The sequence below is a fragment of the Vreelandella sp. V005 genome (assembly GCF_052645115.1).
Map to the genome: position 1 here is coordinate 227,346 of NZ_JBQXYA010000003.1, position 230,686 is coordinate 458,031.

Consider the following 230,686-nt stretch of genomic DNA (forward strand, 5'->3'; position numbering starts at 1 on the left):
GTTCGTCTACTGTCTGAAACAAATAGCGCAGAAAAGCAAATGACTCGCGCGCTGCCCAAGATGGCGCGCGCGGCGGATGACCCCAAACTGGTCGATGCTTTTAAACACCACCTTGATGAAACCCAAGGGCAGGTAGAACGGTTAGAGCAAGTCGCTGATAGCGTGCCGGACATCCGCATCAAACGGCTGAAGTGTTACGCCATGGAGAGCTTGATAGAAGAAGCGCAAGAGCTGATTGAAGCGACCGAAAAAGGCGCTGTGCGTGATGCTGGACTGATTGGTGCTGCACAAAAAGTGGAGCACTATGAAATCGCCACCTATGGCACGCTGTGTTCTCTGGCCGAGCAATTAGGTTATACCGAAGCTAAAAACATCCTGGCCGAAACGCTGAAAGAAGAGAAATCCACGGATGACAAGCTGAATACGTTGGCTAAAGAGAATGTTAACAAGAAAGCTGGTTAAGCTTTTATAAGGTGGGCTTAATTAACCAAGCCCACCCTTTCCCGTTCGTTTTAGCAATTGGCATTATTAGCTAATTGCCATGACTACCACTTTTTTCCATTAGCAGCTTAATAGCTTTTATACCCCCACCGGTCCGCCGTCACGCTTCTGAATCACCACAGTCGCTGCCCGGGGGCGCACTTGGCCGCTGGCGGCAACCGTGGCGTCTTGCACTAGCGCACTCCCGTCGGCAGGCCAATTGCCCGGATGCTGAATGTTGATAAACAGCGCGGTTTTATCCGGCGTAGCAAAAATACCGGTCACTTCACAGCCGTTCGGCCCTACCGCAAAGCGTTTGAGCTGTTGCTGGTTGCTACTGTTAATGACGGGTCCGGTGCCTTGAATATCGTCGAGGCCGTTAGGAACGACCGCAAGCAACTGGTCGTTGGTGTACTCGGTGACACCTTCATAGCCATTATCAGTCTGGATCCAGAGAATACCCTGCCCATCGCCGCGCTCGTCGAACCATAGTCCATCAGGGCTCGCAAATTGGTTCATTTCCGTCAGGCCGGAGTGATTATCCGTATCATCGGTTGCCGCACCAAACACGAACACTTCCCAGGTAAAGGCGTTCGGCAGACGGCTCTCACGCCAGCGGATGATGTGTCCCGCCTCATTATTGGCACGCGGATTAGCAGCGTTGGTCGGCGCCAGATCGTAACCGACGCCATTCTGCTCAAGGCGCTCTCCATCGTTGGTGTACGTTGGAGAAGCATCCTCAGCGGTACGCTGAGTGTTATTGGTCAGGGTTAGGTAGACATCACCCGAAGCAGGATCGACCGACGCCCATTCAGGGCGATCCATTGGCGTGGCACCCAGCAAATCCGCCGCGTCACAGGTGTTGATGATAATGCCCGCGTGGTCATCGCTGGCAAGCCCCAGTGCCGCTGCCAGTGTGCGACCATCACTTGTTTGAGCATCAGGCGTCAGAGGCAGCCATTCCCCGCTGCCATCGGCATGAAAACGGGCGACGAACAGCGTGCCGTTGTCCAGGTATTTGTTGCCAATGGCAAGGCGGTCATAGGCCTCGCCGGGTCGATTGGCATCGGCGGGGTCCCAAGCGGCGTCAGAGACGTACTTATACACATACTCGTTACGGGCATCATGCCCAGAGTAGTAGACCACCGGCTGACCGGCTTCCAGTTTGCCTAACCAGCACCCTTCATGGCGGAAACGCCCAAGCGCTGTCCGCTTGACTGTCCGCGCATCACGATAGGGGTCGACCTCTACCTGATAACCGAAAGTGCGTGCCTCGTTGCGATAATCATCCTCTGCCCGCTCGCCACGTGGTGTGATATCAAAGCGAGCGAACTCACTCTTCTCCTCGGAGGTATCGCCTGCGGATGTATCCCAACCGTAGCGGCTTTTGTCCGTAGGAATGCCGATACGGGCATCATCCTGAAAGCGCTCGCCACGATTGACAAAGATATCGGGCCAGTTCTCTTCACAGGCAATATAGGTACCCCAAGGCGTTACCCCATTACCACAGTTATTATTCGTACCACGGGTTTGCATGCCTGTCGGTGAGAACTGCGTCTTGACGTAGTCACTGCCCGCCACGGGCCCGGAAAGATCCATCACCGTCGCACTGGTGAAGCGGCGGTTATAGCGTGACCCCGGCACATGCGACCATTGACCGTTGGCGTCTTTTTCAACTTCGACAAGCGTGACACCGTGAGCGTTGATCTCGGTGCGCGACTCATCTGCTGGTCGCTTGCCCGCTTCAGCATTGGTGGGCCCGCCCTGAGGTGCCCATAGTGCAGCTTGATCGATATATTCGTTATTGAGGGCCAGTATAAATCGACGTGAAGCGTTGTCAGCATCCAAGGCAAAACCGGCCATGCCATCATGATGCATGCCGATACTTTCTGCCTGTTGCTCAGGCGTCATGGTCTGGTCGGCCTGCCACGAATCGCCGCTGTTCAATGGTGTGCCCCAAGGCACCAATACTTGGGCAATATAGCCTTCCGGTACCACAATCGCGTCGGTAAGCGAACCGTGCACCGCTTCAAAAGCAAGTGTCAGGGGTGTTTTCTGCGCGCCACTTGAAGCCAGCGCTTGGGCAGCGCCACCAAAGCTGAGCATTGAAGCAGCAGCGACCCCCAAACCACCGCGCATCACATCCCGGCGAGAAACATGACGTGCCAGCACTTCAGCAAAGGGTTGATTGCTGCTGTTATTAAATAGGCGATGATCTTCGATCTCTTTACTCATGGTGGTCTCCCCCTGATCGTTTGTAAGCCAACGATTAAACGTTAGGAGACACTAAAGGAGCTAAATGACAGAACGATGACGGAGTGTCTGCATTTAGATGAAGGTGCCCTACCGACATGACTAAGCCGTGATATAAATCCATACTGATTCACATTAGCGCAATGCATGGATGACCGGGTGCAAACCTAGTAGCAAGGGAGTAAGGATGAGACTGATCAGCCTCATGTGGGTGGTGCTGGCGGGGTTGAGCTTTAGTATCGGGGTGCTGGGGGGTTTTCTGCCTCTGCTGCCAACGACCGTGTTTATGCTCATCGCGGTTTACTGTGCATCAAAAGGCTCACCGCGATTCGAGGCCTGGATTCGCTCCCGCGAGTATGTCGGCCCCTTACTGATCACCTGGGAGCAAGAGCGCGCCATCCCCCGGCGTGCCAAGCTCGCAGCCGTGAGTATGCTGGCATTGAGCACGCTGATCGTCATCTGGTCACTCGGTCCCGGCTTACTGCGCTGGATGGTAGTTGCCTTACTGGTAATGATTGCGCTGTGGCTCGCCACCCGGCCAGAGCCCTCGTCTTCGCCTTAAGCTAAATCGGCACCTGATGGGTCGAAACCACCTCCCGCAGTCCCATAAACGAGCGAATCTGACGTACGCCGGGCAGGTAGAGCAGTTGCTCTGCGTGTAGCCTGTTGAAGCTCTGACTATCCCGCGTGCGCACCAGCATAAAGTAATCAAACTCCCCTGTTACCACGTGGCACTCCATGCAGCCGGATACCTTCTGGGCCGCTTCTTCGAAGGCGGCGAAGGATTCCGGTGTCGAGCGATCGAGCACCACGCCAATCAATACCACCATGCCTGCTTGGAGCTGTTCCGGGTCTAAATGCGCCACGATCCGGCTGATCACCCCGTCCCGCTTGAGCCTTTCCACTCGGCGCAGGCAAGCCGCGGGGCTCAGGTTAACGCGCTCGGCCAAGGCCACATTGGAAAGCGTGGCGTCATTCTGAAGCAGCTTAAGGATACGCTTATCAATACGATCCAACTCAGGCCCTGGCGGGTGGGCATCCGCGCGTGGATGCGTGACCTTAGCACACACAATTATTTACCTTTTCTATGATTTAACGGTATTAAAAAACGATTTGTAAAACTTATACCATTTTTAGTTGCTTATATAGCAATAATTTTGCAATACAAAAAACTCAATCACCGCTTATTATGGAAAGCTACTCAATATAACAATTTGCGAGCACGCCAACGCTTCACGTCCACCCTCGCCAGGCGCTTTTCATATCGCCACTCTCGCTGTGAAGTAGGAGATTTTTATATGAATCTTAATCGTTTCCCCCGTTATCCGCTTACCTTTGGGCCTTCTCCGATTACACCCCTCAAGCGGCTAAGCGAACATCTTGGCGGTGAAGTTGAGCTCTACGCCAAGCGTGAAGACTGCAACAGCGGCCTCGCCTTTGGTGGTAACAAAACCCGTAAGCTGGAGTATTTGATTCCTGAGGCGCTGGAGCAAGGTTGCGACACACTGGTATCGATTGGCGGCATTCAGTCCAACCAGACTCGGCAGGTCGCTGCTGTCGCCGCTCACTTGGGTATGCAGTGTGTGCTGGTACAGGAAAACTGGGTTAACTACTCCGATGCGGTGTATGACCGCGTGGGTAATATCGAAATGTCGCGCATCATGGGCGCCGATGTGCGCCTGGATGAAGCGGGGTTCGATATCGGCATCCGCCCCAGCTGGGAACAGGCGATGGAGGATGTTCGCCAACGGGGCGGTAAACCCTTCCCCATTCCCGCGGGCTGTTCCGAACACCCTTACGGCGGCTTAGGCTTTGTGGGCTTTGCCGAAGAAGTGCGCCAGCAGGAGAAAGAACTGGGCTTCAAATTTGACTATATCGTGGTGTGCTCGGTCACCGGCAGCACCCAGGCCGGGATGGTGGTGGGCTTTGCTGCCGATGGCCGCGCCCAGCGAGTGATTGGCATTGATGCTTCTGCCAAACCCGAACAGACCCGCGAGCAGATACTGCGTATCGCCCGCCATACGGCTGAGCTGGTAGAGCTGGAGGGTAGCATCGCCGATGACGACGTGATTTTGGATACCCGCTACGGAGGCCCCGAGTACGGCCTGCCCAACGAAGGCACGCTGGACGCCATTCGTCTGTGTGCCCGCCTGGAGGGTGTACTTACCGATCCCGTTTACGAAGGTAAATCCATGCACGGCATGATCGACAGGGTGCGCAACGGTGAATTCCCAGCAGGTTCAAAAGTGCTCTACGCCCACCTGGGCGGCGTACCGGCACTCAATGCCTACAGCTTTCTGTTTCGCAATGGCTAGCGAATAGCCACCCCAATCTAACTTGATCAAATGCCCGTCTGGCCGGTAGCTTAAAAGGCGCTTCCAGGCGGTGCCCCCACATCCTTGCTTAAATAACTGTACAAATGAATAACAGAAATTAGACTCGGCGTATAAGGTTCCTGCTAATGAGGTTCGCCATGTCTGTTATTCTTCCTGCCTACCTCACGCTTACCGACGTTAAGCAACTCTCTGCGCCGCTTCCTGACGTCGAGCTACATGGACTCGATATGGGTTGGTATATCGTGCGCTTACATCGTCATGACTCAATCGGCCTGCTAATTGACGCCAACGGCGAAGCACAGCGTTTTAGCGGTACCCAGTGGGTTAGCCGTGCGCTGGCCCCGTTAGGTTTTACCCACGGCACCGTCACCTGGGCCGATACCACCGATGAAATGATCGGCAATAGCACACCGCCGGTCTCCGCCAAGCAGCGTATGCAGTATGGCACTCGGGTTGCCTTTGTTACCCAGCACTAAGATGCTGCCATTCTCGCCGCGGTCAAATGGCTTTCAACTAAGTCTGCCGATAAGATCCAAGGTGAGCCATCACGAGCTTTCAAGTGATTGTGTTAAAAATGCGTTTTTATAAGGATGGACTCTATGCGCGATGAGGAAAAATATACCAATACTGAGGAGCAACTGCTGTATCTGCAAAAGTTGTTAGACGAAGAAGATACCGCTGCCCTCAACGAGCTATTTCAAGAGCTCGATATATTAGCGATTGCGCGCACGCTTGAGTCGTTCCCCGCTAAAACTCGTGATTTACTTTGGGACTACATCCCAGACGCTGTGCTGGGTGAAGTGCTCGCCGAAGTCGATGAGGATATTCGCGCTGACTATATTGAGGATCTTTCTGCCAGCGATGTTGAGCAAATCGTCAGAGGCTTGGATGCCCAGGAAGTCGCCGAAGTTCTCGATGTTGCCGACGAAGAGATAAAAACCACCGTCTATGCCAGCCTGGATCAGGAGATACGCGCCCAGGTTGAGAATCTTCATGCCTATGAAGATGACGTAGTGGGTCGATACATGGACCCCGAGACGGTCAATGTAAAACAAGGCGTGTCATTAGAGGCCGTACAACGCTATATCCGGATTCATCACCTGCTCGACGATGAGTCGCAGCAAATCATGATTACGGACAAGGAGAAACGTTTACTCGGCACCCTGAGCCTGATTGATTTAATCAAACAACCACAAGAGGCCGTGGTTGATGAGTATATGGATGATTTTTTCACCCTAAACGATCAAATGAAAGTGAGCGATGCCGCTGCGTTATTGCGCTCAAAAGAGCTCCACTTTGTGCCGGTGTGCGATAGCGATGGGTTATTGGTCGGTCAGCTAAACGCTGCCGACGTATTCGAAATCACCCAAGATGATGCTGACATGACGTTGAAACATATGTCCGGCGTTAGCGACGAAGAGGAAGTGTTTACCCCCATTGCGCGCAGCGCAAAAAGTCGCGGCATTTGGCTAGGTATTAATCTGCTGACTGCCTTTTTGGCGGCCTTTGTGATCGGTCAGTTTGAAGCCGTACTGGATCAAATCGTAGCGCTCGCCATTCTCATGCCCGTGGTCGCCAGCATGGGCGGGATTGCAGGTAGCCAAACCTTAACGGTGGTCATACGCGGCTTGGCACTCGGCCAGCTTGCCGGTAACAATAAACGCTGGCTGTATAATAAAGAGCTATGGGTGGGGATGAGTAACGGTTTTGTATGGGCGCTGGTGGTCGGCGGTATTTCCTACCTATGGTTTAGCGACCCGCTGATTACGCTCGTCATCACCCTGGCGATTTTTATCAATATGAGTCTCGCCAATCTTTCTGGTGTCCTCATTCCTTTGGTATTGAAACGCTTACAAATTGACCCCGCCCTCTCGGGCGCAGTCATCCTCACCACAGTAACGGATGTAGTGGGCTTTCTATCGTTTTTGGGCCTCGCGACGCTGATTATTTTGTGACCACAGGCGCTCATTGACAGTAGTGGGAACCACACTCACTTCGCCCGCTAACATTTATCTAATGCTATGCTAATCAGCCCCGTAAAAGTGGGGCTTTTTTGTGCATCACTTTTACTGAAAGACTATAGAGGCTCCCATGCTCCCCGATTACTCCATCATCGCCTGGCTCTTGATTATCTTTTCGGTGTACCTCACCGGGGTATCCAAAGGCGGCTTTGCGGGTGGGTTCGGCACGCTTTCAGTGCCATTAATGGCGCTGGCGATTAGCCCAACCCAGGCAGCAGGTCTGTTGCTGCCGCTGCTGTTGGTGATGGACGTGTTTGCGGTCAAGGCGTGGTGGGGCAAGCAATCGAATGCGGAAGTGTGGCGCTTTGTGCCGGGCTTGTTCATTGGTGTGGCGGTGGGAACATTACTGTTTGGCAGCTTGAGTGAGCAAGGCGTGCGCTTGGCATTGGGAATTCTATCCGTCGTGTTTGCTGCTTATATGCTGCTAAAACCTGTCGCTAAAAAACCGATTTCCAGCCGTTGGGCACTGCCAGCGGCAAGCGTATGCGGTTTCACCAGTTTCATTGCCCATGCAGGCGCGCCGCCAATGAATATGTACTTGATGCCGCGCAAGCTCACCAAAGAGACCTTTATTGCCACCTGTACGATCACTTACGCGGTAGTGAACACCATCAAACTGGGTCCTTATGTGTGGCTTGGCGAGGTCAATATGACCAGCGCCTGGGCCTCACTACTGCTCGTGCCCGTGGCCTGGATCGGCGTACGTAACGGCCTCTGGCTACAGAGCAGGGTCAATGAGAAGCTGTTTTACCGCTTAGTCATTCTGGCCATGTTCGCCGTCGGGATTAACTTGGTATGGCAGGCGCTTTAACCTGGAGCTACTAACCTAGGAAATCTCACTTAGAGATTATCGACCTAAAAAGTCAGCGCTGCTTACAGCGCCACCAACATCAACCCCGCCAGCATCACCAGAGTGCCGAGGGTTTTAGCGCTGGAGGCGGGTTCTTTCAGCCACAACACACCTATTAAAACCCCCACCGGGATGGAAAGCTGACGCAGCGCCACTACGTAGCTCACCTCATCGGTGATTGCCATGGCGACCAATACCAAGCCGTAGGTGCAGGTCATCATCAGCCCGGTGGTGACTAGCATCGGCAAGCCTTGCTGGCGAAGCGCGGGTAGCCGTCGCCGCTCGGCAGGCAGCAGTGCCAGCAGCGGTACCGCCCAGGTCAGCGTCATCACTGCTTGTAGTACCATAAAGACGGTTCCGGCGGTGAGCCCACTGTGTCCCGCGCTTTGCATTAGCCCTAAGGCCTGCTTATCGATGAGTGAATAGCCGACCGTTCCCATCGCCGCCAGCAGCGCAAAGCCCATCGCAGGGGTTATGTAGGTGGAAAACCGGCGCGCCTCAGGATGGCTAAGCGGCAGGCAGAGGGCTCCACCCACTATTAGCGCCATTCCCAGGCCATCCCACATATCCAGCACGCGGCGGCTCAGCAGCGCGATGGAGACCAGAGGCACCAGCACGACGGGCAACACCCTGGCGATGGGATAAAGTACGCTCACCTCTCCACGTGCATAGGCCCAGGCTAAGCCACCCATATAGAGCATCTGACACAGCCCAGAGAGCGCCAGCCAACCCCAAAAAGTACTGGGTAACACCACGAGTGATGGCCCAAGTAACGCTAGCGGAAACATCACCAACCCTGCCGCGCCGTAGGCAAGGGTAAAAGAAGGCAGCGACGGCGCATTGCGTTTGCCCAAGACATTCCATCCGGCGTGCATACACACCGACACCAGCACTAGGGCGAGTGCGGCTGGGCTCAAAAACGCTCTCCCTGTTGAAGCCGTGTAGTGACGGCATCAGGCATGCGCCGATTTCCCTGACAAAGGATTAGGCAAAGAACCGCTTGGCGACCCCCGCCAGTCTAAGCGCCGCCATCCTTCAACGCTGGCCACCTCGGCCAGTACCGGGTCAGGGTTAACCGCCACTGGGCAATCCACGTACTGCAGCAGCGGAAGGTCGTTGCGGGAATCTGAGTAGAAAGTCGTGTGGCTGGGGGTGATCTGCTGCTCGACCAACCACTGCTTCAAGCGCAGCACCTTGCCGCCGCGATAGGAAAAAATGCCTTCGCTGCCGCCGGTATAGCGTGCGTCTTCATTGATGCCATGTTCGATGCTCAGCTCTACCGCCAGCACGTGCTCGATCCCCAGAATGGTAGCGATCGGCTCGACCAGATGACGTGACGAAGCGGAAATCAGCAGCAGCGTATCGCCTGCCTGACGATGCGCTTCCAGGCAGGCCCAGGCTTGTTCAAAAATGCGTGGCTGTAGGTGCGTGGCGACAAACCGCTCGACCTCTTTTTGCACATCTTTAACCCGGCGCCCGCGCAGCGGCGCCAGGGTCATGGCCAAATACTCTTCGAGCTTTAACTTACCCGCATGATAGGCCTGCTGCATCTGCACTGCCCGCGCCATGAAGGTCTCGGCATCACTGACCCAGCCTTGCTCTATCATCCATAAATTCCAGCGGTCGCTGCAGTCTCCATCCAGGAGGGTGTCATCAAGATCAAACAGAGCCAGGCGCATGGGGGCACTCCTATCATCGCGGGTTGGCGGCGCGTAGGTTATGCCAGAGGTGATGACAAGACGATGACGCTGGGGACGATATTAAGCGGCTACTCGTTTAACCACGCTGCAGCAAACTCATTCGCCGGTAACGGCCGGCCGAACCAATACCCCTGGGCTTCGTTACAGCCCATATCCGCCAGCAGGCGGGCCTGTTCCTGGGTCTCTACGCCTTCTGCCACCGTTTTCATCTCTAGCGCTTGCGCCATGGCAATGATGGCCTGCACGATGGTGCGGTCGTGGCGGTTATCAAGCATTTCGCGCACGAAGGAGATATCGATCTTGAGTGCGTCGGCGGCAAAGCGCCGCAAATAGGAGAGCGATGAATAGCCTGTACCGAAGTCGTCAATCGAGAGCGCATAGCCCGCTTGCCGCATGGTGTGGGTAATTGCGATCGCTTGATCGGGGTCACGCATAAAATCACTTTCGGTAAGCTCTAGCGCAATAGCTGTGGGTGAAACCCCCGCCGTCAGTTGGGCAATATGGCTCGTCAACTGTGGGTCGGCGAACTGTTGGGCGGAAATATTGATCGACAGCCTGCCAGGCAGCGCCATCAAGAACTGGCTGTTCCAAGCGATGAGTTGCCTCGCGGATTCCTCCAGGACCCAATCGCCCAGGGCACGAATCAGCCCGCGCTCTTCGGCAAGAGGGATAAATTCCCCAGGGCTCACCCATCCCCACTCCGCGTCATACCAGCGGCACAGGGCTTCAGCACCGGTCAATTGCCCGCTGGAAAGGTCGACCTGGGGCTGAAAATAGAGTTCCAACTGGTGGTCGCTGATCGCCGCACTGAGCCTTTCGGTCATGCGCTGGCGACGCTGGAGCGCATGGCGCATGGTTTGGGTGTAGGGGCAGGTACTACTGTCGCGGCGTTTGGCGTGGTGAAGCGCGATACTGGCGGCATTGAACAGTTCACTCGCTTGCGTCACATCGTAGGGATAACGGGCATAGCCTATGCTGATATCAAGATTAAACACGCGGCGTTCCAGATACAGGGGCTGCATCACCGCAGAGCGAAGTTGTTCGACCAGCTCGCGGATGCTTGTTCCACCGGCGTCGGGCACCAGCATGGCAAACTCATCGCCGGATAACCGCGCCAATGGACCACAGGCATAGCTGATCATCTGTAAACGATCCGCTACCGTCACCAATAATTGATCACCCACCTGGTGGCCATGCAGGTCATTCACTTCTTTAAAGCGACGAATATCCAATAGCAGCAGCGATAGCCCCTGCTTAGCGCGGCGAGCCTCGGTCCACAGTTGCCCCAATAGCACCATAAATCGAGCGCGGTTGGGTAGGCCGGTGGTGCTATCCGTATAGGCCAACTGATGCATGTGGCGATGGTCTCGGCGACGTTCAAGTTCAGCCGCCGCGCCCGTAGAAAGTATTTGTAGCACCGAGGTAGCGAAGGCATTGGTGGTTAGCGGCTGGCGATAAAAGACCATCATGACCCCAATAGCTTCGCCGTTGGCGTTATCCAGGCGACGTCCGATCCATGCCCGGATGGGTAGCTGCGTGCCCGCCAAACGTTGCGGTGGGCCGTCATGCACTACCGCTTCGCGCTCCAGTACGACTTGCTCACTCGGTGACCCGCGCAAAGCAAAGGCGTACTGTTCGAGCTGAGCCCCCTCGACGACCATACTGACCGTGGTCGCCTGGCCATAAACCTCGTGCTCGCCTTGCGGGGAGGTATGCAGCAGCGCAATAAAACCGGCATCGGCTTCCAGCACCTCGACCAGTGTAGCAATCAGCTGCTGAAAATAGCCGTCTCCCACCCGCGTCGTCACAGTGGAAGCAACCTGCAACACGGCGTTTTGCACCCGCTGCGACTCTTGCTGATCGGTCACATCCGAGATAAAGCCTTCCAGGCAGACAATCTCACCATCGTACCCGATGACCGCCTGGCCCTGTTCCCACATCCAGCGGCAGCTACCATCACGATGCTGCAAGCGGTAGACCACTCGATAAGGTCGCTTGTGGGCGATCGCCAACTGCACTTCACTAAAAAGTTTTGCCTGGTCATCAGAATGAATCAACGCGGCGAAACTGGTGACTCGGTTACCCTGCAGTTCATCCGGCCGGTAGCCGGTCAGCGCCTCGGCTCCCTGGCTCACTACCTGCATGGTCCAGTCTCGGTCGTTAAAGCAGCGGTAAGCCATGCCCGGCAGATGGTTGAGCAGCGTATCCAGGCGTCGCTCACTCTCCCGCGCGATTTCTTCGCTTTCTCTTAAGGCCTGCTCTGCCTTTTGCCGACCAAGCTCCGCCCCGGCCTGTGCAGCGGCAATTTGCAATATTTCCCCAGCTAACCCATCGAGCTGCATAGGCGAATTTTTAAGCACTGCCAGCAGGCCAATCAGTGCACCATCCGCCGCATAAAGGGGACGCCCCAGATAACTCTCGGCACCTAGCTCGCCAAGTAGTTTATCGTTAGGAAAGCGCAGCTGAACATCATGCGCATAAAGGCAAGATTCACTGCCTAAAGCGGTTTCGCAAGGCGTGCCCACCAGCGGATAGGTGACATTGCTAATCAAACGCCCATTGGACCAGACGGCTAACGTCTCTGCTTGATGCAACTGAGTAATGTCGGCCACTAGCACATGATCGACATCCACCAAATTTGCCAAGCGCTCCACCAGCTCGGCATAAAAGCGGGGGCTTCCACTGTGGCCCATCCCTTCTGCCAACTGGCGAAATATGTCTGCTGCGTCCTTCTCCGAGCGCATTGGTGGTGTCCCCTATTCCCGCTTTTGCTTCAGCTTAGCTCGAAGCGAGGCCACAAAGAAGCACCCATTAAACACCCAAGCCTTTATAACGCTACTTGGATGTTTAAACGTGAACAGTATTGGGCCGCTAGCGGGTCATTGCCTCGGGCAGATAGAGCGCAATGCCGGGGAAGATATGCATTAAGGCAATCGCCAGTAGCATTAATAAAAAGAACGGCAGCGTGGCGCGCGTAATGGTCAAGATATCTTTACCGGTCAGCCCCTGAATTACGAACAGATTGAAGCCCACGGGTGGAGTAATCTGCGACATTTCGACGACGATCACCAAATAGATACCAAACCAGATGAGATCGAATCCTGCTGCACTCACCAGTGGCATGATGATCGCCGTCACCAGCAAAATCAGCGAAATACCGTCGAGAAAGCAGCCCATCACTAGCAGCAGCAAGGTGAGCGCGATCAGCAGCATGGTGGGCGACAGGCCCATTTCGCCAATTGCCTGAGCGAGCTTCATCGGCACTTGGGTAAAGCCCATGGCCGAGGTTAGAAACGAGGCCCCTGCGATAATGAAGGCGATCATGCAGGCGGTACGCACGGCGGCAAACAGCGAGCTTTTGAAAATATTGCGATCAAAATGACCATTGAAGCGGGCAATCACAATCGACAGCACCACGCCAACTGCTGCGGCCTCGGTGGGTGACGCCAAGCCGCCATAGATCGAGAAAATAATCCCGCCAATTAGCAGAAGAATGGGCATCAGCGACCAAGTATTACGCAGCTTCTCAGCAAAGCTCATTCCCGACTCATCTTCCCCGGTCAGCCCTTCACGGTTGCCTTTGAGCAGCGCCCACGCGATGAGATAGCTCATGAAGAGCGCCAGGATCATCAGGCCAGGGCCGATACCCGCCATAAACAGCCTGGAGATCGACTGCTCGGTGACCACGCCGTAGACAATCAGTACGATGGAAGGTGGAATCAGCAGCCCCAAGGTCGAAGCGCTGGCCAAAGTACCAATCGCCATATTGCTGTCGTAGCCCCGCCGCTCAAGCTCCGGCAGTGTCATCTTGCCCACCGTGGCACAGGTGGCCGCTGAGGAGCCGCACACTGCCGCAAACATGCCGCTGCCAATGATATTGGTATGCAGCAAACGCCCGGGCAGGCGGTTTAGCCAGGGTGACAGGCCGCGAAACATATTATCGGCAAGCCCCGACCGAAAGAGAATTTCCCCCATCCAGATAAACATGGGCAACGCCGTCAGGTCCCAGCCGTAACTCGCCCCCCAGAAATCTGAGGCCAGAATAGAAGCGGGCGAAAAGGAGCTAAAGAACTCGAGCGCTATCCAGGCAGTACCGATCAGCGCGAAGGCGATCCATACCCCGCTCCCCAGCAGCAACACAAGCGTAAAAATGGTGGCGAGACTTAGTAGCAGCACGAGGATCTCTCCAATTTAAGGGACAGAAGCGCCTGGAGTAAAAGCGTCGTTAAAAGAGAGATAGCTAAAAGCGGGGGGCTTAGAAACAATAGTAAGGTCGTCATTTAGTACCCCTCGCTGTCATCTGGGGCCGCCGCTTCGCGAAAACTTGAAGGGTCGCGAATGGCAATCCGGATTGCCATGAACAGGGCTTCAGCCAGCGCCAGGCAGAGCAGTCCTACGCTGGTCGCAAGCACTAGTTGGGGAATCCACAGTGGAATCGACACAAAACCCGAAGATACATCGTTGTACTGGATGCTCTCCTGCGCCAAGCCCACCAGGCCGTAACTGAGCATCAGGCTGATCGCCAGAGCAATAATCAGGCAGAAGACTTCAAACCACACACGGATGGCCGGAGGCAAACGGGTAATCAACAGCGTCACGCGAATATGGGCGTGATGCACAAAGGTGTAGGCCAAGCCCAGAAAGGTCGCCCCGACTAATAAGTAAGACGCAATTTCTGAAACGCCGGTAATACTCAGGCCTAGCCGGCTCAATCCCACCAGCACCAGCAGCGCATCTACCAGGCGGAAGGTTACCTGGAGCGCGATCAGGGCACAGATAGCCACCATGCACGCCGCCGCACCCCAAGCACCGAGGCGATAGAGTTTGTCGAATTTAAACGTCATGTTCGCAGCCTCATGAAGCGCGCGGGAAAAGCAGGGGCGATGGCATTACCGCAGCCCCTGCAAGATCGTTGGTAAGGCTATTAGCTATCGCGTTGCTCGCGATAAGTTTCCAGCGCCTGCTTGGCTTCATCATCGGCGCGTGACTGCCAATCTTCAAACAGCTTGTCACCCGCGCCTTGCAGCGCCTCGGAAATGGCCTCATTCGGCTCAGAAACCGCAATACCGTTCTCTTCCAATGCGTCCAGACTTGCTTGGTTATCTTCGCGGCTCATTTCCCAGCCACGCTTTTCAGCCTCAGCAGCAGCTTCCATCAAAGCTTCCTGGGTCGCTTCATCCAAGCCATCGAAACTGCGCTGGCTGATGAAAACAATGTTTTTGGGCAACCACAGGTTAGCGTCGGTGTAGTCGGTGACATAGTCCCAAGCCGCCATGGAGTTGCCGGTAGAGCTCGAGGTAATCATGGCGTCCACACGGCCAGTGCTAAAGGCGGTGGGGATATCAGACTCTTCGGTTTCCGTGGGGCTACCGCCCAGGTTGTCGACGAAACGCTGCGTATTGATGTTGGGCGCACGCACGCGCAGGCCTTCAAACTGCTCAGGATCGGTGAGCGGCTCTGACGTGTAGATTCCTTGCGCAGGCCAAGTGACCGCGTAAAGCGGAATCAAACCTTCATAGGCGAATAGCTCGGTGATCATTGGCTTGGTAGCTTCCCACAACGCGTAAGCATCATCGTAGCTGCCAGCCACCCCTGGCAGTGTGTCCACTTCGAAAATGGGGTCATCATTGGAAAGTACCGAAAGGAAGACTTCGCCCGCATCGATGGTGCCACGGCGAACCGACGACTTGATTTCACCATGCGATACCAACGAGCCGCCGCTATGTACGGTAATGGTTAATTCGCCATCGGTAGCTTCGGCCACGTCCTCGGCGAACTGCTTGTTGTTTTGGGTGTGAAAACTGGCATCACCGTAAGGCGTGGCCATGGTCCACTCAGCTGCTTGAGCCGTTACCGTTAAACCGCAGGCAGTCGCCAGTAGCAGTGATGTCGTTATTGTCTTGCGCATTGTGAGAACCCTCTTATTTCTATTAATAGTATTGTGCTAACCGTATGGTGCTAACAGTGTGGTGCTTTGGTGGTACCAGAGGAGGCGCCGGTGGCAACCCAACGCCCGTAGAAAAGTGTGGTGGCCATATCGGCACGGCGCGCCTGTGCATAGCCGCAAGCGCACTCTTGGGCCAGGCGGGCCACACCGCGACAAAAGCGCGGATGGTTAGCGTGACGCCATATCACATCATAGTGCATCGCCGGTAACGGCACCGGCAGTTCAAGCCGGTAAAGCTCCCCTCGCTGCCACTCTTCCAGCACGGTAGCCACTGGCAAGGCGCCAATCCCCAGACCTTCAGTGGTCATGCGTACTATCGTCATCAATGTGCTGACGCTGTGAATTCGGGGGCTGACCACGCCCTGCTCTGCCAGGTAATTCACCAGCTCGGTATAAGGTCGCGCCAGCTTGCCAAAGGAAATAAACGGCAGTTGCCTGCCCCAGTTGCCGACACTTTCGCTGAGCAACGGCGCGTGTCGAGGGGAGACGAACATACCCATCTCATAAGGGCTCAACGACTCATAATCGATCTGCTTCTGGGGTGAATATCCGTTCATCGCCAGCACGATATCCAGTTCGTTGCCCAGTAGCCGCTCATTGAGCACCGGTGAGTAATCCACTGTTAGCTCGATAGTCAGGCGTGGGTAGCGCTCGGTGAGCCTGCGCATAAACTCTGGGAACCAGCTATGGGCAATCGTTTCAATCGTGCCGAGCCGCAATGGTGCAGAAAACGCCTCTTCATCATCGAAAAGCCTCATTGCCTCGTCACGCTGGTGCAGCATTCGCTCAGCGTGCACAAAGAATTCACGGCCACGCATGGTGGGCTGAATGGGCCGGGCGGCACGTTCTAGCAGTAACTCACCCACGGCGGTTTCAAGACGTGAAATACGCTCAGAAACTGAGGGCTGAGTCAGGTGCAAACGAGTCGCCGCCTTACGGAAGGAGCCCAGCCTCACCGCCCATACAAACGCCTCAAGTTCCTTAAAATCGAGCATAGTGACACGCCTACGAATGACTTTTGAGAGTGACTAAGCGCCGTCTTACTGACACGCAACGCTAACTGCTGTGTGCTGATGCTCGTGAACACAAGATCACTATGCAACTTCGAGACCATCTGCGGCAGCGCTGTTTCACCAACGTTATTATCACGCCCCGCCCTTACTGTGATAAGCGTATCGTGCCCAAGCGTCAACTATTTTTCCACCAAATAACAATATGATAGGAGTGTCCGATAGTTAGTATCGTCAAAAACGATTGGCACTCAAGATGCGGTGTTCATATATTGGTGATGGATTTTATTCCCCCATCAGCCACGTGAAAGCACCCACGGCACCAACGACAGGAGTCGCTATGGCCATCCCCCTGCTTAATTGCGATATGGGCGAAAGTTTCGGCAACTGGACTATTGGTTTAGATGCCGAAGCAATGCCCTATGTCGATTGCGCCAATATCGCCTGCGGCTTCCACGCCTCCGACCCCCATGTCATGCGCCGCACGGTTAAGCTGGCTGTGCAAAACGGCGTTCGCATTGGCGCGCACCCTGGTTACCCGGATTTGATGGGCTTTGGGCGCCGCTCCATGGCCTGCTCGGCCGAAGAGGCTGAAGATATGGTGCTCTATCAGGTCGGCGCCCTGGCAGGCATTTGCCAAGCCGAAGGCGCACGGCTCAGCTATATCAAGCCCCACGGGGCGCTGTATAACGACATGGCCGCCAACCCGGCGCTACTCGAAGGCGTCATGCGCGCCGTGCGTGCGTACGACGCCCGCCTGCCGCTGATGATTATGTCGACCGCCGACCCCGAGCCGCACCGTGAGCTGGCCGCCAAAATGGGTATTACCCTGTGGTTCGAAACCTTTGCCGACCGTGCTTATGATGGCAACGGCCACTTGGCCTCACGTCGCCTGCCTAACGCTGTGCACCACGACCAGAACACCATCGTCAATCAAGCCATCAAGCTGGCCAAAGGCGAGCCGCTCACCGCACTCGACGGAACAACGCTGCATTTACCCTGCGATACGCTCTGCGTTCATGGCGATAACCCCGAGTCAGTGGCCGCCGTACGCGCCATTCGCGAGGCCTTTCAGGCGCTGGAGCAGGCGTGAAACCCATTACTGAAAAAAAAGCTGAAAGAAGCACTAACGTACGTGTTGAAACCGCCGCCATGGATGCCCTGATGGTGCGGCTGTTCGACACCATCGACGAGGCCAACATGGCCTGGGTGATCGCCGCCGACCAAGCGCTGCGCAGTGCTTTCGGGGCTGCCCTGATTGATCTGGTGCCTTCCTACACCACGCTACTCGTGCACTACGACTGCGAACAACTGAACCACGGCGCGGCCTGCCAGCTGATCTACCAGGCGCTCTCCGGGCTCTCCCCGGCAGACACTCAGGCGGGGGAGCTGCATGATATTCCGGTGTGGTACGACGAAAGCGTCGGACCGGAGCTGCCCCTGGTCGCTAAACGTGCGGGCTTGAGTGTCGACGAACTGATCCAGCAGCACTGCAACCACGACTACTGCGTGTTCGCGTTGGGCTTTGCGCCCGGTTACGGCTTTATGGGCCTGGTAGACGAAGCGTTGTCAACGCCACGCCTGAAAACCCCGCGTCGCAAGGTAGCCGCTGGCAGCGTCGGTATCGCCGACCGGCAAACGGCGATCTATCCGCTGCTCTCGCCGGGCGGCTGGAACATCCTGGGCCGCACCAACGTGCCGCTATTCGAATACGCCAAGCGCGGTGACCCCCTGTTTCGCCCCGGCGATAAGGTGCGCTTTAGAGCAATCTCCCGCGAAGCGTTTGAAGCCGACGGTGGCGATACCACCCCCATGGAGGAGCGGCTATGAGCCCCGCGGCTAACAATGAAGCATCAAAAGGGCTGGTGGTTAAGCAGGCGGGGCCGCTGGCGTTGATACAAGATGCCGGACGATTTGGCGTCGGCCACTTCGGCGTTACTCAGGGCGGCGCTGCCGACTGGATCGCGTTTCGCTGGGCCAACTGGCTGCTGGGCAACGCACCCAACAGCGCCGCGCTGGAAATTGTCATGGGCGGCGGTTTGAGCTTTGAAAGCGAAAGCGAAGTGCGCCTGGCGCTGGCTGGCGCCGATTTAGATGCCCAACTGGACGGCAAGCCGCTCGCCCCCAATGTCAGTTTTAAACTCCTACCCGGCCAGCGCTTGGTATTTCGCCAACCGCGCCAAGGTTTGCGCGCCTATCTCGCCTTCCCAGGCGGCCTGAATGCACCGGAAGTGCTGGGTAGCCGCGCCTGTACTGCCCGCGAGCAATTGGGCGGCCTGCACGAAGATGGCAAACCGCTAAAAGCGGGTGACCGACTGACCTGGAAAGGCGCCGCCCCGGCGGTTTGCCGTATTGCAGAAGTGCAAGGGCCTCAGATGCCAGTGTCAGGTTGCCGTTTACCCATCGTGCTCGGCTCGCAAATCGCCGCCTTCAGTGGCCGCTCTCTTTTCCAAGCCTTCAACCAACCGTGGAGCGTGGATAACCGTGCCGATCGTATGGGCGTGCGGCTCACTGGCCCTGCCCTGCTTGGCTCCCTGACGGGCATCATCTCCGAAGGCATTCCGTTGGGGGCGGTGCAGATCCCACCAGACGGCCAACCCATCGTGCTGATGAATGACCGCCAGACCATTGGCGGCTATCCGCGTTTAGGCGCTCTCACCCCGATTGCTTGCGCCACTCTAGCTCAATGCCTGCCCGGCACCCAGGTATGGCTGACGCCGGTCAGCGCCAGCCAGGCGCAAGATGATTATCGGCAGCAGTTAATGGTTTGGCGTTAAAGCGACAAAGCCCCTAATCAGGGGCTTTTAACTGCATGACTTCCTGCTCGTCGCTCGCGTTAGTTTCTAGCCATTTGCAGTTCTTTAACGACGATATCACCGTCAACGACGATGGGCTCGCCATCCAGGAAGAGCGAGCAGTTGCGCATGGGAATATCCAGATGGCAGGCAGTATCGTTAGATCCACCCAGTTCACTGTTCGGGCCGGTGGAGAACATCACGTTGCCATAGAAACTGCGCGGCTCCATTCCCATACCACCGGGGAACTCGCCCGGCACCATGCGATGCCACTTGGCGTTCGGGTTCATGCCCCAGCCCACATGGCTCATGCCCATGCCGCGCGGGTCGTTAAAGCTATCCATATAAGATTTCACTAGCTCCGCATCCAGCCCACCGCGTATATCGGTAATCCAGCCCTTCTCAATGGTGTAGGTAATCGGTTCTCTGACATACATGTTCTGGGGTAGCAGAATGTCACCCGGCGCCACCACAATGGTGCCATCAACACCATCGTCGTCACCGCCGGTAAACACAAAACCAGAAGGCCAGTGATCCCAACGCCCCGGTTGGTCGGTACAGGCATATTCAGCAACCGTCTCATAAGTATTTAGTTGGTAGGTCACATCCGTGCCATGGGGCGAGGTGATGCGCATCACTTTGGCTTTTTCCAGCAGCGCGGCGGCCAGTTCGACCTTTTCACGCAACTCTTGGCTAGGCAGCATTCGGGCCAACAGTTCCGGCGGTTCAACCGCGGTCAATATACGCGTACCGGCTGCTTGAATTGCCATTTGCTCAGGCGAGAACAAGAGGAAAATACAGTCGATCAACATGTCACAGTTCTTTAGCGCTTCCACCGCATCGGGCATGCTGGCTAGTCCCGTTGCTCCCACGGCCCAGCCACCTGTCGGTAGCGGCGAGGGTAACCGCATGTGGTACATGTTGGCGCCCAGGCGTTGTCCAGCCGCCATAAAGGCATCCGCATACTCAAGGCGTTCACTGCCCTGGGTCAGCACAACGAGTTTTTCGCCTTCATGTACGCCGGACATTTTTAGCTGATGGAGGCAAATTTCGGCAAAGCTTGCGTGATCCATAAATTCTCCTAACTCCCCAGGCGAAAGCACAGCTATAGCGTACTGGGAAGTGTTAGCTGAGAGCGCTCGTGCTCGCCTTTGGGCACACCAAGCGCTCTATGGTGTTATCGGTTCAAAGCTGAACGTCAATTAGGCAGCCGCCTCTTTCGTCGCTTGATCGGAGGTAGGACGGCGCTTTTTACCCAGCTCTTCCGCGATGGCGGTAAAGAAGGCGTCCGAAGAGGCTTGATGAGGTTTGGTCATAAGGCTAACGCCAACAAACAGCACACTAGCGACCACAATGCCCCAAACGCCAGCGGGCAGGCCCAGCAGTGAATTGCCAGTGGCATACATCAGCAGTACAAAGGCGCTGGTGCCCACCACGCTTACCAGTGCACCGACGCCAGTACCGCGCTTCCAATAGAAGGCACCGATCAGTGCGGGCACCATGGCTACTAGGCCAGAGGAAGCAGCCACCGACAGCACCGCAATAAGGTCAAGCTGCAGCTCGGCAAAGGCCAGCGCCATCAGTGCGATCACCGGCACCACGAACTTGCCCACCAGCAGTTGGCGCTTTTCACTGACGTTTGGTTTAACGTTCGCATAGACGTCGCGGGAGACCATGGACGCCAGGGTCAGCATGATCGAATCGATAGTAGAGACCGCGGCCGCCATAATGCCGATCATCACAATCACCCCTAATACGGGCGGTACAAACTCCGAGGCCAGCAGTGAAGGCGTGGCTAGATCCGCACGCTCAAGACTTGGGAAAGCGGCTAAGGCGGAGAAACCCCAAAGCACAGAAACCATGGTGTAGATGAAACCAAACACCAAGAAGCCGATCAGCATGTGGCGCATGGAGCGCAGCGAAGAGGGCATAAACAGGCGCTGACTGACCTGTGGGTTGGAGATACTAAAGAAGAACCAGGGAATGGTGAGCCCCAGGAAAGTGACAAAGCTGAACAGGCCAGGGCCGGGCACCGTGAGCGACTGCGGATGTTCCGTTGCCAGCGTATCGAATAGTGCACCGAAACCACCCAAGCCCTGGATCACCAGGAAAGCCACCAGGGTTGAGGCGACAATCATCATGATAGCCTGGAGCGAGTCGGTCCACATCACCGAACGAATACCCGCGATATAGGAGAAGAAGATGGCGATGACCGTGGCCAGCACCACCCCGGTAGTAAAGGTAATCGCCCCATCAGTAATACCCTGCAACAGGTAACCAACACCCGCGAGCTGAACGGCCGAGTAGGGAATCAGGAAGATACAACTGGCAATCGAGACAGCCATGGCCACATGTTTGCTGTTGTAGCGGTGGCCGAGCATCTCACTGGGGGTTACAAAGCCAAACTTCTTGCCCACCGCCCAGAATTTAGGCCCGAAAACAGCCACCAGGGAAACACCGGCAAAATAGATAATTTCAAAGCCTAGGGCGCCAACGCCGCCAGCATAGGTAAGACCTGCCAAACCCACCATCATAAATGCGCTATACGTCGTGGCACTGTAGCTCAGCGCGGAGACAAAGCCGTTCATTTGTCGGTTACCCAGGAAGTATCCCGACATACTTTCGGAAGGGCCTTGGCGAGACATAATCGCAATGCCAATAGCGATCAATAAGTAGATGGCAATGGACCACCAGATGAGTGACTCAGTCATTGCTGTGCTCCTCAAAATCTTTAGTGATAAACACATTCAGCGCAATGATGGCCAACCCTGCCAACATCCAAAACAGGAAGCTGCCGTACCAGAGCGCGACCCCGCTCAAGAGGGTGTAAGGCACTAAATAGCTGAGTAAGACGACGGCCCATACTAGCCATATCCATTTACTACGTTTCATAGTCCACCTCGTTTTATTACGTCAGGGAGTAGAGTGAGTGTTGTTGTGGTGAGGCTGGCGTAACTCTGCGGTACGTTGTTCTACTTGTTGCCAAGGCGCTTTCTCTGGGGCAAAACGCGCTCGGAGGTAGGTCGTCAAATCAGCGACCTGGGTATTACTAAAGCTGTCGTCAAAGCCTGGCATGCTACCAATACCGGGAACGTGTTCGGCATGAACACCGCCCAAAATTGACTGAATAACGTTATCGGGATGATCGCTGTGCAAATTGGTATTTAGCGCCAGATTAGTGCTCGCCCTCGAAAAGGTAGGAACGCCAGAATCAACATGGCACGCCGCACAGGCGCCCTCGAAGAGCCGCTCCCCTGCCTCCATTTCTGTTGAGCTAACGGCTGCACTGGTCACGCGCTGCGTAGCTTCCGCCATAGCCGCATCGCTATTACCTGTGGGCGCCTGCATCTGGGCGGCCACATAGTGGGCAATAGCCCGCACATCGTATTCAGGCAGCTCAGCCAGCCCCGCTACCACCGGGGCCATAGGGCCAGAGGCAACGCCGTGGAGGGCAGATTCGCCGTGGCGTAGATAGTCGTAAAGAGAGGCTTCACTCCAAGGAATTGGCGCACGCGATAGCGTATTAAGCGGTGGTGCTTCCCAACCATCTACAAAGGCACCGGCAAAATACAACTCGCCGTTTTTCTCAGCGCCCATGGCATTGCGGGGACTATGGCAAGCGCTGCAGTGGCCTAATCCTTCGGCAAGGTAAGCCCCCCGGTTATACAGTTCGCTTTGCATGGGGTCAGGTTGGAAAGGAGTTGCATCGTGATAAAGCGTATTCCAGCCTGCCATTAAGCTACGCACACTGAAGGGGAAGGTGAGCGCATTGGCTTTTTTTTCAGTCGACACTGGGCGCTGAGCCATTAAGTAGGCGTAAAGCGCCTGTAAATCGGCATCACTGGTCTTGGCAAACGCCGTATAGGGGAACGCGGGATACAGGTGGCTGCCATCGCGGCTGATCCCGTGGCGCATGGCGCGTTCAAAGGCAGCGTAAGACCACCGACCAATCCCCGTCGCCTCATCCGGCGTAATGTTAGTGCTATAGAGCGTCCCGAAAGGTGTCTCAAACTCACGCCCGCCTGCGCTGGTCACGCCACCCTCAGTGGTATGACACGCCGCGCAGTCGCCTGCAGCCGCGACGAGTCGCCCGCGCTCAATGGTCTCGGCAGAATAGAGATTCGCGGCTGGTCTGGAAATCGGCGCAATGGCCCCTTTCCACGGCCACGCCACGGCCGCAGTGCCCGCAATGGTGGTGAACGCTGCGGCAGCTAACCAGCGGCGCTTCTTAAAACGCGGCTGTTTAAATGAACGCCCTGCTTCCTCATTGGAAGAGGCTTCGAGCGCTTGGCGTACGCGCTTGGCGGTAAACGGTGGTTGGCGAAAACGCAGGCCAGTGGCATCAAAAAGCGCATTGGCTATTACCGCAACACCCGGCGATAACTCCACCCCGGTCAATACGTCTTCACCGGCGGTTTGATTAACAACTTTCTCAACAGGGCTTGGCGAAGAAGCGGTGGTTGGTAATCCTGCTGAATATTCACTTTTAGTCAGCGCACGACTGCCGTCACCCCACTCGTCGAAACTGGGCGCTTGCCCCAAAAGGGGGCGCGCCTCGCCCAATACCCGGGCCTGTAGCGTTTGCTGAAGGCGATCAGTATCCACATCTGGGCCAGCGTCCTGCCCTACCACCAAACGGGTAAGCTGGACATCGCCGGTAACACGATTAACCTCCACATCGGCAATCCAGGCAGAGCGCACTCCCGATTCCACGCGTTGTTCGCGGTCAGGTAGTTGGGAGTAGGCAAAACCCCGCCCGCTCAATAGATCCTGGGGTAAAGAGTCCGCTGATGGATTGAACGCCCTTTGCCACTCGGCCCGTTTAGCAACGGACTCAATCAGTTCAATACCACGCGCATCGTCAAGGTGGCGAAGTCGCAGCGCGACAGGGTCTTGGTCACTCTCGCGGGCAACCTCATCTAAAAAAGATTCCCGAGCGAACGTCTGCTGTATACCCATCAAGGTGGAATTGGTGGAGAGCGAGTCTGGCTGGGAGCGTGCGGCAAGGTATTGGTCGCGAAATACATAGGGCGAGAACGGCGTTGTGTCTTGCTCGCCGACGGTGGCCTCAGCGCTAGACGTTGTTATCGCGGCCCTACCACTTAACAACAACCCTACGGCAGCCACCTCACCAGTGAGATTGGCCTGCTGATAGTGATAACGGGCTATCTCACCACTACTGGCAATATCCGCGTTTAAGGTAATTCGCTGCGCTTGGCCCAATGCCTGAACATCTTTGGCGTAGCGGGCATCAAGCCAGACGGCTACCGGGCCGCCCACCGCCCGCGACATCAACGCCGCATCCACGGCGGCATCGTCACCGCAATGGCGACCCAGCCCTGAGGCCTGATTTGATGCGTGTTTACCATCGGCGCTATAAAGCTCAATCTGGCTAATATTCAGCGCGGTTAACCGGCTTAGATCCTGTTTCAGCGCCGCTGGGGTGACGGTTTTCCCCCACACACTCAATTGTTGGTCGCCACAATCGACAATTACCCAGCTGGGATGATTGCCCCAGCGCATGCGACTCGGCCAGCCATACGCATGTTTCGAATGTGTGTACGACTGGCCAGGCTTTACAAGAGGCGAATCAGAGGGCGCTTGATCGCTTTCAGGCGCTTTTTCGGGCGTCTGGTGAACAGCCTGCCACTCAACCTTCAGCTGTTTAGCAGCATCGGTCGCCAAGGCCAAACTATCGGCAACCACCCCCACAAAATTTCCTTCCACCACGACTTCAATATATCCTGCTAGCGAGGCAATGCTGCTGCTATCGACGCCAACTAAGCGATCACTCTCGAAACGCTCACCATTCCACCGGTAGTAAGGTGGACGCACGACGACACCAAAACGTGCCTTCGCTAGCAGCGCGGGGATGCCGGCCTGTTTTTGCTGGCCATGGAGCATCGACCCTTCACTCATGAGAAGCCTCCTGCAACGCGGCCGCGTTAATGACTACGGCACGCTCCGCTGCCTGGAGAATTTCAACATGGGTGCCACATCGGCAGAGGTTATGCTCTAAAGCGGTGCGAATCTGCTGCGCAGAGGGTTGGGTATTATGATTTAGCAGCGCACGAACAGTGATGATCATACCGTTCAAACAGTAGCCACACTGGGCTGCCTGAGCATCGATAAAGGCTTGTTGTACAGGGTCAAGCTCACCGCCCTGGGAAAGACCATCAAGGGTGGTGACCTCATGACCAACGGCAGCAGACACGGGCAGCACGCAGGTGCGTGCTGCCATGCCATCAATCAATACACTGCATGCCCCGCACTCACCCAAACCACAGCCATACTTGGGCCCATTGAGCGCCAGGTCGTTACGCAACACATTGAGCAATGGTGTCTGCGGCGGCACGTCCAGCTCACGTTCTTGCCCATTGATAGTTAGCTTTAGCGTCATAGGGGATCATCATCGTTATTGTTAAGCCCGCACTCTTGTTCTGGATAGGGCTTGGATATGACTTAGATGTTACTAATAAATACTGCCTGTCAAACACGCTTCGTAGCACCTTAAACCAGCCTATTTTCATCTCCCTTTCACAGGCGGCCAATCGACTTGCACCAGCTAAGTGCAGAGCTAATACCCATCGAGCATTAAAGGTGCATACGCTATAAAAACAAACCTAATAAACGTATAGCACTCAATGGAGGCGTTTTTCAAGTTTTTGCATAAAACCAAAAAAACAACTATAAATCCATTTAATTCATATATTTATTTAAAAATACCGCCCTGTTTTCGTTAAAAAATAATTTCGAAACTAATTCTTGACCAAAAAATAAATGGTGTATACGTTGTTTTATAGCATTCACGAACGCATTCGGAAACGAGTGATAGGCGAATAAAACAGCGAGGAAACCAGTATATGAACAACAAACCCACCATCGCCGTTATTGGCGCGGGCCTTGGCGGCGCCGCTGCAGGCGCGCTGCTGCAGCAAGCGGGTTACCCCACCAAGGTGTACGAACAGGCACCAGCGTTTGCACGCCTTGGGGCAGGCATTCACCTTGGCCCCAACGTGATGAAAGTGATGAGCCGGATCGGCATTGAGGAGAAGCTCAATGCCATGGGCTCACACCCCGATTACTGGTTTAGCCGCAACGGTATGACCGGCGAGTATCAGTCTCGCATCCCGCTAGGCGAGTTTGCTCGCGAAAACTATGGGGCGGCCTACATCACCGTACACCGTGGTGACCTGCACGAATTGATGGTCAGCACGCTCGACCAGAACAACCTCTATTTCGATAAGCGTCTGGTCGATGTCGACGACAGCGGCGGCAAGGTCGTCATGACCTTCGCCGATGGCTCAATCGAAGAAGCTGATTTGGTAATCGGCGCTGATGGCGTTAATTCACGCCTGCGCGAGAAGCTGCTCGGCCCTGAAGCCCCGATCTATAGCGGCTGGGTCGCTCACCGGGCTATCATCTCTGCCGAAAAACTCAAAGCATATGACCTGGATTTCGAAGCCTGCGTGAAGTGGTGGTCGGAAGATCGCCACATGATGGTGTACTTCGTGACCGGCGACGAGAAGGAGTATTACTACGTGACCGGTGTGCCTGAACCCGATTGGAATCACGGCACTTCCTTCGTCGACAGCTCCCGAGAAGAGATGCGCAAAGCATTCGAGGGCTACCACCCCACCGTACAAGCGCTGATTGACTGCACTGAAACCGTCACCAAATGGCCCTTGCTGGAGCGCAACCCGCTGCCACTCTGGCATGAAAATCGGCTAGTGCTGCTGGGCGATGCCTGCCACCCGATGAAGCCGCATATGGCGCAGGGCGCCGCCATGGCCATCGAAGATGCCGCCATGCTGGTGCGCTGCTTGGAGGAAGTGGGTGCCGAACACTACCAGCAGGCATTCGAGCTTTACCGCACCAACCGTTTTGAACGCGCCTCGCGGGTTCAGCAGGTTTCCCACGACAATACCTGGTTACGGGAAGACGAAGATCCGGCCTGGGTATTTGCCTATGACCCCTTTGAAGTACCGCTGAAGCAACCAACCAGTCAAGGGAGCCCAGCATGAGCAGCAACTATCTCTATGGCGCCAACGTGCAAGCCAATGGTATTCGTCAGCACTACCTGCGCTTCAGTGACAGCGCCGAAACCTCGCGCCAGCCGCTGGTACTGATACCCGGCATTACCAGCCCAGCCATCACCTGGCGTTTCGTGGCCGAGCGGCTCGGTCAGCACTTCGACACCTATGTGCTGGATGTTCGCGGACGCGGCTTGTCGTCCACCGGGCCTGACCTCGCCTATGACACCGACACCTGCGCCGACGATGTGATTACCTTTATCGATGCGCTGGGGCTGAACAGTGTCATCCTGGCCGGCCACTCCATGGGAGCGCGCTTTGGGTTGCGCGCCATGAGTCGCGGCGCCAAAGGCATCGACAAGCTGGTACTTATCGATCCACCGGTGTCAGGACCAGGGCGTCGTGAGTATCCCAGCAAGCTGCCCTGGTACATGGATTCGATTCGCGACTGCACCCGTGGTGCCGATATCGAGACCATGCGCCACTACTGCCCCACCTGGAGCGATGAGCAACTGCGGTTACGCGCCGAGTGGTTACACACTTGCTTTGAGCCCGCCATTGTTCAGGCGTTTGAAGAGTTCCACAGCATCGATATCCATCAGGATTTCCCCGGCATTACAGTGCCGACGCTGCTGATGTGTGCGGGTAAAGGTGGGGTTATTCAGGATGAAGATCGCGCCGAAATAAGCGCCCTGCTACCGACGATTCGCATTTCCACCGCGGCACGAGCGGGTCACATGATTCCCTGGGATGATCTCGACGGTTTTTTTGCCGCGTTTGAAGACTTCCTGGGCAAACAACTCTAACAAAGGCCAATGATCATGAATCACAGTCCTATGTCTAACAATTCCATGGCCAAGACATACCGTATCGGCCAGATCGTTCCCAGCTCCAATATCACCATGGAGACCGAAATACCCGCCATGTTGACGGCGCGTCAGTTAATCCGGCCTGAGCGCTTTACTTTCCACTCCAGCCGCATGCGCATGAAAAACGTCAGCAAGGACGAGCTAGCCGCCATGGATGCAGAGTCAGACCGCTGCGCTCTGGAGCTTTCTGATGCCGCAGTGGATGTGATGGGCTACGCCTGCCTGGTGGCCATCATGGCGATGGGGCCTGGCTACCACCGAGAGTCGCAAAAGCGTCTGCGCAGCCGTACCGAAGAGAACGGCTGCGACACGCCGGTGGTCACCAGCGCCGGTGCCCTGGTCGATGCCCTGGGTGTGATGAAAGCCAAGCGGGTGGTAGTGGTGGCGCCTTACATGAAGCCACTGACCGAAATGGTAGTCGACTACATCCGCCAGGAAGGGATAGACGTGCTCGACTACCGCGCGCTTGAGATTCCCAATAACCTGGACGTCGCCCGCCATGATCCGGCCAATCTTCCCGCCATTGTCGCCAGCCTCGATTTAAGTGACGTGGATGCCATCGTGCTTTCCGCCTGCGTACAAATGCCCTCGCTGCCTGCTGTCGCCAAGGTAGAGGCGCTAACGGGCAAGCCGGTGGTAACGGCGGCCATCGCCACTACCTACGCCATGCTGAAAGCGCTCGATCTAGAGCCGATCGTGCCCGGCGCGGGCGCCTTGCTGTCCGGCGCCTACTAGGAGGGCGTAACCACGATGATGTACTCCAATCAAAGCGCTAGCGCCAACGACGTGGGCGATAACTCCTTGGGCAGTAATTACCAAGGGGTATGGGATGGGCGTATCGGCTTTGGCAAAACGCCTGCACTGCTCGTGGTCGATTTCATGCAAGGCTATACCACACCGGGCTCACCCCTCTTTGCCGAGGGGGTAGTGGATGCCGTGGCTAAGATGCCGCCACTATTGGATGCCGCGCGGCGCACTGGCACACCCATCATCCATACCAATATCCTCTACCACGCCGCGGATCAGATCGACGGCGGCATCTGGGTGAAGAAGGCGCCGGTAATGCGAGCAATGGTGGCAGGTAACCCTTATGCCGACTTCTGCCCTGAAGTGGCTCCGCGTAAAGACGAGCTGGTAATGACCAAGCAGTATGCCAGCGCGTTCTTTGGTACCTCGCTCGCCTCTACGCTGGTTGCCATGGGCGTCGATACGCTGATCATCACCGGCTGCTCCACCAGCGGCTGCATTCGCGCCACTGCCGTTGACGGCGTACAGCACGGCTTTCGGGTGATGGTCGTGCGCGACTGCGTCGGTGACCGTCATCCCGCGCCCCATGAAGCCAACCTGTTTGATATCGATAGCAAGTATGGTGATGTGATTGGGCTGGATGAAACACTTGGCTACTTGGCAGGCCGCTAGCGCGCTTCTGCAAGCGAAGGTGGAGTCTCCACCTTCGCGGTGTTAGCCATCGGCATTCATTTTTTCCAGCAGGTGCATCAAGGCAACCCGCTCGGCTGGATTGAGGTTCTTCATGGTCTGATCACTGATCTGTTTGGCGCTGGGCACCATCTCTTCAACCAGGGCGGCACCCGATTCGGTGATCACGACCATTACCTTGCGCTGATCCTTCGGGTCGGTGGTCAATGTGATCCATTCACGCGCCTTGAGGCGCTTGATAACACCGCGAATGGTCGCCGGGTCTATCGCCGTCACGTTGACAATCTCGGTCAACGAACTGGGGCCGCGCTCCATCACCGTGCACAACGTTACAAATTGGATGGCGGTTAACTGCTTATCGCTGCTATAACGCTGAAAAATAGCCGTATGACGCTGGTAGGCCTTGCGTAACAGATGGCCCACCTGCTTAGAAAAATCATACCCCTGCTGTGAAGGCGTGGGGTGCTCGCCGGAGGACGAGTGTTGTAACGCACTATCCGTAGTCATTCCCTATCCTTACTGTATTGGCGACGTCGTATATCGAGTATGGCTTGGTTTATAAAGTGATGCATCAACGTATGAAATACTGCTTGCGCAGAGATAATTGCGCGTGCTTTTATGGTGTGTACGCTATAATTTTACCTTATTTAACTCTCGATAAGCACCTCGAATCCGCATTGATAGACGCATTTAAACGTTAGCTTGGGAGGCGTGCCATGGCTGATAAACTTAACTACACGAGACAGTCGTTGCTCCATGAGCCGGATCTTCTGGTGATCTATCGTGAGCCAGTCGCGCCCCCCAAGCCCGCACCGGGCCAACCGGGCACACACTCTGATTTCATCCCAGTGGAGCCCGAAATATTCATTGCCGTGTTGAGCGACAGCCATATCCTCGCCTTCAATGGCCATGTGGATCTAGGCACCGGCATTCGCACGGCACTGGCACAAATCGTGGCCGAGGAGCTGAACGCTCCCTTCGGTGGCGTCACCATGGTGCTCGGCCACCCCTTCGACGTGCCCAATCAAGGGCCCACCATTGCCAGCGCGACGATCCAAATCACCGCCGAACCACTGCGGCGGGCTGCTGCGCAGGCGCGCGAGTACCTACTCACGCTAGCCGCTCGCCACTTCGGCACAGAGCGCTCCCTGCTCACCTGCCAGGACGGCTATCTACAGCCTAGCGACAAGCGGCATCCGCCGGTGAGCTACGGCCAATTGTTGTGCGGTAATCGCCACGCCTTGCGGCTGGCCGATAGCGCACCGCTCAAACCTGCCAGCCACTACACACTGGTGGGCCAATCCACCGCCCGCGTGGATATACCCGGCAAAGCCACAGGCGAATTGACCTTTGTCCACGACCTGCGCCTGCCCGACATGTTGCATGGGCGGGTTGTCCGGCCGCCGTATGCAGGTCACGACAACGGCGACTTCATTGGCACCAGTTTAATCACGGTAGACGAAAACTCCGTGGCGCACCTGCCAGGCGTAGTCAGCGTTGTCGTCATCGGCGACTTTGTCGGCGTCGTGGCCGAACGGGAAGAGCAGGCCGCTAACGCTGCCAGGCAACTCAAGGTCGAGTGGCGTCCAGTCGAAGACCTGCCCTCATTGAGTAATATCGAACAGGCGATACTGGACCTGCCCAGTGAGGAGCGTCTGCTGCTCGACGAAGGCGATGCAGAGCGCGCGCTTGCCGACGCCCACCAGCGCATTGATCGTCATTATGTATGGCCCTTTCAGTTGCATGGTTCCCTTGGCCCCTCCTGCTCGGTCGCCGATGCCAATGAGAATGCGATACACGTCTGGTCAGGAACCCAGAACCCGCACAGCCTGCGTGCCGATCTGGCACGGCTTACCGGCCTTGATGAGAGAGTCATTACCATCACCCGCATGGAAGCTGCTGGCTGCTACGGTCGCAACTGCGCGGATGATGTGGGTGCCGATGCGGTGCTGCTTTCCCAGGCAGTCGGCCGACCGGTTCGCGTACAATTGACCCGCTCGCAAGAGCACCTATGGGAGCCCAAGGGGGCGGCCCAGACGATGCAGATCCAGGGAGCTTTGAATGCCGATGGCAGCCCAGCAGCCTATCGGTTTCGTACGCGCTACCCCTCGAACAGCGCCCCCACCCTGGCCCTGTTGCTGACGGGGGCGGTACCGCCTATCGACATTCCCTTCCAGATGGGCGACCGGACATCGGTGCCGCCCTACCACTACCCGCATCGCCAGATCCTGTGTGAAGACGTGCCCACCCTTGTTCGTGCTTCCTGGCTGCGCGGCGTCTCGGCACTGCCTAACACCTTCGCGCACGAAAGCTATATCGACGAACTCGCCTACTTGGCCGGCGTGGATCCCGTGGAGTATCGATTACGCTACCTAAACGATACCCGCGCCTGCGAGCTAGTCGAGGCGCTTGCAGCGCGAGCGAACTGGCCAACAGGCGTCGCCAATGCGAATCCGCGTAGTGAGGCCGATTGGCATTACGGCCGTGGTTTTGCCTATGCGCAGTACGTGCACAGCAAATTTCCAGGCTTTGGCGCAGCGCTAGCCGCCTGGGTGGTCGAGCTCAAGGTGAATGTGAAAAGCGGCCGGATTGTCTTGGAACGACTTTACGTGGGGCAGGACGCTGGCCTTATGGTGAATCCGGCGGGTGTCCGTCATCAGGTGCATGGCAACGTCATCCAGATGCTCAGCCGCACTTTGAAAGAGCGGGTCACGTTCGAGGACGGCTTGCCTACCAGCACAGAATGGGGAGGCTACCCGGTACTGCGTTTCTCCGAGCTTCCCACTATCGAGGTCATGCTGCTTGACCGTCAGAAAATGCCGCCACTGGGCGTCGGCGAGTCAACCGCTCTCCCCGGCGCTCCTGCGATTGCTAACGCGCTATTTGACGCTACAGGCGTACGATTTACCCATCCGCCCTTTACCCCTGCCTGCGTTCGCGAGATTCTAAAAGCCTCCCGCAACCATCCCTTGGAGGCCGTTAGTTAATGCATCATCTTGATTTGCAGGTTATTGAACGCGCATTGAAATGGGCCAATGAAGGGCTGACGGTGTGGCTCTGCACGGTGTTGAAAACCTTTGGTTCCTCACCTCGTGAGCCAGGGGCGATGCTGGTAGCGTGTTCAATGGGAGAGTATATCGGTTCATTATCGGGCGGCTGCGTTGAAGAAGACTTCATCGGCCGTTTGCAGAGCGGCAATTTCGACAAGCCTGTGCAACAAATACGTTATGGCGGCGAGGATAGTGCTGCATCAGTCCGCTTGCCATGCGGCGGCAGCTTGGACGTGCTGGTGGAACTATTGGCACCGACGGCCGAAAACCTCACCCACCTAGAAGTGATGCATGCCACCTTACTGGGCCGGCAATCGCTATCCCGCGCTATCTCGTTGCCCGATGGCCGCAAGCGTTTCAATCCTGCCACGTTGGCTGAGCCCGCTGTTGCCTTCGATACCACCAGCGTCAACATTCGCATCGGTCCAGCGCTACGGCTTATTATCGCGGGTATCTCTTCAATCTCGTCACACTGCGCCTTGTTCGCACGATCGCTTGGTTTTGAAGTCATCGTTTGCGACCCCAACGAGGGCGCTCGCAAGAATTTCGATGTACCTGGCGTGGAAGTACAAGCCGTACTGCCTTCCGTTTTTATCGCTTCAGGCGGTTGCCACGCCAATACCGCCGTGGTCGCAGTGACCCATGACCCACGTATTGATGATCTGGCGATGATCGAGGCCGTCCGTACGGAGGCGTTTTACATTGGCGTTATGGGCTCGCAGCAAACCTCACAACAACGGGCAGAGCGGCTATTACGCTCTGGCGGACTGACAGACGCTCAATTGGCAAGGATTACGATGCCGATTGGTCTTAATTTAGGCAGCAAAACACCGTCTGAGATTGCATTGGCAGTCATGGCCGACATCGTGCGTCTCTATCGTGGCAAACATCGAAATGAGTTGTAAATAGTGGGTCATTAGCTATCCAGCAGCCAGACCCTGCCGCTTTAGCTATTTTAAACCTTGCGTTTATTGTTTCTTTATTGGAAACAAGCAAATGGCTCATGCCAAAGCAACGGCCTAGCTTAGTAAAAAAGTAAAGGGCGGCGCTTTTATAACGACGGTTAGGGAGGGCTTTAACCAACAACCTAAATTAAAATATAAAACGTTACATGGAAAAACAAACCAAGCATAAAAAAATAACAGCCTGGTTAAAATACGCGTCAAACATACTTTTGTGTCTTAAGTTTTTACATTAGCTGCCGTTAATAAATAATGGTAGCAAGAGATCGTCTAGGGAACTATATAACAGCCAGCGTAGGGTGCTGCTTTACGAGCAGCGCCCTACGACTGGCCCACACGTCGAGGCAACAAATGAAAAAAATTTCTCGTCTTTCACTGACGCAGAAACTGCTAACTGCTGTCGCTATACCGCTATTAATCGTGGCCGTTCTATTAGGTATCGTCGTCAACCAACAGCTTAATCAAGCGATCCCTGCTTTAATCGATAATGCCGGTAAGCGGCAAGTAGAGGCGCGTGCCGATGAAATCAGTCGTTGGATCACCGGATATCGTAATTGGATTGCAGTGCTGGCCCAAGATGAGCGCTTGGTTGAGGACGTGCCACTTGCCTCTCATCTCGACTGGCTCGAAAAGCGCTACCCACCGGGTGGCACCATTGAATCACTTTTTTTCTCTGATGCTTCAGGCGCCACGCTGACCCACGGAGGTGTCAACCTGGAGATTGCCGAACGCCCTTATTTCAAAACCCTGGTGACCGAGGGTAGTGAAGACAGCCTTCTTAGCGACCCAGTTATCTCCATGATTAGCGGCCTGCCAACGGCAATTGTCGCCGACACCGTTTTTGATGCTCGGGATAATAGAGCAGGCTTGCTAGGCATGACGGTCTCTATGGCCGCGGTGTCTGATATTACCTCTGATATTAATGTTGGCGAGGGCAGCTATGGGTGGCTAATCGACAGCCAAGGCCAGGTCATCGCCCATCCGGTTGAAGAGTACCGCATGTCGCTCAATTATACCGACGCCGACCAGCAGGGCTATGAAGGGCTAGATGCATTGAGTCAGCAAATACTCAGCGGCACACCTGGCTCCGGTGACATCACCATGCCTAGCGGCGAACAAACCGTTCTTATGTGGAGCCCAGTAGAAGGTACCTCCTGGGTAGTCGGGGTCACTGTCCCGATCACCGCCTTTACGGCGGTCACTAAGAGCCTCCTTCAATCGCTACTGCTGGCGGGCGGTTTATTATTGGTGCTGCTATTGGCTGTGGTTGCCTATGCGGCTCGTCGCTCCCTCGCACCGATCAAGCAAACCTCGACTGCCATGGCGGACATTGCCCAAGGCAAAGGCGATTTGACCCGCCGATTAGAGGCCAAAACCAACGATGAAATAGGCGACCTCGCCCATGGGTTTAACGCCTTTGTGGAGCGTATGCAGTTAACACTTCAGGAAGTGCGCCAGAACGCGCGCACGGTGTTATCGGATGCCAGCGATATGGCGGATAGTACGCAAGAGCTTTCATCGCGCACTGAACAAGCAGCCGCCAACCTCCAGGAAACCTCCGCTTCTATGGAGCAGATTCACTCCACCGTGGCGCATACTTCCCAGGCCTCCGAACAGGCCAATAGCCTTGCGCTAGAGGCTGCCAATGCCTCAGAACGTGGCACTGAGTCCATGAACCAGATGGAAGCCAAGATGGCAGCCATCAGTGATTCGGCCAACAAGATCAGCGATATCATCGGCTTGATTGACTCGATTGCGTTCCAGACCAATATATTGGCACTGAATGCCTCGGTGGAAGCAGCGCGTGCTGGCGAGCAGGGCCGCGGATTCGCTGTCGTCGCCAGCGAAGTGCGTACCCTTGCCAGTCGTTCGGCTTCCGCTGCTCACGATATTCGTGCGCTGATCGATATGTCCGTTAGCCACTCACGGGAAGGCGGCGACATCGTCAAGGCAGCGGCTGAGCGCATGCAGGAGATTCGTCACAGCGTCACCCAGGTGTCGGATGTGATTGCCGAGATTGCCGCCGGCGCACGGGAGCAGACGACCGGTATTCAGCAGGTCAATACGGCCGTGGCAGAGATGGATATGATGACCCAGCAAAATGCCGCCATGGTCAGCCAAAGCGCGAACCTTGCCGCCTCCATGCGCGACAACGCCCGCAGCCTGGATCAGCTGATGAGCGAATTTGTGCTCAACGAAGGCGGCGCCGAGCACTCCGCACTCCCTTTTACAGCAGCGCACCAAGCGCGCTCAGGTACTTCATTGCCCTCGACACCTAGCCGCCGCCCTAAGGCCGCCCAGCAAAACCATGAAGTAGCAGAGTGGGAAGAGTTCTAAACCCACTCATAAGCAACGCAAAAAGCACCCGCTTGGGTGCTTTTTTCTGCATGCTAGCCTGATAGCGTTCGCGCATTACTCCATATGTAACAGCGTATAAAGCGCTTCACTGGCATGACGCTCATCGCGCTCGTCAATACTGCCCACGCCCATTTCACGGTCATTGTCGTACACTACAAAGACGCGCTCATGATCCAGCACGGCTAGCCCTTCTGCCTTGTGCTCGAATTCAAACGGGGTGCCGTCCATCCCTCGTATCAAGGCAGGTGGTTCACCAGTGGTGAGGTTATCCAGCTCCATTAGCCATAGGTAACCACCAATGCGGGCGACGTTATCGACCTCTGTTTCAAAGCTGGTCATCAGATAAAGTCGGTGGTGATAAGGGTCATATTCAAGACTCGATAATCCGCACTCGGTCGACACCCCTTCATGGGCAGTCGGTTCAAAGGCGTAGAGCTCGCGCAACTCATCGATAAACTCCAGGTTACCGGACGCATTCACCACATAGTGTGCGCCCACCACACGGCTTACATAGGCGAAGTCATCATGGTGCTGCCCCTGCTCGCGCACGCCGAAAAGGAGCAGCCCATCACCTAGCTCACCCGGCACTGCCGCCAGCCCTTCAATCTTGTAGTAGGGAAAACCGATGGCGTGGTTCAGCTTGTTGCGTAACTCCAACGACCCTTCCACTCCGTCACGGGGGTCAGGGTCAACCGCCTGGGCCTTTTCAGGCTCGCCCAGCGGCCAGATCAATAAATGGTTATAGGCATTCAGGTCATGGGTCGCGCCATCGATGCGATCAAAGCCGGTCGTGGCCAATACATGCTTACCATCGGCGGTCAGGGCGAAGTCTTCATACTTCACCGCGCGCTTGATCAGCGGCGTTGTAAAATACTCGAGCTGCGAATCATCTGGCCCGTCATCCGTCATGGGTAAGGCAAAGACCGCGGAACGATGCTCTCCTGGAATCGGCTTGTCGCTGGCCAGCAATAACCGCTCTCCGTCGTACATAACCGCCGACACTTCGGCATTGGCGAGCTTTCCCTGCTCATCGCGAAGGCCAACGGGGAAGCAGTGAATACTGCCCTGCTGCAAGATTCTGGCTTTCTGCATCGTTATACTCCTTGGAAAGGTCACCTTTACTGACAGCGTCAAGGCGAGAAAACTCCCGCTTCTAAAACACCATGCGGTTAAGCAAGCGATGGTCACCCTATCAGCAAGTAATAAAAAAACCCGCATCTTTCGATGCAGGCTTGGGTAGAGAGGTCATGCTTATCGATGGTTACGCAACGTCAAAGCGATCTGCGTTCATCACTTTCGTCCAGGCGGCGACAAAGTCTTTGACGAACTTCTCGCCGTTATCGTCCTGGGCATAAACTTCTGCGTAAGAACGGAGCAGCGAGTTAGAACCGAACACTAGATCAACACGAGAAGCGGTCCACTTAACGGCATCCGTTTGACGATCACGGATTTCGTACGTGTTTTTACTCACCGGCTTCCAAGTGTTGCCCATATCGGTCAGGTTGACGAAGAAGTCGTTGGTCAACTGGCCTTCACGGTCGGTGAAGACACCATGCTTAGTGCCGCCATAGTTGGTGCCTAGCACACGCATGCCGCCGAGGAGCACGACCATTTCAGGCCCTGTCAGCCCCATTAACTGAGCGCGATCCAGCAGCAGTTCTTCCGGCTTCACAACATACTCTTTCTTCTGCCAGTTGCGGAATCCGTCAGCCAGCGGCTCTAGTGGCTCAAAGGAGTCTGCATCGGTCATCTCGGCAGAGGCGTCGCCACGCCCTTTCAGGAAAGGCACACGAACGTCATAGCCTGCGGCGTTAGCGGCTTTTTCGATCGCCACACTACCGGCCAGAACGATCACGTCGGCAAGGCTAGCGCCGGTGTCGGCAGAAATTTTCTCGTACACGGCTAGTACGCTGGCGAGACGCGCAGGCTCGTTGCCTTCCCAATCCTTTTGCGGCGCCAAGCGAATGCGTGCACCGTTGGCACCGCCGCGCATATCAGAGCCGCGGTACGTGCGCGCGCTGTCCCACGCGGTGCTAACCATATCGCTGATGCTCAGGCCTGCTTCGGCGATTTTCTGCTTAACCACTTCTTCGCTGTAGTCGGTGCTGCCAGCCGGAACCGGATCCTGCCAGATCAGATCTTCAGCGGGTACTTCCGGTCCGATGTAGCGCGCTTTCGGGCCTAGGTCACGGTGGGTCAGCTTGAACCATGCTTTGGCGAACGTGAGCCTGAAGTACTCAGGATCCGCCATGAATTTTTCACAAATGGCACGGTAAGTCGGATCCATCTTCATGGCCATATCCGCATCGGTCATGATCGGATTGTGGCGAATAGAGGGGTCGCTGGCGTCAACCGGCTTATCCTCTTCCTTAATGTTGATGGGTTCCCACTGGTGAGCACCGGCCGGGCTTTTGCGCAGTTCCCACTCATGACCGAACAGCAGGTCAAAGTAACCCATGTCGAATTTGGTGGGGTTAGTCGTCCAGGCGCCTTCGATGCCAGACGTAACGGCATTACTTGCCTTGCCACCCATGGTTGGGTTGCCCCAGCCAAAGCCCTGGTTCTCAACGTCAGAGGCTTCTGGCTCAGCCGCCAGCGCTGCCGCGTCGCCATTACCGTGGCACTTACCCACGGTGTGGCCACCCGCGGTAAGCGCGGCGGTCTCTTCGTCATTCATCGCCATACGTGCGAAGGTTTCACGCACCTGCTGACCGGTCTTCAACGGGTCGGGAACACCGTTAACCCCTTCCGGGTTAACGTAGATAAGGCCCATTTGAACCGCAGCGAGCGGGTTTTCCATGGTGTCTGGCTTTTCAACATCGCCATAGCGCTCATCAGAAGGCGCCAGCCACTCTTTCTCATCGCCCCAGTAGATATCTTTTTCGGGTTCCCAGATATCCACACGACCAAACGAGAAGCCATAAGCAGGCAAGCCCATGGATTCGTAAGCAACGGTACCGGCCAGAATCATCAGGTCGGCCCAGCTGATTTTATTGCCGTACTTTTTCTTGATTGGCCACAATAGACGACGGGCCTTATCAAGGCTGACATTATCCGGCCAGGAGTTGAGGGGGGCAAAACGCTGGCTGCCGGTACCACCGCCACCACGGCCGTCGGCAAGACGGTAGGTGCCAGCAGAGTGCCATGCCATACGGATCATCAAACCGCCATAGTGGCCCCAATCAGCCGGCCACCACGCTTGGCTGTCCGTCATCAGCGCATGAACATCTTGCTTGAGCGCGTCAAAATCGAGCTTTCTGACCTCTTCCCGATAGTCAAAATCCGCATCCATCGGGTTCGATTTACGGTCTTGCTGGTGCAAAATATCCATGTTGATCCCTTCAGGCCACCAGTCTTTATTCGACGTACCTGTGGAAGTATTACCACCGTGCATTACAGGACATTTACCACTCATCGCGCTCTCCCATCACTCTATTTTGTGTTAATTGCTTTTTTCTTGGTGGTGCTCGCTTTCTAGCGACCAAGTCAACTGACGTTGAGCGTCGTGTACATTGCCTTTATGACTAGTACGGACGCACCATGAACTTGGTACTGTTTTAAAGCAGTTCCCTTATAGTCACAATTTACTTTTTGCGACTGCGCCAATAGCTTTTAACCATCACCTATCGCCTTACCGCACTAAACGGTGAATTCTTCTGTATCGATATCCGCCTGTTGCGCCTCGCTATAGCGGGCACCCACAACTTGGTCTGGGGTCATCATGGCATCCAACTGCTGCATTGTGGTGACATCCAGGCGCAGCGTTTCCGCCGCTAAGTTTTCCCGCATGTGGTCAGGTGAGCGGGTACCGGGAATGGGGATAATGTCGTCGCCCTTCGCCTTCAACCAAGCCAGGGCCAACTGCCCCGGCGTCACGCTCAAGGCCTGCGCCAGCGCTGCCAACTGGTCAAATAGTTTTACGTTATGAGGGTAGTTCTCGGCGCTAAAGCGCGGCATGTTGCGGCGCATATCGCCCTCTGCAAGGCGCGACGGGTCTTGGATGGCGCCGGTTAAAAAGCCTCGCCCCAGAGGACTAAACGCGACCATCGCCGCGCCCACCTCTCGGCACGCCTCTATCAGGGCGATTTCAGGGTTGCGCGTCCACAGCGAGTATTCCGACTGCACGGCGGCGATGGGGTACTCCGTGGTTGCCCGGCGTAAAGTAATCGCTGAAATTTCCGACAACCCCACGCCACCAATCTTGCCCTCCTCTACCAAGCGCCCCAACGCTCCCACGCTCTCTTCAACAGGAATGTGTCGATCCAGACGGTGCAGGTAGTAAAGGTCCACGTGGTCGGTACGTAGCCGTGTCAGGCTTTCTTCGCACTGCTTGCGCAGCGTTTCAGGGCGGCCGTCAATCACCCGTTTGCCTGTCTCAGGGTCGATGGCCATACCGCATTTGCTGGCCAGAAACAGCTGGCGACGCTTGCCCTCAAGCGCTCGCCCCACCACGCTTTCATTGGCCGTGGCACCGTAAAGCGTCGCGGTATCAAAGTGGCGATAGCCCATCTCAAACGCCTCATCCAACGCTCGTATGGCCGCGTTTTCAGGCACGATGCTGCCGTAACCATGGGAGAGATTCATACAGCCAAGGCCGATGGAAGGGGCATTCACCGCATTAAGGCGTTGGAAAAAACTCGACATAGCAACTCCTGGCGTTAACAAAACAGTTTGATCACCTTTCACCGCCAAACTGCAGCGCGGCTAAATGGCGATAGAGGGGGCTGGTAGCCATCAATTCGGTGTGATTGCCCGCCGCGACCAGTTGACCACCATCAAGCACCAACAGGCGGTCGGCAGCAATAACGGTGGCGAGCCGGTGGGCGATTACAATACTGGTGCGCCCCACCATCAGCCGATCCAGCGCCTGCTGTACCAGCCGCTCACTCTCCGCATCCAAGGCGCTGGTGGCTTCATCCAACAACAACACCGCCGGATTTTTGAGCAGCGCCCGGGCAATAGCGAGCCGCTGACGCTGGCCACCGGAAAGCTGCACACCACCGGGGCCAAGGGGCGTATCAAAACCTTGAGGAAGCGCTTCGATAAAGTCGAGGGCGCTGGCATCCTGAGCGGCGGTGCGCAGACGCTCATTATCCGCATCGGGGTCGCCATAGCGAAGATTATCGGCCACCGAGCCACTAAACAGCACCGGCTCCTGGGCAACCAACCCCATGGCGCGCCGAAGTGCAGCAAGGTCTAAGTGGCGGACGTCGATCCCATCCAGCGATATACGCCCTTGGCTGGGGTCGTAAAAGCGCAGCAGCAGCGCCAAGAGCGTGCTTTTACCCGCGCCCGATGGCCCAACAATGGCGACCCGCTCCCCTGACTGAATATGTAAATCAAACCCGGCAAGCGCCGGCGTTTCCCGACCGTGGTAAGTGAAGCTGACGCTCTGCAGCACGATGTCACCTTTTGATGGCATCGGTAGGTGACGGGGTTTCGCAGGCGACTGGATAGCGGGCTGAGTATCGAGCAGCTCCAATAAGCGCTCCGCCGCCCCTGCTGCACGCTGCACATCACCCGCCACTTCAGCCAAGGTGGCGATAGCCCCCGCCGCCAGCACGGCGTAGAAAATAAATGCCGATAGCTCACCGGCACTCATGGTGCCATCTAGCACTGCTTGACCGCCCTGCCAAAGCATCAACCCCACCGCGGCAAACACTACTAACATGGCGATGCCGGTCAACCAGGCGCGTTGCTGGGTGCGCTCGACAGCGCTGCCGAACGCCTGCTCGACCCGTTGGCCATAGTGGGTTTTATCCGCTGCTTCTTGGGTAAACGCCTGGAGGGTTAGAATACCGCTCAACGCTTCTTCGGCATAGCGGCCCAGTTCGGCCACACGGTCCTGACTGGTGCGGGAAAGCCGCCGCACCCGACGGCCATACCACACAATCGGCAACAGCGTGGCGGGGATGCCAATCAACACCATCGCCGAGAGCCACGGCTGCGTCACCAGCATTAGCACCACCGCCCCCACCAGCATGACCAGATTGCGCAGCGCCAGCGATACCGAGGAGCCAAACAGGCTCTGCAGTACGCTGGTATCCGCGGTTAATCGTGAGGCGATCTCGCCGGCGGCACGGCCGTCGCTTGCGCTCTCAAAAAAGCTGGGCTCCAGGGTGAGCAAGTGATCGAACACCCGCTGGCGTAGATCGGCAGCCAAACGCTCGCCAATCCAGGTGACTTGGTAGTAACGCAGTGCGGAAGCGAACGCCAGCACCGTTACTACCACCAGCATCAACACCAGCGCTTGGCCTAACGCCTGCGCATCGGCATCTAAAAAACCACGATCAATGACTAACCGCAACCCGTTGCCTAGCAGCAGTACGCTGCCCGAAGCCAATAACAGCGCAAGGCCCGCCAAGGCCAAACGAAGTCGATAAGGACGTAGCAGCCCCAGCAAGCGCAGTAGCACGCGGGGGTTAGGGCGTTGATTCATGGAAGTAAGTGCTCAACAAATAGAGGCAGTACTCGACCATAGCAGGAGTGCCAGTGCCATGCACAGAATCAAAAAAGCCCGCGATTTCTCGCGGGCTCAGTACTGATTGGTTAGGCTTAGGCCTAATCAATCAACGGTAGCAACGTATTCAAGCTATCCCGGGCATCGCCGTAGAACATGCGCGTGTTCTCTTTGAAGAACAGCGGGTTCTCAATGCCTGAGTAACCGGTGCCCTGGCCGCGTTTGCTGACAAACACCTGCTTGGCCTCCCAGACTTTCAACACCGGCATGCCGGCGATAGGGCTGTTAGGATCTTCTTCGGCCGCGGGGTTTACGATGTCGTTGGAGCCAATCACGATCACCACGTCGGTGGTGGCGAAATCGTCATTGATTTCGTCCATCTCCAGCACGATGTCGTAAGGCACTTTGGCTTCCGCCAGCAGCACATTCATATGGCCTGGCAAACGGCCTGCGACCGGGTGAATACCGAAGCGTACGGTCTTACCCGCTGCGCGAAGCTTACGCACCAAATCGCTCACCGCCGTTTGCGCCTGAGCAACCGCCATGCCGTAACCAGGCACGATAATCACGCTGTCGGCATCGTTAAGAGCACTCGCCACACCGCCGGCATCGATGCTGACCTGCTCGCCTTCGATCTCCGCCGCAGGCCCTTGGCTACCGCCAAAGCCGCCCAAAATGACGTTGATAAAGTTGCGGTTCATCGCCTTACACATGATGTAAGAGAGAATCGCACCGGAGGAGCCCACTAGCGCACCGGTGACAATCAGCAGGTCGTTGGAGAGCGTGAAGCCGATCGCTGCCGCCGCCCAGCCGGAGTAGCTGTTGAGCATTGAAACGACCACCGGCATATCGGCGCCGCCAATCCCCATGATCAGGTGATAACCGATAAAGAAGGCCAGTGCCGCCAGCACAATTAGCGTCCAGAAGCCTGCCCCGTTCAGGTAGAGAATGGCCAGCAGCAGCGAGAGTACCGCCGCCCCGGCATTCAGCATATGCCCGCCGGGCAACTGACGGGGTTTGCCATCCACCTTGCCCGCCAGCTTGCCAAAGGCAATCACCGAGCCGGTGAACGTCACCGCGCCGATAAAGATGCCCAGCACTACCTCGACTTGCAGGAACATCAGCTCATCAGGGGCTTTCGTTGCGACTAGCGCAGCAAAGGCGGAGAACTGATCCAACGACGCCTCGGCGGCACGCGCCGCCATCACCCGGCGACGCTCTAAATCCGCGCTCCAGGCCACCAAAACTGCGGCCAAGCCTACGAAGCTGTGCAACGCGGCCACGAGCTGGGGCATTTCAGTCATTTCGACCTTACCGGCCACATACGCCCCGATACCCGCACCGATCAACATCATCGGAATCAGCCACCAGTAGCCACCGATGCCAGGGCCAAAGGCGGTGAAAAACACCGCTACTGCCATGCCCACGATGCCGTACCACACGGCCCGCTTGGCTTTTTCCTGGTTGCTCAAACCGCCCAGGGACAGAATAAACAACACACTTGCCGCAATTGCCGCGGCAGATACGAATCCTTGCTCTAACATATCGTCTCTCCGCCGCTTAGGATTTTTGGAACATGGCCAGCATCCGGCGTGTCACCAGGAAGCCACCCACGATATTGATTGATGCGATCAGTACCGAAATCGCCGCCAGCACACTTACTACTGCGCTGCCGGAGCCAATCTGCAGAATCGCCCCCAAAATAATGATGCCCGAGATCGCATTGGTCACCGCCATCAGCGGTGTATGCAGCGAGTGGCTCACTTTCCAAATCACCTGGAAGCCGATAAAGCAGGCCAGCACAAAGACAATGAAGTGCTGCATAAAAGAGGCTGGCGCTACTTGTCCCAGCAGCAGCATCAGCGCGCCACCCACGGCCAGGAGACCCACTTGACGCTTGGTTTGCGCTTTAAAAGTGGCTAGCTCAGCGGCCTTTTTTTCCTCCGGCGTCGGCTCTTTCTCTTTTTTCTTCGGTTTTGATGCGCCAATCGCTTTTACTTTGGGTGGCGGCGGCGGGAAGGTAATGTCGCCCTGGTGCGTCACCGTAGCACCACGAATGACGTCATCGTCCATATTGTGATTGATCACACCCTCTTTCTCGGGTGTCAGGTCAGTCAACATATGGCGGATATTAGTCGCATAGAGCAGCGATGACTGCGTTGCCATGCGCGAGGGGAAGTCGGTGTAGCCAATCACCACGACGCCATTATCCGAGACCACGCGCTCATCAGGCTTAGTCAAGTCGCAGTTACCGCCCTTCTCAGCCGCCAGATCAATAATCACCGAGCCGGGTTTCATGGCCGCAACCATATCTTCCAGCCACAGTTTGGGCGCAGGCTTGCCGGGAATCAGCGCGGTGGTAATCACGATGTCCACGTCTGCTGCCTGCTCGCGGAAGCACTCAAGCTGCTTCTCGCGGAACTCCGGGCTCGAGGGCGAGGCGTAGCCACCGCTTTCGGAACCGTCCTGGCTATCCTCGAAATCGAGGAATAGGAACTCGGCACCCATGGATTCGATCTGCTCAGAAACCTCGGGGCGTACGTCAAAGGCGCGTACGACGGCGCCCAGGCTAGTGGCCGTGCCGATCGCCGCCAAACCGGCCACACCGGCCCCAATCACCAACACTTTGGCTGGGGGCACTTTACCCGCCGCCGTTACCTGGCCAGTAAAGAAGCGACCAAAGTTATTGCCCGCCTCAATCACCGCGCGGTAACCGGCAATGTTAGCCATTGAGGAGAGCGCGTCCATCTTTTGCGCCCGTGAAATCCGCGGCACCATATCCATGGCGATCACGGTGGCGCCCTGAGCCTTACACTTCTCTAGCAGCGCTTCGTTTTGCGCTGGCCAGAAAAAGGCAATCAACGTTTGGCCTTCGCGCAGCCGTTCGGCTTCTGTGTCTGAGGGCTCGCGGACTTTAATGACCACCTCAGCGTCGTTCCAGAGCGCGTCAGCCCCGTCTACTACGGTCACGCCAGCATCGCGATAAGTGTCGTCATTAAAGCCCGCGGCCAAGCCAGCGCCGGTTTCCACCAAGCACTCATGGCCTAGCTTCTGGATCTGTTTTGCGCTCTCAGGGGTGAGCGCGACACGCGCCTCCCCCTGGGCACTCTCCTTCGGTGCGCCTATTTTCACTCGCGTTCTCCCATTATTGATAGTTCTGCCGCGCCATTATTCACTTGGCAAGGCACTATAACAGCGTCATTCATAACGCCTTTTAGCAGTCTAGGATCTTACGGCGTGGCTGCCAGATACTATTCAACCTTTGATTCAACTGAGTTGTATAACAACAACATAGACCTATTTGTGTAGTCTCACCCTGATGATGGTCGCTTATGGCTCTCCTTTTTTTAATGATTAAACCGGTTGGCGAACTCAGTCAATACGCCATACAGCCATGCATTGGCAGGCTGATTGGCATAGAGACCATGCTGTATCAGCGTCATTTTAAGCGCCGGTAGTTCCTTTGGTGGCTCTACCAGACGCACCGGCAACATCGTCACAAAACGTTCGGCCATTTGCCGAGGCAGGGTCATGATCGCCTCGGTCAGCGCCACTACACGGGCCGCTGCAATATAATTCAGGTTCTTGGAGATTACCCGGCGCGTCAAGCCGTGCTGCGCTAAACAGCTATCGATGTTACTGGGCAGCAGGCCGCTGATATCGGCCAACTCCACATGAAGCTCACGGGCAAATTGCGCGATATCCAACGCCTCTCCCACGCGCTCGTTATGGCTAGCGGCTAGGCAGACTAGCTCCTCGTTCATCCACGGGGTCTGAATCACGCCGCTGGGTAGCACGCTTTGGCTATCCAGCCCAACGACCATATCCACTTGGCGCTGCTCTAGCCCTTCGCTTAGTACCTCCTGGGTAATGAGTTCAATGGAAAAACTGATACCCGGCGCATAGGCCAGCAATTGACTAAGAAAGGTTGGGTACATCACCTCTTCAAAATAATCTGTCGTCGCCAGGGTAAAACGACGGGTGCTATTAGCGGGTGAAAACAGCGCAGGCGGCGCCAAGCCTTCCCGCAACAGTGCCAGCGCTTGCTGCACGACTGGTTGCAGCGCCTGCGCCCGTGGCGTTGGTTGCATGCCTTTTTCGGTACGAATAAACAGCGGGTCTTCCAGTGACTCACGCAAGCGTTTAAGCGAATGGCTCAAGGCTGGTTGACTTAAATAGAGCCGTTCAGCTGCGCGCGTAACGTGGCGTTCGCGCATGAGCGCTTCGAATACCAGCAGCAGGTTTAGGTCAAATTGGCGCAGCGAACGCATAACGTCTCATTATTTATATGGTGAATGTTTTCATTCTAAACATTCATTTTATTCATTGCTAAAAATTCTTTATCGTCGCGCTTCTTTGTAGCTCCCTGCGCTAGCCGCACTGTCATTGCACGCCAATAGGAGAACACTTTAGGTGAACCAATCACAGATCATGCCCAGCCTGTTTGGTGATGTTATCTCTACGTTCATGGGCGTGCCAAAAGCCACTGACCCGCACGCGACGGATGCCGAGGTCGTGGTGAGCGGCGTTCCTTTTGATCTGGCGTGCTCTGGCCGTGCAGGTACTCGCATGGGGCCGAATGCTATTCGTCAAAGTACCGCTAACTTGATCTGGGAAGGCAAGCGCTGGCCCTGGGATTTTGCATTGGAAGAGCGCCTCAAGGTATGTGATTCAGGCAACGTGGATTACGCCTACGGCGAACCCGAAAGCTTGGTCGATAACCTGGAAAATCATGCCCAGCGTTGGCTAAGTGCGGGTAAAAAGATGCTCACTCTGGGCGGCGACCATTACATTAGCCTGCCGCTACTGCGCGCTCACGCACGCGTGCACGGGCCGCTAGCACTGATTCACTTTGACGCTCACACCGACACCTATGAGCAAGGCACGCGCTTTGACCATGGCACGATTTTCCATCACGCCCTCAAAGAGGGATTGGTCGTGCCCGAGCACTCGCTGCAAATTGGTATTCGCACCAGCTACGATCGCCACAATCACCCCTATGAAGTGCTAGATGCGGATTGGGTCAACGACCACGGTGCAGCCGCTGTACTGGAGCGTATTCGCGCCAAAGTGGGTCACCACCCTGCTTACGTCAGTCTGGATATTGATGGCCTCGACCCGGCTTACGCCCCCGGCACCGGCACGCCAGTCTGTGGTGGTATGTCGACGGATTTAATGCTGAAAGTGATTCGCGGGATGGTGGGGATGGAGCTTATCGGCATGGATGTAGTGGAAGTGAATCCCGCTTATGATCACGGTGACATCACCTCGCTTGCCGCCGCGACGTTAGGGCTTGAGTTTTTATATACGCTAGGCGCGTCTAAAAGAAGTTAGTTTGGCGGTAAGGGTGAAATCACACTAAAAAGCAGAACGATTGCTCGCTATGTGTTAGTGCGGTTTCACCCCACTCTTCGCGTGTATTACTCATTTTCGTCATACTCTTGCGGCGACACTAACAAGCCTAACCGTATGGCTTCATGGACTAAGCCAGCCGTGTGCCTAACGCCTAGGCGCCGCATAATATCAGCACGGTGAGTCTCGATAGTCTTGATACTCACGTTAAGCTGATCGGCGATCCCTTTGCTCCGAAAACCGCGTGCCACCAGCTTTAGCACCTCGTTTTGGCGTGAGGTTAAGGGGTTACCATTCACCGACGCGGTTCCTACCACGCTAGCGGCATCCACGAACTGGTCGGGCTCCATTTTGTGGAACACGAAACGCTCACCAAGCATGGCTTTCCGAATGGCCGTTTCAAGCGCATTTACATCAGCATTTTTGTGCAGGAATCCATAAGCGCCTCTCTCAAACAAATGCCGAATAAAATTATCGCTATAGTAATTGGATAGCACGACCGCTTTGATGCCGGGGCAGAGATCGGTTAGCCGACTTAACGACTCTAGCCCTTTCAAAGAGACCACCGCTGCATCAATAAGCGCTACGTCAGCTTGATAATGGGCAGCCTCTTTCATAAGTTGCTGCTCAGAATCCACTTCAGCAACCACTGTCATATTATCGAACGTTCCGATAAGGCGACTGATCGCGGAGCGTACTAACAGGTGTTCATCGGCTAGTAATATCCGGATGGTATCTTCAAATCGTTTCATGGAAATATGTCGCGAACCTTGACAAGGTAAAACTTGAAAATAAGCTCCCTTGCTAACGCGGATTCAACCGATTTAATATTGCTGTTAGGTGTCATCCGCTCATGTGTGCAAAGAGCCAGAAAGAAGCCAGTAATAAAAACCGGTTGCGCCTGTATGAATATGCACATTAACGCACTGACTACTAAATCAGTATAAGCAAAAACCCTGATCATTGTTCTTGACGAAGGATACCCAAGCGCAATGCTTTACTTAGAATATCGTCAATTGAATGACGGTCTTGCGCAATGATGTGTGGTTTATGATCTACCTCTGGTTGTGCTTCCTCTACCCGCCCTTCAGACAAACGCCTGATAATCGTTGGGCAAAGAAAGAATTGGCCTTTTACCGCAGAGTGAAGGGCCATTTCAAGCTCATCAACGCCCGCCTCGCGTAACAGAAAGCCGTTCGCACCGGCTTGAAAGGCGCGTTTTACCTCGGCAAGGGTCGGATTAACCGACTGAATCACCACCTGCGTATTGGCATCGCTTTGATGTAAACGGCGTGTCGCCTCAAACCCAGCTTGATTGGGTAACTGTGCATCAATCAAAGCGACATCAATGCGCGTCTGCTGAACCATATTGCTTAGCTCATGAGGTGAAGGGATACTCGCCACTACTTCAATATTGTCAAAACGCTCAATAACTTGGCAGATCCCCTCTCGGATAAAGCCGCTCTCGTTGACCACCACCACTCGAATGGTTGAGTCAGTACTCCCCTTAGGGTTCATTCAAGCCTCCACCCATGCTTTTCTTCACGCAGCACTCCTACCGGTTAGATCCTTTCGCCACTAAACGCTAATCTTTTAACTCACAACAAAGTGAAATCGCACAACGTTTTTTAACTTTTTTAAAATCTAAATACACAACAAAAACTACACAAAAACCCTTATTTTTTTTGAAAAAAACCAGTAGGAACGATTAAACCAAGAGTCTAAGTGTTAACGCAAGAGCAAGACCTCCCTTTCATGCTCAGCTTTAACTTAAGCTATCAGTTGATCGAATCAGCGTTGGATATGGGAGCGAGTATAATCCCAAGAGAATTCTCATCTTGCCGTCATGGGTTAGCGCACGGTTAACTTAAATTATCTGATAGGCAAGAAAGCATTACCCTTCCTGGCTATGAAGCAAACGACAATATGTAAACTGACAGCTTCGGTGCCATAGTCGCTACCTCTTCGTTATGATCTCTTCGGCTTCACCAAGCCTAATATTAGCCGGTTCACTGCTGCCATTGACTTGATTGCCCACACCATTAGGCCCAACTTTTATGTGGGCACAAGCCTGAACAGCGTTTGGAGTCGGGGCTATTAGTGCTTACCGATAGTAGCGGAGTCGTGGGGTTTGAAGCGTTGGGTCGCAGGCGCTTGCAGCCACTCCTCGAAAACCTCGGGCAATAGCGGTTTGGCTACGAAATAGCCTTGTGCTTCGTCGCAACCTAGCTGGGCAAGGCATTGATAAGCAGCAGCGCTTTCGACGCCTTCGGCCACTACGCGATACCCCAGGTCATGTGCCATCGAGATCATGGCGTTAACCAGCGTCTCAGTGCGCGCCTCTTCGCCAAGGGCAATGATAAAGCGGCGATCAATCTTCACGGTATGGGCAGGAATCTCATGCAAGTAGGAAAGGCTGCTGTAGCCAGTACCGAAATCATCGATGGCGATACGCAACCCCGCGGCGATGAGTGCCTTGAGCTGGTCAGCCGCCACCTGCCCCTGGCCAATCAGCGCGCTTTCAGTCAGCTCTATTTCGATAGCGGCACTGGGTAATGCCATGCGTGCCAGTTCATCCAGCAGACGCAAGGCAAAGTCCTCCTCCTCAAGGTTCGTCGCTGACACATTGACCGAAATCTGCAACACCTTACCCTGCCGGTACCAAGCTGCTGCCTGGCCAATGGCGTGACGCAATACCCATTGGGTTAAGGGTTTGACCATCGGCGTATTTTCGATAAGGGGAATAAACTCGCCAGGCGACACCTCTCCCAACGTGGGATGATACCAGCGCAACAGCGCCTCCGCGCCCAAGCACTCGCCGCTCTGAAGGGAAATACGAGGCTGAAAAACCAAGTAAAATTCACGATCGTTTTCTAGCGCGCGGCCAATGTCACCGAGTAGGATAAAACGCCGTTGATAATGAGCATCCAGCAACGAGGAGTAGAGCCCCGCCCCCTTTTCCGCCTGACGCGCATCCAGGCAAGCGGCGTAGGCACTGCGTAAAATATCAGCGGTGGCGACTTCGCCCAGGCAAAAGGGCGCAATACCGATGGTCGGATAAACCAATACTGGAACTGAACGGGTCGTTTCGAGCGTTAACAGTGCCTGACGTAGGCGCAACGCCTCTGCTAGCAGTTCTGCATCACTCGTTTGATTTACCAGATGCACGAATTGACACCCACCCAGATGATAAAGATTCTCTGCAGGGCCAATGGCTTGTTGTAGGTAGCGGGCGGCTACACGCGCCATCTCGTCAAGAAAAGCTGGCCCCATGGTTCGGTGCAGCGCACTTAACTCACTGGCGTCGACCACCTCGGTAAACAGCGCGGCTCTCCGATGGCTTGGTTGATCCCGCGCCATATCCTGAAGATCTTCATCGAACTGATTACGGTTGGAAAGGCCGGTCAGCGGGTCAACCCGGCCGAACGCATGCTGCAACTCAATCTGAGCCATCACCATGGCCGCTAGGTCACAAAGCGTTGCCTGCTCTTGCTCAGACACTTCACGTGGCTGTGTACCCAACACACACATCGCGCCCAGGGTATGACCTTCACGTGTGACGAGCGGTGCGCCCGCATAAAAACGGATACCAGAACTCGCCAGATAGCTATTTTGATAACAAGTAGAGGTAAGAAGGTCAGGAATAATCAACAGTTGCGAGGAGGCACAAACAGCCGCACAAGGCGCCTTTTCACGCGGTATTTCCCAGTGATCGACACCTACTCTGGACTTAAACCACTGGCGATTCTCATCGGTCAGCGACACCGCCGCGATCGGCAAACCAAACAATTGGCTCGCCATCCGCGTGATTCGGTCAAAACTTTCACTCGACGGCGTATCCAGCAAATTTAGCTGACGAAGAGCAAACAGGCGATCCTGTTCCTGTGCATTCATTACCGTATCCGTATTTTGCTACGAACCTCAGTCCTTTATAATCCAAAATATCAGTCTTTTGAATGACGATAGCGTGTGATAAGGCTTATTTTTTTGGTCTTTATGTTGGTTTAAAGTTGCGTTAAAACGCCATTTATCACCGATAGGCGTCAAATAAGTTGTTAACAGCCAACTATTGAGGCTTGTACTCATATTTCGATAATGCGTACGCATTGGTGTGGCGCGTGATGTCACAGCGCTGATGCAGACCGAAGAGTTACGCTTTCTTGCCCATCATGACCCACTGACAAAACTCACCAATCGAGCACTGTTCTATGACCGGCTGGCCACGGACCTGAGTTCGGCGCATCGCCACCAGACTCTTCTTGCGTTACTGTGTTTAGACATACATGATTTTAAAATGATTAATGATACCTAAGGGCACGCGGTCGTTGGCAGAGTGCTCTGCATAATGGCCAATAGGCTTGAAAGCTGTGTGCGTGAAACAGACACCGTGGCCCGCATGGGCGGAGACGAGTTCACGGTGCTAATGACCGATCACCACTCAAAAGGGGCCGACACTCTAATCAGCCACGCGGATAGCCATATGGACCAAATTAACAGGCTCCGTTCAGTAGCCATTAACCCCGCTGCGAACCGAGCATCTCAGTACTAAAGTTGACAAGTAATCCGATCGGCTTAGTAACTTAATCAGCCAGTGATAGCCAATTAAAATACCAACCAAACATCACCCAGGAAGTGTTCAATACTAATGGAAAAAGTGGCAATCTTTGTTGATATTCAAAACGTGTATTATACCTCACGCCAAGCCTACGGTAGAAACTTTGATTACAATAAGTTCTGGGCACAAGCAACCGCTAATAGAGACGTCGTGCAAGCGTTTTGTTATGCGATTGATAAAGGCGATCAAAAACAAAGAGAGTTTCAAAATATACTCAGGGCGATTGGCTTTAAAGTAAAACTGAAACCTTATATACAACGTTCTGACGGCTCTGCAAAAGGGGATTGGGATGTCGGCATTGCGCTGGATGCGATGGAGTACGCTGAGCAGGCAGACGTCATCGTGCTCGTCTCCGGCGATGGTGACTTCGATCTTTTAGTTAATAAGATTCGCCTTAAGTATGACAAAAAAGTTGAAGTTTATGGGGTTCCTCAATTTACCGCGGCATCATTAAGAGGTGAGGCGAGTAATTTTATAGCCATCGATAACACACTTCTTTTAGGTTAATTTGAATATACAAATTAAATAAGCGTTCGACGATAACTTAGGGACTTCATACCTGATAACACTACATTAGCCTACTTTGATTTTATCCACTCCGATTAATTAATCCTGCAAAACAGCCAGAAAACGCCTTCAAAATTAACAGCTAGTTACATCTTAATTGCTAATTGTAACGAACTCGTCTAGTTTCATACATAGATGGGTTTGATTAAACCCGCCCTAGCGCTGGCTTATTCACCCGCCTTTTTAACAACATTGGCTGCAGTCCCGTTCACCTGATGCGCCCTTGTCGGCACGGTCAGTCTGGATGAACCAGCAAAGGAGAACACGGAATGTCGATAACCTCAGAAAAGCAATTACCCGAAGCGGTAGCAGCTTGGCGTGATCCTGAAATGGACTCGGTGAAAGGCACCGAAACTCCTAAGGATCCCAACAAGGGTTATATCGCCCTGCTGGGCTGGAGCGTGAATGCCATCAAGGCGGCGCAACAATTCGACCGTCGCTATATTGTCGTGGCACCTGAATGGGCCGCAGATTTCTGCACTGCTAATAATATTCCCTTTATCGCATGGGATTTTATCCGGTTGAATGATCGGTCGATGGAAATTGCCGAAAGGTTAAAAGAGGAAGGCGTCGATATCGCCATTCCACTGTTCGAAGAAACCGTTGAGTGGTCCGGAGCGATCAACTCCGTGCTGCTTGATAGCCCTCGCATGTACGGTCAATCCATCCTGTTTCGTGACAAAGCGCTGATGAAGCGCCGTGCGCAGCTTGGCGGTATTCGTGTAGGGATATTTGAAGAGGCCCATGAGAAAGAGGACATCGTTCGCTTCATGAAACGCGTTAACCAGACACTGCTGAAGCTTGACGGTGACCCGGACGACCCGATTCACGTGAAGGCCTTCGATAAAGCCGGCTGTCTCGGCCATCGAATGATCCGCACAATTGAAGAAATCGACAATATTCCGGACGAAGAGTATCCCTTGCTGATGGAAAGCCACCTGGATGGCTGGGAATTTGCCGTTGAGGCCTGGATTCACGATGGCAAAATCCAGTTCTTGAACATTTCGGAATACGTGACGCTGGGCTACTCAGTGTTCGTGCCCGCGACCGCAGAACTGGAAAGCTGGCGTAATGCGATCACCAAACAGATCGAACTATTGATCAAAACCTTTGATATCCAGTTCGGTCTGATCCACCCCGAGTACTTTGTCACGGCTGATGGTGAGATGTACTTCGGCGAAGTTGCCTACCGCCCACCCGGCTTCAAAGCGTTTGAGTTGATCGAAAAAGCGTATGGCTTCAACGCCTACCAGGCATCCATGCTGGTATTCGACCCCAAAAGCACAAAAGAGGAGGTAGCGGCTTTCTTCCCCCGCGAAGTGGTCGATGCGAAGGGTTACGCAGGGTGTTTCGGTGTGTACCCCCGCCGCCGCGTAGTGAGCAAACTGGAAATGCCCAAAGAAACGATTGAGCATCCCTATTTTGAGTCCCACGAACTCGTGGCACCAGCGGAAGAGACCGTGCCAGACCGCTCCGCCTTTGGGACACATTGGGGGTTGATCTTCTTCTTTGGCGATGACCCCATTAAGATGCGCGATCTGCTAAAAGCCCAAGAGGATTTGGATTTTTACGTCTAAAGCTTATTGAAAGACCCACGTTTCACTAGGGGCACACTGCCAGCATCTGAGATAATGACGCTCACGATGCTGGCAGTGTGCCCTGTTTTTTTGCCAGCGCTCGCACTGCCCGCCGAGCCGAGATGCGCTAATTTACCAATGAGAGAGGCGATGCGCCTGAGAATTTCACTGTCCCTTTTAGGGGTGTTGCCCCTGGCACTTCTGGCCGGGTGCGATGAAACACCCACCGGCCGCTCCCAACTGGCATTGGTGCCCGAGCACCTAATGGCAGAGATGGGCGCTGACACCTTCGAGCAACTGCGCCGTGACCAGCCGGTCTCAAGCGACGCGGCCATTAACCGCCAAGTAGCGTGCGTGGCGCAAGAAATCGTCGCTGCCGCCGAAGCCATCTACTCTGCCGACGACTTCCCCGAGGCCTGGGAGGTGGTTGTCTTTGAAGACGATTCCCCCAACGCCTTTGCCCTTCCGGGAGGACGCATTGGTGTGCATACTGGCCTGCTAAAGGTGGCCGGGACGCCAGACCAACTGGCGGCAGTGATTGGGCACGAAGTAGGTCATGTGCTGGCGGACCATGGCAATGAGCGTCTTACCCAGCAGCTTGGCATAAAGGCAGGCATGCTAGTGGTAGGGTTGTTAGGCGAGGGCGATATGGGTCAGCAACAGTTGATGCAGGCATTGGGCCTGGGCGCCCAGCTCGGTATCAGTCTGCCCTTCAGCCGCGCCCATGAAGAAGAAGCCGACCTAATGGGCTTGGCGATCATGGCGCAGGCAGGGTTCGACCCACAAGAAAGCGTAGCGCTGTGGCGCAACATGGCAGTGGCCGGTGGTGGGCAGCCTCCAGAGTTCCTTTCGACACACCCCGCCCATGCGTCACGCATCGAGGCACTGCAGCAGGCCATGGAAGAAGCGGTGACCATTTATCGTACGGTCAACCCTTCTAACTGCGCTGGCTAGGCCGTTGACTGCCAAACGAAACACGGCGCCCCTAGGCGCTTAATGCCGACCATCAGGCACTTCCCTTCCCTGGAAAGTGCCTGATACTGAAAAAAGTAATAACTCTACGTTTTAATCATCCAATAAGTCTTCATACTGTTCGTAATCAAAAGACTCCATTTCACCCACGTCCTCTTCATTATACTGCGTATAATAGGCGGTGTGGCCCGGGTTCCAGCCATAGCCGTAGCCATAGAAAGGATAAGCGTAGGTACCAGAACCAAATCCAGCACCTGTCTCTACGATGACGCCTTGCACATCGCCCTCACGCGAGAAGAGAATATTGTCGATATAACCGTAACCGATGCCATCTCCGACCGTCGCATAGTCGTTAAGCAAATCGGTCAGCTTCCAGACACCCGTTCCAGCCTCAACATCATCTTCAACTTGCTGGGTTCGGCTAAGGTCTTGCTGAGAAACATACTCTTCAGCGTCAAATAATCCATAGTCTTCGGCGTTGTCTTCGGTGACAGGCACCCTTACGCCATCCTCATGCAGCTCAACCTCTTCCCAAGGCACTAGCACGTGGGTATCACCAACGTCCCAGAAACCACCTACCTGAGCGATGATAGCGGCAATTTTATTGTCCTGGGTCACTAACACATTTTCGACACTGCCGATTTCATCCTCATTCTCACCAAAAACCTCAGCATCTAATAAGCTGTCAGCTTTAATACCGCCTTTTTGGTATATCTTTTCGTAATTCCACTCCCCTAAAGGCCTTACTGTTTGCTCTTGGGCCTGGGTTTGCTGAGCATTTGCTTGTAAAGCGGCAGCGGTAGCCGTTACTGCTAACGTGGTGACACAAACATTTCGTTTGATTGACATTTTCTGTCTCCCGTCCGTTGGTGTATTTTCACGTTAGAAAAGAGCGTTATTTCTGTAAAGCGTGTTGTCTTAAGCGTTAGCGAACCGCAGCAACTTACCCACCAACGCTCAAAAACACCATAAAGCACTGATATTAAATGATTTCACAATCAAATAAATAATATTTCCGCCCCCTTTGTGCGTTCATGCTTATATTGACCAGCCATTTTTTTAAAAAAAGTTATTAAATAAAAATCAATCACTCATTTCACTTTAAAATATTCATTAGCAGCTTAATAAAAATAACTTTAATCACCATTAACCACATAACGCAAAGGTAAACACTTACCTCAGCGACTATATTAATGAGATAAGGGCAAATAGCGTATTGAGAAAATTGCTCAGTATTTAGCTTATAAAAGGTATTCAATATAATGCCGTATCGGAATTCGAAACGCCTACGGCGATGGTGGATAGCTCCGCTCATTGGTGTCGTGCTTATCATCGTTACCTTAGCGTTAATGCCCTGGAATTTTTTAAAGCCTGTTATCACTGACCGTATCGAGCAGGCAACGGGTCGCTCAGTGGCGATCCATGGTGATGTGGAAATAAGCCTGCTTCCACGCCCTCAGCTTGCGCTTCATCAATTGGAAATAAGCAACCCCGAGTGGGCTACCGCTGACAATCTACTAAACGCCAAGCAGGTCACATTGACGCCCTCGCTTATTGATTTGCTGCAAGGCCAAGTAAAGCTGGAGAAGCTGGATTTTTCTGGTTCGACACTTAACCTGGAGCAGCGCGCCAACGCATCTGCTAACTGGGTATTGGGCGATGAGCAAACCGCTCAATCAACGTCGGCAGAAAACACTTCTTCTTTCTCACTGCCCTCTCTAGCTGTCTCCGACTCAATCGTGAGTTATTGGCGCGCCAATACTGACAATCCGCTATCGGTAGCTATTTCTTCGCTTCAAACGCAGGCGGGGGATGAGACTTTACGCACCCAGGCGACCTTAAATGTTCAACAACGAGAGATTGAGCTGAAAGCCCAAACGGATCTCATCGCTGCATTTTTGGATGAAACCAAGGCGTTCAGCGGGGATATTTCTCTCAGCGCTGGCGAGAGCCAGCTGACCACAACGTTCGAGCTTCCTCAATCGCCTTCATTACAACGTTTTCAAGCGAGTGGCGAGTTAAGCCTGCATCAACTCCGCGATTGGGCAAGATGGCTCCACCTACCTCAAATCGCGCTTGAAAATCTTGAGATAGCGGCTGACTTAGCGCGCCAAGGCAATCAGTGGCGACTAAGCAACGTGGCTATCGCCACGGCCGAAAGCCAGCTCAGCGGTGACCTGACGTTAGATACGTCCGGTGAAGTGCCCATCCTTGACGGCCGTTTAAATGCCTCGACAATTGATGTGGCTGCTTTGCAGTCAGCCTTGCCAAGAAACGACGACAGTCAGGGCCTATCAATACCCGTACTACCGGCCGTACGCGGAAACGTATCGATCGCCGCAGACCGCCTAATCTTTGAACAAACAACGCTGCATAATATGCAAGGGGCGCTTGAACTTGCTGACCACGCGGTCGTCCTCACCCCACTGACCTTCGACATCGCAGGCGGTCATGCCCAAGCGGATATCGCGCTCACCAGCAGCCCCGATAGCGTTCAAGCAGACGCCCAGCTAGCCTTGTCGCAACTCGATCTTTCGCAAATCGACCCAGCGCTACCGCCGGGTAACCTGTTAAGCGCTGATATCGCCCTTGCGCTTCAGCCCATGGAACAGCGCCCTACACTAGCCTTAGAGACCCTGCTTGCAAACCTGCACATCGGCCACGCACGGTTTGATTATCAGCAACAAAACGCAAACACCCACCTTGAAGGCACTCTCGCGACCAGCGAAGAACAAACCCCGCCTGAGCTCCTACTGAACGTCAACGGCACTTGGCGCGACAAGCCACTGCAACTAGCGGCCCAGGGAGCCCCGTTAACGCACTTGCTGAACTTGGAAAACAACACATTGCGGCACGATTACCCGCTGCATATCGACGCCACCTCCAACGCTGTGCGGGCGCAGGCGGATACCACCTTGACATCGCTACTATCGCCCCAAACATTTGCCGCCGACATGACCCTCACCGCCGACAGCGCACAGCAGCTGGAAAACTGGTTTGGGCCGGTGCTGCCTCCACTGCCTGGGTTTAGGCTTACCGGCGAGCTGGTACGCGATCATGATCAGTGGAGCGCCACGGGCCTTGAAGGACGCATTGGCTCGACCCAGGTGAATGGCAGTATCGACGTGCTCAGCGGCGAGCGGCCGGTGGTCGAGGTGGACCTGGAAGCCGGTCGGATACAACTTGCTCAACTCATAGAAAGGACGACTCCCACTGAGAGCGAAGAGGCAGTGGACGAATCCTTCCTGGCGCCACTGCGTACCTTCGATGGGCAACTGTCGCTAAACGCCAATACGTTAGTGTTACCCAACGGCTTGGCCCTGAACGAATTGACGCTCGCGGCCAACCTGCAAGCAGGCCAGCTGGAAGCCGAGCCGATTCGGTTTCGCTTGGGTGATGGTTCGCTTAGCGCCAGCTTAATGCTAGATGCTGCACAGTCACCTGCGTCGGGGCACCTTGATATCAATGTGGATAATATCGCCCTATCCAGGCTGGACGACACCTTCACGCCCATCGAAGACCGGCTTGGCCGCGCCTCAGGAGAACTCCACCTGGAAATCAGCGAAGCGCTCCCCAGCAGCAGGCGCGATGATTGGCGGTGGCCGTACCTGGGTCGGCTGGCGTTTGAGCACTCGGTATTGCATTTTAGTGACCCACAAGCTGGCACTGAGATGACATTTACCCTGGAAACCCTAGGCAGCACGACAGGTACCCAAACCTTCCAACTAGAGGGTGAAGGCCACTATGACGGTGCACCAGCCACCCTCTCGCTCCAAGGCGATCCCTTGCTCAATGCTCGCGACCCCGGCCGCGCGTATGCGGTGGATTTAGAAGCCGACATCGTCGATACGTACATCAGCCTAGACGGCACGCTGCGGCGCCCTCTGGCATTGCAAGGGCTGAACTTGCAGCTCGCCCTTGAAGGGCCCAACCCTCAGCGCCTGAGCCGCCTGCTCGGCATCGGCCTACCCTCACTGCCTGCCTACTCGGTCACAGGGGAGTTGGATCTCAACGACCAGCGCTGGGCGTTTACCGAACTGCAAGGCATCATTGGTGGCAGCGATCTCCATGGGCGCTTGTCTCTCGATACCGGCGTCAGCCCGCCCAAAGTGACAGGGACGCTACGCTCGACCCATCTCGATATTGAAGACCTGGGCTTTCTGGCGGGGGAAACCCCAGAAAACGCCACCGACGACCGTTTTATACTGCCCGACACTGAGATCATTACTCAGGCATGGCAAGGTGTATCGGCGGATATAAGCTACCAAGGCCAATCTGTGCGCGCAGGGGAGGTTCCCTTAAGCAATGTGGTTATCGACTTTGCGCTTCAAGATGGTCGGGGGCGCTTCGAGCCCCTGAGTTTTGGAGTAGGCGCGGGCAGTGTCGATCTCACCCTCGCACTAAATACCGTCACTACCCCACCCAGCGGCACGCTGCAGGTGGAAGTGCAGGGCGTGGATATTGACGACGCACTGCGTCACTGGGCGCTGGCTGACGATAGCACCGGCACCATTGGGGGGCGCGGCAAGCTCTGGATCGAGGGCGCCTCCATTGCAGAAATGTTGGCCTCTGCCGATGGCGGCGTCGTTCTGTTGATGACCGGCGGAAGGCTGGATGCCCTGCTGGTCGAGATGGCAGGATTAGATGCTGGCCAAACGTTGGCAAGTTGGCTGCGCGACCGCAATCCCATTCCCGTTGATTGCGCTTACGCCGACCTTCAAGCTAGAGATGGCCTAACGCACTTGGATACGTTCGTTGTGGATACCCGCGACACCACCTTTACCGCTGGCGGCCAGGTAAATTTAAATAATGAGCGTGTCGATATCAGCATCATCGCCCACCCCAAAGACCCCAGCGCGTTGGTTGGCCGCTCCCCGCTTCACTTGGGGGGCACTTTCAACCATATTGAGACAAGCGTGCATCGCCAAGGGCTGATAATGCGCGCGGGGGCAAGCGCGGTGCTCGGCGCCCTGGCTGGCCCGCTGACCGCCCTCTTACCACTGCTGGAGGTGGGCACGGGCCCTAAGATGGAATATTGCCAGGGATTGATCAGCCGTTCTCGCGAAGCCATTCAAGAGGGAGAAATGGAATAATGCCCCCCTATCACTGGTGCACGCAGTGGAGAGTGCGTAGCCTGCTGCTCTGCGCATTATTGGTTGGCTGTGCAAACTCGCCCGTCAATGATTCCGCTCGGCTTGCACAACAAGACTCGCTAGCCGCGGTTCAAATTAAGGCCCGGCTTCTTGAGGCACCCGACTTGGCTGGTTCTGCCATCGCGGTAGACCTGGAAGGCGACCATGCCTCCCTAAGCGGTTTTGTCGAGACGTCACAACAGCGTGACCAAGCTGAAGCCATCGCCCGGGAGCAAGATAAGGTGAAGACAGTGGAAAATAACATTACCGTAAAGTAGTGCATGGTTGATGCAAAACGGATGATACGGAGATCAGGGATGAACCAGCCGTTACAAAATCTTGAACAACTGCTTGATCGCGTTGGCGGGCTAACACAGCGCTACGATCAAGTCTCCATTGGGATGGTCGTCGAAGCGATTGGCAGCCGTTCGTTTGGACCGTTGTTGATGCTTATCGGCATCACGCTATTTTCGCCGCTCAGCGGCATACCGGGCATGTCGTTTTTCATGGCGGTGTTTGTCTTGCTGGTCGCCATACAAATGCTGATTGGCCGGAAAAAATTTTGGTTGCCTCCTTTTATCCTCAACCGCTCGGTTGAGCACGGCAAACTGCAAAAAGCGCTCGATTGGCTGAGCAAGCCAGCACGCGGCATAGACCGCGTGCTTAAACCACGCTTAACGTTTTTAGTGCATCGGAGTGGCAGCTATGGCATTGCCATGCTGTGCGTCGTCTTCGGTCTCTGCATGCCGTTGATGGAGCTGGTGCCGTTTTCTTCCTCGGCCGCCGGGCTGGCGTTGCTAATCCTCGGGCTTTCGCTAGTGGCCCACGATGGGTTACTCGCCCTATTGGCCATTGTAATCTTCGGTGGGGCGTTCTCGTTTCTCATCATCCACTTACTGTGATGTGTGTCCCCTTTAGCCGATAAGGCTAGTTTGCACACCGTGGGTTGAACTCCTATCTTCAAATGGCACGGTCAGCTATACGCCAGCACGGTAGCGTTAAACAGCAGCGGGAGCGATATTGCTGCACCCTTCAGCGCCGTTGATTTTTTCTAACGTTAGCTCACAGATGAGCTAATCGAAAAACGAAAGGAGAGATTGCTATGTTGAAGTTTTTAGCTAGCACGGTAGGCATTATTTTTATGATTGGCCTGTTAGTGGTGATTGGGCTTCTTATGCTGATTTTTTAACTCTCATTGGTTTTTCAGCACTCGTTTAAGTGTCATTCACGCCCATGCATTTCATTAATTATCGTCTTAAGTGAGCGACTGAGTGAGCTTAAGCGCAGTCAAAAAGGCACCTAGGTATAACGATCTTAAGGGGGGATAACAAGCCTAAATAAAACTCGTTTTTATAGACAAAGCAGAATTTATTTTCCTAAGAATGAGGCAATATAAAGGGATCGGGCCCTTAAGGCCCGAAAGTTTATCGCTATTAGGAAGGCTTCCAGCCGGACACCTCGTAAGCGCTCTCCATCAGGCGCAGCGTCTCGAGATTATCGAGCCGATCCGTTGGGAAAGGCGTTCCCTCGCGAAGCCCTTTCACAAAAGAGGCGATAAGACCTGAAAAGCATGCTTGATAGTTCGCCTTCAGATCGTGCTTCTTGCGGTTATCAGGGTCGCTGACAAGGTAAATCTCGTCACGATCCATGATGACGGTATCTCGCGAACCAATGACCTCTAGGCGGTCCGTGGGCAAAGGCGGGTAGCCCATGGCAGAGATATTGGCATCCAGCACCACTGAGGCGCCACCTTCACACTGACGCATGACAATGACGCCAGTATCCTCGCCTTTTAAAGTGGGATTAGTGCGTGAGACGGTCGCCGATGTAACCTCTAACTCGCCGACCATGGCGCGCAGCGCATCCATCTGATGGATCAGCATCTCGAAGATCAACAAACGTGGAAATTCAGCAAGATAAGGCTGGCGGCCCAGTAGAAATGGGGTCTCGCCCTCAGCGGCCACCATTGAGGCGGAACGCATCGTCAGTCGAACATGCTGAAGCTCGCCGATACGCCCCTCAGTAACCCACTGGCGCACCTCGGCATAATGGGGACGAAACCGGTAATTCTCATGCACACAGAAGCGCACCCGGTCGCCGATATCGCGGATTAGCTCTTCAGCCTCCGCCACGGTCGGGGTCATCGGTTTCTGACACACCACGTGAACGCCATGATCGGCCGCTAACCGAACCAGAGGCGCGTGTGAGCCGACTGGCGTAATGATATCCAGGGCATCTAACGATTCAGCAGACAGCATCTCAGCTACATCGGTATAAACACCGGGAATGCCAAATTCTTCTGCACGGGCTTGGGCGCGCGCAATGTCTGGATCACAGATTGCCACGACTTCGATGCCCTCAACCTCGCCCCAACCAATCAGGTGAAACTGGCTGATGGCGCCCGCCCCGGCAACCCCGACACGGATGATGGGCTTTTTGAGCGTAGTAGGCATGGAGTAGATTCCTTGAATAGTAGTGAATAGTAAGCGTGGCCTGAATTAAACAGCGGCCCGGCGGCGATGGCTCAATAAACGGATCAATGAGGGCGCTAGCAGCGCAGCGATCGTCAGGAAAGCCAGGATTGCCGACATGGGGCGTGTAAAGAAGGGAGTCACGTCACCTCCCGATTTAATCAAAGAGGTCACTAAGTTTTGCTCCACCATCGGCCCCATCACCAGTCCCAGCACAAACGCCGCCACGGAGTAGCCGTACTTATCGAGCGCATAGCCAATGGCACCGAAGGCGGCCACGGCAACAATGGAGAAGAGGCTGTTCGACACAGCATAGGCACCAACCGCACTGCACAGCAGAACGGTGGACATGATCGTCCAGCGCGGTACGCGCAGCACATAGGTCGTACTGCGGATCATCAGCAGTCCCAGGGGAATCATGATGATGTTGGCGATCAGGAATACCCAGTAGAGCGAGTAAAGCGAGGCCGCATTTTCAGTGAACAAAGTGGGCCCCGGGTTTAACCCCTTCATATAAAGCACACCGATAGCGATGGCGGTGATGGTATCGCCGGGAATACCAAATAGCAGCGAGGGCACCCAGCCACCCGCCAATGCAGAGTTATTGGCTGAGCTTGCCTCGATTAGACCCTCGGAATGACCAGTACCGAACTTCTCGGGCGTGCGGGAAAAGCGCTTTGAGGTGGCATAAGCGACCCAGGCGGCCATGTCAGCACCGGCACCAGGCAGCGCGCCGATCATCACACCCATCAAGTTACCGCGCAGCATCTGTTTCTTGTAGCGTCGCGTCAATTCCCACTGCTTACCCAAAATACTGCCAAACTTTCGACGCGGCGCGGCGGGCGTAGCAGGAGCTCTCATTGCGCGCATCACTTCGGCAACCGCAAAAACCCCCACCAGGGCTGACACCACGTCGACGCCTGAATAGAGTTCATAAGAGCCGAAAGTGAAGCGCGGGACACCAGCCGCATTATTCATACCCACCGTCGACACCAACAGGCCAAACATCAATGCCGCAAAAGACTTTATATGCGAACCGCTAGACACCAGGGTCGCACAGAGCAAACCGAGGCAGCCGAGCCAGAAGTATTCGTAGCTTGAGAATTGCAGAGCGATGGAGGCCAGCAGTGGTGCCACCAGCACGAGGATCACCGTTCCAAAAATGCCGCCGAGCGCCGAAAACCATAACCCAGTGCCCAGCGCTGTTTCAGGCTCGCCACGACGCGTAAAGGCATTGGCTTCTTCCATATAGGCAGCGGATGCCGGGGTGCCGGGAATGCGCAGCAGCGTACCAGGAATATCACCCGAAAAAATCGCCATAGCAGAAGCGGAGATGATGGATGCGACAGCGGCGACAGGTGACAGATAGAACGTGATGGGCACCAGCAGCGCGGTCGCCATGGTTGCTGAAAGCCCTGGAATACAGCCCACTAGCATGCCATAGGCGGCAGACAAGATAATGACCATCATCACTTCAAGAGTGGCGACGGTCTGGAGCGAAAGAATAATATTTTCCATTAAGTGCTTCCGTTTACCAGGGCAGCGAGAGAATACCGGGAGGCAGTGGCACCCTGAGTAGGCTGGCGAAGATGGTATAAATCAGTATCGTCATTACCACCGAGAGCAGCAGCGAGCCGATGACCGAGCCCCGTAGCAGCAGGGAGGTGATAAACACGATCAGAAAACCCGTTAACAGGAACCCCACCGACGCCATTATGAAATAACCCAACAGAAGGACAGCCACCGGGGAGAGCAGGTGCAGCGCACCCATGATGCTGAAAGAGGCTAGTTGACCCGACTCTGGGATTATCTGTCGCTGCGGCCTTGCGGCGATGACAAGCCCGGAGAGGCCGAGCGCTACCCCGAGAACCATAGGAAATACCGCTGGCCCTATGGGCTGCCCCGGGATACTTGGAAGGCGAAGCGAGGCGATAACTACTGCTACTCCGAGCGTTACGAGAACAAGTCCGCCGATGCGATCCGGCAATGTCATGGGTATCTCCAGCCACAAACCGGTCGGATAGAACCCGACCGGCAACAGTTATTTTGTATTGCTTATTCGGCCGTCATACCCGCAGCGCTCATCACCTCACCAAACTGCGTCTCTTTTTCAGAGAGCCACGCATCGAGGCCAGCGGCGTCTTCCCAAATGAGGCCGAATTTCCGGGATTCCATAAAGTCTTGATAATCAGCACTTTCGTAAATGCTCTTCAGCGCTGACTCGAGCGTAGTAGCGACATCCTCTGGGATACCTGCCGGGGCAACAATACCGCGCCAAGACGAGGCAACTGTCCAATCCACGCCCACTTGCTCCTCCAGCGTTTCAAGGTCGGGATAGTTCGGGTCGCGCTCATCCGCCATCAAGGTGATGGTCTCTACTTCACCCGCAGCCACCATGGCTTCAGCTTCAGGTACGGAAGAAACGACAACCTCAACGCCACCTGCCGCGAGTTCCTGCATGGCGGGAGCAGCGCCTTGGCTAGGTACCCAGATCGCATCGGCTGGATCAACTCCGGCCCGCACTAGCATGCCGACCATGGCCAGGTGCCAAATGCTGCCCTGCCCAGAACCGGAAAAGCGTACGGTCTCACCAGCCTTTATCGCTTCAATGATGTCGTTGGCACTCTCAAACTCAGAATCGTCTGCTACGTGAATACTGGCTGGGTCAGTATTGACCAAAGCGAGTGGGCGATAGGCGTCATAGGTTAAATCGGTCAGCCCCTGACGATGCATCATGTTGATCTCAGCGGTAATGAGCCCGATCGTGTACCCATCGGGCCTAGCCATGGCGATGGATTGATGGCCGACAACACCATTACCGCCGGTACGGTTAATCACGTTAACCGGCGTGCCGAGCTCTTTTTCTAGCCCGCTGGCTAGAATGCGCGCCACCGCATCAGAGCCACCACCAGCGCTCCAAGGCACTAACAGAGAGATCGGGCGCGCCGGGTAATCCTGGGCAAACGTGATGCCCGGCATGCTCATGAGGGCAGCGCAAGCGACAGCTACAAAAGTACGTCTCTTCATTGTCATTCTCCTAAGGCTTTTCATTGTAATTAGCTAAGGGCGGCGCTCCCCACTGAGCACGAGCCGACATGCCTGACAACTTCACCAGCATGCATACATTTCGAAGCTAAAGTTTTAATACACTTGTCAAATGTTGTAAATCACTTTTGCAACAATCATTTAGTAGACTTTGGTATGACTATGCACGGTAGATAGGATCTTATATAGATAATAGGCGGCATATCTCGAGAAGAGAATTTGTAAAATTTCAGCGAATTTGTAATTATTAGTAATATTAATCAGCCAGCGGCATGCTGGCCCAGGACGAGGACAGCACCGCCATGAAAACGACCATCACGCTTGAGCACTTGACTAAATCCGTCATCGCAGTGCCCCCTTTTGCTTGTGAAGGCAGCGCAGAGCACTGCGCCGAATCGAACCTATCGCTGATACGCCATATCGAAGCTGGCGGCGTTTCGACACTGCTCTACGGGGGCAATGCCAACGTACAGAACTGGCCAGTGTCACGCTTTGGCGAGTGGCTAGACACACTGGCTGGGCTCGTCGCTGAAGATACATGGCTTATTCCTTCCGTCGGCCCTGACGGCGGCAAGCTTTCGGATCAAGCAAAGCTTTTGGCCAAACGGAATTTTCCCACTGCCATGTTATTGCCCTTCACCGGTCCTAAAACGGATGCGGGTTTTGCCCGTTCAGTTCGTGACTTTGTACAAACATCCGGCACCCAAGCCATCCTCTACATGAAAAGTGATGGTTACTTGGCCCATGACGTCATTGAATCGCTGGTGGCCGATGGCAGCCTGTTCTCAATCAAGTACGCCATCCCACGCGAGAACACCGCCATTGACCCTGTATTGGATGATTTGATTGCGGCCATCGGTAAAGAGCGGATCGTCTCAGGATTTGGCGAACCACCGGCACTACCCCACCTTGAACACCAGAAACTTTCTGGCTTCACCGCCGGTTGCGTCTGTATCGCTCCGAGCTTGTCGCAGGCATTCCTGCACTCACTGCAAGCAGGCGACTTCACAAAAGCCAGAACCCAGCTCAAAGCCTTTGACGCGCTCGAAGCACTGCGCGACTCGGGCGACCCGATCCGGGTACTCCACACGGCCGTTACGCTGTCGGGTATCGCTGACATGGGTGCACCGCTGCCCTTCCTGACGGAAGCCGATGACGCCCTGCGCCCAGAGATCGAAGTCGCCGTAAGAGAGCTGCTGGCGGCCGAGATGCAAGCACGCTCTGTTGCTGCTTAAAGGAAAACATCATGAACGATATTTATGGCTTTACAGGTCTCACGGCGCTTATCACCGGCGCCAGCTCAGGCATCGGCTTTGCCGTCGCCGAAGCGCTGGCCATGCACGGTGCTTCGGTTGCGGTGCACTACAACAGCAATGGCACCGAGGCCCAGGCTTTAGTAGCTCGGCTGAAAAGCGAGGGAAAACACGCCGTAGCGCTTCAAGGCGATTTAGCCCAAGACGATGAAGCCAATCGCGTGGTGGCCCAAGCCGCCGAGGCGCTAGGTGGGATCGACATTCTGATCAATAATGCCGGGGCAATGGTTAAGCGTGCTCCTTTCGCCGATGCGGGCGGCGCACTCGGCGCCAGCGTGTTTGACGTCAACTGCCGCTCATTGCTGCAAGTGACACGTTCAGCGCTACCCTGGCTGGAAAAATCTGACGCAGGTGCCATCGTCAACACCGGCTCTATCGCCGGCTGGAACGGCGGTGGCCCCGGCGCTGGCTTTTACGCTGCCGCAAAAGGTTACGTGCATACCATCACTCGCGGTATGGCAAAAGAGTTTGCGGCATCTGGCATCCGGGTCAACGCCATTGCCCCTGGGGTTATCGTCACGCCCTTCCATGACACCACACCGCCTGAAGTTCTCGCGTCATTCAAAGCAGCGATCCCCATGGGTCGGCTAGGAGAGCCTGCAGATTGTATCGGACCCTATCTGTTCCTTTGCTCAAGCGAGCTAAGCGGATATGTTACTGGTCAGATCCTTGACGTAAACGGCGGGCAGTACATGCCCTGAAGGGAATGACCAGACGATGAGCAACACAAAAAAACCCTCGGAAAAGAAGCTCGGCGATCTCGTTTATGACGGTATCTTCTCGATGATAGCCTCCGGGGAAATAGCCGAGAATGTCCGGCTTCCCAGCGAGGTGGAGCTTGGTCACCGCTTCGGTGTTTCTCGCCCTGTTGTGCGCGAAGCGCTTGCACGGCTACGGGATGACGAGCTGATCCAGTCGCGCCGGGGTTCGGGTAGCTACGTCATGCGCAAACCCGATGCCAACGTTTTTCGCTTCGTCGAAATCGGCTCGGTCAGTGACATCCAGCGATGCTACGACTTTCGCGTTGGATTCGAGGCGGGCGCTGCGGGCCTGGCAGCCACCTCCTGGCGAACTCAGGAAATGACGGAGCTAGAAAGCGCCGTTGATGAACTCTCTCAGGCCCTTTCAAAAGGTGAACTGGCCGTCGACGCTGATTCTCGTTTTCACCGGGCAGTGGCAGCAGCAACCCGCAACGCTTACTACATCTCGGTTCAGAACTCCCTCGATCAAAATATTCGGTTCGGAATGAACCTGGCCTTAAATCTCTCACTGCTAAAACCAGCGGCCCGCAACAAGATCGTCGTTGAGGAACACGCAGAGATCGTTGAGGCAATTCGTCAACGCGATGCCATCAATGCTTCGCAAGCGATGGCGCGACACATTGAGAATGCACGCAAGCGCATGTTTGAGGGCTGTGAGACCACTTAACCGACGCTTATTTAAAGTATTAAGGACATAGAATGCCGTATACACCCTCAGGGAAACACCTTATTGCTGGCGAATGGATCGCAGAAGCAAACACCTTCCTCTCCACCCCCGCTCATGGCCCGGCTCACCCCTTCAGCACGGGGACACCTGAACTAGTAAACCGCGCCTGTGAAGCAGCCGAAGCGGCGTTTGAAAGCTATGGCTTCACCTCTCGCGCAGAGCGGGCACGCTTCCTACGCTCAATTGCTGACGAAATCGACGCACGCGGCGATGCCATTACAGAGATCGGCACCCAGGAGAGCGGACTGCCTAAAGCACGCCTTGAGGGTGAGCGTGGCAGAACAGTCGGCCAACTGCGCCTCTTCGCTGACCACATTGAAGCGGGCACCTATCTAGATCGTCGCTACGATGCGGCACTGCCTGAGCGCACCCCTGCGCCACGTCCTGAAATTCGCCTGGTTCAGCGTCCCATCGGCCCCGTGGCTGTCTTTGGCGCCTCGAACTTCCCGCTCGCTTTCTCTACCGCAGGCGGCGACACCGCCTCGGCGCTGGCCGCAGGCTGCCCGGTCGTGGTTAAAGGTCACTCTGCCCACCCTGGCACTGGCGAGATAGTGGCTGAAGCCATCGCCGCCGCTATCGCAAAAAATGGCCTACATCCTGGTGTCTTTAGCCTGATTCAAGGCGGCAACCGCGCGGTAGGCGAGGCGCTCGTGACGCACCCGCGCATCAAAGCCGTTGGATTTACCGGCTCTCTAACCGGTGGCCGTGCGCTGTTCAACCTTTGCGCTGCTCGTCCCGAGCCCATTCCCTTCTTTGGCGAACTCGGCTCGGTGAATCCGATGTTCATTCTTCCCGCCGCTCTCTCAAGCAGTGCTGAGACGCTCGGCAAGGGCTGGGCTGGGTCGCTCACCATGGGCGCTGGCCAGTTCTGTACGAACCCTGGCATCGCGATCCTACCTGAGGGCGCAGCAGCCGACCGCTTCGTCGCTGCTACTCAGGCAGCACTCGCCGCTAGCGAACCGCAAACCATGCTGACTGACGGGATCGCCGACGCCTACCGCAAGGGCAAGGCACACTTCGAAGCGCACAAAACCGTTAAGACCGTATTGGCCACGGAGCAGTCGGGACGCACCGCCTCGCCCAACCTTTACGAAACCAACCTAGAAGCCTTCCTCGCCGATGAAACGTTGGGTGAAGAGGTCTTTGGGCCGATCGGCCTGGTAGTGCGGGTCAAGAATGTCGAAGAGATGCAACAAGTCGCACGCAACATTGAAGGCCAGCTAACCATCACCCTGCACATGACGAAGGACGATACACCGTTGGCAAAATCGCTGATGCCGCTCATTGAACGCAAAGCGGGTCGCCTGCTCGTTAACGGCTTTCCAACCGGTGTTGAAGTAGTCGACGCGATGGTTCACGGCGGCCCCTACCCCGCTTCGACAAACTTTGGCGCCACCTCGGTAGGTACGATGGCTATCCGCCGTTTCCTGCGCCCGGTAAGCTATCAGAACGTTCCCAATGACTTACTGCCTAAAGATCTATTGGCATCAGAATAGCGCCCTTCAGCCCCTGCCTTGTGGTTCAGCAAAGAGCTTACCGCGGGGGCTTTCCAGCTTTTTCTTACACAAGACTCATCTACCTTCGCTTGAACTTGCAGCAAGCTACCCTCTCTTTTAGGACGATACCAACCACTCTTTAAGACTCTCTCCATCTCGGGCGATACGCACGTTGGGGGGCAAGCGCGAGGGATTCGTCAAACGTTCGGCGTCTAAATCGTGACCAATGTGAGTGAGATACGCCCGTGGGGGATCGAGTCGGGCAATAATCTCCAGTGCCTGGGTGATAGTGTTGTGATTGTGCGGTGCCTGATAGGTGGCGGGGTAACAGGCATCTAACACCACCACGTCAGGCTTCCAACTGCGTAGAAAGCGCTCCGTTTCGGCTGGCAGACCGCAGGTGTCAGTGAGGTACGCAAGCCTTGTTCCACCGTCTTCAAGACAGTAGCCTAACGTTGGTTTCGAATGCTTAAGCGGTACTGGCGTCACCGTCAGGCTCTCGAATTTAATGGCTTTAAAGGGCTTGAGCCCGGGCTGGAAATCCAGCACTCCAGGATTTTTGTACAAATCAGCACAGCCATAGGCGTCCTTAGGACCATAAACAGGGATCGTTTCTCCGCTCCCCCATCGCAAATGGAAAAGCCCCTGAACATGGTCGGCATGGTAATGCGTAATCAGAAAAGCCGACGGCCGTTCGATCTCGCAACTGTGCGCCAAGTCCATGCGCCCAGCGTCGAGTAAGTAGAGCTTGCCATCGACCCGTACTTCGGCCGAGCAGGGACCACGCTTTAAGCTAGTCAATACTCTAGCCCGACTGCAGGCCTCACAGCCACATCCAAAGCGTGGCACCTGGGCACTATCGCCGGTACCGCCAAAACGAAACTCCATCAATAGCTCTCCCGCCATGAAGTCCCAGGCCATCAAGCCTGAGCAGAACATCCCTTGATCACCGCTGTCAGTTCCGTAAGGCTGTCCGCCAGTCGCCCCCCATTATTGACTCGGGCGACGCCTGGAAAGGTGTCCAGCAACTCACGCTCCATTTCCTGATGGCGCTTGAGTCGATGCTCAATCTCATCGATCGACTCTCTCCCACGCCCCATCAGTCGACGGCGCAAGACTTCCGGGGGTGCAGTGATTACGACGGGCACCAGTGCCTCACCGAAGCGTTCAAGCGCCATCGGCAACGCCCGGCGGCTACCGTTGAGCAGCACCGTAGTGCCCCTGCCGAGCCACGCTTCGACCTCTACGCCTACGCCGTACTTGAGCCCATGGGCCTGCCAGGCAAGGCATAGCATGCCCAACTCACAGCGCACCGAGAACTCGGCATCGCTGAGCGCGACGCAATCCTCGGTGGCACTACTTTCCCGGGTCAGATAGCGGTGGGCGACCAGCCATTCCGGGTGCGCTCGGCGGGCCGCGTGCAGCAGGCAATCTTTACCAACGCCACTGGCCCCCATTAGATAGATCAAGCGGCCCATTAGTACACCTGCTTACCGGCACACCACACTCTCTGAACCAGAGGATGGCTATCGACTTCACGCACACGAATCAGGTCAGCACGCAACCCTTCGGCAATGCGCCCACGGTCATTCAAGCCCACCGCTTCGGCAGGTTTTCGTGAGGCAGAGGCGACGGCACGAGGTAAATCATAGCCATCCTCCATCTTACTGATCAGGAAGACCGCATCGAGTAGTGCAGCGGGGTAGTAGTCCGAGGAAAGAATGTCGAGCACACCGAGCCGCACCAGTTCGCTGGCCGCAATGTTGCCCGAATGAGAACCTCCGCGTACCACATTAGGCGCGCCCATCATTACGGCCATGCCGTGGTGATGAGAAGCATGAGCGGCCTCCAAGGTGGTGGGGAATTCCGCCACTTGCGTGCCGTACTCAAGGCTTTCGGCCACATGCTCTATCGTGGCATCGTCATGACTGGCGAGCGCCAGACCACGCTCATGGCAGGCCTGAGCAATTGCTTTGCGGTAGGCACTTGAGTATTGAGCACTAAAGCCCTGCTGGCGCTCGATGAACGCATCAAGGCTGGCGTCATCGAAACCGTGTTTGCCCTTGTAGTACACCCGGTAGGCGTCGAGGCTGGCGAACTGGCGCTGCCCTGGCGAGTGGTCCATCAACGATACCAACCCTAGCTCAGGTGTATCCGCAAGGGACTGAAAGCGTGCCAGCGTATCCGGATGGCAAACTTCACAACGTAGATGCAAACGGTGGTCTACCCGCGCCATGCCGCTACGATTGATGTCCGCTAGCGCTTCCACCATTTGATACAGCGCCTCTTGGCGCATGCTCTGGTCATCCACATCGCCGATGGAGACAGCATCAAATACCGTGGTGATACCGCTTGCTGCCATTTGGGCATCGTGAGCCAAGGCAGCGGAGCGCGATGGCCACGACACCTTGGGTCGCGGCTGAAAATACTTCTCCATGTTATCGGTATGCAGTTCTATCAGCCCAGGAATCAGCAAGTCGCCTTCGCAGTCGATGGCACTGGGCAGCGCGGTATTACCCTGCTCGATCGCCTTGATGCGCCCTGCCTGAATTACCAAGCTACCACGGACAATATCGTCATCAAGCACTAGGCGGGCGTTGGTCAGAACCTGTTCATTCGCTCTCATCTTGGCGACTCCTGGGTATCATTGTTCACAGCGGTTGAGGCGTCACCCGCTCTCAACATATGCTCTTCCAGCGGCAGTTGGCGGTCAGCGACACGATCGCGCACATCTTCATCATGGAAAATTCCCAGCATCGCCGTACCGCGCGCTTTGGCCTCCTGAATGAGTTCAACCACCACATCGCGGTTGGCGCTATCCAGCGAGGCGGTGGGCTCATCCAATAACAGCAACGGATGCTCGGCAATAAAGCCCCGAGCAATATTCACTCGCTGCTGTTCGCCGCCGGAGAACGTTCCCGGTGCTAGATCCCATAGCCGCTTAGGCAGGTTGAGCCTTGCCAGCAGTGCCTCGGCTCGGCGACATGCTTCGTCCAGCGCAACGCCTTGCGATAGCAATGGCTCCATCACCACTTGCCGCGCAGAGACCCTGGGCACCACGCGTAGAAACTGACTGACGTAGCCGATCACATCGCGCCGAAGCACGTGCCAGGCCTGGGCGGGCAGGTCGGAGAGCTCAAGCTCTCCGTCATCAAAGTGCAGCGTCAACCGACCCGCAGAGACGCGATAGTTGCCATTCACCATTTTGAGCAGCGTGCTTTTACCGATACCACTGCGCCCGGCCAGCACAAGACATTCACCGGGCATCAAACTCAGCTCGAGACCGCGCATCACATCTAACTGCTGGCCACTCTGTGCGTGTAGCACGAAGGACTTGTCGAGCGCCGACGCGCTCAGAAAAGGTTGCCTTATCGCCGTCATAGCAGGCTCCTGAAGATGAGATCCTGAACATCAGTGCGGCTCATGGTGTTAACACCGATGAGACGAGTAGTTGGGTATAGTTGTGCTGCGGGTCGTCGAGAATCTGGTCGGTCAGACCGGCCTCCACGACCCGACCTTGTCGCATGACCATCAGTCGGTGGGCCAGCAGGCGGGCAACGGCTAAATCATGTGTCACTAGGATCACCGATAAACCAAGCTGCCGGGTCAAGGTGCGGAGCATGTCGAGCAGACGCGCTTGTACCGACACGTCGAGCCCGCCGGTGGGCTCATCCATGAACACTAAGCGTGGCTCAGTCACCAAGGTGCGGGCGATCTGCAAGCGCTGCTGCATCCCGCCAGAGAAAGTACGTGGCGCATCATCGATACGCCGTGGGTCCAGTTCCACGCGGCCCATCCAGTCCTGGCTTGCGGCGCGTAAATTGCCATAGTGGCGTTGCCCTAACGCCATCAGGCGTTCGCTGACATTGGCCCCGGCGGAGACACCAAGACGCAGACCATCGCGGGGGTTTTGATGCACTAGCCCCCATTCCATACGCAGTAGCGCGCGGCGGCGTGCCTCGCTAATGGCGTAGAGATCAAGTGCCCCTTCGGCCACGCCTAGCCCTGTGTGAGCAGACTCTGGGTTAGTAAGCTCTGTGCCAGTAAACTCTGTGCCCGTAAGCTCAGGAAAAGATGGCTCAGAACGGTGATAAATCACCTGGCCGTTGTCCGGTTTTTCAAGCCCTGAAAGCACTCTTAGCAAAGTCGACTTGCCCGAGCCGGACTCACCGACAATACCGAGCACTTCACCCTGGTGCAGTGTGAAGTCAATCTCTTCGCACCCCTGTTTGGGGCCGTATAAACGCGTGATGTTGCGTGCTTCAAGCAGTGCCGGGCGTATTAGCTGTGGGCGTTTCATGCCACCTCCCCGCGACATTGCTGGCAGTAATCCGTGTCTGAGCAGACGAACATCCGCCCACCTTGGTCATCGGTGATGACCTCATCTAAGTAGCTATCCGACGCTCCACACAACGCGCATGCCTCATCCCAAGACTGGATCTCGAACGGATGATCCTCGAAATCGAGACTCTTGACCTGGGTATAGGGAGGAATCGCGTAAAGGCGCTTCTCACGCCCAGCGCCAAACAGCATAAGCGCCTCATTCATATCGAGTTTAGGGTTGTCGAACTTGGGAATGGGCGAGGGATCCATCACATAGCGTTCATCCACCTTGACCGGATAGGCGTAGGTAGTGGCGATATGACCATGGCGAGCAATATCTTCGTAGAGCTTCACATGCATCACGCCGTACTCTTCGAGAGCGTGCATCACCCGAGTTTCCTCTTCGCTCGGTTCGATAAATCTCAACGGCTCAGGAATGGGCACCTGGAACACCAGAATCTGGTGTCGGGAAAGGGGACGCTCCGGAATTCTATGACGCGTCTGGATAACGCTAGCCGCCGCGGTGCTTGTGGTGGTTTCAACCCCCGCCACACGCTCGAAAAATTTGCGAATGCTGACGGCGTTAGTCGTGTCATCCGCCCCTTGATCGATCACTTTAAGTACATCGTCAGCGCCGAGGATGCTGGCGGTAAGCTGCATCCCACCGGTTCCCCAACCATAGGGCATCGGCATCTCGCGACCACCGAAAGGCACCTGGTAGCCGGGAATCGCCACGGCCTTTAGCAACGCGCGGCGAATCATGCGCTTGGTCTGTTCGTCCAAGTAGGCAAAGTTATAACCGCTGTAAGCTTGACCGCCTTGGTCATCAACGCGGGGAGTCATACGGGGCGCTCCTGCTCTGAGGGTTCGCGGAGGTCGTGCTCCCGGCGTAGGCGGCGCAACAGCTCTAGCTCCGACTGAAAATCGACGTAGTGCGGTAACTTCAAGTGAGAAACAAAGCCCGAGGCCTCGACGTTATCGGCATGAGCAAGCACGAACTCGGCTTGCTGGGCGGGCCCTTGTACCGGTTCGCCAAGCTCTTCAGCGCGCAAGGAGCGGTCGATCAACGCCATCGCCATGGTTTTGCGCTCATTGCGACCAAAGGCCAAACCGTAGCCGCGGGTAAACTGCGGCGACTTTTCGCGGCTACCGCCGAACTGGTTGATCATCTGGCATTCACTGATCATGACCTCACCGATACAGAGAGGAGCATCGAAGCCTTCCACTTCGATTTCCACCTCAACGGCGCCCTGACGAATCTCACCAGCGAAAGGGTGGTTGCGGCCATAGCCACGCTGAGTCGAGTAGCCCAGCGCCAGCAAGTAACCCTCATCGCCTCGCGCTAGCATTTGTAAACGCGTGGCTCGGTTGACGGGGAAATCCGGGGGATCCCTGGTGATGTCGTAGGGCTCGGCGCCATCGTCCAGCTCTTTTTCAATCAACCCTTCAGCATCGAGCGAATCCAGAATCTGAGGACAAGCCTCAAGCCCTGCCTGGGCTCTTTCCGGATCAGGAGTCTCCCCTTCGGCCAGTAGCATGAAATCCAGCAGTCGATGGGTGTAGTCGTAGGTTGGCCCCAGTACCTGCCCACCAGGCACATCCTTGAAGGCGGCACTGATACGCCGCTCGACATGCATGGCCTCTGTTTTGAGCGGCATGCTATCGGCGAGCCGGGGTAACGTGGTGCGATAGGCACGCAGCAGAAACACCGCTTCGGTTAGGTCACCGCTGGCTTGCTTCAACGCCAACGCGGCAAGCTCAGCATCCATCAGTGACGCCTCGGCCATGACGCGATCCACCGCCAGCCCCAACTGATCGCGAATCTGTTCGGTCTGCAGTTCAGGCTGGTGTCGGTCGCCTCGACGGCGATCCGCCATCCAGCGGTGGGCGTTAGCAATGGCCTGTTCGCCTCCTTTAACGGCAACGTACATCAGGCGCGCTCCTTGGCTGGATGAGTAAGGGGAGTGAGTGATTCACCCTCCAACGGCTTCTGAATGCGAGTACTACGGGGAATGGCCGTCAGGGAGGATCCCGAGGTGAGAATCGTGTCGAGACCCAGTGGAAAGCTTGCGCGGTTGAGCGCTAGCCGCTGCATTAGCGCCTCAGCCGTGTCATCTAGCTCAAGCACTCGCTGGTTTAAAATACCGGGACCACTTAATTGCCAGCATGTATTGCCGCGACTCCTGGCATCACTACGCCCTTCCGCCAAGGACTCCAGCACGACAATGAGCGTGGTACTTCGGTCAGGGTAGATATCGCTGCCTTCAGAAAAGCGAGGCATTGCCTGACAGGTCGATGGCATTACAAGCGCAAAATCAGCCTCTTCCGCGCGACTCACAATGCGTGCCCCGGTATGGAAGGCGACAGCCTCGGCTAAACCATCACGGTTTAGTTCGTCCGCAATCCACACCCGTGTATCCAGGTCACACAGCACAAGTAGTACTGCCCAGGCAGCGGACGACATGGCAACGTCTTTAGACAGCGGCGCCAGTTCCACCTCAGCAAAGATGCCGGGTTCGGCCATACTGCTTAGCACTTGTCGGAACAGCTGCTGGCTGTGGTGAACAGCCCCCTTCAATGCTGGCCATTGATGCGGCTTGGGCACATAAGGTGGTGGTTCCGACGCTGAGAACTCCATCGTGGTATCGTGCATATCTACTCCCCTCGCACCATGGTGAAGAAGTCGACCCGCGTTGCCGCCGCAAGCTGGGAGCGCTCAGCACGGTCGTCCGCGAGCGCCTGAGTCAGTGGTTCAATCAGCTCCGCATCGATGCGTCGCGCCCAATGCGCTTTGTGTGCGCAAGCATCAATCAAGGCGATTAATTCAGCGTGTTCGCGGCTACGCCCCGCGACCCACCCATGGCCGATGTCACCGCCATCTGGCGCATTTTCATCGAGCACCACGCTGACACGGGTTAGGGTCATCTCGCCCAGATTAAAAGCATTGCCCGTCCCGCCTATACGGCCACGTACCATGACCATCCCGGTTTCAGGCCCGCGTACGCAGCGATGAGTCGCCTTGATGCCGAGCTTCATCCAGCCTTCATTGAGGCGCTCTAAAGGTGTCAGCGCGAGAATGCGGTGACGCTGTTCAGGAGTCATCATTGTTCCTCGTCGTTGTCAGATCGGTGAAGGCCGACCCTGAGTTAGCGCTCATTAGGAAAATCGAAGTGGTAGGCGACACGGTCGGCCCGGGCGCGACTGACGGAAACTTCCACCAAGCGCCGTGATTCATCGACGTTGTCGCTGGTCAGAATCAATAGCGGTGCAAGCTGAGGGCACTGCAGCAAGCGGCTATCGTCACGATCCGCCTGAACTGCCTCCAGGCGCACTTGGGCGCGGGAGAGTCGCAGGCCATAGTGCTGGTCAAGTACTGCGCGGGTTGAGCCACCGCGATAGCGCTCACACCAGTCGGGCACGCGTGTGGCATCGAACCAATGCCGCAGATGAAGCAGCGGCGCGCCCTCCACAAGCCGCAGCGTATCCACGCATAACAGGCACTCACCCTCCGCCAGTTCAAAGCGTTGAGCGATCGCTTCTGGCGGCCGCAAAAGCCCTTGATTTAAACAGCGTGTTTCGGTGTTATGCCCCAATTCCGCCAGGTTATGAGTGACCTTACTACCGGCGCTCACCATGTAATCCAACCGCCGGTCGACCACTTGCGTGCCCCACCCTTGATGGCGCGTCACCATGCCGGCAGCGACCAGTTCATCCAGCGCACGGCGAACCGTATGGCGATTTACCTCAAAGCGTTTGGCCAATGCCTGTTCGCTGGGTAGTTGGTCACCGGCGCTATGGTCGCTGCGAATGTCCTGGGCCAGAATCGTGGCCAATTGACGATAGCGCGGCTCACTCGCTTCCTGACGGTGGTGCTGTATCAGTTGTCTAGACATTTATACTCCTGCCAAATAGACGCTGGGTTACCACTAGCAACCCGATAAGGGAGACCATGGCGAGGTTTGCCAAGCTAAATGAAGCGCTTGCGTAAGCGCTGGGAGGCCACATCAAGCAACGTGACGGCGACGATGATGACCAGCATGATGGTGGCGGTTTCAGCGAACTGAAATCCGCGCATGGTTTCCCACAGCGCCACTCCAATACCGCCCCCACCTACCATGCCAAGTACGGTGGCAGAACGAATATTCGACTCGAAGCGGTAAAGGCTCACCGATATCCATAGCGGCAGTACCTGAGGGATCAGTCCAAACGTGATCTCCTCGATACGCCCTGCTCCTGTCACTCGAATCCCTTCCATTGGGCCCGCATCGCTGGCTTCCACTGCCTCTGAAAACAGCTTCGCCAGCACCCCCGTTGTGTGCACAAACAGTGCCAGCGTGCCGGCAAAAGGCCCCAGCCCCACCGCCACCACGAACAGCATCGCAAAGACCAGCTCATTGATGGCACGGCACGCGTCCATGAGGCGACGCATCGGCTGGTAAACCCACCAAGGCACCAAGTTTTCGGAAGAGAGCAGGCTGCAGGGCACCGCCACAATAATGGCCAGCAGTGTTCCCCAAATAGCGATTTGGATCGTTACCAGCATTTGATGGATGTAATGACCAAGATTGCCGAACGCGGGAGGAAAGAAATCTCCAGCCAACGTGGCCATGTTGTCCGCGTTCGTCACCAGCAAGCTGGGGCGCATTTCGGCGCCCTGCCAGGACCAGGCCAGCACACCCAGCAACACACCCCAGGCGATTAGCGAAAACCAACTGCGTCGACGCTGCAGCGGTGCGGTCATTTGAGAAGCGTGAGTATTCATGGTCTCTCCGGGCTGGAGGGGCGGCCAGCGCTCCCCCGCCGTCGATAATCTATTAAGTGCTTGAACGTTATTCGGCGTTGGCCACAGAGGGAGCGTCCGATTCAGCCTCCTCCATTGCCTCGAGGCGTTGATTGAGCTCGTCCAGCTGTGCATCCAACGCCGCTAGCTGCGCTTCTCGATCAGCGTCAGAGAGGCTCTGATCATTGGCGATATCAGCACGCTGGCTAAACAGCTCAAGCTGGCGAATCGGTAATAGGCTATCGTTGCTGGAAGGAGCAAAATGACTCCACTGCAGGGGGGCTAAAATCTCCTTCTGTTCATCGCTTTCGCCATAATTGAAGAAGAAGTCTCGCAAGTTCTGCTTGGTCTCTTCGGGCAGGTTGCTGCGCCATACGAGGGGATCAGAAGGGATCAGCGGCGATGTCCACACCACGCGAAGTTGCTCCGCTTTATCAGGCGCGGTGATCTCCAGGCGCTCCATACTCTCGGTATTAAAAGTCGCCACATCGACTTGTCGGTTGGCGACCGAAAGCGCGTTCGTTTCATGGTTGGAGTTCAAGGTGCGTTTAAAGGCAGAGGAAGCATCCACGCCATTCTTGGCAAACACGTAGTAACCGGGCACCAAATAGCCAGACGTTGAATTTGGGTCGCCGTTACCAAAGGTGAGATCAGACGCGTTAGCCAATACGTCTTCGATGCTGTGCAGGTCGCTATCTTCATGCACAATCATCAAGCTCCAATAGCCCGGCTCACCACTCTCCGGAATCGTCTGGGCAAACACCTCGCCACCCGCACGATCGACGGCTTCCATCGCCGACTTATTGCCGTACCAGGCGAGATCGATCTGATCGAAGCGCATTGCCTGAATCACCGCGGCGTAATCGGTCGCAAAGAAAGGCTCAACTTCTACCCCAAGGCTCTGCGACATATCCTCTAGAAACGGCTGCCACATAGGCCGCTGGTTCTGACTCGACTCGGTGGAGATAATGCCAAACTTGAGTGTTTCGGCGGCGAAAAGCTGAGTGCTAGCCAGCAGGCCAATTCCCGCCATCAGCGGCAGAACCAAACGGCGATAGTTAAACGTCATGGGTGTCTCTCCAGAGTAATAGGGTTATCAAGGGCAGGTTCAAAGGTGCCCGGCACAGGTATCAACCCAGCGCGGGCGTTACGACGGTAGGTGGCGTTCTAGCTTTGCGATCACTGGGCAGCGCTGTGCCGTTTGAGGCTTCACTGGCGCGGAGCTCATCAAGGTCGGAATTTTCGTAAAGCGCTTGTAGGCGTGCATCGGTGAGTTCGTTAATGGGGCCATCGAAGTACAGGTGGCCATCCTTAAGAGCAACGGCACGGTGGCAATAGCGACGCGCTATATCGACTTGGTGCAGGGTGACGACGACAGTGCGGCCGTCTTCGGCGTGGATACGGCTGAGAATTTCCATGACTTCCCGGGCACTACGCGGGTCGAGGGAAGCAATCGGCTCATCGGCCAGGATCAGTTCGGCGTCCTGCATGAGTACCCGAGCAATGGCGACCCGCTGCATTTGTCCACCCGAAAGTGTATTGGCGCGCTGATCAATGAGCTCTTCCAGCCCCACTCGGGCCAAGCAAGCGCGCGCACGCTGGCGCTCCTGATCGGTAAAGCGGCCGCAGAGAGCTCTTATCCGTGACATGCTACCCAACTGCCCAACCAGCACATTGGTCAGTACGCTGAGACGACCTACTAAGTTGAACTGCTGAAAGATGTAACCGGTACGGCAGCGCTCGATGCGAGCGGCTCGGCGCAAACGCCCGCTCGCCTGCACTTCACGCCCCATCAGCGACACACGGCCACCCTGGATACGATTTCCACAAGTAAGGCCGACAAGGTGACGTAGTAACGTGGATTTGCCTGAGCCCGATGGCCCAATCAGCGCAACCATCTCGCCTGTTGCAACGCGAAAGCTAACGTCGTTTAACACCTGGCGGTGTCCAAACGACTTATTTAAGCCTTCCGCATTAATAGTAGGAATAGACATGGCGCTTCTCCTTTAGGAATAGCGCCATTCTGGTTGAAGGAGATGAACACCAGTTGTCTAGACAATGTCATTTTGATGATAATTTCAGGCCCGCCTCAGCCTCCTCAACACAGAGCCAACAGTGTCGCTCACCCAATATCAAAGACTTGTCTCTTAATGACTCACGATTGAAATGTGTATGTCATCCGGTCGTCATACGTTTTCCTATCGCGTCCCGGCTACCCAGCTTGGCGTTATCCGCCTATAACACCTACGTTGTTTTAATGGTTGGTTATAAAAACCGGTTATAAAAACTGAGCGTAAAGATACAGGGAGACGTAACGATGGATGCACTTGCGCGAAAGCTGGGCCTCAAGACGGATCCCACCATATTTTTCACCTCAGCGGGGATCATGATCGTTTTTCTAGTGGCGCTGCTGATTGCGCCAGGCCCTATCGGGGAGGCCTTCGGTGCGGGACGGGAGTGGATCGTTACTAACCTAGGCTGGTTTTTTATTTTGGGGGTAACAAGCTGGGTAGGGTTCCTGCTCTGGGTGGCGATCAGCCGTTTCGGGGCGATTCGCCTGGGTGGCAATAATGCGAAACCGGCCTACACCAACGCTTCATGGTTCGCCATGCTGTTCGCGGGTGGTATCGGCACGGTGTTGATGTTCTGGGGCGTGGCCGAGCCGATTTCCCACTTCGCAACGCCCCCAAGGCCAAGTGTCGAGCCCTTCTCGGTGGCCGCCGCCGACGATGCCATGAGCTTCTCGATCTATCACTTGGGCCTACACACCTGGGCGATTTTCGCCATGCCAGGGCTGGCGTTCGCGTACTTTATCTATCGTTACAACCTGCCGATGCGTTTCAGCTCGGTGTTTTTCCCGCTGCTAGGCGAGCGCATTCACGGCCCCATTGGTAAGGCACTGGACATCTTTGCCGTGCTCGGCACGCTGTTTGGCGTGGCGGTGTCTGTCGGCCTGGGCACTCAGCAAATCAATGCCGGGTTAACAGAACTGTTTGGTATTCCGGACGCGGTGTTGACCAAGGTAGTGATCATCGCCGTGCTGACATCCGTTGCCGTGGGGTCGATCATCGCGGGACTGGATTCAGGGGTGAAGCGGCTTTCTAATATCAATATCTGTATGGCCGTAGGCCTGCTGCTGTTTGTGCTGTTTACCGGTTCGACGGTTTTCCTGTTGCGTGCCGTGGTCGAAACCTTTGGCCTCTATATAACGAACTTGCTGCCCATGGCGTTTTGGAATGACACCCTGGCACGCTACTCCAGCGAAGGCGGCGCCTGGGGATGGCAAGGCAGCTGGACGGTGTTCTACTGGGCCTGGACCGTTACCTGGTCGCCGTTTATCGGCATCTTCGTGGCGCGCATTTCCCGCGGCCGAACCATCCGCGAGTTCGTGCTCGGCGTGCTGTTTGCGCCCTCTATTTTTACGCTGATCTGGTTTGCGATCTTCGGCTGGTCAGCGATGGAAATCGACGGCATTGGGGCGGCAGCCCGTGAAGCCATGGGTGACCAAGCCGGTACTTTATCCGCTGCCGTGGCCGAAAGCATCCCCCTCGCCATGTTCGCGTTTTTCGATAACTTCCCCGCCGCTACCTTGATTCAGGGCTTGGCGGTGGTGATCGTCGCCATCTTCTTCGCCACCTCATCGGATTCCGCCTCCCTGGTGGTCGATATGCTGTGTACCGGCAGCGCAGACCCAGGCCCCTGGCACCAGCGGGTTTTCTGGGGTGTCTCGGAAGGCATGCTGGCCGCCATGCTCATCGTGCTGGCAGGCGATGCCGGGCTAACCGCACTCCAAGAGGTCATCACCGTTGTCGGCCTGCCGATGTTTATTCTGGTGTTTCTCATGATGTTCGCGCTTTACCGCGGCCTCATGCATGAGGAGCTCAGCGAAGTAAGGGTAGGCACGCCGCCGAAGCAGGAAGAGTTGAAGCCGGAGGATTAGGTGGCACACAACAGGGTGCCTGCGAGGAATTGCAGGCCCCTGTTTCAAGTGGTGAAGCTAGGTAGGTTGTATCTGTGACCGTCTGCTTCCTAATTAATGCTCAGTTGTGAGCGCGCATTCCTGCGAACCTATCAAAGACAGCTGCAATTCACTCCTACAAAGCGCTGGGAACAATGCTGCGTGCCTTTCGATAATGGCTACTACATTCGGCGGGGCCTTTTCGCGCGTTAGCTCCATTCAGGAATAGGTGAAGCGTTGAAAAGAAAGCTTACGAAGCTCAGCCCGCTTAAGCAGCCTATGCTAGGGTAAATTTAGTAGAGGGTTGAACAGGTAAAAGCAGAGCATACAAATCGAGATAGAGCATAAAGGCAGTTAACGACTCAAAGCGTTCTATTTCAACTAGCTAAAAATAAAAATTGGGGATTATAGGCCGGTGATAAACCAGATAGACATAGCAAGCTTTGGAAGTTTCAGCGGTTTGGAGTGGAAGAGGACTGTTCGTGATAGAGGCAAAAACGTTCAGAATTTCAAACGCCTCAACATCATCTATGGACGTAATTACTCTGGGAAGACGACCCTTTCCCGAGTTTTTCGTGCCCTAGAGATACGTAAGACCCCACTCAGCTACCTTAACCCCTCCTTCACTATCTACGGGGAGAAGGGCAATGTTACGCATGCAACAATACCGGCTCACAACTATGACGTCCGGGTCTATAACCGTGACTTCGTAACGGACAACCTGGGTTTCCTGGTCAACCAGGTTGATGGGGAAATCAAGACATTCGCCATCGTCGGTGAGCAAAACAAAGAGATTGATGATGCAATTTCAGCCATAGAAACCAGGCTTGGTAGTGTGGAAGGTAAATGCGGTCTTCGGTATGAGCTAGAAACGAAGAAGAAGGAACGTGATCGCACAGAGACCAGCCATAGAACTGCCTCTAACTCTTTGGAAGAGAAATTGCGCTCACACGCAAATAAAGAGATCAAGAAGAATCGGGAGTATGGCTCTCCCGTATACAACATTGGCAGCATTAAAAGTGACATTGCTGCCACTAAGAAGCCTGACTTCGTAACTCTGACTATTGACGAACAAGCTGCAAAGCTTACTCTATTAAAGCAAGAAGCCCTACCAGATATAACTGGCACATTGGGAATACAACTAAAATTTGATTCATTGTGTAGTACGGCAGAGCCACTTCTATCAAAAGAAATTACGCCCACAAAACCGATTCAAGAACTGCTTAATGATAGTGTTCTACAACTCTGGGTCAAGCAGGGAATCGGTCACCACCGTGAAAAACGTGATACTTGCGCATTTTGTCGCCAGGCCTTACCAGACAATATTTGGCAAGTACTGGACTCTCACTTTAGTAAAGAGTCTGGAGAACTTGAAGCCGCTTTAGATGCTGCGATCTTGACCGTCAACAATGAGATAAATGCAATTTCTGGCTTCAACAGCTTTAAAAGAGACCAGTTTTATACAGAAGAGCGATCTGCTTTTGACACAAGTAGTGCAGCTCTTTCTCATGCATTGGGAGTCTATAAAAAAGATCTGGAATCACTGAAAAAAGCCTTGGAAGATCGCAAAAGCAATCTCTTTCAGGTCATTTCCTTGAAGGATTCTATTCATGATGGCAAAGAAATTCAGAAGCATGTGGATGCTATAAATGCGTTGATTTCCACAAGCAATAGCAAGACGAAAACACTTGAAAAAGACAAGATTGCAGCCAGAAATGCACTTCGTCTGACTAACGTCTATACTTTTTCCCAAGCAATCAACCATGATGACGAAATTGTTAAAATTAACAATTTAAAGACTGACATGGATGGAGCGAGAACTACGTACGACGAAGCTGAGAAGGAAATTCGTAAGTCAGAATCAGCAGTTTCTGCCTTGCGAGCGAAACAGAAGGATGAAAGTAAAGGAGCCGATAGAGTCAACTCCTTGCTCAATCATTTCTTTGGCCATGATGGAATCAAACTTGAAGCTAAAGACAATTTAGACCAAACAGCAGTCAAGTTTGAAATTACCAGAGATGGAAAGTCCGCATACAACCTCAGCGAAGGTGAGTGTAGCCTAATTGCTTTCTGCTATTTTATTGCCAAACTTGAAGATCCAGACAGTATGGGAAAAAAACTTATTATTTATATAGATGATCCTATTTCCAGCTTGGATGGAAATCACATTTTCTTTATATTTAGTCTGATTGAAAGCTTAATTGCCAAACCAATTAAGAATCCCGACGGCTCAAACGCCTACCGCTACAAACAGCTTTTTATCTCGACACACAACCTTGACTTCCTCAAATACTTGAAACGTCTCTCCATCCCTAAGAAAAAGATTACTGCAGGAGAAGGGAAACAAAAAAGTGTTGATGATAACGAACATTTTATGATTGAGCGTAATGGTGCATCAAGCAACATCTTGCTTATGCCATCCTACCTCAAAGATTACATCACTGAGTTTCATTATCTCTTCCATCAAATCTATAAGTGTAAGGATCCAGAAAATGCACATATTAACTATGAGCCATTCTTTGGGTTTGGCAATAATTTAAGGAAATTTCTTGAAGCATTTTTATTTTTTAAGTACCCCTATCACGACAACAGAAATGATGCCTTTGAAAGAATCAAGAAGTTCTTTGGAGAAGAGGAAGATACAGCGATTGCGCTATTAAACCGTCTTAATAATGAGTTCTCTCACCTTGAGGCCGTCCCCGACAGAGGTTTCAAACCAGTGGAAATTCCTGAAATATCCAAGGTGGCAAATTATGTTTTGGATAAAATCTATGCCGCTGATCAGGACCAATATAACGCCCTTCTTAAAAGTATTGGAGAACCAGAACGAACATCCTGAATAAGAACCTTAGTCTTAGATGCAGAATCATATTAAGCTGCATCTATAAATTAATAGCAGGTAAAAGATCCTAACTGACGACCAAAAAAAGGAGGCCTGCGATTTCTCGCAGACCCCTTTTTAACAATTTGGCGCGCCCGGCAGGATTTGAACCTGCGACCCTCGGCTTCGGAGGCTAATTTCAAACCTTACCAATGATCTATCCTTCCAAGGCAACCTACCGATAAACATCATTTTAAACCAATAAAAACAGAAGCCTATATAAAAGTAGAGTGCTAATACCACATTTCACTTTATCCCTATTAACATCAACCACTACCCTTCGCCACCATCAAAGAGGTCACATAGCGTGATTTTAAAATGTCCGGTTTTTGGACGTTTTTGACCTTTGGCGGCAGTGCTTTAACTATCTCTCAAACACACCATGATGATCACCCGGCAAAAGGACCTCCTCTCCCCCGCCTTTCAGCATGATGAACTGCCACAATCCCCAAATGGGTTGCACATTAGAGGACAGCTTTTCATCTACTTATCGTCGTCAATTCCTCACTGGAATTCAGACCTTCTGACATCCGTGAAAGCGACGATTACTACATTAATAAAACGCCCTTTATTGAGCGCCTAGCCAATAAGAACAAGTACTATACATTTCTCGCCGCAGGCGTTTTTGGCAAGAGCCTACTACTGAGCCCTGCACTGCCTATTTGAAGGCCATAAAGCCTTGTTTGAAAGTTTGTATATTCAAGATAAATGGGATCGGGGGACTACCTATCCAGTGGCTCGCTTTAGCTTTAGCAATGGTGTTTTGCAAAGCCGCGCTGAGCTGGTTGAATGCATCCGTGAGCAGCTACTACTCACTGAACGTGAGCGCTTAGGCCTGTCTGTTGATCATAAGACCGATATTGCTGGTGAGTTTGAGACGTTGCTTCGTCAAGCGCATTTCAAAGCCAACCAGCACGTGGTGGTTTTGACCGACGAGTACGGAAAGCTAATTTTGGTTAACTTTACTCAACCCAGAGCTTGCCCGAGAACGCCAAGAGGGTTGAACAATCTGAACGACATCACACTGACGAGTCCTTTTCCACTATTTGTAACTAATCCAGCATCAGTGAGATACGTATTAACTGCTCAGGCTTGATCGAATCGCCAAAGTAGTCATCCCCCTTTCGCACCGTTGTAGTTATATAAGTTTACCGCCATAGACCCTTTCATTACGCCCCGAGATATCCAATTAGCGTGCTGATCAGCAAGCTGTCTCTAGCTACTCAGTTCCCGATGGGGACAATGGGCAGAACCCCTTCGTAATAGGGATGAATTGGCCAGAGAAAATAAGGTCACAGGAGGCGGCTTTCATCGTACTAATGCCACCAAACCGAGAGCATCGCCAATATTGAATTCAAATTGCAACTCGTACATTAGGAAAATGTTCATTGGGTTTGATAGCCCGATGCCAGTAACTCTCCAAGGTAAACGAGTTCGCTGAAACCATTTTTCCTGCCTTGACCGACTCTGGCTACGCTCATAGACTTGACCGAATGGTCAGTAAATAATCAAAGACCGTTTATAACCAATAACGACACCTCCAGCCATTACAATAACAAGGTATCGGGTATGCAAGAGACAACAGCCTACTCATCCGAGAAGCTCAATCCGGATGTTGACGATGCGGAGCGCCATCTGCCGTTTCTGGATCGCTTTTTTAACGTATCTAAACGCGGCTCTTCAATAAAAACAGAGGTTCTCGCTGGCCTTGCCACCTTTCTTGCTGGCATGTATATCATCGTGGTCAACCCAGCAGTGCTCAGCGATGCAGGCATACCTTTCACTGCCGCGCTCTCAGCCACTGTTCTGATCAGCTTCATGGGAAGTTTGGCCATGGCATTTTACGCCCGCAACCCCATTATGGTGGCACCGGGCATGGGCATGAACGCGCTGTTTACCTATACCTTAGTTCTGGGTGCTGGGATCAGTTGGGAAGTGGCGCTTGGTTGCGTATTCTGGTCGGGGGTAATCTTTGCGGTGCTGGCGCTGTTCAATGTACGCAAGGCCGTCATCGAGGCGATCCCGTTGTCGCTGCGCTATGCAATTACCTGCGGTATCGGGCTGTTCATCACCTTCATTGGGCTGCAAAACGCAGGCTTCATTGTGGGAAGCGATGCCACCGTGGTGTCGCTTGGCACCATGGACGCACATCTGGCTACGTTCTTTCTGGGGCTGATTGCCACGGCGGTGTTCGTGATCATGCGCTTTAACGGTGCGCTGGTCATGGGCATTGCGCTGACCACAATGGCTGCCGCGCCCATGGGGCGGCTGTGGGGCGACGAAGTCATGGTGGCCTGGACAGGCCTTGCCGCCTGGCCGGATTTCAGCGCGGTGATGATGGTGGACATCATGGGTGCGCTGAAAGTCGCCTACCTACCGTTCATCTTCGTGATGCTATTTACCAACTTCTTTGACGCCATGTCGTGCTTTATGGCGTTAGCCGAAACCGCCGACCTCAAGGATAAAGAGGGCAATCCACGCAACCTCAAGCGCTCCATGACAGTGGATGCCTTTTCGTCGATGATTGCCGCTCCACTTGGCACCAGTGCCGCACAGACGTTCATTGAGTCCGGGGCGGGCGTGGCCCAAGGCGGGCGCACTGGGTTGGTGGCACTGGTGATTGCGTTACTGTTCCTGCCGTTCTTGTTTCTCTCGCCATTACTTTCGCTGGTGCCAGGTATTGCCACCGCACCTGCGCTGGTTATGGTAGGGCTATTCATGATGGCTCCAATACGCAAGATCGAGTGGGAGCATTTTGATCAGGCGTTCCCCGCATTTCTGGCAATCATCCTGATGCCGCTGACCTACTCAATCACTTTGGGCATTGCTTTTGGCTTTATCAGCTTCGTGTTGGTCAAAGTACTTACCGGGCGCTTAAGTGAGATCAAGCCGGCCATGTGGATAACCGCCGCGCTGTCGGTAGTCATGCTATTCACCGCGCAATAAGCGATCTGCCGTCTGCGCAGTGTCAGGCGGCATTTCGAACTGTAGAGAATTGATCCCACAGGCTTTTGTCATCTCAGCCTGAAAGTCGACGCAACAACTAGAGAAGAAAGCCTAGCGACATAATCTTTCCAAGAGAGATAGCCATAGAAGTGAGCCTTGGCAACAGCCTGCCGGAACAGTCTGCTACCACAGCATAGAGAACACGAGTTGGGGTCAAAGACCTTTCTTGGGAAGCTTGTGCCGAAAGAACCGTGCCTTGATCCGACTGTACAACAGGACGACTAGCTGTAGCATTCGCCACCACAGTAACGTTAAAGCCTAAGTTAAACGCCCCAGGCGCTATAGAGTTATCGCACATATGGGTCATAAAACCGACCAATATCAGTTTACGGCAGCCTGTTTTATAGAGATTCTTTCAGTTCAAGCTGTATAAAAAAGCTTGCATACTCTTCCACTGGCTTCTCCATATCAGCAATCTGTCCCTTATGTCTGTGGTATCAAAGTAACTCTATCTCCAGCCTCTGTTAAACATGAATCATTGATGCACCTAACCACAAGCTTTCTTTAGTAGCTCTTTAGCTTCTGCGGAGGTGATATTGACCTTAAATAAATGAGATAACAAAGACTGATAATACTCAATAATTCGGTTATTAAGATTAGAAATGCCATTCGACATTAAACGTAATAGCATCGGTATCCACACCGGGCTTATCATTATTACCAAACTTATTGCGCCAGTACTCGTAGCCAACGCCCGCCCATAATGAGTTTTCTGCCCCCCATGCGACTTGACCAACATCGAACATCAGCGAGGTACGCATTAATTGCTCAGGCTTTGTAGCCTCTCCAAAGTAATCGTCTCCTTTCTCGCTGTTGTAGCTGTAAAAACCTTGGAATTTTAGCGGTAACCCTGCCGCTTCAAACGGCAACCCCCAGACTAAGTTTAGTTGGTAATAAGGATCAAAGGAGATGCTATTTTGGTTTTCCGGTAGTCCACAGGGTGGTAAGCCGCAGTGATTCCATTCACGGCTATAGAACAAGCTTAGATCTATAAAGCCTCGTGGCACGTCAAACTTAAACGTTGGCCCAACCACCAGTTGGCGCTTACGCGGCGCAAAGCCGGTGTTTTTAGTGTTGAGGTCAAACCCAAAGGTCAAAGCCATATCTCTCACTGGCCCGAATCCTATCGGCTCATCAAATACGCCCCCCGCATGCAATTGATGACGGTATGCCAAGTACGCCTCTGTTGCCCCTGAATCACTATTGTTGGCGGGGTCTTCACTACTGGATTGAAGGACATCCAGGTTGAAAAAGTTTTGGCCCAGTGAATAACCACTTACATGGGTGAACTGGAGAATATGCTTCTCCACATGTTCAGGGTTATTAGGCTCCGTAAACTGTGTTCCGTAGCGATACCCCACAAACGTATCACTCCATGTCGCCGCTTGAGCACCTACCGAGATAGTGCCCAGCAAAGCGCCTACTGTTAGATACTTTGCAGCTGGTCGATTGCTCTTCAACATGCGAAAACCTCTTTTGTATGATTTTGTTTTTAGACGCATTTTTTACGCCTCGAATGCTTTTTCTGGCGTGGAAAATTGTTTTTTTTTGCGATAACCACTCTTCTTAGAGTACATTTACCTATATTTATTGTATACAATAAAAAAGACTAAGAAATACAAAAGGAGAGCAACATGACGCACACTTTAAACGCCGCCCGTCCTAGCAGTCTTGGTTTAGAAGATTTTCTTACCCATTACGGCGATATATTTGAACACTCACCATGGGTGGCAGAAACTGCCTGGAAACAAGGCCTTATTGAACAACACGATGATGCCGATGTATTAGCAGACAGCATGGGAGCAGTGCTTCGAAACGCAGTTGTCGATGAGCAAATTGCCGTTATACGCGCTCACCCTGATCTCGCGGGAAAAGCCGCTTTGGCCGGCGAGTTAACTCAGGACTCTACCCGTGAGCAGGCAGGTGCCGGGCTAGATCAGTGTTCGACCGAAGAGTTTGAGCGATTCCAACTAATGAATCAGGCTTACCAAGATAAGTTCGGCTTTCCCTTCGTGATTGCCGTTAAAGGGCTTGATCGTCACGACATCCTCGCTGCGTTCGAAACGCGTCTTGAAAACGACGCTGCGACCGAACGACAAACCGCTATTGATCAAATCATTCAAATAGCGCGTTTTCGCCTGCGCATGCGTGCTGAGACGGCAGCTTAACTTTCCAAATGCGCAATTTTTCAAATACTTACTAATCACGCGCTTAGCATGAATACTTTTCCCACAGCCTGAACGGTACTCGCCCTTCGTGCTGTGAGGCTTACCCTTTATTGTCATTCGGAGAGACCTTTATGAGTCTGGAGACAAGAGAAGATCTCGATACGGTCGAAACCACGGAGTGGCTAGAATCCCTGGAATCGGTACTGGATCGTGAGGGCGAAGATCGTGCCCGTTACCTGATGACCCGCCTGGCGGATCGCCTACGTCGGGGTGGGATGAAAGTACCTTTCTCGGTGACAACCCCGCACCGTAATACGATTCCGGTTCACCGCGAAGCGCCGATGCCCGGCGACCTGTTCATGGAGCGTCGTATTCGCTCTTTGATCCGTTATAACGCGATTGCTCAGGTCATTCGCAATAACCGCGCCAAGCCGGGCCTGGGTGGCCACATTGCCAGCTTCATGTCATCTGCCACGCTGTATGACGTAGGCTTTAACCACTTCTTCCGCGCCCCTCAAGGGGATTTCGCTGGTGACTTGGTGTATATCCAGGGCCATGTGGCGCCGGGTATTTACGCGCGTTCCTATTTGGAAGGACGCCTTTCTGAAGAGCAGATGGACAAGTTCCGCCAGGAAGTCGATGGCGATGGTCTCTCTTCCTACCCGCACCCGTGGTTGATGCCGGACTACTGGCAGTTCCCCACGGTATCGATGGGTCTTGGCCCCATTCAGGCCATTTATCAAGCGCACGTGATGAAGTATCTGCATCACCGTGAGCTGAAAGACATGTATGACCGTAAGATCTGGTGCTTCATGGGCGACGGCGAGTGCGACGAGCCGGAGTCCCTGGGCGCCATTTCACTGGCGGGCCGTGAAAACCTCGACAACCTGATCTTCGTGATCAACTGTAATCTGCAGCGCCTTGACGGCCCTGTGCGCGGTAACTCGCGGGTGATGGACGAGTTCGAAGGCGTCTTCCGTGGCGCTGGTTGGAACGTGATCAAGGTCGTCTGGGGCCGCCATTGGGATCCGCTGTTCGAGAAGGACAAGAAAGGCATCCTTCAAAAACGTATGGACGAAGCGGTCGACGGCGAGTACCAGAACTACAAAGCCAACGGCGGTGCTTACACCCGTGAGCACTTCTTTGGCAAATATCCAGAAACCGAAGCGATGGTTAAAGACCTCTCTGACGAAGATATCTGGAAGCTCAACCGCGGTGGTCACGACCCGTTCAAGGTTTACGCGGCCTATCACGAAGCCGTGAATACCTCTAACGGCAAGCCCACGGTGATTCTGGCGCATACCGTTAAAGGCTACGGTATGGGTAGCGGCGATGGCGAAGCGGCCAACGAAGCGCACCAGGTCAAGAGCATGGAGTACGAAGCGCTCAAAACCTTCCGTGATCGCTTCGGTATTCCCATCACCGATGAGCAGCTCAAAGACGTTCCCTATTACAAGCCGGAAGAGGACTCTCCCGAGCTTAAGTACATGCACCTGCAGCGCGAGCGCCTGGGCGGTTACTTGCCCAGCCGTCAAAGCGACTTTGAGGCACTGGAGATTCCTAGCCTCGAAGATAAAACCTTTGCCTCGCAAATGGGTGGCTCGAAAGGGCGCGAAGTCTCCACCACCATGGCGTTTGTGCGTGTTCTGAATGGCTTGGTGAAAGATAAGAAACTTGGTAAGCACGTGGTGCCGATCATCCCTGATGAAGCGCGTACTTTCGGTATGGAAGGTATGTTCCGCCAATTGGGTATCTACACCTCGGAAGGCCAAAAGTACGAGCCGGTCGATAAAGGCCAGATCATGTTCTACCGCGAGGATCAGAAAGGTCAGATTCTCGAAGAGGGCATTACTGAAGCCGGTGCAATGTCCGCTTGGATCGCTGCCGCGACTTCCTACAGCAACAACAACGTCACGCTGCTGCCGTTCTACATCTACTACTCGATGTTCGGCTTCCAGCGCATTGGCGATTTAGCCTGGGCCGCCGGAGACCTGCAAGCCCGCGGCTTTATGGTCGGCGGCACCGCTGGACGTACCACGCTCAACGGCGAAGGCCTGCAGCACCAGGATGGACACAGCTTGATACAAGCCTCCACCATCCCCAACTGCCGCAGCTACGACCCCACCTACGCCCACGAAGTCGCGGTCATCCTGCAAGATGGTCTGAAGCGCATGTTCACGGACAAAGAGAACTGCTTCTACTATCTGACGGTGATGAACGAAAACTATGAGCAGCCCGCCCTTGAGACTGTCCCTGCGGAAGACATCATCAAAGGCATGTACCTACTGCGTGAAACCCAGGGCGACAAAGGCCGCGTGCAGTTGATGGGCTCCGGCACCATCCTGCGCGAAGTCGAAGCCGCTGCGGAACTGTTGGCCAAGGACTGGGGCATTGGCGCCGACATCTGGAGCGTCACCAGCTTTAACGAGCTACGTCGCGAAGCACTGCTGCTTGAGCGCAAAACCTTCTTGAGCCCCGATGATGAGGCCACCAAGCCCCACGTCACGGCGTGTCTCGAAGACCGCGTCGGTCCGGTGATTGCCTCCACCGACTACATGAAGCTCTACGCCGATCAGGTACGTGCCTGGGTGCCAAGCGACTACACGGTGCTGGGCACAGACGGCTTTGGCCGTTCCGACACTCGCGAGAAGCTGCGCTACTTCTTTGAAGTAGACCGCTACTTTGTCACCGTCGCGGCGCTGCGCGCCCTGGCGGCCCGTGGCGAGATTGATCACAAGCACGTCGGCGAGGCGCTGAAGAAGTACGGCATCGATGCCAACAAGCCGAACCCGCTGACCAGCTAACCGCAGCCCGGCGGGCAATGGCCCGTCGGCTCGATCCGATTTGGAAGGAGCGCGACCTTGAGTAGCGAAATCATCAAAGTTCCCGACATCGGTGGCGATACCGATGTCGAAATCATCGAGATTGCGGTGTCAGAAGGCGTTGTCATTGAAGCGGAAGACACCCTAATCACCCTGGAATCCGACAAAGCCAGCATGGATGTTCCTGCCCCGAAAGGCGGCAAGGTGCTCAAAGTGCTGGTCAAAGAAGGCGAAAGCGTCTCGGAAGGCGACGACATTGTCGAGCTAGAAGTTGAAGGCAGCGACGAAACCGGTAAAGACGGCTCACAGGATGCAGCGGCTGAGCCTGAGCAGGACGACGCGCCAGCGAAAGATAAGCCTAAAGCAGCGTCTCAAGAGCAGGAGCCTGCGCCTCAAGAGGCCAGCGGCGGCAAACAAACGGTTGATATCAAAGTACCGAACCTGGGTGGCTCGGACAGCGTTGAAATTATTGAAGTCGCCGTCAGCGAAGGCGATGAGGTCAACGCCGAAGACACACTGATCACCCTGGAGTCGGATAAAGCCTCCATGGACGTGCCGAGTCCTTATAGCGGCAAGATCATTACGTTTACCGCCAAAGAGGGCGACACGGTCTCCGAAGGCAGCGTGATCGGCCAGATGGAAATCTTTGGCGAAGGCGACGCACCTGCCCAGGAAGCCGAATCCGCCTCGAACAGTGCGCCGGAAGAAGCGGTAGCTGAAAAGAGCGCCACTAAAGCGCCTGTGAAAGAAAATAGAGCGGTTTCACCAGAAGGTATGCCAAGCCCCGAAGCACAAATAGCAGCTCACAAACCCCGCGATGGCAAGCTGGTGCACGCCGGTCCTGCAGTGCGCATGCTGGCCCGCGAGCTGAGTGTAGACCTTGCCTTAGTCATGCCCAGCGGCCCAAAGGAGCGCGTGCTCAAAGAGGACGTGCATGCCTATGTGAAACAGGCAATTGCCAACCAAGGCAGCGCCCAAGCGGCAGTACCGGTAGGGAGCGGTGGTGCAGGCATTCCAGCGATCCCAGACGTTGATTTCAGCCAGTTTGGCGAGGTGGAAGAGCAGCCCATGGGTCGTCTGCTGAAAATGGGCGCCACCAACCTGCACCGCAGCTGGCTCAACGTTCCCCACGTGACCCAGTTTGACGAAGCTGATATCACCGAACTTGAGAACTTCCGCAAAGCGATGAAGGCTGAAGCCGAAGCGCAGGGCGCGAAACTCACGCCGCTGCCCTTTATGGTGAAAGCCTGCGCCTTTGCACTGCGTAAGTTCCCCCAGTTTAACGTCAGCCTCAAAGGCGACGGCGAAACGCTGGTGTGGAAGAACTACGTGCATGTCGGCATTGCGGTGGATACGCCAGATGGATTAATGGTGCCCGTCGTGTGCAACGCTGATCAAAAATCTTTGATTGAGATTGCCAAGGAAATGGCAGAGCTTGGCAAGAAAGCGCAAACCAAGAAGCTTAAGCGTGACGAGATGACCGGTGGCTGCTTCACCATTTCGAGCCTAGGCTCGATTGGTGGCACAGCGTTTACGCCGATCGTTAATGCGCCGGAAGTGGCAATTTTGGGCGTATCGAAAGCACAGATGAAACCGGTGTGGGATGGCAGCGCCTTCCAGCCGCGTTTGATGATGCCGCTATCGCTCTCCTATGATCACCGGGCGATTAACGGTGCGGATGCAGCGCGCTTTACCGCCTTCCTGGCGGGCGCGCTGACGGATATTCGGCGGTTGTTGCTGTAACGGATGCTTTAGCAGCATTAGTAACGCACCCAAACACTAACGACGCTTATAGGCGACGTTAGTGTTTAAATAAAGATACTTCACGTTACTGGCGTTTAATCGCTTTTACGCCAGGGTAACTAACCTGCCCCTCAAGCTCATCTTCAATTACTAGCAAACGATTGTACTTGGCCACTCGGTCGGAACGGCAGAGTGAGCCAGTTTTAATTTGCTCTGCACAGGTGCCCACTGCTAGATCAGCAATGGTAGTGTCTTCAGTTTCCCCGGAACGGTGTGAAATAACGGCGGTAAATCCAGCCTCCTGAGCCATTCGAATGGCGTCTAGTGTTTCACTAAGCGGGCCAATCTGATTAAACTTGATCAAGATCGAATTACCAATTTGCTCATCAATGCCATGCTTGAGCAGCGTGGTGTTAGTGACGAATAGGTCATCGCCTACCAGTTGAACGCGATCACCCAACTTATCCGTCAGTGCTTTCCAGCCCGGCCAGTCAGTCTTGTCCATACCATCCTCAATCGAGACGATGGGGTATTCATCGCATAGGTTGGCAAGATAGCCGATGAAGCCAGCTGCATCATACGACTTCCCTTCCCCTGCCAACACAAAATGGTCATCTTTGTAGAATTCGCTAGAGGCGCAGTCCAGCGCCAGAGGCAACCTAATGTGTAGCCGGCGTCCACCACCGCTTGCTTGATAGCTGCCAGAGCCTCGGCGTTGGACGCCAGGTTGGGGGCAAAGCCACCTTCGTCGCCCACGGAGGTGGAGAAACCACGGGCGGAAAACACGTGTTTCAAGGTGTGGAAAATTTCCGCACCTATACGCAGGCCTTCGCGAAAACTCTTCGCTCCCACCGGCTGTACAATGAACTCTTGAATATCTACATTGTTGTCGGCATGTTCGCCGCCATTCAGGGTATTCATCATCGGCACAGGCATCATAAACTGTCCTGGCTGACCATAAAGCTCAGCGATGTGCGCGTAGAGCGGTATTTGCTTACCTTTTGCAGCAGCCTTGGCGGCGGCTAGCGCGACCGCTAAGATCGCATTGGCTCCCAGCTTCGCTTTATTAGCTGTGTCATCCAGTGCCACCATGGCTTCATCTAGGCTGCGCTGATCGCCAGCATCTAACCCTAGCAGGCAATCACGTATGGGGCCGTTTATAGCATTTACTGCTTTAAGTACGCCCTTGCCCAGGTAGCGCGTCTTATCGCCATCGCGCAACTCCAGCGCCTCACCCGAACCGGTAGACGCTCCGCTGGGGGAGAAGGCCTCGCCGACGATTCCATTTTCCAAGCTCACTTTCGCCATTGCCGTGGGGTTACCACGCGAATCCAATACTTCCAGTGCTGATACGTTAACAATGTTGAGCATTCAGTGCCTTACTTGTTGTTATGTCACTAAATGCAGTGAGTTATTAACGCGAGACGTCAATAACTCCAAGTTAAAAACTATAGAGTAATTAAAAAAGTCGCTAATAATGAATCATTAACGAGTAGCGAAGAGGTAGGGATTAACTCTGCGCGGACTTACCACCCAGAATAGCCTTTAAGTCAATATCCTCCCCTTTTGAAGAGAGATCCAGCAGGGCCTCTAAACTGTAAAGATGGTCATGCACGCACTGCCTGGCCTCTTCGGCATCACCATTAGCAAGATGTACCAACAGCGTTGCATGGTCGCCTTCCAAATAGCACGAAGCCAGCGTTGGCCGCTTATACAAAGCGATCACGATAGAGGTGCGTAAAATCAGATCCGTCAGCATAGTACCGAGGATATGGTTGGAAGCATGCTCGGCAAGAAGATGGTGAATTGTCAGCGAGTGCTCGATGCGCGCTGACTCATCTTTCCTGGCATAGGCCTGTTTTTCATCTTCTACTTGCGCGTGCAGTGTGGCCAAGGTTTTGGCGTCCAGTTTCCCAGCTTGCAGCGCCACTATCTCGCCCTCAATTAACCTGCGCGCTGAAAACGTCTCGCGTGTTTCTTCGACAGAGGGAGCGCGAACGCGCGCGACTTGATTAGGGCTTTGATTGATGACGTGCTCTGCCGCAAGCCGTGTGAGCGCCTTGCGTACTACCGTGCGGCTAACGCCGAACACTTCGCCCAGGGTGAGTTCTGGCAATTTAGTATTCGGCGGCAGACGCTGCATCAATACCGCGTTACGAATATGCTCAACGATCATTTGATCGTTATACCCACCTCGTTTGGAAGTGTTCAAAGGTTTATTGTGCCAGCCGAGGCTCATGTTGCCTTTCTCCAAGTGATCCTCATCAAACTTTCGCAAAGTTACCTCGGCCACTATAACAGCACACTGTTTTAGCTTCCTAAAAACGCGTTTCTTACGGGTCCCTTGATTAACGTGATGAGTGCACGCCAGATAAGGCAAAAATATCCGAAAAAGCGGATTTCACATGTAGTGAATGAGTATTTTGATCGGACTCGAACTAGAGGCTAATTTCAACACAGTATGGGCAAGTGCAATTGTTAAACAGAGGTTTTTTTAGCCTCGCTGGTGTTTAGCCTTTACATCCAAAATCTTTAGGGTATTAGTGCCGCCATGGGCATTCATATGATCGCCACGGGTAAGAATGACGTGATCATCTGGAGCAGCTATCCCGTGGGTAACCAGCACTTCCAGTGCCCGATCATTAAGCTCTTCCGCTTTCATTTTGCTGGTATCAAACGCTAGGGAGACTACGCCACGATATAGCGCCATACGTCGTTGGGCAATCTCGCTATGCGCCAGACCAACGATGGGCAAACCAGAGTGGATACGCGAGGCAATCAGCGCCGTGAAACCGCTCGACGTCATACAGGCAATTGCGGCCACGCCTTCTAAATGATTGGCGGCATACATGGCAGAGAGCGCAATGGTTTCGTCAACTTTTGAGAAACCTTGATGAATGCGGTGACCGGACTCTTGAGCACTGCGCTCGCGCTCGGCCCCCAGGCATACCCGGTTCATTGCTTCGATGGTTTCGACAGGAAAATCACCCGCGGCAGTTTCAGCGGAGAGCATCACCGCGTCGGTGCCATCTAGCACCGCATTGGCCACATCGAACACCTCGGCGCGTGTGGGCAGCGGCGAACTGATCATCGTCTCCATCATCTGGGTGGCGGTAATAACGGCACGGTTGAGGCTGCGTGCGCGCTTGATTAAGCGTTTTTGCACACCAATCAGCTGGGCATCACCGATCTCTACCCCTAGGTCGCCCCGCGCCACCATGACTGCTTCGGAAGCGCTGATAATGCCGTCTAAGGTTGCGTCATCAGCCACCGCTTCAGCACGCTCTACCTTAGCGATAAGGCCAATTTCCTTGCCTGCCTCACCCAACAGTTCACGCGCTTCCTGCATATCAGCAGCACTGCGTGGAAAAGAGACCGCCAAGTAGTCCACTCCGATCTCGACGGCGGTCTTGAGGTCTTGTTTATCCTTGTCGGTGAGCGTGGCTGCTGATAACCCGCCCCCCTGCTTGTTAATGCCTTTATTGTTGGATAGCTTGCCACCCACGATTACGCGGGTGAGGACTTCTTTACCCCGAATGGCGCTGACTTCGAGCACCAGACGGCCATCGTCTAACAGTAGGCGATCACCGACGCTGACATCATCCGCCAGCGTCTTATAATCACAGCCAACGCGGGTGGCATCCCCTGCATCGCCATCCAGTAGCATGTCGAGTACGAAAGGCTGCCCCACCTCAAGCACCACTGCGCCATCTTTAAAGCGCGCAATGCGAATTTTAGGGCCTTGCAAATCGGCTAGCGCGGCGACGCTTCTACCTAAGCGCTGGGCAATCTTACGTACTTCGCTTAGGCGGCGGCGGTGATCAGCCGCTGACCCATGCGAGAAATTGAGCCGAACAACATCCACGCCTGCCCGCAGCATCGCTTCGAGCACGCCAACACGGTCGCTAGCGGGGCCTAACGTAGCCACAATTTTTGTGCGGCGAATGGAGGTATACACGGTAGGTTTCATGGCTGTCTCGGGAGAATAAGAATGGCTCGAAAATCGTTGACGTTCGTGCGGGTTGGCCCGGTCACAATCAGGTCGTCAAGAGCTTCGAAAAAGCTGTAGGCATCATTGCGAGCAAGGTAGTCCCGCGCTGACAGTTGTAAAGACTCGGCGCGTTTCCAACACTCTGGGCCGATTAACGCACCCGCGTTATCCTCCGACCCATCGATACCGTCGGTGTCGATGGCCAAGGCGTAAATACCCTCTGCACCTTTGAAGGTATCGAAAAGCCCCAGTAGATACTCGACGTTACGCCCACCACGTCCGTCGCCTTTTACGCTAACGCTGGTCTCGCCACCGGAGAGCACCAATAAGGGGCGGGTAATTTCATCTTGCAATTTGATCGCCATGCGCGCTTGAGCGGTGCCTAAATCACGCGCCTCGCCTTCTAAATCATCGCCCAAAACCCTGACATCGATTCCACTTTCGCCAACACTTTCTTCAGCACTGCGCCGTGCAGCGTCTAGCGCATCGCAGGCGCGGGCGAGGATGATATGTTGGTCAAGGGCATACTCAGGGCTACCGGGTTGTGGCGCGTGATGGTCAGACAGAAGATGCTGACGCACGTTATCGGGCACGTCGATCTGGTGACGTTCAAGAATTGTTAGCGCATCACGCGGCGTGGAGTTATCCGGCAGCGTAGGGCCTGAGGCAATTAACGACGCTTCATCGCCCGGCACATCTGAAATAAGGTATGTCACCACGCGGGCTGGGTGTGCACAGGCTGCTAAACGGCCGCCCTTAATCGCGGATAGATGACGACGCACCGTATTGATTTCACGAATCGTCGCACCGCAGCGAAGTAGCGTTTTGTTAAGTGCTTGCTTATCTTTTAGGCTAATCCCATCGGCGGGCAGCGACATTAGTGCAGAGCCCCCACCGGAAATTAACGCAATCACCTGGTCATCTTCACCCAGGTCTTTAACGACTTCTAACATACGTTTTGCGGCCTGCTCACCCAATGCATCGGGCATTGGGTGAGACGCTTCCAGTACTTCAATATGTTGGCAGGCGGCACCGTGCTGATAGCGGGTGACCACCAACCCTTCCAAGTCAGTTGACTCGCCAGATGACTGCGATTCCCATGCCAACTCCAACGCACGCGCCATCGCCGCGGCGGCTTTACCAGCACCCACGACAATGGTGCGGCCAGCCGGCTTTTCAGGCAATTGGTCGGGTAGCAAGCAGTCGGGATGAACCGCAGCGATCGCCTTTTCGGCTAAACGCATCAGCCACTGGCGCGAGTCTTCTTCACTGGTAAAGGGGGCTAAGCGAAAAGGGGCATTCATCGGCAGACTCCTCAGGCAAGAGCCAGGGCAAAGAAGAAAAATAAGGGGAAAAAGCCGGTGGCAGAAAAATGGCAGAGGGGAACTGCCACCGGGTAAAAACCAATGTCTCACATGCAATCATAGCGACGGGCTATGAACCAAGGCCCACCAATACTCGATAACGCCGATTAAGAATTACTCGCCTACCTCGTGATCTGCTAATTTTTCCAGCGCACGTAGAATACCGGCGTGATCCCAATCAGCACCGCCGTTAGCAGCGCACGCTTGGAATAGCTGCTGCGCATTGGCGGTACCTGGCAGAGAAAGGTTCAGGCTACGAGCGCCTTCCAGTGCTAGGTTAAGATCTTTTTGATGCAGGCGAATGCGGAAGCCCGGATCAAAGGTACGCTTGATCATGCGCTCGCCATGCACATCAAGAATCTTCGACTGGGCAAGGCCTCCCAGCAGCGATTCGCGCACTTTGACGACATCCGCACCGGCTTTAGAGGCGAACAACAGCCCTTCGGCGACGGCTTCAATGGTCAGTGCAACAACGATCTGGTTGGCGACTTTACAGGTCTGGCCTGCACCGTGACCGCCAATGTGGGTAATGGTCTTGCCCACTACTTCCAGCAGCGGTGTCGCGCGCTCGAAGCCTTTATCGGTCGCGCCAACCATAATGGTGAGCGCAGCATTGATAGCACCACCTTCACCACCGGACACCGGGGCATCCACATACTCACCGCCAGCGTCGGTAATGCGCTTGGCAAACGCCTGGGTCTGCATCGGCGCAATGGAACTCATGTCAATAACCAAGGTGCCCGGCTTGAGACCTTCAATGACGCCGTCTTCACCGAACAGTACGGTTTCCACGTCAGAGGTGTCTGGCACCATGGTGATAATAACGTCAGCGGCTTGGGCAACTTCTTTCGGGCCGGTTACTTCTTGCATGCCTTTTTCGGCAAGCTCGGCATCCAGCGTGCCACGCTTCACGGTCACCAATGAGTGGCCCGCATCGAGCAGATGGCCAGCCATAGGGCGACCCATAATGCCTAAACCAATAAAACCTATCTTGCTCATCGTTTTTCTCCTTCACTCTTATTCTGCACAAACAGGTGCTTCACAAATGGATTCAGCACAAGCAGGCTCAGCACAAACCAGCTCGGTACTTATTTATGCGCTCAGTATGCTTAACGTACGCTATCCAACCAGCCCAGCCCATGTGTCGTTCCCGCTTTGGGCTTGTATTCGCAGCCAATCCAGCCGACGTAACCCAGGCGCTCAAGGTGCGCAAAAAGGAAGGGGTAGTTGATTTCGCCGGTGCCCGGCTCATGACGACCCGGATTATCCGCCAACTGCACGTGAGCAATACGCGCCAAATGCTTTTCGATGGTGGGCGCTAGATCCCCTTCCATGATTTGCATGTGGTAGATGTCGTATTGCAGCTTCAGGTTGTCGCTGCCCACTTCATCGAACAGGGCCAGCGCCTGCTCAGTGCGATTGAGGAAAAAGCCAGGAATATCGCGGGTATTGATCGGCTCAGCGATCAGCAGGATGCCAGCAGTCTTAAGCTTTTCAGCGGCAAAGCGCAGGTTCTCTACCACCGTTTTGCGAGCTTCATCGTCACTGACACCGTCAGGCTGAATGCCGACCAAGCAGTTGACTTGCTTGTTGCCCAGCACGTGAGCGTACTCAATTGCCTTACCAACACCGGCGCGGAACTCCTCAACGCGGTTCGGGTGACAGGCAATGCCACGCTCACCGGCGCCCCAGTCGCCTGCGGGCAAGTTGAACAGCACTTGGCTCAGGCCGTTGGTATCCAGGCGCTGTTTGATTTCCGCCGCCGTGTAGTCATAGGGGAAAAGGTATTCGACACCCTTGAAGCCAGCGTCGGCAGCGGCTTTAAAACGATCAAGAAAGTCCACTTCGGTGAACAACATACTGAGATTTGCAGCAAACTTGGACATGCAGGTCTCCTTAATTGTTATGCAGGACTAGCGAACAGGAGGGGCGGTAGACCCTTAAGACACCCTGGCTTGGCAAATACCCTGGCGTTGAACACGTCGCGGCCAGGGCATCACTTAGGTCAGGCTGGCAATTGAACTCGGCGCATCGGTCACGTTTTCGGCCAGTTCTTCAAACTCATTGACCCCGTCAAGATCCGTTCCCATTGAGATATTAGTCACACGCTCAAGGATGATCTCCACGACCACCGGCACGCGGTGTTGACGCATCAGCACTCGGGCCTGCTCAAGCGCTGGCGCGATATCTTCCGGCTTGGTTACGCGCAATGCTTTACAGCCCAGCCCTTCAGCAACGGACACATGGTCAACGCCGTACTCGGCGAGTGCCGCTTCTTCATCGGTATAGTTGATGTTCTTGAACGACAGCTGCACGCAGTAATCCATATCGAAACCGCGCTGGGCCTGACGAATCAGCCCAAGATAGGAGTTATTCACCAGCACATGGATATAGGGCAGGTTGAATTGTGCGCCCACTGCCAGCTCTTCGATCATGAACTGGAAGTCATAATCACCGGAAAGCGCGACGACCTCGGCCTCAGGGTCAGCGCGGCACACGCCCAATGCAGCAGGGATGGTCCAGCCTAACGGGCCAGCTTGGCCACAGTTGATCCAGTGGCGAGGCTTGTAAACGTGCAGGAACTGGGCTCCAGCAATTTGGGAAAGCCCAATGGTGCTGATGTAGCGCGCATTTTTACCGAACACTTTGTTCATTTCCTCGTAAACACGCTGGGGTTTCACCGGCACGTTATCGAAGTGGGTTTTGCGCAACAGAGTACGTTTACGCTCCTGACACTCTTCGACCCATGCACTGCGGTTCTTAAGCTTACCGGCGGCTTTCATTTCGCGAGCTACTTCAAGGAACAGCTCAAGCGCCAGCTTGGCGTCTGAAACGATGCCGTAGTCAGGCCCGAAAATACGCCCTATCTGGGTGGGTTCGATATCAACGTGTACAAATTTTCTATCTTTTGTATACGTTTCCACATTACCGGTATGGCGGTTGGCCCACCGGTTACCTATCCCCATCACGAAATCCGAGGCGAGCATGGTGGCGTTGCCATAGCGGTGAGAGGTTTGCAGCCCCACCATACCGGCCATCAGCGGATGGTCGTCCGGAATCGTGCCCCAGCCCATCAGCGTCGGAATGACCGGCACGCCGGTTAGCTCAGCAAACTCAACCAGCTGCTCGGAAGCATCCGCATTGATAATGCCGCCACCCGCTACTAATAGCGGCTTTTCAGCTTCGTTGAGCATCGCCAGCGCTTTTTCAATTTGGCCGCGCGACGCTGATGGCTTATAGGCCGGGAGTGACTCGTAAGTGTCCGGATCAAATTCGATTTCGCTCATCTGAACGTCGATCGGCAGATCAATTAACACCGGGCCGGGGCGGCTGGAGCGCATGAGCTGGAAAGCTTTCTGGAAAGCCCCCGGTACTTGGGCAGGCTCCATCACCGTAACGGCCCATTTGGTCACAGTGCCAGCAATAGCCTGAATATCGACGGCCTGGAAATCTTCTTTATGCATCTTGGCACGCGGTGCTTGCCCAGTGATGCATAAAATCGGGATGGAGTCGGCGCTGGCGGAATATAGCCCGGTAATCATGTCAGTGCCCGCAGGACCAGACGTACCGATACATACTCCAATATTGCCTGCGATGGTGCGGGTATACCCTTCAGCCATGTGCGACGCACCTTCGACGTGCCGAGCCAGCACGTGGTCGACGCCACCTACTTTACGCATTGCTGCGTAAAAGGGGTTTATCGCGGCGCCCGGAACACCAAAGGCAACATCAACACCTTCTTTTTTCAGGACGTGAATGGCAGCTTCTGCAGCAGTCATTTTAGCCATTACAATTACTCCTCAACAATCGAATACTATTTTTGTATTCATTTTAGTATTTGTTCTTGTATTCAAAATATGCGCCCAACGAAACGCTGTCAATAATTTATGGAAATATTTTCCATAAATTATATTAAAACAATAACAATCAATATAAATCAGATACTTGAATTAAAAATTCATCAGAACTAGCAAAACTAAGGAGGAAAAACTATTGAGCAGAATTATTAGGCACACCAGATGGACCGGCAGCTTGGCTACCAGTCCGGGGATCAACAGCTGTTTACAGGGATTAGCGCGTCAGTCGATTTTTACCTTGATGGCTAAGGGGTATTCCAGGCAGTTATTACCTTCTCCGCCACGGTCCACCACCAAAAATCGCCCTTTCCGTTCTAGAACCGATTGGATCGCATGCCAGGTACCGGCATGATAGTTGACGCCTTGGTGTCCATCAGTCACAAAAACTCTTACGTCTTGGCTATCAATAGCTTCGCCCTTTGGTGCCACCACCACCAAAAAACGCTCTTCATGCAGCGGCATAAAGGCTTGACTGCCGAGCGGATGGCATTCGAGAAAATCCAGCGCCAGTGGCATCTCAACCGGTTGACTGACAAAGATATTGATCAGCGCTCGGGCGTCTTGACCCAAGGTTTCCACCCGCGCAAGGTCGTGGTAGCGACGCGTACGTCCGGCATTAATAGGAAAGTAATCCGCCGTTCTCGTATCAATCACGTCCCCATAGGGCGCAAAGGCCTCGGGTGTTAAAGGCTGTGCTCTCAATTCCAGCATGGCTGGCTCCTAAATTTCTTATTAACCGCTTGGCCATGTAACGCCTTAGCGCGGGCCAACGCCGCCTAGCTTCATGTGGCGATTAACGTCTTTATAAAGCAGATAGCGGAACGGCCCCGGGCCACCGGCATAGCACGCCTGGGGGCAGAAGGCACGCAGCCACATGAAGTCGCCTGCCTCAACTTCTACCCAATTCTGGTTTAGGTGATAAACCGCCTTACCTTCTAAGACGTAAAGCCCATGCTCCATAACGTGTGTTTCATCAAACGGGATCACGGCGCCCGGCTGGAAAGTCACAATATTGACATGCATGTCATGGCGGATATCGGCAGGGTCGACAAAACGCGTAGTGACCCACTTTTCATCGGTGCCCGGCATCGCCATTGGCTCGATATCGTTCTCATTGGTCACGAAGGGTTCTGGCACGTCGATGCCTTCCACCTGCTCGTAGGCTTTGCGCACCCAGTGAAAACGCACCGGTGCGTCAGACAGGTTATGCGCTTCCCAGCGGGTTCCCGGGGGTAAAAAGGCATAACCGCCAGGCTCCATCACGTGCTTCTCGCCTTTCAGGGTCAGCGTTAGCTCGCCTTCCACGATGAACAGCACGCCTTCCGCTGCGGGGTCGGGCTCTGGCTTCTCACTGCCGCCACCGGGGGAGACTTCCATAATGTATTGGGAAAACGTTTCGGCAAACCCCGACAGTGGCCGTGACAACACCCACAGCCGCGTGTTTTCCCAGAACGGTAGGTTACTGGTCACGATGTCACGCATGACCCCTTTGGGTATCACTGCGTAGGCTTCGGTAAATACGGCGCGATCCGCCACTAGTTGTGTTTGTGCCGGATGCCCCCCTTGCGGAGCGTAATAATTGCGCTTAGTCATCATCTTTCCTTTCAATATTGCCATAATTTTATATTTTTAATTTTTTTCTTTAATAAATAGATATTTATTATTAACCGTAACCCAACATAGCGGAAATAGTTGCGGCAGCTTCAGCTACTTGGCCCTTTAATTGATCACGCTTCTCAGGAGGGACTTCATGTACTGGAACCATAATGCTAATAACCCCCTCCATAGAACCGTCATAGTTATAGAGGGGATAAACGACTGAAGAGATACCGAAATGATAATAAGAGTCAGCTATGACATAGCCGCGCTGCCGGTCTTCTTGCACTAAGTTCCAGAGATCATCACGGCTGGCAGGAGAACCCAGCTCCTTATTTAAAAGGTGGTCTGATGGATAAAGAGTTTCGAACTCCTTCTGGGATAGGTCGGCAAGCAGCATTCGCCCCAAAGAAGTACAGTGCAACGGCAAACGGGTTCCGACACTGACACGGCGAATAGTCGCGTTCGACGCTCCGACCCTCGCCACGTAGACTGCATCACGGCCATCGCGAATGGCGATATGGCTTGAACAACCGGTCTGATCACACAAAGACTCAATAACAGGCTGCCCAACCTGCACTACATCCAGCGAAGCAACGTATTCAAAACCTAGACGCAAAACATTTACACCGAGGGAATATAAACCCGTGACCGGGTTATGACGTAAAAACCCCATGTGCTCTAAAGTTTGTACCGCTCGATGCGAGGTTGCTTGTGGATAACCAACTCGCTTAACAAGCTCGGAAAAACTCATTTCTCGATGATGACGATTGAGCTCCATTAAGATCATTAGCCCTCGTTCAAGCGCGGGTATTAGCCGTTGTTCTTTGTCCTTTCTCCTCATGGCTAGTTACTCCCTTCATGACTAGCGGGATGGTGTTCAGCCCAATGACGGGCAATATCAACGCGCCGGGTTACCCAGACGCGATCATGGGTTTCGATGTGATCAAGAAAACGCTGCAGCGCGCGGAAACGGCCGGGGCGGCCAATCAGCCGGCAGTGTAAGCCGATGGAGAGCATTTTCGGCGCTTCATCGCCTTCGGCATATAAGACATCGAAGGCATCACGCAGATAATTAAAGAAGTGATCAGCAGTATTAAAGCCCTGGGGCGAAGCAAAACGCATGTCGTTGGAGTCGAGCGTATAAGGCACAACCAGATGGGTGTGGCTATCACCCTGGCTATCCTGGCCCTGCACCCATAACGGCAGGTCATCGCCGTAATAGTCGCTGTCATACAGAAAGCTACCTTGTTCTAGCAACAATCGACGTGTGTTGGGGCTATCGCGGCCTGTATACCAGCCCAATGGTTTTTCACAATAAAGCTTCTGGAATACCTCAATAGCGCGCTGCATGTGGTTCCGCTCTACTGCTTCCGGCACTTCTTGATAGTTAATCCAGCGATAGCCATGGCAAGCGATCTCGTGGCCCAGCTCCTTGAACGCATGGGCAACCTCTGGGTTACGCTCCAAGGCCATAGCCACACCGAAAATAGTCAGTGGCAGGCCACGCCGTTCGAATTCACGCAAAATACGCCAAACACCACTCCGCGAACCGTACTCATAGATAGACTCCATGCTCAGGTGACGGTCGGGGAAGGCGGGAGCGCCCAGGATTTCGGAAAGGAACTGCTCGGAGCCAGCATCTCCGTGTAGTACTGAGTTCTCCCCTCCCTCTTCGTAATTCAGCACAAATTGAACGGCAATTTTCGCATTGCCGGGCCAGTTAGCATGAGGAGGATTTCGGCCATAGCCGACCAGATCACGAGGGTAATCGGGCGAATACATGGTGTAAGTCCCTTGTTGAAGACAGCATCCCGGCATGAAACCGGAACATTACCTTTATTTTTGTATACAACAACAAGATAAACTGTACTCATGTTTGGCGCAAGCGCTTAGGAAAACCTTCGCAACGGCATGCATTTTATAGCCGCTACTGTGCTTATTTTTAAGTTGTTATACCGAATATTTGGTGTAGATCAGGCGCAAACGCTTCCTCCTCTAGGAAAGAGAGCGATGACTCAATCTCATTTAAATGATGCAGCATGAACGCTTTGGCTTTTTCTCCCTCACCTGCGGCCAAGTAATCAATCAGGTCTTCATGATCATGGGACTCACACCCTAGGTTCCCCGCACTTCCGTAGACGGCAAGAATTAAAGATGAACGTGAACAAAGTTGGCCAACAAAAGCAGCCAGGGTAGCGTTGCCCGAAAGCTGCGCTAGGCGTTCATGAAAGGCCGCTGACAACTTGATAGCCGAACTTCGCTCTCCGGCGTTTAGTGCCTGATGTTCATGCTTAGCCATCTCACGTAGCTCGGTGACATCCTGTGGGGTAGTATGCAGCGCCGCCTCAGGCATCAAGCCACACTCCACCATTTTGCGAGCGGCAAAAACATCGCGTGCTTCTGCGGCCGTAGGCCGAGTGACGCTAGCCCCACGCCGCGGGGTAATTGTGACCAGCTGTTCCATCGCTAGGCGTTGCAGAATTGTGCGTATGCCCGTTCGACTAATGTTAAACACTTCCGTTAGGGCATCCTCTCGCAGCCTAGCGCCTGGGTGCAGCTGCTGTTTGATAATGGCGTCACTAATAGACCGGTAAATGACCTCATGTCGCTCAGCGCCATCAACGTTTTTACCTAAACGCTTGGGATACGCCTTCCCTATGCCACTTACACTCATTTCTTGTCCCACGATAGATACACCTTGTATGCCTAATCTTTGCACTATTGTATACGTAATAAGTAATTACTTTCACCGCACGAAACACAATCATACAAACAGCCCATAAAAAAACCCACAGCCCGCCATTAGGCGGGCTGTGGGCGTCAATACGACGAATAAGTTACAGCTAAATGGCTACTCCGACCAGGCTTGAATCACTGCCCGCTCTTCGTCTGTCATATTGGTCATGTTACCAAGCGGCATGTAACCACTTTGCACCACTTGCTGCGTGCGCTCTTTCTGCAGCAGGATTTGCTCCATATTGTCGTACACCACGCCAGCAGGAGGGGATGAGAAACCGGGCTGTGTGGGCGACTGTGAGTGACATGCCACACAGCGCTGATTGATCAGCGCTGTTACTTCGGTGATATCCGGGGTATCACTTTCCATCTGTGCGCTAGAAGATGCGGTTTGAGCAGGCATCGCCACCCAAAATGCCATCAGAATAAGCGCCACACCGACTACCGGATAAGCTGGCTGTATTTTCCCCTGATGCATCAGAACGAAGTATTGACGAATCAGTGCACCGGCAAAGATGAACAGTGTCATCAGCACCCAAGCGTGCTCATGGGAATAAGCAAAAGAGTAGTGGTTGCTGATCATCAGCAATACGACAGGCAAGGTGAAATAAGTGTTATGAACCGAACGCTGCTTACCACGCTTACCATCAAGGGGATTAGGTGTTTCACCAGCCTTCATCGCTTTTACCATGCGACGCTGACCAGGAATAATCCAAAAGAACACGTTCGCCGACATTGCAGTAGCCATCACCGCCCCGGTGAGCAGAAAAGCCGCGCGCCCCGAGAACATCTGAGTACTCAAGTAGGCAACAACAATCATCATAATCGCCACGCCGATACTCAAGAGACCATCACGCTCCATATTCGGGCTGATGCGCTTACACATCTCGTTATAAACGATCCAACCTAGTAGCAGGAAAGCCAGTGCCAGGATATTGGCTTGCCAACCTGCAAGATTTGCTGCCCACTCCCAGTTACTGTTGGAGTTCACCAGATAGAAACCTGGATTGACCATATACAAAATAATGAACAAGGCAAAACCGGACAGCCAGGTAGTGTAGGACTTCCAGAATGACCAGTGCAGATCATCCGGTAGCTTTTCCGGGCTAGTGGCGTACTTCTGGTTATGGTAGAAACCTCCACCGTGTACGGCCCACATTTCACCAAACACCCCTTTTTTACGGCAAGTTTCGTCTTTAGGTGTCTTAAGCCCGTTATCCAGCATTACAAAGTAGATAGACTCGCCTATCCAGGCGATAGCAGCGATGACGTGTAGCCAGCGCAGCATAAAGTTTCCAAATTCAATTAGGTAAGCCTGCATGGGGTACCTCGCCTCGTATGGTTGTTGTAGGGCGGCTATTACGCGTTGACGCGATCTTTACTTAGCGAATTATTTCAGCTACCGCGGTAAGTCGAGTATGCATAGGGAGAAAGCAATAACGGCACATGATAGTGCTGCGTTGTATCATTCACCCCAAAGCGAAGTGGGATGATGTTCAAAAAGCTTGGCTCTTGCCCTTCAATCCCCTGACGCTTCAGGTAAGCGCCGGCATAAAACAGCAATTCATATTCACCCGTTACTAGCTCTCCTTCTTCAAGTATCGGAGCATCACAACGACCGTCATCATTGGTCTTAACTATCTTAAGAAGCTGGCGCAGACCTCCTCCTAAACGATAAACCTCGATTTTCATTCCTTCCCCAGGGCAGCCCTGTGCTGTATCCAGTACATGGGTGGTAAGTTTTCCCATTACCTTTCTCCTATGATTATTTCATGAAGCCATTATCGATGGCTTATCATTAGCAACGCAGCATTAGCACATACTAAAATTACGAAACACAAATTGTGTCAACATTTTTAACTTTTTACTGAACACATTTCAAAGATTTTTTGTATACATTTAAAATTTAGACTGCATGTGCTTCCTCATACTACTTTAGTAGCCATGGTTAATTAGAAAGCCGCTTGAAATTTCAAATTATCAATAAGCAAATCAAAATTAATATATCAATACAACTAATTGTAATTAAAAATATAATTTTTAAAAATCAAGCTCAGTTATGGGAAGTTATTGATATGGATTCTTGGGTAGAGACCCAACGAATCGTCATATAAATAGTGAAGGGAATAGATGGTAGCTGCCAAATTTGTTTATTTTCTGATATTTTTTTGTGTACAGTGAATGCAATCAATATCAACAATCATTAAATTATTTTGAATACAATAACAATGGAGAGCTTTCATGAATGCCCCCACAGCCTCTTCCGACCATCGGAAACGCTTGAGCGAAAAGAACACCTCCCTCTTTGATTTTTATGGAAAACCTCGATTTTTAAAGGTTCTTCCTCTATCCCTTCAGCATCTACTGGCGATGATAGCTGGCGTGATTACTCCACCTATTATTGTTGCTGGTGTAGTGGGTGCGAGCATCGATGAAAAATTACTGCTAATTCAGATTGCAGTTTTGGCATCGGGGGTGTGTACCGTTTTCCACCTTTATGGCGTCTGGAAATTCGGCGCGCGTTTACCTGCGATTTTTGGCGTGGGCTTTGCTTATGTACCGACCTTGGTCGCCGTAGGGGCTCAGTATGGAATTGAAGGGATTCTTGGCGCCCAGTTGATTGGCGGCATGACCATGATCGTGGTGGGCTATTTCATCCAGTACATTCGTCACCTCTTTCCACCAGTAGTTGCCGGGACCGTAGTATTGGTTATCGGCCTATCGCTTTACGATATCGCCATCCGCTATATGGCGGGCAGTGGCAATGTAAACGCACCGAATTTTGGTGACCCCATTAACTGGGCTGTTGCAATGGTGACGTTACTCACCGTATTGATCGCCGCTCAATTTGGTAAAGGAGTCATCAAACTTTCAGCAATTATCGTAGGCATCGTTGTGGGATACCTGCTTTCACTAGCTCTTGGTATGGTTAGTTTTAATAATGTGGCCAATGCATCTTGGCTCGCTGTACCTAAAATTATGCCCTTTGAAATGGAGTTTCATGCTGCCGCTATCGCTTCAATGGTCGTCATCTGCGTTATTAACTCTGTACAAACCATCGGCGATTTGTCAGCAACGACGGTAGGCGGCATGAACCGAGAACTAAAAACCAAGGAACTGACGGGAGGCTTGCTGGGCAACGGTTTGACCACCACCATTAGCGCCTTCTTCGGTGCATTGCCTACATCTACGTTTAGCCAGAACGTTGGCATTGTCGCCATGACCAAAGTCATTAGCCGTTATGTGCTGGCGCTGGCTGGGATTTTTATGATTCTAGCAGGCCTTAGCCCTAAATTTGGGGCTATCATGACCACCATTCCCTACCCTGTGTTGGGCGGTGCGACAATTACCGTTTTCGGCATGATTACCATGACCGGCATTCAGTTACTGGTAAAAGATGAAATGTCTGCTCGTAACATGACGATTGTTGGCCTTGCACTAGCACTCAGTTTAGGCATCGCATCGGTACCGTCCGCCATAGAGCAATTCCCAGCAATGCTAAGAGACCTGATTGGCGGAGCTCCAATTGTGGTCGCTGCGATCGCGGCGTTCACACTCAACATCGTACTCCCTAAAAAGTCGCTTTCTGATGAAGCTAAAGAACGCGAAGAAATTGCCAAGGCAGATGAAGAAGCGGCTAAAGCGGAGTGCAGCAAGCTGAACCAAAAGCTTTCTACTAATCAAGGCAATGTCCATTAAGCAACGTGACATAAACCTTGGGTAAGAGATTATGACAAGTGACGTGGCGACTTAATCAGTGTCTACAACTGTCCATAAGCATGCAATAGAACTGCTGCATAAGCTGGCAGTTCTATTTTGCGTTTATGGGCATTACTCCAACGGTTAACCTAGGAATACCGATGCGGCTACTAGATAATATGACGTTAAGAATGAGCTGGACGCTAGTGCTACTCTCGTTCTTACTTATGCTTCTTGTGCTCAGTGGCACAGGGCTTTATGCCGTCAATCACAGCCAAAAAAGCCTTGAACAGTTCACTAACGTCAATGTTAACCAGCAGTCTAGTCTCAATCGAACTAACTCTACGCTACAAGACGCACGTCTGGGTATGGCACGTCTCTATGAAGAGTTAACTGAGCCGCAAACAGCGCTGAGCGATGGAGAGAGGCAGGAACGCGCTGCTGAGCTGCATAGCTCGCTTAACAGAGCCCAAGACGTGTTTTCGAATTTTCTCTCACTACCCGCCGATCCTTCCCATGAAACTATCATCTCGCCTATCACCGTAAGCTTCGATGCTCTATTGGATGAACATCTTTTGCAGCAAGTAACCGCTCTGCAGGAAGGCGATGCGACTACTTACCGTGAACAGCGTGATGCCGCTTACCAGGCTTATGCCGCTTTCTATCAAGATGCGATTGGTTTCTTCCATCAAGTAGAAGAAGAAGGTAACGAGCGGCTAGCTAATTTTGATTCTGTCATCAGACTTTCCACTATTACGATCATCACCGTCTTCATTATCGCGCTCATGGTTACCGTGATTGTTTATTGGGGAGTAGGCGCTAATTTGATAAGGCCTATGCACCGAATTACCGAGCATTTCCAGAGCATGGCGGAAGGTGACCTTTCAAGAAACGTGGAAACCCGCGGTCGAAATGAAATCGGTGTGCTTTTCGCCTCTCTGCGTCATATGCAGCAGAGTTTGCACGGCACAGTGACCACCGTTAGGGAAAGCAGTAACCAAGTATTTACTAGCGCCCAGGAAATCGCCAAAAGCAACCAAGACCTTGCGGCGCGCACTGACCGACAGTCCGCCTCATTAACTGAAACCGCATCAAGCATCGAGGAAATGACCTCGACAATGGAGCGAAACAGCGACAACACTATCCAAGCAAGGCAAGTAGCTCGTGAAGCTGCAAACACTGCGGATCAAGGGGGCAGAGTGGTCACTGAGGTCATTAGCCATATGCACAACATCCGCGACAGCTCGCAGAAAATTACCGACATCATCAAGCTGATTGATTCCATTGCTTTCCAAACTAATATTCTCGCGCTCAATGCATCAGTAGAAGCGGCACGCGCTGGAGAACATGGTCGTGGCTTTGCGGTGGTGGCCAGTGAAGTACGCCAGCTAGCTACCCGCAGCGCTAGTGCCTCAACGGATATTCGAAAGCTGATTGAAACATCGGTCAATATGGTTGAAGCCGGCACGCATCAAGCGGATAAAGCAGGCGAAACTATGGCGCGAATAATGGCCTCTGTGACCCAGGTCACCACGTTAATGGACGAGATATCCGTAGCAACCGAAGAGCAACGCGCGGGCATTCGAGAGGTTAATATCGCAGCCAACGATATGGAACAAACCACTCAGCAAAATGCCGCGATGGTCGAACAAGCCAGCACGGCCGCGGTCGAACTTCAGCACGAGGCCGAGCGCCTAACCGCTATCGTCGCCCGGTTTAGGCTTAATGAAGCAACATCGATTATATCGAGGCCCGCTAGCAATACACACCAAAGATACGCATTAACACGTTACTAAAAGTACAAAATCGCTAAAGCCAAAGCCACGTGAGGGATCACGTGGTTTCATTAAAGATAAAGCCTGTACGAAAAGTCGGCGAGCAATGGGTAGGCCAAGGCAAAAATCAAAGAAAATCTGAGTTTGTGGGTTGTAAACGAGATTTTTGGGGCGACCTTTATTCCGCATTATCAAGCTCAGGCATTTCTCGTACAAAGCCTAAACCTCTGGAGCAAGTCTGCATGATACTGGGTATTACATTGCTATATGTGGGCGCTGTTTTGTTCATAAATGGCATCTGGCTGTTGGGTAAAATCAGCAATCAAGAAGTCTCAATCATCAACATACTGGTTGGGCTGCTTAGCTTTATTATAGCCTTGCACTTAATTTTCAAAGACCCTAGTAATACAGTCGATATTAGCGCGGGGGCTTTTACATTGTTGTTTTCAATCACCTATCTATGGATAGGCGTCAACCAATGGTTGAAAACTAATGGAAGGGGATTAGGCTGGTTCTGTCTTTTTGTTAGTATTACCGCCTCGCTCATAGGTGTGCACTCTATCTCCGGCTACGCGACAAGTTTCAAGCTATGGAATACCGCTAACTGGTTTGCATGGTCACTTTTATGGCTCAGCTTCTTTTACCTTTTAGCGCTAGCGAAGCCTATTCAGCGACCCGTAGCAATCTATACCATTTTTTGCGCTATCTTTTCTGGCTGGATTCCGGGCGTAACGATTTTGCTAGGAATTATAAGTACTTGAGGCGAATATAACGCCGTCTGACCAGGCTCAATTGTTAGTCTTAGACTTCCTAACTCAGACTCGCCTTATCAAGGCGCCGTTAAGCAAGTGGCACTCACACTTCGAAATGAATTATCACTGTAAGACTTTAACATCGTGAGGCGTGCTTTCACGGCAGGCATAACGTTTGGCTAAAACGGCACATACCATTAACTGAATTTGATGAAATATCATCAACGGCAACAACGCAGGCCCAATGGCGCTGCCGGCAAACAACACCTGAGCCATAGGAACACCGGTCGCCATGCTCTTCTTGGAAGCGCAGAAAACAACTGTAATTTCATCCTCTTTACTGAAGTTCAGGCAGCGCGCCAGCCAAGTAGTGAGCATCAACACGACCGCTAGCAGCATTGAACAAAGTAGCGCCAATATCACCAAGGTACGAGGGTCTACCGCTTGCCACAACCCCGCTACTACCGACGCGCTGAGCGCCGTATACACCACTAGCAGAATTGAACCTTGGTCAACGACGCTCAACCAACTTCTATTATGATCTATCCAGCTACCAATCCAGGGCCGAAGCAGATGTCCAATAGCGAAGGGGAGGAGCAATTGTAAGCCAATTTTCATGACGGAATCGAGCATAGCGAAACTACTACCTGTGTCATGTGCATCAAGAACGACCTTAAGCAATAGAGGAGTTATGGCGATGCCGATCAAACTGGAGGCCGATGCACTGCAAATCGCAGCGGGTACATTACCCCGTGCTATAGAAGTAAAAGCAATGGCCGACTGCACGGTGCCGGGAAGTATGCACAGAAATAGCATTCCAATATATAAAGGTTGGCCCAGCAAGGGCTCTAACAACGGCCTTAACGCCCACCCAAGAAGAGGAAAAAGCAAGAAGGTAAACGCGAATACCAACAAGTGCAGCCGCCAATGCATAGCTCCCGCCAAAATTGCTTGCCTGGAAAGCTTGGCCCCATGCATGAAAAATAATAAGGCGATGGCCAAAGCCGTTATCCACTCAAAGATGTTCGCCCCTTCGCCCTGCACCGGCATAAACGTGGCCGCCAGCACTATGCCGATGAGAAGCAGAGTAAAGTTATCAAATAACAGTCTTAGACGCGCAATCATTAGGATTAACCTTCATTGGGTTTGTTACAAGCAACATTACCCCATCCCACTCAGTGCGTTTAACGGTAACCAGTCATGAAACATCGCCAAACGGACATCAAGGCTCCAATTAGCAGACTTTCTAATGAGCACGCCTCTACAGCAAATACCCACATCCTTAATGTTTTACACCACTTGCCACGTCCAGTTTATGGAAGCGCCGACTCTCTTCCCAATCAGGCGATCCCCCAATGGCATAGCCATGCCTGGGTTCAGCTTTCTCATGTGGCAACAGGGATCATTCACGTGGATACCATGGAAGGCTGTTTTCTGGTGCCCCCTTATAGGGCGGTATTAATACCGGCCAACGTCGAACATGCCGTGAGGTGCTCGCCCTTGACCGTCATCCGCAGTCTGTATATTAACCCAGAGGCCATATCAGTAGAGGGGAGTAGCTGCCGAGTGATTAAAGTAACGCCGTTGCTACGTGAGCTTATTTGTAGCTTCAGTAAGTTACCTATTGAGTATGATGAACTAAGCCCGCAGGGCCGTTTGACTCAAGTGTTATTGGATCAACTTAGCGCTGCTCCCATAACCAACCTAATGCTTCCGTGGCCACGCGACGAACGTCTTAGCAAGCTTTGCCGAGCGCTGAGAGAGCAGCCCGATAAGCGCGACAGCCTTTATCAATTCAGCCAACAGCTAGGCGTGTCGGAAAAAACACTGAGTCGTTTATTTCGTCAACAAACAGGCTTGAGTTTTCGGCAGTGGCGTCAGCGCTGTCGGGTTCTTAACGCCCTTCCAGGCCTTGAGCGTGGCGAGCGGATAACCGATATCGCGCTATCTTGTGGCTATGACAGTATGTCCGCGTTCATTGCGGCCTTTCGCGAGCAGTTGGGCGCTACACCCGGCGAGTTTTTTTCGTGAACCGACTGTTAACCCTTTTTTCAACCTTAATACATAGCGTAACCGCAGCGCTTTAGTAAACTGCACGTTGTTTTCTCATCCCTATTTTAATAACCACAATGAATGTCGCTATGTCCAACACACCTCAAAGGCCAAAGGTCATTTCAGGCTACCATAGTGCTTAATTTTAGTGAATCTAAGCGAACGTACACATGTGACCATACTAGTGGCAAGTAAAAGCCAAAGGTCATAAACGAATAGACATATCAGGCATGTAATGAAGAGGTTGTGGCCACGATCTGGTCACAGGGTGGTCACAGACAAAAAATAAGGGCCTACGCGTTAACGTAAGCCCTTGAAATGATGGCGCGCCCGGCAGGATTTGAACCTGCGACCCTCGGCTTCGGAGGCCGATACTCTATCCAACTGAGCTACGGGCGCTTGTGGGTGCGTATCGTAACCGTGCGGGGCGGCTGTGTCCAGCCGCGAAGCGGTTTTGCGGGCTTGTTCAATTGACCCTTTTCCCTTCTCTAGTGCATGCTTTGGGAGCACTTCTGCACCTTAGAAAAATCGGGAACACAATAATATGAAAACATTTGCACGTAGCACGCTGGCGCTGGGCATCTCACTGGCGCTGGTCAGCGCCGCGAACGCCGCTGATTTCGCCGATATGGACCCCGTTACCCTGCGCCTGGCCCACGTGGTCAATGAGCAGGATGGTTTCCACATCGCCGCCACCAAATTTGAAGAGCTGGTGGAAGCGCGCACCGACGGCAAGGTGGATATCGAGATTTTCCCCAACGCCACTCTGGGTGATGAACGCACTTTGTTGGAAGGCATGCAGATCGGCACCGTCGATATGGGCGTGATTACCAACGGGCCGGTGGCCAACTTTGTCGAAGAGATGGCGGTGTTTGAACTGCCGTTCCTATTCCCCTCCCCCGAAGCCGCTTACGAAGTGCTTGATGGCCCGATTGGCCAGGAGCTGCTCGATAAGCTTTCTGAAGTGAACCTGAAAGGCATGGCTTACGCCGAGCGTGGTTTCCGTAACTTGACCAACAGCGAACGGGCGATTAATACGCCGGAAGACCTGGATGGCCTGCGCATCCGCGTAATGGAAAACCCGGTTTACACCGATACCTTCCGCGAGCTGGGCGCCAACGCCATCCCCATGGCGTGGACCGAAGCGCTAACCGCCATGCAGCAAGGCACCATTGATGGTCAGGAAAACCCGGTGAACGTGATTCACTCGTTCAATCTGGATGAAACCCAGAACTACATGACCCTTTCGCGCCACACCTACGCCCCGGCGATTTTTGTCATGGGCATGCCTGTGTGGGGCCAACTGCCGGAACAGGCCCAAGAGGTGCTGCTTGAAGCCGCCCAGGAAGCCGCCGAGTATGAGCGCCAGGTAAACGCGGAAATGGAAAGCGAACAGCTGCAAGCGTTGCGCGATGCGGGCATGGAGATCAATGACTCGCCGGATATGGAAGCCTTCCAATCCGCCGTGGCGCCAGTGTATGAGAAGTACGGCGAACAGTTCGGTGACTACCTGCCGCGCATCCAGGAGGCGCTCAAGTAAGTGACCAACACGACTCAACCGCTGTTAAAGCTGCTGCGTCGAATTGAGCGCGGGCTGGATGCCATCATCCAGCCCGTGGTCTTTGCGGGCATGGCGGCGCTAATTGGGGTGATTACCCTGCAGATCGTCTCTCGGGTGCTATTCACCGCCGTCGGCTGGACGGAAGAGGTCGCCCGCTTTCTGCTGGTTTGGATCACCTTTTTAGCGGGCACTCTGGCGTTTCAGCGGGGGCGGCACATCGCCGTGACTTTTGTGGTCGATGCCCTGCCCGGCCGCCTGCGCCAAATCGCGCGCATGGCTGCTCTGCTGATTGTTTTGGCGTTTATGATCACGCTGATCGTGATCGGCTACCGCTATATGCAGGTGCAGAGCTTCCAGAAATCCGCCTCGCTGCGGCTTTCCATGACCTACGTTTACGCAGTCATGCCGATCTGTGCGGCAATCATGGCGTGGTATGCGCTGGTCGATATCATTGAACTGCTGCTGGGCGACGAGACGACCCACGTGCAGGAGGAGCCTCTATGACGCTGCTGCTCTTCGGGCTGTTCTTCCTGTTTATGCTGCTCGGCGTGCCGATTGCCTTTGCGATTGGCGCCAGCACCCTTTACGCCCTCTATCAGTCCGGCGTGCCGCTGATGGTGGTCACCCAGCAGATGTTCCAGGGCATTAACTCCTTCGCCCTGGTCGCGATCCCCATGTTTATCCTCGCTGGGGATTTAATGGCCCAGGGCAAGGTGAGCGAAAAGCTGGTCAGCTTCGCCGATTCGCTGGTCGGCTTTATGCGCGGCGGGCTCTCGGTGGTCTCGGTGATGGCGGGCATGTTCTTTGCAGCTATTTCGGGCTCTGGCGCCGCGACCACGGCGGCGGTGGGTTCCAGCCTGGTGCCCGAGCTTAAACGCAAAGGCTACGACCCGGCCTCAGCGGCCAGCTTAATCGCCGCTAGCGGCACCATCGGGGTGGTGATCCCACCCTCGGTGCCGATGATTATCTACGCGGTAATCGCCCAGCAGTCCGTTTCCAAGCTGTTCTTGAACGGCTTTTTGCCGGGGCTGGCGATGGGTCTAGGGTTGATGGCGATTGCGATTACCCAGGCCTACAAGCGCCAATATCCAAAGGGTACGCCACTGTCGCTGGCAACTATCTGGGCGACCTTTAAAGACGCCAGTTGGGGATTAATGACGCCGGTAATTATCCTCGGAGGTATCTTCTCGGGAATTTTCACCCCTTCAGAGGCGGCCGTTGTGGCGGTGAACTACGCCATGCTGGTGTCGCTGTTTGTGTATCGTGACCTTAACCTGCCCCAGATTTACAAGCTGCTGATCCGTTCGGCGATGACCACCGCGGTCATTATGCTGGTGATTGCCATGTCGGCGGTGCTGAGCTGGACGCTCTCCAGTTGGCAGGTGCCGGGGGCGATTGCCCAGGCGGTGCTGTCACTCTCGACCAACCCTTACGTAATCATGCTGCTGATCGTCGGGATTATTTTGCTCACCGGGGTATTCATTGAAACCGCCAGTGCGCTGATTATCCTCACGCCGGTGCTGTTGCCGCTGGTGTTGCAACTGGGCATTGATCCGATCCACTTTGGTTTGATTATCGTGGTGGGGCTTTCGATCGGCATGATTACCCCGCCGGTGGCGATTAATCTGTACGTGGCGTCTTCGATCACGCAGTTGCCGCTGGAGCGTATTACCCGCGCCATTATTCCCTACATGCTGGGGTTGATCGGCGTATTGCTGCTGGTGGTTTACGTGCCGATTTTGCTCGGCTGGTCTGGCACTTAACAACGTTTATCTTAAATGGCGTTAACGCAACGGGGCTTGCCAATGGCAAGCCCCGTTTTTGTTCCTAACGATTAACCTGACGCGCTAGAACGCCTCCCACTCATCTTCAGCATGGCGGCTTGATGACGAGTGCTGTGATGAGGGTGGCGACGAAAGCGCCGGGCGTTTCAGGCCACTCGCACTGCCGTGGGAAGAAGACGACGAGGCCAGCGCCTGATGCCGCTGCGTAGGTTCATCGTCACCCAGCACGAAGGAGTTGATAAGCTGGCTCAGGTGCTCCGCATGGCGGCGCATATTGGCGGCGGCGGTGGTGGATTCCTGCACCATGGCGGCATTTTGCTGGGTCATGGTGTCCATTTCCGCCACGGCGGTGTTGATCTGGCCGATGCCGCTGCTCTGCTCCTTAGCACCGGCGCTAATCTCACCGATTACATCGGTGACTTTTGCCACGCTAGAAACGATTTCGCGCATGGTGTCGCCAGCGCTGCGCACTAATTTCGCGCCTGAATTCGTGTGCTGCACCGAGGCATCGATCAGGGTACGAATCTCTTTCGAGGCATCGCTGGAGCGGCTGGCCAGCGTGCGAACTTCCTGGGCTACCACCGCAAAGCCGCGACCATGCTCACCCGCCCGTGCGGCTTCAACGGAAGCGTTGAGCGCCAGGATATTGGTCTGGAAGGCGATCGCATCGATCATGCTGATGATGTCGCTGATGCGCGATGCGGAGTTGTTGATATCCTGCATGGTGCTTTCCACTTGCCCCATCGCGCTCTCACCCTCGCGGGCCACTTCGGCGGTGGATTGCACCAGCTTATTGGCCTGCTGGGCGTTATCGGCACTGTGATTGACGGTGGAGGTGATCTCTTCCATCGATGCCGAGGTTTGCTGCAGGTTCGCCGCGGCCTGATCGGTGCGGGTGGCGAGCTCTTCCGAGCTTTGCGAAATTTCACCCGCTGCCTGGTGAACGCTCAAGGTACTACTGCGAACATCGCGTAATGTATCTTGCATACGCGCGACGAAGGCGTTGAACTGGGCACCCAGCTCACCAATTTCGTCGCCGCTCTCGACCGCTAGGCGGCGGGTCAAGTCACCGCGCCCCTGGGCAATATCCTGCATCGCGGCAGAGGTGCGTTTGATGGGCCCTAATGTGCGGCGCACTAAACCAAACGCCACCAGCGCAATCACCACAAACAGGCCCAGACCCAACAGTGAGGCTACCACAACATCTTGACGCAGATCGGCGGTAGCAGCGGCTTCCAGTTCGGCAACGACAGCATCAGCATCGGTGACATACACACCGGCGCCAATCAGCCAGTCCCATTTTTCGAGGCGGTCAACGAAGGAGTGCTTGGGCTCAACCCGGTCAGTTCCCGGGTAGTCCCATACGTAGCTATAAAAGCCCCCCCACTCTGGGCAACTTTAATGATTTCGCGAATCAGGTAAGTGCCGTCAGGGGTTTGGGCGTCGATCATGTTGGTACCTTCACGCTCCGGCGCGGGCGCCGTGACGATATTGTTACCCTCATAGTCGTAGATGAAAATGTAGTTATTGTCTTCAAAGCGCATGGAGCGCACCAACTCGGCCACCGCTTGCTTGGCGTCTTCGTCGTTGGCACCGGCCTGATCATAAAGGGGCGCGATGGCGGTAGTGGCTAACTGTACAATGTCGCGTACTGCATTGCGCCGCTCTTCAATCAGTAGTTCGCGCTGCTCCGCTAGCGTGGCACTTGTGTCTTGGGCGCTACTATAGGCGTTGAAGCCCACTAGCACGACCGTTACTAGTAAAAGTGGGAGCAGCACCAGCAGTAACACTTTGGTTTGTAAACCTAGTGCCCGCTTAGGAAGGGTAGTAGTTGTCATATGCGTATCTTCCAGAGCCAATCTTACGTGATGAGTGTTATTGTGTTATGTGAGCTTTATCGACCTTGAATGTGTCAACTTTAACCATTCGTGATTTTTTTTTGCTTTATAGGCAGCTATTTAGCTAAAAAGCCAAGCTTCATAACCTAGGTTAAGGCAAAAGCGAACCGATACGTTCAATGTGGGGGAGTGGTGGCCAGGGATGGCCCGTTTTAGCATGACGCTAACGCACTTTCTTCGGTTGCCCTGACCTCTTCTACCGCCTGGTCAGGGCGACCTTTTTGTTTTTTGGCGCTTGTTAATCACGCAGTGATGCGACCCTTGTTTCAATCTTTGCTCTTCAATTCCTGACTGCCTGACGATTTGCCCTTGTTACTTGCCATCGCCATCAGCGTATCATGGCGTTAGTACCCAAGGAGAATGGCAAGCCATGATTCGGAATTCCTCACTGTTTAGCGCTGCCATGCTCCTGACTCCTCAGTTGGCTCGCTTTGCCTGGCGCGTAATACGCAATTTCCTGAAAAATCACGGTGTCCTGCTGGCAGGCGGCGTGGGCTACAATATTTTGCTCTCTATTGTACCGCTGTTTGCCGTGCTCGTGGTGCTCTTAACCCAGGTAGTGGATCAGCAGCATCTTCTCAATGTGCTGGCCATACAAGCCCGCCATATGGCGCCCGCCCACGCGGAAGTGCTTCTGGAAGCCGTGCGCAGCCTACTCGACTCCCGCGATGTCATCGGCATTTTAAGCTTCCCCATTCTCCTGCTGTTTAGCTCCTTCGCCTTTCGCATGCTGGAAGACGCCCTGGCGATCATTTTCCATGCCCCAGAGACACCGCACATCAAGCGCAGTGTCTGGGTATCAGTAATGCTGCCTTACGCCTTTATGGTGGTACTGGGGGCGGCGCTCATGGTACTCACTCTTGTGGTCACCCTGGCCAGCTCACTCAATTCGCTGGTGTTGATGTTGTTCGAGCGGGAACTCCCTTTGGCTGGCTTTTCCGGGCCAGTGCTTAACCTGACCAGTTTCATCGGTGTTTTTCTGCTTTTTAGCGCGATTTATAAAGTGTTGCCGGTAGTGCGCATCGCCTTACGCCGTGCAGTCGTGGGTGGCTTCGTGGCGGCACTGTTGTGGGAGGGCGTGCGGCTGTTACTGGTCTACTATTTTGCCAACCTATCGTTCGTGAATGCCGTTTACGGTTCGCTTGCGACGCTGGTGATCGTGCTGATTAGCTTGGAAGTCGGCGCCGTCATTTTGCTGCTCGGCGCTCAGGTAATTGCCGAGCTGGAACGCAACTCGCGCCTTGGCCTACCCTGGCATCTCGACCCAAGCCGCCAGCCCGTCACCCAGGTGGAATAAGCAACCTGGACGCGGCTGAGCTAGTCTTTTAAATCGCATATCGCAAAACGACGCGACAATAAAACGCTACAAGAGGTAAGAACGATGACGTTGTTCGATCTAACCGGCCGCACGGCACTTATCACCGGTTCATCCGGCGGACTTGGGCTCGCTATGGCCCGTGGGCTGGCGCAATCCGGCGCGGCGATTATTCTTCATGGCCGCAACCACGAAAAGCTAGAAGCCGCCCGGGTCGCGCTTTCAGAAGAAGGGCACACGGTGCAAACAACGTCGTTTGATATTACCGATGAAGCCGCCATTGAGCAGGCCCTTGAAGCCCTGAACGCTCAGGGCGTCACTATCGATATCCTAGTCAATAACGCCGGCATGCAGCTTCGTCGCCCGCTTATTGAGGTCGAACTCGACCAGTGGGAAACGATCATCAAGACTAACCTCACCAGTACGTTTTTGTTGGGGCGTAACGTGGCACGCCAGATGATCGAGCGCGGAAAGGGCGGCAAAATTATCAATATCGGCTCGTTGATGAGTTCTGTCGCGCGTCCGACCGTAGGCGCTTATACGGCTTCTAAAGGCGGCGTTCGACTGTTGACCCAATCCATGGCCGCAGAATGGGCCGAACACGGCATCCAGACCAATGCCATTGGCCCAGGCTACATGATCACAGAGATGACCCAGCCGCTGGTAGATGACCCCAAATTTAATGACTGGATTCTTGGCCGCACCCCTGCCAAGCGCTGGGGCATCCCCGAGGATCTCGTCGGCACCGTGGTGTACCTCGCCTCCCCGGCATCGAACTACGTGAATGGCCAAATCATTTACGTGGATGGCGGCATGCTAGCGGTTATTTAGCCATCGCCTCATCAACCGCCGCCCATAAACCTAAAAACCGCCATCAGCTGGCGGTTTTTTTATGCAAACACTTGGAGAGCTTCAGCCGGTCTTTTCTGTGTGCTGTGGGCGCCGCTCATCCAGCATCCCTTTATCGAGAATAAAGCGGATGATCTCCTCTAGCCCTACCCCGTCATGAAGGTTGGTAAATACGAAGGGGCGTTCGCCACGCATTTTCTTCGAGTCGCGCTCCATCACGTCTAGCGAAGCGTGAACATACTCGGCGATATCGATTTTATTAATGATCAGCAGGTCTGACTTAGTGATGCCCGGCCCGCCTTTACGGGGAATCTTGTCGCCTGCGGAAACGTCTATCACGTAGAGCGTCAGGTCGGAAAGCTCGGGGCTAAAGGTGGCCGAAAGGTTGTCACCGCCCGACTCCACCATGACCAGCTCCAGCTTCGGGTGCCGCATCTGAAGCTCATCAATGGCCGCCAGGTTCATGGAGGCATCTTCACGAATGGCCGTATGCGGGCAGCCGCCGGTCTCTACGCCTAAAATACGATCCGCTGGTAGGGCATCGTGCTTAAGCAGAAAGTCGGCGTCTTCGCGGGTATAGATATCGTTGGTGACCACGGCGATGTCGTAGTAGTCACGCAGCGCTAAACAGAGCTGCTTGAGCAGCGCGGTTTTACCGGACCCCACCGGGCCACCCACGCCAACGCGTAAACAGTGAGTCATCGTTCTCTCCTCGTTAACTTCTAAGCTATTCAACTTCTAGTCCATGTTACTTATGCGCTTTTAGCTTCTAAACAGGCGCGAATATTGAGTTTCGTGTAAGGCGCTGGCCAGTGCTAGGCCGGGTAGCACCGGGCCTAGTTCGTCATCTTCAAGCGTGAGCGCTTGGTTAACGGCATCCACCAAGGCTGGGCGCAGTTGCTCAATCACACGCTGGGCGGCGGTGTGACCCAGCGGAAGCGCTTTACAGGCCACTGCCAGTTGGTTCTCTAACCACGCCCAGGCAAAGCCCACCAGGGTTTGACGTACGGATACGCCACGCAAGTGAGCCGTGTAGGCAAACAGCGTCACATAGCCTGCCTGAGGCAGGAGCAAAGGCGTTAGTAAGCCCTCACTTGGCAGTTGCTGATCTCTTGGCAATAAATCCAAGCTGCCCAGCAAGCGTTTAAGCGAGGCGCCCAAGCGGCTGTCTTCAGCGGCCAGTTCGGCGGTTTCCCGGGTGGCGGCCAGCCACTCATCCCATGTGGCGATTGATTGGCTATCCGCTTGGTCCAATGCTCCATGCAGCCGCACCAGCACGGGCAGCTCGCAGCGAGTCAGGCCGTCTTCCAATACGCCACTCAGCCATTCGGCAAGGCCCGCTTCATCGCGTACCCAGTCCAGCTCAAAGGCGCTTTCCAGGCCTTGAGAAAACGCAAAGGCACCAATCGGCAGCGCGGGGCTCACCAACTGCATCAGCCCCAGCAGCGCCAGCTCATCGCTCTGTCTTTCTAGTGCGTTAATCTCAGTGTGCATGGTGGTGCTCATGCGGGTGGTCATGATCGTGTGAATGATCATGAGAATGGTCGTGTGAATGAGCGTGTGAATGGCTATGCCCACCGCCCACTTGGTTATAAGCACCCGGCTCGGGGTCGAAGGTGGCGTTGTGGTGCTCTAGTTCGGCACCCAGCAGTTGGGCGAGTTCTTCCAGCACGTGGTCTGGCGGGAAGCGCACCCAGCCGCCCTTTTCATCTTCACCCAGCGCCAGCTGTACGTGACGATTACCCAGGTGATAAGCCAGCCGCGCCAGGGGTAAGCCAGTACTCACTCGCGCGGTAACTACCGGCTCAACGGCGGCGCAGACACGCACGACTTCGCCGCTTTCGGCTTTCAGGCCTTCGCCGCTGCGCAGCACCGGGCCGCGATCAAGAAACAGGCCCAGCTCGCGGCCGCCATCGCTCTTGGTTTTTAAGCGCCCGCGAATGCGCAGCTCGAAGGGCAGCGTGAGCGTGTCGCTGGCAGCGCCTTCCTCTATCGGCCCTAAGCGTTCTATTAGTTTTAGCATGACTAGCGTCCTTTCTCGCTCGGTGCGGCTTTGCCGGGGGTAGGCCGTAGAGAGGGTCTTTTGCCATGGATGGCAAAAGTAGCGTACACGGACGTATTCACAGCGCCCTCTCGTAGGCCTACCCCCGGCCCCCCGGATAATGGTGCAATCAAAACAAATGATACCGCTGAGCCAGCGGGAGCTCGGTGGCAGGCTCGCAGGTTAAAATTTCACCGTCGCAGCGCACTTCGTAGGTTTGCGGGTCGACGGTCAAATCGGGGCAGGCATCATTGAGCTTCATATCCTGTTTGCGCACTTGCCGCACGTTTTTACACGCCGCCAGTTCGCTGTTTAGCCCCAGGGTCTCTTTAATACCTGTATCCAGCGCGGCTTGGCTGACAAAACTGAGCCGGGTTTGGCTCGCTGCGCGGCCAAAGGCACCAAACATATAGCGGTAGTGGACCGGCTGCGGCGTGGGAATCGAAGCATTGGGGTCGCCCATAGGCGCCGCTGCAATCATGCCGCCTTTGATCATCATGGCCGGCTTGACGCCAAAGAAAGCCGGTTTCCAAAGCACCAGATCCGCCAGCTTACCAACTTCGATGGAGCCCACTTCGTGAGCGATGCCGTGGGTGATCGCCGGGTTAATGGTGTACTTGGCAATATAGCGCTTGGCGCGGAAGTTATCGGCGCCCAGTACCTCATCTTCCGGCAGCAGGCCGCGCTGCACTTTCATCTTATGCGCCGTTTGCCAGGCACGGCAGACTACCTCTCCGACTCGTCCCATGGCCTGGGAGTCCGAGGCGATCATCGAGATCACGCCCAGGTCATGCAGGATATCTTCCGCGGCGATGGTTTCACGGCGAATGCGCGAGTCGGCAAAGGCGACGTCTTCGGGAATATTGGGGTCGAGATGGTGGCACACCATCAGCATATCGAGATGTTCGTCGATGGTGTTGACCGTGTAGGGCCGCGTTGGGTTAGTAGACGATGGCAGTACGTAGGGTTTGGAACAGGCGGTGAGAATATCCGGCGCGTGGCCACCACCGGCGCCTTCGGTGTGGTAGGTGTGAATGCAGCGCTCTTTAAACGCGGCCAGCGTGTCCTCCACAAAGCCCGATTCGTTCAGGGTATCGGTGTGGATCGCCACCTGCACATCGTAAGCATCGGCCACGTTCAGGCAGTTATTGATTGAAGCGGGCGTAGTGCCCCAGTCTTCGTGCAGCTTGAGGCCCATCGCGCCCGCTTTAAGCTGAAGCTCCAGGGATTCCGGCAGGCTGGCGTTGCCCTTACCCAGAAAGCCGATATTCATCGGCATATCGTCCACCGCCTGGAGCATTTTACCAATATGCCAGGGGCCTGGCGTGCAGGTAGTGGCGTTGGAACCTGTAGCCGGGCCGGTGCCGCCGCCGAGCATGGTGGTCACGCCGCTCATCAGCGCTTCTTCAACCTGTTGGGGGCAGATAAAGTGGATGTGGGAATCGATACCGCCCGCGGTGAGTATTTTACCTTCGCCGGAAATGATTTCAGTGCCGGGGCCAATCACGATCTCCACATCAGGCTGTACGTCGGGGTTGCCCGCCTTGCCAATCGCGGCGATGCGACCTTTCTGAATGCCCACATCAGCTTTGACGATGCCCCACCAGTCGAGAATCAGCGCATTGGTGATGACCGTATCCATGACCGTGTCGTCAGCACGCTGGCTTTGGCCCATGCCGTCGCGGATGACTTTGCCGCCGCCGAACTTTACCTCATCGCCGTAATGGGTGGCGTCTTTCTCGACTTCGATCCACAGCTCGGTATCGCCCAGGCGCACACGGTCGCCCACCGTGGGGCCGTACATATCAGCGTAGGCTTGTCGGCTGATTTTGTTGGTCGGCTTCATTGTTTATCCCCCTCTAGCGCGCCCATCACTTCACCGCGGAAGCCGTAAATTTCGCGCTTGCCGACAAATGGAATCAGCGTGACTTCGCGGGTCTGGCCGGGCTCAAAGCGAATCGCCGTGCCGGCGGCCACGTCCAGGCGAAAGCCTCGGGTTTTGTCGCGATCAAACACCAGCGCCGGGTTGGCTTCGGCGAAGTGGTAGTGGGAGCCGATCTGGATTGGGCGGTCGCCGGTATTGGCCACTTCGACACTAATCCGCTCACGCCCCACACACAGCTCGATATCACCCTGTTTTAATTGGTACTGTCCTGGAATCATTGGGCCGGGAATCATCAGGCGCTCTCCTGCTGAAAACTAGTTGATAGGTGTGTGGACAGTAACCAGCTTGGTGCCGTCCGGGAAGGTGGCTTCCACCTGCACTTCGTCGACCATTTCAGCCACGCCTTCCATCACATCGTCACGGCTAAGAATCTCGCGGCCATAGCTCATTAAGTCCGCCACACTACGGCCATCCCGGGCGCCTTCCATAATCTCAAAGCTGATCAGCGCTACCGCTTCGGGGTAGTTCAGCTTCAGCCCGCGTGCCTTACGACGCTCCGCCAGTTGGGCGGCAGAGAACAGCAGGAGCTTGTCTTTATCTCTTGGGGTTAATTCCATGGGGCGTTTCTCCAGCAATCTATTCGATTAGGTTAACCAAATACGCGGTGTATGGGCGTCTCGCTCAATCCATAGGGGGCGCAAAAGTTGCCAAGCCTGCTCGCATAATGCCCAGGCTTCATTACGCGAGTTACCCAAGTATCGTAGTAGCAGCACGCCATGGCGGACGGTCACCGCCCAGCGTGCGTTATCCGGCAGCGCTTCACGCAACGCTTCAATCGCCCCAGGCGCATCATCAATACCTACCGCCCAGAGCGTGGCCTGCACGGTGGCACCACCCTGCCCCCAGCGCCCAGCAAAGCGTGGGTGAAGTGGGTCTAACGGTTGACGTTCTAACCACAGCGGCTTGCCGTCCAGGGTTAAGCGGAAGTGTTGCTCAATGCGGCCTGAAATGTAGGGTAAATCGCTCGCCGGGCGGCCTAGCGCCATCACTTCCCAGCCCAAGCAGCGGGCACTGCCATGCAGCTCGATATGGGTGCGCTGCTCGCCTTTCGAGCCATCGAAGGCGATAGTCTCCTGGGGCAGCCACTCCAGCGTGGCGCCATCTTCAACGCTTAACCGGGTGTGCTGGGTCCAAGCCACGCCCTGACTATCAGCTTTGTAGAGTTTATTGGCAGCAGGTGTTGTGAGTAGCGCATGGGCACCGCCCTCGACATGGGCGCCAATGGTAAGCGCATCGCCGCTCACCAGCCCGCCTGGTGGGTGAAGCACGTATACATGGCATACCTCACTGCGGCCTTCCGGGTAAAACGGCCGTTGCACCCGCAGCGGCCCCTGGTGACGCGCCTGTACCATGCGAGTAACGCCGTCGCGCTGGGCAAAACGCAGAGCCAACGAAGCCGCCCAGTGGCGGCCTTGATCAAAACGGTGGCCAGAGGCAAGGGGGGATTTTGCGATATCGCATAGCATCATAATTAGCTATCGCTTCCTTTCAGTAAGCCGTTAGCTAATCAGTGCAATTAATGCGCCAAAATGGTGAAAGGCGGTGAGCCCTGTACTTTCTCAAGTACACATCCGTTATAAAGGGTGTCCGCCGTCGAAACATGCACCAAAAAAGATCACAAAGAACCTCATTAGCACCAAAAAAGAGCGCCTGTATGGCTAACAGTAGAAGGAAGATATTGGCCCGCCAGGGTGACGGGCGTAGAGGGAAAATAGGTGTGGATAAATCAAACCGTCAAGTGCTGCTTGATCAGCTCATTGGAAAGCTCGCTGATCTCGCCTTTGGCTACCGGGCGGCCGCGATCCATGATCACAAAGCGGTCGGCGTACTTACGAGCGAAGGGCAGCTTCTGCTCCACCAACAGTACAGTTAAACCATCCTCGTTGATCAGCTGGCGAATCACCTGACCGATCTGGGCGACGATATTGGGCTGGATGCCCTCCCCCGGCTCATCCAGAATCAGCAGCTTGGGCTCGATGACCAGTGCGCGGCCAATCGCCAGCTGCTGCTGTTGCCCGCCGGATAAATCACCGCCACGGCGGTGTTTCATCTCTTTAAGCACCGGGAACAGCTCGTAGACCCGCTCAGGAATCTTTTTCAGCCCATCGCTGCGGGCGGCTAGGCCGGTGCGCAGGTTCTCCTCCACGGTCAGCAGCGGAAATATCTGCCGCCCTTGAGGCACGTAGCCAATCCCCAACCGCGAGCGCGCTTCAATGGCTTTTTTAGTCAGTTGGATCTCGCCTGCCTCGCTTGAGTAGCGCAGCTCACCGCTTTTGACCGCCACTTCACCCATCACGGCTTTCAGCAGCGTGGTTTTACCCACGCCGTTGCGCCCCATCACGCAGGTGCACTCCCCGGCGGGCACTTCAAGGTCCAAATCCCACAGGGTATGGCTTTCGCCGTAGAACTGGTTGAGCTTTTCAATGGCTAGCATTAGGCGGCCTCCTCGTCATCGGCACCCAGGTAGACCTCGATCACTTTAGGGTCGTTGGAGACTTGATCCATGGTGCCTTCCGCCAGCACGCTGCCCTGGTGCAGTACGGTCACTTGGCGGGCAATCGAACGCACGAAGCCCATGTCGTGTTCCACCACCATCACGGACTGCTTGCCCGCCAGCCCGGTGAGTAGCTCGGCGGTGCGCTCCATCTCCTGCTCGGTCATGCCCGCCACTGGCTCATCCACCAGCAGTAGACGCGGGCGCTGCATCAGCAGCATACCGATTTCCAGCCACTGCTTCTGTCCATGGGAAAGAATGCCTGCGGGCTGATGGCGCAGTGCCGTCAAGCCGATGGTTTCCAGTACTTCATCGATGCGGTCTTTGATCTCGCCGGTCATGCGGGCAGTTAGGGTGGGAAAGATCCGCTTGTCGGCGGCCATGGCCAATTCCAGGTTTTCAAACACCGAGAGCGCTTCAAACACGGTGGGCTTTTGAAACTTGCGGCCAATGCCCAGGCTGGCGATATCGGGCTCGTTCATATGCAACAAATTATGACGGCTACCGAACCACACACTGCCGCTATTGGGTCGGGTTTTGCCGGTGATGATATCCATCATGGTGGTTTTGCCCGCCCCATTGGGGCCGATAATGCAGCGCAGCTCACCGTCGTTGATAGTCAGGTTGAGATTATTGATGGCTTTGAAGCCATCAAAGCTCACGGTGACATCTTCCATATAGAGAATCGGCCCGTGGCGAACGTCCACCGGTGAGGCCTGAGGCGCCATGAAATCGAACACCCGGTCACGCTGGGTCAGCGATTGCAGCAAACTCATGCTGAGGCCTCCTTGGATGTCTGTTGTTGGTCAGGGTTAGCCGAATCGTCGCGCTTACGGCGCTTGAGGTAGCCAAACAGCCCCGCCACCCCTTTGGGCAGAAACACCGTGACCAGTACGAACATCGCGCCCAGGGCAAACAGCCAGGCATCGGGCATGACGCCAGTAAAGATGGTTTTGGCGTAGTTGACCAAAATGGCGCCAATCACCGCGCCATACAGCGTGGCGCGACCGCCCAGCGCTACCCACAGCACAATCTCGATGGAGAAAATAGGCGAGAATTCGCTGGGGTTGATAATCCCCACTTGCGGCACGTAAAGCGCCCCGGCCAGGCCCGCCAGCATGGCCGATACCACAAACACAAACAGCTGGAAACGCTCGACCCGGTAGCCGAGAAAGCGTGTGCGCGCTTCGGCGTCACGAGTAGCCACGCTCACCCGCCCCAGCTTGCTGGTGACAATCGCACGGCAGAGGATATAACCCAGCGCCAGCGCAACGCCGGTGGCGAGAAACAGCCCTAGGCGCGTGGCGTCGCTGCGCAAATCGAAACCGACGATTTCGCGGAAATCAGTCAGGCCGTTATTGCCGCCGAAGCCCATTTCATTGCGGAAGAAGGCTAGCATCAAAGCAAAGGTCAGCGCCTGAGTAATGATCGACAGATACACCCCGGTGACCCGCGAGCGAAACGCTAAAAAGCCAAACACCAGCGCCAGTAGCCCTGGCGCCAGCAGCACCATGATGAAGGCGAACCAGGCCATATCGAAGCCGTGCCAGAACCAGGGCAGGCTGTCCCAGTTGAGGAACACCATGAAGTCGGGGAGTACCGGGTGGCCGTAGGTGCCGCGATCACCGATCTGGCGCATTAAATACATGCCCATGGCGTAGCCGCCGATGGCGAAAAAAGCACCATGCCCAAGGCTTAAAATACCCAGATAGCCCCACACCAGATCCACCGCCACGGCAAGCAACGCATAACTCAGGTACTTACCAAACAGATTGACGGTATAGGCGCCCACATGCAGCGGGTTCTCCGGCGGAATCGCCACGTGCAGGATAGTGACCAGCGCCAGCGCGGCGACCAGCACGCCCAAAAAGATCTGCGTTGAGCGCTCGCTGAAGGGACGTGTTAGCCAAAAATTGGTCGATGATTCGGTCGTTAGTGACATGTTTAGCCCTCCGCAGCCCGGCCCTTCTGCGGGAAGAGTCCACGCGGGCGTTTCTGAATGAATAGGATGATGAAGACCAGCACGATGATTTTGGCCAGTACCGCGCCAGCCCAGGGTTCCAGCACTTGGTTGATGACCCCCAGCGATAGCCCAGCCACCAGCGTGCCCCACAGGTTACCCACGCCGCCGAATACCACCACCATGAAGGAGTCGATGATGTAGTTCTGCCCCAGGTTGGGGCCGACGTTGGTAAGCTGGGAGAGCGCGACACCGGCAAGCCCGGCCACACCCGAACCTAGTGCAAAGGTCATGATATCCACACGAGTGGCACGAATGCCCATGGAGCGTGCCATGGCGCGGTTCTGGGTGACAGCACGTACCTCAAGGCCCAGCCGGGTGCGGCGCATAATCAGCATCAGGCCGGCAAACACTACCAGCGCAAAGCCGAGCACATACATGCGATTGAGCGTCAGCGACAGCGCATCGTTCACTACCAATGAACCGCTCATCCACTCGGGGGTGATGACGGTACGGTTGAGCGGTGAAATCACCGTGCGCACCAGCTGCTGCAGAATCAGGCTGATACCGAAGGTCGCAAGCAGGGTTTCCAGCGGGCGGCCTTTGAGGAACTGAATCACGCCGCGCTCGATCGCCACACCAGCCAAAGCGGCAACCATAAAGCCTGCGGGAATCGAGAGGATCAACGCCAGCCCCGGTTGGCCGGGCAGCAGTTGCTGCATCGCCCAGGTGGTGTAGGCGCCCAGCATCATTAGTTCGCCGTGGGCCATGTTGATCACGCCCATAACCCCGAAGGTGATCGCCAAGCCAATGGCAGCCAGCACCAGCACCGAGCCAAGGCTCAAGCCGAAATAGAGGGTTTCCAGGCCGCGATTGAGCTTGAGCTGCTGCTCGATCCCCGCTAGTGAAGCGGCAGCGGCATTGGCGACGACCGGATCATCACTGTTGGCTGCCCGGCTTAACGCCACACGCGAACGCGGGTGCAGGCTGCCATCCAGCGCTTCGACCCCGGCCATTTCACCGGCTTCAGCGCGATAAATCGCGACGGCCTGGGTCAGGCGATAGCGCACCTGCTCGTCCTCTTCCTGTTCGATCAAGTCGTCGAGGGTAGGCACCAGCTCACCGTCTACTTCCCCTAGCAGGCGCTCGGCCGATGTGCGGCGACGCTCCACGTTAGGCGAGTAGAGGTCAACGACCGCGATGGCACTGCGCAACTGGTTGCGTAGGTTGTTATTAATACCAATACGCTCCAGATCACGGCGGGACATCTCACCCAGCGCTTCGCCGGTCAAGACATCGGCCACCGGCCAGTCGCGGCCGCGGTTTTCCAATACCAGTACAAAGCGGCCGTCTTCAGTGCGCTGTAGGCGGCCATCCAGCAATGCCTGCAGCCAATCACGGGCGCGCTCATCGTCACTTTGCAAAATAGCGCTAATGGCTTCGCCTTTGGCGTTGTAGGACTCAACGTCCAGTGCTTCTAGCAATTCAAGGGCGGCACTGTCGTTAGCGCCCGTATTGTCAGAACCAGAGTTGTTAGCGGTGTCTGTTTGTGCCTGCGCGATGAGGGTGGCCCCCAACAGCAGAAAGCAGAGCAGCGCCAAGGAAAGGAAACGCCTCATGGGGTTCTTCCTTTGGTTATTTAAAAACAGTTATCTAAGAGGGAAAGATAGCGTGCTCCTTGCCGCGCCAACCATCGAACCACGGCGCGGCAAGGGAGGTGTTATGCCTTACTCAGCGAGTGCCGCTTCAGCTTCTTCTGCTGCGGTGCTGCCACCGCACGAGCCGTTCACGACGTTAAAGTTGCCGCACTCCATCGGCTTGCGCCAATCGGCAATCAGGTCACGCGAACCAGGCAGGTAGTCCGACCAGGCATCACCCGCCACGGTAGACGGCGTTTGCCACACGATATCGAACTGGCCGTTGTCCTGAATTTCACCGATCAACACCGGCTTGGTGATGTGGTGGTTGGGCATCATCGCCGCATAGCCGCCGGAGAGGTTCGGCACGGTCACGCCGATAATGGCGTCTTTAACGGTATCGACGTCGGTGGTGCCCGCTTTACGAACCGCTTCGGCCCACATGTTGAAGCCAATGTAGTGCGCTTCCATCGGGTCGTTAGTCACTGCCATATCGTCGCCGGTGTACTCGATCCAGGCATCGATAAAGTCATAGTTGTCGTCGTTATCGACGCTCATGAAGTAGTTCCAGGCAGCCAGGTGGCCCACCAGCGGCGCGGTATCGATACCGGTCAGTTCCTGCTCACCCACCGAGAAGGCAATGACCGGAATATCGGCTGCATCGATGCCTTGGTTGGAAAGCTCGGTGTAGAACGGTACGTTGGCGTCGCCGTTCACTGTCGAGATCACCGCAGTGGGTTTACCCTCTTCACCGAAACGGCGAATTTCGGCCACGATGTTCTGCCAATCGGAGTGACCGAACGGCGTGTAGTTGACCATGATGTCCTCGTCTGCGATGCCATGCTCATCTTTGAGGAACGCTTCGAGGATACGGTTGGTGGTGCGCGGGTAGACGTAGTCGGTACCGACCAGCGCAAAGCGCTCGATACCCACTTGATTGATCAAATATTCAACCGCAGGAATCGCCTGCTGGTTAGGCGCCGCACCCGTATAGAAGACGTTTTCCGATGACTCTTCGCCTTCATACTGCACCGGATAGAACAGCAGGCCATTAAGTTCTTCTACGACGGGCAGTACCGATTTACGCGATACCGAGGTCCAGTTACCGAAGATGACATCGACCTCTTCCTGGGCTAGCAACTCACGGGCACGTTCGGCAAATAGCGGCCAGTTGGAGGCAGGATCCACCACCACGGCTTCTAGCTGGCGGCCCAGCAGGCCACCGGCTTCGTTCTGCTGTTCGATAAGCATTTCAACGGTGTCTTTAAGGACAGTTTCGCTAATCGCCATGGTGCCCGAGAGGGAGTGCAGGATACCAACTTTAATCGGGTCATCGTCTTGAGCGATGGCCTGCGCGCTGGCTCCCATGACCGCCGCGGTGAGTAGCGCGGTGGCAAAAAGGGAAGGCGAGCGGCTTGAGCGCGCTTGTTGTTGGTAAGAGAGCGTCGAGCGAGTATGGGTATTGTGCTGCAATGTGGTCACTTGAACCTCCTTGCACCCCTTATCTCTGGGGCTTGTTTGTTGGCTTCGCATTCGAGGGGCCGATTGGAAACTCCTCAATACGTCCACTAGCCAATAGTTCTTGCAAGGGGTGCGCCAGATTGGCACAACGTCCATTTTGCAAAAGATAATCAATTACTTAGCAACAACAAGCTATTCTCAAATGTAGAACAATGCACCAATATACAGCGCCAAGCGGTGACTAAAGCACATCAACCATGCACCAATAAGTTTCTCTGCACCATATGGGCGCTCTGGGCTTTTGTATTCTGGTTAATTACTTAATACTTACTGATCAGTTACAAACGACAAGGTCAACACAACACAGTTTTGACGCCTTCTAAAAAGTATTCAAATAAAAACGGGGCGCCAACTTTCGTTAGCGCCCCGTTGCTTGAGAGTAAGCTATTTAAGTATCAATCGCTTTCAGGCGTGCCTGAAGTAGATGACTTCCCATCCATCCCACGGCGCAGGAGAGGTCCCAAGATGTAGGGCAAGATCAAGCCTAGGCCTGCAAAGACCCACAGCCCGATAGCCAGACCGCTATCCCAAAGAATCATCCAGTCGCCATCAGAGATATCCATGGCATGGCGTAAGTTCTTCTCCATCTCAGGCCCCAACAATAAGCCAAGAATCACTGGCACCAGCGGAATCTCAAGCTTGCGCAGGACGTAACCGCCCACCCCAAAGGCCACCATGAAGTAGAGGTCAAAGATGGTGTTGCTGATCGAGTAGATACCCACGAAGGCAATCATCGTGACGATTGGCAGCAGGTACATGGGTGGTACGGATAGCAGTTTGACGAAGATGCCTACCAACGGAATGTTGAGGATCAGTAGTAAGAAGTTACCAATCAACAGCGCCGCAATCACACCCCAGACGATGTCGGCATTCTGAGTGAACATCAACGGCCCTGGGGTGATATTCAACGAAATCAGTAGCGCTAACAACACCGCGGTGGTGCCGCTACCCGGCACACCTAGTGTCAACATAGGAACCAGTGCACCGCTGGACGCACCATTGTTGCCAGCTTCAGGCGCCGCCACACCGCGCGGGTCACCTTGTCCAAAATAGCCTTTCTTACCCAACACACGTTTTTCAAGGGTATAGCTGATGAAGCTACCCAGCGAAGCACCGGCGCCCGGTAGCACACCGGCCACAAACCCCAGCACTCCTCCACGGAAACTGGTGGGTAGAATGTCGCGTATATCCTTCCAAGAGAGTGAAAGCTTGTTGACCTTCATCTTTTCCTTACCACCACCTGCACGCTCTTCGATGAAGAACAGCAGCTCGGAAATGGCAAACAGACCGACGATAGCGATGATGAAGTCGACACCTTCAAAGAGCTCTAGCACGCCGAAGGTGTAGCGCTGAACGCCAGTATTGTCGATACCCACCGTGGCAATCATTAAACCAATACAGGCGGCAACCACTGTTTTGATGGGATTTTTACCGGTAATACCGCCTAAGGTAGCGAACGCCAACAGGAAGAGCGCAAAATATTCTGCAGGGCCGAACGTCAAGGCAAAATTAGCCAACAGTGGCGCCAGCAGAATCAAACCAACAGTGGCGATAAGGCTACCGATAAAAGAGGCCACGGCTGAGATCGCCAGCGCCTCGGAAGCCTTGCCTTTCTGGGCCATAGGATAACCGTCAAGACAGGTCATCATGGCTGGTTCATCGCCGGGAATATTCAATAGAATCGATGATATACGTCCACCGTACATGGCACCGGCATACACTGACGTCAGCATAATCAGAGCCGTTTCTGGCGCGAGCCCCAAACTAAACGCCAGCGGTATCAGAATGGCCACACCATTGGCGGGGCCTAACCCCGGCAAGGCGCCGATCAATGTGCCGAGAAAAGCACCCAGTAGGGCGAACATCAGATTATGGGGCTGCAGCGCAACGCCAAAACCGTCCATTAGGTAACCCAGAGTTTCCATCAGTTCACCTCCAGGAATGACAACAGACCCAGCGGTAAGGCGAGATCTAGTGCAAAACTAAACAGGAAGTACACTACCACTGCCGAGACTGCCCCGGTCATGTAAGCATTGAGCGGCCGAGCCCCCATGCGCCAGCAAAGCGTCCCCACAGCAAGCGTAGTGCTAATAATAAAGCCCAGCGGCTGAAGCAGCATGGCGTAAAAGATCAGCACCACGACGGCGATAATGAGCTCGATACCGGTACGGCTCCAAGGCCACGCATTATCGGGATCAGGGCGTACAATCAGATAAAGGCTGGAAATTGCCAACACTACGGCGAGCAACTTCGGAAAAGTGTCAGGGCCAACGGCTTCGGCCCCTCCAAACGGTTCAGGGAACTGAGTCGCGGCCCAGCCGTACGCCACGGCCAGGACGATCATCAGGACCCCAAAGATGCGGTCGTTGAAAGTCATTACTGAATTAGCCCAATATCTTTAGAAAGCTGTTCAATCTCATTGATCTGGTTGAGTACGAACTCCTCGAACTCGCCAGCGGTCATGTGAAATGGCATCAAGCCGTTCTGAGCCATGACATCCTGCCACTCTTCACTCTCATAAATAGTGTCCATGGCATCGGTCCAATACGCTTCAGCCTCTTCAGAGACATCCGCAGGCATATAAAAGCCGCGCCAGTTGGGGCCAATAGCATCAATGCCTTGTTCACGAGCAGTGGGTACGTCCGCCATGTCACCGGGCAGGCGCTCTTCAGACAGAACCGCTAGGACACGTAAATCGCCTGACTCCATAAACCCTTGGGCTTCAGTGATATCCCCGGTAAAGGCGTCCACGTGGCCACCGATTACCTGGGTTAATGCTTCGCCACCGTTGTTGTACGAGAGGTAGGCAATGCGCGGAAGATTTTCGACATCCGCTGCCTGAGCGGCGATCAGCACTTTGAGATGATCCCATCCGCCTTTGGCGCTACCACCCGCGAACTTAACGCTGCGTGGATCTTCCTTGAGCGATTCCATGAGTTCATTGAGGTCGTCAATCTCGGAATCAGCGGCCACGGCAATAATCCCGTAATCTGCGCCAAGGGCGCCGATCCAATTGACTTGGTCAGCCGTCAACCCTGGGAATTGCCCTTGAGCCAAGCGGGTGGTCGTGGCCGTAGACGCGGCAACCAGTAGGTGGTCGTCGCCAGCGCGCTTGCTGACGGTATGGGCAAACGCTACACCACCACCAGCACCAGCCATGTTAATGGTTTGCACATTCGCCGGAACCAGATCAAGTTCCTGCATGACGTTACCTACGCTGCGGCAGGTAAAATCCCAGCCGCCGCCCGGATCAGACGGTGCAATGCACTCCACCTTTCCTTCTGGCTCGAAGGCTGCAGCGGTGCTAGCAAAAGTGGTAAGCGTCGCTAGCGGAAGGGCCAGCAACGTTAAATATTTAAAGGAAGGCTTAATGATCATGGCGTTCTCCACGTGTCAGTGTTGTTGTATGGGGCGTCTTATTGTGAGACTGCACGTCGCGAACGTTAGAAGACCGCCACCCTGACCGACAAGCTTGTGCGCATAAAAGACAAAAAGTTCTTTACGAGCATTTTGTTCATTTTGTTCACGCCTGCTAGCACACTGCACTTTCTTATAGAGAATCTAGCCAGTCATGTGCCGCCTTCAACAGCCGATAACGACGTTCGGGCCGCCCTACGTCACCATAGCCCAGCTCAGCACTTACCGCCTGCTCGGCGACTAGAAATTCTAAATAGCGGCGCGCAGTGGAGCGGCTAGCTCCCATAATGCGCGCCATTTGCATGGCGGTAAGGGAGTCGGGGGCATCGGCCAGGGCATCGATCACCCGGCGTAGCGTCAGCCGGTCAATGCCTTTAGGCAGTGCTTGAGATAGTGACTGGCTTTTTGCTCGCGACGCCTCGCCTGGCTGTAAGCGCGCCAAAACATGATCCAACTCGTCTTGATTCATCTCGGCACGATTGGCCAACGCTTCACGCTCGCGGCGAAAGCGGGTCAGCATTTGGGCCATCCGGGCGGCTTCGATGGGCTTGATAAGGTAGTCAAATACCCCGCCGCGCAGTGCCTCGCTGATGGTTTCCACTTCCCGTGCGGCTGTGACCATGACGATATCCACATGCACATAGTCACGGCGAATCGCCCACAGCAGCTCCAAACCCTCGACATCGGGGAGGTAGGCGTCTAACAAAATCAATTGTATGTTAGCCGCGTGTTCCGCCATCAGCGTCTTGGCTTCGCGGCCATTACGCGCCATACCCACCACATAAAAGCCCTCACTCTGCTCAATAAAAGCGCTGTGGATATCGGCAATGCGAAAATCATCTTCAACGACCAGAATGCCGTATTGCCTATCAGACATCGCTCTTCCCCTCGCCGCTATGGCCACTGTTTTTGGAATTGTTGTTGAGATCGCCGTGGAGCTCGCCGTTTGGTCCTTTTTGGCATAGTGAACGGTCGAGCACCGCGGTAAAGCATGCCCCGCCCAGCTCACTCTCTTCCAGGGTAACAGCGCCGCCATACTGACGGCAGAGCCTGGTCACCAACGCTAAGCCAATGCCCTGGTGCTTGCCCGCTTTGGTCGAAAAACCTTCTTGGAAAATCGACTCGGCGAGCTCAGTGGGCACCCCTGGCCCGTTATCCTCCACTTCAATCAGAAGCTGTTCGCCCAGGTCGGTGAAAAACAGCCGCACTTTAGGGTCGTTATCAGGCCCATGCAGGGCGGCATGGCAGGCGTTATCGAGCAGGTTACCTACCACGCTCATCAGCACCTCTTGGCCGGTGGAGGTAAGCGGGCAGGAGAGCGAACTTTGCTCGTCGATTTCCAGCGCTACACCTAACTCACGCGCGCGGGTGAGTTTACCCAGTAACGTGCCGCTGAGCACGGCATCGGCCACGTTGCGCATTAAAAAGCTCATCTGCGCCTGGGCGCGCTCGGTTTCCTGATGGATCAGCGCCAAGGCTTCCTCAATGCGCTGTAACTGCAGTAACCCTGAGATGGTGTAGAGCTTATTGGAAAACTCATGGGCCTGGGCACGCAGCATGTCCACGTCACGGCTGGCCTGGGTCAACGCATGGGAGAGATCGACGATCTCGCGGCGACTCCGGAAGGTGGCCACCGCCCCTTCAATTTCTCCCTCATGCAGAATCGGCACCCGGTTAACCACCACCGGATGGTCACCTAGCCACATCTCCTGGTCGAACTCCTGTTCACCGTGCCGGAGTACCTCCAGCAATCGCGAATTGGGCACCACCTCACGAATGGGTTGCCCTAGCAGCACATGTTCGTCATCCAGGTTGAGAAAACGCCGCGCCTGCTGGTTGACCAGGGTAATATGGCCTTCGCGGTTAACCGCCAGTATCCCCTCATGAATCGACTGCAAAATGGCCTCTTTTTCCATCGCAAGCCGTGCAATCTCGTAAGGCTCCAAGCCTAGAATCACCTTTTTAAGGTGCTGCGATAACCAATAAGCACCGGCAAAGCCCAGGCAAATCATCAGAGCCACTAACACCCAGCCAAAGCTGTTATAGCGCGCCACATCCATCTCGACCCGGTCCATCATAAAGCCGACAGACACCAGGCCAATGATATTGCCCTCTTCATCCCAGATAGGTGCTTTGCCGCGCATCGCGGTGCCCAGTGAACCGGTCGCCTCGGAAACATAGAACTGGCCATGTATCAGCGCTTTGTCATTGTCCCCACCCACCATCGGTTGCCCGATGCGTTCCGGCACGGGGTGCGAGTAGCGGATGCTCTGGGCATTACCTACCACGACATAGCGCGCCCCGGTTTCATGGCGTATCCGTTCTGCCAACGGCTGGATAATAAAAGCGGGGTTAGGGATATCAAACGCATTGATAATTTGCGGCATTGACGCCACCGTTTTGGCTACCGCCAGCGCGCGCTCGCCCATCTGCTGGCTAATAATTTCTGCCTTACGAAGATTGAGATACGTGCCCTGTGCCAGTAGCATTCCCGCCAGCAGCAGCCCAACGAGCAGCATTACCTGCAGTCGAAAACTGCGTTTATACCAACTACGCCTGGCGCGGGTACGGCGCCAGCGCTGCAGGTCGGCGAGTGTTCGGGGGCGAGAAGTGCTCATAGATAGACTCAAAATACGTGACCGCACCATTATGGCACGCGTCAGCAAACGACGTTAAACGCCAACACGCCATGTCATCATTCGCTGATATAATGCTCGATTGCCGAAATCAAGGAGGGATGTAGTGGTTATTGTTCGATGGATGCTTTTGCTGGCCTGCTGGCCACTGTGGCTAAGTGTGGCTTATGCCAATCCGTTTTATGCCCCTCCGCCGCCCCAGGAAGATGCCCCCGTATTCAGTGGCGATGCTGAGCTTGGTTTTACCCATCTGTCGGGCAATACCAACAGCCAAACCTTGATCGGCAAAACACGGCTAACTTGGTTAACCGGTAAATTCACTTACTCTCTGCGCGGTGAAGTACGCACTGTTAGCAAGGATGATGAAACCAGCGCTGAGCAGTACTTAATCGCAGGGCGCGAGCGCTATGAGCTCGAAGGCCCCCACTATCTGTTTGGTTTTGCCCGCTGGGAAAAAGATCGCTTTGCAGGTTACGACCAGCAGTTGTCAGCGATTGGTGGCTACGGACGGCAGATTTTGGAGAACGAAACCCATACGCTTTCCCTGGAAGCGGGCCCAGGTTATCGCCATGATCGGCTTCGCGACTACGACGATGAGCGCTTGATGGTGACCTACACCGCACTAGATTATCGCTGGGGGTTTTCCGACTACGCGGATATCGAACAGGAAATGTCGCTTGAATATACCAGCCAGAACATCACCTCCCGTTCGCTAACGGCCCTTACTGCCCGGCTCAATTCAAAGCTGTCGCTGCGACTCTCGCATGAAATCAAGCACAACTCGCAACCACCCGACGACACCAGTGAGCGCACAGACAACACCACCAGTGCATCGCTACTCTTCCGCTGGTGAGTTTGGCACCGCACACCAACGCGCCAATAGCGTGCACTTGCACTCCTTAAACGCACCAAGATAAAACATGTTAGACGTTGGTCTATATTGCCGGTATACTGTGGCCAGTTTCCTGTCCTCGCGCCATTCAATGAATGGCGCTTTTTTTTACCCGCAATTTCCCTGTGTATTCATGAGCCTCTTAACGGCTATGCGGCGTTAAACCGCTTAACGGCGGCCTTTGACAGGCTAGATTTCCGCTTCTTCCTCCCCTAAAGGTATTTGATATGACCCAATCAAGCCCCAACGCTGAGGGCTCCCAACGCTTTTCGCTTGGCGATCCATTAGTGCTGACCCTCAGTATCGGCTTTATCGTCGCGTTTCTTGGGCTGTCCTTCTATGACGTTTCCCTGGTCGCGGACAGCATCAGTGCCGGTTTTGCCTGGACGGCACTGGTGCTGGGTAGCTACTTCCAGCTGCTACTCCTAATGACGTTTTTCATTGCCATCGGCTTGGCCATGACCTCGGCGGGAAAAGCCAAAATCGGCAACCTGGATGCACCAGAAATGAGCACGTTTAAATGGCTCTCGATCATTCTGTGCACGCTGCTGGCGGGTGGCGGGGTTTTCTTTGCTGCGGGTGAGCCGGTTTATCACTTTGTGGTGACGCCTCCTGCCTTTGATAGCGAAGCGGGCACTGCCGAAGCCGTTTCCGGTGCCTTGGGGCAATCCTTTATGCACTGGGGCTTTATGGCCTGGGCCGTACTGGGATCGTTAACGGCGGTGGTGCTCGCCCACGCTCACTACGTGAAAGGCCAGCCCCTTCAACCTCGCACCCTGCTTTATCCCGTGCTAGGCGAGCGACTCATGCGGGGTCCGTTGGGCGGCATCGTCGATGCCTGCTGTGTGATTGCGTTGGTGGCAGGCACCGTGGGCCCGATTGGCTTTCTGGCTACGCAGGTTAGCTTTGGTCTTCATGAGCTGTTCGGCCTACCAGAGGGATATACCGGTCAACTGATTATCCTGGGTGTGCTTGCCGGCATTTACGTGCTCTCTTCCATGAGCGGCGTACACAAAGGTATTCAATTACTTAGCCGGTTCAACGTGTTGTTGGCGCTCGCCATTGGAGCGGCGATTATGGTGTTTGGCCCCACCCTGTTTCTGGTTAATAGCTACGTTTCAGGCATGGGCGCCTACATTAGTGAATTCTTCACCATGGCGACCATGACCGCTGAAACGGCACCAGCATGGTGGATGCAGTGGTGGACGGTGTTCTTCTTTGCCTGGTTTATCGGCTACGCACCGGTGATGGCGATTTTTGTAGCGCGTATTTCGCGCGGACGGAGCATCCGCGAAATGATCGTCGCCGTGGCGGTGCTGGCACCGATTGCTACCACCGTGTGGTTTACCCTACTCGGTGGCTCAGGCATTTACTACCAGCTCAACGGCGTCATCGACTTGACCGAAGCGCTGAATAACTTTCAGTTTGATGTCGCCACGTTAACCGTTGCCCAGGCGTTGCCCGGGGGCACCTGGATGGCATTGGCGATTCTGCTGTTGACGACGATTTTTGTGGCAACCACCGGCGACTCGATGAGCTACGCCATTGCGGTGGTCGGCGCGGGCCATGACGACCCAAGTCCGGTGATGCGTGCGTTCTGGGGGATTGCCATGGCACTGATGGCCGCCGTGCTGCTATATATGGGCGCCGGACAAATTAGCGCGCTGCAGCAGTTTATCGTCATTACTGCTATTCCGGTGTCGTTGATACTATTGCCCTCGCTCTGGAATGGCCCTCAGGCAGCTTACGCCATGGCCCGTGAACAGGGCATTATCGAGTAACTAGCGCGGCTCTTTTAAAGCCCCTCTTACAAACTTTCCAGCAGGCGCAGAATCATCTGCGGCTGTTGGTTGGCCTGGGCCAACATAGCAATGCCTGCCTGCTGCAAGATCTGTGCACGAATAAGATGGGAAACTTCCTGAGCATAGTCGGCATCTTGGATGCGCGAACGCGCGGCAGACGTATTGATAATATTGTTATTGAGGCCATCGATCACGCTCTCAAAACGGTTCTGCACGGCGCCCAGGTAACTGCGCTGGCGATCCACTCGCTTAATGGCTTCATCCATTGCATCTATTGGGCTTTCTGTCGTGCTTCCTTCCAAAACGCTAAAGCCTTCCAGCCCCAGTGCCTGTAAGTTCATCCCTTCAAAACGTACCGCGATGCTATCGCCATCGTTGGCACCCACCTGAATATGTAACGACTTGGTCTCATTGATCAGTCCAATGTCGTTAAAGTTACTTTGCCCGGCAATGCGGTCGATCTCTTCCAATCGTTGATCGATCTCAGCCTGGATCGAAACAAGGTCATCAGAGGAGTTGGTGCCGTTAGCCGCTTGCACGCTCAGTTCGCGAATGCGCTGAAGATTATCGTTTACCTGATTAAGCGAGCCTTCTGCTGCCTGCACCATGGAGATGCCATCATTGGTATTGCGGATCGCCTGGGTCATACCGCTGATTTGTGCCGTCATACGGTTGGCGATCGCCTGCCCGGCTGGGTCATCCTTGGCGCTATTGATACGCAACCCAGATGAGAGGCGCTGCATAGCAGTCTGCATCGCTTGCTGACTGCCGCGCAGGTTATTTTGCGCGATGAGGGACATCAAGTTGGTATTAAGGCTGAGCAACGCGCGCCTCCGGGGGCGTTAGCCGACCCAGGCAAGGGCGGCTATATCGCTATTATCGGCCTTCTGGTGGAAATCATGAGCTTTTTGCCGGTTCAAGCGTACGGCCACTATTGGCAAGCACCTCATCGACGGGCACTTTCACATAGTCGTACTGGTAGTAGCCCTCATCGATCACTTCGCCATCCCAAGCCACCATGTCGAGATCCATGGTGCGGGGGCCTGATTTAATCGCTCCCCGTACGCGGCCCAAACGGTTTTCCACCTCTTTAAGATAGGCACGAAACGCTTCTCGCTCTAGCGAAGTGCTTACCAGCAGCGCGGCGTTTAAAAAATCGGGCTGGTGTTGGTAACCGACAGGCGTCGTACGTATCGCCGCCGAGCGCGCCAAGAGTTGGCATTCGTGGCTAAGAATCGTCAGCGCTTGATCAAAATAGTGCTCGGGGTCGATATTACTTCCTAGCGAGATCAAGCACTCATGCAGCGTAACGGTTTGTTCATTGGATAAGGGTATTGGTGGCATAGCGACATCCTGCTTGAAGTGACGGCTGCTAGCGTAGCGCTGTGGCAGCGCCCATCTATCAATACCTTCAAGCTGGCGACACGTGCAAGCTCTGTATAAGTTATTGACAAACGCTGCGCTCACGCAGAGAGTCTTGCTATACCAATAACACCGTAGGGAATGCGTTATGCATCAACAAGCTGCTGTGATAACCGGCGGTGCCACCCGTTTAGGCCGTCACTTTGCTGAAGCGTTGGCCGATGCTGGATTCGATATCGCGCTGCACGTTAATCGCTCCCGTGATGAGGCTGAAGCCGTGGCGAGCGGCATTCGCGCTAAAGGGCGCGTGTGTGAAATATTTCACTGCGATTTCTTAAGCGAGAATTTGAACGAGGAACTGGGTAATTTAATACAGGCTGCTAAACAGCGTTTTCCTGGTCTCAACTTGCTGCTTAATAGTGCCTCGGCCTACGAACCTGCCCCCATTGCCAAGACGGAGCTTGCCATGCTGGAAACGCAGTTTCGGGTCAATGTGTTTACCCCGCTACTGCTGACGCGTCACTTTGCCAACGTGGTTAACGAGGGCCAAGTCATCAACATTATCGATAACAAAGTGGCCTACCACCAGTACCCCTACGCGGCCTATTTACTATCGAAAAAAAGCCTAGCGGAAATGACCCGCATGGCAGCGCTAGAGTTCGCTCCCCGTATTCGCATTAATGGCCTTGCCCCTGGCGTAGTGCTGCCTGCCTCGCAGCGCACCAGTGACTATGTGCAGTGGCGGATTGATGGCATTCCGCTGAAGCAGCAGGGAACGCCCGCCCATCTTGTACAAGCACTCAACTATTTGTTGGAGAACCCTTTTGTTGCCGGGCAAATTCTGTTTGTCGATGGTGGTGAGTCCATCAATCTGGAAGGGCGGCACTCAGAAAACTATCGTTATTAAATACCCCTTAAAACGCGGCGGGGCCGCCCGAAGGCAGCCCCGTTAGCACGTTAAGATGACGATAATTTAGGTTTCATCGACGTCATCATGGTCGGGCTTGTGATGGTCTTCGTCCGCAGTGTGCTGTACCCCTTGCTGGGTATCATGCTTTACAGCAGACGAAGCATTAGGCTCCACTTCAACTTTCTTCTCTTTGGCGGTCGATTCCAGTACCCGTACATTGGCAGGCGGTGTCTTGCCATTTTTGGTCTCGCCAAAATAGAGCGTGGTGTGCGGGAAAGGTATCTCAATCCCTGCCTCATCAAAGCGCAATTTAACCAAGCGGTTATAAGCGCGGCCAACACCCCATTGGTCGCCTGGTGTCGTTTTGATCACCACACGAATGTTCACGGAGCTATCCGCCAGGGCGACCACACCGGCTACGGTTAGGTCTGCCAGCAGCTTATGACCGTGCTCTTCGCTGGATTTAAGATCTTCAAAGGCCAGTTGGAGCTGCTCAATGGCTTCGTCAATGCTCTCGCTGTAGCCAATACCGTATTCGCCCACATGGTTGCCGTACTCACGCATGTAGTTGGAAACGGTGTCCACACTTGAGAACGGCACGATGTGATAGGTGCCTGACAGGTCACGAATACCGACCGAGCGGATGCTGAGGCGTTCAGCGGTGCCTGTCACGCCCCCCACCGTGACCACGTCACCGGTGTTCATGGCATTTTCTACCTGGATAAACACCCCGGTAATCACATCCTGCACCAGCTTCTGGGCACCAAAACCAATGGCTAGACCCAATACACCGGCACCGGCAATCAGCGGGCCGATATTGATACCAATTTCCGACAGCACGATCATGCCAGTAATGGTCACCATAGCGATTGCCAGCGCATTGCGGAACAGACTGAGCAGCGTCTTCGCTCGTGCTGAAGGTTCGCCGTAGCCGGTTTCCGGGTTGAGCTTATGCTCGATCAGGCTCGCCAGTCCCAGCCAAACGGCGAGCGCCACAATCAAAATCACCGCAACGCTGGTTAAGTTCCCAACCAGAATGGCTCCCCCCTCGGAGGCATACCAGGCAGCGAGGTCAAAGGCGCCCCAAGCATTCAGAACGACCATAATAACCACAATCAGTATGATGGTACGCAGCACCCGCAACGCATTGGGAACATAGCTATTCAAGCGCTTTTCAAGCAGCGGCAGCTTGCGCCGCAGGTCATCGGATAAGGTGATACGGCGGCCAATGGTCTGAGTAAGAAACGAAGAGACCAGCAGCCCCACGACAATGGCGGCCAAGGATTTCAAGGTGGCAAACATCACAAACGGCAACGCATCGCCCGGGCGCGTCAGCGTCAATACAAACACCATCAAGAAGTACAGCAGCGCGAACAGATGCCAAGTGCGAGCAAATAGCTGCAGGGAGACACGGCTGGCGGTTAAAGTCGATTTCGCCGCCATCTCATTGAGGTTATTGCGCAGGCGGATGCGGTTCTTAAGCACCACTGCTACCGCATAAATAAACGCCAGTAGCATTATCAGCGTGCCGACTGCCTGACCTAACGACGCCGCAACGTAAAAATTGACCAGCGGCACCACAACCATCAGGCCGTAACCGACCATGCCAATCAAGCGCGCTAACCAGCGGTTCCAGTAGGACGCTTCCTGGGCAGAGATAGGCAGTAGCCGGAGCCCTTCGTAGCGTGAAGAGAACAGCATCCGCACGCCAGCTTTAAGCAGCTCAATAACCAAAAACGCATTCAAGAATAGAGAAGCGCGAGTAGATAGCTCACCAGCTTCACCAATCGCAAAGGTCGCCAACAAGTTGCCGCCAACGTAGGCAATAGCAACCAGCAGCACATCGATGATGGCAGCAATAACCACGCATGCAATCAAGCGCAGTACTGGCGTTAAATTACTGCCATTTAGCGACCAGCCACTGATTTTAGTAAATAGAGGCTTCGCTAACCGCCGGAAAATCATAAACATCGCAAAGGTGGCGATAATCACCAGGCCAAGGTTAATCGCAGCGCTGATGAACGCCGCCATGTCAAAGACACTTTCGGCGGCTTGACCGACGAAAAGACTGCCAACCAGGCTCACCACTTGCTCAAACTGCCCACCCACATCGCTAACCACACGGCTAGTGAGCTCCGCTAGCTGGCGCGGCAGCGAAACGTCTTCCGGTGCTAATTCGCTGCCTTGGGCAGCAGCTTGTGGCGAAAGCTCATCAGCAATCTCATCGGGCAGCGCTGACGCTTGATTGCGCAACATCTCAATCAACTCTTGTCGCGACTGCTCATCTTCCAATAAATTGGCTAACGCCTCGTAAGACGTTGGTGCCGACGCATCTGGGGATGCAGTGCCTTCGGCGCTAGCCGATTCACTCGACGTGCTCTGCGCCATTACAGGCGTGACCATCATGGCAATCATTGCCAGCAGCCAGACACCTAGCCAGGGTAGTAAACGAAGTGGCTTCACACCTTAACCTCCTTTTGGGTGAGTATTCTTTTCAATCTAACCGCTGCCTACACTGTACACTGCCTGCGCAGCTTGTTAAAAAGTTGTACAGGGTAACATGCATTAATAAATAAGGCGTTTTACTGGCACAGGGGTGCTAACCAATAGTGCGCCAGTAGTAATACCACAGCGTAGCGGGCGCCCTTGGCAATCACAATCCACCCCAAAGCTCGCCACCAGGGCAGCCTGAATACGCCGGCCAACACGGTCAGCGGGTCACCAACGATGGGTGCCCATGATACCAGCAGGCTCAACTCACCAAAGCGGTGATACCACCCTTCAGCACGCGCCAAACGTCGCGGCGAGGCGGGAAACCAGCGGCGATCTTGAAACTGACGCGCATAACGCCCGAGCGCAACGTTAACCATGCTGCCCAAGGTGTTGCCGGTGGTAGCCACGAACCACAGCACCAGCGGTGGTTCGCCTACACACCAAAGCCGCGCCAGCCATACTTCCGACCCACCGGGTAATAGCGTTGCGCTGGCGAGAGCGACAAAAAACAGACTCAGCATCGTTCAGCGGCCCACATTAGCGTGGCACGTAGCCGCCCAACTGCTGGGTGATTTCATCGGCCGTTTGACGAACCAGTGCACCGAGCGTTAGTAGCCGCGCTTCGGGGATACGCGCCATGGGGCCTGAAACGGATATCGCCGCCAGCGGGGTACTGTGTTCGTCAAATATGCAGGCAGCGACGCAGTGCAGGCCGATCGCGTGCTCTTCGCGGTCGCAGGCAAAGCCCTGAGCACGAATTTGCTGGGTTTCCACCTGTAGCGTCTCGGGCTGATAAAGCGTATTAGCCGTCACTCTGGCTAGCTCGCGGCCCTCAAGCAAACGAGCGCACTCATCATCAGGCATCCACGCCAGCAAGGCTTTACCGACCCCAGAGGCATGCAGCGGTGCGCGGGAGCCAAGGCGGGTGATCATGCGCATCATCTGAGGCGATTCATGCTGAGCAAGAAAGACCGCCGTCGCTCCATCGCGGATACCCAGGTTGGCGGTTTCGCCGGTTTCGGCTGTTAGCCTGCGCAAAAATGGTCGGCTGGTGGCCACGACATCGCGCGCTTCAAGAAAGCTGTTGCCTATTCGGAAGGTTTTGACATCGATTCGCCACAGGCCCTGCTCGTTCTCCTGGGTGACAAAGCCCTGACTTTGCAGCGCCTGTAACAGGCGATGGGTCGTCGATGGCGCTAATTCAGCCCTCTCTGCCACTTCCGAAAGGGCGAGCCCGAGGGGGCTCGCCGCGAGATACTCCAGCAGCGTTAAGCCGCGGACCAGCGACTGGCTATGGCCGCCGCTGGCTTTGGCGGTATTCGCCGGACGACCGACCGTCCTGCGCTTGGCTTCACTCACCTGGCTCTCTCCTAAAAGGCGCTCCAGAGGCGCCTCGACTGACTACAAAGAGCATCAGGATAACGTGTCAATGCGGCCGTTGTCGCGTTTATGAAAACGGGTTCCACGTATTCTTTCAGTTTTCTTAACGGTGCAGCCATTGTGCTGGACGCTTAGCCATAAACGCATCGATCCCTTCACCGACGTCCTCGGCCAGCATATTGCAGGCCATGGTTTCACCGGCAAAAGCGTAGGCCTCATCGAGCGGCATGCTGAGCTGGCGAGCAAACATAGCTTTGCCCGTGCGCACTGCCACGGCACTTTTCGCGCAGATACTGGCGGTCAGTGCTTGCGTTGCCTCATCCAGCGCATCGTCCTCGGCCACGCGATTGATCAGCCCCCACTCGGCGGCCTGCTCAGCACTGATAAATTCGCCCGTCAGCAGCATTTCCATGGCGCGCTTACGTGACACATTACGCGAGAGCGCCACCGCCGGGGTGGAGCAAAACAGGCCAACGTTAATGCCGGAAACGGCAAAGCGAGCGCTGCGTGCAACCACCGCCAGATCGCAGCTAGCGACCAGTTGGCAGCCAGCGGCAGTGGCAATGCCCTGTACTTTGGCAATCACGGGTACCGGCAAGTGAGCAATGGCCTGCATCACCTCGCCGCAGCGGGCAAATAGCGCTTGGTAGTAGGCTTTATCGGGGTTGGCGCGCATCTGTTTGAGATCGTGCCCGGCGCAGAAGGCTTTGCCTTTTGCGGCGAGTACTACACAGCGCACACGGCTATCGTCGGCAATCTCGGCGAAGGCATCGTCGAGTGCTTGCAGCATGGCTTCTGAAAGCGCGTTAAAGCGTTCTGGGACGTTCATGGTTAGCGTTGTAACGCCTTGCTCATCTCGGCGTTGCAGGATGGCGTCAGGTGAAAAGAGGTCATTAGAGGGGGCGGGCATGGCGAACTCCTGGTATGAGTAGCACAGTGCCCTCAGTCTAGCGCACCCGCATGGCTTGCAATGCGGATGCGCGACTAGATTTTTATCAGGCTTTTTTCATCAGGCGGGTATCGCGGCCTAGCGGGTGCGGCTCGCCGCGCTGTTGGGCGAGCTCGATTTGACGCTGGCGTTCACGGGCGGCAGCGCGGGTTTTCTCCGGTAGCGAATCGATACAGTGGGGGCAGCTGATTCCCGGCTCATACGCAGATGACTGCATATCCTCGGCGGAGATGGGCATGCGGCAGGCATGGCACTGCTCGAACTCTCCCTTACTCAAGTCGTGGCGTACGGTCACGCGGTTATCGAACACAAAGCACTCACCGCGCCATAGCGACTGCTCTTCTGGGACTTTTTCCAGGTAGTTCAGCACCCCGCCTTTCAGATGATAAACCTCTTCAAAGCCCTCTTTGAGCATAAAGCTGGAGGCTTTTTCGCAGCGGATGCCGCCGGTGCAGAACATTGCTACTTTTTTATGTTTTTCCGGGTCGTAGTGCTCGCGCACGTACTCGGGAAATTCACGGAAGGTGGTGGTTTTCGGATCTATCGCCCGCTCGAAGCTGCCAATGGCTACTTCGTAATCGTTGCGGGTATCGATCACCAGCACTTCGGGGTCGGCGATGATGTCGTTCCAGTTTTCCGGCTCGACGTAGGTGCCAACGGTGTCATTGGGGTCGATATCGGGCACCCCCAGGGTAACGATCTCTTTCTTGAGTTTGACCTTGGTGCGGTAAAACGGCGTTGCGTCGCAGTAAGACTCTTTATGATCGATATCCGCCAGGCGTGGATCAGCGGTAAGCCAGGCCAGCAGGCCGTCAATGCCTTCGCGGTTGCCCGCCACTGTGCCGTTGATGCCTTCTTTGGCGAGTAGCAGTGTTCCTTTGACGCCATGATCCAGCATGGTTTGATGAAGCGGCTCGCGCAGCGCTTCAAAGTCGTTCAGGGTGACAAATTTGTACAGCGCCGCGACCACGATGGGCGGCGTTTGAGTGGTGGCTGTCATGAGGTGCTCCAGGTAGTCATCCTCGTAAAGGACGGACCGGGTGATAAAGACGCGCATAGTGTAAACAAAAGCCAAACAAAAGCCGAGGCGAGAGTCGCTTGCTTGGGCCGTGGCGGCCTTACGCTGCGTCATTAAAGCGCCGCTTCTTTACAGTTTTGAATACGTCGATTTATTCGAAGATACCGTGCTGAAAGCTTCACCCCACGACGCCGCTGTGAGGCGTATATTGTCACTATTCCCTCACGCAAACAGCGGAGCACAACATGATTATTCGTCGTTCTAATGAGCGCGGCTACGCCGACCACGGTTGGCTACGCTCCTTTCATACCTTTTCATTTGCCAATTACGTTGACCGTAACCATATGGGCTTTCGTGCGCTGCGCGTAATCAACGAGGATCGCGTTGCGGGCGGCCATGGTTTTGGTGCTCACCCTCACCGGGACATGGAGATTATTTCCTACGTGCTGGAAGGGGAAATGGAGCATAAAGACAACATGGGCAACGGCGAGGTGATGCGCCCAGGCGATGTGCAGCGCATGTCGGCAGGCACCGGGGTGCTGCATAGCGAGTTCAACCACTCCAAAGAGAACGGGCTGCACTTTTTGCAGATCTGGATTGAGCCCAAGCAACTCGGTATAAAGCCCAGCTATGAGCAGAAAGCGTTTCCTACCGCCGAGCGCCAAGGCCAGTGGCGGTTGGTGGCGTCTGAGGAGGGACGTGAAGGCTCGGTGAGTATTAATCAGGACGTCAATCTGTATGCTGGCTTGTTCAACGCTGGCGAAGAGCCAACCGCACCACCTTCGCGCCACGCCTGGCTGCACGTGGTCAACGGTGAAATGGAGGTCAATGGCGAGACGTTAAGCGCAGGCGACGCTGCCGCGTTCCAGCCGGATGAGATGATCAATCTTACTGGTAAGCAGGCAGGCGAAGTACTGCTGTTTGATCTGGCTTGATCGTTTTTAGTTAGCAAAACGGCGCCTTACATAAGGCGCCGTTTTTTTACCGCTAACTTAGTTAACGAAATGCGTTAGCTATTTTGCGATGAGTAGAGCGCACGAATTTTCAGCGTGTGATCCACTTGCTTCAATGCTTCCAGCGCCTGAGGGCCGTAGGCTTTATCCACGTCGATGACCACATAACCCACTTTCTCGTTGGTTTGCAGGTACTGGCCCGAGATATTGATGCCATTTTCAGACAGCACGCGGTTAATTTGCGACAGCACACCCGGCACGTTGTCGTGAATATGCAGCAAACGGTGCTTGTCTGGGTGAGCGGGCAGCGCCACTTCGGGAAAGTTGACCGACGTCACCGTGGTGCCGTTGTCGGAATACGTGATCAGTTTTTCCGACACTTCAATACCAATGTTCTCCTGCGCTTCCAGGGTAGAACCACCGATGTGCGGGGTCAGAATCACGTTCTCAAGACCGCGTAGAGGACTTTCGAACTCCTCCTCGTTGCCTTTGGGTTCGACCGGGAAAACGTCGACCGCGGCACCATTGAGATTACCCGCTTTAATGGCCTCGGCCAGCGGCTCAATCTCCACCACGCTGCCACGCGAGGCGTTGATAAAGATCGCGCCCGGCTTCATGGCAGCAATCTCTTTGGCGCCGATCATCCAGCGGGTAGAGGCAAGGTCGGGCACGTGCAGGCTAACCACATCGGCGCGCCCCAATAGCTCTTCCAGGCTGGCGACCTGACTGGCGTTCCCCATACCCAACTTGGTGATCACATCGTAATAAATGACGTTGAAGCCAAGTGATTCGGCCAGCACAGAGAGCTGCGCACCGATGCTGCCGTAACCCACGATACCCAGCGTTTTACCGCGCGCTTCGTGGGAGTTCTTGGCCGACTTCAGCCAGCCGCCCTGATGAGCGCGGGCGTTTTTCTCGGGGATACCGCGTAGCAGCATGATCGCTTCCGCCAGCACCAGCTCGGCCACCGAGCGAGTGTTGGAGTACGGCGCGTTAAACACCGCGATACCCCGCGTCAGCGCGGCGGTCAAATCGACCTGATTGGTGCCGATACAGAAACAGCCTACGCCGACCAGCTTCTCTGCTGCCTCGAACACGCGCTCAGTCAACTGGGTGCGGGAACGAATGCCGATGAAGTGAACGTCGCGGATCTTTTCGATCAGCGCGTCTTCATCAAGCGATGTGGGCAGGTGCTCGATATTTTCATAACCGGCGTTGTGAAAATTGTCCACCGCACTTTGGTGGACGCCCTCGAGTAGCAGGATCTTGATCTTGCTCTTGTCCAGGGACGTTTTGGCCATGGCTGAATCAACCTCTATGGTCGGCGGCATGCGCCGTGTATCGGTTCACGGGAGGCGCATATCGTAGCACAGGCAGCCCCGGTCACGCCGGGTCAAGATGATGAAAAGTGTGCGTAATGACAATGAATGCACCGCAAGTCGTTACCAACAGCGTGGTTGGAAAGGCAGACGTCCCCCCCTGGCGTCGGTGTATACTGTGGGCCTATTTCAGCTTATTTTAAAAACATACCGGTTGGCAGGCATACCCCAATGAGCGACACGACATCACCTCCGCAGGATTTCGCCGCGACGGTTGAACAACTCGAAACCATCGTTGAACGTCTTGAGTCAGGCGAGCTCTCATTGGAAGATGCGCTGACCGCGTTTGAACAAGGCGTGCGGTTAACCCGCGATGCGCAGCAGCGTTTAGACAGTGCCGAGCTCAAAGTGCGTGCGCTTAGCGAAGACAGTGAAGGCCGCTTAAAGGTAACGCCGTTTGCTGGCCCCGACGACCTCAAGGATGCGGCCGACGAAGAGAGCAAGGAGACGCCCCCATGGTAGCCATCCAGCCGAGCCGGCTCGACGCCCTACGCCAGCGCAGTAATCGCCGGGTAGATGCGACCCTGGCGGCGCTGTTTGATAGCCGGCCGGCGGTAGCGCCACGGCTTGAAGCTGCCATGCGCCACGGCCTGCTCGCAGGCGGAAAGCGGCTGCGCCCGCTGCTGGTCTACATGGCCGGCCATGCCCTTGGGGCGGACGACGAAGCACTTGATGCACCCGCTGCGGCCATTGAGTTAATTCACGCCTACTCACTGATCCATGACGATTTACCCGCCATGGACGATGATGACCTGCGCCGCGGCCAGCCTACCGTGCATAAAGCTTTTGATGAAGCGAGCGCGATTCTGGCTGGCGATGCGCTACAAGCGCTAGCGTTTGAAGTGCTCGCTACTACCGCGCATCCACGTCTGGCGAATATGGTGCACACGTTAGCCGTCGCCTCGGGGCGTGATGGCATGGTAGCAGGGCAGGCGCTGGATTTAGACGCCGTTGGCGGCCACCCCGATGTGGATGCGTTGGCCCACATGCATGGGCATAAAACCGGCGCCCTGATTGTCGCTGCCGTACGCCTCGGTGGCCTAGTGGCGGTGGCTGACGATGATCCCCGATTAACCGCCCTCACTCGCTACGCGCGCGCCATTGGTCTAGCCTTTCAGATTCACGATGACATCCTGGATGTGACCGGCGACACCGTTACCCTAGGCAAAACGTCAGGCGCCGATGCGGCCCGAGCCAAGCCCACCTACCCTACTCTGCTGGGATTAGAGGGCGCTCAACGTAAAGCGCACAGCCTGATTGACGAGGCCGTTGCCGCGCTCGCCCCACTGGGCGAACGTGCTGCACCGCTGGCCGATTTAGCCCACTACATGATCGAGCGCGACCACTAAAGATGCCCATGAAGCTGTTCGACGAGATTCCCCGCGAGCGCCCGGCGACGCCGTTGCTCGACTCCTTTGACCACCCCGCCGCGCTGCGGGCCATGAATGACCATCAGCTCGCCCAACTGGCCGATGAACTTCGTGCTTACTTGCTGTATAGCGTGGGCGTTTCGGGTGGTCACTTTGGTGCTGGCCTCGGCGTTGTCGAGTTAAGCGTTGCCCTGCATCACGCCTTTAACACGCCCCAGGACCGCTTGGTGTGGGACGTTGGCCATCAAGCCTACCCGCATAAAATCCTGACCGGCCGCCGTGAAACGATGCTCAGTATTCGCCAGCACGGCGGTTTAGCCGCGTTTCCGCGCCGTGCCGAATCCGAGTACGACACCTTCGGGGTCGGTCACTCCAGCACATCGATTTCCGCGGCGCTGGGCATGGCATTGGCGGCAAAAGCCCAGGGTGATAAACGCCGCGTGTGCGCCATTATTGGCGATGGCGCACTCACCGCTGGCATGGCGTTTGAAGCCCTGGCCCATGCGGGCCACGTGGATGCCAACCTGCTGGTGGTCCTGAACGACAACGAAATGTCGATCTCCGAGAACGTTGGCGGCATGGCGACCTATCTTGCCCGCGTACTCTCCAGCAAGCCGTATCTCAAAATGCGCGAAGAGGGTAAAAAGGTGCTTTCCCACCTGCCCGGCGCACTCGAGCTTGCCCGGCGCACCGAAGAGCACATGAAAGGCATGGTGAGCCCCGCCACGCTGTTCGAGGAGATGGGCTTTAACTACGTCGGCCCGATCGACGGCCATGACCTCGAATCGCTCACCGATACGCTGGAAAACCTGCGTGATCTCGACGGCCCGCAGTTTCTGCATATCAAAACCGTGAAAGGCAAAGGCTTCCTGCCTGCTGAAGCGGATCAAATTGGCTACCATGCAATCACCAAGCTTGAGAAGCCAAGCACCACGGTCAGCGCCTCGACGGTTAGTAAACCGGCGGTTAAGAGCGTCGCCAAGAAGAAATACTGCAACGTGTTCGGCGACTGGCTCTGCGATATGGCCGCTGCCGATTCGCGCTTGATGGGCATCACCCCTGCGATGCGCGAAGGCTCCGACCTGATTCGCTTCTCAAAGGCGTATCCCCAGCGCTATTTCGATGTCGCGATTGCCGAGCAGCACGCCGTCACACTGGCGGCGGGTATGGCGTGCGAAGGCATGAAGCCAGTGGTGGCGATTTACTCTACCTTCCTGCAGCGCGGTTATGATCAGCTCATTCATGATGTCGCGGTACAGCACCTGGATGTCACCTTTGCCATTGACCGCGCTGGCTTAGTCGGCGAAGACGGCCCCACACACCACGGCAGCATGGATCTTTCGTTCCTGCGCTGTGTGCCCGGCATGGTGATTCTCGCCCCGGCGGACGAAGCCGAATGCCGTGCCATGCTCAGTGCGGCCTACCACCACCCTGGCCCCGCAGCGGTGCGCTACCCACGCGGCACCGGGCCAGGCGCGGAGATTCCGGCGCATCTTGAGCCATTAACGATTGGTAAAGCCGAGGTACGTCGAAACGCCTCAAGCGACAGCGTTCGTATTGCGCTGCTGGCGTTTGGCAGCATGAACAGCGCTGCGGCCGAAGTGGCCGAACGGCTCAATGCTACCCACATCAACATGCGTTCTATCAAACCACTCGATCGCGATGCGGTGCTGCATGCCGCTGATGAACACGAACTGCTGGTAACACTGGAAGAGAACGTGATTGCCGGTGGTGCGGGCAGCGCGGTCAATGAGCTTCTTCACGCTGAAGGCGTACAAGTGGAAGTGCTCAATCTCGGTCTGCCGGATGCTTTTGTCGAGCACGGAACGCCTGCCCAACTGCTGGCCGACTGTCAGCTGGATAGTGAAGGCATCGAGCGTGCCATTCGCGCCAGGTTGCCATAAGGTATTACTTCTAATCTGCTTTTAAACTGTTTTAACCTACTTTTGAGATTTCTATGCTACTGCTTATTGTGATTTTCGGCCTGATCGGTCTTGCGTTCGGTGGCCCAGTAGGGCTACTCATTGGCGGCGGCCTGGGCTGGTGGCTAGGTCGGCGTATCAGTCGCCGCCTGACTATCGCGCGGATGCGAATTCAAGAAGGCTTTCTGGAGTCGATATTCTCTGTCATGGGTTGTCTATGCCAAGCCGACGGCAAAGTCACCGAAGGCGAGCTGGATGTTGCCGAAAAGCTCTTTGACCAGATGCATTTACAGGGTGAACAGCGTGCCAAGGCCCGCGCCGCCTTCGAGCGCGGTCGCGCCGATGACTTTAATCTTGACGCCGAACTCGCCAACGTTAACCGCCTCACCCAGCGCCAGCCGGTGCTACGCCAAGTATTTATCCAGGTTCAGCTTTCCGCTATCGCCGCTGACGGCGTGCTCCACCCCGCTGAACAAGAGATGATCCTGCGCGTGGCCCGTGGCGTGGGTTGCAGCGATACCGAACTGCAGCAGATCGAGGCAATGCTGCACGGCGCAGCCGCTAACTCCCAAGGCGCCAGCGAAGAAGCACTGAAAGATGCCTATCGTGTATTGGGGGTTTCCGATGACGCCAGCGATGCTGAAATCAAAAAGGCCTACCGTCGTCTGATGAGCCAAAACCACCCGGACAAATTGGCGGGTAAAGGCTTACCCGAAAGCATGCGTGACATTGCTCAAGCGCGCACTAGTGAAATCGGCAATGCTTACGAACGTATCCGTACGGCGCGAGGCAGCAATTAGCGATAGCGGTCGCTGCCATAACGTTTCAGCAGTGCCCGTAGCGCATCGACACCGTCGTTACGGCCCGCTAAATTAAAGCATCGGTCACACTATCGTCAGGAGCACGCGATGATAACGCTATACAGTTTTCCCCAGTCACGCTCGCTAAGAGTGGCGTGGGCGCTTGAAGAGTTAGGCGTTGAATATCAGTGCCAGCATGTCGCACTGGACAAGGGCGAAGGCCAATCGGCGGCACACTTAATGCGCCACCCGGACGGCAAGGTGCCGGTCATTGAAGATGGCGAAGTGCACCTATTCGAGTCGGCACCCATTTGCCGCTATTTGGCCGAAAGATATGGGGATGGCTCACTGTTGCCAAGTGACCCCGCAGGCCGCGCTCAGGTTGACCAGTGGCTCAGTTTTATCGTGACCGAGATCGAGCAACCGCTGTGGAATCAAGCCAAGCATAAGTTTGCCCTGCCTGAAGATAAGCGTGTACCGGCTATTCTGCCTGTCTGTGCCTGGGAGTTTCAGCGTGCAATAAGCGCCCTGGAGCGCCGCTTTAACGGCCAGGAAAACTTAGTGGGTAATACGTTCACACTCGCCGATCTGTTTTTAACCCACACCCTTTCCTGGGCAACCAGCATGAAGCACCGCTTACCCGAGCCGCTGTTGGCTTACCGCGAGCGCCATATCAAGCGCCCCGCCATGGCTAAGGCGATGGAAAAAGAGCAGGCAGCAGCGAAGGGTTAATTAAGGCAACGGTTTTTTGCTGAGCTTGGCGCCTTTAAAAGCCAAGCTCATCAAGCAGATCATCGACCTGATCCTGTCCAGACACTGCATCCAACTTGCTTTCCCCTACCTGGGGGCCATTGCGTAGTCGGGCATGCTCATCACGACCATCTTCAACTTTAACGCCGTCGGTGACGTTAGGCACATTATCCACCAACACCTGAATAAGCTGCTCTTCGATTAGCTTGATAACTTCCATCATTTTCTTAATCACCTGGCCGGTAAGATCCTGGAAGTCTTGAGCCATCATGATTTCAAGCAACTCTTTTTGCGTAGCGCCGGTGGCGGCGGGCAGTTTGCTACTCAAAAAATCCTGCGTCTCCTCGACGAGTTTAGGGTCTTCTTCAACCACCGCGAGATTGGCTGCCGCGGTCTGCCAGCGCTTATTAAGCGCCGCGCCTTCTTCCTCAAGCGTGTCTTGCAAGGGTTGCGCGCGCTCAACGGCATTCAATGCCCGCTCTGCGGCTTGCTCGGTCATCAGGGCAACATAATTGAGACGATCATTGGCATCCGGTATCGCTTGCGCCGCCTGGGTAATCTGCTGATCTAAGCCGAGTTCTTTCATGCTGTCCCGCAGCAGGCGCGTTAAGTGGCCTATGCGATGCACCATCTCATCAGTACTGTCTTTTTTGCCCAGTACCGACGGCATGGTCGTGTCGTGGGCGTTGTTAACAGTGCTCATGACAATCCTCTTGTTAGCATTTCTTGTTCGATGTCGTTTCTGGACGACAATAGTCATCCTATTACGCACCTGCTGTGGCTTTTCAGGCGATTGAGGGCTCAATACACCCAGGTCAACCACCAAACCTACTACTACTTTCGGCCTAAAATGCTAAAACTTAAGTTGAATCCGTCATCTACAGAAGGATTCTGGCACTTTTAGTTAAGCTGACGTCACGTGAGGCAGCACGGCGCTGTAAACCGCAAAGTAGTGGCAGACGCTTCCGGCGATCACAAACATATGCCAGATCGTATGGTTATAGGGGATGGCACGCACAGCGTAGAAGATAACGCCCAGCGTGTAGGTGATGCCGCCCGCAGCCAGCAGGGTGATACCGGTTGACGATAAATTAGCCGTCATTTCCTCGGCGGCGAGTACTATCATCCAACCCATAAGTAAATAAATCGTCACGCGTAACACCGCAAAGCGATGCGGCCAGCATAGTTTGCAGGCAATGCCCGCCAGTGCCAGCGACCACACGGCGGTAAATAGCATCCACCCGGTCGGACCGCGCATATTAACGAGTAAAAAAGGCGTGTAGGTGCCAGCAATAAGCAAATAAATGGCGCAATGATCGAGCAGTTGAAAGCGCTGCTTCCAGCGCCGATGCGCAATACCGTGGTAAAGCGTCGAAGCGGTATATAGCAGTACCAGCGTTGCGCCGTACAGGCTTAAACTCACCACCTTCCAAGGGTCGACGTGAACCGCTAGGCTAGCCGCTACCAGCAAGACCACCATGCCTACCAAACTAAGCACAGCTCCCACCCCATGGGTAATACTATGTAGCCACTCTTCCGTCACGCTAAATTCGCCCAGCGGGACGCCGACATCGGTATTTTTCAAAGCAGGCACCTCTAACGCTTTGTCTATCTTATAGCTCAGGCATACACAGATTAGCGAGCTGCTGGCAATACAGAAAGTATCCGCGACCAATGGTTCCATGTCTGTAAAGAGAGCTACGTAACAAACAAACCGAGCCCGTTAGTGAAAACCGGGCTCGGTGTTGAGGAGAGCAGCCAACCTGCTCAAGATAAGGATGGACTATTTTTTAAAGCGTTGAGGAGGGTAAGGCTGCCTTCATATCGGCGGGCACTTGAAAATCCGATGCAGCGCCTCGCGCGCCTGCTAACCCTTGGGGAAAGCCGCTTCGATGACTGTAATCAGGGGTAATGCCGCCTTGATAGGCATGCCGTTGGCTCAAGGCCTTGGCGCAGGCGTAATCAATGGCAGTGAGAATACCCACCGCCGTGAGCGCAAGATACACATTCTGTTTCTTGGGGTTATGCGCATCCTTTAGCGCAAAGGAGAGCGCGGCAAGGTCTAACATATCGCCGCCAACGCGACTCCAGATTGCGGGAGTGGGGTTATCCGACAATGCACCGATCCCAGTAATTATTTCTCGCGCCCCGCAAGCGCGCATATTGTTTTCACTGCCCTGCATACCCAGCTTTTGGGTAAGCTTTCCTGGCGCTAACAGCTGATAGAGCCCCATTCCTACGCTTAACCAGCCAAGCCCCCGCGCAAGCTTATCCGCGGCGCTTTGCGAATGAGCCATGTCTGTGTGCTTATGCATCGCTACCTCCATGTCGGTGTCTTCAAGGCTTGAGAATAACCTTGACGCAACCATCCTGTTTATCGCGGAAGGTTTTATACATTTCGGGCCCTTGCTCAAGGCCGACAGAGTGAGTAATAACGAAGGAGGGATCAATCTGGCCTTCATCAATACGCCGCAGCAGATCATCGGTCCAGCGGTTAACGTGGGTCTGACCGGTACGCACCGTCAGCCCTTTGTTCATTAATGCACCAATGGGGAGCTTGTCGACCAACCCTCCATAAACGCCGGGAATCGAGAGGATCCCTGCCGGGCGGCATACGTAGATCATTTCGCGCAATACATGGGCGCGATCCGATTCCATCAACATGGTTTGTTTAACGCGATCGTACATTGAGTCGAGTGAACGGGTGGCGTGTGCTTCCAGGCCCACCGCATCAATACACTTTTCCGGCCCCTTACCATTGGTCAGGTCTTTCAGGCGGCTCAAGACGCTCTCTTTATCGAAATTAATCGTAATGGCACCGCCCGCTTCTGCCATGGCAAGCCGCTCGGGCACATTATCGATAACGACGGCTTGCTTTGCGCCCAGCAACACCGCGCTGCGTACACAAAACTGGCCAACGGGCCCTGCGCCCCAAACCACCACCGTATCGGTAGGCTGAATATCGCACTGTACCGCCGCCTGCCAACCGGTAGGAAAGATGTCACCTAGGAAAAGCACTTGTTCATCTGTCAGCGTGCTGGGCACTTTGATATGCGTGGTGTCGGCAAACGGTACCCGGACATACTCAGCCTGACCGCCTGCATACCCGCCTGTGAGATGAGAATAGCCAAAGAGACCGGCGCCACCATGGCCGAACGCTTTATCGGCCAATGCTTTATTGCGATTAGAGCGCTCACAAACTGAATAATTGCCACGCTGGCACTGTTCGCATTCACCACAAAAAATAGTGAAGGGAACCACGACACGATCACCTACCTTTAAATTCTTTACCTCGCTGCCCACCTCCATCACTTCGCCCATAAACTCATGGCCAAGCACATCGCCTGACTCCATCGCCGGTATGAAGTGATCGTAGAGATGGAGATCGGAGCCGCAGATAGCGCAGCTACTGACATTAACGATGGCGTCGCGGGGGTGTTCGATTTGTGGATCCGGTACCGTGTCGTAACGAACGTCATTCTTACCGTGCCAGCAAAGTGCTTTCATGGCTGCTTCTCCTTAACTTTTTACCCTTGGGTTAGCATCCTGCTATGTATCAACATAGCTCAGTTGCCGGGCAAAAAAGGTTAAAAAAAAGCAAGTTTCCGGGCTGGTTAACGCCTTATGTGCGGGTCATCATCCCTTGCGTTCAATATCCACATCGCTGGCCTGGGTAAAGTCATCCAGGGCCATCATATGGCCGAGTTTGCCCGCTTTGGTGGCAAGGTACTGCTCGTTGTGGGGGTTCAGGCCGGTGGTGATCGGTAAGCGCTCGACTACATTCACTCCATCGCGGGTCAGGGCATCCACTTTGCGTGGATTGTTGGTCATTAACCGTAGAGAGGTGATGCCGAGGTGGTTGAGCATGGGCACGCACAGATCATAGCGGCGCATATCGGCGCCAAAACCAAGCTGCTCGTTGGCTTCGACCGTGTCGGCCCCTTGATCCTGCAGATGATACGCGCGGATTTTGTTTAACAGGCCGATCCCACGGCCCTCTTGGCGCAGATAAAACAGCACGCCGCGCCCCTCTTCTGCAATGCGCTTGAGCGCTTCCTGCAACTGATAGCCACAGTCACAACGCATCGAAAAGAGCGCATCGCCGGTTAAACATTCAGAATGCACTCGCCCCAGTACCGGCACATCACCGGTCACATCACCCAACGTTAAGGCGATATGATCCTTGCCGGTGGCCTCATCTTCGAAGCCATGCATTGTAAAGGTTGCCCAGGGGGTGGGCAGTTGAGAAGCGGCAATGAAGCGAATGGTCACAGGTTACCTCGCTGATTGACCAAACCAGTTAACCACACCAGTGTTGGCAAAGTGGGCAAGCATTCTAACAGGAAGCGGCGCACGCCTCACGATGGCAACGCGGCTAAAACCGGTTAATTAGCAGAGAAAAATTGGCTGGGTGCGACGATTTTTGCCATCGAGTACGCCGCCCTTGCGCCTATCTTCAAGTACAATTGCCCCATACGATCCAAAGTGCCTATACCCAGTACTTGTCTCAAGGACAATGCGGGCAAATTTCTTAAGAGCAAGTATTTATGACCACCACACCGCTGCAAAATGACCGCTTCCTTCGCGCCCTGGCGCGCCAGCCCGTTGACCGTACCCCGGTATGGATGATGCGCCAAGCGGGTCGCTACCTGCCGGAATACCGCGCCAGCCGTGCCGATGCAGGCAGCTTTATGGACCTCTGCCGTAACCATGACCTGGCCTGCGAAGTCACCATGCAGCCTTTAGAGCGCTACCCACTGGACGCGGCCATTCTGTTTTCTGACATTTTGACCATTCCAGATGCGATGGGCCTGGGGCTCTATTTTGAAACCGGCGAAGGCCCCAAGTTTCGCAAAACCGTGCGCACCCAGGAAGAAGTCGCAGCACTGAGCGTGCCCGACGCCGAGCGTGACTTGGATTACGTGATGCGGGCGGTGTCGACCATTCGCCGCGAGTTGAACGGCCGCATGCCGCTGATCGGCTTCTCCGGCAGCCCCTGGACTCTGGCGACCTACATGGTGGAGGGCGGCTCCAGCAAGGATTTCCGCCACCTGAAAACCATGCTTTACGATACGCCGGATACCATGCACCAGTTGCTGGATACGCTGGCGCATGCGGTCACCGACTACCTGAATGCACAGATTCGCGCCGGCGCCCAGGCAGTACAGATTTTTGATACCTGGGGTGGCGCGCTCTCTACACCGGCTTATCTTGAATTTTCGCTGCGCTATATGGAGCAGATCGTTTCCGGACTGATCCGCGAACACGACGGTCGCCGCGTGCCGGTGATTCTGTTCACCAAAAACGGTGGCCAGTGGCTTGAGCATATCGCCTGCGCCGGTGCCGATGCGCTGGGTATCGACTGGTCTACCGAGCTTTCCAACGCGCGCGCGCGGGTGGGCCACAAAGTCGCCCTGCAGGGCAACCTGGATCCTAACGTACTGTTTGCCCGCCCCTCGGCTATCCGCGCTGAAGTGGCGCGCGTGCTGGAAAGCTACGGCCATGGCCCGGGCCATGTGTTTAACCTGGGCCACGGTATCAGCCAGTTTACTAACCCGGATAACGTCACTGCCTTTATGGAGGCGCTGCACGAGTTAAGCCCGCAGTATCACCGTGATATTCCAACGCAACCCAACACAGCGCACTCAGGAGCCAATTGATGAGCGAATTACGCGACGACCAGTGGTTTACCGAAATTTTTGACAGCCACGGCAGCGCTTTCTCACTGAAAATCTCTGAAAAACTGCTGGATGTGCAGAGCCAATACCAACACCTGGAGGTCTACGCTACCGAGACCTACGGCAACCTGATGGTGCTGGATGGCTGTGTAATGCTGACCGATCGCGACAACTTTCTCTATCACGAAATGATTGCGCATCCGGCGCTGTTTACCCATCAAGACCCTAAGCGGGTGGTGATTATCGGTGGCGGCGACTGCGGGACGTTAAAAGAAGTGCTGCGTCACCCCAGCGTGGAAAAAGTCACTCAGATCGATATCGATGAAGAAGTGACGAAAGCGTCTGAACGCTTTTTCCCGACATTGGTTGAATCGAATAACGATCCGCGCGCTGAGCTACTGTTCGCTGATGGCGTTAAATGGGTGGACGATGCACCGGAAGAGAGCATTGATGTCCTCATTATCGACTCCACCGATCCGGTCGGCCCTGCCGAAGGGTTGTTCAAAACCGATTTTCTCAAGCGCTGCCACCGCATTTTAAAAAGCGGTGGTGTGATGGTGCAGCAGAGTGAGTCGCCGCTTTACCACACGGGCTCGATCATTCGTGCGCTACGTCACGATATGCTTGAAGCGGGTTTTGACAGCGTCGCCACACTGCCCTTCCCGCAGCCGGTATACCCTTCAGGCTGGTGGAGCGTGACATTGGCGGGTAAATCCACCGACGTTAATGCCTTCCGAGAGCAGGCAGCGGCCAGCCACGACCTGCCGCTTGAGTATTACAGTGTTGATGCCCACCGCGGTGCACTCGCCCTGCCGCCGTTTATGCGCAAGGCGTTTTCCGCCGAATAAGCGCTCTTCACTGCTGCATTTCTGTCACCGCTCACCGCAGCTTGCTCTAGAAAGGTGCAAAGCGAGGTGGGCGGTAACAATTTTTGCACCTAGACGTTCGTCTCGAATTGGTTGAGTAGCGTTGAAAAGCGCTGAATGTGCGCCTGTACCCTTGTTGGCATCTTCCTTGCTAGGTTTAGTTACATGCTACGGCATGCATGACTATTTCAATGACTGATTTCAATAACCAATTTCAAGAACTTCGAGGGAAACTAAATGTTCAATAAAAAACACCTGGCGCTTCTGGCGTCCGCTGGCTCACTGAGCCTGGCGGGAATGGCGACTGCTCAAGCCGACACGTTGGAAGATACCATTGAGCGTGGCGCCGTTCAGTGTGGTGTGAGCGATGGTTTGCCGGGCTTCTCAGCCCCGGATGACGACGGTAATTGGCAAGGTCTGGATGTTGATGTATGCCGTGCCGTAGCCGCAGCGGTTCTCGGTGATGCAGACGCCGTTAACTATATTTCTCTAAATGCCGTTGAGCGCTTCACTGCCCTGCAGTCTGGTGAAGTTGATGTACTTTCACGTAACACCACCTGGACCACGACGCGCGATACGACGTTGGGCCTGAACTTCACCGGCGTTAACTTCTACGACGGCCAAGGCTTCATGGTTTCTCGCGATCTGGGCATTACCGGCGCCGATGAGCTTAACGGTGCGTCTATCTGTATTCAGTCGGGTACTACCACCGAGCTGAACCTGGCTGACTACTTCCGTGCCAATGACATGGAATTCAACCCGATCGTATTCGATACCTCTGAACAAACCGTGGGTGGCTATCAAGCCGGTCGCTGTGACGTTCTGACCTCTGATACCTCACAGCTCGCAGCGCTGCGTATTCAGCTAGATGATCCGGAAGGCTCGATGATTCTGTCTGACGTCATCTCTAAAGAGCCGCTGGGTCCTGTGGTTCGTCAGGGTGACGACCTTTGGTTCAACATCGTGAAATGGTCGCTGTTCGCGATGATTAACGCCGAAGAGTACGGCGTCACCAGTGAAAACGCTGAAGAGATGCTGAACTCTGAAAATCCTGATGTTGCTCGTCTGCTAGGCCAAGACGGCAACTACGGTGAAGGCATGAACCTTGAGGCTGACTGGGCTTACAACATCATCAGCCAAGTAGGTAACTACGCAGAAAGCTTTGAACGTAACGTGGGTATGGGCTCCCCGCTTGAAATCGAGCGCGGTGTCAACGCCCTGTGGAACGATGGCGGCTTCCAGTACGCTCCCCCGATTCGCTAAGCGTCTCGCTTGACCCCGGCCCGCCGTCCTCTTTACAGGTATCTGTTTAAAGGGCATGGCGGGCCATCTGATTGACCTTCCGTGTAGCGGAGACGCCATCCATGTCTGTAAGACCCAACATTCGCCCCGCCGGCCACAAGCCGCCGTTTTGGCGAGACCGCGCTAAGCGCGCACTTATTTTTCAAATCATTTTGGTCGCCGTTGTAGCGGCTTTCCTGATCTATATTATCGGCAATACCCAAGCCAACCTGAACGCCCGCGGCATTACCACTGGCTTAGGCTTTTTGAACAACACAGCCGGCTTTGGTATTGGTCAAACCTTGATTGAGTACTCTTCTCAAAGCACCTACGGCCGCACCTTCGTCATTGGCTTGCTCAACACGCTGTTGGTGGGAGGGCTGGGGGTTATTGCTGCCTCGATTATCGGTTTTATCGTCGGTATCGCGCGGCTATCGCCCAATTGGCTGATCGCTAAGTTAGCCAATGCCTATATCGAAACTTTCCGTAATATTCCGCTGCTGCTGCAGATTTTCTTCTGGTACTTCGCGGTGCTGCGCACCTTGCCTAGCGCCCGGGAAAGCATGGCGTTTGGCGAAGCCATTTTTCTCAACGTACGCGGACTTTACCTGCCACAACCGCTATTTGAATCTGGGTTTGGGCTTATTCCTATCACGTTTGTGGTGGCGATCATGGCTAGCATTGCATTGATTGTCTGGAATAAACGCCGCCACGAAGCGACCGGTAAACGCTTACCGGTTTTCTGGATGTCGCTAGTGATTATTTTCGGCCTGCCACTGCTAATACTGGTGGCCACCGGCGTTCCGGTGACCTGGGAAATGCCGGTACTGCGTGGCTTTAACTTCGGTGGCGGGATAACCATCATTCCGGAGTTCTTGGCGCTATGGCTGGCGCTTTCCATTTATACCGCGTCGTTTATTGCGGAGATTGTGCGCTCGGGCATTCAAGCGATCCCCCATGGCCAAACCGAAGCGGCCCAAGCACTTAGCTTGCCGCGCAAGCTCGTTCTGCGCCTAGTGGTAATCCCTCAAGCCTTGCGCGTTATCATTCCGCCGCTGACCAGCCAGTATCTCAACCTGATTAAAAACTCCTCCCTGGCCACCGCCATTGGTTATCCCGACTTGGTGTCGGTTTTTGCTGGCACCACGCTCAACCAGACCGGTCAAGCAATCGAAGTCATTGCCATGACCATGGCGGTCTATCTCATCATCAGCTTGCTGGTGTCCATGTTCATGAACTGGTTCAACGCTCGCGTTGCGCTGGTAGAACGCTAGGCCGGAGGCGACCCCATGATTCACAATAAAGAAACCATACCTCAGCGTCCGGCGCCTAAAGGCACGATCGGTCCGATTGCCTGGCTACGTGGCAACCTGTTCAATGGTCCGATCAATAGTGTTTTCACGCTGTTGGGCCTGTACGTGCTTTACCTGCTCGTGGTGCCAACGGTTCAGTGGGCGTTTATCGATGCCAACTGGGTGGGAGACAGCCGCGAAGACTGCACACGGGCGGGCGCCTGCTGGGTGTTCGTCAACGCGCGTTTCTCCCAGTTCATGTACGGCCTCTACCCAAGCGAAGAGTATTGGCGCGCCAACATCGTGTTTGCCATGTTTGCAGGCATTATTGCTTGGATGGTCATCCCCCGCCTGCCCTTTAAGCGCTGGATGGCCCTATTTGCGCTGGTGATCTTTCCGGTCATCGCCTACGTGTTACTCCACGGCGGCTACTTCGACCTACCGCGGGTATCGACCCACCGCTGGGGCGGCTTGATGCTGACCCTGCTATTGGCCAGCGTGGGCATGATTGGCGCATTGCCGATTGGCATCGTGCTCGCCCTTGGGCGACGCTCGAACATGCCCATCGTCAAAACCTTCTGCGTGATTTTCATTGAGTTCTGGCGCGGCGTACCACTGATTACCATTCTGTTTATGGCCTCGGTAATGTTGCCGCTATTCCTACCCTCAGAAATCAGTGTGGATCGCCTAGTGCGTGCCCTGATCGGCCTCACACTGTTCCAAAGCGCCTACATGGCAGAGGTTATTCGCGGTGGTTTGCAGGCGATACCCAAAGGCCAGGATGAGGCCGCCGCAGCATTGGGTATGACGTACTGGAAGCGGATGGGGCTGATCGTGATGCCTCAAGCCCTAAAGATGATGATTCCGGGTATCGTTAATACGTTTATCTCCCTGTTTAAAGATACCACCCTGGTGATGATCATCGGGCTGTTTGACCTGCTGGGCATTGTGCAAGCGGCGCTTTCCGACTCGCGCTGGTTGGGCTTCTCGATAGAGGGGTATGTATTTGCGGCGTTCGTGTTCTGGATTTTCTGTTTCAGCATGTCGCGCTACAGCCAGTACCTGGAACGCAAGCTTAATACCGGCCATAAGCACTGATGCCGCATCTCTTTACGATTTAAGTAGGATTTCAACATGACACAAGCAGCCACCAACACCACTGACGCCAGTACTTCTGACCTGATGGTCGAGATGCGCAACGTCAACAAGTGGTACGGCGATTTTCACGTACTGCGCGATATCTACCTTGAAGTAAAACGCGGCGAACGGATCGTGGTATGTGGCCCTTCGGGGTCGGGTAAATCAACGCTGATTCGCTGCATTAACCACCTTGAAGAGCACCAAAAAGGTGAAATCGTGGTGGGCGGCGTTCCGCTCACCCAAGACGTTAAGCGTATTGAGCAGATTCGTCGAAGCGTAGGTATGGTGTTTCAGCATTTCAACCTGTTTCCTCACTTAACGGTGCTGGAAAACTGCTGTATCGCGCCAATGTGGGTTCAGAAGAAGCCCCGTAAAGAAGCCGAAGCGCTGGCCATGGAGTACTTACAACGGGTACGCATTGCCGAACAGGCCACCAAGTACCCCGGGCAGCTTTCGGGCGGGCAGCAGCAGCGCGTGGCCATTGCACGCTCCCTGTGCATGCACCCTGACGTCATGCTGTTTGACGAGCCTACTTCGGCACTCGACCCCGAGATGATCAAAGAAGTGCTGGACGTCATGATCGAGCTTGCTGAAGAGGGCATGACCATGATCTGCGTGACCCACGAAATGGGCTTCGCCAAGACCGTGGCCGACCGGGTGATCTTTATGGATCAGGGCCAAATCATTGAAGAGAACGCACCCGAGCCTTTCTTCAATAACCCGCAGTCTGAGCGCACCCAGCTGTTCCTGAGCCAGATTCTTGGCCATTAATCCACAGCCCGCAGACAAAGCAGCTGTTGATAAGTACGTCATCATGGGCCTCATTTGAGGCCCATGATGTTTTAAAGTGTTAAAACATATCAAACCACACACCTATCATTGCGACCTACACCCTATGTCATTGCGAGCGAAGCGAAGCAATCTCGGGGTTACACCACTACAAACACGCTTGCTTCGTCGCTCCGCCCCTCGCAATGACGTGATAAAAAAAGAGGTAATCGTATGATTGAAAAGCTGTTTATTGACCGGGCACCACAGCCCATCGCGCCCTTTTCTCACGCCTGCCGCGTAGGCGACTTGGTGTTTATTACGGGACAAATGCCGACGGTACCGGAAACCAACGAAATGCTGCTGGGTACTTTTACCGAGCAGACGCACCGCGTGATGCAGAACTTGGCGATCGTGCTGGAAGAAGTCGGCAGTGCTTTTGAATATGTCGTTCAATCCCGCGTCTTTATTACCAATATGGGCCACTTTGACGAGGTTAATAAGGTCTACGCGAGCTATTTTCCCCAACCATTGCCTACCCGTACCTGCATTGGGGTGACCGGTCTGGCGGGCGGCGCCGATGTGGAAGTCGATATGATTGCCTGGATTCCACCTGCTAGCGACAACACCTAAGCGCCTATTAGGGCTAAGCGTTTATTAGGGTCACGCTAGCGGGAAGCAGTGCTGGCTGTTCACGGTGTTGGGTAAGGGGCTTCTTGGCCAGCACCGTGAGCAGAATTTGCAGCGGGTCCCCGTGACTGACTAGCAGGATGGTCTCACCGTCGTATTGCTGTTCTAACCCTTCCATTACGGCGCTCATTCGCGCCGCTACTGAGCTAACGGCTTCCACCTGATGCTGACAATGGCCGGCATCAAGGCTGTCCAGTGCCCATACGTCAGGATAATGCGCATCAGCCTGCCCTTCGAAATCGCCAAAAAAACGCTCTCGCAAGCGTTTATCAACGACCCTCTCAAGCTTAAAAGCGCTTGCCACCCGAGCAGCCGTTTGTGTCGTTCTTAAAAAATCGGAATGCACGACTCTGCTGGGGGCGGGCCAGCCCCACTCGGCTACCGCCTGTGCAAGTTGTTGCTCGCCCATAGCCGAAAGCCCGAAATCATTAAGACCGCGCTCGGGACTACTAATAATTAACCCCTGTTGATTTGCCTGGCTATGGCCGTGGCGCATCAATAAGTAGCGATTGCGCCAATGGTCGAAGAACGGCTGTAAAGTATTTGACATAAATTTGTCATAACCCCTAGATTGAAGGTGTCTGTTTTCGAAAATAACCATCCCTCACGCGGAATGTCCACTTATGAACCATTTTTGGTTTTCATTCGAGGCAAACCGAAGTGAAGAGCAAACGGCATTATCCATAGCAAGCGCACAATAATAACCGTACAAACGAGGCATACCATGGCAACTTCGCTCTTCCGCAAGCGCCCGCTTGCGATGCTTACCGCCGCATCACTTCTACCGCTCGCCCTGCTCACAACGCCTGCTTTCGCTGAGTGTGAACGTGGCGACTTGGACGCCATTTATTGCGACGAGGATGGCAATATGGTCGCTGATCGTCCGTCTGACGAATCTGAGTGGGTTAATCCCGATACGCTGATCTTTGCCTATACCCCGGTAGAAGACCCGGCCATTTATTCGGATATCTGGCAGCCGTTTATCGATCATTTGGCTGAAGTCACCGAACGGGATGTGCGCTTCTTCGCAGTGCAGTCCAACGCGGCGCAAGTGGAAGCCATGCGCAGCGGAAGGCTGCATATCGCCGGGTTCTCGACCGGTCCCACGCCGTTTGCGGTGAACTTGGCGGGTGCCGTGCCGTTTGCGTTGATGGGCTCTGATAGCGGCCAGTTTGGTTACACCCTGCAACTATTTACCCATGTCGACTCGGATATTCATGAGGTTGAGGATCTTAAAGGCAAGCGCGTCGCCCACACCTCACCCACCTCCAACTCGGGCAACTTAGCCCCGCGCGCCCTGCTGCCTGAACTCGGCATTACACCCGATGAAGATTACGAAGTGGTCTACTCGGGTAGCCACGATCAGTCGATGCTGGGCGTGGTGGCCCAAGACTATGACGCCGCCCCGGTCGCTTCTGAAGTGGTCGAGCGAATGGCCGCCCGTGGCCTCTACGATGAAGAGGACGTGCGGCTGATTTTTGAGTCTGACCGCTTCCCCACTACATCTTATAACTACGCCTATAACCTGCACCCCGATCTGGTCGAAAAAATCGAAGAAGCCTTTTTCAGCTTTGATTTTGTTGGCACCGAGCTAGGCGAGGAGTTTGAAGGCGTCGAGAAATTCATTCCCATTAACTACCAAGATAACTGGAAGGTGATCCGCACCATTCAGGCGGCCAATGATGTGAGCTATACGCCAGACAACCTGGAAGAGTAAACGTAACGCACCGCCGTCGGCGGTGCGGTTATTGTCTCGACGATGGAAGCGGACACATGCTGGAAATTACTAATCTGGTCAAACGATATGGCCACGATGAAGCCGTGCTGAAAGGGCTGGATCTCAGGGTAGAGGGAAACAGCGTTGTTTCTATCGTAGGCGCCTCGGGTGCGGGTAAAAGCACCCTACTGAGATGTATTAATCGTCTAGTCGAGCCAACCTCCGGCTCAATCAAACTCAACGGCAATGAGCTGGTGAACCTTAAAGGCGCTGACTTGCGACGAGCGCGCCGCAAAATCGGCATGGTGTTCCAGGGCTTTAATTTGCTGGATCGTTTGACCGTGATGGAGAACGTGCTGGCCGGGCGCCTGGGCTACGTCAATCTCTACCAGGCGATTTCGCGCCGCTACCCGCAAGCGGATATTGAGCGCGCGTTTGTGCTGATGGAGCGGGTGGGCATCGCGCATTACGCTAACAAGCGCGCGGATGAGCTCTCCGGTGGCGAGCGTCAGCGGGTCGGTGTGGTGCGCGCACTGATGCAGGAACCTGAAGTGCTATTGGCCGATGAACCCACCGCCTCTCTCGACCCGCGCACCTCCGAGCAAATCATGATCCTGCTGCAAAGCCTAGCCAGCGAGCTGTCGCTGCCGGTGCTGATCAATATCCACAACGTTGCCCAAGCGAAAACCTATACCGAACGCATTGTCGGCCTTCGTCACGGCAAGATGATTTTTGATGGCCTGCCTGCCGACTTCAATAAAGACGCGTTAGACGCCATCTACGGCGGCATTGAAGCGCCCGATGACGCTATCACCGAGAACCCAGCGGAGGCGAGCGCCCATGATTCCGCCTGACGCTACACCTGCCTCACCACGCACCTGGAAAAAGCCGCCGTTTATCGCCAATCCGCTGCTGCGCTATGGGTTGATCATCGTCGCCGTGGTCTATTTGGTGTGGGCGTTTGGCTCGCTGCCGTTTAACTGGGCGCGTATCTCCGAAGGTGTGCCCCGCGCCGCGCGTATTTTTAGTGGCGGCTTCCCGCCCAATTTAGAGCGCTACGAGCTCCTGCTAACGGGTTTTAAGGAGAGCTTTCAAATCGCTATCCTGGCCACACTGCTGGGCGTTCTGCTGTCGATACCCTTTGCCGTGATGGCGGCGCGTAATATCGCCCCAATGCCGATCTATGTGATTGGCCGGGCAGTGATTATCGTCTCGCGAAGCTTCCATCCGGTCATCGTGGCCATTCTGTTCGTCGCCGCCGTCGGTTTTGGTCCACTGGCGGGTATTCTTACCCTCACGCTCTATTCAATTGGTTTTGTCGGCAAGCTGCTTGCCGAAGAGATCGAGGAGATTAGCTGGGGGCAGGTAGAGGCGATGAAAGCCGCGGGAGCGGGCTATTTGGCGATTCTGTTTTACGCGGTTTTTCCGCAGATACTGCCCCGCCAGGTCGGCCTTTCCATGTACCAGTTAGACAGCAATCTGCGCGCCTCGGCGGTAGTGGGCATTGTCGGCGCGGGGGGCATTGGCGGCACGCTAATGAACGCCTTTGGTCGCTATGACTACGATTTCGCCTTTGCGATTTTGCTTATCATCATCGCGGTCATTTTGCTCAGCGAAGGGGTCAGCGGCTGGGTAAGGAAAAAAATATGGTAGATCATGCACAGCAGCTTGCCGACCGCGTTTGGCAACGCTACGACCGCAAGCAGCGCCTTATCCGCTATGCCGTTCTCTTTGCCACCTTGATGGTGGTGGTCTGGGCGGTACGCGACATCGATATTTTCTGGCCCTGGGTGTGGGATGCGCCCAATCAAATTTCTGCGCTTGGGGGGCGCATGTGGCCTCCCAGTGCCGCTGGCTTAAACGGTATTATCGCGGCGCTTATCGAGACGGTACATATTGCCACCCTGGCCACTTTCTTAACGATCTTTTTGGCCTTACCGGTGGCCTACATTGCCGCCCAGAACACCACGCCAAACCGCGCTTGTTTGTGGCTGGGGCGCTTTATTCTAGTCTCCAGCCGTTCGGTGAACACGATTATCTGGGCGCTGCTATTCGTGGCCATTTTTGGCCCTGGCGTGCTAGCCGGGATCCTCGCCATCGTGTTTCGCTCCATTGGCTTTATCGGCAAATTAATGGGCGAGGCCATCGAAGAGATTGACCGGCGCCCGGTAGAAGCCATGGAAGCCACCGGGGCTTCCAAAGCCAAAGTCATTGCCTACGCGATCGTGCCGCAGGTCATGCCCGCTTTTTTTGCTATCGTGATTCTGCGTTGGGATATCAATATTCGTGAATCGACGGTGCTGGGGCTGGTAGGCGCAGGGGGAATTGGGGTCATTTTACAAGGAGCGATAGATACCTTTGCCTGGCCTACCGTGGCGACCATTTTGATTGCCATTATCGTGCTGGTGCTAATTGGCGAAGCCATTACCAGTATCCTGCGAAGCAGAGTGCTGTAGGTTTCTCTTTTTAAGCCATGGCAAGCGTTTGACCTAGCGCCAAACGCTTGCCATGTTTAAAGCATCATCAACGACAAGGAGTATGCACAGCGATGACAACTTATATCGTGGTAGCCGACGCCGCTCGCGCGCGTATTTTTACCCGTGATTCGCTTAATCTTGCCGAACAGGAAAGCCTGGTACACGCAGCAGGCAGACTTCATGAAGGCGACTTGATTACGGATCGCCGCGGCGCCGATGTGCATGAGTCGACCTCTTCAACGTCACGCTCTTCTGGAGAAGAAAACGTTGCCTCGCAGCACGAAAATGAGCTGTTTGCCAAAGAGGTTGCGCAGCACCTTTACACTGCGCGGGTCAAGAACAGCCTGGAGAAGCTCATCATGGTCGCTCCCCCTAAGTTTCTGGGTCTATTGCGCGATAAGCTTGATGGCCCGACACAGAAGCTGGTGATTCACTCGCTCTCGAAAGATCTAAGTAAAGCCTCGCTGGCCGAAATACAAACGGCCGTCAGCGATTTACGTTAGTAAGCTTAGCCTTCTAACGTCGTTATTAGCCTAAAGGAGTGGTCGTTCTCGCCGATAGCTTAGAAGCCTTTATAAACGGTGCCCTTCCGGGTACTGACATACACTTCGATGCAGAGAACGACCATGCTTTCCACCCTCCGTGCCCGTATTCTCTTAGCCGCGCTAGTGGCTATTACGCTTGCCCTGGTGATTAACGGAATTGCCAGTTATATCACCGTCAAACACCACAATAGCCAGCAGATAACGCACAACCTTAGCGCAGTGGTTAAAGGTAATACACAAGCTATCAACGAGTGGTTTAGCGCACGTTATACGATGCTTTCCAGCATGGAAGATGCGGTTAACAGCGATGATCCGCTTGCCGCGCTGCGCCAACTAGCGGCTTCAGGCAATTTCATGAGTACCTACATTGCCTACCCCTCGACGTCAGAGGCTATTTTTTCCGACGGATGGCAGCCCCCTAGTGATTACGATCCTCGTCAGCGGCCCTGGTACAAAGGCGCGAGTGAGGCGCAGGATACGGTTATCACGGCACCTTATGTAGATGCTCAATCAGGCGGGTTGATTGTTACCTTTGCACGCCCTTTTTATCGTAATGGGGAGCTGGCCGCCGTCATCGGGTCGGATATTGCGATCACTGATGTTATTGAGATCGTCAGTGGTATCGCCCCCACAGAGTCAAGCTTTGCCTTTCTCACCACTGACGACGGTACCCTGGTTGCCCACCCCGATGCGCAATTAACGCTTGAACCTTCCACGCGGTTGAGCGATGACCTGACCCATGCCCGTCTTGACCAAATCACTCAAGCAGATGCACCCCAAGCACTGTCGCTGCAGAATAGCGATAAGCTACTCATGGGCAGCCATGTTGGTGGTGACAGCGGCTGGCAGTTAGTCGTTGCCATGGATGAAGCAGAAGCCACCGCTGGCCTGCGAGCCATCGCCACTACCTCAGTAGTGACACTATTGATCGTCGGTGCCATCACCGCGGTCTTATTTGGCCTTCTGCTTACTGTTCTGCTGCGCCGTTTGCTCGTTGCACGCGACGCGATGAACAACATCGCCTCAGGAGAGGGTGACTTAACCCGGCGGTTGCCGGAAGAGGGCAACGATGAGGTTGCTCAGATAGCCAAAGCATTCAACCGCTTTGTAATCAAAATGGACACCGTGTTGATTGACGTCCGCTCTAGTAGTGACTCCGTGCACCATGCGGCTAACGAAATCGCCATGGGTGGACAGGATTTATCGCGCCGTACCGACAACGCGGCCGCTAGCCTGCAGCAAACCTCCGCATCGATCGAGGAAATCACCAGTACTGTGCAGCATACCGCCGCCTCGGCACAGGAAGCCAACAAGCTTTCTCAAACCGCTTCAGAGGTAGCCAACGAAGGCGGGAAGGTCGTCGCGAATGTTGTGACTACCATGGAAGATATTACCCAAGCATCGGATAAGATCGGTAATATCGTCACGTTAATGAACAGCATTTCGTTCCAGACGAACCTGCTGGCACTTAATGCCTCGGTGGAAGCGGCTCGTGCTGGTGAGCATGGTCGCGGTTTTGCGGTGGTAGCCGATGAGGTCCGTAGGCTGGCGGGACGCAGCAGCGAAGCAGCCAACGATATCCAAAAACTGATCGAAGATTCACAAAGCAAGGTGAACAACGGCACCACATTAGTCCGTAATGCCGGGGCCACCATGCAGGATATTGTGGCGCACATTACTCGTGTTACCGAAGTGTTGGAAGAAATCAATGCGGCCACCAGCGAGCAGAGCGACGGCATCAATCAGGTTAATATCGCGGTTGCCGAACTGGATCGTATGACGCAAGAGAATGCCGCTATGGTGGAAGAGTCCACCACCGCCGCCGAGCAGTTGAAAGAGCAGGCCGACCATCTGGCAGGTACGATCAGCAGTTTTAAACTCTCTCAACACCCGGCGGCTCCCCTGACATCAAACTCGACTAAAGCGTTGCCAGCATATTGAGTGATTAAGGAATCGGCGGTAACGGAATATCGTCGCTTCGCTTCGCCCCGGCGGTCATTTCACGGCATAGCCGCAGGAACTCACGTATGCCGGTGGTGAGGTACTTGTGGCGATGCCAGATAAAGGTGAATTGCCGTTTTAAATCCAACTCCGGCGTGGGCAGCGGCACCAAGCTGCCACGCCGGAAGGCATCGCGTAGGGCTAGGCGTGAAACACAGCCAATCCCCAGCCCCGACTCTACCGCACGTTTAATGCCTTCGGTGTGTTCAAGCTCCAGCAGGGTATTGAACCGGCTGCGCCGGTGACGTGCGGCGTGCTCTAGCGTCATACGCGTGCCCGAGCCCTCTTCACGCATGATCCAATCCTCACGCAGCAGTTGCTCCAATTCGAGATGTTCTCGGCCGGCTAGTGGATGGCGCGGCGAGCAGAACACGCACAGCTCATCTTCGACCCAGGGCTGACTGATGATCATCTCATCGTCGCACTGCCCTTCGATCAGCCCTAAATCCAGCGAGTGTTGGCGCACCCCTTCGATAATATGGCGGGTGTTGCGCACCGCTAAGCGCACCCGGCTGCCGGGGTGGCGCTGCATAAAGTCGCTGATCAGCAGCGTGGCGAGGTAGTTACCAATGGTCAGCGTTGCCCCTACATCCAGCGAGCCAACCCCTTTCTGGCCTCTAAGAAGCTCTTCGATCTCTTCACCACGATCAAGCAGCGCCACCGCTTTGGGCAACAGCTGAAAACCCAACGCATTGAGCTTTAAGCGTTTGCCGATGCGGTCCAACAGTTGGCAATCGAACTGCCGCTCAAGCTCCGCAAGCGCCGTGCTGGTCGCTGATTGAGACATGGCCAGCGCCCGCGCTGCGTGAGAGACGCTCTCATGCTGGGCAACCGCCACGAAGACTTCCAACTGCCGCAGGGTGTAGTGCATAAAGTCTGACCTTTATTTGATCTATATCTATTTTTCAGATAACCGATATCAATATAATTCGCTTAACAGATATACCACCCTTTGCTTAGACTTGCTGGCAACTTATTTAATCATTTTTATTCTTTTTAAGAATATACCCGATGCAGTAGCGTGTCCGCATCGGCTAAGGGAGAAGCGGCATGAGTAAGTTTGCTCTGGAAGAAGTGCTTAGTGTTCATCACTGGAATGACACCCTGTTTAGCTTTCGCACCACCCGCGAGCGCAGCCTGCGCTTCAAAACCGGTCAGTTCGTGATGATCGGTCTGGAAGTAAATGGTAAACCGCTGATGCGCGCTTACTCGATTGCCAGCCCCAACTATGAAGACCACCTTGAATTTTTCAGCATAAAGGTGCCCGACGGCCCGCTGACCTCTCGCCTTCAGCATTTGAAAGTGGGCGATCAGATCATGGTCAGCCGCAAGCCAACCGGCACGCTGGTCACCGATGACCTACTACCTGGCCGTAACCTATATATGCTTTCTACCGGCACCGGCTTGGCGCCGTTTATGAGCTTGATTCAGGACCCCGACGTTTACGAGCGCTACGAGAAAATCGTGCTGGTACACGGTGTCCGTGAAGTTTCTGAACTGGCCTATGCCGACTTCATCACAAAAGAGCTGCCTGCACACGAGTACCTGGGTGAAGATATCGCTGAAAAGCTGGTCTACTACCCCACCGTTACCCGTGAAGAGTTCCACACCATGGGCCGCCTGACCGACCATATCCGTACCGGCAAGCTGTTCGAAGATACCGGCCTGCCGCCCATCGACCCACGCCAGGATCGTGCCATGATCTGCGGTAGCCCCGCCATGCTGGACGACACTAGCGCGCTGCTTGATGAGCTGGGACTCAACATTTCACCACGCATGGGTGAACCGGGGGACTACGTGATTGAACGCGCTTTCGTCGAAAAATAAGTTAACCGCTGGTCATTAAAAACCCCCGCCAATCGGTTTGAGGATATAAACCGGCTAGCGGGGGTTTTGTATGCTGGCGCCTTTAAACGGCGTCTTTACCGGTTTCGCCGGTACGGATACGGATCACCTGCTCTAACGGCATCACAAAGATTTTGCCATCGCCGATTTTCCCTGTATTCGCGACCTGGGTGATCGCATCAATCACCTGCTCGGCCATGTCGTCGTCCACAGCGACTTCCAGCTTCACCTTGGGTAGAAAGTCCACCACATACTCAGCGCCACGATACAGCTCGGTATGCCCTTTCTGGCGCCCAAAGCCTTTCACTTCCGTCACCGTAATACCCTGTACACCGATGTCGGAGAGCGACTCGCGCACATCGTCAAGCTTGAACGGCTTGATAATAGCTGTGATCAATTTCATTACCATATCCTCTAACTGGGTGGCCGTGATGGGGTTGAGTTGAACGGTTGCTAGCATCGCAACCAATAACCGCTGCTCACCAGCATACACCGCTATCGACAGAGAATAAAAAAGCCTCCCACTTTAGGGGAGGCTATAAGGAGCACACCAGCTCAATGGGTAGTCATTACTTATTTCTTAATACCAAATTCTGGGTAGGCCTCGAGACCACATTCAGCGATATCAACGCCTTCATACTCTTCTTCTTCGCTGACCCGGATACCCATGATGGCTTTCAGGATCAACCACACCACCAGGCTTGCCAGGAACACCCAACCGAAGATACCCGCGATACCAATAATCTGAGCACCGAATGACGCACCATCGTTAGTCAGCGGTACCGCCAGCACACCCCAGATACCGACAACACCGTGCACCGAAATCGCACCCACCGGATCATCCAGTTTCACCTTATCGAGGGTCACGATAGCCGCGACGACAATGATGCCGCCCACTGCACCAATAATCGTGGCGCCCAGTGCGGTCGGAGAGAGCGGATCAGCGGTAATCGCGACCAGGCCTGCCAGCGCACCGTTCAGTGCCATGGTCAGATCGGCTTTACGGAACCACAGTTTGGCCAGGATCAGCGCCGCAATAACACCACCTGCTGCTGCAGCGTTAGTATTTACAAACACTTGCGCCACGTTGTTAGCAGAATCGACAGCCGCCAGCTTGAGTTCGGAGCCACCGTTAAAGCCGAACCAGCCCATCCACAGGATGAAGGTACCCAGCGTTGCCAGCGGCATGTTGGCACCGGGAATCGCGTGAATAGAACCATCTTTACCGTATTTGCCTTTACGTGGGCCTAGCACGATGACGCCTGCTAGCGCCGCAGCTGCACCGGCAAGGTGCACAATGCCTGAGCCTGCGTAGTCAGAGTAACCCACTTCAGACAACCAACCGCCGCCCCAGGTCCAGTAACCAGACACCGGGTAAATAAACGCAGTCATTACCACCGCAAAGGCCAGGAATGCCCACAGCTTCATGCGCTCGGCCACGGCACCCGACACGATCGACATCGCGGTGGCAACAAACACGACCTGGAAGAAGAAGTCAGAACGCATGGAGTAGTAAGGGGCGTCATCGCCGCCTGCGGTCACTGCATCAACGCTGTTTTCAGCACCAATCAGGAAACCCAGGTTAGGCAGGAAGCCGCCCGCGCTACTGGAGTACATGATGTAGTAGCCCACCAGCAGGTACATGGTGCAGGCAATTGCAAACAGCGCGATATTTTTGGTCAGAATTTCAGCGGTGTTTTTGGAGCGTACCAGGCCCGCTTCCAACATGGAGAAGCCTGCGGCCATCCACATCACCAGCACGCCGCAAATTAGAAAATAGAACGTATCGAGCGCGTAGCTCAAATCAGCTAACTCATTCATGAGGTGTTCCCCGTTATTCTATGAGAAGTTATTCGCAAAAGACGGCTCTGTTCTGCAGCCCTGTTCGCGTGGCGTCCGTTATACGGCGTCAGCGCCGCGCTCACCGGTGCGGATACGAATCACGTCTTCCAGCGGCGTAACAAACACCTTGCCGTCACCAATTTTGCCGCTGTTGGCTGCACTGCAGATGGCGTCCAGCACGCTTTCTAAACGTGCATCGTCGACGGCCACTTCTACTTTTACCTTGGGCAGAAAGTCGACGACGTATTCGGCGCCACGGTACAGCTCGGTATGCCCTTTCTGACGGCCAAAGCCTTTCACTTCGGTCACCGTAATGCCCTGAACACCGTTGTCGGCGAGTGCCTCACGAACGTCGTCGAGCTTGAATGGCTTGATGATAGCGGTGATGAGTTTCATCCCGGATCTCCCCTGCTGGATAAGTCCTGCTAGATTGGTAGCGGCACTGCCGCCAGAATAAGCACCTGAACCGATAATGCGCATACTGTGCCAGCTGATTTTTTTATTTTAAAAATCAGTAAATTAGAGCGAAACAAAAGTCCAATAGAGCGCTAAATCCCGTTCAACCCATTCTCTCATCACGGCTATTGCACCAAAAAAGAGCGCAAGCAAATGTTGGCTGCTCTATTTCGATGCAAATCACTCGCTAAGCAGTAAATCCATTCGGCGCATGCGAATTCGCCAACTGTTGCGTATCCTTACCGGTATGCCGTTTTTAGTGATTCATTTAATACGTGATTAAGGAGAGAGCAGCTATGGCGCCTCAAGACCGCATCAGCCGACTGGCCCAGCAAATTGGCGACCGTCTACAGAACGCCTCTCAGGCACCGGAAGATATCCAAAAAGGCGTGCAGCAGGTCGTGCGTGGCGCCTTTGATCGCCTTGAGCTTGTTTCCAGAGAAGATTTCGATATTTTGATGGATGTACTGCAGCGCACGCGTTCACGGGTAGAGGCCCTTGAACGCCAAGTGGCAAACCTAGAGGCCACCGTTGAAGCTTCCGCAGCGGCAACCGCCACCCCCTTGGAAGCAGAAGTACCGCCGGTGCCGACCCCAGAGCCCGACAGTGACGACGCGAAAAAGGACAACCGTCCTAACGGATAACCGCTATTCAGCTCAGTTATTTCGTCGGAGGAAATCGGCAATAGCGCCATGGCGCTTATTGCCGATCTTTGCCGCTCGGTTAACCCGCTATATTCGTTGTATGACCTTGTCGAGAAAATAAATACGAATCAATATCATTGACATTTTGTCAGTCAATGTTACCTTCCTTATCTGGCAGCCTACTGCATGTGCCATTGGCTTGACGGCAATGGTGACAAGGGCGAGCTCATCAAAAAAAGCCGTGTGTAAGCACCAAGATAGATCACGCCAGTGTCGGCAGCGCTGCTAAGTGTCTTATGCCAGCGCCGTTTTCTGCATTGGAAAGCGTTGCCTTGCGTAGTGATGCGCCAAATTGATGCAGATCATTTAAACGAAAGCGCCATGACCGTATGAACACACTCGCTGCGCACCAACCTACCGGCCAAATAACACATACCCTGACATCGCAGTCATTGGAACAGTTGGGATTGCGCTTCGGCATTGATTACCGAATTGAGGGAATGTGCGCAAACGTCGTGCCCGTCGCCCATGGCAGCGTTCACGATGTCAGTCTATCCCCGTCGTTACATCTAACGCTCTCTGACCTGCAGGTGGAGCGTAGCTACTGGTCAACGTCCCGCCAGTCAGTGCCCTGGTTCATTAGTGTCGTGGTCGAAGGTCATATCACCGCCACGGTGGGTTCTGAATGCTTTGTCCTCACGGCAGGCGATGGGCTGTGCGCGCACTTCAGTCCTCAGCATTCGCTCACGGTCTATCAGCCCGCCCAAGCGCGCCTGCGCACGGTGAATCTTGCGGTACTCGCAACGGAACCCCATGGGCTTCCGCTATCCCCCGCCGCACCGCTGTTGCATCGCTGGCGGCTACCTGAAGCACTGCTTCTGGCCCTGCGCGCCAACATCGACCAGCCGACAAGCGCTTGCCGTCAACCCTTGGTGTGGCAAGGGCTAGCGCTACAGCTACTCGGCCATGGCTTGCCCGCTGACCCGTTATCGCTGCTGGCAGCACGTCCTACCTCCTATCACTGTGAAACACGTTTAACCCCGCGAGACCGCGACTGTCTGGCGAAGCTTCACCAGCAGATTACCGATCAACCGATGAAGAATTACTGCTTAGATGGCTTGGCCCGTGATGTAGCCATGAGCCCTAGCAGCCTGCGTCAGAAGTTTCGCGCCTATTACGGTTACTCACTGTTCGAACATTTGCGCCAATGCCGCTTAACCCAGGCGTACCGCGATTTACAGCGTGGTTATAGCGTGCAGCAGGCTGCCCATGCGAGCGGTTATGGCCACGCCACTAATTTTGCCACCGCTTTCAAGCGCGCTTTTGGGATGGCGCCCCACGACGTGTTCAAACGCTATTAAAAAACCATTCACTTGTTTTTTTAGCAGTGAGTTCCTTAGCCAGACACGTTTTGGCATCAGGCATAGCCTCCTTGTCATTACGCATACCTATCCACCGCAATAAAGAGCAATAATTCTCATTAACACGTTTAGTTCATTGCTTCTTATTGCAGGTATCACTCATGGCCGTTATCCATCATCGCTTCCTACGCTCTCCACTTAGTGCCGCTGTTATCGCGACCCTGTCGGCATCACCGCTTCATGCACAGGAGAACACCACTCTGGGTACCGTCACGGTGACCGCCCAGCAGGCCGCTACCAAAGTCGAGACGCCGTTTATCGAAACACCTCAAAGCGTCTCAACCATTACGCGCGAACAGATGGATAAGCGCGGTGTCAGCACCGTTCAGCGAGCCACCGACTACACGCCCGGCGTTTATAGCAACCAAATCGGCGCTTCCAACCGCTTTGATTATCTCGTACTGCGCGGTTTTTCGGACGGTAGCTTGAGCAACACCTTCTTAGATGGCTTGAAGATCATGGGGGATGCCAACTCCCATAGCAGCATGCGCATCGACCCTTGGTTCTTAGAAAGTATTGAAGAGGTACGTGGGCCCGCCTCGGTACTCTACGGCCGCGCCTCCCCAGGCGGCGTTGTGGCCCTGAACAGTAAGCGGCCCGAATTTGAACAGGGTGGTGAGCTGCGCTTTCGGGTAGGCAATAACCACCAACGCAGCGCCGCTTTTGACCTCACCGGGCCGCTTGGCGCAGAGCAGCGGGTGGCCTTCCGCCTAACCGGTATCGCCAACGCCGCGGATACCCAGTTTGGCCCGGCAGAAGAGGAGCGTTACGCCATTGCGCCCCGGCTCGCCTGGGACATGACCGACGATACCAGCTTGACCATAGAAGCTTACCTGCAGGATGAACCCGAAGGCGGCTACCACTCCGGCGTACCGTTTGAGGGGGCCGTGGTCGCTCGCAATGGCCGCAAAATCAGCAACAACTTCTTTGATGGGGAAGCGGATTACGACGCCTACGAGCGCACCCAGCGCATGGTCGGCTACGCCCTGGAGCACCGCTTCAACGAACAGGTGACCGGCCGCCAACTAATGCGCTACCTCAATTCAGACGTGGTGCTCAATCAGGTCTACGGTTTTGGCTGGGTCTCGCCCACGTCTGATGAGCTCACCCGCTACTACTCCGGCAGCAATGAGTCCCTAGACGCCTGGACGCTCGATAACCAGTTAGAAGCCAACATTAGTAGCGGCTTCATGGAGCATACGCTGCTGTTCGGGGTGGATTACCAGCAGCGTGAAAACGATGTCTCTTGGCCATCCGGGTATTTTCCGTCGATCAATGCCTTTAATCCTGCGTATGGCAGCGAACCCATCGAGTTTTACGCCCCGGTGCGGGAACGCCATGAAATCGACCAAACCGGCGTTTATCTGCAAGACCAAATCGCCCTCGATAACTGGCGCTTCACCCTGGGTGGCCGCTACGACTGGGTGAATATCGACAATACCAACCGCGATAGCGGGGATACCAGCTCGCTCAGCGATACCCAGTTCAGTGGCCGCGCCGGGGTGGTCTACCTATTTGATAACGGCGTGGCGCCCTATCTGAGCTACTCCACCGCCTTCACCCCCACCAGTTTCGTAGATGAAAGCGGCGATCTGCTTCAACCCATGGAAGGCGAACAGTGGGAAACCGGCGTCAAATTCCAGCCTAACGGTAGCGCCAGCCAGTACAGCGCGGCTCTGTTCCACATCAGCCAGGAAAACGTGGCCACCAAAGAGCAGCCCACTGACCCTTACCGGGCCGTGGGTGAAATCGAATCCCAAGGACTGGAACTGGAAGCCCAAACACGGCTGAGCGACACTCTTTCGCTACAGGCTGGGTACAGCTTCACCGACATTACCTACGCCAAAAGCGACGACGGTAACCAGGGCAATAACGCGATTTACTCACCCCGACACCAGGTTCAGCTATGGGGCCACTACGAGGGCAACAAAGATTGGCTAAACGGCGTGGATATAGGGGTTGGCGTGCGTCACTACGCGGATATCGCGGCTGACCGGGCTAACACCGAAAGCGTACCCAACTACACCCTGGTCGATGCCACCGTTGGTTACGACTTCAGCCAACTCGGCGCGGAAGGCGTTGAGGCACGTTTAAATGTGAGCAATCTGCTGGATAAAGAGTACGTGGCTTCCTGCAACTCCCTGGAGTATTGCTACTTTGGCGCCGAGCGGGGCGTGACGGCTAGTGTCCACTATCGTTTCTGAGCTTTCGTTTTCAGCACTGCTAAGTAATCGTAGGCACATCTGCCCAGGCCACCACGCCAGGGCAGTTTGCTTTCTGAAATCAGGTTTGCAAACAATAAATATTATCGTTTAAATACATCTCTTATTTTTCTGGATAGCCTTTTTCAACCATGCGCCACGCCACCCCGCTATCTTTACTCGCACGCTGCGGGCTGTTCACCGTTTGCCTCCTGGCCTTCTCTACTGCCCAGGCGCAGTGGGCGACGGTCGATTGGACCATCGCTGAAACACTCATGGCCATTAATGCTCCTGTTAGCAGCGTTGCCCAACAGGACGAGTACCACGACTGGGTGGGCGAGCCCCGCATCCCCGAGAGCGTCAGCGATATGGGCCTGCGCACCCAGCCCAATTTAGAGCTGCTGGCTCAAGTACCGCCAGCGCAAACGCTGATTTCCCCCATGTTTGCAGGCTTAACGCCACGCCTGGAACGCATTGCGCCGGTCACCTCGTTCTCGCTCTACTCCCCCGGCACCGACACCTGGGAGGAGATGCAAACCCTGACTCGCCAATTAGGCGAGCTAACCGAGCGCCAAACACAGGCAGAAGCGCTCATTGAAGAAACAAACGCCCTGATGGGCCGTTTGCGCCGCTCCCAACCTGACACCGCACCGCTGCTGATGGTGCAGTTTATGGATGCCCGCCATGTGCGTGTCTTTGGCGATAACAGCCTCTACAACGCCGTTCTTGAGCAGCTCGACATTCCTAATGCCTGGGATCAGCCCACCAACGCTTGGGGGTTTGCGCTGGTAGGGGTTGAAGCGCTGGCACGCTATCCAGAGGCGATGATCGTAATCATCGACCCGCTGCCCGCCGGAGTCGAAGAGAAGCTGGCCGAAAGTGGCCTATGGCAGCATCTTCTCAGTGTTAAAAACAATCGGCTGCTGCGCCTACCGCCGGTATGGAGCTTTGGCGCGCTTCCCTCCGCCCAACGCTTTGCCCTGGAACTGACCGCGGTGTTGGAAGACGCTGCAGCAGACAGCGAGCAGCCTAAAGAGGAGTAACGCCGAGCACTACCAAAGTGGGCTTAACTAAGGTAGTTTAGCCATAACGGTAAAGCAGGCTTAGATAATATAAGCGTAACGTTGGCCCCAATCATCAGCGAGGAAATGCAATGACATTAGCCATTGTCGCCACGCGCGCAGGCGTAGGTTTAGACGCACCCGCGGTGCATGTTGAAGTGCACCTGGCTAATGGCTTACCCGGCCTGACACTCGTGGGCTTACCCGAAACCGCCGTTAAAGAGAGCCGCGAGCGTGTACGCAGCGCCTTAGTGAACGCGGGCTTTGATTTCCCCAATACGCGACGTATTACGTTAAACCTTGCCCCTGCTGATCTGCCTAAAGAGGGTGGTCGCTTCGATCTTCCCATTGCTCTGGGCATTCTCGCCGCCTCTGGGCAAATTCCGGTGGAAGCACTGGAAGGCATGGAGTGCGCGAGCGAGCTGGCCTTGGACGGAAAGCTGCGCGCCGTGCCGGGCATACTGCCTTTTGCCTTGGCCACGCGACGAGCTAAAAAAGCGCTGATTATTCCCCGCGACTGTGCTGACGAAGCGGCATTGGCAGGTAATCTGCCGGTGCTACCTGCCGACACGCTTTGGCAGGTCGTGGCGCACTTGCTCGATCAAGAGAAGATTCCCCCGCACAAGCTCAGCGCCTCTGTGAAAACCACCGCCCCGGTGGATGACCTTGCCGATGTGCGCGGCCAGCAGCAGGCGCGCCGTGCGCTGGAAGTCGCTGCCGCCGGTGGACATAACCTGTTATTCGCAGGCCCGCCCGGCACCGGTAAAACCATGCTAGCCAGTCGCCTGCCGGGTATTCTGCCGCCGCTTTCTGAAGAGGATGCACTGGAAGTCGCCGCAGTTCGCTCGGTCTGCGGCCTAGCGCTAGAAGCCGACTGGGGCAAAAGGCCATTCCGCCAACCCCATCACAGCGCCAGCGCTGCAGCCCTGGTCGGCGGCGGCTCGAAACCCAAGCCCGGCGAAATATCACTCGCTCACCACGGTGTGCTTTTTTTGGATGAGCTGCCCGAGTTTTCACGCCATGTATTAGAAGTACTCCGCCAGCCGCTCGAAACAGGCACCATTCATTTAGCCCGCGCCAGCCATGAACGCCGCTACCCGGCTCAATTTCAGCTCGTCGCGGCCATGAACCCCTGCCCCTGCGGCCACTTGGGTGACCCACGCCAACGCTGCCAGTGTACCGCCAGCCAAATCCAGCGTTATCAGGCTCGGCTTTCCGGGCCACTGCTGGATCGCATTGATCTACAAGTTGAAGTCCCCGCACTACCGCCAGAACAGCTCACTGCCCAAACCCAGGGCGAATCATCGGAAGCCGTGCGTGAGCGGGTGATGGCCGCCCGAGAACGCCAAATGGCCCGCGGGGCGCTCAACAGCCAACTTAGCGGCAAAGCCCTGGAAGCCGCCTGCGCACTTAACGATGAAGAGCGCGCCTGGCTGGCGGGCGTGCTCGAAAAGCTCAAGCTCTCCGCCCGCGCCTATCACCGCGTACTGCGCGTAGCCCTGACCCTTGCCGACCTTCAGGGCGAACCCAAGCCCACCCAGCCACACCTTATTGAAGCGATTGGTTACCGGCAGTTGGATCGGATGTTGAAGGGGGGTTAACGTATAAAGTTAGGACTACATCGGCTTGGGCGATGATAAACTTATGGATGTTGGTTTTGCGGACAGGGACGTTGAGGGTATCGATTGGGCCTGTAACTGATGCCCCAAACAGCCCCATATGGCGACACTAAAGCCTAAAAACCCGCTAAACGCTCTTAAGTCTCTAAACATGGATTGCGAAAGGCCAAAATCGAAAAAGGCAATGATGACCATCATTCCACTAACCGCTAAAAGTTTTACATTCACTTCATCATTCGTCTTTAGCGCTTTTTTGGCAAATGTCGAGGCAAACACTATATACACTAACAATAAACTAGTAGCACCTAATAAGCCTCGACGGGCTAGCGTATCGATAATATCACTATGTAACTGAGGTAAAACACTACCTCTTTCAAACGCTATTTCCCTTGCTACCAAAGATGGCAAATTATCTTGCACCCCAGACTCACCGACACCCATAATAGGATTTTCGATAAACATGCTCCAACCTGCACGCCAAAGCTCAAACCGTGTGCCTAACGATGTATCAGCATTATTGTTAATAAAATATTGGTAGATATCATCAAATATAGCCACTATGCGTAACCAAATCCCAGAGGAAGGGTAGGCAATAATAGCGACTACGAATAAAACCATTATTACAATCGAAATATTACGAGTTTTGGGCTTTATTAAATTATTGGTTGCTGAAAATAGCAATGCCGCCAGGAAAGGTATAGCTACCCAACCGCCCCGTGTACCGGATAGCAAAGAGGCTAACAACCCCAAGAAAGCACCACACATAGCAAACGAAATTAAACCGTAATGAAATTTTGGACGTTTTTGAATATAGTAAATACAAGCCACTAAAGAAAGCGCGCCCATCAAAAGCGATAAATTACCAAAGGGGATGGCGTTAATGCCGTTATCCGCTCTACTTAAACCAATGAAAGCTCTCTCGTAGATAGCAATCAGGCCAGCACTTGCCCCACCAAAACATACACCTAACCAGAACCAATCAGGTGCAGGAGTAAAAACACGTAACACTATTAAAAAAAATGCCGCTACAAACGGCCAAAAGTAAAGATGCCTAAAGCCAGCATCAACTATTAGGGGAAGGCTTCCATCAGTAAGTACGCTTAACCACCATATGCTACCAAAAAAAACTAAGACAGCAACTAGCTTATAATCGTCGTTAGTTAATCCAAACGAACATTTATTATAAGCAACCATCACAGCACAGGCTGCTACTGAAACCAAAAGCGCCGACAATCCAAACCACCAATGAGCCTGAGGAATCGAAATCAGTGTTGCAAAAAAACCCAAAACAATAAAGCCATTGAGTAATGAAACAGCCTTACCTACTCTTGTATCTTGGATAGAATACATATTTTTCATTTAAGTGAGGTCATGTTGATAATATTTAGCCTGACGACTGAACAAGTCATGATAGATGCCACCCAGCTCAAAGAGCGTTTCATGGGTACCAGCCTCTTTGATCTCCCCATCGTCCATCACATAGATATAATCGGCTAAGCGAATAGTTGATAGTCGATGACTAATAACCAATGCCGAACGGTGGCTAATACGCTCTCGGAAGTTTTCAAACAGTTCCGATTCCGCAACAGGGTCCATCGCGCTGGTCGGTTCGTCAAGTATCACGATATTTGACTTAAGCATGAAGGCGCGGGCGAGGGCAATTTTTTGCCACTGACCGACGCTAAGCTCTTTGCCATTGTCGAAGAGCCGAGTCAGCATGGTATCGTACTTGTCATCTAGTTCTTCGATAAAGGCAGCAGCACCTGCATTTTCCGCTGCCCAAGGCACAGAATGCTCCGCATCGCTCCCGTTAATATGGCCAAAGCGAATATTTTCGTGAACAGATTCCGCGTAATGCGAATAGTCCTGAAATATCACGCTAAATAGCTGTCGATACTCATCAATATCACAGTTTTGGGCATCAATACCGTTAACTTTAATATGCCCTTCAGTGGGATCATACAAGCGAGTCATTAATTTAATCAGCGATGTCTTACCAGAGCCGTTAGCCCCTACTAGCGCCACAATCTGGCCTGGCTTAATCTCCATATTAACATTTTTGATAACATTTCTATGGGTACCCGGATAGGCAAAGCATACATTCTCTAATTTTAAATTAGCTTTTTCAGAATGTTCTATCTTAACAGGCTGGGTTGATCTTGGTACGGTATGCTGCATATCCATGAATTCGAACAGCATACCCATATACAAATGGTCTTCATAGAGTTTGGAAAGCTGCTGAACAAGCTCTTGCCCCATGGTTTGAGCACGCTGAAAAATCAATAGAAACAGCACCAATTCGCCAACGCTATTTTGTCCTTGAGCGGTATTCCAAGCCAAGTAACCAAGCGATGTGAAAAAAATCATTGATGCCACTGCCGCAACAATGGATTCCACCATGGTACGCTTGCGGCTAATAGCGAGCTTTTCACCTCGAATTTCGTCGCGGATATTTTTATATTTAATTCTTAAAAAATTGCCTAATTGATTTAAGCGAAGCTCTTTTGCATGAATATCCGAAGTCATTAGCCAATCTAGATACCCTGCACGACGCTCCATTTGAGTCCTTCTACGCTGCCAATCATAAAGTATACGAGTAAAGTAGATTCTCGCAATTAACGCAGGAACGATGGCAAATAGAATTATCGGTAATAAAAGCCAATTAATGGTGGCAATCATCACAACGATAGCCGCCAGCATTAAGACGTTTTTACCTAATAGCATTAAGTTGCTGGCCACTTGGGCCGGTCGCTGGCTTCCAGACTGGCGGGCGCGTTCCAGCGTATCGTGATAAAGCGGGCTCTCATAAAACGCAAGGTCGACGCTGATTGCCGTCTCTTGAACCATGTTATCGACATAGTCCGCGACCAGCATCCCTTGAGTTTCGCGCGCAAATCCAGCCAATGCTCTTGCCACTACATAGGCGAGGGTCCCCATCCCCGTGAGCATGACGTAGTGTAAGACATCACCCACATTGTCTGCGGCCGTCGGCTCAGCAAGCACGTTAGTGACTACATCTACCATTTGCTTTAAAAGGTAAAGCACTCCAAGCCCAGAAATGATTTCAAGTGCTATGAATAGAGTACTCAGCAAAGTCCATTTTCGACTACTTTTCCAAGAAATAGACAAAATACGCATCAACGAAGAAAAAGATGCAAAAAGCTTATTAACTGAAGTCATACAGCTAGCCCGCCCTATTGATTAATTGTTTCATTTTTGAGCTAAACGCGAATATGTTTCATGAAAAGGGCGGATGCAGCAATAAAGCCACTGCCAACGCGGGGCCAGGGGCCAAGCGGCATAGTTTTCGTAGGTAGGCCGAAAAATGCGCGTCCAACCTGTTAATCGCCATTGCCAAATATGAGTACTGTTGGTTTGCCAAGCAAAGGAGAAATCAGGTGTTGGCTTTTTGCGGCTCAAGGAGTGTTCGAACTCAATATCACCATGCATTGCCAATATAGCGGTGCGCACCAATTCACGGGTATTGGGGGTTAAATTCTCTATATCATTTACGGTGGGCGCACTGAAAAAGTCCACCATTTCCAAACATGACCGCACCGTACTGACTAATGCATGCCGCTCGGCACACGCCATTACCTCTTCGATATTAAAATCTTTGTGAGCTTGCATCGCCGTAATATCAACTAACCAATGCAACCGAGACCAGTAATGCTTGGTATGGTGCCAGCATAGATAAACAAACAGCTCGCTGACAGGCATCACGAAGGTATCAACAGTGTTAATGGTGATAGGTTGTCGCTTGCCTATCATTTGCGCTGCATCAAACACTGATCCGGTGTTATCGATCTTGGTATGAAACTCCACAGCAACATTGCGTGGCGAGAGCAGCGTAATAACTTTCTGGTGATTAGCCACAAAGGCAACACTTTCCGCATCAGATGCCAATTGTTGTGGATCATGGGGTTGATAACCGTTGTTCAATGCATATTGCAAAATACGCGGCAGATCATTTTTTGAAACCAGGATATCCACGTCCCGACATAGACGTTGTGCAGGTTCATTATAGAACTGAAAGGCTAGGGTGGGCCCTTTGAAACAGAGGTGCGGTATGCCTAACGGCGATAGCACATCCCTTACAATATTTTTAAATTCCGATGTAATATTCAAATTATGCTGTAAGGCACGTAATGAATAGAGCTTCATGACATCCAGATAGGGAGGTGGGATTTGATCTTTCCACCACCGGCTAAGATGCCCATGCACAACAGGTAATACAAAACGCTCCGATGCCTGATAAGTAAACCCTTCCCAGTCATGCACGAGCGGAATGAGTTCGCTGGCCACCTGAATCTGTTCTTGACTCAAATTTTGCCGCGATAACAATAACAGTAGCTGAAAGTTAGGATCCGCCATGTGTTGGACAGGACAGTCAGGCATCATACGCTCATCCATTTTCTTAGGTTATTCCTGGCGTGGGAAGTAGCCGCCGGTTCATAAACGCTTATCGACATCACATAAGGACGCTTGAACCAGACAATTTGTAAACCAATCAAGACCTATACTGTGCGGATAACCGCCTAAGATGATGTTATTTTGTCCCTGTAAATCATAACTTTACAGGCACAACCTAACAAAAATGAGGCGATGATGCTGCAAGTTTGCATAGATATCATTATATGTATGGTGCGACAACTCATCAAATTTAACTATTATCTTTACATTTAATGTTACCTTATGTAAACAGAATTAACATTTCAATAAGCTAGGCTTCATCATCGCCCAGATGGAGGCTGTTCATGGCCAATTTTATCCGCTGAACAGCGTTCGCTAGGTGATCAGAACATATAAAGGATGACGAATCGACGCTATGACGATCTCGACGCTTCAACCAGATTCATTTTGCAGTGCCAAGGATGTATTTAACGTGCACATGCCATGGGAAATTCCCTATTTTTCAATGGCTGAAGAACATGTACCAATAAAAGATCCTCACTTTCATTTTGTTGAGAGTGCAACGCGGGCCATTTTGATGGGCTTTGCGCAAAATCGGCGCGTCTATGTATATGGCCCACATGGCAGCGGTAAGTCGTCACATATTGAACAGGTCGCTGCTCATCTAAATTGGCCCTGCATTCGCATTAACTTGGATGGCCATATCACCCGGGCCGACCTGATAGGCCGCGATATGGTGGTTATTCGTGACGGCAAACAAGTCACTGAATTTGTGCCCGGCATGTTGGTGTGGGCCATGCAGCGCCCCATCGCACTGATTCTTGATGAGTACGATGCTGGCCGCCCTGACGTGATGTTTGTGATTCAGCGCGTGCTAGAAACACAGGGCAAATTAACCCTACTTGACCAAAACCAGGTCATTACTCCTCACCCCTCTTTCCGACTGTTTGCGACGGCGAACACCGCGGGCCAGGGGGATGCGACAGGGCTTTACGTCGGCACTCAGGCACTCAACCAAGCCCAGCTTGACCGTTGGCACGTCACCACCGAGCTTGGCTATATGACGGCCAAAGCCGAAACAGAGCTGCTGCAAAGAAAGCTCAGTGAGCTACCCCCTGAACAAGTTCAACGTATGGTTACCTGCGCTGGCCTTCTTCGCCAAGCGTTTGCACAAGGTGATATCACGACCCTTATATCATTACGCACGTTAATAGCCTGGGGTGAGAACAGTCTTTTGCTGGATGACCCCCATGAAGCGATGCGATTGAGCTTTTTCAATCGCTGCGATGAAGTAGAACGCTCTTTGGTTTCTGAGATCTATCAACGCTGTTTCGATGTTGAGCTGATATGAGGGCCAATTAATGTCGTTGCGCACCAGTCATGAGCAAGCACTTTTAGAGGCGTGGACGCGCACTTACTCTTCTGGGCGGGTCACTCCCTCCCTTTTAGCAAGCACTCAGCCCGCTTCGCTTAAACATCGTGGAGCAGCAGATGCGCTTGCTGCTTGGCGTCGCTGGCATGATGCAAAGCAGCAAGCGAAATTTACCGACAGCGAACAGTGCTGGTACAGCCTACTTGAGCGCGCCCGTGTGGAAACTCTGGCTATCCATGAATTACCTGGAATAGCACACAATTTAGCGAATCCTGTCGCTACGGCACCCGCCAATAAAGACATGGCCGCGCTTTATCAGGCTGCCCGCCTTATTTTTTTAGGATTGGCAGTTGATGACAAAATTTTGCTGGCCGCGCCGTCACGGCATGCGCACGAAAGCTTATTAAAACGGGCACTTCGCCAGATTAAAGGACAGCAGTCCGCCGCCCCCTCAACGCCGCTGCTTAGCGATGATGAGCTAAAGAAATCTTTGGAGACAGCTTCTCACCACATCAATGAAAGCAGTGCGTTCGCTTCTTGTGTGCTGCCCATTGTTCAGCAACTCGCGCGCTTTTATGCACCCTCTCTACCCTCGCCACCGCCACCGCCAATCAGCACCCGACAAGAGTTAGACGATCAAAGCGAGGTAGAGGAGGATGAGCCAACGATTGAGGCGCCAACCGGAACAGATTTAGCGGACGAGCTCGCAGATCGAGACGATCAAAAACAGCATTATGCAGTTTTCTCTCGTCAATGGGATACCGTGCAGCCTGCCCACTACTGGCTAAAACCTAGTGATATAGAGGCGCTGAAAGAGCTTAACCAACTTGACCAGCGGCGTATCAAGCAGCTTGCTCATCGCCTGCAACGGCGCTTATTAGCCGCCAGTCAACGGCGCTGGTTATTCGACCAGGAGGATGGTCGGTTAGATAATCGCCGTTTAGCGAGGTTACTCGACGACAAACCTAACCAGCGCGTATTTCGAATTGAAAAAGAAGCGCTTATGCCCGAAGCCTGCGTAACGCTATTAGTCGATCAATCAGGCTCTATGGATATAAAGCGTCGGCAAATGGCGGCTACCGCTATTGAGCTCGCCGTTCATACACTTGAAAACTGTAAGATCCGATGCGAAGTACTGGGTTTCACTACCCGCTACACCGCCGACAACCCACTATTTAAACGCTGGCAACAGTTGGGTAAGCCTGAACAGCCAGGGCGCCTGAACGCACTTCAGCATATTATTTACAAAACCCCTGAACAGCCATGGCGACGAATCAAACAGAACCTGGGCTTACTGTTACGCCAGATGCCTGGCCATGAAAATATTGATGGAGAGGCGCTCCAGTGGGCGGCCAACAGGCTCAGCCGTCAACCACAGCCGCGTAAAATCATGATCGTCATATCGGATGGCGCCCCCTACGACAAAGCCACTACGCACGCTAACGGTCGTGATTTCTTGGAGCGCCACCTACGCTTGGTCATTGATGATATTGAGAAAAGCCCCATCAGCTTAGCGGCGATTGGGACTGGCCAAGATGTGGCTCGTTTTTATAACAGTGCCATCACCGTTCGTAGCCCCGAAGCAGTCGCAGAAACGCTATTTGAAAAGCTGGGCGACCTGCTTGTGCCAGCACAAACCAATGAGGGATCATCATGAGCGCTATTGCAGGGCTTATACATCTAGATGCTAGCGCCGTTGATCGCGATACCTTGCAAAGGATGCAAACGCTGTTGACGCCCTATGGTTGCGATGCTCAGCATAGCTGGCACCAGCAAAACGCCGGCCTCTCGCGCGCCTTGTTACGCATTACTTCGGAAGATAGCCTTGACCAACAACCCCTGTGGCACGCTGCTAACAAGCTAGCTGTGGTGTTTGATGGCCGGATAGACAACCGCGAAGAGCTGTGTGAAAAACTCAAAATAGAGACGCCCCAAGCGGCTTTGATGGCAGATAGTGAGTTGGTTTATCAAGCCTGTCTACGCTGGGGCACAGAGACACCGAAGCACTTACTGGGTGATTTCGCACTGGCATGCTGGGAGCCGCAATACCAGCGTCTATGGCTAGCCCGCGATCCTCTGGGTATGCGCCCCCTTTACTGGCACCAACAAGATAGCGTGCTGGCGTTTGCCACAATGCCGAAGGCACTGTTTGCCATACCCGGCCTGACTAAAGCAATCAGTGAGGAACAGCTGCACGACTATTTATGCCTGATACCGATGACAGGGCCTGAAACGTTATACGAAAATGTTTATCGCATTGAAGCAGGTCAAGTAGCGGTTTTTGAAAACGGCCAAGTCAATACACATTTTTATCATCGCTTTGACCCCGAATATGAGCTCAAGCTTGAGAGCGACGAGGCATACGTTGATGCCCTTCGTGAGCAGCTCAATCAAGCGGTTAGTCGGCGCTTACGCTCAAATGGCCCGATCGGTGCTGAACTTAGCTCAGGTTTAGACAGCTCTACCGTTACAGCTACCGCAGCTGAACTGCTCGCCGAACGCCACCAACCGTTAACCGCTTTTACCGCCGTGCCGCGGGAAGGGTTCGACGGACCAGTGCTTCGCGGACGACACGCCGATGAGTCAGTGGGCGCTAGCGCAGTGGTAAAGCGGTTTAAAAATATTGAGCACACGTTGATACGTACCGGCGATACAACGCCGCTTGATCAGCTGCAGGAAGTGGTTGAGTTGCTAGATCGCCCTCCTTTTAACATATGCAATATGGGCTGGTGGATAGCGATTCGCAAGAACGCCAATCAGCGTGGTATCAAAGTACTATTAACGGGCTCCATGGGAAATTTCAGCATCTCCTATGAAGGTTACCCCTACTTGGCATGGCTACTACGCAAAGGACGCTGGATAACACTTTATAGGGTATGCAAAGAGCTTATCCAGCATCAGCCAAAGCTTAAATGGCGAAACTTATTGAGACCATGTCTGGCTCCCCTATGGCCCAACGTCATATGGCGGATGCGCGAAGCAGCACGTGGTCGAGTACTGGCGTTAACAAAGTACTCGGCCATTAGCCCAGCCTGGTCCAAACAGTTGGGTACACAACAGCGAGCGAAGCAAGCCGGCGTTGATACTAGTTTCCAGCCCGCATGGCAAGGCCGCCAACAACGAATTCAGTCGATCTATATGATGGAAAATGGTGATTACAACGCCCTGGCGAACACCTTTGGTATTGAGATGCGCGATCCCACGGCCGATGTGCGCTTGATTGAGTTCTGCTTAGCTATACCTGAATCTCAATACGTAGGAGGCGGACAATTCAAATGGCTACTCATGCGCCTCATGAAAGATGTGCTTCCACCAGAAATCCTTGATATCAAAACCCGAGGCTTACAGTCAGCCGATTGGTACGAGCAGTTGGATAACGCAATGCCGCAAATTCGTGAGGAGCTTGAAAAGCTTAAAGCACACGGTAGCGCTGGCGACTATCTTGACATCGAAAACCTGGAAAAATCATTAAACGAATGGCCTTCTCATAGTGCATTAGGCAGCAAGGAAGCCGAGTTACGCTATCGAACAAAAATGCTACGCGGTTTATCGGTGGGGCGCTTTGTGCGCTATGCTGACGAGCAAAATGAGTAAAATGAGTAAACTAATGCAACAGATTATAATAGACGCGTAACAGACAACTTACTATAGTGGTGGTGTTGCTGCATTTGAAGCAACATTTCTGCTAAAGGAGAATCTTATGTTACATATGGATCGCAAAACCTACGAAGAGCCTTCGCTTCAAGAGCTAGGCGCAATGAAAGACATTACCGAAAACGGTAGTCAGACTTTCAGCGACACGTTTCAGGGCCAAGACGGCACAGCATTTGACATAGGCTCCTGATTTAGTGTGCTAATTGTAAGTAACACACCGCATGCCACGTTACGTGGCATGCGGTTTTTTATTTTTTGGCTGAGCATTTTTTGATTTAAAAAATTGTTACTCGCAATCAACATTGCTGCTGCATCTGCAACACTCACCTGTTCATGTAACCACCTTGATACTCAAAAATCCTATAATAAACAAGGAAATGTACTCAAAGGTTTCATACAGAGCACGTCGATTACTAAATGTACACTTCAGATACAATCTATAGGCGTCCACTGGTCTGAAAGGCTGGATTGCAAGCTCACCAGAAACAATGCACTGCTATGATGGTTAATTTTGATCTTCATTAAAAAATCACAAAAAAGCATGAAATTTAGATCAAAACCTTATTTATCAGAAGCTTAAAAATACAAAAACATAAGGTAATCTTAGAGATTAGGCTTTATTGATGCATGCTAGCAGGCAACGCAAAAAAAGTAATGAAATGTAACGAATATAGGTGGACGAGTAACGCAACAGTTACTATAGTGTGTTTGTTGCCTCCAGGAAGGCATCATCTAGCTAAGGGAACCGACGACATGCTGAAAACAGAACGCAAAACCTATGAAGCCCCTAAGTTGCAAGAACTGGGCGCGATGAAGGACATTACTGAAGCTGGCAATCAGCCAAATGCTGATCAAATGAATGGCCGGAATAATACTGCCTTTCCGCCAGGCTCTTGATTTGATGCACTTTGCTTATAAATGCGGCGCATGCCACGCTATGTGGCATGCGTTTTTATTGCGTTTAAACAAATATTTTTGTTAATTTATTCAAAAAATTTATTTATAGTTAAGTAATAGAATTGCGCTCACCTATCCTGTATAAACAATGAAGCCTTTGCGATGACCTCTACAAACACCACTACGACTATGATGGCAAATACAGAGCTTTCTACCACGACCCTTTTGCAGCGTAACCCCGACATGATTGCCGCTAATTTGGACGGCGACCTTGTCATGATGAATGAAAAATTGGGTCGCTATTATGGTATTTCGGGTGTGGGCGCTCGTGCCTGGGAGCTGCTTGAAACACCCGCTAGCATCGATGACCTCGTTAGCTCCATTTGCAATGAATATGAGATTGATATCGACACCTGCCAGCAGGATATTATTCGCTTTGCTCAAGACCTGATGAAGGTTGATCTAATAGAGCCCGTTAATAAGTAAGGCGAAAAAATTGCGTCGCAACATAGCATCATCTCGCCATAAAGCGGGCAGTTTTATTGCTAAGCCCGCTTTTACCAAATGCTGGTTTTTACCCGTATGGCTAATGCTTGGCCTTAGTCGCCTGATAATTGTTACGCTCACCTTTCGCCGCATTGCTCCTTATCTAGGCAATTCAATAGGTGTAAGCGCCTACTCCCATATTTTAACAAATAAACAAGAGGCCCAGGCATTACGCATTGCTCGGGTAGTACGATTGACTGCACGCTATTGCCCGTGGGTTTCCAACTGTTTTCCTCAAGCCATAACGACTCGCCTGCTATTAGGTATTTATCGCATCCCATATTCACTCTACTTTGGCCTTTGCCGAGATCCAGAGACGAATCAATTTAAAGCCCACGCCTGGGTGACAGCAGGCCGGATACCCGTTTCTGGCGGTCACAGCTTTCAGTATTATACGATTGTCGGCTGCTATATTAAGCCCTGATATAGGTTAATATTTAAAAGCCATAAGCAAGTAGCCCGCGCCCACATTTATCCAGTCTTGATCCTTACATAATAAAGGATACAAGCTAGCCGAGCATGTCACACGGCTGACCAAGTTGCTGAGCCGCTAACCGATCACCTAGCTTGCAGATAACGGCATTCGCCTGTGCTTGGCTTTAGAAGCACTAGCCCTAGAGCCCCCTAACAGTACCTAGACTACCGCTTAGGCCTATTAACTGATCGAATCATCATTCAGTCAGAAACTTACAGACCATCTTCGATAAGGTGACGTCGCTTAACGCTCATAATCTCAGTACGCCGCTATTCAGTCAGTGGAGAAATTACTATAGCTCACAACAATAACCAGATAGCAACAATTAATCATCGTTCATACGTTTAAAGGTGGCGTTAAAAATGCAAAACTTTATTAAGCACGTGCATGTTGAGAAAACTAGTCGTAATTAACGAATTCTCAGATTAAAAAATTCACACTGAAAGTCTAGAATTAATAAACATTTGCATTAAGTAAAAATTATTTTTATAGTATTTACAACCATTTTACAAAAATTAAAGTCATATTTGCCAGCATAACATACTGTTTATAAAAGAATTTTTTATTAAATATTGGCAATAAGAAATAATTCCTTTAGCCAAGCCTGATTTGTAGTTTTGATAGATTAAGATAAAATTATTACAGATGTATTATAAATATTCTGTCTGTTTGATTGGAATTGTAAAGCTTGGTTTCTCAGGTGTGCATAATGATAATATCGATAGGGGGATCCGTTTCAACCGGGTCAACACCATGGATTGACATTATCTCCGCTTATGATGAAGTGCGGGTAATGGACGGTGAACTAAGAATAGGCGAATCAGGGTTATATGACATAGTGTCAAAAATATACGCCAACCAAACTCCTACAGAAGACGAGTTTCTTAAGGTCAAAAATACTCTTATAGGATTCGGGGAAAAAAACCCTATTGCCAGCCGTGTGGTTTTTTATTTTCTACTTAGGCTGCCGGGAGTGTCAGCTTCTATCATCGAAAAAGTAAATCAATACCAGCTTGGAAAACGTTCGTATGATAAGCGATTACCAGGGTTCTCTTTATTTTCAAAAAAAATGCTAAAAGATTTAAATCTTTTACTTAATGATTCCAGTCTTGAAACATCTGCGAGAAAATTAAAAATACAACAACTAATGGGAGTGTATTTTCTTTCTTTAAGAAACATTATCAGTAGTGATAAAAAAGTTGTTTTTGATCAACTTTTTACACCAAAGCTATTATTTGATATTCGATATGGATGCGCTATACCTGACATTTTGAGCAATGTTAAAATTGTAGTGGTGAGGCGTGACCCAAGAGATCAATTTATTGATTTATTATTAAAAAGGAAAAAAAGGTATCACACGATGAAGCCCAGTGAAGCCGTTTCTCATTTCGTAAGCGAATATTTACCTAGATATGATCGAATGTCAGCTATGTTGGAAAATTGTGATCCTAGTAAGGTAATCGATGTGTGGTTCGAAGATATTTTTTTTGATTTTGAAACAGCACTGTGTAAGTTAGAAGATTTTGCTGAGCTGAAAACGAGACCTGCTGTCTTTAATTGTTTTGATTTTTCTGACGCATTTGCAAAAGTTAAAATGTATGAAAGCGGTAAGTTCTCTAATGAAACGGCTTACATAAAAGACAACATGAGGAGGCATTTATATAAATACTGAACTGTAGCATTCTAAAGGTTCTTTCGAGGCTAGCTGCTCAGCAATTTCCACTGAGAAAGCCATTCCTACTGTTTCTCCAACCAATCTAGATACCCATTAGATGCATAGCGCCTGGAAGATGGCCTATTGTCGCTGGCTACCCTACCAGGCTCCCCCAGCATTCTCGAGGCTAACGATGCAATCATTCCTTGCCCGATAGACACTGACAGCGCGCTCTCCGGCGATTTGTAGCCTCTCTCCACAGCGCTACTTTCTCTCAACGTTAATAGTATTAACGCGCTGCTGTTTGCTATTAGAATAGCAATCTCACTGATCTAAACAGTAACTGCCTAAGCGTTGTTAGTGGATCGCGTGCCCTTAATGGGCGACTTGCTTGCCTCAGCATTAATCTCATCAAGCAGGGGCTTCAAACTTTTATCCATATCGTCTAATGACCAAGGGCGGCGGAAGCGATAAACACTAATCTGCTGTGCCAACCGTATACTTTCACGCATAAGCTGTTCGTCAGTATTAAATTCACCGCCTAACTCAGGGCGATAAATAGCGCCCATCACGGTTTTAAAAGCCTCAATTCCTGATAATTTCTGAAGGCTTGCTTCTTCACCTTCGTCGGCACGCTCTAACTGAACTAACGCACTCAGGCGATGGGCATCATAGCGTGCGCCTTTGTTCATCATGAGATGGAATTTATCGGCGCGCATCAGATCTCTCACAAGCCCTTCTGTTTCAATTCCCAACGCCTTGAGTGCATCACGCCATAACTTTGCACGCGCCGGCCCCGGGTGAAGCAGTGGCTCGGAGTCATCTGGCTTAATAACCGCGACATCATCGGTAATTAACGGCCACTGCTGCGAAAAGTGTAACCATGCACTAATGGTTGACTTTCCAGCACCCGAGTGACCAGTAAATGCCCATGCCCCAGCAGGTGTATTAAGGGCACTAACGTGAAGCGGCAACCAATGGCGCTGATGTAACAACGCGCCCAAAGCACTACCCAACAAAAAAAGTCGCACGTCCCCTGGATTAGCAACTGAATCCATCCCACGAGGCATACGACGGTCAAGCAAAATACGCTGCCCCTCCTCCACACGGTAACGCGCAATACCTTCGACAGTAATCTGACAGCGGTCATCTCCCACTTCGAGCCAGTTAGTGAGATAGGTACCATCATCGAGCCGATCAGCCACGCCAGGTGTCGTTACCAGCACATCCGGATGTTCACAAGGCTCAATTTCAGGTAGCTCAGGAAGCTCGAGCGTGGAGCATATTTTGAGCCCATACGTAAGATAGTAGTAACGCTGATTAATGGCAGGTAAATTGCCACGCCTCTCTCCCTGCCCTGACAGAGTATTGCCCGCTGAACTGGTAGCACTTCTCTCAGCCATCATGGTTCCCTTGATAAATTCTGACAAGCACACTGTTAGTGGCAACGATACACCAACTGGACGCTCATCAGCACTTTAAAAATGTAGGTTCGATTATAAGCGAATCTTAAACAGATCCTCGTCATCGATTTCTTAGCTTACAAAAACAACAAAAAGCCTGCAGCTTATTAAACGCTGCAGGCTGTCAAACGCTTCGGTTAGCACTACTCAGGCAGATGAGACCCCCGACCGAGCATTTCAACCAACGAACCGCTTAGGAGAAATCAGGGGTATCCGGAAAACTCGGCGGATGATGATGACCAAATTTTTTATGGAAATAGTGCTTCTTAATCTCAAACAGCTTTTCGAAGAAACCAGGTGAGAAGAAAAACTCGGTTTTTTCGGCCATTGACCCGATTTCAATCAACATCGGGCGCTCATATGCTTTACGTACTTTAGTTGTTCCCATGCCTACGCTCCTTTTGCTTTTTTTCTTGGTTTGCTCAAGGTGCCGAGGTGGGGCGCCGAGAAAACCATGCTTATGTCAACGATCTCTGTATGCGCTTTCGTTGGCTGCATGCTTGTATCACCACGGGCGTTTGCTGCAAAAGCGAAAGTTACATTCAGATACCTAATATTACTATATGAGCAACAAAAGTCACTAGCTTAATTTTGCTTTTTTAAGAATTGGCGTTAAATTTTCGGCCATTTCATCGAACCCCCACGGTCGTGCAAAGCGGTAGATGTGTAATTTAGCCGCTAGTCTTTCGCACATTTGTACTATTGTCTCAGGCGCCATGAATTCACGTCCGAACTCCGCGCGATAAAGCGTATCAAGCAGCATGACAACGGCTTCATCCCCAAACACTTCCGTTAGGCTGGGCTGACTACCAGTGGCACCACGTTCCAGAATAACCAGATGCTTCAGTGGAGCTAAAATCGGTGCTTCGTGGTTATTAGGTGCCGTAATATGGAATTTATCGACCCGGCTTAAATCACGTTGTGCCCCCTCCATGTCTATTTGCAGCGCCTCCATTGTCTCTTTCCAAAGCTTTATTTTTCTTGGCCCTGCATGCAATAGTGGTACTTGGTCTTCGGGCTTTATCACGGCCACATCGTCGGTGATTTGCGGCCAGCCGAGGCGAGTATGTAACCATGCTCCTAAGGTTGATTTACCCGCGCCAGACGGCCCGGTAAACGCCCATAAGGCACCCGATGGCGCTTGTACTGCATTGATGTGTAGTGGCAACCAGCCACGCTGATAGGCGAGTACACCTAGCGCACTGCCCAAAAGGTACACACGCACGTCTGAAGGCGATGCCGCTGAAGCCCTCGGTTCTTTAACGCGCCGATCAATAACGATGCGTTTGCCATTCTCGACGCGATAATTGGCAATGCCCTCAATCCACATCTGGCATTGATCTTCGCTCATTTGTAACCAGCGATTTACCTGACGTCCGTTTAGCAGAGTCTGATCGACATTCCCGGCTACAATTTCAATATCCGGCTGCTCACAGGCACCAATTGGAATGAGTTCGGGCAAGGGTATATGTGAAACAACGGTGAAGCCGTAGGTACTATAATAATACTGCTCGTGGGGATGTTGTTGGGAGCTATGACGTAGTTCATTTTCCCTCTCTTCAACGCCATTCAAGGGAGTTTTGCTGGCTAAAGGGCTACGCATATCACTCATTCCAACACTTACCTTATTAGTTAAACAGCATCAAAACTGGGTAGCCAAGTCAGACGCTACGCTCATACGAGAAGACATAGGTATTTAACACAGAATATAAAAGGCCAGCAGTGTCACTGCAGGCCTTTGTTTATGTTTAAAAATGAGCACTTTTTCTAGCAAATTAACCAAACACAGCGTTACTTAGCCTACAAAATCATTATGAATCAGGATGTTGTGAATAACCGCCGGGATTAGCATTGATATTAGCATTCGCATTGGCTCTGCCACCACTCCGTGATCCTGGTGGACCATTAAAGATAGGGGTGCCGTTTTTGGTGATGTCTCCTAACGATCCGATTTCTACTAATGTAGGAGTTTCATATGTTTTACGCATGTTTTTCATTTTCATGTTTATTCTCCACGTTTTTTATTATTGCCTGTCCCCATAACGCACCTACTTGAGGAGGTGAGAAACCAAGCAAGTGTTCATGCACAGCTAACCGCCAGTTAGCAAGCCAAATTTTTACATTTGGTTACTTAAGAATACTCCACCCAATGAGTTATCACTAGCTGAAAAATGCCTATTTACACTCAACTTTTAATAATAGCATGCTCACTGGTAGCGGATTGACTATCCTTATCACCTCTGTAGCCGCGACCGGTGACATAGTGGGCATCTTACTTCGAGAAGGGAATGCGGACTTTATCGATGGGGGAACACTACACACTATTGGCTCATAAGGTATCGCTTGCCTAGAGCAATGCAAAAGTAACCAAGCGTTTTTGGCACTACCGTACCCCTATATCTAAAAGACCATACTCTAAAAGATCATTCTCTAAAAAATCATTTGTGTGACCATAAGAGCCCCCACTTGGGTGACGCTATGATCGACTATCAGACAGGTGTAACTCACCTCGGTGTGGAGCCCTGGTCATCCAAAAAAAACAATGGGGACCACTGACAGCTCTTATGAAAAGCTTTGAGAAGTGGTCAAGTCCTTATGCAATGCTTACACCACTGATTATTCGATAACTTTTGCATTGCTGCTTACCACTCGCTTCGAAGTCACTGCTCATCAAGTAAAATAATGAGCTTTCAATTTATCGATAAACGTACTTTCTGAGAAATTATTTTCAACTTTTTTAAGAGCATTTACAGAAATAGTTTGATAAAGATGCTGATCATTTTTAAGTCTTAACAATGCCTCAACCAGGCTATTTCTATCCCCATATTCAAAAAGAAGACCATCTATTTCATTCGCTATGATCTCAGCAGGTCCTCCAGAATTAGTGGCAATCACAGGTACTGAAAAATTCATCCACTCCAAGACTACATTCCCGAAAGGCTCAAATTTACTGGGAACAACTGCTACATCAAAATAGTGCATAAACTGCTTAGCCTTATCTAATTTTCCTAGCAAATTTATTTGCTCTTCAAAATCAGAATTTTTCACCAAGCTCTTTAGACGTTCTGCGTCGCGGCCATCACCGATAATTGTTAACGTGAAGTCCGAGAGCCTCTCTTTCTCTTCCATAAAGGTGTTGATTAAAAACTCTTGTCCCTTAGCGTCATTTACTCGCCCAACACAGCAAACATGTGTTTTTGTCTTATCTTTGACCAGATTTTCAATAGTGCCACTCTGCCCACGGGTTTTATCCATATCAATGCTATTATGCACAACCGCTATTTTATTTTCAGACAAACCCCAATTTTCAGCCCAGTTATCGGCAATAGAATGAGAATTAGCTATATACTTATGGATATTGCTATCGAGCAGCGATTTAAAATAAGCCTCTTTGTATATGGAACCAAAGATGGACAACCTTAAATGACATATTTTTTTAGCAGGGATCATTTCAGCAGCTTTTATGGCCTGCCTATCTATATGAGGTGGGTTATTAAAAACGATCAAATCAGGACTTTCATCTTCTATTACTTTTCGGAAATTCTCAACTTGCTTGCGTTCAAATATCTGACTCAACTTTACAAATATTGTAAAATTTAAATAAGAGTTAATTTTGAGAAAAATAGCGGTCAAATAATGACTTCGTTTTGTTTGCCTTGAAACGTAAACGTTTTTTTGATTCTTGGGCTCTTCAATTTCACCCTTGTCATAATTAGCAAAAACTCTCGTGATGCTGTGCTCATCAGCCAAATGTTTACAAATAAGATTCAAAGACTGAAGAGACCCACCTTTCTGACTGCTGTTTTCAAAAAAAACTATTTTCATATACAACCTTATTCTTTGGAAAGTCACCAAAAACTTCACCACACAAAAGTATGCCAAGCCGCAACTTCAAGCCGTCGGCTCGGCACAATCACTATCACTTGAATTAATTAACAGAGAGCGCTGCGATGAATAGGGCGGGCTACTAGTGAAACGTTTAAAGCCGCAGGTCGGTTTGCGCTTTAGGTAACACATATTTCAAGTCATACAACACATGCAAAGGCTTGCCCCAGCTACGAATGTTATCCACTGAAAGCTCTTTAAACTCATTATGGGCGACCGCTAAAATAATAGCATCATAGGCAGAAGGTTCAGGAGACTCGATAGGTGAGATCGCGTAGGCCTGCTCGGCTTCCCGTTTATCCACATGCGGATCATATACATCCGTCTGGATATCATACTCCGCTAGCTCAGCAAGAATATCCACGACCCTTGTGTTACGCAGATCGGGGCAGTTTTCTTTAAATGTCAGCCCCAACACGAGTACGCGTGCTTTCTCAACATGAATCCGCTTCTTAATCATTTGCTTAATCAACTGGCTGGCAACGTAGGCTCCCATCCCATCATTGATACGGCGCCCTGATAAAATTACTTCAGGATGATAGCCAACTTGTTGAGCCTTATGGGTCAGGTAATAGGGGTCAACGCCAATACAATGCCCCCCTACCAGGCCTGGCCGGAATGGTAAAAAATTCCATTTAGTACCGGCCGCCGCCAACACTTCTTCCGTGTCGATATTTAACCGATTGAAAATAACAGCTAACTCGTTAATAAGCGCAATATTCACATCACGCTGGGTATTCTCGATGACTTTAGCAGCTTCAGCAACGCGAATACTGCTAGCCAAATGTGTACCTGCCGTAATGACGCGACGATAAAGGGCATCGACAAATTCAGCCGCCTCTTTCGTTGAGCCAGAGGTGACTTTCTTGATGGTGGTCACCCTGTGCTCTTTATCTCCGGGGTTGATCCGCTCAGGGCTGTAGCCCGCGAAGAAATCCTGGTTAAATACCAACCCTGAAATGCGCTCGATGACAGGGATACAATCTTCTTCTGTCGCGCCTGGGTAGACAGTGGATTCATAAATTACCACGTCGCCCTTGGAGATAACCTGGCCTAGTGTTTCGCTGGCTTTTATCAGCGGGGTTAAATCAGGACGACGACTATCGTCAATCGGCGTGGGTACCGTAACGATGTAAACCGTGCAATCACGAAGTACCTCCAGGTCACTGGCAAAACTTAGCTGTGTGGATTCAGCCAGTAAAGAGGGCTCTACTTCCAACGTGCGATCAATACCATCATTTAGTTCTGCGATACGCTTAGCGTTGATATCAAAACCAACAGTTGGCATTACCTTCCCGAACTCAACGGCAAGAGGAAGCCCAACGTACCCCAAGCCGATGATTCCTAAACGAACGTTATCCATATTGACCATTACGATGTCCCTTGTGATGTAGTGTTAATCTCGGTGCGGTAACCGTTAGGGTTCTGGCGCTGCCAGCGCCAAGTATCCGCAATCATTTCGTCCAAGCCGCGCAGAGCCTGCCACCCCAGCTCCTTTTCGGCTTTGCTTGGATCCGCCCAGAAAGCTGCCAGATCACCCTCACGGCGCGAGGCAAATTGATAAGGAATCTGACGCTCAGAGACACGCTCGAAAGCCTCGATCATTTGCAGCACCGACAGCCCTTGGCCAGTACCCAGGTTATATATGTGTGAGCCTGGCAACGTTAAACGGTCTAGGGCACTGACATGCCCCTCAGCCAGATCCATTACGTGAAGATAATCCCTGACACAGGTGCCATCTGCAGTGGCATAATCATTGCCAAAAACGGTTAACGTTGAACGACGGCCCACCGCCACTTGAGCAATATAGGGCATCAGGTTATTGGGGGTGCCCTGCGGGTCCTCCCCGATCATGCCAGAGGAGTGCGCTCCTATCGGGTTGAAGTAACGTAACATAGCTATCGACCAACGTTCGTCGCTCCTAACCAGGTCGTCTAGAACTTGCTCCACTATCGATTTTGAAGCGCCATAGGGATTGGAAGTAGCGCCCCGCGGCATACTCTCGATGTAGGGTATGGGTGCCTCTGGCCCATAAACCGTTGCCGATGAACTAAATACCAAGCGGAATACACCTGCCTGAAGCATCGCTTGGCAAAGCGTTATCGAACCGTTCACATTGGTATCATAATAAGCCAATGGCGCAGAGACGCTTTCACCGACAGCCTTTAGTCCTGCAAAATGAATCACCGCATGGATATCATGCTCGCGAAAAAGCTTATCGAGACAGGCGCGGTCGCGAATGTCGCCTTCGATAAAGGTTAGCGCTCGACCAGCAAGCTGTTCTACTCGGTGAAGCGCCTCTTGAGACGCGTTGCAAAGGTTATCCAGTACAACAACGTCGTATCCGGCTTCAAGCAATGAAAGAGCCGTATGCGATCCAATATAACCGGCACCGCCCGTGACGAAGACTTTTTTAGTGGGTTTCATCAATACCTACAATAATATTCAGAATCTGTTAACTCTAAAAAAAACATTCTCGGCCAACACTTTAAGCCTACCTTTCATTGAAGTGCGCTTAGAGGTTGGCGTCTTCAGCACACCGGGCCAAAGCTTTTCACATACGGCTTGATGTAGCCTGTCGTTGAGCCGGTCTTCAAAACTCGGCATCAGAAAGTTTTTCAACAGAATTCTGTTATTCATTATTGCGGTAGAGTCATGGTAGATATCATGATCTTGCATTCCTAAAGAAACGCAGCAACCCGTGCGGTGCTCCCAAAAAAACAGGTCATAATCGTCATACCCTAAAGATGAAAAGCCGAATTCGCCTTTAGCCTTGAACTCTTCAAAATAACCGTCTATAAGCTTAAGAAGGTGCCTCGGATAAAGCACCCTTTTATATAAATTGCTCATGGCACGTGCATCTAGCTTAGGAAAATTCGTTATTCCTGAGCGCTTGGAGTACGTGGCCCTACCCACTTCTGACGCCTCACCCTTTATTTCCAAGGCACCTTGAGGGAACCATCGCTGCATTGCCACCAGCTTTTTAAGCTCTGACGTTTTGTGTTTACGTAAAAAAGCCGTTGTTCTATTTAACACTTCCGCCAGCTCGCTGGCTTCGTTCACGCTTACGCTTTCAATATCAATAATATGGTGTTGAACCCCGAGATTTTGTGCAAATTCATGCACCTGCTTTGCTTCAGCGGTTTCAACCAGGTTACCGCAATAAGAGTACGCTTCCACCTTCTGGCGCCATTCATGAAATGCCGACAAATTAATACGGCTATCCTGACCCAACGAAAGGCTGACCAATACCGACCGACTAGAAAAGTAGAGATCTGCTGTTTTTTTGAGGATATCGGCAGAATCATCCACTACTTCTGAAAAGGTTCTGCTGTCACTATCGAGAGGTTCGCGCGGGAAGATTCGGATTCGTTTTTTGAGCAGTGAACTGAAATATACGTTTGCTCCAACGAGTTCTATACCTTTAAATGGGCTTTTATAGCCGGGTAGATGCCTTCGACCTACGGTATAAAAGGCAGCATCAATTATTTCTTGAAGGTTTTCATCTCGTTCACTGCCCACTAACTCTGCTAGCAGCTGAGAGTGTGAAGCAAAACAGTAATGCTCATCTTGCTGGTAGTAATAGAGGGGTGCCAACGCCGTCGCATCACAAAGCGCGCAAATGACACCATTTTCAATTAAGAAGAGTTGAAAACGGCCTGTAAGCTGGTCTACGTAATCAATTATCTCGGTTCTTAATCTTCCGCTTTCTAATACTCCACCTTCTTGTTCAAGAAAGTGGTCTACTATTTCTTGCTCGATCTCGCCCGTAAAAGGGTTAACGGCATTACCTACGAGAATAGCAGCGCCGGTTTGGCAAGCACTGATAAAAACCGTTGCATTAGGATGGGACCGCACTATATACCCATTGATATCTTGCTTTTTCCAACTGGAAAGCTCATCCCAAGCGTTATTTGAAAGGCTTGCATGACTAGGATATAAAGCAAAGCCACGAGCAAATAGTAACTCTTCGGTTATCGTTAAACTGTCGCCAGTCATTTCACCCCCCTGTTCATTAATATCCCGCCGCTTGGTCTACCAAGGTAACCATGCCTTGTCCTTTTACAATGGCATTGTAATTATCAAGGAACACTGAGAGCGCCCGTTCGAGATAATGCGGAGTGGTTCCCGATACGTGGGGCGTGATTAAAATATCGTCGCGTTTCCACAAAGGTGATTCAGCCGGTAACGGCTGTTGTTCGAACACATCCAGGGCAGCGCCCTTGAGTAGCCCAGCATCGAGTGCCTTAAGCACTGATTCTCCTTTCACTACGCCACCACGAGAGATATCGATCAATACGGCACCTGGCTTTAACTGGCCCAATAACGCATCGTCGACCAAGGCGCGAGTGTCCTCTGTCAATGGCAAGCAGCACACTAAAAAATCCGTGCGGCTCAGCTCAGCACCAATATTCTTGAGAGAAACGACTCGATCTACCTGCGCCACCTCGCGCATATTTCTCAGCGTACCGACCACCGTCATTTCAAACGCCTTGGCACGTTGCGCTAAGCTCTGACCAATATGACCCAAACCCAAGACAGTCAATTGTTTACCCGTCAGCTCGTCAAGCCAAGCGCGTTGCCACATCGCTTGTTTGGCTTGGTCATGAAAGCGTCCAAACTGCTTAGTGAAGTGAAGCATGGCACCGATGGCATACTCGCTCATCGGCGCACCATGCACACCACTACTTTTAGTCATCACGACCGTAGACTTGTCGAAGTCCATCTCCCAGATCTTTTCGACACCGGCTGATAAAAAGTGGATCCAGCGGTAACCGGCAAGCTGCGCCAACGCATCAGGTAGCCACGGCAACGTCGGGGTAATCACTACATCAAAGTGGACATGCCGGGGCACGGCCTCTGCACTATCGGCAAAGACGAGCTCCACGCCTGGCATCGCTGAATGTAAGGTATGAACGATAGATGCTTGCTGCTGGGCGAGTACATCGGACTTCTGGAGATAAAGCACACGCCGAATTGGCTCAGGCGATAATGGCATTATGCCTCTCCTCTACGGCCTAGACGGTAGGCACATTCGGCTAATTGCTGCTGATTTATAAGGAGTGACGCCTCATCAGCACAGCGCCAATGCGACTCGGCCTCGCGCAGCTTATTAATTTCGGCAGGAAAATCCACAATTTTAAGCAGATCTTCTGGGCTCGAGGCGCCTGAGTGAAAGGCACGCGATAAGATAATCCATTGGGACCCCAAACGGACATGCTCGCCGATTACCGTTTCAGCGGGCAATTCCCCTTGGCCGATACGTGCGACACCGCCGACCCCCCAAGTGACACCGGATTGATTGAGCACCGTTGTTGCAGGATCTAATAAACGCGCCGCCATGGGTTCAAATAAGAAGTTAAGGCCCATGCTCAAGGAAAGGTCGTTAAGGCCTAGATGCACTTCGTCCCGCCCAGGCGTGAGCAAACCTAGCCAATCGGGCAGCCGAGCAAGCGATGCTGCAGTTTCTGCAAGAAAAGTAACGGGCACACGGCTATTCACCATATCGAGAAACTGCCCCACGTCGCTACGCGTGGAAAACATCGGCAACATCAGCCGCTGAGCCCCATGAGCGATAGCCGCATCGACTTCACTGCGCGTCATTTCATGCAGGGGGTTGAGCCGCACCATTAGCTCAGCGCGTTTAAGCACGTTAGCCACCGCTTCGATCTGCTCAACCGAGTGGGCAGCTTTATGGGTATCAAGATGGCCCTGGCGTTCAGCTTTCCCCATCACTTCTTGATCCATGAATATACGCGCCACCCCGTGCTGCTCTATGAACGCTGCAATATCCGGGCTTGCGGTGATCATCATAAAATTGAGCTGGTTCATCGCATCGCCTCCTCGACATCGCTATCTTGGGGAGGCTGGCCATTCAAATGATCTCGATAGGTACGCCAGTTCAGTCCCGGTTCGCCGTAAATCCCGCCACCGGTCAGCACTACCTTAATGGTCAACAATAGAATTCTGAGATCCAAAGCCAGGCTAAGTTTATCGACGTACTCAGCGTCATAGGCTAATTGTTGTAGCCAGCCAAGACTACGCCGCCCTCTCACCTGAGCAAGCCCGGTCAAACCAGGACGAACACTGAAACGTTTTTTATAACTGGGAGGGACTACTTCTGTCTGCTCTATCAGCACAGGGCGAGGGCCCACTACACTCATGTCGCCTTTGAAAATATTGATCAATTGGGGTAATTCATCAAGGCTGGTAGCGCGGATAAAACGGCCCGCACGCGTAATCCGAGGGTCGTGCCCAGCACTGACCACCTGCTCTTGATGTTGATTAATAGCCTCAGGGGGACGATGCAGCATGGTACGAAATTTATAAATTTTGAAAGGCCGCGCCTGCTGGCCGGCACGTTGCTGCATAAAAAAAACCGGCCCTTTACTGTCTAGCTTGATCCATACCGCGACCACCAGCAGCAACGGAAATAGGACGATTAAGCCGAGACCACTTGCGACCATGTCAAAAAAACGTTTGATTCCCTGCCTCATACTAACTCCATTGCTTTAAGAATCACTTTATTAACCTTACGTACGTCGTAATGCCGCTCAACTAATACCCTGGACGCCTCGGCCATTTGCGGTACGAGCGCGGGCCGTTCAGCAAACTTGCGCATCGCCTCTAGCAAGGGAGCAGTGCGACGGGGAGCCACTAAAAACCCGTTGACACCATCCTCGACCGTTTCCCGACAGCCCGGTGCATCGCTCGTAATGATGGGGCGCCGCATACTCATCGCTTCAAGAACCGAGCGTGGCGTCCCCTCACGATAAGACGGCAACACAAACACCGAACATTCGGCAATCCAGGGACGCACATCAGAGACACCGCCAATGAACTCGACGATACCTTGGCGCTTCCAGCGCTCTAGATCTTCAAGCGCACACGAGTGAGGTAGATTTGGATCGTGCGGACCGACGGCGATAAACCGCACCGCCGGATGGTCAATATGCAACTGAGCCGCCGCCTCACAAAACTCTTCAACGCCTTTTTCCGTTAACAAACGGCCAATAAATAAAAATGTTAAGCCGCCCTCTGGCAGTTGAGTAGCATTAAAGCGCTGAATATCCACACCTGAGCCATAGGTCCGTACGGCCTTCGCCCTATCACGAAGAATTCCCCGCTCAGTGAACTCTTGAAGATCATCGGGATTCTGAAAAAATACCTTCCGGTTACAGGCCAGCCCAACACGGTAGAGCAATGAAACCACTTTCTGTAGCCGACGGTTTTTAGCGCTCTCGGTCGTAAATACATGCCCTAGCCCAGTAATCATCGAATAAATACGAGGCACGCCTGCGGCTTTGGCAGCGAGGCTACCGTACACCACTGGCTTGATGGTATAGCCAAAGACAACCTTAGGTTTTACCTTGCGAATGAGGCGGTAAAAAGACCAAAGCGTCTTAAGGTCGTGCACAGGGTTAATACCGGTTCGCCCCATCTCAATTGGATAAATGGTGATACCTAGCTCTTCCACTTCAGGCAGATAATCCGCCGTCGGTACGGCGGCAGCCACCTCTAACCCAGCATTACGCATATCGTGAATCAGATCACCGCGATTGGCGATCAACGAGCGAGCATTGCCGGCAAGTATCAAGACGTCCAAGAGATCATTTCCTTGTAATGCGAATTCGAACACTGTTAAAAGACGAAGCTGCGAGGATGACGAACAAACCAAGTAATTTAGTTTTATGTCGAATCGCCGTACCGATATTGTTAACACCGAGGGCAAACACAAAAGTAATCGCCCCGAAGATAAATAACATCGCCACACACTCGTCCCGATGTTTGAGTTCCCCCCAACCGCGGTAGACACGCCAAGCCAAGAACCAATAAAGGACAGAAGAGATCAAACCTGTTATTTGAAGAGGGCTCCGGATATCCCAGGGGAATGGAGAGAAGTGGAAATAAATAATTCGGGCGGGTATCAACCAGGGCTGTGTATAGGGATTGCCTTGCGCGACGAAGCTTGGGTATGCAGAGCCACCAGACGCCTCGCCAGTAAACTTATCCTCAATGGTCTCAGCGATGCCACCTTCGGAATCGCCTCCGATCTCGACGCCTTTACCCAACGAGATTCCACCACTGAGGGTGACCATCCCTACCGAAAACAATAACATGCCCACAGCCAGTATTAGCTTACTAGCGTGAAGTTTCGTCACAAAGCGTTGTCGATCTTTAACCAGACTACGATAAAGGAAGTAAACAAGATAAGCCGCTACACCCACAAAAGCAGCCACCCATCCTGGGTGGAAGAGGACCGCCACTCCAAACAACAAACCTCCCCATAGAAGTCCAAGTGCAGATTTTCCTGCTACCCAGCGAATATAAAAATACAGGCCCATTAAGAAAAACATAATGGCGATTTCTTCGCGCATAGCCAGTATGGAATTAAATGCAGCAAAGGGATAAAGCGCCATGATCATTGCGGCCCAAATGGCAACACGCTTTCCCCAGAGCTGATAGCAAATAACTGAGGTTACGACGACCACGACGTGACCGAAAAAAAAGTTAGTCGCAATCAGAAAAAAAGAAGATTCACCAACAACTTTTTGAGCAATACCACCGAGCCATGCATAAAAGCCTGAGGAAAATAATGGCATATTTCGAAAAGCTTCTGCCCATTCCATACTGGCGTATATGTCAGCGTATCTGATGAATCGAGCACCATCCGCTGTCGCCCCAGGCGGTCGAAAAATACGCGTATAATCGAGTATGAATAAAAAAATGCGAAAAGAATATGCAAAAACTAAGGGCCAAAGTAACCAACGGTGGCGTAGTGCCATACACAGGCAATAGACCGCGGTAAGCACAAACAGAATTAGAATAAAAGAGACTTCAGGCATGAGAAGGCAGCCGACGCTTCAAGCGGTTGTAGAGTTCAAGGTGGCGATCAACGGCGTTATCAACTTTATAATGTTGAGAATTTTCCAAGGCATTTGAGTGAAAACGCAGGCGCAATGGTTCATCTTCGATGAGCTGTTTTAATTTTGCAGTGTAATCTTCGAGCCCCACGTTGGCGATAAGGCCATTTCCAACACGCTCGACAATTTCGGAACATCCGCCCACATCGGTTACGAGTACAGGTAGCCCTGTCAATGATGCTTCGATCTGAACGATCGGCAGCCCCTCCCAGGCAGAAGACATAATAAACAGATCCGAGTCATGAAGAAGCTGTTTAACATTATTACTATTACCGATAAAATTAACTTTATTGTCTATTCCAAGCTCGTTAACTAACTGCTTTAATTTTTCAGCCTGTGACCCTTCTCCCGCAACCGTTAGGGTAAAATCCAGATGGGTTAATCTGGCAATCGCTTGAAAGAGTAATTGATGGTTTTTCTGAACGGACAAGGTACCCACTGAAACGACGTTAAGAGGGCTAGTGGGTGTGTAAACTTTCTTAGCAATGATTCTGCCACTATCGACACCATTATCAATATGTACAACCTCCCTAGATGTAACGCCTTTCAAAAGCTTTTCACAAGCACGACAAATGCCAATATACGCTGTGGTACGAAAATCAAGGAGCCGGTAAAAAAGAGGCTTTGCCTTTAACTTTATATTGTGATGGGTATATACGTGAGGAATACCGAACTGAAATAAAGAAAATACCGCGCCATAATACAGATGAGAATGAACAATATCGGGTTTAAAACGACGGCAAAAGCTTTTAAGAGCTAGGATACCTTTGAGTGGATTCTTCCTGCACGCATCACCGAGAAATCCATACTCAACACCGCTTTGCTCTAGCTCGGCTAGAAACGAGGCTTCAAACTCAGCATCGCGACCAGATTCAGAGGCACGGTCAAGCAAAACCACAAACAGAGAGTGGCCTTTTTCAGACATCGACTTGGATAAATCTTTTACATATATTTCCGCTCCACCAGCCGCCGCGGAAGAAATGACGTGCATAATTTTCATTAAAATAACCAGTAGAGAATTAAATTTAAGCAACAACAGATGAGTAGAGGTTTTCAAGCCTTTCAATTTCATTCTTGGTAGAAAAACCTCTTTCATCAATAATTCTAAATGCCATTTCCCGTAATTCAGCATCGCTATTATGAATCATTTTGGCTACGTTATTAATTTCGTCCACCCAGCCCTGGCGAGAATCGTCATTAATGGGCAGCCTGCATACTAAAGACTTATCAATAACTACTTCTTCAGTTATATAATTGGAAATGATACAGGGTAGACCACAACATTGAGCTTCTAATACAACGTTAGGGAAGCCTTCATAAAAGCTGGGTAGCAGTAAAATATCAAAAGCAGACATTAATTCCGGTATATTTGATTTTTTACCTAAAAACTCGACGCAATTTTCTAGTGAATATTTTTTGGCCAGCGCTTCGATGCCAGTTTTTAAATAACCATCGCCAACAAAAAAAACCTTAAATTTAAAATCACTTTTATTCATTTTAAACAACACGTCAAGAATAAATTGTTGATTCTTGGCAGGAGTAAAAGCAGCAATCGAACCCAAAGCGATTGTGTCACCATTAATTTTTAAAGATTTTCTAACTTCATTTCTAGCGTTTTTATCAAAATGAAATTTTTCGGTGTCAACACCATTATTTAAAATGGTAAATTTTTGATTATCACCAAACAACCATTTACCAGCGAGTTCACTTACGGCAACGCGGGTAACCGTATCATTTAGTGCTTCAATTCTCTTTTTGTTTAAAAAATGCAACGCATTAGTTATAAAGGAACCTCGAGTTCCCGCATTCCTGCTGTGTATTACCACTTTAACACCATGCTTTAAGGCTATTAAAACAGGCTCTATATAACTTAAAGTATTAACATGAAAGTGCAGCACATCAAAAATATTTTCATTAAAGAGTTTTTTTAAGTCTTTTTTATTCTGTGAAATACTTTTTCTTCTTGGACAAATTGTGTAAAAATGGCAACCTAAGTCGGCAAATTCATCATAGAAACAAGGCCCTGCATTGGAGCCCGTTGTATCAATAAAAGAAAACACAAACTTGGACCTGTCAATTCTCGAAGCCACTTTTAATAAATACGTTTCGATCCCCCCAGGATTCCCACTTAAACCGAAATGAATAATATTAATTTTATCTTCGCCTTCCATTTCATATCATCCCAGGATTAACATAATGAAAATATTGCGCTAATAATTCAGCCACAAATCTTTGTAATTCAAAAGAGTAAAATATATATATTTAAAACAAAAATATTTTACAAACTTACTACTACTAACTAATTTGATCAGATATTCAGGATTTATATTACATATACATTACTTTGTCAGTGTTGAATTTCAAACAATGGATAATTACACTAACTAGCATTGTATGTTATGCTTTTTTATGCCCTTGATCTTTAAAGTATGCCTCAATCCGACTAAAAGCACGGTCATTGCCACATACATGCACGCCTAAGTGACCTAGTTGACGATCCCACAGCTTACGTCTGAGCCTATGTATAAATGATGTTACACTAGGGATATTATGGTTATTAAGGCCATCGTTGTGCTCGATAAAATTAATTTCCTGAAGTGCACTTGGCAATACTTTAACTTTGACTTTGTTTTGTCTAACTAATTTAGAAAACCATAGATCATCTGCTGTCGGCGCTAATTTTAAGTAACCCTCATTATGGATATCTTCCTCACGGAACATATTGCGATTGAGCGCAACACCGCCACCGAATGTAACAACAAAATCATCATCAACCGTAGTCGGCTTAGTAATTATTTTCCAATAAAGGTAAGATTTATTAACTCCGTAAATATTAGTCTTTATTTTACGTACTCTTGCCGCAACTAATGTATTAGATGTTGCATCGTAAGCTTCAACTAAATTTTTCAACCAGTTCTCGCCGTAAAAAATATCATCATCTGCAGTAACGATAATGTCTTCTGGAGCTGCTTCCCTAAGCATTGGAATAAGCTTCCGATAAGGGCCGGTATTCTTTACCCAGCGAACACTAATTATTTCACTATTAATACCTGGGAGAGATTTAACTAACTGATTAACTAAGTCATCGTTAGCTATACCCTCATCCCTTAAGTAAGGTTCCTTTGATACCCATACAACTATACGGTCAGGAAGACGAGACTGCATTAACAGTGAAACTAGTGTGATTTTACATAACTTAAGCCGCTGATAAGTGGTCGTTAAATTGACTGTTAACAAGGTTCTTCTCCAAAAAATTCATTTTTTAATGCGTTTAAATTTAACGCCAAAAAAAGAAAGCGCGCTATTAGCAATAATTACTAAAGCCTGTTTAGCACCAATTTTTACAGAGCGATGGCGAGCCGTTAAGAGTGAAAGTGCTATTGGATAAACAGAGTAGATTAAGATTGAAGCCTCTTCGAGTTCATTTTTATAAGCCGAAATTTCTTTTATTTTATTAATCGAATAATCTCCCCATGATAACTGAGTGCGATACATATCGACAATATGCTCGAAAGGTTCTTTACCTAAGCAGCTATAAAATTTTACGGCAAGAGCAAATGCACGAAAAGTATTTACATAAGATTTAGCATTATCGACTGTCGAAGTAACACTCGACTTGTTGTAGACATACTCGTGGAGAATTTTATTACTTAGATAGACTGAGTTCGAATTATGAAAACAGCCAATATTTAAAAGAAGATCTTCGTTAATATTTTGACGCCAAGGAAAGTGCATATCCGTATAAGGAATAATTACCTCCCTAGCATAAAGTTTATTCCAAAGCATGCCAGTACCGAATTCAAACCGACAGAATTTCTCGAACACCTTTGCATCAATTTTCTTTGCATGCTTAAAAACGAGCTTTGGAGATATTTGTTTGCGTTCACTAGTCACTCTAAATGAACCACAAATAACGATGTCTACGTTTTGTTGTATTGCATCGTTAAGCATAGTTTTAAACATGTCGGGGCGTGCATAATCATCTGCATCAAGAAAACCAATCCAAGAGCCTGATGCCACCCCCAAACCAGCCAAACGAGCTTCATGAACTCCTTTGTTGTGGTCAAAGTGTATTGCAACTATTCTGTCATTCTCACTAGCCAGTTCATTAATGATAGCTGCAGAGCTATCTGTTGAAGCGTCATTAACCACTACTATTTGAAGATCATGCAAGGTTTGATTCAAAAGAGAGTCAATACTCTGCCTAAGACTCTCACCTGCGTTAAAAACAGGAACAATTATTGATACTTTTGGAGAATTAATCATTTAGCTTATCGTTAAATAGATTCTTTTGGATAAAAGCACGTCCAACTTCAGCTTGTTGTTCGCGGATTTTATTGACAGTCGCCCAATCAATTTTTTGCTTGATTAGTTCTTGAGTAACTTCGTTGCTATTTTCAACTAACCTATTTACAAGCCCAAAATGAGAAAGCAAGGATTCAAATCTGGCCATTCCTCTTCTAGAGTTTCCAATAGCAATAAATGGTCTGTTAAAAAAAATGGCAAAAACGGTGCCATGGAATGAATCAGTTACAACAAAACTTGAGTCTTTAATTGATTGCAGCCATTTCTCAACTTTGGGATAAACACATCTATTTATGTCCTTGCTACGGAATTGTGAAATTTTATTTTCAGGTTTAATTGAAACCACTTTCTTATTAACACTATTACTAACAATATTAGCTATTGATCGTTTATCTGCCCCTGAGTCAAGCACATAAGAGATAATACAATCTTTATTATGGTTAATCTCGCATGTATCTATTAACGCTTGGTAATCAGCTACTTCTAGTAACAACGTAGGGTCTACCACCCATTCTGCATTCGTATCTAATTTGCTTTTACAAAGTTCCATAGCTGACTGCTCACGTACAGAAACAGCGTCAAATTTTTTAATTAACGTTTTACAACGCTTCGTAACATCATCCTGATACTCCCACACATCAACGCCAAAAGAGGCAGCATAGGAAATACGTTTAGCCGGTGAAGACACATCATCAAGGAAATCAAGATAAAAATTCAAAATACTCGGCGAGTAACGAGGCCGCCAGACTTGATCACTGCCTACAATGAATGCATCTATATTTTGGTTACGCGCATAATCACGAATCTCTTCTTCACTGGTTACAGTTTTTGTCATGGTCAGTCTTTGATCACGAAACTCAGCCAGATTTTTCAGCACTAGAAGTTGTTTTTTAGTTGTCGGTATCGATTTAATACGACCAGCTAATAAACGCATTACATTAATAAGTTGCGTCTTGATAGGGGTAGAAGTGTTACCGGGGCTTCGCCTGTCAAGAGTTTCAACATCACAGCCAATACTTTTAAGATAACATTGCAAAGCATATGCTTGAAGGAGGCCTCCGTAATTGTGGCCGAGAGGTTGGGTAAGAATTGTTATTTTCATGTCAGTTTATTAGCTTTTATGTTATAAAATTTACGAATTAAAGTTTTATCTTTAGACTTAAACCGTGTTTTTAAAGCAACCCCTAATCTCTTATATTTTAAAATAACTGGCTTCATTTGACTCAAATAAAAATTTAGTTCTTTTTTATTTGTTGCTTGTGAAAAACTTTCATGAGATAAAGCTCTTAGTTTCATCCTCAACTTTTGTTTTTTTCTCTCATAATTGGGTTCAATACCCATTTTGATTGGTTCACGCTTACTTGGTACCCACTTTGTTGTGCGCTGCTCTAGATCCAATCTATGCACGATACCTACTTTGCGATGGCGTAAGCCAACATCTTGAGATTTTATTGCCTGTTCGATACTTACTCTATCGAGTAACAAACGCTCATTATTCAATGCATTTTCAACTAATGTATTGAGTGCGCTGTTACGAGTAATAACAATATTTGTTCCTTCGCTATCTTCAACGTGCTCAGAAAGCCATGTGTCGCCCAATACAACATTTGCGGTTTCTGCAAACACATCATCACAAAAATCACAAAACTTATACTTAAAAGCTCCGCCCCCCCAATCTGTTCTAATCAATTGATTAGTTTGCACAGTCTTCTCTTCTTTATTACCCTTCACAGAAGTGCTATAACGATTTACTGGCTGGTTTAAGTCTTTGACTCTAAAGTCAATAGATTGCAATTCTGAAAGATCGATATCGACTTGCCACGCGAGACGTTCAGCATAACGTGCACTTTTTTGGTGCCCACATACTAGTCCCACACAAAATTTAATGCACTCTTCAAGTACTGGCTCTTGTTTTTGTAGCAACCTTATACTTTTAATAAAGCATGGCAGACCAATTACTGCATAACGCCCGGGCGAATTACGAATTTTTCTTAAAACTTTCGACATCTCAATAGGATAATACCTAGATTTAGCGCCTAACTTTGTATCTTTAAGAGATTCGCTAACTTGGTAACTAAATGAAAGGCTGTTAAAGTCACCTATTTCTATTTCAGATTTAACATGAACAATATAATCTACAAGATCTTGTTCAAGTAATTCATTGAGCATCCAAGTGCACATGCCTCCCGAACTGCCAAGTTTACGGAAACTACCTTCAGATACATGCCCAGCGAACACGCCGTTATAATAACCAACTTCAATATTGTTATTGCAAACTGATTCAAACCGCTCTTTTGCAAGCTCGGTTTCATTTGGAGAGCCATCACCAAATGGGCACAGTTTTTCATAGTTTACTTCAGCTTCCAATGACCCTGTAGGCTTGCTCAAGCGAGCTTTATACTGCCCATATTCATCCATGTTAATTTTAAACGGGCTTTGCTCTAAGACGGCACAACCAATACAAAAACCATTGATTATAACATTTTCGTTTAGTGCCTGATAACTATCGCTTATACTCAATTGCTTCCCCGCAACTTTATCTTTAATAACTTCAATAATTTAATTGTACCTAAGATTTCAACACGCGTTATTTTAATAGATAAACCTAATGCAATAAAAGTGGTAGCAGCTATAGGAAGCGTGTAAAGCAAGCCAATTATCGGATTTTCAAAAGTATAAAAATGACGAAATATAGATAGCAAAAGAACAGTAGCTGCCGCACACACAATCGCTGGGATTAGCGCTTTTGTAAAATCGACAAAACTTACAGGCAAGAACCTGCTAGCATAATAAAGAAACAATGGTAAACGAATAAAAACACCCGAAAGTGCATAAGCTGCCACAACACCAAAAGTTCCCCAGAAAGAGCCGATTGCTACAGATACTATCAATATACCGAATGTGATTAATTTCCAATTGAGTAGTGCTTTAGAATTACCAACAGCTACCAGTGAAACAGCTAGAAATCCGGCAATTGGTTCTACAAATGAAAATATAGCAAGCATTCTGAAGATTGGGACGACCCCATTCCAACCCGAACCCAAGAAAAGCTCAACGATCCAGTCGGCTAAAGTTGCCATAGTAATCGTCAAAAACATTGTGAAGAATACAATCTTTCCCATTAATGAAATGATTGTAGTTCTTAGGCGTTCAGGGTTTTGAGCGACTCTTGCAAGAGTAGGCTGCATCACATTCATTAATGGAGGCAGCAGCTGTTTTGACGGTATAGAGGTCAACGTATTAGCGCGATTGTAAAGTCCCATTGATTGGGCACCACCGATATAAGCTACAGCAAAAGGTGTAATATTATTTGCAAAATAACCTACAAAATTCGCCCCCAAAAGATTTACACCAAAATTTAATAAAGGCCTAACACCAGTTCCTCTTCGCATTAAAGAAGGTAGCCAAGCAGTACTGAACCATCGCAAGATAGTTTTCGATAAAAAAGTGGTCACTGTGCTAATAACCAAGGCCCAGTATCCAAACCCAATAAAGGCGGCTACTATTCCAGCAACTATGCCTAAGGCCATTGAAGTTATGTCAATAATCGATATAGCTCTGAAACGCATCTGCCTTCTTAAGATGGCATCATGTTGGACTGAGAACCCACCGATTAAAAAAGTTAGGCTCATCGCTGCCATTATTAATGTTAAGCGTGGTTCTTCATAAAGGTTTGCCACCAGGGGCGCAGCAAGCACCCCCAAAATAAACATACCAGCTCCTAGACCCGCGTTTATCCAAAATAAGTTTGATACCTGTCCGTGAGTTATCTGATCTCTTTGAATCGTTGCCATTGACAGGCCACCCTCCATGAACTGAAGAGCGAGACCTGTAAACACAGTCACCATAGCAATAAGGCCAAAATCAGCAGGTTCGAGCAAACGAGCTAATATAACAATTGAACCTAATTGCAATATTAACTTAATAGCTTGCGCAGCTAATGTAATTCCTGCACTTTTAACTGCTCGCTCTTTTAATCCAGATTTTAAATGATCTGCAGAGAAAAACTTGTCTTTTGGGCTTAACATTATTTGCCTTGGTTTTTTAAAAGAAGGTCAAGCTGATTTTATTGGCATAAAAACAGCATCAGTTAAAAGGCTCATTTTTTCGATCAACAACAAATTATGTTTTTACTAAAGCAGCATTTGAATAGTTAATGTTGGTAATAAAAAAGATGGTTGACAAAACGATTAAACCAACAATTACGGCAAAGAGCGCAAAACTCCTAAAATACAATAGTTAAAAAAATATAAATATTAACAGGGGCAAGTTAAAAAACCTGCGAGATAGCCTTATTTTTAGAGGCTTCACTTGCCATCATTATTACACTGCTTAGCAAGCGATTAAAGGGGATCCGCTTGTCGATCCCCTTTAAAACTACTGCTTAAATGTGTTATGACGCTTAAACAACGCGCCTACCCACCGAATAATAGGTGAAGCCTTTTCGCTCCATCCGTTCCGGTTCGTAAAGATTACGACCATCAAAAACAACAGGGTGCGTTAGCTGCTGTTTGATGAGATCAAAATCCGGTGCACGGAAGCTCTGCCATTCGGTAACAATAATAAGCGCATCGGCTTCTTTAAGCGTGGACTCTTTTGTACCACACAAAGCCAAATCATCACGCGTACCGTAAATGCGTTGGGTCTCTTCCATGGCCTCAGGATCGTAGGCCTTGACGCTTGCTCCCGCGGCCCATAGGGCTTCCATCAGAACACGACTGGGTGCTTCACGCATGTCGTCAGTATTGGGTTTAAACGAAAGCCCCCACACAGCAAAGGTTTTGCCCGCTAAATCGTTGTCGTAGTGCTTGGCCACTTTCTCGAAAAGCGTCGTTTTCTGTGCGTAGTTACGTGCCTCAACGGCTTTAAGCACCTTGGCATCAAAACCAATGGCGTCTGAGGTACGAATCAGCGCCTGTACATCTTTAGGGAAGCAAGAGCCGCCATAACCTACTCCTGGGTAGATAAAGTGGTAACCAATACGCGGGTCGGAACCGATCCCTTGGCGCACCATTTCAATATCCGCGCCCAGACGCTCAGACAGATTGGCGATTTCGTTCATAAAACTAATCTTGGTCGCTAGCATGCAGTTTGCCGCGTACTTGGTAAGTTCGGCGCTTCGTACATCCATCACAATAACTTTGTCATGGTTACGGTTAAAGGGTGCATACAGTTCACGCATTAGCTCAACGGTAGCAGCCGATTCTGTACCAATAATAATACGATCTGGCTTTTGGCAATCCGCAACGGCGCTGCCTTCTTTCAGGAATTCAGGATTAGAAACCACATCAAACTTTAAATCGTTCCGCCCACGTTCGGCTAGCTTCTCGGCTACGCAAGCGCGGACCTTATCAGCCGTACCCACCGGCACTGTCGATTTGTTGATGATGATTTTATCGCTTTCCATGTGCTCAGCAATTGTCGAGGCAACGGCAAGTACATAGCGTAGGTCGGCAGAACCATCTTCGTCGGGTGGCGTGCCCACGGCGATAAAGTGCATATCGCCGTGCTTTATCGCTTCGGCAGCATCGGTGGTGAAATTCAGGCGCCCAGCCGCAAATTTCTCTTTCACCAGCGTGTCCAAACCTGGCTCAAATATCGGTATGTGTCCTTGCTTCAAGCGTTCAATCTTTTCAGCATTAACATCAACACAGACCACCTGGTGGCCTACATCTGCCAGGATGGCACCCTGTACCAACCCCACATAGCCCGTGCCAAATACAGTAACCTTCATTATCGCCCCTACGTTCAAATGCTAAACCGTGCGTCCAGCTCGTTTACTGGCAGTGTCTATCAACAGTACTGATCAATTTTAAATCTGATAGTAATCGCGATACCAAGCCACAAAGTTAGCGACACCCTCGTCAACTGGCGTGGCGGGTTGATAATCGACGGCCTTTTTCAGCTCACTACTATCAGCATAGGTATCGGGAACATCGCCTGGCTGTAATGGCAGTAAATCCTGTTTCGCTGTTTTATTTAGCGCTTTTTCAAGAGCTTCAATGTAAGCACTCAATTTTACGGGATTATTATTGCCAATGTTGAATAGGCGGTAGGGGGCATTACTGGTGGCTGGATCCGGGTCGTCACTGTTCCAATCTGCATTAGGCGTCGCGATTTGGTCGCTCGCTCGGATCACGCCTTCGACAATATCGGCCACATAGGTGAAATCGCGGGTATGGTTGCCGTGGTTAAATACGGTGATCGGTTCGTCAGCCAAAATACTTTTCGTAAACTTAAACAGCGCCATGTCTGGGCGGCCCCAAGGGCCATAAACAGTAAAGAAGCGAAGCCCCGTGGTGGGTAATCCGAACAGGTGACTATAGCTATGCGCCATCATTTCATTGGCTTTTTTCGTGGCCGCATAAAATTGAAGGGGGTGATTGGCACCATCGTGCTCTGAAAACGGCATACGCGTGTTCGCACCATAAACAGAACTTGTGCTGGCGTAGGTTAGGTGAGGCGTTTTGGCATAACGGCAAGCTTCCAGCACGTTGGTAAAAGCAATGATGTTACTTTCCACGTAACTATGTGGGTTTTCAATCGAGTAGCGCACACCCGCTTGCGCTGCTAAATGGATGACACGGTCAAATTGGTGCTGCTCGAAACACTCTGTCACTGCCGCTTGATCCGCTAAATTAGCACGAATAAAATGAAACGGCGTTCCTGTTTTTTTCGAGAGATCATGTAGCTGCTCAAGACGGCGCTCTTTGATTTGAACATCGTAGTAATCATTCACGCTATCGAAACCAACGACCTCATCGCCCCTTTCTAGTAGACGAGTAGCCGTGTGAAAGCCAATAAAGCCTGCCGCGCCGGTTAGAAGAATCTTCATGCTTACTCCCTTTAAATGCCTGTCTGTGACCTACTGGTATTTGTAGGTACCGTATCCGTAATAACCTGACGCGCCCCTGGAAGAAATTTTCACGCCGTTCAATATCGCCCCCTGAATCTCCAGGCCGCTTCCTTCTAACCGCTTCTTAGCCAGCTTAATTTCACGGACGGAGTTCTTGTCGAACCGTGTCACTAATAGCGTGGTGCCACAGTGCTTACCTGCCACACACGCGTCTGTCACAGCTAGCACAGGCGGCGTATCGACAATAACCATGTCATACATTTCGCTCAGATCTTCTAAGGCTTGCTCAAAGCCAGGCCGCATCAGTAGTTCAGAAGGATTGTTCGCAGGAACACCGCGAGTAATCACATCGTAGTGGGGGATACCCGTGGGCTTGATAATATCTTCTAGAGAAAGCTCTTCACTCAGAAACTCTACCAACCCGCCAGAGCTGGGCTTGCCGAAAGCATGATGCAAATTACCTTTGCGAAGATCCGCATCAATAATCAGTACTTTTTTACCCGCCATGGCGGAGATAGCGCCTAGATTAATACTGACGAAGCTTTTACCTACTCCAGGGCTTGGCCCAGTGAGCATAATGCGGTTATTACGCCCATCCATCATGGTGAAGTGAAGACTAGTACGCAGACCCCTTAGTGATTCAAGGGATAGATCCATAGGATCGCGTTGAGCCAGCACACCCCCTACGACGTTTTTCGATGTTTTTTGACCACGACGCTTTAAAGCTCGATTGAGTTTCCGCTGAGCTGATGATTGGGGAACAGAGGCATAGACGGTTAAGCCCGCACTTTCGACTTGTTCGGGTGATTCAATACCCCGTTTCATGAGCTCTTTAAGTACGACATAACCGATCACCAGCAGCATGCCTAACACTGTATAGAGAAGGAAAATACGCGCTACGTTAGGAGCAACTTGGCCATTAAGAACGGCGCTATCAATAATGCGGATATTACCGATAGTGCCGGCACGGGCGACTTCTAGCTCTTGCACTTTATTCAAGATATTAACGTATATCGCTTGAGTGACCTCTACCTCACGCGTGCGCCTTAGCACCTCTTGCTGCGCAGCGGGTAACTCATTGACCCTGGCATTCAGTTCTTCAAGATCTTGCTGGATCTGACGTCGCTGGCGAAGCAGCGCTTGGTAGTTAGGGTGACTGGGGGTGAATCGTTGCGCAAGCTCGGCTTCTTGAAATTCTAGCTCATCGAGCCGCGTATCTAATTCAATATAGCGCTGAATAGCCGCCTGGGCTTCACTGCTGAGATCAACACTGTCCAAGTTGGAGCGATAGTCGTTCAGGTTTTGCTCGGCTAGATTAAGCTGCTCGCGTAACTCTGGCGCTTGCTCTTTTAGAAACTCTAAACTTTGCTGCGCCTGTTCAGATTGACGCTCGATATTCTGGGTTAAGAACGTTTGTGCGACGGCATCTAAACTGCGGGTAATTTCGCTCGGATTTTCTCCGTACATCATTAAGCGAATCATCCCTGTGGTGGTTCCTGCCCCGCCGACCTCTGACACTTGTAACCGGCTAGATATGCCGCGTATAGCTGAAGTCTTCTGCTGCC

The 230,686-nt window shown here is 53.0% G+C and carries 201 protein-coding genes, 1 tRNA gene and 3 pseudogenes (2 of these 205 only partly in view); 82 read left to right on the forward strand and 123 right to left on the reverse strand.

Going from position 1 to position 230,686, the window contains the following annotated elements; all coding sequences use genetic code 11:
* Positions 1-462 carry the 3' portion of a YciE/YciF ferroxidase family protein gene (locus ACUN8H_RS09680; RefSeq protein WP_445531933.1) on the forward strand. The gene continues 30 nt to the left of window position 1, outside the view, so only the last 462 of its 492 coding nucleotides appear in the window; the start codon falls outside the window, past its left edge; its stop codon occupies positions 460-462.
* A gap of 117 nt (positions 463-579) precedes the next feature.
* On the opposite strand, the gene ACUN8H_RS09685 is transcribed toward ACUN8H_RS09680, so the two are convergent.
* Positions 580-2,715: a PhoX family protein gene (locus tag ACUN8H_RS09685; RefSeq protein WP_445531934.1), complete on the reverse strand. Its 2,136-nt coding sequence runs from the start codon at positions 2,713-2,715 to the stop codon at positions 580-582.
* 205 nt (positions 2,716-2,920) lie between these two features.
* Here ACUN8H_RS09685 and ACUN8H_RS09690 point away from each other — a divergent pair, with 205 nt between their 5' ends.
* Positions 2,921-3,295 (forward strand): YbaN family protein, encoded by a 375-nt coding sequence (locus ACUN8H_RS09690; RefSeq protein ID WP_445531935.1) that lies wholly within the window; start codon positions 2,921-2,923, stop codon positions 3,293-3,295.
* Between the two features lies 1 nt (position 3,296).
* Here ACUN8H_RS09690 and ACUN8H_RS09695 read toward each other — a convergent pair whose 3' ends face one another.
* Positions 3,297-3,803, reverse strand: coding sequence for an Lrp/AsnC family transcriptional regulator (locus ACUN8H_RS09695; RefSeq protein WP_445531936.1), 507 nt, complete (start codon positions 3,801-3,803; stop codon positions 3,297-3,299).
* A gap of 228 nt (positions 3,804-4,031) precedes the next feature.
* Between ACUN8H_RS09695 and ACUN8H_RS09700 the strand changes: the two genes are divergently transcribed.
* The 4 genes from ACUN8H_RS09700 to ACUN8H_RS09715 all read left to right on the forward strand — a co-directional run bounded on the left by ACUN8H_RS09700 (position 4,032) and on the right by ACUN8H_RS09715 (position 7,901).
* Positions 4,032-5,048 (forward strand): 1-aminocyclopropane-1-carboxylate deaminase, encoded by a 1,017-nt coding sequence (locus tag ACUN8H_RS09700; protein ID WP_445531937.1) that lies wholly within the window; start codon positions 4,032-4,034, stop codon positions 5,046-5,048.
* Between the two features lie 158 nt (positions 5,049-5,206).
* Positions 5,207-5,545, forward strand: coding sequence for a DUF6482 family protein (locus ACUN8H_RS09705; RefSeq protein WP_445531938.1), 339 nt, complete (start codon positions 5,207-5,209; stop codon positions 5,543-5,545).
* Positions 5,546-5,668: 123 nt separating this feature from the next.
* A complete protein-coding gene (mgtE, locus tag ACUN8H_RS09710; protein ID WP_445531939.1) occupies positions 5,669-7,024 on the forward strand; it encodes a magnesium transporter in 1,356 nt (451 codons plus the stop codon).
* Between the two features lie 136 nt (positions 7,025-7,160).
* Positions 7,161-7,901, forward strand: coding sequence for a sulfite exporter TauE/SafE family protein (locus ACUN8H_RS09715; RefSeq protein WP_445531940.1), 741 nt, complete (start codon positions 7,161-7,163; stop codon positions 7,899-7,901).
* A gap of 62 nt (positions 7,902-7,963) precedes the next feature.
* On the opposite strand, the gene ACUN8H_RS09720 is transcribed toward ACUN8H_RS09715, so the two are convergent.
* The 7 genes from ACUN8H_RS09720 to ACUN8H_RS09750 form a co-directional block, all read right to left on the reverse strand.
* Positions 7,964-8,857, reverse strand: a complete 894-nt coding sequence (locus tag ACUN8H_RS09720) for a drug/metabolite transporter (protein WP_445531941.1) — start codon at positions 8,855-8,857, stop codon at positions 7,964-7,966.
* A gap of 36 nt (positions 8,858-8,893) precedes the next feature.
* The gene (locus tag ACUN8H_RS09725; RefSeq protein ID WP_445531942.1) at positions 8,894-9,619 is read right to left on the reverse strand and encodes an HAD family hydrolase; all 726 of its coding nucleotides are present in this window, start codon (positions 9,617-9,619) and stop codon (positions 8,894-8,896) included.
* Between the two features lie 89 nt (positions 9,620-9,708).
* Positions 9,709-12,384 (reverse strand): bifunctional diguanylate cyclase/phosphodiesterase, encoded by a 2,676-nt coding sequence (locus ACUN8H_RS09730; RefSeq protein ID WP_445531943.1) that lies wholly within the window; start codon positions 12,382-12,384, stop codon positions 9,709-9,711.
* 127 nt (positions 12,385-12,511) lie between these two features.
* Positions 12,512-13,816, reverse strand: a complete 1,305-nt coding sequence (locus ACUN8H_RS09735) for a TRAP transporter large permease (RefSeq protein WP_445531944.1) — start codon at positions 13,814-13,816, stop codon at positions 12,512-12,514.
* Positions 13,817-13,920: 104 nt separating this feature from the next.
* A complete protein-coding gene (locus ACUN8H_RS09740) occupies positions 13,921-14,484 on the reverse strand; it encodes a TRAP transporter small permease (protein WP_445531945.1) in 564 nt (187 codons plus the stop codon).
* 80 nt (positions 14,485-14,564) lie between these two features.
* On the reverse strand, positions 14,565-15,548 hold the full coding sequence (locus tag ACUN8H_RS09745; protein WP_445531946.1) for a TRAP transporter substrate-binding protein: 984 nt from the start codon (positions 15,546-15,548) through the stop codon (positions 14,565-14,567).
* Between the two features lie 50 nt (positions 15,549-15,598).
* A complete protein-coding gene (locus ACUN8H_RS09750; RefSeq protein ID WP_445531947.1) occupies positions 15,599-16,582 on the reverse strand; it encodes a LysR family transcriptional regulator in 984 nt (327 codons plus the stop codon).
* A gap of 355 nt (positions 16,583-16,937) precedes the next feature.
* Between ACUN8H_RS09750 and ACUN8H_RS09755 the strand changes: the two genes are divergently transcribed.
* Genes ACUN8H_RS09755 through ACUN8H_RS09765 form a run of 3 tightly spaced genes read left to right on the forward strand, consistent with a single transcriptional unit; the run spans position 16,938 to position 19,374 of the window.
* On the forward strand, positions 16,938-17,690 hold the full coding sequence (locus ACUN8H_RS09755) for a 5-oxoprolinase subunit PxpA (protein ID WP_445531948.1): 753 nt from the start codon (positions 16,938-16,940) through the stop codon (positions 17,688-17,690).
* Positions 17,687-18,427: a 5-oxoprolinase subunit PxpB gene (pxpB, locus tag ACUN8H_RS09760; protein WP_445531949.1), complete on the forward strand. Its 741-nt coding sequence runs from the start codon at positions 17,687-17,689 to the stop codon at positions 18,425-18,427. The genes ACUN8H_RS09755 and pxpB overlap by 4 nt, the downstream gene beginning before the upstream one ends.
* Positions 18,424-19,374, forward strand: a complete 951-nt coding sequence (locus tag ACUN8H_RS09765) for a 5-oxoprolinase subunit C family protein (protein ID WP_445531950.1) — start codon at positions 18,424-18,426, stop codon at positions 19,372-19,374. Before pxpB ends, ACUN8H_RS09765 begins: the two co-directional genes overlap by 4 nt.
* Positions 19,375-19,433: 59 nt before the next feature.
* Here the strand turns inward: ACUN8H_RS09765 and ACUN8H_RS09770 are convergent, their stop codons facing one another.
* From ACUN8H_RS09770 to ACUN8H_RS09790, 5 genes are all read right to left on the reverse strand, one after another.
* The gene (locus ACUN8H_RS09770; protein ID WP_445531951.1) at positions 19,434-20,465 is read right to left on the reverse strand and encodes a leucyl aminopeptidase; all 1,032 of its coding nucleotides are present in this window, start codon (positions 20,463-20,465) and stop codon (positions 19,434-19,436) included.
* A 129-nt stretch (positions 20,466-20,594) separates the two neighbouring features.
* Positions 20,595-22,103 (reverse strand): sodium:solute symporter family protein, encoded by a 1,509-nt coding sequence (locus ACUN8H_RS09775; RefSeq protein WP_445531952.1) that lies wholly within the window; start codon positions 22,101-22,103, stop codon positions 20,595-20,597.
* Complete coding sequence (locus ACUN8H_RS09780) at positions 22,096-22,284, reverse strand: hypothetical protein (RefSeq protein ID WP_022521540.1); 189 nt, start codon at positions 22,282-22,284, stop codon at positions 22,096-22,098. Before ACUN8H_RS09780 ends, ACUN8H_RS09775 begins: the two co-directional genes overlap by 8 nt.
* A 21-nt stretch (positions 22,285-22,305) precedes the next feature.
* Positions 22,306-25,311, reverse strand: coding sequence for a c-type cytochrome (locus tag ACUN8H_RS09785; protein WP_445531953.1), 3,006 nt, complete (start codon positions 25,309-25,311; stop codon positions 22,306-22,308).
* On the reverse strand, positions 25,304-25,792 hold the full coding sequence (locus ACUN8H_RS09790) for a (2Fe-2S)-binding protein (RefSeq protein WP_445531954.1): 489 nt from the start codon (positions 25,790-25,792) through the stop codon (positions 25,304-25,306). The genes ACUN8H_RS09785 and ACUN8H_RS09790 overlap by 8 nt, the downstream gene beginning before the upstream one ends.
* A gap of 463 nt (positions 25,793-26,255) precedes the next feature.
* Between ACUN8H_RS09790 and ACUN8H_RS09795 the strand changes: the two genes are divergently transcribed.
* Genes ACUN8H_RS09795 through ACUN8H_RS09810 form a run of 4 tightly spaced genes read left to right on the forward strand, consistent with a single transcriptional unit; the run spans position 26,256 to position 29,713 of the window.
* Positions 26,256-27,416, forward strand: a complete 1,161-nt coding sequence (locus ACUN8H_RS09795) for an FAD-dependent monooxygenase (protein ID WP_445531955.1) — start codon at positions 26,256-26,258, stop codon at positions 27,414-27,416.
* On the forward strand, positions 27,413-28,231 hold the full coding sequence (locus ACUN8H_RS09800; RefSeq protein WP_445531956.1) for an alpha/beta fold hydrolase: 819 nt from the start codon (positions 27,413-27,415) through the stop codon (positions 28,229-28,231). The genes ACUN8H_RS09795 and ACUN8H_RS09800 overlap by 4 nt, the downstream gene beginning before the upstream one ends.
* A gap of 45 nt (positions 28,232-28,276) precedes the next feature.
* Complete coding sequence (locus tag ACUN8H_RS09805) at positions 28,277-29,029, forward strand: maleate cis-trans isomerase family protein (protein WP_445532177.1); 753 nt, start codon at positions 28,277-28,279, stop codon at positions 29,027-29,029.
* 15 nt (positions 29,030-29,044) lie between these two features.
* Positions 29,045-29,713 (forward strand): N-carbamoylsarcosine amidohydrolase, encoded by a 669-nt coding sequence (locus ACUN8H_RS09810; RefSeq protein WP_445531957.1) that lies wholly within the window; start codon positions 29,045-29,047, stop codon positions 29,711-29,713.
* 42 nt (positions 29,714-29,755) lie between these two features.
* Here ACUN8H_RS09810 and ACUN8H_RS09815 read toward each other — a convergent pair whose 3' ends face one another.
* On the reverse strand, positions 29,756-30,238 hold the full coding sequence (locus tag ACUN8H_RS09815; protein WP_445531958.1) for a MarR family winged helix-turn-helix transcriptional regulator: 483 nt from the start codon (positions 30,236-30,238) through the stop codon (positions 29,756-29,758).
* A gap of 209 nt (positions 30,239-30,447) precedes the next feature.
* On the opposite strand from ACUN8H_RS09815, the gene ACUN8H_RS09820 reads away from it, so the two are divergent.
* The 3 genes from ACUN8H_RS09820 to ACUN8H_RS09830 all read left to right on the forward strand — a co-directional run bounded on the left by ACUN8H_RS09820 (position 30,448) and on the right by ACUN8H_RS09830 (position 36,080).
* The gene (locus tag ACUN8H_RS09820) at positions 30,448-32,718 is read left to right on the forward strand and encodes a molybdopterin cofactor-binding domain-containing protein (RefSeq protein ID WP_445531959.1); all 2,271 of its coding nucleotides are present in this window, start codon (positions 30,448-30,450) and stop codon (positions 32,716-32,718) included.
* A complete protein-coding gene (locus tag ACUN8H_RS09825; RefSeq protein WP_445531960.1) occupies positions 32,718-33,686 on the forward strand; it encodes an XdhC family protein in 969 nt (322 codons plus the stop codon). Before ACUN8H_RS09820 ends, ACUN8H_RS09825 begins: the two co-directional genes overlap by 1 nt.
* Before the next feature lie 408 nt (positions 33,687-34,094).
* Positions 34,095-36,080, forward strand: a complete 1,986-nt coding sequence (locus ACUN8H_RS09830) for a methyl-accepting chemotaxis protein (protein WP_445531961.1) — start codon at positions 34,095-34,097, stop codon at positions 36,078-36,080.
* Positions 36,081-36,155: 75 nt separating this feature from the next.
* Here ACUN8H_RS09830 and ACUN8H_RS09835 read toward each other — a convergent pair whose 3' ends face one another.
* The 7 genes from ACUN8H_RS09835 to ACUN8H_RS09865 form a co-directional block, all read right to left on the reverse strand.
* Positions 36,156-37,193 (reverse strand): hypothetical protein, encoded by a 1,038-nt coding sequence (locus ACUN8H_RS09835; protein ID WP_445531962.1) that lies wholly within the window; start codon positions 37,191-37,193, stop codon positions 36,156-36,158.
* Positions 37,194-37,362: 169 nt separating this feature from the next.
* The gene (gene katG / locus ACUN8H_RS09840; protein ID WP_445531963.1) at positions 37,363-39,516 is read right to left on the reverse strand and encodes a catalase/peroxidase HPI; all 2,154 of its coding nucleotides are present in this window, start codon (positions 39,514-39,516) and stop codon (positions 37,363-37,365) included.
* 224 nt (positions 39,517-39,740) lie between these two features.
* Entirely contained in the window at positions 39,741-40,745 is a 1,005-nt protein-coding gene (locus ACUN8H_RS09845) for an aldo/keto reductase (protein ID WP_445531964.1), read from the reverse strand.
* 31 nt (positions 40,746-40,776) lie between these two features.
* Positions 40,777-42,540, reverse strand: a complete 1,764-nt coding sequence (locus ACUN8H_RS09850) for an ABC transporter transmembrane domain-containing protein (protein WP_445531965.1) — start codon at positions 42,538-42,540, stop codon at positions 40,777-40,779.
* 122 nt (positions 42,541-42,662) lie between these two features.
* On the reverse strand, positions 42,663-44,105 hold the full coding sequence (locus ACUN8H_RS09855; protein ID WP_101146442.1) for an NAD(P)(+) transhydrogenase (Re/Si-specific) subunit beta: 1,443 nt from the start codon (positions 44,103-44,105) through the stop codon (positions 42,663-42,665).
* A 16-nt stretch (positions 44,106-44,121) separates the two neighbouring features.
* Positions 44,122-45,693 carry a Re/Si-specific NAD(P)(+) transhydrogenase subunit alpha gene (locus ACUN8H_RS09860; RefSeq protein ID WP_445531966.1) on the reverse strand — a complete coding sequence of 524 codons (1,572 nt, stop codon included), beginning with the start codon at positions 45,691-45,693 and terminating at the stop codon, positions 44,122-44,124.
* Positions 45,694-45,908: 215 nt separating this feature from the next.
* Positions 45,909-46,832: a LysR family transcriptional regulator gene (locus ACUN8H_RS09865; protein ID WP_445531967.1), complete on the reverse strand. Its 924-nt coding sequence runs from the start codon at positions 46,830-46,832 to the stop codon at positions 45,909-45,911.
* Between the two features lie 160 nt (positions 46,833-46,992).
* Here ACUN8H_RS09865 and speB point away from each other — a divergent pair, with 160 nt between their 5' ends.
* Positions 46,993-47,895, forward strand: a complete 903-nt coding sequence (speB, locus tag ACUN8H_RS09870; protein WP_290702398.1) for an agmatinase — start codon at positions 46,993-46,995, stop codon at positions 47,893-47,895.
* Between the two features lie 86 nt (positions 47,896-47,981).
* On the opposite strand, the gene ACUN8H_RS09875 is transcribed toward speB, so the two are convergent.
* From ACUN8H_RS09875 to ACUN8H_RS09885, 3 genes are all read right to left on the reverse strand, one after another.
* Positions 47,982-48,665: a LuxR C-terminal-related transcriptional regulator gene (locus ACUN8H_RS09875; RefSeq protein ID WP_445531968.1), complete on the reverse strand. Its 684-nt coding sequence runs from the start codon at positions 48,663-48,665 to the stop codon at positions 47,982-47,984.
* 208 nt (positions 48,666-48,873) lie between these two features.
* On the reverse strand, positions 48,874-49,431 hold the full coding sequence (locus ACUN8H_RS09880; protein ID WP_445531969.1) for a response regulator: 558 nt from the start codon (positions 49,429-49,431) through the stop codon (positions 48,874-48,876).
* A gap of 579 nt (positions 49,432-50,010) precedes the next feature.
* Complete coding sequence (locus ACUN8H_RS09885) at positions 50,011-51,807, reverse strand: sensor domain-containing phosphodiesterase (RefSeq protein WP_445531970.1); 1,797 nt, start codon at positions 51,805-51,807, stop codon at positions 50,011-50,013.
* A 307-nt stretch (positions 51,808-52,114) separates the two neighbouring features.
* Between ACUN8H_RS09885 and ACUN8H_RS09890 the strand changes: the two are divergent.
* The 4 genes and pseudogenes from ACUN8H_RS09890 (at position 52,115) to ACUN8H_RS09905 (ending at position 55,626) form a co-directional block, all read left to right on the forward strand.
* Positions 52,115-52,462 (forward strand): annotated as a pseudogene (locus ACUN8H_RS09890) (diguanylate cyclase domain-containing protein).
* A gap of 96 nt (positions 52,463-52,558) precedes the next feature.
* Positions 52,559-53,035: a LabA-like NYN domain-containing protein gene (locus ACUN8H_RS09895; protein ID WP_445531971.1), complete on the forward strand. Its 477-nt coding sequence runs from the start codon at positions 52,559-52,561 to the stop codon at positions 53,033-53,035.
* 329 nt (positions 53,036-53,364) lie between these two features.
* Positions 53,365-54,672: an ATP-grasp domain-containing protein gene (locus ACUN8H_RS09900; RefSeq protein WP_445531972.1), complete on the forward strand. Its 1,308-nt coding sequence runs from the start codon at positions 53,365-53,367 to the stop codon at positions 54,670-54,672.
* 150 nt (positions 54,673-54,822) lie between these two features.
* Positions 54,823-55,626 (forward strand): M48 family metallopeptidase, encoded by an 804-nt coding sequence (locus tag ACUN8H_RS09905; RefSeq protein WP_445531973.1) that lies wholly within the window; start codon positions 54,823-54,825, stop codon positions 55,624-55,626.
* A 111-nt stretch (positions 55,627-55,737) separates the two neighbouring features.
* Here the strand turns inward: ACUN8H_RS09905 and ACUN8H_RS09910 are convergent, their stop codons facing one another.
* Positions 55,738-56,493 carry a PRC-barrel domain-containing protein gene (locus ACUN8H_RS09910; RefSeq protein ID WP_445531974.1) on the reverse strand — a complete coding sequence of 252 codons (756 nt, stop codon included), beginning with the start codon at positions 56,491-56,493 and terminating at the stop codon, positions 55,738-55,740.
* Between the two features lie 413 nt (positions 56,494-56,906).
* Between ACUN8H_RS09910 and ACUN8H_RS09915 the strand changes: the two genes are divergently transcribed.
* The 4 genes from ACUN8H_RS09915 to ACUN8H_RS09930 all read left to right on the forward strand — a co-directional run bounded on the left by ACUN8H_RS09915 (position 56,907) and on the right by ACUN8H_RS09930 (position 61,965).
* On the forward strand, positions 56,907-60,737 hold the full coding sequence (locus tag ACUN8H_RS09915; RefSeq protein WP_445531975.1) for an AsmA family protein: 3,831 nt from the start codon (positions 56,907-56,909) through the stop codon (positions 60,735-60,737).
* Positions 60,737-61,054 (forward strand): BON domain-containing protein, encoded by a 318-nt coding sequence (locus ACUN8H_RS09920; protein WP_445531976.1) that lies wholly within the window; start codon positions 60,737-60,739, stop codon positions 61,052-61,054. The genes ACUN8H_RS09915 and ACUN8H_RS09920 overlap by 1 nt, the downstream gene beginning before the upstream one ends.
* Positions 61,055-61,093: 39 nt before the next feature.
* Complete coding sequence (locus ACUN8H_RS09925) at positions 61,094-61,678, forward strand: exopolysaccharide biosynthesis protein (protein WP_445531977.1); 585 nt, start codon at positions 61,094-61,096, stop codon at positions 61,676-61,678.
* Positions 61,679-61,878: 200 nt separating this feature from the next.
* On the forward strand, positions 61,879-61,965 hold the full coding sequence (locus ACUN8H_RS09930) for a hypothetical protein (RefSeq protein WP_443089279.1): 87 nt from the start codon (positions 61,879-61,881) through the stop codon (positions 61,963-61,965).
* 244 nt (positions 61,966-62,209) lie between these two features.
* Here the strand turns inward: ACUN8H_RS09930 and ACUN8H_RS09935 are convergent, their stop codons facing one another.
* From ACUN8H_RS09935 to ACUN8H_RS09950, 4 genes are all read right to left on the reverse strand, one after another.
* Complete coding sequence (locus tag ACUN8H_RS09935) at positions 62,210-63,229, reverse strand: Gfo/Idh/MocA family protein (RefSeq protein ID WP_445531978.1); 1,020 nt, start codon at positions 63,227-63,229, stop codon at positions 62,210-62,212.
* Between the two features lie 45 nt (positions 63,230-63,274).
* On the reverse strand, positions 63,275-64,765 hold the full coding sequence (locus tag ACUN8H_RS09940; RefSeq protein ID WP_445531979.1) for a tripartite tricarboxylate transporter permease: 1,491 nt from the start codon (positions 64,763-64,765) through the stop codon (positions 63,275-63,277).
* Positions 64,766-64,778: 13 nt separating this feature from the next.
* Entirely contained in the window at positions 64,779-65,240 is a 462-nt protein-coding gene (locus ACUN8H_RS09945; RefSeq protein ID WP_445531980.1) for a tripartite tricarboxylate transporter TctB family protein, read from the reverse strand.
* Positions 65,241-65,302: 62 nt separating this feature from the next.
* A complete protein-coding gene (locus ACUN8H_RS09950; RefSeq protein ID WP_445531981.1) occupies positions 65,303-66,274 on the reverse strand; it encodes a Bug family tripartite tricarboxylate transporter substrate binding protein in 972 nt (323 codons plus the stop codon).
* A 320-nt stretch (positions 66,275-66,594) separates the two neighbouring features.
* Here ACUN8H_RS09950 and ACUN8H_RS09955 point away from each other — a divergent pair, with 320 nt between their 5' ends.
* The 4 genes from ACUN8H_RS09955 to ACUN8H_RS09970 are packed head-to-tail and all read left to right on the forward strand — an operon-like array spanning position 66,595 to position 70,589.
* Positions 66,595-67,527 carry a hypothetical protein gene (locus ACUN8H_RS09955; protein ID WP_445531982.1) on the forward strand — a complete coding sequence of 311 codons (933 nt, stop codon included), beginning with the start codon at positions 66,595-66,597 and terminating at the stop codon, positions 67,525-67,527.
* An 11-nt stretch (positions 67,528-67,538) separates the two neighbouring features.
* A complete protein-coding gene (locus ACUN8H_RS09960) occupies positions 67,539-68,306 on the forward strand; it encodes an SDR family NAD(P)-dependent oxidoreductase (RefSeq protein WP_445531983.1) in 768 nt (255 codons plus the stop codon).
* A gap of 16 nt (positions 68,307-68,322) precedes the next feature.
* On the forward strand, positions 68,323-69,033 hold the full coding sequence (locus tag ACUN8H_RS09965; protein WP_445531984.1) for a FadR/GntR family transcriptional regulator: 711 nt from the start codon (positions 68,323-68,325) through the stop codon (positions 69,031-69,033).
* Between the two features lie 32 nt (positions 69,034-69,065).
* Entirely contained in the window at positions 69,066-70,589 is a 1,524-nt protein-coding gene (locus ACUN8H_RS09970; RefSeq protein WP_445531985.1) for an aldehyde dehydrogenase (NADP(+)), read from the forward strand.
* Between the two features lie 117 nt (positions 70,590-70,706).
* On the opposite strand, the gene phnP is transcribed toward ACUN8H_RS09970, so the two are convergent.
* From phnP to phnC (ACUN8H_RS10035), 13 genes are all read right to left on the reverse strand, one after another.
* The gene (phnP, locus tag ACUN8H_RS09975) at positions 70,707-71,528 is read right to left on the reverse strand and encodes a phosphonate metabolism protein PhnP (RefSeq protein ID WP_445531986.1); all 822 of its coding nucleotides are present in this window, start codon (positions 71,526-71,528) and stop codon (positions 70,707-70,709) included.
* Positions 71,510-72,067 carry a ribose 1,5-bisphosphokinase gene (phnN, locus tag ACUN8H_RS09980; protein WP_445531987.1) on the reverse strand — a complete coding sequence of 186 codons (558 nt, stop codon included), beginning with the start codon at positions 72,065-72,067 and terminating at the stop codon, positions 71,510-71,512. Before phnN ends, phnP begins: the two co-directional genes overlap by 19 nt.
* The gene (locus tag ACUN8H_RS09985) at positions 72,067-73,215 is read right to left on the reverse strand and encodes an alpha-D-ribose 1-methylphosphonate 5-triphosphate diphosphatase (RefSeq protein ID WP_445531988.1); all 1,149 of its coding nucleotides are present in this window, start codon (positions 73,213-73,215) and stop codon (positions 72,067-72,069) included. Before ACUN8H_RS09985 ends, phnN begins: the two co-directional genes overlap by 1 nt.
* Positions 73,212-73,970, reverse strand: coding sequence for a phosphonate C-P lyase system protein PhnL (phnL, locus tag ACUN8H_RS09990; protein WP_445531989.1), 759 nt, complete (start codon positions 73,968-73,970; stop codon positions 73,212-73,214). The genes ACUN8H_RS09985 and phnL overlap by 4 nt, the downstream gene beginning before the upstream one ends.
* Positions 73,971-74,010: 40 nt before the next feature.
* Positions 74,011-74,889 (reverse strand): phosphonate C-P lyase system protein PhnK, encoded by an 879-nt coding sequence (locus tag ACUN8H_RS09995; RefSeq protein WP_445531990.1) that lies wholly within the window; start codon positions 74,887-74,889, stop codon positions 74,011-74,013.
* Positions 74,886-75,755, reverse strand: a complete 870-nt coding sequence (locus ACUN8H_RS10000; RefSeq protein WP_445531991.1) for an alpha-D-ribose 1-methylphosphonate 5-phosphate C-P-lyase PhnJ — start codon at positions 75,753-75,755, stop codon at positions 74,886-74,888. Before ACUN8H_RS10000 ends, ACUN8H_RS09995 begins: the two co-directional genes overlap by 4 nt.
* Complete coding sequence (locus tag ACUN8H_RS10005; RefSeq protein WP_445531992.1) at positions 75,752-76,843, reverse strand: carbon-phosphorus lyase complex subunit PhnI; 1,092 nt, start codon at positions 76,841-76,843, stop codon at positions 75,752-75,754. Before ACUN8H_RS10005 ends, ACUN8H_RS10000 begins: the two co-directional genes overlap by 4 nt.
* A complete protein-coding gene (phnH, locus tag ACUN8H_RS10010; protein WP_445531993.1) occupies positions 76,843-77,565 on the reverse strand; it encodes a phosphonate C-P lyase system protein PhnH in 723 nt (240 codons plus the stop codon). Before phnH ends, ACUN8H_RS10005 begins: the two co-directional genes overlap by 1 nt.
* Positions 77,566-77,567: 2 nt before the next feature.
* Complete coding sequence (phnG, locus tag ACUN8H_RS10015; RefSeq protein WP_445531994.1) at positions 77,568-78,017, reverse strand: phosphonate C-P lyase system protein PhnG; 450 nt, start codon at positions 78,015-78,017, stop codon at positions 77,568-77,570.
* A gap of 41 nt (positions 78,018-78,058) precedes the next feature.
* Positions 78,059-78,805, reverse strand: coding sequence for a phosphonate metabolism transcriptional regulator PhnF (gene phnF, locus ACUN8H_RS10020; protein ID WP_445531995.1), 747 nt, complete (start codon positions 78,803-78,805; stop codon positions 78,059-78,061).
* Between the two features lie 74 nt (positions 78,806-78,879).
* Complete coding sequence (phnE, locus tag ACUN8H_RS10025) at positions 78,880-79,674, reverse strand: phosphonate ABC transporter, permease protein PhnE (protein ID WP_445531996.1); 795 nt, start codon at positions 79,672-79,674, stop codon at positions 78,880-78,882.
* A gap of 67 nt (positions 79,675-79,741) precedes the next feature.
* Positions 79,742-80,761 carry a phosphonate ABC transporter substrate-binding protein gene (phnD, locus tag ACUN8H_RS10030; protein ID WP_445531997.1) on the reverse strand — a complete coding sequence of 340 codons (1,020 nt, stop codon included), beginning with the start codon at positions 80,759-80,761 and terminating at the stop codon, positions 79,742-79,744.
* A 61-nt stretch (positions 80,762-80,822) separates the two neighbouring features.
* Positions 80,823-81,686, reverse strand: coding sequence for a phosphonate ABC transporter ATP-binding protein (gene phnC, locus ACUN8H_RS10035; protein WP_445531998.1), 864 nt, complete (start codon positions 81,684-81,686; stop codon positions 80,823-80,825).
* A gap of 323 nt (positions 81,687-82,009) precedes the next feature.
* Between phnC (ACUN8H_RS10035) and ACUN8H_RS10040 the strand changes: the two genes are divergently transcribed.
* From ACUN8H_RS10040 to ACUN8H_RS10060, 5 genes are all read left to right on the forward strand, one after another.
* Positions 82,010-83,632: a BCCT family transporter gene (locus ACUN8H_RS10040; protein WP_445531999.1), complete on the forward strand. Its 1,623-nt coding sequence runs from the start codon at positions 82,010-82,012 to the stop codon at positions 83,630-83,632.
* A gap of 433 nt (positions 83,633-84,065) precedes the next feature.
* Positions 84,066-86,489: an AAA family ATPase gene (locus tag ACUN8H_RS10045; protein ID WP_445532000.1), complete on the forward strand. Its 2,424-nt coding sequence runs from the start codon at positions 84,066-84,068 to the stop codon at positions 86,487-86,489.
* A 570-nt stretch (positions 86,490-87,059) separates the two neighbouring features.
* Positions 87,060-87,197 carry an AAA family ATPase gene (locus tag ACUN8H_RS10050; protein WP_445532178.1) on the forward strand — a complete coding sequence of 46 codons (138 nt, stop codon included), beginning with the start codon at positions 87,060-87,062 and terminating at the stop codon, positions 87,195-87,197.
* On the forward strand, positions 87,181-87,627 hold the full coding sequence (locus tag ACUN8H_RS10055) for an AAA family ATPase (protein WP_445532179.1): 447 nt from the start codon (positions 87,181-87,183) through the stop codon (positions 87,625-87,627). The genes ACUN8H_RS10050 and ACUN8H_RS10055 overlap by 17 nt, the downstream gene beginning before the upstream one ends.
* 473 nt (positions 87,628-88,100) lie before the next feature.
* On the forward strand, positions 88,101-89,477 hold the full coding sequence (locus tag ACUN8H_RS10060) for an NCS2 family permease (RefSeq protein ID WP_445532001.1): 1,377 nt from the start codon (positions 88,101-88,103) through the stop codon (positions 89,475-89,477).
* A gap of 97 nt (positions 89,478-89,574) precedes the next feature.
* On the opposite strand, the gene ACUN8H_RS10065 is transcribed toward ACUN8H_RS10060, so the two are convergent.
* Positions 89,575-89,844: a hypothetical protein gene (locus tag ACUN8H_RS10065; RefSeq protein WP_445532002.1), complete on the reverse strand. Its 270-nt coding sequence runs from the start codon at positions 89,842-89,844 to the stop codon at positions 89,575-89,577.
* A 289-nt stretch (positions 89,845-90,133) separates the two neighbouring features.
* Positions 90,134-91,039 (reverse strand): hypothetical protein, encoded by a 906-nt coding sequence (locus ACUN8H_RS10070; RefSeq protein WP_445532003.1) that lies wholly within the window; start codon positions 91,037-91,039, stop codon positions 90,134-90,136.
* Positions 91,040-91,171: 132 nt separating this feature from the next.
* Here ACUN8H_RS10070 and uraD point away from each other — a divergent pair, with 132 nt between their 5' ends.
* From uraD to aceF, 3 genes are all read left to right on the forward strand, one after another.
* Positions 91,172-91,705, forward strand: coding sequence for a 2-oxo-4-hydroxy-4-carboxy-5-ureidoimidazoline decarboxylase (gene uraD / locus ACUN8H_RS10075; RefSeq protein ID WP_445532004.1), 534 nt, complete (start codon positions 91,172-91,174; stop codon positions 91,703-91,705).
* A gap of 131 nt (positions 91,706-91,836) precedes the next feature.
* Positions 91,837-94,509, forward strand: coding sequence for a pyruvate dehydrogenase (acetyl-transferring), homodimeric type (aceE, locus tag ACUN8H_RS10080; protein WP_445532005.1), 2,673 nt, complete (start codon positions 91,837-91,839; stop codon positions 94,507-94,509).
* Between the two features lie 57 nt (positions 94,510-94,566).
* Positions 94,567-96,270, forward strand: coding sequence for a dihydrolipoyllysine-residue acetyltransferase (gene aceF, locus ACUN8H_RS10085; protein ID WP_445532006.1), 1,704 nt, complete (start codon positions 94,567-94,569; stop codon positions 96,268-96,270).
* Positions 96,271-96,355: 85 nt separating this feature from the next.
* Here aceF and eno read toward each other — a convergent pair.
* From eno to uraH, 14 genes and pseudogenes are all read right to left on the reverse strand, one after another.
* Positions 96,356-97,641 (reverse strand): annotated as a pseudogene (gene eno / locus ACUN8H_RS10090) (phosphopyruvate hydratase).
* A 139-nt stretch (positions 97,642-97,780) separates the two neighbouring features.
* Positions 97,781-98,509, reverse strand: coding sequence for a GntR family transcriptional regulator (locus tag ACUN8H_RS10095; RefSeq protein ID WP_445532007.1), 729 nt, complete (start codon positions 98,507-98,509; stop codon positions 97,781-97,783).
* 255 nt (positions 98,510-98,764) lie between these two features.
* A complete protein-coding gene (gene pyk, locus ACUN8H_RS10100; RefSeq protein ID WP_445532008.1) occupies positions 98,765-100,240 on the reverse strand; it encodes a pyruvate kinase in 1,476 nt (491 codons plus the stop codon).
* Positions 100,237-101,565: a glycerate kinase type-2 family protein gene (locus ACUN8H_RS10105; RefSeq protein WP_445532009.1), complete on the reverse strand. Its 1,329-nt coding sequence runs from the start codon at positions 101,563-101,565 to the stop codon at positions 100,237-100,239. The genes pyk and ACUN8H_RS10105 overlap by 4 nt, the downstream gene beginning before the upstream one ends.
* 174 nt (positions 101,566-101,739) lie before the next feature.
* Positions 101,740-102,624: a 2-hydroxy-3-oxopropionate reductase gene (locus ACUN8H_RS10110; RefSeq protein WP_445532010.1), complete on the reverse strand. Its 885-nt coding sequence runs from the start codon at positions 102,622-102,624 to the stop codon at positions 101,740-101,742.
* Positions 102,625-102,734: 110 nt separating this feature from the next.
* Complete coding sequence (hyi, locus tag ACUN8H_RS10115; protein WP_445532011.1) at positions 102,735-103,511, reverse strand: hydroxypyruvate isomerase; 777 nt, start codon at positions 103,509-103,511, stop codon at positions 102,735-102,737.
* A 114-nt stretch (positions 103,512-103,625) separates the two neighbouring features.
* Positions 103,626-105,413, reverse strand: a complete 1,788-nt coding sequence (gene gcl / locus ACUN8H_RS10120; protein WP_445532012.1) for a glyoxylate carboligase — start codon at positions 105,411-105,413, stop codon at positions 103,626-103,628.
* Positions 105,414-105,704: 291 nt separating this feature from the next.
* Positions 105,705-106,193 carry an ureidoglycolate lyase gene (locus ACUN8H_RS10125; RefSeq protein WP_445532013.1) on the reverse strand — a complete coding sequence of 163 codons (489 nt, stop codon included), beginning with the start codon at positions 106,191-106,193 and terminating at the stop codon, positions 105,705-105,707.
* Between the two features lie 45 nt (positions 106,194-106,238).
* Complete coding sequence (locus ACUN8H_RS10130; protein ID WP_445532014.1) at positions 106,239-107,075, reverse strand: bifunctional allantoicase/(S)-ureidoglycine aminohydrolase; 837 nt, start codon at positions 107,073-107,075, stop codon at positions 106,239-106,241.
* 70 nt (positions 107,076-107,145) lie between these two features.
* The gene (locus tag ACUN8H_RS10135; protein ID WP_445532015.1) at positions 107,146-107,922 is read right to left on the reverse strand and encodes an IclR family transcriptional regulator; all 777 of its coding nucleotides are present in this window, start codon (positions 107,920-107,922) and stop codon (positions 107,146-107,148) included.
* Between the two features lie 2 nt (positions 107,923-107,924).
* Positions 107,925-108,863 carry an allantoinase PuuE gene (puuE, locus tag ACUN8H_RS10140; protein ID WP_445532016.1) on the reverse strand — a complete coding sequence of 313 codons (939 nt, stop codon included), beginning with the start codon at positions 108,861-108,863 and terminating at the stop codon, positions 107,925-107,927.
* Positions 108,864-109,023: 160 nt separating this feature from the next.
* Positions 109,024-109,755, reverse strand: a complete 732-nt coding sequence (locus ACUN8H_RS10145) for a GntR family transcriptional regulator (RefSeq protein ID WP_445532180.1) — start codon at positions 109,753-109,755, stop codon at positions 109,024-109,026.
* A gap of 177 nt (positions 109,756-109,932) precedes the next feature.
* A complete protein-coding gene (locus tag ACUN8H_RS10150) occupies positions 109,933-111,138 on the reverse strand; it encodes a urate hydroxylase PuuD (protein ID WP_445532017.1) in 1,206 nt (401 codons plus the stop codon).
* 74 nt (positions 111,139-111,212) lie between these two features.
* A complete protein-coding gene (gene uraH, locus ACUN8H_RS10155; RefSeq protein WP_445532018.1) occupies positions 111,213-111,566 on the reverse strand; it encodes a hydroxyisourate hydrolase in 354 nt (117 codons plus the stop codon).
* A gap of 492 nt (positions 111,567-112,058) precedes the next feature.
* On the opposite strand from uraH, the gene ACUN8H_RS10160 reads away from it, so the two are divergent.
* The 3 genes from ACUN8H_RS10160 (at position 112,059) to ACUN8H_RS10170 (ending at position 116,052) form a co-directional block, all read left to right on the forward strand.
* Positions 112,059-113,516 (forward strand): uracil-xanthine permease family protein, encoded by a 1,458-nt coding sequence (locus ACUN8H_RS10160; protein WP_445532019.1) that lies wholly within the window; start codon positions 112,059-112,061, stop codon positions 113,514-113,516.
* Positions 113,517-113,677: 161 nt separating this feature from the next.
* Positions 113,678-115,312: a methyl-accepting chemotaxis protein gene (locus tag ACUN8H_RS10165; protein ID WP_445532020.1), complete on the forward strand. Its 1,635-nt coding sequence runs from the start codon at positions 113,678-113,680 to the stop codon at positions 115,310-115,312.
* A 41-nt stretch (positions 115,313-115,353) separates the two neighbouring features.
* Positions 115,354-116,052 carry an AmiS/UreI family transporter gene (locus ACUN8H_RS10170; protein ID WP_445532021.1) on the forward strand — a complete coding sequence of 233 codons (699 nt, stop codon included), beginning with the start codon at positions 115,354-115,356 and terminating at the stop codon, positions 116,050-116,052.
* Positions 116,053-116,166: 114 nt separating this feature from the next.
* On the opposite strand, the gene ACUN8H_RS10175 is transcribed toward ACUN8H_RS10170, so the two are convergent.
* Positions 116,167-117,168 (reverse strand): bile acid:sodium symporter family protein, encoded by a 1,002-nt coding sequence (locus ACUN8H_RS10175; protein ID WP_445532022.1) that lies wholly within the window; start codon positions 117,166-117,168, stop codon positions 116,167-116,169.
* Positions 117,169-117,342: 174 nt separating this feature from the next.
* Here ACUN8H_RS10175 and ACUN8H_RS10180 point away from each other — a divergent pair, with 174 nt between their 5' ends.
* Positions 117,343-118,074, forward strand: a complete 732-nt coding sequence (locus ACUN8H_RS10180) for a helix-turn-helix domain-containing protein (protein ID WP_445532023.1) — start codon at positions 117,343-117,345, stop codon at positions 118,072-118,074.
* A gap of 343 nt (positions 118,075-118,417) precedes the next feature.
* Here the strand turns inward: ACUN8H_RS10180 and ACUN8H_RS10185 are convergent.
* A tRNA-Arg gene (locus ACUN8H_RS10185) sits at positions 118,418-118,494 on the reverse strand.
* 145 nt (positions 118,495-118,639) lie between these two features.
* On the opposite strand from ACUN8H_RS10185, the gene ACUN8H_RS10190 reads away from it, so the two are divergent.
* The 3 genes from ACUN8H_RS10190 to ACUN8H_RS10200 are packed head-to-tail and all read left to right on the forward strand — an operon-like array spanning position 118,640 to position 121,419.
* Entirely contained in the window at positions 118,640-119,635 is a 996-nt protein-coding gene (locus tag ACUN8H_RS10190) for a TRAP transporter substrate-binding protein (RefSeq protein WP_445532024.1), read from the forward strand.
* Positions 119,636-120,160 carry a TRAP transporter small permease gene (locus ACUN8H_RS10195; protein WP_445532025.1) on the forward strand — a complete coding sequence of 175 codons (525 nt, stop codon included), beginning with the start codon at positions 119,636-119,638 and terminating at the stop codon, positions 120,158-120,160.
* Positions 120,157-121,419 carry a TRAP transporter large permease gene (locus ACUN8H_RS10200; RefSeq protein ID WP_445532026.1) on the forward strand — a complete coding sequence of 421 codons (1,263 nt, stop codon included), beginning with the start codon at positions 120,157-120,159 and terminating at the stop codon, positions 121,417-121,419. The genes ACUN8H_RS10195 and ACUN8H_RS10200 overlap by 4 nt, the downstream gene beginning before the upstream one ends.
* Before the next feature lie 84 nt (positions 121,420-121,503).
* Here the strand turns inward: ACUN8H_RS10200 and ACUN8H_RS10205 are convergent.
* Positions 121,504-123,278: pseudogene (locus ACUN8H_RS10205) on the reverse strand (methyl-accepting chemotaxis protein).
* Positions 123,279-123,708: 430 nt separating this feature from the next.
* On the opposite strand from ACUN8H_RS10205, the gene ACUN8H_RS10210 reads away from it, so the two are divergent.
* A complete protein-coding gene (locus tag ACUN8H_RS10210; protein ID WP_290701901.1) occupies positions 123,709-124,635 on the forward strand; it encodes a YihY/virulence factor BrkB family protein in 927 nt (308 codons plus the stop codon).
* Between the two features lie 84 nt (positions 124,636-124,719).
* The gene (locus ACUN8H_RS10215; protein WP_445532027.1) at positions 124,720-125,484 is read left to right on the forward strand and encodes an SDR family oxidoreductase; all 765 of its coding nucleotides are present in this window, start codon (positions 124,720-124,722) and stop codon (positions 125,482-125,484) included.
* Between the two features lie 81 nt (positions 125,485-125,565).
* On the opposite strand, the gene ureG is transcribed toward ACUN8H_RS10215, so the two are convergent.
* The 17 genes from ureG to ACUN8H_RS10300 all read right to left on the reverse strand — a co-directional run bounded on the left by ureG (position 125,566) and on the right by ACUN8H_RS10300 (position 143,135).
* A complete protein-coding gene (gene ureG, locus ACUN8H_RS10220; RefSeq protein ID WP_445532028.1) occupies positions 125,566-126,204 on the reverse strand; it encodes an urease accessory protein UreG in 639 nt (212 codons plus the stop codon).
* Positions 126,205-126,264: 60 nt separating this feature from the next.
* Positions 126,265-126,996, reverse strand: a complete 732-nt coding sequence (locus ACUN8H_RS10225; RefSeq protein ID WP_445532029.1) for an urease accessory protein UreF — start codon at positions 126,994-126,996, stop codon at positions 126,265-126,267.
* The gene (gene ureE, locus ACUN8H_RS10230; protein ID WP_445532030.1) at positions 126,986-127,525 is read right to left on the reverse strand and encodes an urease accessory protein UreE; all 540 of its coding nucleotides are present in this window, start codon (positions 127,523-127,525) and stop codon (positions 126,986-126,988) included. Before ureE ends, ACUN8H_RS10225 begins: the two co-directional genes overlap by 11 nt.
* Positions 127,526-127,673: 148 nt before the next feature.
* On the reverse strand, positions 127,674-129,389 hold the full coding sequence (ureC, locus tag ACUN8H_RS10235) for an urease subunit alpha (protein ID WP_445532031.1): 1,716 nt from the start codon (positions 129,387-129,389) through the stop codon (positions 127,674-127,676).
* A complete protein-coding gene (locus ACUN8H_RS10240; protein ID WP_445532181.1) occupies positions 129,386-129,706 on the reverse strand; it encodes an urease subunit beta in 321 nt (106 codons plus the stop codon). Before ACUN8H_RS10240 ends, ureC begins: the two co-directional genes overlap by 4 nt.
* Positions 129,707-129,742: 36 nt before the next feature.
* Complete coding sequence (ureA, locus tag ACUN8H_RS10245; protein ID WP_066320888.1) at positions 129,743-130,045, reverse strand: urease subunit gamma; 303 nt, start codon at positions 130,043-130,045, stop codon at positions 129,743-129,745.
* Between the two features lie 27 nt (positions 130,046-130,072).
* On the reverse strand, positions 130,073-130,957 hold the full coding sequence (locus tag ACUN8H_RS10250) for an urease accessory protein UreD (protein WP_445532032.1): 885 nt from the start codon (positions 130,955-130,957) through the stop codon (positions 130,073-130,075).
* Between the two features lie 257 nt (positions 130,958-131,214).
* Positions 131,215-131,922: an urea ABC transporter ATP-binding subunit UrtE gene (gene urtE, locus ACUN8H_RS10255; protein WP_445532033.1), complete on the reverse strand. Its 708-nt coding sequence runs from the start codon at positions 131,920-131,922 to the stop codon at positions 131,215-131,217.
* Positions 131,922-132,758, reverse strand: coding sequence for an urea ABC transporter ATP-binding protein UrtD (gene urtD / locus ACUN8H_RS10260; protein WP_445532034.1), 837 nt, complete (start codon positions 132,756-132,758; stop codon positions 131,922-131,924). Before urtD ends, urtE begins: the two co-directional genes overlap by 1 nt.
* Complete coding sequence (gene urtC, locus ACUN8H_RS10265; RefSeq protein ID WP_445532035.1) at positions 132,755-133,924, reverse strand: urea ABC transporter permease subunit UrtC; 1,170 nt, start codon at positions 133,922-133,924, stop codon at positions 132,755-132,757. The genes urtD and urtC overlap by 4 nt, the downstream gene beginning before the upstream one ends.
* 2 nt (positions 133,925-133,926) lie before the next feature.
* Positions 133,927-135,561 carry an urea ABC transporter permease subunit UrtB gene (urtB, locus tag ACUN8H_RS10270; RefSeq protein ID WP_445532036.1) on the reverse strand — a complete coding sequence of 545 codons (1,635 nt, stop codon included), beginning with the start codon at positions 135,559-135,561 and terminating at the stop codon, positions 133,927-133,929.
* Between the two features lie 108 nt (positions 135,562-135,669).
* Positions 135,670-137,061, reverse strand: coding sequence for an urea ABC transporter substrate-binding protein (gene urtA, locus ACUN8H_RS10275; RefSeq protein ID WP_445532037.1), 1,392 nt, complete (start codon positions 137,059-137,061; stop codon positions 135,670-135,672).
* 434 nt (positions 137,062-137,495) lie between these two features.
* The gene (locus tag ACUN8H_RS10280) at positions 137,496-139,025 is read right to left on the reverse strand and encodes a tripartite tricarboxylate transporter permease (RefSeq protein WP_445532038.1); all 1,530 of its coding nucleotides are present in this window, start codon (positions 139,023-139,025) and stop codon (positions 137,496-137,498) included.
* On the reverse strand, positions 139,025-139,477 hold the full coding sequence (locus ACUN8H_RS10285) for a tripartite tricarboxylate transporter TctB family protein (protein ID WP_290701859.1): 453 nt from the start codon (positions 139,475-139,477) through the stop codon (positions 139,025-139,027). Before ACUN8H_RS10285 ends, ACUN8H_RS10280 begins: the two co-directional genes overlap by 1 nt.
* The gene (locus ACUN8H_RS10290; RefSeq protein ID WP_445532039.1) at positions 139,477-140,478 is read right to left on the reverse strand and encodes a Bug family tripartite tricarboxylate transporter substrate binding protein; all 1,002 of its coding nucleotides are present in this window, start codon (positions 140,476-140,478) and stop codon (positions 139,477-139,479) included. Before ACUN8H_RS10290 ends, ACUN8H_RS10285 begins: the two co-directional genes overlap by 1 nt.
* Positions 140,479-140,650: 172 nt before the next feature.
* Complete coding sequence (locus ACUN8H_RS10295; RefSeq protein ID WP_445532040.1) at positions 140,651-141,394, reverse strand: response regulator; 744 nt, start codon at positions 141,392-141,394, stop codon at positions 140,651-140,653.
* Entirely contained in the window at positions 141,387-143,135 is a 1,749-nt protein-coding gene (locus ACUN8H_RS10300; protein ID WP_445532042.1) for an ATP-binding protein, read from the reverse strand. Before ACUN8H_RS10300 ends, ACUN8H_RS10295 begins: the two co-directional genes overlap by 8 nt.
* Positions 143,136-143,277: 142 nt before the next feature.
* On the opposite strand from ACUN8H_RS10300, the gene ACUN8H_RS10305 reads away from it, so the two are divergent.
* The gene (locus ACUN8H_RS10305) at positions 143,278-144,006 is read left to right on the forward strand and encodes a DUF481 domain-containing protein (protein ID WP_445532182.1); all 729 of its coding nucleotides are present in this window, start codon (positions 143,278-143,280) and stop codon (positions 144,004-144,006) included.
* A gap of 266 nt (positions 144,007-144,272) precedes the next feature.
* Positions 144,273-145,826, forward strand: coding sequence for a BCCT family transporter (locus ACUN8H_RS10310; RefSeq protein WP_445532043.1), 1,554 nt, complete (start codon positions 144,273-144,275; stop codon positions 145,824-145,826).
* Positions 145,827-145,852: 26 nt separating this feature from the next.
* Here the strand turns inward: ACUN8H_RS10310 and ACUN8H_RS10315 are convergent, their stop codons facing one another.
* Both ACUN8H_RS10315 and folK read right to left on the reverse strand, forming a co-directional pair.
* Positions 145,853-146,671, reverse strand: a complete 819-nt coding sequence (locus ACUN8H_RS10315) for a flagellin N-terminal helical domain-containing protein (protein WP_445532044.1) — start codon at positions 146,669-146,671, stop codon at positions 145,853-145,855.
* A 73-nt stretch (positions 146,672-146,744) separates the two neighbouring features.
* Positions 146,745-147,191, reverse strand: a complete 447-nt coding sequence (gene folK / locus ACUN8H_RS10320) for a 2-amino-4-hydroxy-6-hydroxymethyldihydropteridine diphosphokinase (protein WP_445532045.1) — start codon at positions 147,189-147,191, stop codon at positions 146,745-146,747.
* Positions 147,192-147,357: 166 nt separating this feature from the next.
* On the opposite strand from folK, the gene ACUN8H_RS10325 reads away from it, so the two are divergent.
* Positions 147,358-148,116 (forward strand): SDR family oxidoreductase, encoded by a 759-nt coding sequence (locus ACUN8H_RS10325; protein ID WP_445532046.1) that lies wholly within the window; start codon positions 147,358-147,360, stop codon positions 148,114-148,116.
* 66 nt (positions 148,117-148,182) lie between these two features.
* Here the strand turns inward: ACUN8H_RS10325 and ybiO are convergent, their stop codons facing one another.
* The 5 genes from ybiO to trhO all read right to left on the reverse strand — a co-directional run bounded on the left by ybiO (position 148,183) and on the right by trhO (position 153,941).
* Positions 148,183-150,582: a mechanosensitive channel protein gene (gene ybiO, locus ACUN8H_RS10330; protein ID WP_445532047.1), complete on the reverse strand. Its 2,400-nt coding sequence runs from the start codon at positions 150,580-150,582 to the stop codon at positions 148,183-148,185.
* Between the two features lie 119 nt (positions 150,583-150,701).
* Complete coding sequence (locus tag ACUN8H_RS10335; RefSeq protein ID WP_445532048.1) at positions 150,702-151,133, reverse strand: YqaA family protein; 432 nt, start codon at positions 151,131-151,133, stop codon at positions 150,702-150,704.
* 16 nt (positions 151,134-151,149) lie between these two features.
* The gene (locus ACUN8H_RS10340) at positions 151,150-151,971 is read right to left on the reverse strand and encodes an IclR family transcriptional regulator domain-containing protein (protein ID WP_445532049.1); all 822 of its coding nucleotides are present in this window, start codon (positions 151,969-151,971) and stop codon (positions 151,150-151,152) included.
* 124 nt (positions 151,972-152,095) lie between these two features.
* Positions 152,096-152,902 (reverse strand): enoyl-CoA hydratase, encoded by an 807-nt coding sequence (locus tag ACUN8H_RS10345; protein ID WP_445532050.1) that lies wholly within the window; start codon positions 152,900-152,902, stop codon positions 152,096-152,098.
* 85 nt (positions 152,903-152,987) lie between these two features.
* Positions 152,988-153,941 carry an oxygen-dependent tRNA uridine(34) hydroxylase TrhO gene (trhO, locus tag ACUN8H_RS10350; RefSeq protein ID WP_445532051.1) on the reverse strand — a complete coding sequence of 318 codons (954 nt, stop codon included), beginning with the start codon at positions 153,939-153,941 and terminating at the stop codon, positions 152,988-152,990.
* A gap of 263 nt (positions 153,942-154,204) precedes the next feature.
* Between trhO and ACUN8H_RS10355 the strand changes: the two genes are divergently transcribed.
* Positions 154,205-154,894 carry a pirin family protein gene (locus tag ACUN8H_RS10355; protein WP_445532052.1) on the forward strand — a complete coding sequence of 230 codons (690 nt, stop codon included), beginning with the start codon at positions 154,205-154,207 and terminating at the stop codon, positions 154,892-154,894.
* 74 nt (positions 154,895-154,968) lie between these two features.
* On the opposite strand, the gene serA is transcribed toward ACUN8H_RS10355, so the two are convergent.
* On the reverse strand, positions 154,969-156,213 hold the full coding sequence (gene serA / locus ACUN8H_RS10360; RefSeq protein ID WP_445532053.1) for a phosphoglycerate dehydrogenase: 1,245 nt from the start codon (positions 156,211-156,213) through the stop codon (positions 154,969-154,971).
* 249 nt (positions 156,214-156,462) lie between these two features.
* Here serA and ACUN8H_RS10365 point away from each other — a divergent pair, with 249 nt between their 5' ends.
* From ACUN8H_RS10365 to ACUN8H_RS10385, 5 genes are all read left to right on the forward strand, one after another.
* Positions 156,463-156,753, forward strand: a complete 291-nt coding sequence (locus ACUN8H_RS10365) for an exodeoxyribonuclease VII small subunit (RefSeq protein ID WP_290701798.1) — start codon at positions 156,463-156,465, stop codon at positions 156,751-156,753.
* Entirely contained in the window at positions 156,747-157,640 is an 894-nt protein-coding gene (gene ispA, locus ACUN8H_RS10370) for a (2E,6E)-farnesyl diphosphate synthase (RefSeq protein WP_445532054.1), read from the forward strand. Before ACUN8H_RS10365 ends, ispA begins: the two co-directional genes overlap by 7 nt.
* 2 nt (positions 157,641-157,642) lie before the next feature.
* Entirely contained in the window at positions 157,643-159,565 is a 1,923-nt protein-coding gene (dxs, locus tag ACUN8H_RS10375) for a 1-deoxy-D-xylulose-5-phosphate synthase (RefSeq protein WP_445532055.1), read from the forward strand.
* Between the two features lie 53 nt (positions 159,566-159,618).
* Positions 159,619-160,383, forward strand: a complete 765-nt coding sequence (djlA, locus tag ACUN8H_RS10380; RefSeq protein WP_445532056.1) for a co-chaperone DjlA — start codon at positions 159,619-159,621, stop codon at positions 160,381-160,383.
* A 108-nt stretch (positions 160,384-160,491) separates the two neighbouring features.
* Entirely contained in the window at positions 160,492-161,115 is a 624-nt protein-coding gene (locus ACUN8H_RS10385) for a glutathione S-transferase family protein (RefSeq protein WP_445532057.1), read from the forward strand.
* A 34-nt stretch (positions 161,116-161,149) separates the two neighbouring features.
* Here ACUN8H_RS10385 and cheZ read toward each other — a convergent pair whose 3' ends face one another.
* The 5 genes from cheZ to ribA form a co-directional block, all read right to left on the reverse strand.
* Positions 161,150-161,836 carry a protein phosphatase CheZ gene (gene cheZ, locus ACUN8H_RS10390; protein WP_445532058.1) on the reverse strand — a complete coding sequence of 229 codons (687 nt, stop codon included), beginning with the start codon at positions 161,834-161,836 and terminating at the stop codon, positions 161,150-161,152.
* Between the two features lie 201 nt (positions 161,837-162,037).
* Positions 162,038-162,718, reverse strand: coding sequence for a PAQR family membrane homeostasis protein TrhA (gene trhA / locus ACUN8H_RS10395; protein ID WP_445532059.1), 681 nt, complete (start codon positions 162,716-162,718; stop codon positions 162,038-162,040).
* Between the two features lie 205 nt (positions 162,719-162,923).
* Complete coding sequence (locus tag ACUN8H_RS10400; RefSeq protein WP_445532060.1) at positions 162,924-163,448, reverse strand: hypothetical protein; 525 nt, start codon at positions 163,446-163,448, stop codon at positions 162,924-162,926.
* A 22-nt stretch (positions 163,449-163,470) separates the two neighbouring features.
* The gene (locus ACUN8H_RS10405) at positions 163,471-164,640 is read right to left on the reverse strand and encodes a zinc-dependent alcohol dehydrogenase (protein ID WP_445532061.1); all 1,170 of its coding nucleotides are present in this window, start codon (positions 164,638-164,640) and stop codon (positions 163,471-163,473) included.
* Between the two features lie 129 nt (positions 164,641-164,769).
* Entirely contained in the window at positions 164,770-165,405 is a 636-nt protein-coding gene (gene ribA / locus ACUN8H_RS10410) for a GTP cyclohydrolase II (protein WP_008957523.1), read from the reverse strand.
* Positions 165,406-165,680: 275 nt separating this feature from the next.
* Between ribA and hemE the strand changes: the two genes are divergently transcribed.
* The 7 genes from hemE (at position 165,681) to ACUN8H_RS10445 (ending at position 172,791) form a co-directional block, all read left to right on the forward strand.
* On the forward strand, positions 165,681-166,793 hold the full coding sequence (hemE, locus tag ACUN8H_RS10415) for a uroporphyrinogen decarboxylase (protein WP_445532062.1): 1,113 nt from the start codon (positions 165,681-165,683) through the stop codon (positions 166,791-166,793).
* On the forward strand, positions 166,793-167,659 hold the full coding sequence (speE, locus tag ACUN8H_RS10420; protein WP_445532063.1) for a polyamine aminopropyltransferase: 867 nt from the start codon (positions 166,793-166,795) through the stop codon (positions 167,657-167,659). Before hemE ends, speE begins: the two co-directional genes overlap by 1 nt.
* Positions 167,660-167,914: 255 nt before the next feature.
* Positions 167,915-168,940, forward strand: coding sequence for an amino acid ABC transporter substrate-binding protein (locus ACUN8H_RS10425; RefSeq protein WP_290701760.1), 1,026 nt, complete (start codon positions 167,915-167,917; stop codon positions 168,938-168,940).
* Positions 168,941-169,041: 101 nt separating this feature from the next.
* Positions 169,042-170,232, forward strand: coding sequence for an amino acid ABC transporter permease (locus ACUN8H_RS10430; RefSeq protein WP_445532064.1), 1,191 nt, complete (start codon positions 169,042-169,044; stop codon positions 170,230-170,232).
* A gap of 15 nt (positions 170,233-170,247) precedes the next feature.
* Positions 170,248-171,348 (forward strand): amino acid ABC transporter permease, encoded by a 1,101-nt coding sequence (locus ACUN8H_RS10435; RefSeq protein ID WP_445532065.1) that lies wholly within the window; start codon positions 170,248-170,250, stop codon positions 171,346-171,348.
* 84 nt (positions 171,349-171,432) lie between these two features.
* Positions 171,433-172,161, forward strand: coding sequence for an amino acid ABC transporter ATP-binding protein (locus ACUN8H_RS10440; RefSeq protein ID WP_445532183.1), 729 nt, complete (start codon positions 171,433-171,435; stop codon positions 172,159-172,161).
* 231 nt (positions 172,162-172,392) lie between these two features.
* Positions 172,393-172,791, forward strand: a complete 399-nt coding sequence (locus tag ACUN8H_RS10445) for a RidA family protein (RefSeq protein WP_445532066.1) — start codon at positions 172,393-172,395, stop codon at positions 172,789-172,791.
* Between the two features lie 13 nt (positions 172,792-172,804).
* On the opposite strand, the gene ACUN8H_RS10450 is transcribed toward ACUN8H_RS10445, so the two are convergent.
* Positions 172,805-173,398: a histidine phosphatase family protein gene (locus ACUN8H_RS10450; RefSeq protein ID WP_445532067.1), complete on the reverse strand. Its 594-nt coding sequence runs from the start codon at positions 173,396-173,398 to the stop codon at positions 172,805-172,807.
* A 174-nt stretch (positions 173,399-173,572) separates the two neighbouring features.
* On the opposite strand from ACUN8H_RS10450, the gene phnD (ACUN8H_RS10455) reads away from it, so the two are divergent.
* The 6 genes from phnD (ACUN8H_RS10455) to ACUN8H_RS10480 all read left to right on the forward strand — a co-directional run bounded on the left by phnD (ACUN8H_RS10455) (position 173,573) and on the right by ACUN8H_RS10480 (position 179,528).
* On the forward strand, positions 173,573-174,565 hold the full coding sequence (gene phnD / locus ACUN8H_RS10455; RefSeq protein WP_445532068.1) for a phosphate/phosphite/phosphonate ABC transporter substrate-binding protein: 993 nt from the start codon (positions 173,573-173,575) through the stop codon (positions 174,563-174,565).
* A gap of 56 nt (positions 174,566-174,621) precedes the next feature.
* Positions 174,622-175,419: a phosphonate ABC transporter ATP-binding protein gene (gene phnC, locus ACUN8H_RS10460; RefSeq protein WP_445532069.1), complete on the forward strand. Its 798-nt coding sequence runs from the start codon at positions 174,622-174,624 to the stop codon at positions 175,417-175,419.
* The gene (gene phnE / locus ACUN8H_RS10465; protein ID WP_445532070.1) at positions 175,406-176,218 is read left to right on the forward strand and encodes a phosphonate ABC transporter, permease protein PhnE; all 813 of its coding nucleotides are present in this window, start codon (positions 175,406-175,408) and stop codon (positions 176,216-176,218) included. The genes phnC (ACUN8H_RS10460) and phnE (ACUN8H_RS10465) overlap by 14 nt, the downstream gene beginning before the upstream one ends.
* A complete protein-coding gene (gene phnE, locus ACUN8H_RS10470) occupies positions 176,212-177,021 on the forward strand; it encodes a phosphonate ABC transporter, permease protein PhnE (RefSeq protein WP_445532071.1) in 810 nt (269 codons plus the stop codon). Before phnE (ACUN8H_RS10465) ends, phnE (ACUN8H_RS10470) begins: the two co-directional genes overlap by 7 nt.
* Before the next feature lie 92 nt (positions 177,022-177,113).
* A complete protein-coding gene (locus ACUN8H_RS10475; protein ID WP_445532072.1) occupies positions 177,114-177,545 on the forward strand; it encodes a host attachment protein in 432 nt (143 codons plus the stop codon).
* A 123-nt stretch (positions 177,546-177,668) separates the two neighbouring features.
* On the forward strand, positions 177,669-179,528 hold the full coding sequence (locus ACUN8H_RS10480; RefSeq protein WP_445532073.1) for a methyl-accepting chemotaxis protein: 1,860 nt from the start codon (positions 177,669-177,671) through the stop codon (positions 179,526-179,528).
* Positions 179,529-179,532: 4 nt separating this feature from the next.
* On the opposite strand, the gene ACUN8H_RS10485 is transcribed toward ACUN8H_RS10480, so the two are convergent.
* On the reverse strand, positions 179,533-180,459 hold the full coding sequence (locus ACUN8H_RS10485; RefSeq protein WP_445532074.1) for a LysR family transcriptional regulator: 927 nt from the start codon (positions 180,457-180,459) through the stop codon (positions 179,533-179,535).
* Between the two features lie 179 nt (positions 180,460-180,638).
* Here ACUN8H_RS10485 and ACUN8H_RS10490 point away from each other — a divergent pair, with 179 nt between their 5' ends.
* The gene (locus ACUN8H_RS10490; protein WP_295710462.1) at positions 180,639-181,415 is read left to right on the forward strand and encodes a ferredoxin--NADP reductase; all 777 of its coding nucleotides are present in this window, start codon (positions 180,639-180,641) and stop codon (positions 181,413-181,415) included.
* 82 nt (positions 181,416-181,497) lie between these two features.
* Here ACUN8H_RS10490 and glnK read toward each other — a convergent pair whose 3' ends face one another.
* The 3 genes from glnK to ACUN8H_RS10505 form a co-directional block, all read right to left on the reverse strand.
* Positions 181,498-181,836, reverse strand: coding sequence for a P-II family nitrogen regulator (gene glnK / locus ACUN8H_RS10495; protein ID WP_007112362.1), 339 nt, complete (start codon positions 181,834-181,836; stop codon positions 181,498-181,500).
* Positions 181,837-182,006: 170 nt separating this feature from the next.
* Complete coding sequence (locus tag ACUN8H_RS10500; RefSeq protein WP_290701708.1) at positions 182,007-183,254, reverse strand: ammonium transporter; 1,248 nt, start codon at positions 183,252-183,254, stop codon at positions 182,007-182,009.
* 78 nt (positions 183,255-183,332) lie between these two features.
* Positions 183,333-183,671: a P-II family nitrogen regulator gene (locus ACUN8H_RS10505; RefSeq protein WP_007112359.1), complete on the reverse strand. Its 339-nt coding sequence runs from the start codon at positions 183,669-183,671 to the stop codon at positions 183,333-183,335.
* A gap of 356 nt (positions 183,672-184,027) precedes the next feature.
* On the opposite strand from ACUN8H_RS10505, the gene ACUN8H_RS10510 reads away from it, so the two are divergent.
* From ACUN8H_RS10510 to ACUN8H_RS10530, 5 genes are all read left to right on the forward strand, one after another.
* On the forward strand, positions 184,028-184,375 hold the full coding sequence (locus ACUN8H_RS10510) for an accessory factor UbiK family protein (protein WP_445532075.1): 348 nt from the start codon (positions 184,028-184,030) through the stop codon (positions 184,373-184,375).
* 389 nt (positions 184,376-184,764) lie between these two features.
* Positions 184,765-185,736 (forward strand): helix-turn-helix transcriptional regulator, encoded by a 972-nt coding sequence (locus ACUN8H_RS10515; protein ID WP_445532076.1) that lies wholly within the window; start codon positions 184,765-184,767, stop codon positions 185,734-185,736.
* Between the two features lie 161 nt (positions 185,737-185,897).
* The gene (locus tag ACUN8H_RS10520; RefSeq protein ID WP_445532077.1) at positions 185,898-188,000 is read left to right on the forward strand and encodes a TonB-dependent siderophore receptor; all 2,103 of its coding nucleotides are present in this window, start codon (positions 185,898-185,900) and stop codon (positions 187,998-188,000) included.
* 149 nt (positions 188,001-188,149) lie between these two features.
* Entirely contained in the window at positions 188,150-189,040 is an 891-nt protein-coding gene (locus ACUN8H_RS10525; protein ID WP_445532078.1) for an ABC transporter substrate-binding protein, read from the forward strand.
* A gap of 110 nt (positions 189,041-189,150) precedes the next feature.
* Positions 189,151-190,659: a YifB family Mg chelatase-like AAA ATPase gene (locus tag ACUN8H_RS10530; protein ID WP_445532079.1), complete on the forward strand. Its 1,509-nt coding sequence runs from the start codon at positions 189,151-189,153 to the stop codon at positions 190,657-190,659.
* Positions 190,660-190,674: 15 nt separating this feature from the next.
* Here ACUN8H_RS10530 and ACUN8H_RS10535 read toward each other — a convergent pair whose 3' ends face one another.
* From ACUN8H_RS10535 to ACUN8H_RS10545, 3 genes are read right to left on the reverse strand one after another with little or no spacing between them, the layout of a single operon-like run.
* On the reverse strand, positions 190,675-192,036 hold the full coding sequence (locus ACUN8H_RS10535; RefSeq protein ID WP_445532080.1) for an O-antigen ligase family protein: 1,362 nt from the start codon (positions 192,034-192,036) through the stop codon (positions 190,675-190,677).
* A complete protein-coding gene (locus tag ACUN8H_RS10540; RefSeq protein WP_445532081.1) occupies positions 192,037-193,857 on the reverse strand; it encodes an ABC transporter ATP-binding protein in 1,821 nt (606 codons plus the stop codon). It lies immediately after the preceding gene.
* Between the two features lie 30 nt (positions 193,858-193,887).
* Positions 193,888-195,090 (reverse strand): nucleotidyltransferase domain-containing protein, encoded by a 1,203-nt coding sequence (locus tag ACUN8H_RS10545; protein WP_445532082.1) that lies wholly within the window; start codon positions 195,088-195,090, stop codon positions 193,888-193,890.
* A gap of 415 nt (positions 195,091-195,505) precedes the next feature.
* On the opposite strand from ACUN8H_RS10545, the gene ACUN8H_RS10550 reads away from it, so the two are divergent.
* The 8 genes from ACUN8H_RS10550 (at position 195,506) to ACUN8H_RS10585 (ending at position 203,706) form a co-directional block, all read left to right on the forward strand.
* A complete protein-coding gene (locus ACUN8H_RS10550; RefSeq protein WP_445532083.1) occupies positions 195,506-196,441 on the forward strand; it encodes an AAA family ATPase in 936 nt (311 codons plus the stop codon).
* A 10-nt stretch (positions 196,442-196,451) separates the two neighbouring features.
* Positions 196,452-198,119: a cobaltochelatase CobT-related protein gene (locus tag ACUN8H_RS10555; protein WP_445532084.1), complete on the forward strand. Its 1,668-nt coding sequence runs from the start codon at positions 196,452-196,454 to the stop codon at positions 198,117-198,119.
* Positions 198,116-200,056 carry an asparagine synthetase B family protein gene (locus ACUN8H_RS10560; protein WP_445532085.1) on the forward strand — a complete coding sequence of 647 codons (1,941 nt, stop codon included), beginning with the start codon at positions 198,116-198,118 and terminating at the stop codon, positions 200,054-200,056. Before ACUN8H_RS10555 ends, ACUN8H_RS10560 begins: the two co-directional genes overlap by 4 nt.
* Positions 200,057-200,162: 106 nt before the next feature.
* The gene (locus tag ACUN8H_RS10565; RefSeq protein ID WP_445532086.1) at positions 200,163-200,306 is read left to right on the forward strand and encodes a hypothetical protein; all 144 of its coding nucleotides are present in this window, start codon (positions 200,163-200,165) and stop codon (positions 200,304-200,306) included.
* A gap of 563 nt (positions 200,307-200,869) precedes the next feature.
* On the forward strand, positions 200,870-201,013 hold the full coding sequence (locus ACUN8H_RS10570) for a hypothetical protein (RefSeq protein ID WP_445532087.1): 144 nt from the start codon (positions 200,870-200,872) through the stop codon (positions 201,011-201,013).
* A gap of 162 nt (positions 201,014-201,175) precedes the next feature.
* Positions 201,176-201,499, forward strand: a complete 324-nt coding sequence (locus tag ACUN8H_RS10575; RefSeq protein ID WP_445532088.1) for a PqqD family peptide modification chaperone — start codon at positions 201,176-201,178, stop codon at positions 201,497-201,499.
* Positions 201,500-201,509: 10 nt separating this feature from the next.
* Entirely contained in the window at positions 201,510-201,983 is a 474-nt protein-coding gene (locus ACUN8H_RS10580) for a lasso peptide biosynthesis B2 protein (protein ID WP_445532089.1), read from the forward strand.
* A 760-nt stretch (positions 201,984-202,743) separates the two neighbouring features.
* Entirely contained in the window at positions 202,744-203,706 is a 963-nt protein-coding gene (locus ACUN8H_RS10585) for a sulfotransferase (RefSeq protein WP_445532090.1), read from the forward strand.
* 329 nt (positions 203,707-204,035) lie between these two features.
* Here ACUN8H_RS10585 and ACUN8H_RS10590 read toward each other — a convergent pair whose 3' ends face one another.
* The 23 genes from ACUN8H_RS10590 to ACUN8H_RS10700 form a co-directional block, all read right to left on the reverse strand.
* The gene (locus ACUN8H_RS10590; protein ID WP_445532091.1) at positions 204,036-205,091 is read right to left on the reverse strand and encodes a hypothetical protein; all 1,056 of its coding nucleotides are present in this window, start codon (positions 205,089-205,091) and stop codon (positions 204,036-204,038) included.
* A gap of 253 nt (positions 205,092-205,344) precedes the next feature.
* Positions 205,345-205,539 carry a hypothetical protein gene (locus tag ACUN8H_RS10595; protein WP_445532092.1) on the reverse strand — a complete coding sequence of 65 codons (195 nt, stop codon included), beginning with the start codon at positions 205,537-205,539 and terminating at the stop codon, positions 205,345-205,347.
* A 192-nt stretch (positions 205,540-205,731) separates the two neighbouring features.
* Positions 205,732-206,724: a hypothetical protein gene (locus ACUN8H_RS10600; RefSeq protein ID WP_445532093.1), complete on the reverse strand. Its 993-nt coding sequence runs from the start codon at positions 206,722-206,724 to the stop codon at positions 205,732-205,734.
* A 238-nt stretch (positions 206,725-206,962) separates the two neighbouring features.
* Entirely contained in the window at positions 206,963-207,154 is a 192-nt protein-coding gene (locus ACUN8H_RS10605) for a lasso RiPP family leader peptide-containing protein (RefSeq protein WP_445532094.1), read from the reverse strand.
* Positions 207,155-207,821: 667 nt separating this feature from the next.
* Complete coding sequence (locus tag ACUN8H_RS10610; RefSeq protein WP_445532095.1) at positions 207,822-208,976, reverse strand: glycosyltransferase family 4 protein; 1,155 nt, start codon at positions 208,974-208,976, stop codon at positions 207,822-207,824.
* A 154-nt stretch (positions 208,977-209,130) separates the two neighbouring features.
* A complete protein-coding gene (tviB, locus tag ACUN8H_RS10615; RefSeq protein WP_445532096.1) occupies positions 209,131-210,408 on the reverse strand; it encodes a Vi polysaccharide biosynthesis UDP-N-acetylglucosamine C-6 dehydrogenase TviB in 1,278 nt (425 codons plus the stop codon).
* Positions 210,408-211,463 carry a UDP-glucose 4-epimerase GalE gene (galE, locus tag ACUN8H_RS10620; RefSeq protein ID WP_445532097.1) on the reverse strand — a complete coding sequence of 352 codons (1,056 nt, stop codon included), beginning with the start codon at positions 211,461-211,463 and terminating at the stop codon, positions 210,408-210,410. Before galE ends, tviB begins: the two co-directional genes overlap by 1 nt.
* An 18-nt stretch (positions 211,464-211,481) precedes the next feature.
* Positions 211,482-213,035, reverse strand: coding sequence for a hypothetical protein (locus tag ACUN8H_RS10625; RefSeq protein ID WP_445532098.1), 1,554 nt, complete (start codon positions 213,033-213,035; stop codon positions 211,482-211,484).
* A 16-nt stretch (positions 213,036-213,051) separates the two neighbouring features.
* Complete coding sequence (locus ACUN8H_RS10630; RefSeq protein ID WP_445532099.1) at positions 213,052-214,035, reverse strand: D-2-hydroxyacid dehydrogenase; 984 nt, start codon at positions 214,033-214,035, stop codon at positions 213,052-213,054.
* Positions 214,035-214,868, reverse strand: coding sequence for an aldolase/citrate lyase family protein (locus ACUN8H_RS10635; RefSeq protein ID WP_445532100.1), 834 nt, complete (start codon positions 214,866-214,868; stop codon positions 214,035-214,037). Before ACUN8H_RS10635 ends, ACUN8H_RS10630 begins: the two co-directional genes overlap by 1 nt.
* On the reverse strand, positions 214,865-215,533 hold the full coding sequence (locus ACUN8H_RS10640; protein WP_445532101.1) for a sugar transferase: 669 nt from the start codon (positions 215,531-215,533) through the stop codon (positions 214,865-214,867). The genes ACUN8H_RS10635 and ACUN8H_RS10640 overlap by 4 nt, the downstream gene beginning before the upstream one ends.
* Positions 215,530-216,642: a glycosyltransferase family 4 protein gene (locus ACUN8H_RS10645; RefSeq protein WP_445532102.1), complete on the reverse strand. Its 1,113-nt coding sequence runs from the start codon at positions 216,640-216,642 to the stop codon at positions 215,530-215,532. The genes ACUN8H_RS10640 and ACUN8H_RS10645 overlap by 4 nt, the downstream gene beginning before the upstream one ends.
* Positions 216,643-216,646: 4 nt before the next feature.
* Positions 216,647-217,882 (reverse strand): ArnT family glycosyltransferase, encoded by a 1,236-nt coding sequence (locus ACUN8H_RS10650; protein WP_445532103.1) that lies wholly within the window; start codon positions 217,880-217,882, stop codon positions 216,647-216,649.
* On the reverse strand, positions 217,875-219,056 hold the full coding sequence (locus tag ACUN8H_RS10655) for a glycosyltransferase (RefSeq protein ID WP_445532104.1): 1,182 nt from the start codon (positions 219,054-219,056) through the stop codon (positions 217,875-217,877). Before ACUN8H_RS10655 ends, ACUN8H_RS10650 begins: the two co-directional genes overlap by 8 nt.
* Entirely contained in the window at positions 218,986-220,131 is a 1,146-nt protein-coding gene (locus ACUN8H_RS10660; protein WP_445532105.1) for a glycosyltransferase, read from the reverse strand. The genes ACUN8H_RS10655 and ACUN8H_RS10660 overlap by 71 nt, the downstream gene beginning before the upstream one ends.
* A gap of 226 nt (positions 220,132-220,357) precedes the next feature.
* Complete coding sequence (locus ACUN8H_RS10665; RefSeq protein WP_445532106.1) at positions 220,358-221,197, reverse strand: glycosyltransferase; 840 nt, start codon at positions 221,195-221,197, stop codon at positions 220,358-220,360.
* Positions 221,198-221,215: 18 nt separating this feature from the next.
* Positions 221,216-222,226: a glycosyltransferase family 2 protein gene (locus ACUN8H_RS10670; RefSeq protein WP_445532107.1), complete on the reverse strand. Its 1,011-nt coding sequence runs from the start codon at positions 222,224-222,226 to the stop codon at positions 221,216-221,218.
* The gene (locus tag ACUN8H_RS10675) at positions 222,219-223,367 is read right to left on the reverse strand and encodes a polysaccharide pyruvyl transferase family protein (protein ID WP_445532108.1); all 1,149 of its coding nucleotides are present in this window, start codon (positions 223,365-223,367) and stop codon (positions 222,219-222,221) included. The genes ACUN8H_RS10670 and ACUN8H_RS10675 overlap by 8 nt, the downstream gene beginning before the upstream one ends.
* Positions 223,364-224,785 carry a Coenzyme F420 hydrogenase/dehydrogenase, beta subunit C-terminal domain gene (locus ACUN8H_RS10680; protein ID WP_445532109.1) on the reverse strand — a complete coding sequence of 474 codons (1,422 nt, stop codon included), beginning with the start codon at positions 224,783-224,785 and terminating at the stop codon, positions 223,364-223,366. Before ACUN8H_RS10680 ends, ACUN8H_RS10675 begins: the two co-directional genes overlap by 4 nt.
* A complete protein-coding gene (locus ACUN8H_RS10685) occupies positions 224,782-226,293 on the reverse strand; it encodes a lipopolysaccharide biosynthesis protein (RefSeq protein ID WP_445532110.1) in 1,512 nt (503 codons plus the stop codon). Before ACUN8H_RS10685 ends, ACUN8H_RS10680 begins: the two co-directional genes overlap by 4 nt.
* A 374-nt stretch (positions 226,294-226,667) precedes the next feature.
* Positions 226,668-227,999 (reverse strand): UDP-glucose dehydrogenase family protein, encoded by a 1,332-nt coding sequence (locus ACUN8H_RS10690; protein ID WP_445532111.1) that lies wholly within the window; start codon positions 227,997-227,999, stop codon positions 226,668-226,670.
* Between the two features lie 78 nt (positions 228,000-228,077).
* Positions 228,078-229,100 carry an NAD-dependent epimerase gene (locus ACUN8H_RS10695; protein ID WP_445532112.1) on the reverse strand — a complete coding sequence of 341 codons (1,023 nt, stop codon included), beginning with the start codon at positions 229,098-229,100 and terminating at the stop codon, positions 228,078-228,080.
* A 30-nt stretch (positions 229,101-229,130) separates the two neighbouring features.
* A protein-coding gene (locus ACUN8H_RS10700; protein ID WP_445532113.1) for a polysaccharide biosynthesis tyrosine autokinase crosses the window boundary here: on the reverse strand, positions 229,131-230,686 show its 3' portion. The gene runs 673 nt beyond the window's last position; 1,556 of the gene's 2,229 nt are visible here — the last part of the coding sequence; the start codon falls outside the window, past its right edge; its stop codon occupies positions 229,131-229,133.

Excerpts from the sequence above, each read along its gene's own strand:
- ACUN8H_RS09685 (WP_445531934.1), bottom strand. The coding sequence starts at position 2,715 with ATGAGTAAAGAGATCGAAGATCATCGCCTATTTAATAACAGCAGCAAT.
- ACUN8H_RS09690 (WP_445531935.1), top strand. The coding sequence starts at position 2,921 with ATGAGACTGATCAGCCTCATGTGGGTGGTGCTGGCGGGGTTGAGCTTT.
- ACUN8H_RS09700 (WP_445531937.1), top strand. The coding sequence starts at position 4,032 with ATGAATCTTAATCGTTTCCCCCGTTATCCGCTTACCTTTGGGCCTTCT.
- ACUN8H_RS09705 (WP_445531938.1), top strand. The coding sequence starts at position 5,207 with ATGTCTGTTATTCTTCCTGCCTACCTCACGCTTACCGACGTTAAGCAA.
- mgtE (WP_445531939.1), top strand. The coding sequence starts at position 5,669 with ATGCGCGATGAGGAAAAATATACCAATACTGAGGAGCAACTGCTGTAT.
- ACUN8H_RS09715 (WP_445531940.1), top strand. The coding sequence starts at position 7,161 with ATGCTCCCCGATTACTCCATCATCGCCTGGCTCTTGATTATCTTTTCG.
- ACUN8H_RS09725 (WP_445531942.1), bottom strand. The coding sequence starts at position 9,619 with ATGCGCCTGGCTCTGTTTGATCTTGATGACACCCTCCTGGATGGAGAC.
- ACUN8H_RS09730 (WP_445531943.1), bottom strand. The coding sequence starts at position 12,384 with ATGCGCTCGGAGAAGGACGCAGCAGACATATTTCGCCAGTTGGCAGAA.
- ACUN8H_RS09740 (WP_445531945.1), bottom strand. The coding sequence starts at position 14,484 with ATGACGTTTAAATTCGACAAACTCTATCGCCTCGGTGCTTGGGGTGCG.
- ACUN8H_RS09745 (WP_445531946.1), bottom strand. The coding sequence starts at position 15,548 with ATGCGCAAGACAATAACGACATCACTGCTACTGGCGACTGCCTGCGGT.
- ACUN8H_RS09750 (WP_445531947.1), bottom strand. The coding sequence starts at position 16,582 with ATGCTCGATTTTAAGGAACTTGAGGCGTTTGTATGGGCGGTGAGGCTG.
- ACUN8H_RS09755 (WP_445531948.1), top strand. The coding sequence starts at position 16,938 with ATGGCCATCCCCCTGCTTAATTGCGATATGGGCGAAAGTTTCGGCAAC.
- ACUN8H_RS09765 (WP_445531950.1), top strand. The coding sequence starts at position 18,424 with ATGAGCCCCGCGGCTAACAATGAAGCATCAAAAGGGCTGGTGGTTAAG.
- ACUN8H_RS09770 (WP_445531951.1), bottom strand. The coding sequence starts at position 20,465 with ATGGATCACGCAAGCTTTGCCGAAATTTGCCTCCATCAGCTAAAAATG.
- ACUN8H_RS09775 (WP_445531952.1), bottom strand. The coding sequence starts at position 22,103 with ATGACTGAGTCACTCATCTGGTGGTCCATTGCCATCTACTTATTGATC.
- ACUN8H_RS09780 (WP_022521540.1), bottom strand. The coding sequence starts at position 22,284 with ATGAAACGTAGTAAATGGATATGGCTAGTATGGGCCGTCGTCTTACTC.
- ACUN8H_RS09785 (WP_445531953.1), bottom strand. The coding sequence starts at position 25,311 with ATGAGTGAAGGGTCGATGCTCCATGGCCAGCAAAAACAGGCCGGCATC.
- ACUN8H_RS09790 (WP_445531954.1), bottom strand. The coding sequence starts at position 25,792 with ATGACGCTAAAGCTAACTATCAATGGGCAAGAACGTGAGCTGGACGTG.
- ACUN8H_RS09795 (WP_445531955.1), top strand. The coding sequence starts at position 26,256 with ATGAACAACAAACCCACCATCGCCGTTATTGGCGCGGGCCTTGGCGGC.
- ACUN8H_RS09800 (WP_445531956.1), top strand. The coding sequence starts at position 27,413 with ATGAGCAGCAACTATCTCTATGGCGCCAACGTGCAAGCCAATGGTATT.
- ACUN8H_RS09805 (WP_445532177.1), top strand. The coding sequence starts at position 28,277 with ATGGCCAAGACATACCGTATCGGCCAGATCGTTCCCAGCTCCAATATC.
- ACUN8H_RS09810 (WP_445531957.1), top strand. The coding sequence starts at position 29,045 with ATGATGTACTCCAATCAAAGCGCTAGCGCCAACGACGTGGGCGATAAC.
- ACUN8H_RS09815 (WP_445531958.1), bottom strand. The coding sequence starts at position 30,238 with ATGACTACGGATAGTGCGTTACAACACTCGTCCTCCGGCGAGCACCCC.
- ACUN8H_RS09820 (WP_445531959.1), top strand. The coding sequence starts at position 30,448 with ATGGCTGATAAACTTAACTACACGAGACAGTCGTTGCTCCATGAGCCG.
- ACUN8H_RS09825 (WP_445531960.1), top strand. The coding sequence starts at position 32,718 with ATGCATCATCTTGATTTGCAGGTTATTGAACGCGCATTGAAATGGGCC.
- ACUN8H_RS09830 (WP_445531961.1), top strand. The coding sequence starts at position 34,095 with ATGAAAAAAATTTCTCGTCTTTCACTGACGCAGAAACTGCTAACTGCT.
- ACUN8H_RS09835 (WP_445531962.1), bottom strand. The coding sequence starts at position 37,193 with ATGCAGAAAGCCAGAATCTTGCAGCAGGGCAGTATTCACTGCTTCCCC.
- katG (WP_445531963.1), bottom strand. The coding sequence starts at position 39,516 with ATGAGTGGTAAATGTCCTGTAATGCACGGTGGTAATACTTCCACAGGT.
- ACUN8H_RS09845 (WP_445531964.1), bottom strand. The coding sequence starts at position 40,745 with ATGTCGAGTTTTTTCCAACGCCTTAATGCGGTGAATGCCCCTTCCATC.
- ACUN8H_RS09850 (WP_445531965.1), bottom strand. The coding sequence starts at position 42,540 with ATGAATCAACGCCCTAACCCCCGCGTGCTACTGCGCTTGCTGGGGCTG.
- ACUN8H_RS09855 (WP_101146442.1), bottom strand. The coding sequence starts at position 44,105 with ATGTTAGAGCAAGGATTCGTATCTGCCGCGGCAATTGCGGCAAGTGTG.
- ACUN8H_RS09865 (WP_445531967.1), bottom strand. The coding sequence starts at position 46,832 with ATGCGTTCGCTGCGCCAATTTGACCTAAACCTGCTGCTGGTATTCGAA.
- speB (WP_290702398.1), top strand. The coding sequence starts at position 46,993 with ATGCCCAGCCTGTTTGGTGATGTTATCTCTACGTTCATGGGCGTGCCA.
- ACUN8H_RS09875 (WP_445531968.1), bottom strand. The coding sequence starts at position 48,665 with ATGAAACGATTTGAAGATACCATCCGGATATTACTAGCCGATGAACAC.
- ACUN8H_RS09880 (WP_445531969.1), bottom strand. The coding sequence starts at position 49,431 with ATGAACCCTAAGGGGAGTACTGACTCAACCATTCGAGTGGTGGTGGTC.
- ACUN8H_RS09885 (WP_445531970.1), bottom strand. The coding sequence starts at position 51,807 with ATGAATGCACAGGAACAGGATCGCCTGTTTGCTCTTCGTCAGCTAAAT.
- ACUN8H_RS09895 (WP_445531971.1), top strand. The coding sequence starts at position 52,559 with ATGGAAAAAGTGGCAATCTTTGTTGATATTCAAAACGTGTATTATACC.
- ACUN8H_RS09900 (WP_445531972.1), top strand. The coding sequence starts at position 53,365 with ATGTCGATAACCTCAGAAAAGCAATTACCCGAAGCGGTAGCAGCTTGG.
- ACUN8H_RS09905 (WP_445531973.1), top strand. The coding sequence starts at position 54,823 with ATGCGCCTGAGAATTTCACTGTCCCTTTTAGGGGTGTTGCCCCTGGCA.
- ACUN8H_RS09910 (WP_445531974.1), bottom strand. The coding sequence starts at position 56,493 with ATGTCAATCAAACGAAATGTTTGTGTCACCACGTTAGCAGTAACGGCT.
- ACUN8H_RS09915 (WP_445531975.1), top strand. The coding sequence starts at position 56,907 with ATGCCGTATCGGAATTCGAAACGCCTACGGCGATGGTGGATAGCTCCG.
- ACUN8H_RS09920 (WP_445531976.1), top strand. The coding sequence starts at position 60,737 with ATGCCCCCCTATCACTGGTGCACGCAGTGGAGAGTGCGTAGCCTGCTG.
- ACUN8H_RS09925 (WP_445531977.1), top strand. The coding sequence starts at position 61,094 with ATGAACCAGCCGTTACAAAATCTTGAACAACTGCTTGATCGCGTTGGC.
- ACUN8H_RS09930 (WP_443089279.1), top strand. The coding sequence starts at position 61,879 with ATGTTGAAGTTTTTAGCTAGCACGGTAGGCATTATTTTTATGATTGGC.
- ACUN8H_RS09935 (WP_445531978.1), bottom strand. The coding sequence starts at position 63,229 with ATGCCTACTACGCTCAAAAAGCCCATCATCCGTGTCGGGGTTGCCGGG.
- ACUN8H_RS09940 (WP_445531979.1), bottom strand. The coding sequence starts at position 64,765 with ATGGAAAATATTATTCTTTCGCTCCAGACCGTCGCCACTCTTGAAGTG.
- ACUN8H_RS09945 (WP_445531980.1), bottom strand. The coding sequence starts at position 65,240 with ATGACATTGCCGGATCGCATCGGCGGACTTGTTCTCGTAACGCTCGGA.
- ACUN8H_RS09950 (WP_445531981.1), bottom strand. The coding sequence starts at position 66,274 with ATGAAGAGACGTACTTTTGTAGCTGTCGCTTGCGCTGCCCTCATGAGC.
- ACUN8H_RS09955 (WP_445531982.1), top strand. The coding sequence starts at position 66,595 with ATGAAAACGACCATCACGCTTGAGCACTTGACTAAATCCGTCATCGCA.
- ACUN8H_RS09960 (WP_445531983.1), top strand. The coding sequence starts at position 67,539 with ATGAACGATATTTATGGCTTTACAGGTCTCACGGCGCTTATCACCGGC.
- ACUN8H_RS09965 (WP_445531984.1), top strand. The coding sequence starts at position 68,323 with ATGAGCAACACAAAAAAACCCTCGGAAAAGAAGCTCGGCGATCTCGTT.
- ACUN8H_RS09970 (WP_445531985.1), top strand. The coding sequence starts at position 69,066 with ATGCCGTATACACCCTCAGGGAAACACCTTATTGCTGGCGAATGGATC.
- phnP (WP_445531986.1), bottom strand. The coding sequence starts at position 71,528 with ATGTTCTGCTCAGGCTTGATGGCCTGGGACTTCATGGCGGGAGAGCTA.
- phnN (WP_445531987.1), bottom strand. The coding sequence starts at position 72,067 with ATGGGCCGCTTGATCTATCTAATGGGGGCCAGTGGCGTTGGTAAAGAT.
- ACUN8H_RS09985 (WP_445531988.1), bottom strand. The coding sequence starts at position 73,215 with ATGAGAGCGAATGAACAGGTTCTGACCAACGCCCGCCTAGTGCTTGAT.
- phnL (WP_445531989.1), bottom strand. The coding sequence starts at position 73,970 with ATGACGGCGATAAGGCAACCTTTTCTGAGCGCGTCGGCGCTCGACAAG.
- ACUN8H_RS09995 (WP_445531990.1), bottom strand. The coding sequence starts at position 74,889 with ATGAAACGCCCACAGCTAATACGCCCGGCACTGCTTGAAGCACGCAAC.
- ACUN8H_RS10000 (WP_445531991.1), bottom strand. The coding sequence starts at position 75,755 with ATGACTCCCCGCGTTGATGACCAAGGCGGTCAAGCTTACAGCGGTTAT.
- ACUN8H_RS10005 (WP_445531992.1), bottom strand. The coding sequence starts at position 76,843 with ATGTACGTTGCCGTTAAAGGAGGCGAACAGGCCATTGCTAACGCCCAC.
- phnH (WP_445531993.1), bottom strand. The coding sequence starts at position 77,565 with ATGCACGATACCACGATGGAGTTCTCAGCGTCGGAACCACCACCTTAT.
- phnG (WP_445531994.1), bottom strand. The coding sequence starts at position 78,017 with ATGATGACTCCTGAACAGCGTCACCGCATTCTCGCGCTGACACCTTTA.
- phnF (WP_445531995.1), bottom strand. The coding sequence starts at position 78,805 with ATGTCTAGACAACTGATACAGCACCACCGTCAGGAAGCGAGTGAGCCG.
- phnE (WP_445531996.1), bottom strand. The coding sequence starts at position 79,674 with ATGAATACTCACGCTTCTCAAATGACCGCACCGCTGCAGCGTCGACGC.
- phnD (WP_445531997.1), bottom strand. The coding sequence starts at position 80,761 with ATGACGTTTAACTATCGCCGTTTGGTTCTGCCGCTGATGGCGGGAATT.
- phnC (WP_445531998.1), bottom strand. The coding sequence starts at position 81,686 with ATGTCTATTCCTACTATTAATGCGGAAGGCTTAAATAAGTCGTTTGGA.
- ACUN8H_RS10040 (WP_445531999.1), top strand. The coding sequence starts at position 82,010 with ATGGATGCACTTGCGCGAAAGCTGGGCCTCAAGACGGATCCCACCATA.
- ACUN8H_RS10060 (WP_445532001.1), top strand. The coding sequence starts at position 88,101 with ATGCAAGAGACAACAGCCTACTCATCCGAGAAGCTCAATCCGGATGTT.
- ACUN8H_RS10065 (WP_445532002.1), bottom strand. The coding sequence starts at position 89,844 with ATGACCCATATGTGCGATAACTCTATAGCGCCTGGGGCGTTTAACTTA.
- ACUN8H_RS10070 (WP_445532003.1), bottom strand. The coding sequence starts at position 91,039 with ATGCGTCTAAAAACAAAATCATACAAAAGAGGTTTTCGCATGTTGAAG.
- uraD (WP_445532004.1), top strand. The coding sequence starts at position 91,172 with ATGACGCACACTTTAAACGCCGCCCGTCCTAGCAGTCTTGGTTTAGAA.
- aceE (WP_445532005.1), top strand. The coding sequence starts at position 91,837 with ATGAGTCTGGAGACAAGAGAAGATCTCGATACGGTCGAAACCACGGAG.
- ACUN8H_RS10095 (WP_445532007.1), bottom strand. The coding sequence starts at position 98,509 with ATGAGCCTCGGCTGGCACAATAAACCTTTGAACACTTCCAAACGAGGT.
- pyk (WP_445532008.1), bottom strand. The coding sequence starts at position 100,240 with ATGAAACCTACCGTGTATACCTCCATTCGCCGCACAAAAATTGTGGCT.
- ACUN8H_RS10105 (WP_445532009.1), bottom strand. The coding sequence starts at position 101,565 with ATGAATGCCCCTTTTCGCTTAGCCCCCTTTACCAGTGAAGAAGACTCG.
- ACUN8H_RS10110 (WP_445532010.1), bottom strand. The coding sequence starts at position 102,624 with ATGAGCAAGATAGGTTTTATTGGTTTAGGCATTATGGGTCGCCCTATG.
- hyi (WP_445532011.1), bottom strand. The coding sequence starts at position 103,511 with ATGTCCAAGTTTGCTGCAAATCTCAGTATGTTGTTCACCGAAGTGGAC.
- gcl (WP_445532012.1), bottom strand. The coding sequence starts at position 105,413 with ATGGCTAAAATGACTGCTGCAGAAGCTGCCATTCACGTCCTGAAAAAA.
- ACUN8H_RS10125 (WP_445532013.1), bottom strand. The coding sequence starts at position 106,193 with ATGCTGGAATTGAGAGCACAGCCTTTAACACCCGAGGCCTTTGCGCCC.
- ACUN8H_RS10130 (WP_445532014.1), bottom strand. The coding sequence starts at position 107,075 with ATGACTAAGCGCAATTATTACGCTCCGCAAGGGGGGCATCCGGCACAA.
- ACUN8H_RS10135 (WP_445532015.1), bottom strand. The coding sequence starts at position 107,922 with ATGAGGAGAAAGGACAAAGAACAACGGCTAATACCCGCGCTTGAACGA.
- puuE (WP_445532016.1), bottom strand. The coding sequence starts at position 108,863 with ATGTATTCGCCCGATTACCCTCGTGATCTGGTCGGCTATGGCCGAAAT.
- ACUN8H_RS10145 (WP_445532180.1), bottom strand. The coding sequence starts at position 109,755 with ATGAGTGTAAGTGGCATAGGGAAGGCGTATCCCAAGCGTTTAGGTAAA.
- ACUN8H_RS10150 (WP_445532017.1), bottom strand. The coding sequence starts at position 111,138 with ATGCAGGCTTACCTAATTGAATTTGGAAACTTTATGCTGCGCTGGCTA.
- uraH (WP_445532018.1), bottom strand. The coding sequence starts at position 111,566 with ATGGGAAAACTTACCACCCATGTACTGGATACAGCACAGGGCTGCCCT.
- ACUN8H_RS10160 (WP_445532019.1), top strand. The coding sequence starts at position 112,059 with ATGAATGCCCCCACAGCCTCTTCCGACCATCGGAAACGCTTGAGCGAA.
- ACUN8H_RS10165 (WP_445532020.1), top strand. The coding sequence starts at position 113,678 with ATGCGGCTACTAGATAATATGACGTTAAGAATGAGCTGGACGCTAGTG.
- ACUN8H_RS10175 (WP_445532022.1), bottom strand. The coding sequence starts at position 117,168 with ATGATTGCGCGTCTAAGACTGTTATTTGATAACTTTACTCTGCTTCTC.
- ACUN8H_RS10190 (WP_445532024.1), top strand. The coding sequence starts at position 118,640 with ATGAAAACATTTGCACGTAGCACGCTGGCGCTGGGCATCTCACTGGCG.
- ACUN8H_RS10200 (WP_445532026.1), top strand. The coding sequence starts at position 120,157 with ATGACGCTGCTGCTCTTCGGGCTGTTCTTCCTGTTTATGCTGCTCGGC.
- ACUN8H_RS10210 (WP_290701901.1), top strand. The coding sequence starts at position 123,709 with ATGATTCGGAATTCCTCACTGTTTAGCGCTGCCATGCTCCTGACTCCT.
- ACUN8H_RS10215 (WP_445532027.1), top strand. The coding sequence starts at position 124,720 with ATGACGTTGTTCGATCTAACCGGCCGCACGGCACTTATCACCGGTTCA.
- ureG (WP_445532028.1), bottom strand. The coding sequence starts at position 126,204 with ATGACTCACTGTTTACGCGTTGGCGTGGGTGGCCCGGTGGGGTCCGGT.
- ACUN8H_RS10225 (WP_445532029.1), bottom strand. The coding sequence starts at position 126,996 with ATGCACACTGAGATTAACGCACTAGAAAGACAGAGCGATGAGCTGGCG.
- ureE (WP_445532030.1), bottom strand. The coding sequence starts at position 127,525 with ATGCTAAAACTAATAGAACGCTTAGGGCCGATAGAGGAAGGCGCTGCC.
- ureC (WP_445532031.1), bottom strand. The coding sequence starts at position 129,389 with ATGAAGCCGACCAACAAAATCAGCCGACAAGCCTACGCTGATATGTAC.
- ACUN8H_RS10240 (WP_445532181.1), bottom strand. The coding sequence starts at position 129,706 with ATGATTCCAGGACAGTACCAATTAAAACAGGGTGATATCGAGCTGTGT.
- ureA (WP_066320888.1), bottom strand. The coding sequence starts at position 130,045 with ATGGAATTAACCCCAAGAGATAAAGACAAGCTCCTGCTGTTCTCTGCC.
- ACUN8H_RS10250 (WP_445532032.1), bottom strand. The coding sequence starts at position 130,957 with ATGATGCTATGCGATATCGCAAAATCCCCCCTTGCCTCTGGCCACCGT.
- urtE (WP_445532033.1), bottom strand. The coding sequence starts at position 131,922 with ATGCTAGCCATTGAAAAGCTCAACCAGTTCTACGGCGAAAGCCATACC.
- urtD (WP_445532034.1), bottom strand. The coding sequence starts at position 132,758 with ATGAGTTTGCTGCAATCGCTGACCCAGCGTGACCGGGTGTTCGATTTC.
- urtC (WP_445532035.1), bottom strand. The coding sequence starts at position 133,924 with ATGTCACTAACGACCGAATCATCGACCAATTTTTGGCTAACACGTCCC.
- urtB (WP_445532036.1), bottom strand. The coding sequence starts at position 135,561 with ATGAGGCGTTTCCTTTCCTTGGCGCTGCTCTGCTTTCTGCTGTTGGGG.
- ACUN8H_RS10280 (WP_445532038.1), bottom strand. The coding sequence starts at position 139,025 with ATGGAAACTCTGGGTTACCTAATGGACGGTTTTGGCGTTGCGCTGCAG.
- ACUN8H_RS10285 (WP_290701859.1), bottom strand. The coding sequence starts at position 139,477 with ATGACTTTCAACGACCGCATCTTTGGGGTCCTGATGATCGTCCTGGCC.
- ACUN8H_RS10290 (WP_445532039.1), bottom strand. The coding sequence starts at position 140,478 with ATGATCATTAAGCCTTCCTTTAAATATTTAACGTTGCTGGCCCTTCCG.
- ACUN8H_RS10295 (WP_445532040.1), bottom strand. The coding sequence starts at position 141,394 with ATGTCTGATAGGCAATACGGCATTCTGGTCGTTGAAGATGATTTTCGC.
- ACUN8H_RS10300 (WP_445532042.1), bottom strand. The coding sequence starts at position 143,135 with ATGAGCACTTCTCGCCCCCGAACACTCGCCGACCTGCAGCGCTGGCGC.
- ACUN8H_RS10305 (WP_445532182.1), top strand. The coding sequence starts at position 143,278 with ATGCTTTTGCTGGCCTGCTGGCCACTGTGGCTAAGTGTGGCTTATGCC.
- ACUN8H_RS10310 (WP_445532043.1), top strand. The coding sequence starts at position 144,273 with ATGACCCAATCAAGCCCCAACGCTGAGGGCTCCCAACGCTTTTCGCTT.
- folK (WP_445532045.1), bottom strand. The coding sequence starts at position 147,191 with ATGCCACCAATACCCTTATCCAATGAACAAACCGTTACGCTGCATGAG.
- ACUN8H_RS10325 (WP_445532046.1), top strand. The coding sequence starts at position 147,358 with ATGCATCAACAAGCTGCTGTGATAACCGGCGGTGCCACCCGTTTAGGC.
- ACUN8H_RS10335 (WP_445532048.1), bottom strand. The coding sequence starts at position 151,133 with ATGCTGAGTCTGTTTTTTGTCGCTCTCGCCAGCGCAACGCTATTACCC.
- ACUN8H_RS10345 (WP_445532050.1), bottom strand. The coding sequence starts at position 152,902 with ATGCCCGCCCCCTCTAATGACCTCTTTTCACCTGACGCCATCCTGCAA.
- trhO (WP_445532051.1), bottom strand. The coding sequence starts at position 153,941 with ATGACAGCCACCACTCAAACGCCGCCCATCGTGGTCGCGGCGCTGTAC.
- ACUN8H_RS10355 (WP_445532052.1), top strand. The coding sequence starts at position 154,205 with ATGATTATTCGTCGTTCTAATGAGCGCGGCTACGCCGACCACGGTTGG.
- serA (WP_445532053.1), bottom strand. The coding sequence starts at position 156,213 with ATGGCCAAAACGTCCCTGGACAAGAGCAAGATCAAGATCCTGCTACTC.
- ACUN8H_RS10365 (WP_290701798.1), top strand. The coding sequence starts at position 156,463 with ATGAGCGACACGACATCACCTCCGCAGGATTTCGCCGCGACGGTTGAA.
- ispA (WP_445532054.1), top strand. The coding sequence starts at position 156,747 with ATGGTAGCCATCCAGCCGAGCCGGCTCGACGCCCTACGCCAGCGCAGT.
- dxs (WP_445532055.1), top strand. The coding sequence starts at position 157,643 with ATGCCCATGAAGCTGTTCGACGAGATTCCCCGCGAGCGCCCGGCGACG.
- djlA (WP_445532056.1), top strand. The coding sequence starts at position 159,619 with ATGCTACTGCTTATTGTGATTTTCGGCCTGATCGGTCTTGCGTTCGGT.
- ACUN8H_RS10385 (WP_445532057.1), top strand. The coding sequence starts at position 160,492 with ATGATAACGCTATACAGTTTTCCCCAGTCACGCTCGCTAAGAGTGGCG.
- cheZ (WP_445532058.1), bottom strand. The coding sequence starts at position 161,836 with ATGAGCACTGTTAACAACGCCCACGACACGACCATGCCGTCGGTACTG.
- ACUN8H_RS10400 (WP_445532060.1), bottom strand. The coding sequence starts at position 163,448 with ATGCATAAGCACACAGACATGGCTCATTCGCAAAGCGCCGCGGATAAG.
- ACUN8H_RS10405 (WP_445532061.1), bottom strand. The coding sequence starts at position 164,640 with ATGAAAGCACTTTGCTGGCACGGTAAGAATGACGTTCGTTACGACACG.
- hemE (WP_445532062.1), top strand. The coding sequence starts at position 165,681 with ATGACCACCACACCGCTGCAAAATGACCGCTTCCTTCGCGCCCTGGCG.
- speE (WP_445532063.1), top strand. The coding sequence starts at position 166,793 with ATGAGCGAATTACGCGACGACCAGTGGTTTACCGAAATTTTTGACAGC.
- ACUN8H_RS10425 (WP_290701760.1), top strand. The coding sequence starts at position 167,915 with ATGTTCAATAAAAAACACCTGGCGCTTCTGGCGTCCGCTGGCTCACTG.
- ACUN8H_RS10430 (WP_445532064.1), top strand. The coding sequence starts at position 169,042 with ATGTCTGTAAGACCCAACATTCGCCCCGCCGGCCACAAGCCGCCGTTT.
- ACUN8H_RS10435 (WP_445532065.1), top strand. The coding sequence starts at position 170,248 with ATGATTCACAATAAAGAAACCATACCTCAGCGTCCGGCGCCTAAAGGC.
- ACUN8H_RS10440 (WP_445532183.1), top strand. The coding sequence starts at position 171,433 with ATGGTCGAGATGCGCAACGTCAACAAGTGGTACGGCGATTTTCACGTA.
- ACUN8H_RS10445 (WP_445532066.1), top strand. The coding sequence starts at position 172,393 with ATGATTGAAAAGCTGTTTATTGACCGGGCACCACAGCCCATCGCGCCC.
- ACUN8H_RS10450 (WP_445532067.1), bottom strand. The coding sequence starts at position 173,398 with ATGTCAAATACTTTACAGCCGTTCTTCGACCATTGGCGCAATCGCTAC.
- phnD (WP_445532068.1), top strand. The coding sequence starts at position 173,573 with ATGGCAACTTCGCTCTTCCGCAAGCGCCCGCTTGCGATGCTTACCGCC.
- phnC (WP_445532069.1), top strand. The coding sequence starts at position 174,622 with ATGCTGGAAATTACTAATCTGGTCAAACGATATGGCCACGATGAAGCC.
- phnE (WP_445532070.1), top strand. The coding sequence starts at position 175,406 with ATGATTCCGCCTGACGCTACACCTGCCTCACCACGCACCTGGAAAAAG.
- phnE (WP_445532071.1), top strand. The coding sequence starts at position 176,212 with ATGGTAGATCATGCACAGCAGCTTGCCGACCGCGTTTGGCAACGCTAC.
- ACUN8H_RS10475 (WP_445532072.1), top strand. The coding sequence starts at position 177,114 with ATGACAACTTATATCGTGGTAGCCGACGCCGCTCGCGCGCGTATTTTT.
- ACUN8H_RS10480 (WP_445532073.1), top strand. The coding sequence starts at position 177,669 with ATGCTTTCCACCCTCCGTGCCCGTATTCTCTTAGCCGCGCTAGTGGCT.
- ACUN8H_RS10485 (WP_445532074.1), bottom strand. The coding sequence starts at position 180,459 with ATGCACTACACCCTGCGGCAGTTGGAAGTCTTCGTGGCGGTTGCCCAG.
- ACUN8H_RS10490 (WP_295710462.1), top strand. The coding sequence starts at position 180,639 with ATGAGTAAGTTTGCTCTGGAAGAAGTGCTTAGTGTTCATCACTGGAAT.
- glnK (WP_007112362.1), bottom strand. The coding sequence starts at position 181,836 with ATGAAATTGATCACAGCTATTATCAAGCCGTTCAAGCTTGACGATGTG.
- ACUN8H_RS10500 (WP_290701708.1), bottom strand. The coding sequence starts at position 183,254 with ATGAATGAGTTAGCTGATTTGAGCTACGCGCTCGATACGTTCTATTTT.
- ACUN8H_RS10505 (WP_007112359.1), bottom strand. The coding sequence starts at position 183,671 with ATGAAACTCATCACCGCTATCATCAAGCCATTCAAGCTCGACGACGTT.
- ACUN8H_RS10510 (WP_445532075.1), top strand. The coding sequence starts at position 184,028 with ATGGCGCCTCAAGACCGCATCAGCCGACTGGCCCAGCAAATTGGCGAC.
- ACUN8H_RS10515 (WP_445532076.1), top strand. The coding sequence starts at position 184,765 with ATGAACACACTCGCTGCGCACCAACCTACCGGCCAAATAACACATACC.
- ACUN8H_RS10520 (WP_445532077.1), top strand. The coding sequence starts at position 185,898 with ATGGCCGTTATCCATCATCGCTTCCTACGCTCTCCACTTAGTGCCGCT.
- ACUN8H_RS10525 (WP_445532078.1), top strand. The coding sequence starts at position 188,150 with ATGCGCCACGCCACCCCGCTATCTTTACTCGCACGCTGCGGGCTGTTC.
- ACUN8H_RS10530 (WP_445532079.1), top strand. The coding sequence starts at position 189,151 with ATGACATTAGCCATTGTCGCCACGCGCGCAGGCGTAGGTTTAGACGCA.
- ACUN8H_RS10535 (WP_445532080.1), bottom strand. The coding sequence starts at position 192,036 with ATGAAAAATATGTATTCTATCCAAGATACAAGAGTAGGTAAGGCTGTT.
- ACUN8H_RS10540 (WP_445532081.1), bottom strand. The coding sequence starts at position 193,857 with ATGACTTCAGTTAATAAGCTTTTTGCATCTTTTTCTTCGTTGATGCGT.
- ACUN8H_RS10545 (WP_445532082.1), bottom strand. The coding sequence starts at position 195,090 with ATGGATGAGCGTATGATGCCTGACTGTCCTGTCCAACACATGGCGGAT.
- ACUN8H_RS10550 (WP_445532083.1), top strand. The coding sequence starts at position 195,506 with ATGACGATCTCGACGCTTCAACCAGATTCATTTTGCAGTGCCAAGGAT.
- ACUN8H_RS10555 (WP_445532084.1), top strand. The coding sequence starts at position 196,452 with ATGTCGTTGCGCACCAGTCATGAGCAAGCACTTTTAGAGGCGTGGACG.
- ACUN8H_RS10560 (WP_445532085.1), top strand. The coding sequence starts at position 198,116 with ATGAGCGCTATTGCAGGGCTTATACATCTAGATGCTAGCGCCGTTGAT.
- ACUN8H_RS10565 (WP_445532086.1), top strand. The coding sequence starts at position 200,163 with ATGTTACATATGGATCGCAAAACCTACGAAGAGCCTTCGCTTCAAGAG.
- ACUN8H_RS10570 (WP_445532087.1), top strand. The coding sequence starts at position 200,870 with ATGCTGAAAACAGAACGCAAAACCTATGAAGCCCCTAAGTTGCAAGAA.
- ACUN8H_RS10575 (WP_445532088.1), top strand. The coding sequence starts at position 201,176 with ATGACCTCTACAAACACCACTACGACTATGATGGCAAATACAGAGCTT.
- ACUN8H_RS10585 (WP_445532090.1), top strand. The coding sequence starts at position 202,744 with ATGATAATATCGATAGGGGGATCCGTTTCAACCGGGTCAACACCATGG.
- ACUN8H_RS10590 (WP_445532091.1), bottom strand. The coding sequence starts at position 205,091 with ATGGCTGAGAGAAGTGCTACCAGTTCAGCGGGCAATACTCTGTCAGGG.
- ACUN8H_RS10595 (WP_445532092.1), bottom strand. The coding sequence starts at position 205,539 with ATGGGAACAACTAAAGTACGTAAAGCATATGAGCGCCCGATGTTGATT.
- ACUN8H_RS10605 (WP_445532094.1), bottom strand. The coding sequence starts at position 207,154 with ATGAAAATGAAAAACATGCGTAAAACATATGAAACTCCTACATTAGTA.
- ACUN8H_RS10610 (WP_445532095.1), bottom strand. The coding sequence starts at position 208,976 with ATGAAAATAGTTTTTTTTGAAAACAGCAGTCAGAAAGGTGGGTCTCTT.
- tviB (WP_445532096.1), bottom strand. The coding sequence starts at position 210,408 with ATGGTCAATATGGATAACGTTCGTTTAGGAATCATCGGCTTGGGGTAC.
- galE (WP_445532097.1), bottom strand. The coding sequence starts at position 211,463 with ATGAAACCCACTAAAAAAGTCTTCGTCACGGGCGGTGCCGGTTATATT.
- ACUN8H_RS10625 (WP_445532098.1), bottom strand. The coding sequence starts at position 213,035 with ATGACTGGCGACAGTTTAACGATAACCGAAGAGTTACTATTTGCTCGT.
- ACUN8H_RS10630 (WP_445532099.1), bottom strand. The coding sequence starts at position 214,035 with ATGCCATTATCGCCTGAGCCAATTCGGCGTGTGCTTTATCTCCAGAAG.
- ACUN8H_RS10635 (WP_445532100.1), bottom strand. The coding sequence starts at position 214,868 with ATGAACCAGCTCAATTTTATGATGATCACCGCAAGCCCGGATATTGCA.
- ACUN8H_RS10640 (WP_445532101.1), bottom strand. The coding sequence starts at position 215,533 with ATGAGGCAGGGAATCAAACGTTTTTTTGACATGGTCGCAAGTGGTCTC.
- ACUN8H_RS10650 (WP_445532103.1), bottom strand. The coding sequence starts at position 217,882 with ATGCCTGAAGTCTCTTTTATTCTAATTCTGTTTGTGCTTACCGCGGTC.
- ACUN8H_RS10655 (WP_445532104.1), bottom strand. The coding sequence starts at position 219,056 with ATGAAAGAGGTTTTTCTACCAAGAATGAAATTGAAAGGCTTGAAAACC.
- ACUN8H_RS10660 (WP_445532105.1), bottom strand. The coding sequence starts at position 220,131 with ATGGAAGGCGAAGATAAAATTAATATTATTCATTTCGGTTTAAGTGGG.
- ACUN8H_RS10670 (WP_445532107.1), bottom strand. The coding sequence starts at position 222,226 with ATGATTAATTCTCCAAAAGTATCAATAATTGTTCCTGTTTTTAACGCA.
- ACUN8H_RS10675 (WP_445532108.1), bottom strand. The coding sequence starts at position 223,367 with ATGAAAATAACAATTCTTACCCAACCTCTCGGCCACAATTACGGAGGC.
- ACUN8H_RS10685 (WP_445532110.1), bottom strand. The coding sequence starts at position 226,293 with ATGTTAAGCCCAAAAGACAAGTTTTTCTCTGCAGATCATTTAAAATCT.
- ACUN8H_RS10690 (WP_445532111.1), bottom strand. The coding sequence starts at position 227,999 with ATGAAGGTTACTGTATTTGGCACGGGCTATGTGGGGTTGGTACAGGGT.
- ACUN8H_RS10695 (WP_445532112.1), bottom strand. The coding sequence starts at position 229,100 with ATGAAGATTCTTCTAACCGGCGCGGCAGGCTTTATTGGCTTTCACACG.